Source organism: Pseudomonas sp. NCIMB 10586 (genome assembly GCF_023127895.1).
In the GTDB taxonomy this organism is placed as follows: Bacteria; Pseudomonadota; Gammaproteobacteria; order Pseudomonadales; family Pseudomonadaceae; genus Aquipseudomonas; species Aquipseudomonas synxantha_A.
In genome coordinates this window covers 84289-314974 of the sequence record NZ_SPKQ01000050.1, presented here as the reverse complement: position 1 = coordinate 314974, position 230686 = coordinate 84289, and the positions used below count along the sequence as shown (strand labels likewise).

At 60.1% G+C, this 230686-nt stretch carries 211 protein-coding genes, 3 tRNA genes, 1 rRNA gene and 1 pseudogene (1 of these 216 cut by a window edge); 86 read left to right on the top strand and 130 right to left on the bottom strand.

Going from position 1 to position 230686, the window contains the following annotated elements:
- Both E4P01_RS25030 and edd read right to left on the bottom strand, forming a co-directional pair.
- Positions 1-765: the 5' portion of a glucokinase gene (locus tag E4P01_RS25030; protein WP_078822212.1), read on the bottom strand. Its footprint begins 192 nt before the window's first position; 765 of the gene's 957 nt are visible here — the first part of the coding sequence; it begins with the start codon at positions 763-765; its stop codon lies off the left edge, out of view.
- On the bottom strand, positions 762-2588 hold the full coding sequence (edd, locus tag E4P01_RS25025; RefSeq protein WP_005791001.1) for a phosphogluconate dehydratase: 1827 nt from the start codon (positions 2586-2588) through the stop codon (positions 762-764). The genes E4P01_RS25030 and edd overlap by 4 nt, the downstream gene beginning before the upstream one ends.
- A gap of 222 nt (positions 2589-2810) precedes the next feature.
- Between edd and gap the strand changes: the two genes are divergently transcribed.
- The 8 genes and pseudogenes from gap to E4P01_RS28320 form a co-directional block, all read left to right on the top strand.
- A complete protein-coding gene (gene gap / locus E4P01_RS25020; RefSeq protein WP_005791003.1) occupies positions 2811-3812 on the top strand; it encodes a type I glyceraldehyde-3-phosphate dehydrogenase in 1002 nt (333 codons plus the stop codon).
- 132 nt (positions 3813-3944) lie between these two features.
- Complete coding sequence (locus E4P01_RS25015) at positions 3945-4463, top strand: sigma-70 family RNA polymerase sigma factor (RefSeq protein ID WP_216092055.1); 519 nt, start codon at positions 3945-3947, stop codon at positions 4461-4463.
- Positions 4464-4538: 75 nt separating this feature from the next.
- Positions 4539-5507, top strand: a complete 969-nt coding sequence (locus tag E4P01_RS25010; RefSeq protein ID WP_032879665.1) for a FecR domain-containing protein — start codon at positions 4539-4541, stop codon at positions 5505-5507.
- Between the two features lie 115 nt (positions 5508-5622).
- A complete protein-coding gene (locus E4P01_RS25005) occupies positions 5623-8187 on the top strand; it encodes a TonB-dependent receptor (RefSeq protein ID WP_078822214.1) in 2565 nt (854 codons plus the stop codon).
- 137 nt (positions 8188-8324) lie between these two features.
- Positions 8325-8933 carry a biliverdin-producing heme oxygenase gene (locus E4P01_RS25000; protein WP_078822215.1) on the top strand — a complete coding sequence of 203 codons (609 nt, stop codon included), beginning with the start codon at positions 8325-8327 and terminating at the stop codon, positions 8931-8933.
- Between the two features lie 108 nt (positions 8934-9041).
- On the top strand, positions 9042-9443 hold the full coding sequence (locus E4P01_RS24995; RefSeq protein WP_078822216.1) for a YbaN family protein: 402 nt from the start codon (positions 9042-9044) through the stop codon (positions 9441-9443).
- Between the two features lie 138 nt (positions 9444-9581).
- Complete coding sequence (locus E4P01_RS24990) at positions 9582-11720, top strand: methyl-accepting chemotaxis protein (protein ID WP_216092056.1); 2139 nt, start codon at positions 9582-9584, stop codon at positions 11718-11720.
- 365 nt (positions 11721-12085) lie between these two features.
- A pseudogene (locus tag E4P01_RS28320) lies at positions 12086-12205 on the top strand (outer membrane lipoprotein carrier protein LolA); the annotation flags it as partial.
- 408 nt (positions 12206-12613) lie between these two features.
- Here the strand turns inward: E4P01_RS28320 and E4P01_RS24985 are convergent.
- The gene (locus E4P01_RS24985) at positions 12614-13177 is read right to left on the bottom strand and encodes a nitroreductase family protein (RefSeq protein WP_216092057.1); all 564 of its coding nucleotides are present in this window, start codon (positions 13175-13177) and stop codon (positions 12614-12616) included.
- A 139-nt stretch (positions 13178-13316) separates the two neighbouring features.
- Here E4P01_RS24985 and E4P01_RS24980 point away from each other — a divergent pair, with 139 nt between their 5' ends.
- Genes E4P01_RS24980 through E4P01_RS24970 form a run of 3 tightly spaced genes read left to right on the top strand, consistent with a single transcriptional unit; the run spans position 13317 to position 16940 of the window.
- Positions 13317-14744, top strand: coding sequence for a di-heme oxidoredictase family protein (locus E4P01_RS24980; RefSeq protein WP_078822219.1), 1428 nt, complete (start codon positions 13317-13319; stop codon positions 14742-14744).
- Positions 14745-14775: 31 nt separating this feature from the next.
- Complete coding sequence (locus tag E4P01_RS24975; RefSeq protein ID WP_078822220.1) at positions 14776-15840, top strand: imelysin family protein; 1065 nt, start codon at positions 14776-14778, stop codon at positions 15838-15840.
- A gap of 2 nt (positions 15841-15842) precedes the next feature.
- Positions 15843-16940, top strand: a complete 1098-nt coding sequence (locus tag E4P01_RS24970; RefSeq protein ID WP_216092192.1) for a DUF1513 domain-containing protein — start codon at positions 15843-15845, stop codon at positions 16938-16940.
- 101 nt (positions 16941-17041) lie between these two features.
- Here E4P01_RS24970 and E4P01_RS24965 read toward each other — a convergent pair whose 3' ends face one another.
- From E4P01_RS24965 to colR, 5 genes are all read right to left on the bottom strand, one after another.
- Entirely contained in the window at positions 17042-17269 is a 228-nt protein-coding gene (locus E4P01_RS24965; RefSeq protein ID WP_005791025.1) for a hypothetical protein, read from the bottom strand.
- On the bottom strand, positions 17266-17985 hold the full coding sequence (locus E4P01_RS24960; RefSeq protein ID WP_216092058.1) for a lipopolysaccharide kinase InaA family protein: 720 nt from the start codon (positions 17983-17985) through the stop codon (positions 17266-17268). Before E4P01_RS24960 ends, E4P01_RS24965 begins: the two co-directional genes overlap by 4 nt.
- Before the next feature lie 3 nt (positions 17986-17988).
- Entirely contained in the window at positions 17989-18669 is a 681-nt protein-coding gene (locus tag E4P01_RS24955; RefSeq protein WP_005791029.1) for a class I SAM-dependent methyltransferase, read from the bottom strand.
- 188 nt (positions 18670-18857) lie between these two features.
- On the bottom strand, positions 18858-20138 hold the full coding sequence (locus E4P01_RS24950; RefSeq protein ID WP_005791031.1) for a HAMP domain-containing sensor histidine kinase: 1281 nt from the start codon (positions 20136-20138) through the stop codon (positions 18858-18860).
- Positions 20128-20811 (bottom strand): two-component system response regulator ColR, encoded by a 684-nt coding sequence (colR, locus tag E4P01_RS24945; protein WP_003175870.1) that lies wholly within the window; start codon positions 20809-20811, stop codon positions 20128-20130. The genes E4P01_RS24950 and colR overlap by 11 nt, the downstream gene beginning before the upstream one ends.
- Before the next feature lie 201 nt (positions 20812-21012).
- On the opposite strand from colR, the gene E4P01_RS24940 reads away from it, so the two are divergent.
- Together E4P01_RS24940 and E4P01_RS24935 are read left to right on the top strand one after the other, a co-directional pair.
- Positions 21013-22962: an LTA synthase family protein gene (locus tag E4P01_RS24940; protein ID WP_216092059.1), complete on the top strand. Its 1950-nt coding sequence runs from the start codon at positions 21013-21015 to the stop codon at positions 22960-22962.
- A 50-nt stretch (positions 22963-23012) separates the two neighbouring features.
- A complete protein-coding gene (locus E4P01_RS24935) occupies positions 23013-23738 on the top strand; it encodes a phosphatase PAP2 family protein (RefSeq protein ID WP_216092060.1) in 726 nt (241 codons plus the stop codon).
- Positions 23739-24443: 705 nt separating this feature from the next.
- On the opposite strand, the gene groL is transcribed toward E4P01_RS24935, so the two are convergent.
- The 5 genes from groL to E4P01_RS24910 form a co-directional block, all read right to left on the bottom strand.
- Entirely contained in the window at positions 24444-26090 is a 1647-nt protein-coding gene (gene groL / locus E4P01_RS24930; RefSeq protein WP_005791041.1) for a chaperonin GroEL, read from the bottom strand.
- Positions 26091-26140: 50 nt separating this feature from the next.
- Positions 26141-26434, bottom strand: coding sequence for a co-chaperone GroES (locus E4P01_RS24925; RefSeq protein ID WP_003193940.1), 294 nt, complete (start codon positions 26432-26434; stop codon positions 26141-26143).
- A gap of 250 nt (positions 26435-26684) precedes the next feature.
- Complete coding sequence (locus E4P01_RS24920; protein ID WP_047711694.1) at positions 26685-27161, bottom strand: FxsA family protein; 477 nt, start codon at positions 27159-27161, stop codon at positions 26685-26687.
- A gap of 66 nt (positions 27162-27227) precedes the next feature.
- Entirely contained in the window at positions 27228-27959 is a 732-nt protein-coding gene (locus E4P01_RS24915) for a HugZ family protein (RefSeq protein ID WP_078822224.1), read from the bottom strand.
- 103 nt (positions 27960-28062) lie between these two features.
- Complete coding sequence (locus E4P01_RS24910; RefSeq protein WP_032879652.1) at positions 28063-29070, bottom strand: DUF481 domain-containing protein; 1008 nt, start codon at positions 29068-29070, stop codon at positions 28063-28065.
- A 194-nt stretch (positions 29071-29264) separates the two neighbouring features.
- Here E4P01_RS24910 and E4P01_RS24905 point away from each other — a divergent pair, with 194 nt between their 5' ends.
- The 4 genes from E4P01_RS24905 to E4P01_RS24890 all read left to right on the top strand — a co-directional run bounded on the left by E4P01_RS24905 (position 29265) and on the right by E4P01_RS24890 (position 34042).
- Positions 29265-29579, top strand: coding sequence for an MGMT family protein (locus E4P01_RS24905; protein WP_050549437.1), 315 nt, complete (start codon positions 29265-29267; stop codon positions 29577-29579).
- A gap of 43 nt (positions 29580-29622) precedes the next feature.
- On the top strand, positions 29623-31155 hold the full coding sequence (locus E4P01_RS24900) for an AmpG family muropeptide MFS transporter (protein WP_078822225.1): 1533 nt from the start codon (positions 29623-29625) through the stop codon (positions 31153-31155).
- 197 nt (positions 31156-31352) lie between these two features.
- Positions 31353-33068 (top strand): proline--tRNA ligase, encoded by a 1716-nt coding sequence (locus E4P01_RS24895; protein WP_148852651.1) that lies wholly within the window; start codon positions 31353-31355, stop codon positions 33066-33068.
- Between the two features lie 20 nt (positions 33069-33088).
- Complete coding sequence (locus tag E4P01_RS24890) at positions 33089-34042, top strand: hypothetical protein (protein WP_032879651.1); 954 nt, start codon at positions 33089-33091, stop codon at positions 34040-34042.
- Between the two features lie 146 nt (positions 34043-34188).
- Here the strand turns inward: E4P01_RS24890 and dinB are convergent, their stop codons facing one another.
- Complete coding sequence (dinB, locus tag E4P01_RS24885) at positions 34189-35247, bottom strand: DNA polymerase IV (protein WP_248130156.1); 1059 nt, start codon at positions 35245-35247, stop codon at positions 34189-34191.
- A gap of 278 nt (positions 35248-35525) precedes the next feature.
- Here dinB and E4P01_RS24880 point away from each other — a divergent pair.
- From E4P01_RS24880 to E4P01_RS24865, 4 genes are all read left to right on the top strand, one after another.
- Positions 35526-35602 (top strand) — tRNA-Met (locus E4P01_RS24880).
- A gap of 174 nt (positions 35603-35776) precedes the next feature.
- Positions 35777-35853 (top strand) — tRNA-Met (locus E4P01_RS24875).
- Between the two features lie 279 nt (positions 35854-36132).
- A complete protein-coding gene (gene mprF / locus E4P01_RS24870) occupies positions 36133-38775 on the top strand; it encodes a bifunctional lysylphosphatidylglycerol flippase/synthetase MprF (protein WP_005791060.1) in 2643 nt (880 codons plus the stop codon).
- Complete coding sequence (locus tag E4P01_RS24865) at positions 38775-40055, top strand: AcvB/VirJ family lysyl-phosphatidylglycerol hydrolase (protein WP_032879648.1); 1281 nt, start codon at positions 38775-38777, stop codon at positions 40053-40055. Before mprF ends, E4P01_RS24865 begins: the two co-directional genes overlap by 1 nt.
- Before the next feature lie 136 nt (positions 40056-40191).
- Here E4P01_RS24865 and recJ read toward each other — a convergent pair whose 3' ends face one another.
- Positions 40192-41901, bottom strand: a complete 1710-nt coding sequence (gene recJ / locus E4P01_RS24860; RefSeq protein WP_005791065.1) for a single-stranded-DNA-specific exonuclease RecJ — start codon at positions 41899-41901, stop codon at positions 40192-40194.
- A 157-nt stretch (positions 41902-42058) separates the two neighbouring features.
- Positions 42059-42601 carry a YaeQ family protein gene (locus E4P01_RS24855; protein WP_003193952.1) on the bottom strand — a complete coding sequence of 181 codons (543 nt, stop codon included), beginning with the start codon at positions 42599-42601 and terminating at the stop codon, positions 42059-42061.
- Between the two features lie 137 nt (positions 42602-42738).
- Here E4P01_RS24855 and E4P01_RS24850 point away from each other — a divergent pair, with 137 nt between their 5' ends.
- Positions 42739-43938 carry a CaiB/BaiF CoA-transferase family protein gene (locus tag E4P01_RS24850; protein ID WP_148852652.1) on the top strand — a complete coding sequence of 400 codons (1200 nt, stop codon included), beginning with the start codon at positions 42739-42741 and terminating at the stop codon, positions 43936-43938.
- A 170-nt stretch (positions 43939-44108) separates the two neighbouring features.
- On the opposite strand, the gene E4P01_RS24845 is transcribed toward E4P01_RS24850, so the two are convergent.
- The gene (locus E4P01_RS24845) at positions 44109-44393 is read right to left on the bottom strand and encodes a DUF3509 domain-containing protein (protein WP_032803962.1); all 285 of its coding nucleotides are present in this window, start codon (positions 44391-44393) and stop codon (positions 44109-44111) included.
- Between the two features lie 206 nt (positions 44394-44599).
- On the opposite strand from E4P01_RS24845, the gene E4P01_RS24840 reads away from it, so the two are divergent.
- The gene (locus E4P01_RS24840) at positions 44600-45262 is read left to right on the top strand and encodes a response regulator transcription factor (RefSeq protein ID WP_216092061.1); all 663 of its coding nucleotides are present in this window, start codon (positions 44600-44602) and stop codon (positions 45260-45262) included.
- Here E4P01_RS24840 and E4P01_RS24835 read toward each other — a convergent pair.
- The 6 genes from E4P01_RS24835 to xerD form a co-directional block, all read right to left on the bottom strand.
- Positions 45231-46475, bottom strand: a complete 1245-nt coding sequence (locus tag E4P01_RS24835; protein ID WP_216092062.1) for an EAL domain-containing response regulator — start codon at positions 46473-46475, stop codon at positions 45231-45233. The two genes, E4P01_RS24840 and E4P01_RS24835, sit on opposite strands and share 32 nt — an antisense overlap.
- A gap of 233 nt (positions 46476-46708) precedes the next feature.
- Positions 46709-50278 (bottom strand): transporter substrate-binding domain-containing protein, encoded by a 3570-nt coding sequence (locus E4P01_RS24830; RefSeq protein ID WP_216092063.1) that lies wholly within the window; start codon positions 50276-50278, stop codon positions 46709-46711.
- A 129-nt stretch (positions 50279-50407) separates the two neighbouring features.
- A complete protein-coding gene (gene thrC / locus E4P01_RS24825; RefSeq protein ID WP_078822233.1) occupies positions 50408-51817 on the bottom strand; it encodes a threonine synthase in 1410 nt (469 codons plus the stop codon).
- Positions 51818-51884: 67 nt separating this feature from the next.
- Complete coding sequence (locus tag E4P01_RS24820) at positions 51885-53189, bottom strand: homoserine dehydrogenase (protein WP_005791086.1); 1305 nt, start codon at positions 53187-53189, stop codon at positions 51885-51887.
- A gap of 128 nt (positions 53190-53317) precedes the next feature.
- Positions 53318-54049, bottom strand: coding sequence for a thioredoxin fold domain-containing protein (locus E4P01_RS24815; RefSeq protein ID WP_005791088.1), 732 nt, complete (start codon positions 54047-54049; stop codon positions 53318-53320).
- A 148-nt stretch (positions 54050-54197) separates the two neighbouring features.
- A complete protein-coding gene (gene xerD / locus E4P01_RS24810; protein ID WP_078822235.1) occupies positions 54198-55094 on the bottom strand; it encodes a site-specific tyrosine recombinase XerD in 897 nt (298 codons plus the stop codon).
- Positions 55095-55201: 107 nt separating this feature from the next.
- Here xerD and E4P01_RS24805 point away from each other — a divergent pair, with 107 nt between their 5' ends.
- Positions 55202-57010 carry a sodium:proton antiporter gene (locus tag E4P01_RS24805; protein ID WP_032879635.1) on the top strand — a complete coding sequence of 603 codons (1809 nt, stop codon included), beginning with the start codon at positions 55202-55204 and terminating at the stop codon, positions 57008-57010.
- Here E4P01_RS24805 and E4P01_RS24800 read toward each other — a convergent pair whose 3' ends face one another.
- The 6 genes from E4P01_RS24800 to ffh all read right to left on the bottom strand — a co-directional run bounded on the left by E4P01_RS24800 (position 57011) and on the right by ffh (position 61078).
- Positions 57011-57424, bottom strand: a complete 414-nt coding sequence (locus E4P01_RS24800) for an acyl-CoA thioesterase (protein ID WP_005791095.1) — start codon at positions 57422-57424, stop codon at positions 57011-57013.
- An 81-nt stretch (positions 57425-57505) separates the two neighbouring features.
- Positions 57506-57856, bottom strand: coding sequence for a 50S ribosomal protein L19 (gene rplS / locus E4P01_RS24795; protein ID WP_003175895.1), 351 nt, complete (start codon positions 57854-57856; stop codon positions 57506-57508).
- A gap of 45 nt (positions 57857-57901) precedes the next feature.
- Positions 57902-58675, bottom strand: a complete 774-nt coding sequence (trmD, locus tag E4P01_RS24790) for a tRNA (guanosine(37)-N1)-methyltransferase TrmD (protein WP_173664496.1) — start codon at positions 58673-58675, stop codon at positions 57902-57904.
- The gene (gene rimM / locus E4P01_RS24785) at positions 58657-59193 is read right to left on the bottom strand and encodes a ribosome maturation factor RimM (protein ID WP_003175898.1); all 537 of its coding nucleotides are present in this window, start codon (positions 59191-59193) and stop codon (positions 58657-58659) included. Before rimM ends, trmD begins: the two co-directional genes overlap by 19 nt.
- A gap of 5 nt (positions 59194-59198) precedes the next feature.
- Positions 59199-59450: a 30S ribosomal protein S16 gene (gene rpsP, locus E4P01_RS24780; protein ID WP_003175899.1), complete on the bottom strand. Its 252-nt coding sequence runs from the start codon at positions 59448-59450 to the stop codon at positions 59199-59201.
- A 251-nt stretch (positions 59451-59701) separates the two neighbouring features.
- Positions 59702-61078 carry a signal recognition particle protein gene (gene ffh, locus E4P01_RS24775; protein WP_017139724.1) on the bottom strand — a complete coding sequence of 459 codons (1377 nt, stop codon included), beginning with the start codon at positions 61076-61078 and terminating at the stop codon, positions 59702-59704.
- A gap of 241 nt (positions 61079-61319) precedes the next feature.
- Between ffh and ccsA the strand changes: the two genes are divergently transcribed.
- The 3 genes from ccsA (at position 61320) to E4P01_RS24760 (ending at position 65050) form a co-directional block, all read left to right on the top strand.
- Entirely contained in the window at positions 61320-62123 is an 804-nt protein-coding gene (gene ccsA / locus E4P01_RS24770; RefSeq protein ID WP_177327411.1) for a cytochrome c biogenesis protein CcsA, read from the top strand.
- A 12-nt stretch (positions 62124-62135) separates the two neighbouring features.
- On the top strand, positions 62136-63374 hold the full coding sequence (locus E4P01_RS24765) for a transporter associated domain-containing protein (protein ID WP_005791125.1): 1239 nt from the start codon (positions 62136-62138) through the stop codon (positions 63372-63374).
- Between the two features lie 365 nt (positions 63375-63739).
- Positions 63740-65050 (top strand): MFS transporter, encoded by a 1311-nt coding sequence (locus E4P01_RS24760; protein ID WP_078822236.1) that lies wholly within the window; start codon positions 63740-63742, stop codon positions 65048-65050.
- Positions 65051-65145: 95 nt separating this feature from the next.
- On the opposite strand, the gene purT is transcribed toward E4P01_RS24760, so the two are convergent.
- The 5 genes from purT to E4P01_RS24735 form a co-directional block, all read right to left on the bottom strand.
- Entirely contained in the window at positions 65146-66327 is a 1182-nt protein-coding gene (purT, locus tag E4P01_RS24755) for a formate-dependent phosphoribosylglycinamide formyltransferase (protein ID WP_019817237.1), read from the bottom strand.
- A gap of 69 nt (positions 66328-66396) precedes the next feature.
- Positions 66397-66864, bottom strand: coding sequence for a preQ0 transporter (locus E4P01_RS24750; RefSeq protein WP_078822237.1), 468 nt, complete (start codon positions 66862-66864; stop codon positions 66397-66399).
- 151 nt (positions 66865-67015) lie between these two features.
- Positions 67016-67231: a DUF1289 domain-containing protein gene (locus E4P01_RS24745; RefSeq protein WP_032879631.1), complete on the bottom strand. Its 216-nt coding sequence runs from the start codon at positions 67229-67231 to the stop codon at positions 67016-67018.
- Positions 67228-67752 carry a gamma carbonic anhydrase family protein gene (locus tag E4P01_RS24740; protein ID WP_078822239.1) on the bottom strand — a complete coding sequence of 175 codons (525 nt, stop codon included), beginning with the start codon at positions 67750-67752 and terminating at the stop codon, positions 67228-67230. Before E4P01_RS24740 ends, E4P01_RS24745 begins: the two co-directional genes overlap by 4 nt.
- 35 nt (positions 67753-67787) lie before the next feature.
- On the bottom strand, positions 67788-68390 hold the full coding sequence (locus tag E4P01_RS24735; protein ID WP_078822240.1) for a CoA pyrophosphatase: 603 nt from the start codon (positions 68388-68390) through the stop codon (positions 67788-67790).
- Positions 68391-68537: 147 nt separating this feature from the next.
- On the opposite strand from E4P01_RS24735, the gene E4P01_RS24730 reads away from it, so the two are divergent.
- The 7 genes from E4P01_RS24730 (at position 68538) to nagE (ending at position 77035) form a co-directional block, all read left to right on the top strand.
- On the top strand, positions 68538-69086 hold the full coding sequence (locus E4P01_RS24730; RefSeq protein ID WP_216092064.1) for an NUDIX hydrolase: 549 nt from the start codon (positions 68538-68540) through the stop codon (positions 69084-69086).
- Positions 69087-69123: 37 nt separating this feature from the next.
- Positions 69124-69627, top strand: coding sequence for a L,D-transpeptidase family protein (locus E4P01_RS24725; RefSeq protein WP_078822242.1), 504 nt, complete (start codon positions 69124-69126; stop codon positions 69625-69627).
- 261 nt (positions 69628-69888) lie between these two features.
- Positions 69889-70647, top strand: a complete 759-nt coding sequence (locus tag E4P01_RS24720; RefSeq protein ID WP_078822243.1) for a GntR family transcriptional regulator — start codon at positions 69889-69891, stop codon at positions 70645-70647.
- Between the two features lie 10 nt (positions 70648-70657).
- Positions 70658-71764, top strand: coding sequence for an N-acetylglucosamine-6-phosphate deacetylase (gene nagA, locus E4P01_RS24715; RefSeq protein WP_216092065.1), 1107 nt, complete (start codon positions 70658-70660; stop codon positions 71762-71764).
- On the top strand, positions 71745-72767 hold the full coding sequence (locus E4P01_RS24710) for an SIS domain-containing protein (RefSeq protein WP_216092066.1): 1023 nt from the start codon (positions 71745-71747) through the stop codon (positions 72765-72767). Before nagA ends, E4P01_RS24710 begins: the two co-directional genes overlap by 20 nt.
- A gap of 30 nt (positions 72768-72797) precedes the next feature.
- Entirely contained in the window at positions 72798-75308 is a 2511-nt protein-coding gene (ptsP, locus tag E4P01_RS24705; RefSeq protein ID WP_216092193.1) for a phosphoenolpyruvate--protein phosphotransferase, read from the top strand.
- 26 nt (positions 75309-75334) lie between these two features.
- The gene (gene nagE, locus E4P01_RS24700) at positions 75335-77035 is read left to right on the top strand and encodes an N-acetylglucosamine-specific PTS transporter subunit IIBC (protein WP_216092067.1); all 1701 of its coding nucleotides are present in this window, start codon (positions 75335-75337) and stop codon (positions 77033-77035) included.
- Between the two features lie 64 nt (positions 77036-77099).
- On the opposite strand, the gene E4P01_RS24695 is transcribed toward nagE, so the two are convergent.
- The 3 genes from E4P01_RS24695 to purL form a co-directional block, all read right to left on the bottom strand.
- On the bottom strand, positions 77100-77393 hold the full coding sequence (locus E4P01_RS24695; protein ID WP_248130152.1) for a DUF6124 family protein: 294 nt from the start codon (positions 77391-77393) through the stop codon (positions 77100-77102).
- Positions 77394-77702: 309 nt separating this feature from the next.
- Positions 77703-78014, bottom strand: a complete 312-nt coding sequence (locus E4P01_RS24690) for an NGG1p interacting factor NIF3 (RefSeq protein ID WP_078822248.1) — start codon at positions 78012-78014, stop codon at positions 77703-77705.
- Positions 78015-78018: 4 nt separating this feature from the next.
- Complete coding sequence (gene purL / locus E4P01_RS24685) at positions 78019-81915, bottom strand: phosphoribosylformylglycinamidine synthase (protein ID WP_032879622.1); 3897 nt, start codon at positions 81913-81915, stop codon at positions 78019-78021.
- Positions 81916-82201: 286 nt separating this feature from the next.
- On the opposite strand from purL, the gene mltF reads away from it, so the two are divergent.
- Positions 82202-83662 carry a membrane-bound lytic murein transglycosylase MltF gene (gene mltF, locus E4P01_RS24680; protein WP_005791148.1) on the top strand — a complete coding sequence of 487 codons (1461 nt, stop codon included), beginning with the start codon at positions 82202-82204 and terminating at the stop codon, positions 83660-83662.
- A gap of 136 nt (positions 83663-83798) precedes the next feature.
- Here mltF and E4P01_RS24675 read toward each other — a convergent pair whose 3' ends face one another.
- The 5 genes from E4P01_RS24675 to treP form a co-directional block, all read right to left on the bottom strand.
- Positions 83799-84077: a PTS transporter subunit EIIB gene (locus E4P01_RS24675; protein ID WP_216092068.1), complete on the bottom strand. Its 279-nt coding sequence runs from the start codon at positions 84075-84077 to the stop codon at positions 83799-83801.
- 2 nt (positions 84078-84079) lie between these two features.
- Positions 84080-86614 carry a phosphoenolpyruvate--protein phosphotransferase gene (gene ptsP / locus E4P01_RS24670; protein ID WP_216092069.1) on the bottom strand — a complete coding sequence of 845 codons (2535 nt, stop codon included), beginning with the start codon at positions 86612-86614 and terminating at the stop codon, positions 84080-84082.
- Between the two features lie 48 nt (positions 86615-86662).
- Positions 86663-87883: a carbohydrate porin gene (locus E4P01_RS24665; RefSeq protein ID WP_005791151.1), complete on the bottom strand. Its 1221-nt coding sequence runs from the start codon at positions 87881-87883 to the stop codon at positions 86663-86665.
- Between the two features lie 68 nt (positions 87884-87951).
- Positions 87952-89598: an alpha,alpha-phosphotrehalase gene (treC, locus tag E4P01_RS24660; protein ID WP_216092070.1), complete on the bottom strand. Its 1647-nt coding sequence runs from the start codon at positions 89596-89598 to the stop codon at positions 87952-87954.
- A 118-nt stretch (positions 89599-89716) separates the two neighbouring features.
- Entirely contained in the window at positions 89717-91159 is a 1443-nt protein-coding gene (gene treP, locus E4P01_RS24655) for a PTS system trehalose-specific EIIBC component (RefSeq protein WP_032879618.1), read from the bottom strand.
- 239 nt (positions 91160-91398) lie between these two features.
- On the opposite strand from treP, the gene treR reads away from it, so the two are divergent.
- The gene (gene treR, locus E4P01_RS24650) at positions 91399-92103 is read left to right on the top strand and encodes a trehalose operon repressor (protein ID WP_032879617.1); all 705 of its coding nucleotides are present in this window, start codon (positions 91399-91401) and stop codon (positions 92101-92103) included.
- Positions 92104-92315: 212 nt separating this feature from the next.
- Here treR and guaA read toward each other — a convergent pair whose 3' ends face one another.
- The 4 genes from guaA to E4P01_RS24630 all read right to left on the bottom strand — a co-directional run bounded on the left by guaA (position 92316) and on the right by E4P01_RS24630 (position 97002).
- The gene (guaA, locus tag E4P01_RS24645; RefSeq protein ID WP_216092071.1) at positions 92316-93893 is read right to left on the bottom strand and encodes a glutamine-hydrolyzing GMP synthase; all 1578 of its coding nucleotides are present in this window, start codon (positions 93891-93893) and stop codon (positions 92316-92318) included.
- Positions 93894-93974: 81 nt separating this feature from the next.
- Positions 93975-95444: an IMP dehydrogenase gene (gene guaB, locus E4P01_RS24640; RefSeq protein ID WP_014719807.1), complete on the bottom strand. Its 1470-nt coding sequence runs from the start codon at positions 95442-95444 to the stop codon at positions 93975-93977.
- A gap of 104 nt (positions 95445-95548) precedes the next feature.
- The gene (locus tag E4P01_RS24635) at positions 95549-96097 is read right to left on the bottom strand and encodes a hypothetical protein (protein WP_005791157.1); all 549 of its coding nucleotides are present in this window, start codon (positions 96095-96097) and stop codon (positions 95549-95551) included.
- Positions 96098-96234: 137 nt separating this feature from the next.
- Entirely contained in the window at positions 96235-97002 is a 768-nt protein-coding gene (locus tag E4P01_RS24630) for a sulfite exporter TauE/SafE family protein (RefSeq protein ID WP_005791158.1), read from the bottom strand.
- Between the two features lie 99 nt (positions 97003-97101).
- Between E4P01_RS24630 and E4P01_RS24625 the strand changes: the two genes are divergently transcribed.
- The 4 genes from E4P01_RS24625 (at position 97102) to leuA (ending at position 102207) form a co-directional block, all read left to right on the top strand.
- Positions 97102-97992 carry a LysR family transcriptional regulator gene (locus tag E4P01_RS24625; RefSeq protein ID WP_032879614.1) on the top strand — a complete coding sequence of 297 codons (891 nt, stop codon included), beginning with the start codon at positions 97102-97104 and terminating at the stop codon, positions 97990-97992.
- Between the two features lie 10 nt (positions 97993-98002).
- Positions 98003-99382, top strand: a complete 1380-nt coding sequence (gene xseA / locus E4P01_RS24620; RefSeq protein ID WP_005791160.1) for an exodeoxyribonuclease VII large subunit — start codon at positions 98003-98005, stop codon at positions 99380-99382.
- Positions 99383-99385: 3 nt separating this feature from the next.
- Positions 99386-100204, top strand: a complete 819-nt coding sequence (locus E4P01_RS24615) for a M23 family metallopeptidase (RefSeq protein ID WP_032879612.1) — start codon at positions 99386-99388, stop codon at positions 100202-100204.
- 323 nt (positions 100205-100527) lie between these two features.
- Positions 100528-102207: a 2-isopropylmalate synthase gene (gene leuA / locus E4P01_RS24610; RefSeq protein WP_032879611.1), complete on the top strand. Its 1680-nt coding sequence runs from the start codon at positions 100528-100530 to the stop codon at positions 102205-102207.
- Between the two features lie 161 nt (positions 102208-102368).
- Here the strand turns inward: leuA and E4P01_RS24605 are convergent, their stop codons facing one another.
- The 21 genes from E4P01_RS24605 to trmJ all read right to left on the bottom strand — a co-directional run bounded on the left by E4P01_RS24605 (position 102369) and on the right by trmJ (position 121178).
- Positions 102369-103160 (bottom strand): amidohydrolase, encoded by a 792-nt coding sequence (locus tag E4P01_RS24605; protein ID WP_032879610.1) that lies wholly within the window; start codon positions 103158-103160, stop codon positions 102369-102371.
- Positions 103148-104296, bottom strand: coding sequence for a pyridoxal phosphate-dependent aminotransferase (locus tag E4P01_RS24600; protein WP_032879609.1), 1149 nt, complete (start codon positions 104294-104296; stop codon positions 103148-103150). Before E4P01_RS24600 ends, E4P01_RS24605 begins: the two co-directional genes overlap by 13 nt.
- Positions 104297-104430: 134 nt before the next feature.
- Entirely contained in the window at positions 104431-105900 is a 1470-nt protein-coding gene (der, locus tag E4P01_RS24595; RefSeq protein ID WP_005791167.1) for a ribosome biogenesis GTPase Der, read from the bottom strand.
- A 134-nt stretch (positions 105901-106034) separates the two neighbouring features.
- Complete coding sequence (bamB, locus tag E4P01_RS24590; RefSeq protein WP_005791169.1) at positions 106035-107186, bottom strand: outer membrane protein assembly factor BamB; 1152 nt, start codon at positions 107184-107186, stop codon at positions 106035-106037.
- Entirely contained in the window at positions 107179-107820 is a 642-nt protein-coding gene (locus tag E4P01_RS24585) for a YfgM family protein (RefSeq protein ID WP_003194010.1), read from the bottom strand. Before E4P01_RS24585 ends, bamB begins: the two co-directional genes overlap by 8 nt.
- A 41-nt stretch (positions 107821-107861) precedes the next feature.
- Complete coding sequence (gene hisS, locus E4P01_RS24580) at positions 107862-109151, bottom strand: histidine--tRNA ligase (RefSeq protein WP_216092072.1); 1290 nt, start codon at positions 109149-109151, stop codon at positions 107862-107864.
- A gap of 23 nt (positions 109152-109174) precedes the next feature.
- Positions 109175-110284 (bottom strand): flavodoxin-dependent (E)-4-hydroxy-3-methylbut-2-enyl-diphosphate synthase, encoded by a 1110-nt coding sequence (gene ispG, locus E4P01_RS24575; protein ID WP_003175952.1) that lies wholly within the window; start codon positions 110282-110284, stop codon positions 109175-109177.
- A gap of 2 nt (positions 110285-110286) precedes the next feature.
- Positions 110287-111273: a RodZ family helix-turn-helix domain-containing protein gene (locus E4P01_RS24570; RefSeq protein WP_216092073.1), complete on the bottom strand. Its 987-nt coding sequence runs from the start codon at positions 111271-111273 to the stop codon at positions 110287-110289.
- Positions 111273-112031: a type IV pilus biogenesis/stability protein PilW gene (gene pilW / locus E4P01_RS24565; protein ID WP_032879606.1), complete on the bottom strand. Its 759-nt coding sequence runs from the start codon at positions 112029-112031 to the stop codon at positions 111273-111275. Before pilW ends, E4P01_RS24570 begins: the two co-directional genes overlap by 1 nt.
- 12 nt (positions 112032-112043) lie before the next feature.
- Positions 112044-113192, bottom strand: coding sequence for a 23S rRNA (adenine(2503)-C(2))-methyltransferase RlmN (rlmN, locus tag E4P01_RS24560; RefSeq protein ID WP_005791178.1), 1149 nt, complete (start codon positions 113190-113192; stop codon positions 112044-112046).
- Positions 113193-113221: 29 nt separating this feature from the next.
- Positions 113222-113647 (bottom strand): nucleoside-diphosphate kinase, encoded by a 426-nt coding sequence (gene ndk, locus E4P01_RS24555; protein WP_003175956.1) that lies wholly within the window; start codon positions 113645-113647, stop codon positions 113222-113224.
- A gap of 92 nt (positions 113648-113739) precedes the next feature.
- On the bottom strand, positions 113740-113940 hold the full coding sequence (gene iscX / locus E4P01_RS24550; RefSeq protein ID WP_032879605.1) for a Fe-S cluster assembly protein IscX: 201 nt from the start codon (positions 113938-113940) through the stop codon (positions 113740-113742).
- Positions 113941-113954: 14 nt separating this feature from the next.
- Positions 113955-114296 carry an ISC system 2Fe-2S type ferredoxin gene (fdx, locus tag E4P01_RS24545; protein WP_005791182.1) on the bottom strand — a complete coding sequence of 114 codons (342 nt, stop codon included), beginning with the start codon at positions 114294-114296 and terminating at the stop codon, positions 113955-113957.
- Between the two features lie 3 nt (positions 114297-114299).
- On the bottom strand, positions 114300-116162 hold the full coding sequence (gene hscA / locus E4P01_RS24540; RefSeq protein ID WP_216092074.1) for a Fe-S protein assembly chaperone HscA: 1863 nt from the start codon (positions 116160-116162) through the stop codon (positions 114300-114302).
- A 51-nt stretch (positions 116163-116213) separates the two neighbouring features.
- Positions 116214-116735 (bottom strand): co-chaperone HscB, encoded by a 522-nt coding sequence (gene hscB, locus E4P01_RS24535; protein ID WP_005791186.1) that lies wholly within the window; start codon positions 116733-116735, stop codon positions 116214-116216.
- A gap of 8 nt (positions 116736-116743) precedes the next feature.
- A complete protein-coding gene (gene iscA, locus E4P01_RS24530; protein WP_003209680.1) occupies positions 116744-117067 on the bottom strand; it encodes an iron-sulfur cluster assembly protein IscA in 324 nt (107 codons plus the stop codon).
- 28 nt (positions 117068-117095) lie between these two features.
- On the bottom strand, positions 117096-117482 hold the full coding sequence (iscU, locus tag E4P01_RS24525; RefSeq protein ID WP_032879603.1) for a Fe-S cluster assembly scaffold IscU: 387 nt from the start codon (positions 117480-117482) through the stop codon (positions 117096-117098).
- A gap of 99 nt (positions 117483-117581) precedes the next feature.
- A complete protein-coding gene (locus E4P01_RS24520) occupies positions 117582-118796 on the bottom strand; it encodes an IscS subfamily cysteine desulfurase (RefSeq protein ID WP_003194019.1) in 1215 nt (404 codons plus the stop codon).
- A 50-nt stretch (positions 118797-118846) separates the two neighbouring features.
- Positions 118847-119338, bottom strand: coding sequence for a Fe-S cluster assembly transcriptional regulator IscR (iscR, locus tag E4P01_RS24515; RefSeq protein WP_003194020.1), 492 nt, complete (start codon positions 119336-119338; stop codon positions 118847-118849).
- Positions 119339-119622: 284 nt separating this feature from the next.
- Positions 119623-120405, bottom strand: coding sequence for a serine O-acetyltransferase (gene cysE / locus E4P01_RS24510; protein ID WP_032879602.1), 783 nt, complete (start codon positions 120403-120405; stop codon positions 119623-119625).
- Between the two features lie 2 nt (positions 120406-120407).
- The gene (trmJ, locus tag E4P01_RS24505; protein WP_032879601.1) at positions 120408-121178 is read right to left on the bottom strand and encodes a tRNA (cytosine(32)/uridine(32)-2'-O)-methyltransferase TrmJ; all 771 of its coding nucleotides are present in this window, start codon (positions 121176-121178) and stop codon (positions 120408-120410) included.
- A 145-nt stretch (positions 121179-121323) separates the two neighbouring features.
- On the opposite strand from trmJ, the gene suhB reads away from it, so the two are divergent.
- Complete coding sequence (suhB, locus tag E4P01_RS24500) at positions 121324-122139, top strand: inositol-phosphate phosphatase (protein WP_005791195.1); 816 nt, start codon at positions 121324-121326, stop codon at positions 122137-122139.
- A gap of 205 nt (positions 122140-122344) precedes the next feature.
- Here suhB and E4P01_RS24495 read toward each other — a convergent pair whose 3' ends face one another.
- From E4P01_RS24495 to queA, 6 genes are all read right to left on the bottom strand, one after another.
- Positions 122345-122887 carry a glycine zipper 2TM domain-containing protein gene (locus E4P01_RS24495; RefSeq protein WP_005791197.1) on the bottom strand — a complete coding sequence of 181 codons (543 nt, stop codon included), beginning with the start codon at positions 122885-122887 and terminating at the stop codon, positions 122345-122347.
- A 124-nt stretch (positions 122888-123011) separates the two neighbouring features.
- On the bottom strand, positions 123012-123926 hold the full coding sequence (secF, locus tag E4P01_RS24490) for a protein translocase subunit SecF (protein WP_032879600.1): 915 nt from the start codon (positions 123924-123926) through the stop codon (positions 123012-123014).
- Between the two features lie 9 nt (positions 123927-123935).
- Positions 123936-125804 carry a protein translocase subunit SecD gene (gene secD / locus E4P01_RS24485; RefSeq protein WP_078822260.1) on the bottom strand — a complete coding sequence of 623 codons (1869 nt, stop codon included), beginning with the start codon at positions 125802-125804 and terminating at the stop codon, positions 123936-123938.
- A 62-nt stretch (positions 125805-125866) separates the two neighbouring features.
- Positions 125867-126205: a preprotein translocase subunit YajC gene (yajC, locus tag E4P01_RS24480; protein WP_003175975.1), complete on the bottom strand. Its 339-nt coding sequence runs from the start codon at positions 126203-126205 to the stop codon at positions 125867-125869.
- Between the two features lie 43 nt (positions 126206-126248).
- Complete coding sequence (gene tgt / locus E4P01_RS24475) at positions 126249-127364, bottom strand: tRNA guanosine(34) transglycosylase Tgt (protein ID WP_032803964.1); 1116 nt, start codon at positions 127362-127364, stop codon at positions 126249-126251.
- 5 nt (positions 127365-127369) lie between these two features.
- Positions 127370-128419 (bottom strand): tRNA preQ1(34) S-adenosylmethionine ribosyltransferase-isomerase QueA, encoded by a 1050-nt coding sequence (gene queA, locus E4P01_RS24470; RefSeq protein WP_032879598.1) that lies wholly within the window; start codon positions 128417-128419, stop codon positions 127370-127372.
- Positions 128420-128527: 108 nt separating this feature from the next.
- Here queA and E4P01_RS24465 point away from each other — a divergent pair.
- Positions 128528-128612, top strand: a tRNA-Leu gene (locus E4P01_RS24465).
- Positions 128613-128699: 87 nt separating this feature from the next.
- Entirely contained in the window at positions 128700-129029 is a 330-nt protein-coding gene (locus tag E4P01_RS24460) for a hypothetical protein (protein WP_216092194.1), read from the top strand.
- On the opposite strand, the gene E4P01_RS24455 is transcribed toward E4P01_RS24460, so the two are convergent.
- A complete protein-coding gene (locus tag E4P01_RS24455; RefSeq protein ID WP_005791208.1) occupies positions 129000-129638 on the bottom strand; it encodes a LysE family transporter in 639 nt (212 codons plus the stop codon). The genes E4P01_RS24460 and E4P01_RS24455 overlap by 30 nt on opposite strands.
- A 26-nt stretch (positions 129639-129664) precedes the next feature.
- Positions 129665-130471: a 2OG-Fe(II) oxygenase family protein gene (locus tag E4P01_RS24450; protein ID WP_216092075.1), complete on the bottom strand. Its 807-nt coding sequence runs from the start codon at positions 130469-130471 to the stop codon at positions 129665-129667.
- Between the two features lie 229 nt (positions 130472-130700).
- Here E4P01_RS24450 and E4P01_RS24445 point away from each other — a divergent pair, with 229 nt between their 5' ends.
- Positions 130701-131393: an NBR1-Ig-like domain-containing protein gene (locus E4P01_RS24445; RefSeq protein ID WP_005791214.1), complete on the top strand. Its 693-nt coding sequence runs from the start codon at positions 130701-130703 to the stop codon at positions 131391-131393.
- Between the two features lie 8 nt (positions 131394-131401).
- On the opposite strand, the gene E4P01_RS24440 is transcribed toward E4P01_RS24445, so the two are convergent.
- Entirely contained in the window at positions 131402-132037 is a 636-nt protein-coding gene (locus E4P01_RS24440; RefSeq protein ID WP_032879592.1) for a LysE family translocator, read from the bottom strand.
- Between the two features lie 156 nt (positions 132038-132193).
- Between E4P01_RS24440 and E4P01_RS24435 the strand changes: the two genes are divergently transcribed.
- The gene (locus E4P01_RS24435) at positions 132194-132565 is read left to right on the top strand and encodes a PH domain-containing protein (RefSeq protein WP_032879590.1); all 372 of its coding nucleotides are present in this window, start codon (positions 132194-132196) and stop codon (positions 132563-132565) included.
- A 145-nt stretch (positions 132566-132710) separates the two neighbouring features.
- Here the strand turns inward: E4P01_RS24435 and E4P01_RS24430 are convergent, their stop codons facing one another.
- Both E4P01_RS24430 and E4P01_RS24425 read right to left on the bottom strand, forming a co-directional pair.
- The gene (locus E4P01_RS24430) at positions 132711-132944 is read right to left on the bottom strand and encodes a hypothetical protein (protein WP_032879588.1); all 234 of its coding nucleotides are present in this window, start codon (positions 132942-132944) and stop codon (positions 132711-132713) included.
- Positions 132945-132997: 53 nt separating this feature from the next.
- Positions 132998-133453 carry a type VI secretion system amidase effector protein Tae4 gene (locus tag E4P01_RS24425; protein ID WP_216092076.1) on the bottom strand — a complete coding sequence of 152 codons (456 nt, stop codon included), beginning with the start codon at positions 133451-133453 and terminating at the stop codon, positions 132998-133000.
- A 227-nt stretch (positions 133454-133680) separates the two neighbouring features.
- Between E4P01_RS24425 and E4P01_RS24420 the strand changes: the two genes are divergently transcribed.
- Positions 133681-133965 carry a barstar family protein gene (locus E4P01_RS24420; RefSeq protein WP_078822264.1) on the top strand — a complete coding sequence of 95 codons (285 nt, stop codon included), beginning with the start codon at positions 133681-133683 and terminating at the stop codon, positions 133963-133965.
- Positions 133966-134111: 146 nt separating this feature from the next.
- Here E4P01_RS24420 and E4P01_RS24415 read toward each other — a convergent pair whose 3' ends face one another.
- Positions 134112-134486 (bottom strand): cytochrome c family protein, encoded by a 375-nt coding sequence (locus E4P01_RS24415; RefSeq protein WP_216092077.1) that lies wholly within the window; start codon positions 134484-134486, stop codon positions 134112-134114.
- A 30-nt stretch (positions 134487-134516) separates the two neighbouring features.
- A complete protein-coding gene (locus E4P01_RS24410; protein WP_078822266.1) occupies positions 134517-134948 on the bottom strand; it encodes a VOC family protein in 432 nt (143 codons plus the stop codon).
- A 180-nt stretch (positions 134949-135128) separates the two neighbouring features.
- Between E4P01_RS24410 and E4P01_RS24405 the strand changes: the two genes are divergently transcribed.
- From E4P01_RS24405 to E4P01_RS24375, 7 genes are all read left to right on the top strand, one after another.
- Entirely contained in the window at positions 135129-135509 is a 381-nt protein-coding gene (locus E4P01_RS24405; protein WP_032879577.1) for a response regulator, read from the top strand.
- Positions 135510-135703: 194 nt separating this feature from the next.
- Positions 135704-136318, top strand: coding sequence for a biliverdin-producing heme oxygenase (locus E4P01_RS24400; RefSeq protein ID WP_032879575.1), 615 nt, complete (start codon positions 135704-135706; stop codon positions 136316-136318).
- Positions 136315-138543 carry an ATP-binding protein gene (locus E4P01_RS24395; RefSeq protein WP_216092078.1) on the top strand — a complete coding sequence of 743 codons (2229 nt, stop codon included), beginning with the start codon at positions 136315-136317 and terminating at the stop codon, positions 138541-138543. Before E4P01_RS24400 ends, E4P01_RS24395 begins: the two co-directional genes overlap by 4 nt.
- 445 nt (positions 138544-138988) lie before the next feature.
- Positions 138989-140890 (top strand): alkaline phosphatase D family protein, encoded by a 1902-nt coding sequence (locus tag E4P01_RS24390; protein ID WP_248130151.1) that lies wholly within the window; start codon positions 138989-138991, stop codon positions 140888-140890.
- Between the two features lie 409 nt (positions 140891-141299).
- Positions 141300-142313, top strand: coding sequence for a diguanylate cyclase (locus E4P01_RS24385; protein ID WP_216092079.1), 1014 nt, complete (start codon positions 141300-141302; stop codon positions 142311-142313).
- 114 nt (positions 142314-142427) lie between these two features.
- Positions 142428-143681, top strand: coding sequence for an aspartate aminotransferase family protein (locus tag E4P01_RS24380; protein WP_216092080.1), 1254 nt, complete (start codon positions 142428-142430; stop codon positions 143679-143681).
- A gap of 94 nt (positions 143682-143775) precedes the next feature.
- On the top strand, positions 143776-144492 hold the full coding sequence (locus tag E4P01_RS24375) for a hypothetical protein (protein WP_032879566.1): 717 nt from the start codon (positions 143776-143778) through the stop codon (positions 144490-144492).
- 102 nt (positions 144493-144594) lie between these two features.
- Here E4P01_RS24375 and E4P01_RS24370 read toward each other — a convergent pair whose 3' ends face one another.
- A complete protein-coding gene (locus E4P01_RS24370; RefSeq protein ID WP_216092081.1) occupies positions 144595-145689 on the bottom strand; it encodes a pyridoxal phosphate-dependent aminotransferase in 1095 nt (364 codons plus the stop codon).
- A gap of 212 nt (positions 145690-145901) precedes the next feature.
- On the opposite strand from E4P01_RS24370, the gene E4P01_RS24365 reads away from it, so the two are divergent.
- Positions 145902-146507: a helix-turn-helix transcriptional regulator gene (locus E4P01_RS24365; RefSeq protein WP_005791243.1), complete on the top strand. Its 606-nt coding sequence runs from the start codon at positions 145902-145904 to the stop codon at positions 146505-146507.
- Complete coding sequence (locus tag E4P01_RS24360; RefSeq protein WP_032879563.1) at positions 146494-147372, top strand: queuosine precursor transporter; 879 nt, start codon at positions 146494-146496, stop codon at positions 147370-147372. Before E4P01_RS24365 ends, E4P01_RS24360 begins: the two co-directional genes overlap by 14 nt.
- Positions 147373-147513: 141 nt before the next feature.
- Here the strand turns inward: E4P01_RS24360 and queC are convergent, their stop codons facing one another.
- The 8 genes from queC to hmpA all read right to left on the bottom strand — a co-directional run bounded on the left by queC (position 147514) and on the right by hmpA (position 155909).
- On the bottom strand, positions 147514-148212 hold the full coding sequence (queC, locus tag E4P01_RS24355) for a 7-cyano-7-deazaguanine synthase QueC (RefSeq protein WP_032879562.1): 699 nt from the start codon (positions 148210-148212) through the stop codon (positions 147514-147516).
- A 167-nt stretch (positions 148213-148379) separates the two neighbouring features.
- Complete coding sequence (gene cyoE, locus E4P01_RS24350; protein WP_005791249.1) at positions 148380-149267, bottom strand: heme o synthase; 888 nt, start codon at positions 149265-149267, stop codon at positions 148380-148382.
- 11 nt (positions 149268-149278) lie between these two features.
- Positions 149279-149614: a cytochrome o ubiquinol oxidase subunit IV gene (gene cyoD, locus E4P01_RS24345; RefSeq protein WP_003194051.1), complete on the bottom strand. Its 336-nt coding sequence runs from the start codon at positions 149612-149614 to the stop codon at positions 149279-149281.
- Entirely contained in the window at positions 149614-150240 is a 627-nt protein-coding gene (locus E4P01_RS24340; RefSeq protein ID WP_005791252.1) for a cytochrome o ubiquinol oxidase subunit III, read from the bottom strand. The genes cyoD and E4P01_RS24340 overlap by 1 nt, the downstream gene beginning before the upstream one ends.
- Positions 150241-150243: 3 nt before the next feature.
- Complete coding sequence (gene cyoB / locus E4P01_RS24335; RefSeq protein ID WP_005791254.1) at positions 150244-152262, bottom strand: cytochrome o ubiquinol oxidase subunit I; 2019 nt, start codon at positions 152260-152262, stop codon at positions 150244-150246.
- Positions 152263-152265: 3 nt separating this feature from the next.
- Positions 152266-153207, bottom strand: a complete 942-nt coding sequence (gene cyoA / locus E4P01_RS24330) for a ubiquinol oxidase subunit II (RefSeq protein ID WP_005791256.1) — start codon at positions 153205-153207, stop codon at positions 152266-152268.
- A 792-nt stretch (positions 153208-153999) separates the two neighbouring features.
- Positions 154000-154506 carry a disulfide bond formation protein B gene (locus E4P01_RS24325; protein ID WP_216092082.1) on the bottom strand — a complete coding sequence of 169 codons (507 nt, stop codon included), beginning with the start codon at positions 154504-154506 and terminating at the stop codon, positions 154000-154002.
- A gap of 221 nt (positions 154507-154727) precedes the next feature.
- Positions 154728-155909 (bottom strand): NO-inducible flavohemoprotein, encoded by a 1182-nt coding sequence (gene hmpA / locus E4P01_RS24320; protein ID WP_216092083.1) that lies wholly within the window; start codon positions 155907-155909, stop codon positions 154728-154730.
- 147 nt (positions 155910-156056) lie between these two features.
- On the opposite strand from hmpA, the gene norR reads away from it, so the two are divergent.
- On the top strand, positions 156057-157601 hold the full coding sequence (norR, locus tag E4P01_RS24315; RefSeq protein ID WP_148852672.1) for a nitric oxide reductase transcriptional regulator NorR: 1545 nt from the start codon (positions 156057-156059) through the stop codon (positions 157599-157601).
- 14 nt (positions 157602-157615) lie between these two features.
- On the opposite strand, the gene E4P01_RS24310 is transcribed toward norR, so the two are convergent.
- Positions 157616-158518: a DMT family transporter gene (locus E4P01_RS24310; protein ID WP_032879555.1), complete on the bottom strand. Its 903-nt coding sequence runs from the start codon at positions 158516-158518 to the stop codon at positions 157616-157618.
- A 136-nt stretch (positions 158519-158654) separates the two neighbouring features.
- Here E4P01_RS24310 and E4P01_RS24305 point away from each other — a divergent pair, with 136 nt between their 5' ends.
- A complete protein-coding gene (locus E4P01_RS24305) occupies positions 158655-159530 on the top strand; it encodes an AraC family transcriptional regulator (RefSeq protein WP_216092084.1) in 876 nt (291 codons plus the stop codon).
- Positions 159531-159933: 403 nt separating this feature from the next.
- Here E4P01_RS24305 and E4P01_RS24300 read toward each other — a convergent pair whose 3' ends face one another.
- The 4 genes from E4P01_RS24300 to E4P01_RS24285 form a co-directional block, all read right to left on the bottom strand.
- Positions 159934-160845: an SDR family oxidoreductase gene (locus E4P01_RS24300; RefSeq protein ID WP_005791267.1), complete on the bottom strand. Its 912-nt coding sequence runs from the start codon at positions 160843-160845 to the stop codon at positions 159934-159936.
- Positions 160846-160975: 130 nt separating this feature from the next.
- Positions 160976-161878: an alpha/beta hydrolase gene (locus E4P01_RS24295; protein WP_032879552.1), complete on the bottom strand. Its 903-nt coding sequence runs from the start codon at positions 161876-161878 to the stop codon at positions 160976-160978.
- A complete protein-coding gene (locus tag E4P01_RS24290; RefSeq protein ID WP_216092085.1) occupies positions 161878-162660 on the bottom strand; it encodes a class II aldolase/adducin family protein in 783 nt (260 codons plus the stop codon). The genes E4P01_RS24295 and E4P01_RS24290 overlap by 1 nt, the downstream gene beginning before the upstream one ends.
- Before the next feature lie 145 nt (positions 162661-162805).
- The gene (locus E4P01_RS24285; RefSeq protein WP_032879551.1) at positions 162806-163261 is read right to left on the bottom strand and encodes a flavodoxin; all 456 of its coding nucleotides are present in this window, start codon (positions 163259-163261) and stop codon (positions 162806-162808) included.
- A 129-nt stretch (positions 163262-163390) separates the two neighbouring features.
- Here E4P01_RS24285 and E4P01_RS24280 point away from each other — a divergent pair, with 129 nt between their 5' ends.
- Both E4P01_RS24280 and E4P01_RS24275 read left to right on the top strand, forming a co-directional pair.
- Positions 163391-163858, top strand: a complete 468-nt coding sequence (locus E4P01_RS24280) for a PAS domain-containing protein (RefSeq protein ID WP_216092086.1) — start codon at positions 163391-163393, stop codon at positions 163856-163858.
- A gap of 58 nt (positions 163859-163916) precedes the next feature.
- A complete protein-coding gene (locus tag E4P01_RS24275; protein WP_216092087.1) occupies positions 163917-164522 on the top strand; it encodes a hypothetical protein in 606 nt (201 codons plus the stop codon).
- Positions 164523-164524: 2 nt separating this feature from the next.
- On the opposite strand, the gene E4P01_RS24270 is transcribed toward E4P01_RS24275, so the two are convergent.
- Entirely contained in the window at positions 164525-165481 is a 957-nt protein-coding gene (locus E4P01_RS24270) for a MerR family transcriptional regulator (protein ID WP_216092088.1), read from the bottom strand.
- A 212-nt stretch (positions 165482-165693) separates the two neighbouring features.
- On the opposite strand from E4P01_RS24270, the gene E4P01_RS24265 reads away from it, so the two are divergent.
- From E4P01_RS24265 to E4P01_RS24240, 6 genes are read left to right on the top strand one after another with little or no spacing between them, the layout of a single operon-like run.
- Positions 165694-166251, top strand: a complete 558-nt coding sequence (locus E4P01_RS24265; RefSeq protein WP_032879547.1) for an antibiotic biosynthesis monooxygenase — start codon at positions 165694-165696, stop codon at positions 166249-166251.
- A gap of 58 nt (positions 166252-166309) precedes the next feature.
- The gene (gene folM, locus E4P01_RS24260; protein WP_216092195.1) at positions 166310-167017 is read left to right on the top strand and encodes a dihydromonapterin reductase; all 708 of its coding nucleotides are present in this window, start codon (positions 166310-166312) and stop codon (positions 167015-167017) included.
- A gap of 20 nt (positions 167018-167037) precedes the next feature.
- Positions 167038-167598, top strand: coding sequence for a GTP cyclohydrolase I FolE (folE, locus tag E4P01_RS24255; RefSeq protein ID WP_005791285.1), 561 nt, complete (start codon positions 167038-167040; stop codon positions 167596-167598).
- A 2-nt stretch (positions 167599-167600) separates the two neighbouring features.
- The gene (folX, locus tag E4P01_RS24250; protein ID WP_032857710.1) at positions 167601-167972 is read left to right on the top strand and encodes a dihydroneopterin triphosphate 2'-epimerase; all 372 of its coding nucleotides are present in this window, start codon (positions 167601-167603) and stop codon (positions 167970-167972) included.
- Positions 167973-167987: 15 nt separating this feature from the next.
- On the top strand, positions 167988-168284 hold the full coding sequence (locus tag E4P01_RS24245; RefSeq protein WP_032879544.1) for a DUF1244 domain-containing protein: 297 nt from the start codon (positions 167988-167990) through the stop codon (positions 168282-168284).
- Entirely contained in the window at positions 168277-168618 is a 342-nt protein-coding gene (locus E4P01_RS24240) for a HopJ type III effector protein (protein ID WP_078822278.1), read from the top strand. The genes E4P01_RS24245 and E4P01_RS24240 overlap by 8 nt, the downstream gene beginning before the upstream one ends.
- A gap of 123 nt (positions 168619-168741) precedes the next feature.
- Here E4P01_RS24240 and trxB read toward each other — a convergent pair whose 3' ends face one another.
- Complete coding sequence (gene trxB / locus E4P01_RS24235) at positions 168742-169704, bottom strand: thioredoxin-disulfide reductase (RefSeq protein ID WP_003194076.1); 963 nt, start codon at positions 169702-169704, stop codon at positions 168742-168744.
- 294 nt (positions 169705-169998) lie between these two features.
- Here trxB and cysZ point away from each other — a divergent pair, with 294 nt between their 5' ends.
- The 4 genes from cysZ (at position 169999) to E4P01_RS24215 (ending at position 172865) form a co-directional block, all read left to right on the top strand.
- The gene (gene cysZ, locus E4P01_RS24230) at positions 169999-170763 is read left to right on the top strand and encodes a sulfate transporter CysZ (RefSeq protein WP_078822280.1); all 765 of its coding nucleotides are present in this window, start codon (positions 169999-170001) and stop codon (positions 170761-170763) included.
- A gap of 54 nt (positions 170764-170817) precedes the next feature.
- Positions 170818-171996 carry a glycosyltransferase family 1 protein gene (locus tag E4P01_RS24225; RefSeq protein WP_216092089.1) on the top strand — a complete coding sequence of 393 codons (1179 nt, stop codon included), beginning with the start codon at positions 170818-170820 and terminating at the stop codon, positions 171994-171996.
- A 234-nt stretch (positions 171997-172230) separates the two neighbouring features.
- Entirely contained in the window at positions 172231-172659 is a 429-nt protein-coding gene (locus tag E4P01_RS24220; RefSeq protein ID WP_248130150.1) for a hypothetical protein, read from the top strand.
- 26 nt (positions 172660-172685) lie between these two features.
- Positions 172686-172865 carry a hypothetical protein gene (locus E4P01_RS24215; protein WP_216092090.1) on the top strand — a complete coding sequence of 60 codons (180 nt, stop codon included), beginning with the start codon at positions 172686-172688 and terminating at the stop codon, positions 172863-172865.
- A 49-nt stretch (positions 172866-172914) separates the two neighbouring features.
- Here the strand turns inward: E4P01_RS24215 and E4P01_RS24210 are convergent, their stop codons facing one another.
- From E4P01_RS24210 to rplU, 7 genes are all read right to left on the bottom strand, one after another.
- Positions 172915-174018: an NADH:flavin oxidoreductase gene (locus E4P01_RS24210; protein WP_032879538.1), complete on the bottom strand. Its 1104-nt coding sequence runs from the start codon at positions 174016-174018 to the stop codon at positions 172915-172917.
- Between the two features lie 219 nt (positions 174019-174237).
- On the bottom strand, positions 174238-174720 hold the full coding sequence (locus tag E4P01_RS24205; protein WP_216092091.1) for a glutathione peroxidase: 483 nt from the start codon (positions 174718-174720) through the stop codon (positions 174238-174240).
- Positions 174721-174821: 101 nt separating this feature from the next.
- Complete coding sequence (locus tag E4P01_RS24200; RefSeq protein WP_216092092.1) at positions 174822-175286, bottom strand: CreA family protein; 465 nt, start codon at positions 175284-175286, stop codon at positions 174822-174824.
- Between the two features lie 16 nt (positions 175287-175302).
- Positions 175303-176421 (bottom strand): glutamate 5-kinase, encoded by a 1119-nt coding sequence (gene proB / locus E4P01_RS24195; RefSeq protein WP_005791305.1) that lies wholly within the window; start codon positions 176419-176421, stop codon positions 175303-175305.
- 109 nt (positions 176422-176530) lie between these two features.
- Positions 176531-177754: an Obg family GTPase CgtA gene (gene cgtA, locus E4P01_RS24190; protein ID WP_005791308.1), complete on the bottom strand. Its 1224-nt coding sequence runs from the start codon at positions 177752-177754 to the stop codon at positions 176531-176533.
- A gap of 192 nt (positions 177755-177946) precedes the next feature.
- The gene (gene rpmA, locus E4P01_RS24185; protein WP_003176049.1) at positions 177947-178204 is read right to left on the bottom strand and encodes a 50S ribosomal protein L27; all 258 of its coding nucleotides are present in this window, start codon (positions 178202-178204) and stop codon (positions 177947-177949) included.
- 34 nt (positions 178205-178238) lie between these two features.
- Positions 178239-178553, bottom strand: a complete 315-nt coding sequence (gene rplU / locus E4P01_RS24180; protein WP_003176051.1) for a 50S ribosomal protein L21 — start codon at positions 178551-178553, stop codon at positions 178239-178241.
- A 239-nt stretch (positions 178554-178792) separates the two neighbouring features.
- Here rplU and E4P01_RS24175 point away from each other — a divergent pair, with 239 nt between their 5' ends.
- From E4P01_RS24175 to E4P01_RS24165, 3 genes are all read left to right on the top strand, one after another.
- Positions 178793-179761, top strand: coding sequence for a polyprenyl synthetase family protein (locus tag E4P01_RS24175; protein ID WP_005791318.1), 969 nt, complete (start codon positions 178793-178795; stop codon positions 179759-179761).
- Between the two features lie 181 nt (positions 179762-179942).
- On the top strand, positions 179943-180284 hold the full coding sequence (locus E4P01_RS24170; RefSeq protein WP_005791320.1) for a zinc ribbon domain-containing protein YjdM: 342 nt from the start codon (positions 179943-179945) through the stop codon (positions 180282-180284).
- A gap of 159 nt (positions 180285-180443) precedes the next feature.
- Positions 180444-180701, top strand: a complete 258-nt coding sequence (locus tag E4P01_RS24165) for a hypothetical protein (RefSeq protein ID WP_005791321.1) — start codon at positions 180444-180446, stop codon at positions 180699-180701.
- Positions 180702-180761: 60 nt separating this feature from the next.
- Here E4P01_RS24165 and E4P01_RS24160 read toward each other — a convergent pair whose 3' ends face one another.
- Both E4P01_RS24160 and E4P01_RS24155 read right to left on the bottom strand, forming a co-directional pair.
- Positions 180762-181379, bottom strand: coding sequence for an FKBP-type peptidyl-prolyl cis-trans isomerase (locus E4P01_RS24160; RefSeq protein WP_014719893.1), 618 nt, complete (start codon positions 181377-181379; stop codon positions 180762-180764).
- Between the two features lie 104 nt (positions 181380-181483).
- Positions 181484-182680 (bottom strand): OprD family porin, encoded by a 1197-nt coding sequence (locus tag E4P01_RS24155; protein WP_216092196.1) that lies wholly within the window; start codon positions 182678-182680, stop codon positions 181484-181486.
- Between the two features lie 210 nt (positions 182681-182890).
- Here E4P01_RS24155 and E4P01_RS24150 point away from each other — a divergent pair, with 210 nt between their 5' ends.
- The 4 genes from E4P01_RS24150 to E4P01_RS24135 all read left to right on the top strand — a co-directional run bounded on the left by E4P01_RS24150 (position 182891) and on the right by E4P01_RS24135 (position 189257).
- A complete protein-coding gene (locus tag E4P01_RS24150; protein WP_198845094.1) occupies positions 182891-183787 on the top strand; it encodes a LysR family transcriptional regulator in 897 nt (298 codons plus the stop codon).
- A gap of 107 nt (positions 183788-183894) precedes the next feature.
- Positions 183895-185322: an AbgT family transporter gene (locus E4P01_RS24145; RefSeq protein WP_032879527.1), complete on the top strand. Its 1428-nt coding sequence runs from the start codon at positions 183895-183897 to the stop codon at positions 185320-185322.
- Between the two features lie 19 nt (positions 185323-185341).
- Positions 185342-187171 (top strand): CocE/NonD family hydrolase, encoded by a 1830-nt coding sequence (locus E4P01_RS24140; protein ID WP_216092093.1) that lies wholly within the window; start codon positions 185342-185344, stop codon positions 187169-187171.
- Positions 187172-187337: 166 nt separating this feature from the next.
- Entirely contained in the window at positions 187338-189257 is a 1920-nt protein-coding gene (locus E4P01_RS24135; RefSeq protein ID WP_032879524.1) for a methyl-accepting chemotaxis protein, read from the top strand.
- A 626-nt stretch (positions 189258-189883) separates the two neighbouring features.
- Here E4P01_RS24135 and E4P01_RS24130 read toward each other — a convergent pair.
- From E4P01_RS24130 to E4P01_RS24115, 4 genes are read right to left on the bottom strand one after another with little or no spacing between them, the layout of a single operon-like run.
- Positions 189884-190252 (bottom strand): glyoxalase superfamily protein, encoded by a 369-nt coding sequence (locus tag E4P01_RS24130; RefSeq protein ID WP_078822285.1) that lies wholly within the window; start codon positions 190250-190252, stop codon positions 189884-189886.
- Positions 190253-190281: 29 nt separating this feature from the next.
- On the bottom strand, positions 190282-191745 hold the full coding sequence (locus tag E4P01_RS24125; protein WP_216092094.1) for a D-aminoacylase: 1464 nt from the start codon (positions 191743-191745) through the stop codon (positions 190282-190284).
- A 1-nt stretch (position 191746) separates the two neighbouring features.
- Complete coding sequence (locus E4P01_RS24120; protein WP_216092095.1) at positions 191747-192607, bottom strand: MurR/RpiR family transcriptional regulator; 861 nt, start codon at positions 192605-192607, stop codon at positions 191747-191749.
- 25 nt (positions 192608-192632) lie between these two features.
- Positions 192633-193982 carry a gluconate:H+ symporter gene (locus E4P01_RS24115; RefSeq protein ID WP_228308955.1) on the bottom strand — a complete coding sequence of 450 codons (1350 nt, stop codon included), beginning with the start codon at positions 193980-193982 and terminating at the stop codon, positions 192633-192635.
- Between the two features lie 246 nt (positions 193983-194228).
- Here E4P01_RS24115 and E4P01_RS24110 point away from each other — a divergent pair, with 246 nt between their 5' ends.
- Complete coding sequence (locus tag E4P01_RS24110; RefSeq protein WP_032879519.1) at positions 194229-194609, top strand: lysozyme inhibitor LprI family protein; 381 nt, start codon at positions 194229-194231, stop codon at positions 194607-194609.
- 36 nt (positions 194610-194645) lie between these two features.
- Here the strand turns inward: E4P01_RS24110 and E4P01_RS24105 are convergent, their stop codons facing one another.
- The 4 genes from E4P01_RS24105 to E4P01_RS24090 form a co-directional block, all read right to left on the bottom strand.
- Positions 194646-196091: a SulP family inorganic anion transporter gene (locus tag E4P01_RS24105; protein WP_032879517.1), complete on the bottom strand. Its 1446-nt coding sequence runs from the start codon at positions 196089-196091 to the stop codon at positions 194646-194648.
- A 195-nt stretch (positions 196092-196286) separates the two neighbouring features.
- The gene (locus E4P01_RS24100; protein ID WP_216092096.1) at positions 196287-197180 is read right to left on the bottom strand and encodes an NAD-dependent epimerase/dehydratase family protein; all 894 of its coding nucleotides are present in this window, start codon (positions 197178-197180) and stop codon (positions 196287-196289) included.
- A gap of 103 nt (positions 197181-197283) precedes the next feature.
- On the bottom strand, positions 197284-198180 hold the full coding sequence (locus tag E4P01_RS24095) for a LysR family transcriptional regulator (RefSeq protein WP_078822289.1): 897 nt from the start codon (positions 198178-198180) through the stop codon (positions 197284-197286).
- A 42-nt stretch (positions 198181-198222) separates the two neighbouring features.
- The gene (locus E4P01_RS24090) at positions 198223-198987 is read right to left on the bottom strand and encodes a sulfite exporter TauE/SafE family protein (RefSeq protein ID WP_216092097.1); all 765 of its coding nucleotides are present in this window, start codon (positions 198985-198987) and stop codon (positions 198223-198225) included.
- 189 nt (positions 198988-199176) lie between these two features.
- Here E4P01_RS24090 and E4P01_RS24085 point away from each other — a divergent pair, with 189 nt between their 5' ends.
- Positions 199177-200067, top strand: coding sequence for a LysR substrate-binding domain-containing protein (locus tag E4P01_RS24085; protein WP_216092098.1), 891 nt, complete (start codon positions 199177-199179; stop codon positions 200065-200067).
- Here E4P01_RS24085 and E4P01_RS24080 read toward each other — a convergent pair.
- A complete protein-coding gene (locus E4P01_RS24080) occupies positions 200013-201419 on the bottom strand; it encodes an amino acid permease (RefSeq protein ID WP_103734928.1) in 1407 nt (468 codons plus the stop codon). The genes E4P01_RS24085 and E4P01_RS24080 overlap by 55 nt on opposite strands.
- A 152-nt stretch (positions 201420-201571) precedes the next feature.
- Positions 201572-202822, bottom strand: coding sequence for a kynureninase (gene kynU, locus E4P01_RS24075; protein ID WP_078822293.1), 1251 nt, complete (start codon positions 202820-202822; stop codon positions 201572-201574).
- 144 nt (positions 202823-202966) lie between these two features.
- Between kynU and E4P01_RS24070 the strand changes: the two genes are divergently transcribed.
- A complete protein-coding gene (locus E4P01_RS24070; RefSeq protein ID WP_032879507.1) occupies positions 202967-203440 on the top strand; it encodes an Lrp/AsnC family transcriptional regulator in 474 nt (157 codons plus the stop codon).
- A gap of 131 nt (positions 203441-203571) precedes the next feature.
- On the opposite strand, the gene catA is transcribed toward E4P01_RS24070, so the two are convergent.
- The 3 genes from catA to E4P01_RS24055 are packed head-to-tail and all read right to left on the bottom strand — an operon-like array spanning position 203572 to position 205972.
- Positions 203572-204501, bottom strand: coding sequence for a catechol 1,2-dioxygenase (gene catA / locus E4P01_RS24065; RefSeq protein ID WP_078822294.1), 930 nt, complete (start codon positions 204499-204501; stop codon positions 203572-203574).
- A 40-nt stretch (positions 204502-204541) separates the two neighbouring features.
- A complete protein-coding gene (catC, locus tag E4P01_RS24060) occupies positions 204542-204832 on the bottom strand; it encodes a muconolactone Delta-isomerase (RefSeq protein WP_032879502.1) in 291 nt (96 codons plus the stop codon).
- 12 nt (positions 204833-204844) lie between these two features.
- The gene (locus tag E4P01_RS24055; RefSeq protein ID WP_078822296.1) at positions 204845-205972 is read right to left on the bottom strand and encodes a muconate cycloisomerase family protein; all 1128 of its coding nucleotides are present in this window, start codon (positions 205970-205972) and stop codon (positions 204845-204847) included.
- Between the two features lie 114 nt (positions 205973-206086).
- On the opposite strand from E4P01_RS24055, the gene E4P01_RS24050 reads away from it, so the two are divergent.
- Positions 206087-206962, top strand: a complete 876-nt coding sequence (locus E4P01_RS24050) for a LysR family transcriptional regulator (protein ID WP_148852684.1) — start codon at positions 206087-206089, stop codon at positions 206960-206962.
- Between the two features lie 133 nt (positions 206963-207095).
- Here the strand turns inward: E4P01_RS24050 and E4P01_RS24045 are convergent, their stop codons facing one another.
- Positions 207096-208088 (bottom strand): AraC family transcriptional regulator, encoded by a 993-nt coding sequence (locus E4P01_RS24045; protein ID WP_078822298.1) that lies wholly within the window; start codon positions 208086-208088, stop codon positions 207096-207098.
- Between the two features lie 313 nt (positions 208089-208401).
- On the opposite strand from E4P01_RS24045, the gene antA reads away from it, so the two are divergent.
- The 4 genes from antA (at position 208402) to E4P01_RS24025 (ending at position 212782) form a co-directional block, all read left to right on the top strand.
- Positions 208402-209793, top strand: a complete 1392-nt coding sequence (gene antA, locus E4P01_RS24040) for an anthranilate 1,2-dioxygenase large subunit (RefSeq protein WP_216092099.1) — start codon at positions 208402-208404, stop codon at positions 209791-209793.
- The gene (antB, locus tag E4P01_RS24035) at positions 209793-210284 is read left to right on the top strand and encodes an anthranilate 1,2-dioxygenase small subunit (protein ID WP_005791362.1); all 492 of its coding nucleotides are present in this window, start codon (positions 209793-209795) and stop codon (positions 210282-210284) included. Before antA ends, antB begins: the two co-directional genes overlap by 1 nt.
- Positions 210285-210302: 18 nt before the next feature.
- Positions 210303-211310, top strand: a complete 1008-nt coding sequence (antC, locus tag E4P01_RS24030; RefSeq protein ID WP_078822299.1) for an anthranilate 1,2-dioxygenase electron transfer component AntC — start codon at positions 210303-210305, stop codon at positions 211308-211310.
- A gap of 71 nt (positions 211311-211381) precedes the next feature.
- Positions 211382-212782: an amino acid permease gene (locus tag E4P01_RS24025; RefSeq protein ID WP_005791366.1), complete on the top strand. Its 1401-nt coding sequence runs from the start codon at positions 211382-211384 to the stop codon at positions 212780-212782.
- A gap of 83 nt (positions 212783-212865) precedes the next feature.
- Here E4P01_RS24025 and kynA read toward each other — a convergent pair whose 3' ends face one another.
- Together kynA and kynB are read right to left on the bottom strand one after the other, a co-directional pair.
- Positions 212866-213723: a tryptophan 2,3-dioxygenase gene (gene kynA / locus E4P01_RS24020; protein WP_216092100.1), complete on the bottom strand. Its 858-nt coding sequence runs from the start codon at positions 213721-213723 to the stop codon at positions 212866-212868.
- Complete coding sequence (kynB, locus tag E4P01_RS24015; RefSeq protein ID WP_216092101.1) at positions 213720-214370, bottom strand: arylformamidase; 651 nt, start codon at positions 214368-214370, stop codon at positions 213720-213722. Before kynB ends, kynA begins: the two co-directional genes overlap by 4 nt.
- A gap of 245 nt (positions 214371-214615) precedes the next feature.
- Here kynB and E4P01_RS24010 point away from each other — a divergent pair, with 245 nt between their 5' ends.
- A complete protein-coding gene (locus tag E4P01_RS24010; RefSeq protein ID WP_003194115.1) occupies positions 214616-214960 on the top strand; it encodes a cupin domain-containing protein in 345 nt (114 codons plus the stop codon).
- Between the two features lie 107 nt (positions 214961-215067).
- On the opposite strand, the gene mmsB is transcribed toward E4P01_RS24010, so the two are convergent.
- The gene (mmsB, locus tag E4P01_RS24005) at positions 215068-215955 is read right to left on the bottom strand and encodes a 3-hydroxyisobutyrate dehydrogenase (RefSeq protein ID WP_078822301.1); all 888 of its coding nucleotides are present in this window, start codon (positions 215953-215955) and stop codon (positions 215068-215070) included.
- Between the two features lie 15 nt (positions 215956-215970).
- A complete protein-coding gene (locus tag E4P01_RS24000) occupies positions 215971-217488 on the bottom strand; it encodes a CoA-acylating methylmalonate-semialdehyde dehydrogenase (protein WP_216092102.1) in 1518 nt (505 codons plus the stop codon).
- Between the two features lie 133 nt (positions 217489-217621).
- Between E4P01_RS24000 and E4P01_RS23995 the strand changes: the two genes are divergently transcribed.
- Positions 217622-218569, top strand: coding sequence for a LysR family transcriptional regulator (locus E4P01_RS23995; RefSeq protein WP_032879480.1), 948 nt, complete (start codon positions 217622-217624; stop codon positions 218567-218569).
- A 127-nt stretch (positions 218570-218696) separates the two neighbouring features.
- On the opposite strand, the gene E4P01_RS23990 is transcribed toward E4P01_RS23995, so the two are convergent.
- The 7 genes from E4P01_RS23990 to rrf all read right to left on the bottom strand — a co-directional run bounded on the left by E4P01_RS23990 (position 218697) and on the right by rrf (position 230624).
- A complete protein-coding gene (locus E4P01_RS23990) occupies positions 218697-219188 on the bottom strand; it encodes an OmpA family protein (RefSeq protein WP_078822303.1) in 492 nt (163 codons plus the stop codon).
- 5 nt (positions 219189-219193) lie between these two features.
- Positions 219194-220456, bottom strand: coding sequence for a diguanylate cyclase (locus E4P01_RS23985; RefSeq protein WP_216092103.1), 1263 nt, complete (start codon positions 220454-220456; stop codon positions 219194-219196).
- Entirely contained in the window at positions 220453-221019 is a 567-nt protein-coding gene (locus tag E4P01_RS23980; RefSeq protein WP_032879475.1) for a YfiR family protein, read from the bottom strand. Before E4P01_RS23980 ends, E4P01_RS23985 begins: the two co-directional genes overlap by 4 nt.
- 132 nt (positions 221020-221151) lie before the next feature.
- Positions 221152-223230 carry an exodeoxyribonuclease V subunit alpha gene (gene recD, locus E4P01_RS23975; RefSeq protein WP_216092104.1) on the bottom strand — a complete coding sequence of 693 codons (2079 nt, stop codon included), beginning with the start codon at positions 223228-223230 and terminating at the stop codon, positions 221152-221154.
- Positions 223227-226898: an exodeoxyribonuclease V subunit beta gene (gene recB / locus E4P01_RS23970; protein WP_216092105.1), complete on the bottom strand. Its 3672-nt coding sequence runs from the start codon at positions 226896-226898 to the stop codon at positions 223227-223229. Before recB ends, recD begins: the two co-directional genes overlap by 4 nt.
- Positions 226895-230347 carry an exodeoxyribonuclease V subunit gamma gene (gene recC / locus E4P01_RS23965; RefSeq protein ID WP_078822306.1) on the bottom strand — a complete coding sequence of 1151 codons (3453 nt, stop codon included), beginning with the start codon at positions 230345-230347 and terminating at the stop codon, positions 226895-226897. The genes recB and recC overlap by 4 nt, the downstream gene beginning before the upstream one ends.
- A 161-nt stretch (positions 230348-230508) precedes the next feature.
- Positions 230509-230624 (bottom strand): 5S ribosomal RNA (gene rrf / locus E4P01_RS23960).
- Between the last annotated feature and the right edge of the window lie 62 nt (positions 230625-230686).

Below are 230686 nucleotides of genomic sequence, written 5' to 3'. Positions count from 1 at the left end.
GCGCCCACCGGTGGTCAAGACGTTATTGCCCGCGACCCGCCCCAGCCAGATGCTGAACTGGTCCAGTACTTCCATGGCGACCGCGTCACCGGCCAGGCCCGCTGCGGTGATGGCTTCGGGCGTATCCAGCACCGGCTCGTGCCCGTCCACCGCACAAATAGCGCGATACAGACGCGGCAACCCGCCGCCGCTCAATACGGTCTCGGCGCTGACATGGCCGATCTCCGTGTAAATATGCTGCCACAGCTGGGTTTCCCGCGGGCTGCTCAGGGGCAGGTCGACGTGCCCGCCCTCCCCCGGCAATGCCGCGAAACGCCCGGCGCCAAGGTCCAGCAAGGTGCCAACGCCCAGGCCAGTGCCCGGGCCGATCACCACCGCTGGGCGCAACGGCTCCGGCGTGCCTTCGCAGACCACGCGGAACTCGTCGGGCTTAAGACGCGTCATGCCCAGGGCCATGGCCGAGAAATCATTGACCAGCAGCAGTTCATCCACTTGCAGGGCTTGGCAAAACGCCGTCTTGCTCAGGCGCCAGTGATTGTTGGTGAACTTGAACTCCTCGCCACTCACCGGCCCGGCCACCGACAGGCACACCGCACCGATGTCCCCGATTTCCAGGCCTTCCTCTGCGAGATAGACCTTGATCGCTTCTTCAGGGCTTTGGTGATCCGCTGTGGCATGCACGCGGATCGAATGCAGCTCCTGATCTCGCCATAACGCAAAACGGGCGTTGGTACCCCCGATATCACCGACCAGCGCAAGCTTCACTTAAGCGTCTCCAAGGCAGAGGTAAAGGCGCTGGCGCCCTGCTCTGCGGAGCTTGCGGCCAAGCGCATGAATGCAAACAGCTCGCGACCTGCTCCCACGTTATTGCCCAACAGGCCCGTGGCAGGCGTGCGCGCTGCAAATACTTCGGCGTCCACTTTAAGCTCCAGGGTGCCGGTGACGCCATCGACGCGGATGATATCGCCATCCTGGACCCGCGCCAGCGGCCCGCCGCTCTGGGCTTCGGGGTTGACGTGGATCGCGGCAGGGATCTTACCCGAGGCGCCGGACATTCGCCCATCTGTTACCAACGCCACTTTGAAACCACGGTCCTGCAACACGCCGAGAAACGGGGTCATCTTGTGCAATTCCGGCATACCGTTGGAACGTGGCCCCTGAAAGCGCATCACCGCAACGAAGTCTTTTTCCAGCTGGCCCGCTTTGAAGGCGTCGGCCAGGTCTTGCTGGTCCTGGAACACCACCGCCGGCGCTTCAACCACCTGATGCTCGGGCGCGACAGCCGAAACTTTCATCACGCCACGGCCAAGGTTGCCTTCCATCACGCGCAAGCCGCCTTCCGGCGAAAACGCACGGGCCACGGGGCGCAGGATGGTTTCGTCGAGGCTCTCGATCGGGCCATCGCGCCAGACCAGTTCGCCGTCCACCAGGAACGGCTCCTGGATATAGCGGCTCAAGCCCTTGCCGGCCACGGTGTTGACGTCTTCGTGGAGCAGGCCGGCTTCGAGCAGTTCGCGGATCAGGAACGACATGCCACCCGCCGCCTGGAAGTGATTGATGTCGGCCTTGCCGTTTGGGTACACGTGGGACAGGGTCGGCACCACCTCGGAGAGGTCGGCCATGTCTTGCCAGGTCAGGATGATGCCCGCCGACATGGCAATGGCCGGCATGTGCAGCGTATGGTTGGTGGAACCGCCGGTAGCGTTTAGCGCAACGATGGAGTTGACGATGGATTTCTCGTCGACGATCTCGCCGATCGGCGTGAAGTTGCCATTGGCCTTGGTCAAGCGCGTGACCTGGTGCGCCGCTTCGCGGGTCAACGCGTCACGCAGCGGCGTGTACGGATTGACGAATGACGCGCCCGGCAAATGCAGGCCCATCACTTCCATCAACAACTGGTTGGTGTTGGCGGTGCCGTAGAAGGTACAGGTACCGGGGCTGTGGTAGGACTTCATCTCCGATTCCAGCAGCTCTTCGCGGCTGGCCTTGCCTTCGGCGTAGCGCTGGCGCACATCGGCTTTCTGCTTGTTGGAGATACCCGACGGCATCGGGCCGCCCGGCACAAAGATCATCGGCAGATGGCCGTAGCGCAGCGCGCCCATCATCAGGCCGGGGACGATCTTGTCGCAGATCCCCAGCATCAGCGCGGCGTCGAACATGTTGTGGGACAGCGCTACCGCCGTGGACATGGCGATGACTTCACGGCTGAGCAGGCTCAGTTCCATGCCCGGCTCGCCCTGGGTCACACCGTCGCACATGGCGGGGGTGCCGCCGGCGAACTGGCCGACCGAGCCCACTTCACGCAGGGCTTTCTTTATTTGTTCAGGGAAATGTTCGTAGGGCTGATGCGCCGAGAGCATGTCGTTATAAGAAGAAACAATTGCCACGTTGGCGGCATTCATCATGCGCAGGCTGTTTTTGTCTTCGGTGCCGCAACCGGCCACGCCGTGGGCGAAGTTGGCGCATTGCAGCTTGCCGCGCATCGGACCGTCGCTGGCTGCGCCGCGGATGAGCGCAAGGTAAGCCTCGCGGGTGGCGCGGCTGCGGGCGATAAGCCGTTCGGTGACCTCAAGAACGCGGGGATGCATGTATAGAACTCCAGGCTAACGGATGTGGCGACCTGAGTGTCTATGCTGATCAAACGCCCACAGCTCATGGGATGGCAGGGGGTCGTTTGGATCATCGGACCAGTTGATTCAGGTCACTCGTTGTAGATTGAACAAAATATTGCCACTAAAAAGGCTTGTTTTCTATTTTTATGCGAATAATCTTGTAATTCTTACAACAAATCGACGACAGGCACTTTTCCAATGACTCTACGTATCGCAATCAATGGTTTTGGCCGTATCGGCCGTAATGTCCTGCGCGCACTGTATACCCAAGGCTATCGCCAGGATTTGCAGATCGTCGCCATCAATGATTTGGGCGACAGTTCGATCAACGCCCACCTGCTCAAGTACGACACCGTACACGGCACTTTCGATGCAGAGGTCGCCCACGATCAGGAAAGCCTGACCGTCAATGGTGACCGGATTGCCGTCAGTGCCATTCGCAACCCCGCCGACCTGCCGTGGGCTGCGCACAAGATCGACGTGGTGTTCGAATGCACCGGCCTGTTCACCGACCGTGACAAGGCTGCCGCCCATATTACCGCCGGCGCGCGCAAGGTGATCATCTCGGCTCCGGCCAAGGGCGCGGATGCCACTGTGGTTTATGGCGTAAACCATGACATTTTGCGTCAATCCCACCAGATCATCTCCAACGCGTCGTGCACCACCAACTGCCTGGCGCCGGTCGCGCAGGTGCTGCACCGTGAGCTGGGTATCGAAAGCGGCCTGATGACCACCATTCACGCCTACACCAACGACCAGAACCTGACCGACGTCTACCACACCGACCCGTACCGCGCGCGCTCGGCCACCCAGAACATGATCCCGAGCAAAACCGGCGCGGCTGAAGCCGTTGGCCTGGTGCTGCCGGAACTGGCGGGCAAGCTGACCGGCATGGCGGTGCGGGTACCGGTGATCAACGTGTCTCTGGTGGACCTGACTGTGCAGTTGAAGAAAGAAGCCACGGCCGATGAAGTCAACGCCCTGCTGAAACAGGCCAGCCAGCACTCGAAGATCCTCGGTTACAACACCCTGCCGCTGGTTTCCAGTGACTTCAACCATAACCCGCTGTCGTCGATCTTCGATGCCAATCACACCAAGGTCAGCGGCAAGCTGCTCAAGGTGCTGGCCTGGTACGACAACGAGTGGGGCTTCTCCAACCGTATGCTGGATAACTGCCTGGCGCTGTGCAACGCCGAGTAATCCCACCTGTGGGAGGGAGCAAGCCCCCTCCCACAGTTACATTTTGTCCAGAGTAGGTTCAGGGAAATAGCCACTTGCCATTTCGGTTGATGATAAGCATTATCATTCGCTGCAAATCGGTCTGGTATCACTGTGAGCCAATCTCGCTTCAACCAAGTCTTTCTCACCCAACGGGTGATTCTGCTACGCACCTTGCAGCGGATGGTGGATAACCACAGCACTGCCGAGGACCTGTTGCAGGAAACCTACCTGCGCGTCACTCGGGCCCTGAGCGAGCGGCCGATCGACCACCTTGAACCCTTTGTGTACCAGACCGCGCGCAACCTGGCGCTGGATCACCTGCGCTCGCGCCGGATCCAGGCCCGCACGTTGCAGGAAGACGTCCCGCTGGACGTGCTGCAAAGCGTCGCCGCCCCTGCCAGCACGCCTGAAGAAGCCATTCAGGCCGAGCAACTGCTGGAGCATCTGAGCGTCAGCCTCGGCCAGCTGAGCGCTCGTCAGCAGCGGATTTTCATCCTCAGCCGCCTGCACGGTTGCAGCTACCAGGAGATTGCCGATCAGTTGAACGTGTCCTTGAGCACCGTACAAAAGGAACTGAAATTGATCATGGCCATCTGTGTAGGTGTGGCCGAACGGCTGGATCAGCCTTAAGCTCCATCCGACAGAGCTATCGATCCACGCTGTACGAAAAAATGAATAGAACGTGGCGAAGACCCGAGGAACACCGTGACGGACCCGAATAAACTGCGCCCCCATGCGTTGGCTCATGAGGTGCTGCAAGACACGGCCATGGACCAAGCCCTCGATTGGCTGATCGCCTTGCAGTGCCCGCAACCCGGGCAGCAGGCCGAGTTCGACGCCTGGCTGGCCGCGGACCCGGCGCATGTCCACGCGTTCAGCAAGGCCCAGGCGGCCTGGGCAGGTGCACCGGTACACAGCGCCGCCGTGGCCCTGGCGGTGCCACGCAAGCCAAGCGGCTGGCGCCGGATCAAACCGCACTGGAAGCCCTTGGCCACCGCGGCCGTGCTGTTGATCGGTCTGTTCAGCTTCAGCAACTTGCCGATGCGCTTGCAGGCCGATCACCTCACCGTGGTCGGCGAGCGCCAGCGCCTGCAACTGGACGATGGGTCCAAGGTGCTGCTCAACACCAACTCGGCATTTTCCAGCCGCATCACCGACCACCAGCGCATTGCGCGCCTGTACCAGGGCGAAGCGTTCTTCGACATAGCCCCCAGCCGTGGCCTGGCCCTGGAAATCGACGCCGGCCCCGTGCGTGCCAGCGTGCGCGACACCGCCTTCGCCGTCCGCTACCTCGATGGCGAGGCCCAGGTACAGGTGCAGCGTGGCGATGTCGACCTGAGCAACACCTTCGACGATGCCCGCGTACGCCTGAGTGCCGGGCAAAGCATCCGCATCGGCCCCAAGGGTTTCGGCCAACCGGCCAAGCTCGATGTCGGCAAGGATCTGGCGTGGGTGCAGGGTCGTCTGGTGTTCGAAAATTGCCCGCTGAGCGAAGTCCTGGCTGAACTGCGCCGCTATTACCCTGGCTGGATCGTCAACAACAATGAGCAACTGGCCAGCGTCGCCGTCACCGGCAACTATCGTCTCGACCAGCCCCTGGACGTGGTGCGCTCCCTGGCCCACATCACCTCGGCCAAGCTGTCGGAATACCCAGCGCTGGTGATTCTGAACTAAATGAGAATTATTTTTACTCGATGTTAACCGGCGATACGTCTCGTTATAGCCAATGCAACTGATTCCTATTTGGTTCAGTTCGCAACTATAAGATTCGTATCCCGGAGCGCTCTCGATGTCCTCTCGTTTCAACCGCCGGTGTTCTTCGCCCGTTTTGTCCTTGCTGACCGCTGCGATCCTGCTGGCTGGCGCGCCCGTCATGAGCGCCACCGCCGCCGAACCCGCCCCTCGCAGCCACGGTAATTACAACTTCAGCATCGAGCAGCAACCGCTGGTGTCGGCGCTCAACGCCTTTACCGCGGTGACCGGCTGGCAAGTCGGCCTGCCGGCAGAGCTGGGCCAGGGAGTGTCGTCCCCTGGTGTGCGCGGCCCGCTGTCGCCGGAAAAAGCCCTGGAGCGGTTGTTGGTGGGGACCAACCTGAGCTACCGCAAACTGGGTAATAACAATATCGTGCTGGAGAAACGCGCCGCGGGCGGCGCCCTCGCCCTGCAACAGGTGACCATCAGCGCCACCCGTAACGAACAGGATGTGAACAGCGTACCCAGCACCGTCAGCGTGCACGACCGCGAGGAACTGGACCGCCAGAACACCAACAACATCCGCGAACTGGTGCGCTACGAGCCCGGTGTCTCCGTCGGCGGCGCCGGCACCCGCTCAGGCAACGCGGGCTATAACATCCGTGGTATCGACGGCGACCGCATCCTCACCCAGGTGGACGGCGTCGAAGTGCCCAACAACTTCTTCAACGGCCCCTATGCCAAGACCCGTCGCAACTACGTCGACCCGGAAATCGTCAAGCGCGTGGAGATCCTGCGCGGCCCGGCCTCGGCCCTGTACGGCAGCAACGCCATCGGCGGCGCGGTAAGCTATTTCACCCTCGATCCGGACGACATCATCAAGCCCGGCAAGGACGTCGGCGCCCGCCTCAAGACCGGCTACAGCTCCGCCGACGAGAGCTGGCTGACCTCCGGCACCTTCGCAGGGCGGGTACAGGACTTCGATGGCTTGCTGCACCTGAGCCAGCGCAATGGTCATGAAACCGAATCCTACGACGGCAACAACGCCACCGGCCTGGCCCGCACCGGCGCCAACCCGGAAGACGCGCGCACCACCAACGTGCTGGCCAAGCTGGGCTGGAACTATGGTGATGAAAACCGCCTGGGCCTGACCTACGAGAAGTTCAAGGATGACCGCGACGTCAACCTGAAGAATGCCGTAGGCGGCCCGTTCATCGGCGGTCGAGGCATGAACCTCTACCGTGCCCGCTCGGGCAACGACACCATCACCCGCGAGCGCTTCGGCCTGGAAAACACTTTTGCCCTGGAGTCGCCGATTGCTGATCGCATCAAGACCAGCCTCAACTACCAGATCGCCAAGACCGACCAGACCACCGCCGAGATCTACCAGGCTGGTCGCCGCGTACTGCGTACCCGCGACACCCTTTACGAAGAAAAACAGTGGGTCTTCGACGCTCAACTGGACAAGGCGTTCAGCGTCGGCGAAACCGACCACCAGGTGACCTACGGCACCACCCTCAAGCAGCAGAAAGTCACCGGCTCGCGCGAAGGCTCCGCCTCGTGCCTGGCCATTGGTGGCGGCTGCACCGCCATCGGCGCGCCCAGCCCGCAAGCAAGCGACAGCGTGAAGAAGGCCAGCGACTTCCCCGACCCGACCATCAACACTTACTCGTTGTTTGCCCAGGACCAGATCAGCTGGGATAAATGGACCTTCCTGCCCGCCGTGCGGTATGACTACACCCGGCTCAAGCCCAAGCTGACCCAGGAGTTCCTCAACACCGTCAACCCGACCGGCGAATATGCCGTCGATGGCAAGGACAAAACCTGGCACCGCGTCACGCCAAAGTTCGGCCTGACCTACGCCCTGACCGATAACTACACCTGGTTCGGCCAATACGCCGAAGGCTTCCGCACCCCCTCGGCGAAGGCCCTGTATGGCCGCTTCGAAAACCTCAACATTGGCTACACCGTCGAACCCAACCCCGACCTCAAGCCGGAGACCAGCAAAGGCATCGAGACCGGGATACGCGGCAAGTTTGACGAAGGCTCCTTCGACATCGCGGTGTACTACAACAAGTACCGCGACTTTATCGACGAAGACAACGCCGTGGTCGGCGGCACCGTGGAGCAGTTCCAGGCCGTCAATATCAAGCGCGCCACCATCAAGGGCGTGGAAGCCAAGGGCCGCCTGAACCTGGATGCGTTCGGCGCGCCGAAGGGTCTGTACACCCAGGGTTCGATTGCCTACGCCCACGGTCGCAACGACGACAATGGCGAACCATTGAACAGCGTCAACCCGCTCAAGGGCGTGTTTGGCCTGGGCTACGACCAGGACAATTACGGCGGCCTGCTGAGCTGGACCCTGGTGAAAAAACAGAACCGCGTCGACAGCACCACCTTCCACGCTCCCGACGGCAGCACCGACGGCCCGTTCAAGACCCCGGGCTTCGGCATCCTCGACCTGACCGCCTACTACAAGGTCACCAACGACGTGACCATCAACGGTGGCCTCTACAACCTCACCGACAAGAAGTACTGGAACTGGGATGACGTGCGCAGTTACGACAGCGTCGGCGAAGCTGGCGTAACCGGCCCGGCCAACCTCGACCGCCTGACCCAGCCCGGACGCAACTTTGCGATCAACCTGATCTGGGACATCTGATCCACCCGCCTCACCTCGCCGGAATCCATCAGCGGCGGGGTGAGGATTTTTTACTGTGCCACGTCTTCTTGTTCGTCTAGTTGATAACAGCTCTCTTTAAGGGCACCCAGGCGCTCCCTCTTTCAAGGACTTTTTACATGACCGCTTCTCCTACCGCAGAACGCCCAAGCCTGCGCTCCCAGCGCCTGAACCAGATCACCAATGAACCGCACACCAAGCTGGATGCGTTGGTGAAGGCTCATGCGCCGTTCGAAACCCAAGCCAACTTCGCCCGCTTCGTGGTGGCCCAGTACCTGTTCCAGTCGGAACTGGTGGCGCTGTACAACGATGCCGCGCTGAACACGATCATTCCCGACCTGGCCGCCCGCTGCCGCGCCGAAGCCGCCAAGCTCGACCTGGCTGACCTCGACACCGACGTTCCGGCTCCGGTCGCCGGCGCGGTGAAAAACCCAAGCCAGGCCGAAGCCCTGGGTTGGCTGTTCGTGTCCGAAGGCTCCAAGCTGGGCGCCGCGTTTCTGATCAAGCGCGCCGTCGGCCTGGGCCTGAGCGAAACCTTCGGGGCCCGCCACCTGGGCGAACCGGCCGGTGGCCGCGCCGAAGGCTGGAAAAGCTTCACCCGCACCCTCGACAGCCTGGAGTTCAGCGCCGAAGAAGAAGCTGCGGTAGAAAAAGGCGCGATCGATGCGTTTGTGCGCTTCACCGTGTTGCTGGAACAGGCGTACGCTAGCGCCCCAGAAATGGCGTAAATGTTCCGGTAGACATCGGTTCAATGTGGGAGCAGGCAAGCCAGCTCCCACATTTGAGTGCATTTCATGGCAGATAATGTGTAAACCCTCCCACCAGAAAACTGCAGCATGACCGGCAAAACCCAATCCTCCTCAAAGATCGCCCAACTTCTCTATGGCCTGCTGGCCTACGTCAGCCTGGGGATCGGTTTGGTCGCGATTGTCATACCGGGTTTGCCGACCACCGAATTCATCCTGCTGGCCGCCTGGGCCGCCACCAAAAGCTCACCGCGCTTAAGCGCCTGGCTGGAAAACCACCGCCTGTTCGGGCCGATCCTGTTCAACTGGCGCAACGGCAAGATCATTGCGCGCCGGGCCAAGGTCAGCGCCACCGTAAGCATGTTGCTGTGTGCCGTGTTGATGCTGGTGATGCTTGATCATGGCTGGCCCGTGTACCTGGCAATCGCCGGGATGAGCCTGGGCAATCTGTGGATCTGGTCCCGCCCCGAGCAGCTCGCACGGCCCGTATAACGCCCGGCGTAGGCATTTTCCTACCGCTCATCGCCTATTACTCATGAATTGATTTGTGACGCCGATGTTTCAGGAACGGCGCCGAATGGACTTGGCTCTGCTGCGTGCATACCCACAAGTCCATTCGTGAGTGAACCTATGTTCGACACCCTTTCTATCCGCTTGAAAATCGTGCTGCTGTCCGGCCTCTGCCTGCTGGGAGTGATCGCACTGGTGGTCGGCATCAATATCTACAACACCAACCAGAACGATCGGTTGGTCAGTGATTCAAGCTCACGAATGCTCACCGCCAGCGTGGAACAGCTGCTGCAAGCCAAGGCCGCCGAACAGGCCGGGCACTTGCAAAAGACCTTCGGTGAAAACCTGCTGGCGGTTACCGCCCTCGCCGACCAGATCAAGGACCTGCGTCAGTTGGGGACCAAGCGCTCCATTGAAGCCGGCGCCCTGCGCGAAGAAATCAACCAGAGCGTGAAAACCGCGTTCGAGCGCAACACCAAGGTGCTGGGCATCTGGCTGTCGTTCGAGCCCAACGGCCTGGATGGCAAGGACAGTGAATTCGTTGACGACAAGGCTCGCGTCTCCAACGAAAAAGGTCGCTTTTCCAGCTACTGGAGCCGTGCCGGCGGCGAAAGCCTGAACACCATCATGGTCGAGGATGACCTGACCAAGACCGCCCTCAACCTCAGCGGCACGCCTTACAACATTTGGTATACCTGCCCACGGGACACCCGCAGCACCTGCCTGCTGGACCCGTATGAAGACACGGTGGCCGGCAAACCTGTGCTGATGACCACCATTTCCCTGCCCCTGATCGTCGACGGCAAAGTCATCGGCGTCGTGGGTGTCGACATCGCCCTCACTGCCCTGCAAGCCACCACCGATGCGGCACAAAAGGACGTGTTCAACGGGGCTGCTCACCTGGAAATCCTGTCCAGCACCGGCCTGATTGCAGCCTACAGCGGCGAACCGGCCAGGGTCGGCAAGAACCTGGTCGACACCCTCGGCGCCGAAGGCAAGGAGATCGTGCAACTGCTGGGCAATGATCGGCCCATGATCCGCGAACAGAACGACACGATTCGCGCCGTGTACCCGGTCAAGCCGATTGCCGATGCCAAATCCTGGGGTGTGGTGATCAAACTGCCTAAAAGTGTGATGCTGGCTGATAACGAAAAGCTGCAAGCCGTGCTCGACGAAGCCCAGGCTACCGGCACCCTCAAAGCCTTGCTGGTGGCAGCCGCCGCCGGCTTGCTGGGCTTGTTGCTGATCTGGCTGACCGCCACCGGCGTGACCCGTCCGATCAACAGCGTGGCGGCCATGCTCAAGGACATTGCCAGCGGCGACGGCGACCTCACCCAACGCCTGGCCTACACCAAGAAAGACGAACTGGGCGAGCTGGTGAATTGGTTCAACCGCTTCCTCGACAAGCTGCAACCGACCATCGCCCAGATCAAACAAAGCATCACCGAAGCCCGAGGTACGGCGGATCAATCCTCGGCCATTGCACGCCAGACCAGCGAAGGTATGCAGGTGCAGTTCCGTGAAATCGACCAGGTCGCCACCGCGTCGAATGAAATGAGCGCCACCGCCCACGACGTCGCCAACAGCGCCTCCAATGCCGCCAGCGCGGCACGCGGCGCCGATCAGTCGGCCCGCGAAGGCATGTCGATCATCGAGCAGAGCACCCGCGACATCACCACCCTTGCCGAGGAAGTCAGCAAGGCCGTGACCGAAGTTGAAGCCCTGGCAGTCAACAGCGAGCAAATCGGTTCAGTCCTGGAAGTGATCCGCAGCATTGCCGAACAGACCAACCTGCTGGCATTGAACGCCGCGATCGAAGCGGCACGCGCCGGCGAAAGCGGGCGCGGGTTTGCGGTAGTGGCCGACGAAGTACGCAACCTGGCCAAACGCACCCAGGATTCGGTCGAGGAAATCCGCGTGGTGATCGAGCGCATCCAAAGCGGTACCCGTGGGGTAGTGGCGACCATGCACTCCAGTCAGCACCAGGCCCAGAGCAATGCCGGGCAGATCCATCAGGCGGTGCAGGCGCTGGGCAAGATCAGTGACGCGGTCACGGTGATCAGCGACATGAACCTGCAAATCGCCAGCGCTGCCGAAGAGCAGAGCGCGGTGGCCGAAGAGGTCAACCGCAACGTCTCGGCGATTCGCACCGTGACCGAAACCCTCACCGGCCAGGCTACCGAGTCGGCGGCGATCAGCAGCCAGCTCAACGCGCTGGCCAGCCAGCAGATGAAGTTGATGGATCAGTTCAGGGTGTAATTCACACCACAGGTCCAATGTGGGAGGGGGCTGCGCGACAGCCCCACGTTGACGATGTGACCGGGTGGTTGGGTGGTTGGGTGGTTGGGTGGTTGGGTGGTTGGGTGGTTGGGTGGTTGGGCCGAGTACATATCCGTTATTTAGGTAACGGCCACTATAGGTTCCGCTCTTACAGCGGGTCACTTTCGAAAAGCGCGAAAGTAACCAAAGCGCTCTTGCCCCACCACTCGGCACCTCGCTTAGGCTCGGTGTGCCCGTAACCCGACATTGATTTGGGGGGCCGCCGCCACGCGCCATCCATGGCGCGGGGCGGCTAAGATCAAGATCAAAAGCACAGCGAGGCGGCCTTATAGCCGACCTGATCGTTGAAGCGTGCGCGTACCCCTGTGGGAGCGGGCTTGCTCGCGAAGGTCGTTAACGATGACGGGGGAAATCAGAATGAGCGCGGCGCCCTCAGGTTTTTCGCGAGCAAGCTCGCTCCTACAGAAAAGCAGAAGCGCCGCCAGCGTATCTACGATGCGAAGCGAGCCGCTCTTGATCTTGCTTTTGATCTCAAGCGCCCCGTTAAACCACGCTGGCCGAACGCAGGCTTGAATCCGTGGGTAACCCGGCAGGACGCCGGGTTAGCCGCACTGGGCCAGGGATGGCCCATTGCGGCGGCCCACGGATTCAAGCCTTCGTTCGGGCACACCGAGCCTAGGCGAGGTGCCGAGTGGTGGGGCGAGGACCTTTTGCTTACTTTTGGCTGGGCCGGCATTCCGGTCCTTCCAAAAGTGAGCCGCTGTAAGAGCGGAACCCTAAGTGGCCGTTACCGCAGCAATGGATATGTACTCGCCCCCCCCAACATCCTAGTTAGCTGTCAAGCCCCCTCCCACATTTTGACCGCACACCGCTTAGCGTCCGCTCCAGGCCTGGACAAACGGCGTCAGGTCTTCCTTCGGCGCCGTACGCGGCGGGTTCTGCAGCGTACCGAGGTAAAGAAAGCCAATCACTTCTTCACCCGCCGTCAGCCCCAAGCCTTTGGCCACATGGGCCGAGTAGGACAACTCCCCGGTCCGCCACACCGCACCAATCCCCTGGGCATACGCCGCCAGCAGGATGCCGTGGGCCGCACAGGCCGCCGCCAGCAATTGCTCGGACTTGGGCACTTTGAAGTGCTCCTGCAAACGCGCAATCACCACAACTACCAACGGCGCACGCAGCGGGCCGTTCTGCGCCTTGTCGATGACGGCTTGCGGTGCATCGGCATCCTGCAGCCGGGCGGCTTCGGCCAACAGCGTGCCCATTTGCTCACGAGCTGCGCCTTCTACGGTGAGGAAACGCCAAGGGCGCAATTGACCGTGATCGGGCGCCCGCATGGCGGCAGCGAACAACAGTTCGCGCTGCTCCTGGGTCGGTGCTGGGTCGAGTAAACGCGGCACGGAAACGCGGTTGAGCAAAGCGTCGAGAGCCTGCATTGGCCACCTCCAAAAAAAATGTGTGGTCATTCTAGCGGGAAAGAATCGCGATGCCACCAAACGATAATTGCTCTTATTCAAACCGCCCGGCCCTGTTAGACTTTGCGACCAGATTTTGCCCCCTCGTCCAGGATTCTCGATGTCCCGTTCGCTTTCCTACCTGTCTGCAGCGTTGCTGGCTCTATGCCTGACGGCTTGCGACGACGCCCCTCGCTTCACCAAGGCCGAGCCGGGTGAATCGCGATCCGGTGGCGCGACGACGGTAAACAAGCGCGACCAGAACGCCTTTTCCCTGCCCTCGGCCAACCTGGCACCTAGCCGCCGCCTGGATTTCAGCGTCGGTAACAGCTTCTTTCGCAACCCCTGGGTGATCGCGCCGGCCACCACCACGGCACGGGATGGCCTGGGCCCGCTGTTCAATACCAACGCCTGCCAGAACTGCCATATCAAGGACGGCCGTGGCCACCCGCCGCTGCCCGATGCGCCCAATGCGGTGTCGATGCTGGTGCGCCTCTCCATTTCAAATGCACCGCCCTATGCCAAGCTGATCGAACAGCTCGGCGTGGTGCCCGAGCCGGTCTACGGCGGGCAGTTGCAGGACATGGCCGTGCCTGGCGTAACGCCGGAAGGCAAGGTGCGGGTCGACTACAGCCCTGTCCAGGTCAGCTTCAAGGACGGCACCGTCGTCGAACTGCGCAAACCCGACCTGAAAATTACCCAGCTCGGCTACGGCCCGATGCACCCCGACACACGCTTCTCGGCACGCATCGCGCCGCCGATGATCGGCCTGGGCCTGCTCGAAGCAATCAGTGACGCCGATATCCTGCGCAACACCGCCCCCGAGACCGCCGACAAAGACGCCATCGTCGGCCGCGCCAATTGGGTCTGGGATGACGCCCAGCATAAAACCGTACTCGGGCGTTTTGGCTGGAAAGCCGGGCAACCCAACCTCAACCAACAAAATGTTCACGCGTTTTCGGGTGATATGGGCCTCACGACCTCCCTGAGACCTTTTGATGACTGCACCGACGCCCAAGTGGCGTGCAAGCAGGCGCCAAACGGCAATGGCCCTGACGGTGAGCCGGAAGTCAGCGACAACATCCTGCGCCTGGTGCTGTTTTACACCCGCAACCTCGCGGTGCCTGCACGCCGAGACGTCAACACGCCTCAAGTGTTGGCCGGCAAGAACCTGTTCTACGAGGCCGGCTGCCAGGGCTGTCACAAGCCGACATTCACCACGGCTGCCAACGCCGCCGAACCCGAGCTGGCCAACCAGGTGATACGCCCCTACAGCGACCTGTTGTTGCACGATATGGGCGAAGGCCTCGCCGACAACCGTACCGAATTCAACGCCACTGGCCGCGAGTGGCGCACCCCGCCGCTGTGGGGTATTGGCCTGACACAAGCCGTAAATGGTCACACCCAGTTCTTGCATGACGGCCGCGCCCGCAACCTGCTCGAGGCCGTGCTGTGGCACGGCGGGCAAGCACAAGCGGCGCAGCAACATGTGTTGTCATTTAACGCCGAACAGCGGGCCGCGTTGCTGGCGTTCCTGAATTCTTTATAAGCTTCGCCCCACTCACAGAAGGGAGCTCGACATGTTTCGTCCCAAGTTGTTGTTCACCAGCCTCGCCGCCCTTGCCCTGGGCGCGTGCTCGCCCCAGGACCCGCAAGCGGTGACCTCGGCGGCTATCGCCAAGCAGGTGATCCTGCCGACCTACAGCCGCTGGGTTGAAGCCGACCGCCAGTTGGCCGTAAGCGCCCTGGCCTACTGCCAGGGCAAGGAAAGCCTGGACACTGCCCGCGCCGACTTCCTGCACGCCCAAAAAGCCTGGGCCGAGTTGCAACCGTTGCTGATCGGCCCACTGGCCGAAGGCAACCGCGCCTGGCAGGTGCAGTTCTGGCCGGACAAGAAGAACCTGGTAGGTCGCCAGGTCGAGCAACTGGTCAGCGCCCAGCCGCAGATCGATGCGGCCGCCCTGGCCAAATCGAGCGTGGTGGTGCAGGGCCTGTCGGCCTACGAATACATCCTCTACGACGCCAAGCCCGACGTTGCCGACGAAGCCCAGAAAGCCCGCTACTGCCCGCTGCTGACGGCCATCGGCGAGCGTCAGAAAGCCCTGGCGGAAGAGATCCTCGCCAGCTGGAACAGCACCGACGGTATGCTCGCGCAGATGACCAAGTTTCCGAACCAGCGCTACGCTGATTCCCACGAAGCCATTGCCGATCTGCTGCGCGTGCAAGTAACCGCACTGGACACCCTGAAGAAAAAACTCGGCACGCCGATGGGCCGCCAGACCAAGGGCATCCCGCAACCCTTCCAGGCCGATGCATGGCGCAGCCAGTCCTCCCTGCAAAGCCTGGAGGCCAGCCTCGCTGCCGCCCAGACCGTATGGGTCGGTGTCGACAACAAAGGCCTGCGCGGCCTGCTGCCGAGCGATCAGAAGCCGTTGGCCGAGAAGATCGACGCCGCCTATGCTGCGTCCCTGAAACTGTTCGCCAGCAACCAGCGCTCCCTCAACGAACTGTTGAACGATGACGCCGGGCGCCAGCAACTCAACGATATCTACGACAGCCTCAATGTGGTCCATCGCCTTCACGAGGGCGAGCTGGCCAAAGCGTTGGGCGTCCAACTGGGCTTCAACGCCAACGACGGTGACTGATGATGCTCAGGCGACAGGCTTTGGCACTGGGTAGCGTGCTGCTCAGCGCCCTCACGTTGGGCGGCTGGACGCTGTTCAAAGGCAAAGACAAGGGACCGCTGCTGCTCTCGGCACGCGATGATGCCGACGGCAAGCACTACGCTGTCGGCTATCGCCTGGACGGCAAGCCCGTCTTTGCCACCCAGGTCGGCCAGCGCTGTCACGACATCATCAACCACCCCACACGGCCAATTGCGCTGTTCGTCGCCCGTCGTCCGGGCACCGAGAGCTACCTGATCGACCTGCGCGATGGCACGCTGCTGCAAACCATCACCTCAAAGGCCAACCGGCACTTTTACGGCCATGCGGTGATCCACAAGAGCGGCGAATGGCTGTACGCCACCGAGAACGACACCTCAGATCCCGGTCGTGGGTTGTTGGGTGTGTATAAGTTCGAAGGCGAGCGGTTGGTACACAGCGGCGAGATTTCCACCCACGGCATCGGCCCGCACCAGGTCTCCTGGATGCCCGACGGCGAAACCCTGGTGGTGGCCAACGGCGGCATTCGCACCGAAGCCGAAAGCCGCGTGGAGATGAACCTCAACGCCATGGAACCGAGCCTGGTGCTGATGCAGCGCGATGGCACCTTGATCAGCAAGGAAACGTTGGGGCAGCAAATGAACAGCGTGCGCCATATGGGGATCGCCAGCGATGGCACCATCCTCACCGGGCAGCAGTTCATGGGGCCATCCCAGGAGCGTTCCGAGTTGCTCGCAATCAAGCGCCCGGGCCAGCCTTTTATGGCGTTCCCGGTAGCCGATGAGCAACTGCAAGCGATGGGGCACTACACCGCCAGCGTGGCGGTGCACAGCGAACTGCGCCTGGTAGCGCTCACGGCGCCGCGTGGCAATCGTTTCTTCATCTGGGATATGGACAGCGCCGAGCTGCGCCTGGATGGGCCGTTGCCCGACTGCGCCGGTGTGGGTGCAGTGGCGGACGGGTTTGTGGTTACGTCGGGACAGGGACGTTGCCGCTTCTATGATTGTCGCCAGGAACGACTGATGGCCAAGCCATTGGAATTACCGGCGGGGTTTTGGGATAACCACCTGCACCTGATCTGAAAATTGCCCCTCTGCAGGAGCGAGCTTGCTCCTACCGTTAAAGCGTCAGGCGTAAAAAAGGGCCTCGCATCGCAAGGCCCTTTCCAGGAGTTTTACTCGTTTCAACTTTGCGGCCTCATTGCTTGAGACATCCCGAACATGAATAGCAGCAAATCATGATCAGGCCTGGCCGCCACACTTGCCTTTGCAATCCGCGGCAACAGGCATTGCCCGCCACCGTCTACCGCACTCAGCACTTGTGTGCGAGGTTGTTCCCACGCTGCCAGGGCAAGGGCTGAAATGCCCAACGCCCCGACCAAAAACAAACCTCGTGCTATTTCTAGCTTCATCTGGTTAAACCCTTGATAGCGCTGCCAAACGCCGTCTCGTAAAAGTAGCTGAGTTTTTTCCAGTCGGTATCGTTCCACGACGAATGGCGGCGCAATTGCAGCATGTCATGGGACGCGGCCCGATAAGCGGTCAAACGCTGGCGACATTTTTCAAAGTCCAGCAGGGCCACTTCCACAATCGCCGCCTCAGGCTCACCGGTTACCCGCACGAAAATGTGCTTGATATACAAACAACCGTGCTGCCAGCGACCCTTGTGCATACGGGCCAGGGTGCCGGCCAGCTCCTGGAGCAAACGCTCGTGGACCGCCTCGCCGTACTGCTCACGGCCACCGGCGGCGTACCAGTTTTCGATCTCGTCGAAACCGTCCAATGACGCGGTCACCAACAGGGCTTTCCATTGATGCTCCGGGTCGCGTCGCGCCTCGCAAAACACCAACTCCGGCACGCGCACATCCAGCAAACGCAGGCCCTTCAAGGCATCACGTTCACGCAGCACGGTCGGACGCCCGAATGGATGCAACCAACTGCGGTAGATGTGCCCGGTCTGACGCTTGCAATACAGCAAACGCCCATTAGGGCTGACCACTCGCTGCACACCACTTTCACCGCCACGCCGGCGATTGGGTTCTTCGACCCACTCACCCTTCTGGCGCCAGAAATAATCAAACCGCTCCTCGGGAGCTACATGACTGCCTGCTACGCACTCAACTGCCATCTGTTACCTCTTGCGCAATACATACACTCGCCACATGGCGTAGAGCGGTATGAAGTCCAGGGACTCCTGAACACGGAAACCGGCCTGCTCGAATTCTGCCTCGACAGTAGCAGCCGGTAACACAAACCGGTTTTGGTAACCTTCCTGCTCACCTCTTTTGCGACGACGTACTTCGCTGCGCTTGCGCTTCCAGGCCTTGAAATTGCCGTCCACCCACAGCGAAATAATCACGCTGTCGCGGGTAACTCGCTGAAACTCACGCAGTATTGTCAGCCTGTGCTCCGCTTCACCGATGTGGTGCATCAAGCGCATGCAGAAAATACTGTCGACGGAGTTATCTGGCAAATCGATATCAAAGGCAGATGTCTGCAAAGGGCGTACCCGTTTCACCACCTCCGCCGGTTGCGCGGTGGTGGCGATCTTCAACATCGACGCCGAATTGTCAGCCCCGATAATCACACGGTTGGGTTTTTCGGCCAGCAACGGCCAGAAACGTCCAGCGCCACAAGGCAGGTCCAGCACCAGGCCCGGCTCACCGGCCATGGCCAGTGCACCACGCGCCAGTTGCTCGTCGCGTTTGTGGGACAACCGGCGAGCCAGATTGTCCTGATGTTTGAGCAAATATTGTTGCGCGTGTTGATCGTCGTACTTTTCGGAAAATTCCAACTTGATTGGGGAAGGCATCGTACGTCTCCGGTAACTGATGCCTGCAACCTTAAGCAGTTAAACGTAATCAACAGGTCAACTCATTGTGAAAATCTTGTCCTGTCCAACTGCATACATTTCAAGACTTTACAGAAACATTCAGTAGCATCGGGCCATCTTCGCTGAAAAGCAGGCAGTCTGCATCCGCAAAACGACAGACTGAACGGTCAGCTTTTGACCTGGCTCAGCTCCACATGAAAACGGCAGCCATTGGGCTCCATCGTCGTCAGGCTCACGCTCCAGCCCTGGCTCTCGCAGATCCGTTGCACCAGCGACAGGCCGAGCCCCAGCCCCTCGCCACGGTTCTCACTGCCGCGCACAAAAGGCTCGAACATCGCTTCGCGCTTGTCTTCAGGAATGCCCACGCCAGAGTCCTCCACCACAAAACCACTCGGCTCCAGCGTGAGGCGGATAAACCCTTGCTCGGTGTAATGCAGTGCATTGCGCAACAGGTTACCCATCACTGCGTGCAGGAACGTGGTGTTGTAGCGAGTATCCAGAGGATTGCCAGGGCAGTAGATCAACTCAAGGCCTTTTTGCTCGATGGGCCCACGCCAGATCCCAAGCAAATCTTCGGCGACCTGCGTCAGGTTGACCTGAGCCGACATGACAGCATCATCGTGTTTGGCGCGGGCCAGCATCAGGAAGGTCTGCACCAGTTCACGCATTTCCTCACAGGCCCGCGCGATTCGCTGGACCTGGTTACGGCCGCGTTGATCGATGGCGGGGTTTTCCAGCAGCAGCTCACAGGAGCTGGCCAACACCATCAAGGGCGTGCGCAACTCATGGCTTACATCACTGGTAAACAACTGCTCACGGGACAACGCTTGCCGCAGGCGCCCCAGCGTGGCATCGAACGCCACCGCCAGCTCGCCCACTTCATCGGCTGCATAATCCGGTGCCAAGGGCGGCGCCAGCCCTAATAACTGGTCACGATGCCGCACCTGGCGAGCCAGGCGCACTACCGGCGCCATCACCTTGCGGGCCAGCACCCAGCCGAGGAACACCGCCAGCGCCAGGCTGAGCACGAACCCCACCAGCACCACGGCAAACAGCACGCGCTCGCGCTCTTCAAAATCGCTTTGATCCTGCAACAGCACATAACGCCGACCGTCGATCACCTCGACCATGGCGTGGTACGACAGAGACTCGCGAAATACTTCGTGGAAGCCCGGGTCCAGATGCCGAAGATCCTTGGGCAACTCGAAATCGCCTTGGCCGCCGCTAAAGTAAAACAACTGGTCCGGCTCCGGCCGATGTCGCCAGTCTTCCATGCTGTCCATCAACAGCAAGCGTTGCAGGTCACCGCCCAGGCCGGCCGAAATCAGTTTCTCTTCCACCAGGTGGACCGTCGCAACAATCCCCATGGCGAAGGCCCCCGCCACCAACGCACTCATCAAGGCAAAGGCGATGATGATCCGTTGGGCAAGGCTTTGTCTAAACTCCATCACGTCCCTCGGCCAAGCGATAACCCACCCCGTGCACCGTTTGCAGCAACGGCTTGGCAAAGGGCTTATCGATCACCTGGCGCAATTGGTGAACGTGGCTGCGCAGGCTGTCGCTGTCCGGGCAGTCATCGCCCCACAGGGCTTCTTCGAGAATTTCCCGGCGTAGCACGTGCGGGCTCTTCTGCATCAGCACTGCCAGCAGTTTCAGGCCGACGGGGTTGAGCTTGAGCAGGCGCCCTTCGCGGGTGACTTCCAAGGTATCGAGATCGTAGCTCAGGTCACCCACCTGCAGGGCGCGGCGGCCACCACCCTGGGCACGCCGCAACACCGCCTCGATACGCGCGGCCAGTTCCGACAAGGCAAATGGCTTGAGCAGGTAATCATCAGCCCCGGACTTGAAGCCTTGCAGGCGGTCATCCAGTTGATCGCGTGCGGTGAGCATGATCACCGGCGTATCGCGCCGTGCGTCTTCGCGCAGGCGTTTGCACAGGGTGTAGCCATCGATGCCAGGCAGCATGATATCGAGCACGATCAGGTCGTAATGCTCGGTGGCCGCCAGGTGCAGGCCCGACAAGCCGTCCTGCGCACAGTCCACTGTGTAGCCTTTGAGCCCCAGGTAATCGGCCAGGTTGGCGAGGATATCGCGGTTGTCTTCAACCAATAAAATTCGCATGGGCAGTGTCTCCGTACGCGGTAACGGCCGTGTTGGCTCGCGCAGCTTAAGGCCAAGCGGGGCTCAGGGATAGAGCTGAAAGGCGCGTCGATAGGGGTTTTCAACTGTTTGTATGGTCAAACGAGTTTTTCACTATAGCTTCACAAGCTGACTACAGTTTCAGGGCGAAGATCGCCCCCCATTGATATAAGGAACTTGGACATGGGTTTTTTCAAAACAGCGCCAATGCGCTATTTGCTGTTGATAACCGCTGCCTGGTTATTGGTTTTCCTGCTTACTCGCAGCGTGTTGCTCGTGACTCACCTGAATGAAGTGGGCGGCAACTTGCTGCCGGTGTTTGGCGTGGGTCTGGTCTACGACCTGGGCTTCCTCGCCTATGCGGCCTTGCCGCTGGGCTTGTATTTGCTGCTCTGCCCACCCGCACTGTGGCGCCGCCGCGGCCACCGCTGGTTCTTGCAGGCGCTGCTGACAATCAGCCTGTTCGCCATGCTGTTCACCTCGGTGGCCGAATGGCTGTTCTGGGATGAGTTTGGGGTGCGCTTCAACTTTATTGCGGTCGACTATCTGGTGTATTCCGATGAGGTGCTGAACAACCTGCTGGAGTCTTACCCGATCGGCAAGCTGCTGAGCCTGCTGGCAATGCTGGCGATCCTCATGAGCCTGGCCCTGCGTAAACCCTTCAATGCCGCCATGGCGGCACCGTTGCCGGCACTGCGTGGCCGTTTGGTCAATGCCCTGGGCCTGTTGGTGGTCGCCGGCCTCAGCCTGCAACTGATCAGCCAGGACAGCCCGCGTGCCCAGGGCGGTAACGCTTACAAGAACGAACTGGCCAGCAACGGCCCTTATCAATTCTTCGCTGCGTTCCGCAATAACGAATTGGACTACACCCAGTTCTATCAGAGCCTGCCCACTGACGTGGTCGCCCGGCAACTGCGCGCCGAACTCAGCGAGCCCAATGCGCGCTTTATCGACCCGGACCCGCTGGATATTCGCCGCGCCATCACCAACCCGGGCACACTGCGCAAGCCCAACATCGTGCTGGTCACCATCGAAAGCTTCAGCGCCAAGTACATGGGCAGCAACGGCGATCAACGCAACCTCACGCCCAACCTGGATGCATTGCGCAAACAAAGCCTGTACTTCAATAACTTCTATGCCACCGGTACCCGAACCGACCGGGGCCTGGAAGCCATTACCCTGGCGATCCCACCCACGCCAGGCCGCTCGATCGTCAAGCGCATCGGTCGTGAAAGCGGGTTCGCGAGCCTCGGCCAACAACTCACGGCCATCGGTTACGACAGCGTGTTTGTCTACGGCGGTCGCGGTTACTTCGACAATATGAACGCGTTTTTCAGCGGCAACGGGTATCGGGTCGTGGACCAAAGCAGCGTGCCCGAGTCAGAAATCTCGTTCAAAAATGCCTGGGGCATGGCCGACGAAGACCTGTTCAAACAGACGCTTAAACTGGCCGACGCCGACTACGCCAAGCAACAGCCGTTCTTGCTGCAACTGATGACGACTTCCAACCATCGCCCCTATACCTACCCGGATGGGCGCATCGATATCAAATCCGGCAAGGGTCGCGATGGTGCAGTGAAATACACTGACTACGCCATCAACCAGTTCCTTGAAGCTGCACGCCAGAAACCCTGGTTCGACAACACCATTTTTGTGTTCGTCGCCGACCACACGGCCGGCAGCGCAGGCAAGGAAGACCTGCCGATCACCAACTACCAGATCCCGTTGTTTATCTACGCGCCCAAGCTGATCGACGCACGGGAATCCGCGCAACTGGCCAGCCAGATCGACCTTGCGCCGACCTTGCTGGGCCTGATCAACCTCAGCTACGAGTCGACGTTCTTCGGCCGTAATCTGTTGCAAGACAACCCGCTGCCACCGCGAGTCGTGGTGGGCAACTACCAGCATCTGGGCTTGTTTGACGGCAAGGACCTGGCAATCCTCAGCCCGCGCCAAGGCTTGCGTCGCCACGACCAGGCCCTTGGAGAAAGCCAGGAGTTGCGCGTCGGCAGCGATGACCCATTGATCCAGCGGGCAATTACCTACTATCAGGCCGCCAGCTACGACTACAAACAGCAACTGCTGAGCTGGAAAGCGCTCAAGGAAGAGGCTCCAGTCTTAAGCAAACGCTAATCAAAAAGCCCCGTGCAGGTGAGCACGGGGCTTTCTCACCAAGGTTCGTGATGAAATCCCCCTCTTCTTTACCGGTTTCCAAACCGCTCAATTTCTGGCTGTGCCTGGGCCTGCCTGCCGGCGCCGCAGTGGTCTTGCTGTTGCTGGAACTGACCTCATTGGACATGGACCTGGCCAGGCGCTTCTACAGCGCGGAGGCTGGCGGCTTCATCGGCCGCTATAGCTTCTTCCTTGAAGACATCCTGCATGATCGGGCCAAGCAACTGGTGATCCTGTTTTCGGTACTGGCGATCCTGGGGCTGGTCGGCAGCTTCATTCTGCAACGACTCAAGCCGTACCGCCGCGAACTGGTGTGCCTGGTGCTGTCGCTGGGAATGGCGACGGCGTTCGTGTCGCCACTGAAAACCATCACCGCCGTGCAATGCCCCTGGAGTCTCAAAGAGTTCGGCGGCCAGGAAACCTACAGCGAACTGCTCAGCCCGCGCCCACCTACCGATAAACCTGGCCGCTGTTGGCCCGGCGGACATGCAGCCACCGGTTTTGCCTTGTTCGCCTGGTTCTTCGCGCTGAGGGATCGGCGACCACGACTGGCGCGCAACGCGTTCATTTTTGCCGTCAGCCTGGGCAGCGTCTTCTCAGTCAGCCGTATGCTGCAAGGGGCACACTTTTTTTCCCACAACGTGTGGACAGCGATTTTTTGCTGGCTGATTTGCCTGGGTTTGTATTGCCTGTTGCTGTACCGGCCTTCACGGCAAGCCGTAATGCCGATCAGTTAAGCGAATGCAATGCTCAACGCAACGAAGATCAAATGTGAGAGCTGGCTTGCCTGCGATTGGCATGGGTATCAACACAACTTTACAGTCGCCAACAGTAACCACGATGCGAAGCGAGTCGCTTTTGATCTGCTTTTGATCTTAGGCGCCCCGTTAAACCACGCTGGCCGGAATTCGACAGGGATTTGGGGGGTAAACCGGCAGGGATGCCGGTTTAGCCGCCCCGCGCCATGGATGGCGCGTGGCGGCGGCCCCCCAAATCCATCGCGGATTACGGGCACACCGAGCCTAGGCGAGGTGCCGAGTGGTGGGGCAAGAGCGTTTTGCTTACTTTGCCGCTTTTGCAAAGTGAGCCGCCGTCAGGGCGGAACCCTAAGTGGCCATTACCGCAGGAATGGATATGTACTCGGTATAACTGTGTCGGCTGGCAGGCCGCCATCGGGAGCAAGCCCCCTCCCACATTGGGACCGAGGGGCGTCAGGTAGATAGGCGTCGGCTGGCAGGCCGCCATCGGGAGCAAGCCCCCTCCCACATTTGGATCGCGGGGTGTCAGGTAGATAGGCGTCGGCTGTCAGGCCGCCAGCGGGAGCAAGCTCCCTCGCCACAGGTCCAGTGTCCTACCGAAGTTGAGTAGATACAGCCGCTCACAAAAAAGCCCCGCCTGCATCACTGCAGGCGGGGCTTTTTATAGCGCCGGGTAAGGCTGGCTTACATCATGCCGCCCATGCCACCCATGCCGCCCATATCTGGCATACCGCCGCCAGCTGCGCCTTCAGCCTTCGGCTTGTCGGCGATGGCAGCTTCGGTAGTCAGGATCAGGCCACCGATGGAGGCTGCCGCTTGCAGCGCGGAACGGGTCACCTTGGTAGGGTCCAGGATGCCCATTTCGATCATGTCGCCATAGACGCCAGTCGCAGCGTTGTAACCGTAGTTACCTTTGCCGTTCTTGACTTCGTTGACCACAACGCTTGGCTCGTCGCCGGAGTTGGCAGCGATCTGGCGCAGCGGTGCTTCAACGGCACGACGCAGCACAGCGATACCAACGTTCTGGTCGGCATTGTCGCCGGTCAGGTTGGTCAGGGCTTCCAGAGCACGGATCAGCGCAACGCCACCGCCAGGTACCACGCCTTCTTCAACGGCTGCACGGGTTGCGTGCAGGGCGTCTTCAACGCGGGCCTTCTTCTCTTTCATTTCAACTTCGGAGCCAGCGCCAACCTTGATCACTGCAACGCCGCCGGACAGCTTGGCCAGACGCTCTTGCAGTTTTTCACGGTCGTAGTCCGAGGAGGTTTCGGCAACCTGTGCACGGATCTGCGCGATACGGGACTCGATGTCGCCTTCAACGCCAGCACCGTCAACGATGATGGTGTTTTCCTTGGAGATGGTCACGCGCTTGGCGCTACCCAGGTTTTCCAGGGTGGCGCTTTCCAGGCTCAGGCCGATCTCTTCGGAGATAACGGTACCGCCAGTCAATACGGCGATGTCCTGCAGCATGGCCTTGCGACGGTCGCCGAAGCCTGGAGCCTTGACGGCTGCAACCTTGACAATGCCACGCATGTTGTTCACAACCAGGGTCGCCAGGGCTTCGCCTTCAACGTCTTCGGAAACGATCAGCAATGGGCGGCCGGCTTTGGCAACGGCTTCCAGTACTGGCAGCATTTCGCGAATGTTGGAGATCTTCTTGTCAACCAGCAGGATCAGCGGGTTGTCCAGCTCGGCAACCATGGTCTCTGGCTTGTTGACGAAGTACGGAGACAGGTAGCCACGGTCGAACTGCATGCCTTCTACAACCGACAGTTCGTTTTCCAGGCCCGAGCCTTCTTCAACGGTGATCACGCCTTCTTTACCGACTTTTTCCATGGCTTCGGCAATGATGTCACCGATGGAGCTGTCGGAGTTGGCGGAGATGGTGCCGACCTGAGCGATGGCCTTGGTGTCGGCGCATGGCTTGGACAGGTTTTTCAGCTCGGCAACGATGGCGATGGTCGCCTTGTCGATGCCACGCTTGAGGTCCATAGGGTTCATGCCGGCAGCGACGGCCTTGTAGCCCTCGTTGACGATCGCCTGAGCCAGTACGGTAGCGGTGGTGGTGCCGTCGCCTGCGTCGTCGTTGGCACGGGAGGCAACGTCTTTGACCAGCTGCGCGCCCATGTTCTCGAAACGGTCTTCCAGTTCAATTTCTTTGGCGACGGAAACGCCGTCCTTGGTGATGGTCGGAGCGCCGAAGCTCTTCTCGATGATCACGTTACGGCCTTTCGGGCCCAGGGTCGCTTTTACTGCGTCAGCCAGGACGTTGACACCGGTGAGCATTTTCTTGCGGGCGGAGTCGCCGAATTTAACTTCTTTAGCAGCCATGATCGATATTCCTTAAATACTTTGTAGTAACGGGAAAATGAGCGAGGAAATCAGTCTTCCAGTACGGCGAGAATTTCGTTCTCAGCCATGACCAGCAGGTCTTCGCCGTCGACTTTCACAGTGTTGCTGCCGGAGTAAGGGCCGAAAACAACCTTGTCACCCACTTTCACGGCCAGTGCGCGTACATCACCGTTCTCCAGGGTCTTGCCTGGGCCAGCAGCGACGATCACACCGTGGTTGGCTTTTTCAGCAGCCGAACCTGGCAGAACGATCCCGCCAGCGGTTTTCTTTTCTTCTTCGCTGCGACGGATTACGACGCGGTCGTGCAGAGGACGAAGCTTCATTGTCGATCTCTCCTAATTGTGTTTTTCATCGGCCGGTATCAATTCCGGCGGGTTAAATTCCGGCGGTGCCGGTCGCGGCTCGCTGGGCGAGACGCGGAAGTCTGTCTGATGTCACCACCAGAAACCTTGCGGTGACCGTTACATAAGGGCGCATACGCTTATTACAAGGGGGCCGGGAGGAAATTTTTTCTCAGATCGCTCCCCGGGCCAATGCAACACGGCACCCGAAGGTGCCGTGCCAGTGAAGCAGTTATTTGTTGTCGCGGTGTTCGAACTCGCCTTCGATCACGTCGCCTTCACGCCCCAGCGGTTGACGCGGGGCCGGGCCGCCACGGGGTTGCAGGTCGTCGGCAAACGCGCGTTGGCGCATGGCCGCTTCTTCGGCGCGCTGGCGCATCTTGCCGGCCAGCAGTTTGCGGGTAAACGGCAGCAGCAGGACCAGGCCGAGCACGTCGCTGATAAAGCCCGGCAGGATCAGCAGGCCACCGGCCAGGGCCATCATCAGGCCCTCAAGCATGGTCTGGGCCGGCAGTTCGCCGCGGTTCAGGCTTTCACGGGCACGCAACGCCGTGGCCAGGCCGGCCACGCGCAGCACCAGGACGCCGAGCATGGAGCCTGCGATGATCAGCAGCAGCGCCGGGAAAAACCCGATCGCACCGCTGACTTTGACGAATACGAACAGCTCCAACACCGGGAACAGCAGAAAGAGCAATAAAAAAGGGCGCATCAAATGGTTCCTCAACGCAAGAATGCCTTGCCAGTTCACCTTAGATGACGTCGCCATTGTGTGAATTCAAGCGTCGGCAGTGGTTTTTTTCGGCCACACCACGGCGTGAGCCAATGAAACCAGGGCCTCGCGTACTTGTGTCGGTGTGTTGCAAGGCGTCTCGAAAGGCAACCAATGCAAGCTTTGGCCAATACGCAGGTGCATGCCTTCGCTGTCGATGCCGGCCAACTGCGCAGGCTCGCCAGTCGGCAAACCGCTGAGGTCGACGTAATGGGCGATGGCCTTGGTGTGATCGCTGTTCATGTGCTCGATCATGCTGCGCTCGGCCTTGCCGGCGAACGGATTGGCCAGGGTCAACTGGTCGACCCAGTGAATCGCGCCAAACCCACCGATATAACGGTGGCGCACCGGCTTGAGCACCCAGAAATCGAAATCGTGGGCCTTGTGGTAGTTGGCCGAATCGGGGAAGTAGCGGTAGTAACGCTCGGCGGCCGCTTCAATGGCTGCGCCGTCTTCCAGTTTCTCGGCCTCGGCCAGGTAGGTCAGACGCCCCACGGCCTGCACATCATCAGCCTCGCGCTCACCCACCAGCAATGAGCACTTGGGATCTTTTTGCAGGTTATGGGTGTGCTGGGCGATGCGGCTGATCAGGATCAGCGGGCGGCCCTGCTCATCAAGGCAGTAGGGCACGACCGAGCCGAAGGGAAAACCGGGCATGGCTTTTGACTGTGTGGCCAAAGCCCCACGGTATTCCTTGAGCAACAGCTCTCGGGCGTTCTTGGCAACGTGCGCGCTCAACGTATGACTCCTCGGGTGTTCCGCCGCCCATGGCATATGGGAATGGATCTCAACACAAGGTAATCAATATCCGCGCAGGTTGCCAGAGTGGCCGACGCAGCTTTTACCAGGCCACACCAAAGCCTGCGGTGTAGCGAGTCTTGCTCAGGCTGCTCTCGGAACTGCCGCTGACCTCGTTGCGCTCGGCCTTCAAGTTGAGCGAGGCCCATTCGGTAACCTTGTAGCGCAGGCCCATTTCCGCATCCAGGGAATACTCGGACGGCCCGGCAAGGGGTTTGCCCAATTCGCCGTTGGTGAAGAACTCGACGGTCTTGCCCACCAGGTAGCGGTTGTAGTTCCACTTCATGGCCAGGGAATAGAAGTTGTCCTTGCCGCCGTCGGCGTATTCGTAGTCGGTGCGGTTAACCAGCGAACCGAGGGAGAACGCGCCCAGTTCATCGTCCCAGAACTGATAGCCCGGGCCGGTACCGACAACGCGCTGACGGGCCAGGTCTTCGACCTTGTCGCGCTTGTAGGTCAGGCGACCCTGCCAGAACCAGTGCTCGGTGATGAAGCGGTCCAGGTTGTACTCCAGCGCCCAGTTATCGGTGGTGGTAACGTCGTCCTGGAACTCGCGGTTGTATTCGCCCTTGCCCGTATGACGCCATTGGCCATGACGGGCCGAGGTCTTGAAGTCGATGTCGTAATCGTTGGTGTCTTTGTCGGCACGCTTGTAGTCCAGCGCCAGGTCGACGTTGCCCTTCCACACCAGGTCTTCGATCACTGGCTTGGGCTTCATGATCTGTTGGATGCTTGCCAGGTCGACCGTCTTGGGTGCCTCGCCATTGGCCAGCACCACCTTGCCGTCATCCGACGCCTGCAACGACTTGGCCTTTTCGCCGCTGTAGGCGTCCTGCTTGACCAGCAACTCCTGATCGCTTTCCAGGGTCTTGACCTGCTTCCAGTCCACCGGGATCGAGCCCGCGTAGGTGGTTTGGATCAGCAGTTTGCCACCGTCGAAGACTTTGATCTTGCCGGTCAGCCGGTCGCCGTTTTTCAACCAGACGGTATCGGCGAGCAAGGGCGTGGAAGCACTGAAAACAGCAAGGCACAACAGGGTTCTGGACAACATAAGCAGATACGGGGCTCAGGGGTGGCAAAAAATAGGGGCGTTATAGTGTTACATGGCTAGAACTGACTCAAGGATTTATATTGAGTTCAATGCTCATCGTCATGTTTACAGACGTTTCTGACAAAACCGCGACGATCTCAACGGATATCCCCATAGTGAAGCCACCTGCCGATACGCCGCAAAGCCCCGCCGAAATGCGGCGTACCGCGCTGTACCTGACCTTGTCGCAAGTGCCCGAAGGCTGTGTGGTGAGCTACGGCGAGCTGGCTCACCTGGCGGGTCTGGGCCGTGCCGCCCGATGGGTCGGGCGCACCCTGAGCCAGTTGCCCGAAGACACCCGATTACCTTGGCATCGGGTGTTGGGCGCCGGTGGTCGGATAAGTCTGCCGGCGGGCAGCGCCTCAGGCGACGAACAACGTGCGCGTTTGCGTAGCGAAGGCGTCACTATCTTGAACAATCGTGTTGATATTCAGCGCCATGGCTGGCGTCCGGTAGAGCACAGCGGTTAGAGTGCGCGCTTTGTTTCCGCAAACCTGAGGCAGACTCCAGCCCATGCCCCGTAAAACCTGGCGCGCCGCGCTCGCCGCCTATGCCAGCCCCTCGACATTAGTGCTGTTGTTGCTCGGCTTCGCCGCCGGCATGCCTTACATGTTGGTGTTCTCGACGCTTTCAGTGTGGCTGCGTGAAGCCGGTGTGGCCCGCGAGACCATTGGCTATGCAAGCCTGATCGGCCTGGCCTACGCCTTTAAATGGGTCTGGTCGCCGCTGCTCGATCAATGGCGCTTGCCGTTGCTCGGTAAACTGGGGCGTCGTCGCTCCTGGCTGGTGCTGGCCCAATCGCTGGTGATCCTCGGATTGATCGGCATGGGTTTTTGTGACCCGCAAAAACACCTGTCCTGGTTGATCGCCATCGCGGTGATCGTCGCCTTCGCGTCGGCCACCCAAGATATCGCCGTGGATGCCTACCGCCTGGAAATCGCCGACGACAGCCGCCAGGCCGCCCTGGCCGCGAGCTACATGTCCGGCTACCGCATTGCCGCCCTGCTGGCCACGGCCGGTGCGCTGTTCTTTGCCGAAGGCTTTGGCTCCACCGGCTTCAACTATAAACACTCGGCCTGGACCGGCACCTATGTGCTGTTCGGCGTGTTGATGGTGCCGGCGTTGCTCACCACCTTCCTCATGCGTGAACCTGATGTGCCACTGCGCACCCAGTTGCAGGCCGGGCGCTACAGCTTCGCGCACCAACTGGTGTCGGTGTTTGTGCTGATCGTGCTGTTGGTGTCGGTACCGGCGATGTTCACCCAGCTGTACAACACCGACTTCGCCAGCGTGCTGTTCCAGGGCGTGAGCCTGTGGGAACTGCTGATGGAAGACCGCGCGTTCCTGCGCGCCATCCTTTATATCATCCTCACCACCCTGTGCCTTTCGGCCATGGGCCGCCGGGGCCTGGCGCCGGTGCTGACGCCGGTCAACGACTTTATCCTGCGCTATCGTTGGCAGGCGCTGCTGCTGCTCGGGCTGATTGCCACGTATCGCATGTCCGACACGGTGATGGGCGTGATGGCCAACGTGTTCTATATCGACCAGGGTTTCACCAAGGACCAGATCGCCGGAGTGAGCAAGATCTTCGGCTTGATCATGACCCTGCTCGGCGCCGGCATGGGCGGCCTGTTGATTGTGCGGTTCGGGATCCTGCCGATCCTGTTCATCGGTGGCGTGGCCTCGGCCGGCACCAACCTTTTGTTCGTGATGCTCGCCGACATGGGCCCCGACCTGCAGATGCTGATCGTCACCATTTCCCTGGACAACTTCAGTTCGGGCATGGCCACCTCGGCGTTCGTGGCGTACCTGTCGAGCCTGACCAACCTCAAGTTCTCCGCTACCCAATATGCGTTGCTCAGCTCGATCATGCTGTTGTTGCCACGCCTGATCGGCGGGTATTCGGGGGTGATGGTGGAGAAGTTCGGTTATCACAACTTCTTCATGATCACTTGCCTGCTGGGGGTGCCGACGCTGCTCCTGATTGCATTGCACTGGTTCCAGGAGAACCGGCGCGCCCGGTTGAATCCGCCGCAGGAAGACTGATACGACTCGGTCAATGTGGGAGCTGGCTTGCCTGCGATAGCGATGGTGAACCCAACGCCGCTATCGCAGGCAAGCCAGCTCCCACACAAGCGACGGTTACGACAGATACGCCCCGCCACCTCACGCCTGTACTCCAGCAGCAACCGCCCGTACAATCCCAAGTCATTTCAAGTCCAAGCAACCGACAACGGCCTACCATGCGTACCAGTCAATATTTGCTCGCCACACAGAAAGAAACGCCTTCCGACGCGGTTGTGATCAGCCATCAGCTGATGCTGCGCGCCGGCATGATCCGCAAACTGGCCTCGGGCCTGTACACCTGGTTGCCCATGGGCTTGAAGGTGATGCGCAAGGTCGAAGCCATCGTTCGCGAAGAAATGAACGCTGCCGGCTCTCTGGAAGTGTTGATGCCGAGCACCCAACCGGCTGAGTTGTGGCAGGAATCCGGGCGCTGGGAAGAGTACGGCCCTGAGTTGCTGCGCTTCAAGGACCGTCATGGCCGCGATTTCTGCGCCGGCCCGACCCATGAAGAAGTCATCACCGACCTGATGCGCAACGAGTTGAGCAGCTATAAACAGTTGCCGCTGAACCTGTATCAGATCCAGACCAAATTCCGCGATGAAATCCGCCCGCGCTTCGGCTTGATGCGTGGTCGCGAATTCATCATGAAGGACGCCTATTCGTTCCATGCCGACCAGGCTTCCCTGCAAGCGACCTACGACCGCATGCACCAGGCCTACTGCAATGTATTCACGCGCCTGGGCCTGAAGTTCCGCCCGGTTGAAGCGGACAACGGCTCCATCGGCGGTGCCGGCTCCCACGAATTCCACGTGCTGGCCGAATCCGGTGAAGACGATATCGTGTTCAGCAACGGTTCCGACTACGCGGCGAACATCGAGAAGGCCGAAGCCATACCACGTGAAACCTCGCGCCCTGCTCCCACCGAGGAGCTGCGCCTGGTCGACACGCCGGACACCAAAACCATCGTGGCCCTGGTGGAGAAATTCAATCTGCCGATTGAAAAGACCATCAAGACCCTGATCGTGCGCGCTGAAGAAGAAGGCAAGCTGATCGCCCTGGTGATCCGTGGCGACCACGAGCTCAACGAAATCAAGGCCGCCAACCAGCCTGGCGTAGCCAGCCCGCTGGTCATGGCCACCGATGCCGAACTGCGCGACGCCATTGGTGCCGGTGCCGGTTCCCTAGGCCCGCTGAACCTGCCGCTGCCGATCATCATCGACCGTTCCGTCGAGCTGATGAGCGACTTCGGTATCGGCGCGAACATCGACGACAAGCACTACTTCGGCGTGAACTGGGAGCGTGACCTGCCGGTTCCGACCGTGGCCGACCTGCGCAACGTCGTAGCCGGTGACCCAAGCCCGGATGGCAAGGGCACCCTGGAAATCAAGCGCGGCATCGAAGTCGGGCACATCTTCCAGCTGGGCAACAAGTACAGCAAGGCGATGAAGTGCGAAGTGCTGGGCGAGAACGGCAAGCCGATCACCCTGGACATGGGCTGCTACGGCATTGGTGTTTCCCGCGTGGTCGCCGCTGCCATCGAGCAGAACAACGACGAGAAAGGCATCATCTGGAGTGACGCTTTGGCGCCGTTCCAGGTGGCCCTGGTGCCGTTGCGCTATGAAACCGAGCAAGTACGCGAAGCCACCGACAAGCTATACGCTGAACTGACCGCTGCCGGTTTTGAAGTGCTGCTCGATGACCGGGACAAGAAAACCAGCCCGGGCATCAAGTTCGCCGACATGGAACTGATTGGCATCCCGCACCGGATCGTGGTCAGTGACCGTGGCCTGGCCGATGGCAATCTGGAATACAAGAGCCGGACCGAAGCGCAAGCCCAACCGTTGCCGGTGGCTGACGTGCTGTCTTTCCTTCAGGCGCGTATTCGTCGCTGAAAACCAGATCAAGAGAAGTCATGTTCAAGCGAAACACCAAAGCCCTGGGGGGCGCCGCCTTGTGCGGCGCCCTGCTGGTCAGCGGCTGCGCCAATCAGATGTCGCAACGCAGTGAGCACGAGGAGCGGGTCGAGCGTAAATTGCTCGATCACAGCCTGCAGATCGATGTAGGCGAACCCAAAGTGCTGGAGCTGCCGCAACGCCGGGTTCGCATTCATGAGCAGAAGACCTTCGAGGTCACCGAATTCGAAGTCACCCGTCGTTACGATCGCTACACGCCCTACCAGCCCTGGCGCAAACTCTATGAGATGCCGCTGGGTGCCGTGGCGTTGGTCGCGGGCGTGGGTGCCAACGTGGCGAATATCTTCGCCCTCGGCAACCTGCCCACGAGTGTGACGCGAGACTGGCTGAGCTATGGCGTGGACGGCATCAACCCGTTCATGAACGTGCAATCCCATGGCCGTGCGCAACAGAACCTGGCAGCTATCGATGAAGTCCAGCGCGACAAGCGCCTGGAGTATTCGAGCCTGCCGTGGAGCGAGCGCCCGGTACAAGTCACTGCCGGCAAGCAGACCCATGAGCTGACCACCGACCGCAACGGCATCCTGCGCCTGAACCTGCTGGACAGCCCGTTTGCCGAGCAGGACCTGAACCGCGTCACGACCTTGAAGATCAGCGTGGCAGATGGTCAGGACGATGTGCACACAGACTCGACCCTGGCGGTCAGCAACGGCCTGCGTGGCAAATTGCTGGAAGCCCATGCCTTGATCTACGACGACCTGGAAGATGACGAAGTGAACCAATGGGTGCACCGCGTCAAGCGCCTGTCGGAACTGGGCCTGGAAGAAGAAGCCAGCGAACTGGAACAAAGCCTGATCGAGCTGACCCGCAATGATCCGGAATTGCAGCAGGAGTTTGTGCAGGCACTGACCAAGGATGCGGGGCGGTTGGTCGCAGATCCTGGCGCACGCTGAAATCTGCAGCCTGTTGGAGATCAAATGTGGGAGGGGGCTTGCTCCCGATTGCGGTGTGTCAGTCAGTACATCTGACACTGATACACCGCAATCGGGAGCAAGCCCCCTCCCACACTTGAGTCTCCCACACTCTCTAATCCCGGTTTCTACCAGGAAAATTCGAGCTGTTCGTTACCGCCGCTCAGGTCCAGCAACCGCACCCCAATCCCCAACAAACGCACCGGCTTGCCCCCGCGATTAAACGCCTGGGTCAGCAACTGCTGATAACTCTCCAGATCCCGCCCTGCCCCCGCCTGCTCCAGCGTCGTCTGGGTAAAGTCATGAAACTTAACTTTGACGAACGGCTTGCCCGCCCGGTAGCTGCTGTCGATGCGTGCCATACGCCCCGCCAGGGTTTCCATCAATTCGGGGAGTTTAGCCAGGCAGCTTGAAAGATCCGGCAAGTCCACATCGTAGGTGTTTTCTACGCTGATGGACTGTCGACGACTGTCGTTTTGCACCACGCGATCATCAATCCCACGGGCCAGGCTCCAGAGTCGTTCGCCAAAACTGCCGAATTCGCGCACCAGCGCCAGTTTGTTCCACTCGCGCAGCTGCAAGCAGTCTTCGATGCCCAGGCGCGCGAGCTTATCGGCGGTGACCTTGCCAACGCCGTGCAGCTTGCTGACCCGCAGCTGCGAGACAAAGTCTTCGACCTGGTCCGGGGTAATCACGAACAGGCCGTTGGGTTTCTTCCAGTCGCTGGCGATCTTGGCCAGGAACTTGTTCGGCGCCACCCCGGCAGACACGGTGATATGCAGCTGGTTGGAGACCCGCCGACGGATGTCCTGGGCAATACGCGTGGCGCTGCCGCCAAAATGCGGGCTGTCGGAGACGTCGAGGTAGGCTTCATCCAGCGACAACGGCTCGATCAAGTCGGTGTAGTCGCGAAAGATCGTCTGGATTTCCTTCGATGCTTCTTTATAGGCATCCATGCGCGGCTTGACGATGGTCAGGTCGGGGCACAGCTTCAAGGCGTGGCGCGACGACATCGCAGAACGAACTCCATACGCACGCGCTTCGTAGTTGCAGGTAGCGATACCCCCCCGCCGGTCCGCCGAGCCGCCCACAGCCAAGGGCTTTTGCGCCAGGCTCGGGTCGTCACGCATCTCGATGGCGGCGTAGAAGCAATCACAGTCGACGTGGATGATTTTGCGCTGCGTCATATAAACGGGGTGTGAACCAACGGGTGGCCAGTATCGCATTCACCCCTGTATATAGCACCAGTAGTTTGATTCTTCCTTCCAAGTGGTAGGAAGTTTCCCCGATGAATTTATTTTCTCAATCGAATTCAGCCTTCCGATAGAGCTGAAAGCCTCAGCCTGACTGGCCCGAAGCGCTTCATGACCCCGCCTTGGAGAGCTAACCGATTGAACCACAAGCGCTTTTGTTTGATTTACAGGTTGACACACTCGCGTTCCTCTGTAGAATGCCGACACACAGACGCGGGATGGAGCAGTCTGGTAGCTCGTCGGGCTCATAACCCGAAGGTCGTCGGTTCAAATCCGGCTCCCGCAACCAAACATCAAAAAAGGCTACTCGAAAGAGTGGCCTTTTTTGTGCTCGCGTGTTTTCTCCCGCTGCGCCTGAAAACACCGCCAACACTTTGATTTCAGAATAATTCGCGCTTATTTGGTCCATCGGCTCATTAACGGTTGACACCTCGCCGCTTGGCTGTAGAATGCCGCCCACAGACGCGGGATGGAGCAGTCTGGTAGCTCGTCGGGCTCATAACCCGAAGGTCGTCGGTTCAAATCCGGCTCCCGCAACCAAACATCAAAAAAGGCTACTCGAAAGAGTGGCCTTTTTTGTATCCGACGAAAAAGTTCTTCTGAAACAATGGCATGGCATCTTTCATGAAACCGTAGTCGGTTTGTAGAGTCCATCTCATTGCACGCTAGGCTCAATGCTCAAGCGCTACCCTCTACGACCAATGGCCGCAGTCGCCGACCCCGGTGATCCGCGTTAATATTTGTAATTATTTTGTCCATAGGGATTGGTAACTTGGCCGGATACCCCCATCCTGTCGCGCACAATCCACGAGGTGATTGATGCGCGCCAACTCGTCTGAACCACAAGACACCGTCACAGCAGAACAACCGATCACGCCGACCCGCTTGCGATGGCTGGATTTGTTGAGCAAGTATCGCCAGCCCATTGGCCTGGCCGTAACGCTGCTGCTGTTTGCAATCGCCCTGATCGCCTGCCGACACCTGCTGCTGGAACTGGACCTCTACGCACTCCACGATTCGATTCTGGAAGTGCCCAAGCCAGCCTTGCTCGGTGCGTTTGCAGCGGCAGTCGCAGGTTTCATTATCCTGCTTGGTTATGAATTTTCCGGCGCACGCTATGCCGGCGTGAAGTTACCCGCCAAGACCCTGGCCCTGGGTGGCTTCACCGCCTTTGCCATCGGCAACGCCATTGGCTTGTCGATGCTCTCGGGCGGTTCGGTGCGCTACCGTTTATATGCACGCCACGGCATCGGCGCATCGGAAGTGGCGCACATGACCGTGTTCGCCAGCCTGGCCCTGGGCTGTGCCCTGCCGCCACTGGCCGCATTGGCCACGCTGAGCAATTTGCCGGCGGCTTCGACTTACCTGCATTTACCGCAAAGCCTGCTCGGGGGGATTTCCGGCGCCGTGTTGGTGTTGTCGGCCATGCTGTGCATCGGCATCTATCGTCGTCGCCTGCCGGAACAGCCCTACCCCGATAACCTGCTGGTCAAGGCCGGGCGTCGCACCCTGCGCCTGCCGGGCCGCCGCCTGACCTTCCTGCAGTTGATCATCACCGCCCTCGACGTAGCCGCTGCCGCTGCCGTCCTTTATATGCTGTTGCCGGAAGCACCGCCCTTCGGCCCGTTCCTGCTGGTGTACCTGCTGGCACTGGCCGCCGGTGTGCTCAGCCATGTGCCGGGGGGCGTGGGTGTATTCGAAGCGATCCTGCTGGCGGCCTTCGCCGACAAACTCGGTGCCGCGCCCCTGGCTGCCGCCTTGCTGCTGTACCGGATGATCTACGTGGTATTGCCGCTGCTGATCGCCTGTGTGTTCCTGCTGGTCAACGAGGCCCAGCGCCTGTTCCAGACCCAGCAAAGCCTGCGGGTGGCGTCGGGGCTGGCAGCGCCGGTATTGGCCGTCCTGGTTTTTTTGTCCGGCGTGGTCCTGCTGTTTTCCGGCGCCACGCCAGAGATCGACTCACGCCTGGAAAACATCGGCTTCCTGATTCCCCACCGCCTGATTGACGCCTCGCACTTTGGTGCCAGCCTGATCGGCGTGTTGTGCCTGTTGCTCGCCCAGGGCCTGCGTCGACGTTTGTCGGCGGCCTGGATGCTGACCATGGTGCTGCTGCTGGTCGGCGCCCTGCTCTCGTTGCTCAAGGGCTTCGACTGGGAAGAAGCCAGCCTGATGACCATGACCGCGGTGCTGCTGGCGATCTTTCGCCGCTCGTTCTACCGCGCCAGCCGCTTGACCGAGCTGCCGTTTTCGCCGCTTTACCTGGTGGCCAGTGTCTGTGTACTCGGCGCCTCGATCTGGCTGCTGTTGTTCGCCTATCAGGATGTGCCTTACAGCCATCAACTGTGGTGGCAGTTCACCCTCGACGCCAACGCCCCCCGCGGTTTGCGCTCGTTGCTGGGCGCTGCGGTGCTGCTGGTGATCGTATCGCTGACCTGGCTGCTGCGCACGGCGCGCCCGGTCATCCACTTGCCCACCCCGGAAGAACTGGAGCGCGCCAGCAAGATCCTGATGGCCTCGTCCCAACCCGACGGCGGCCTGGCGCTGACCGGCGACAAGGCGCTGCTGTTTCACCCCAACGATGAAGCCTTCCTGATGTACGCCCGTCGCGGGCGCAGCCTGGTGGCTCTGTACGACCCGATCGGCCCGACCCAACCGCGCGCCGAGATGATCTGGCAGTTCCGTGACCTGTGCGATATCCACCACGCAAGACCGGTGTTCTACCAGGTACGCGCCGAGAACCTGCCGTACTACATGGACATCGGCCTCACCGCGATCAAGCTGGGCGAGGAAGCCCGCGTCGACCTGAAACGCTTTGACCTGGAAGCCAAGGGCAAAGAGATGAAGGATTTGCGCTACACCTGGAACCGTGGCACCCGGGACGGTTTGTCCCTGGAAATCTTCGAACCAGGCCAGGCGCCGATGGATGAATTAAAAGTCATCTCCGATGCCTGGCTTACCGGTAAGAATGTGCGGGAAAAGGGCTTCTCCCTGGGCCGTTTCAGCGACGACTACCTCAAGCACTTTCGTATCGCGATCATTCGCTTTGAAGGGCGCCCGGTAGCCTTCGCCAACCTGCTGGAGACCTACAATCATGACCTGGCCAGCCTTGACCTGATGCGCGCCCACCCCGACGCGCCCAAGCTCACGATGGAATTCATGATGGTGGGCCTGATTCAACATTATAAGAACCACGGCTACGCCCGCTTCAGCCTCGGCATGGTGCCGCTGTCGGGCTTGCAACCGCGCCGTGGCGCACCGCTGACCCAGCGCCTGGGTTCGATGGTGTTCCGCCGTGGCGAGCAACTGTATAACTTCCAAGGTTTGCGCCGCTTCAAAGACAAGTTCCAGCCCGACTGGGAACCCCGTTACATGGCCGTGCCCGCAGGACTTGATCCGCTGGTGGCACTGGCCGATACCGCCGCCCTGATCGCGGGCGGCTTGACTGGATTGGTGAAACGCTGATGATTCGACGCTCCTGGCGGTATGTATTGGCCTTTGTAGTGCTGCTCGCGCTGGTCGTGGCGGGTGGTTTTTGGTACTGGAATCGCCCTGCCCCGCAACCGACCCTGGAGCAATTGCCCCAGGCCGATGGCTCGGTAATGACCCGCGTCACCCCCGCCAGCGCCGCCAAAGCCCGTGTGGCTGTGGCCGTGATGGCCGATGAAGCGCTGACCGACAGCCAACTGGTTGCCCTGAGCCAGGGCGGCGCGGCGCAAATCGTTCAGGTGATCCTGCCCAAGGATGACTGCAAGCTGCAGGAACAAGCGCTGCAAGGCGCCCTGGCCCAGCTCAAAGGCCCGGCGACCCTGGTCAGCGGCATCGGCCCTGGCGCTGCGCTCGCCTGGCGCTGGCTGGCCACTCAGAATGATGACAAGGCTAACGCGATCTCCGTCGGCTTTGCCCTGAAACAGGAAGGCTGCAACGACCCGCTGCCCACGACCTCTGCCCACGGCAACTGGCTGGTGGCGTGGAACGACAATCCCGACGATGAAAGCGCCAGCTTCGTACGTGACACGCCGCGTGCCACCACCAGCATCAGCGACTACGACATTCATTACCCGCAAGTGCTGAACAACGAGCTGCGCAAGCAACTGGTCGGTTCGGACAACGGTGGCCTGGCGATTCCCGTGGTGGAAGTTCCTGCCGGGCAGGCCAAAGACACCGTGACCCTGTTCCTCTCCGGTGACGGCGGCTGGCGTGACCTGGACCGCGATGTGGCCGGCGAGATGGCGAAGATCGGCTACCCGGTGGTCGGCATCGACACACTGCGCTACTACTGGCAGCACAAGAGCCCGGAGCAAAGCGCCAAGGACCTCACCGAGTTGATGCAACACTATCGGCAGAAGTGGGGCACCAAGCGCTTCGTGCTGACCGGTTATTCGTTCGGCGCCGATGTACTGCCGGCCATTTACAACCGTATGCCGGAAAACGAACAGCAGCGCGTCGATGCGATCATCCTGTTGGCATTTGCGCGCACTGGCAGCTTTGAAATCGAAGTGGAAGGTTGGCTGGGCAACGCCGGCAAAGAAGCCGCCACCGGCCCGGAAATGGCCAAGCTGCCACCTGAGAAGGTCGTGTGCATCTATGGTGCAGAGGAAGTCGACGAGAGTGGCTGCACCGACAAGACCGCAGTGGGCGAAGCCATGAAGCTGCCGGGCGGGCATCACTTCGATGAGAACTACCCGGCGCTGGCCAAGCGCTTGGTGGATATTATCGTCAAGCACCAAGGCAAAGCCGAGTAGCTCCAGGCTGCACACAGGACCCAATGTGGGAGGGGGCTTGCTCCCGATAGCAGGGTGTCAGTCAATGATGTATGACTGATCCACCGCTATCGGGAGCAAGCCCCCTCCCACATTTGTTTTGTATTGTCAGTAATATCTAGCGCGGTTCGATGTGAGCAATCATCAGCTGCACAGTCTCATTGCCACGAAACTCATTCACATCCAGCTTGTAAGCCAACTCCACCCAACGCACCGTCGGGTTCGGCCACACCTCGCGGTCCACGCCGAAGGCGATGCCATCAAGCTTCACTGACCCGCATTCGCTCTTGAGCACCACCTTCAGGTGCCGCTCCCCCACTACCCGCTGCTCCACCAACTGGAACACACCGTGAAACAACGGCTCCGGAAAGTGCTGCCCCCATGGGCCGGCATGGCGCAGGGCGCGGGCCAGCTCCAGGTGGAACTCTTCCACGGCCAAGGTGCCGTCGGAGAGCAAGCGGCCGGTGAGGTCTTCTTCGCGCAGCTGCCGACGCACCTCGGCATCAAAGGCTTGCGCAAACAGCGGGAAGTTCGCCTCGGGCAGGGTCAACCCGGCGGCCATGGCGTGACCGCCGTACTTGCTGATCAGGTTGGGATGCTGGCTTGCCACAACCGCCAGCGCATCGCGGATATGAAAGCCTTGCACCGAACGCCCAGAACCCTTGAGCAGGCCGTCGCCCGCGTCAGCAAAGGCAATGGTCGGGCGGAAGTAACGTTCTTTCATGCGCGAGGCGAGGATGCCGATCACCCCCTGGTGCCACTCCGGGTCGAACAAGCACAAACCGTACGGCATCGACTCCACCGGCAAGTCCTTGAGCTGGGCCAGGGCCTCGCGCTGCATGCCTTGTTCAATGGATTTACGGTCCTGGTTCATGCCGTCCAGTTGCGCAGCCATTTCCCGTGCGGCGCCAGCGTCGGTGGTGAGCAGGCATTCGATGCCCAGGCTCATGTCATCCAGGCGCCCGGCCGCGTTCAGCCGCGGGCCGAGGATAAACCCCAGATCGGTGGAGGTGATGCGAGCGTGGTCGCGCTTGGCCACTTCCAGGATCGCCTTGATGCCTGGCCGCGCCCGACCGGCACGAATGCGCTCCAGGCCTTGATGAACGAGGATGCGATTGTTGGCGTCCAGCGGCACCACGTCGGCGACGCTGCCCAACGCCACCAGATCCAGCAGTTCACCGATGTTCGGCTGGGGTTTGTTGTCATACCAACCCAGGCTGCGTAACCGCGCGCGCAGGGCCATCAACACGTAGAAGATCACGCCGACACCGGCCAGGGCCTTGCTGGGAAACGTGCAGCCCGGCTGGTTCGGATTGACGATGGCGTCGGCGGCCGGCAGTTCATCGCCGGGCAAGTGGTGGTCGGTGACCAGCACCTTCAGCCCCGCCGCTTTCGCCGCCGCCACGCCTTCGACGCTGGAGATGCCGTTGTCCACGGTAATCAGCAACTGGGGCTCGCGCTGCAACGCCACCGCGACGATTTCCGGCGTCAGGCCGTAGCCGTACTCGAAACGGTTGGGCACCAGGTAATCGACATGGGCCGCCCCAAGCAAGCGCAGGCCCAGGGTACCTACGGTGCTCGCCGTGGCGCCATCGGCGTCGAAGTCACCAACGATCAGGATGCGTTGGCGCTGCTCCAGGGCGGTCACCAGCAAGTCCACCGCCGCGTCGATCCCTTTGAGCTGCTGGTAGGGAATCAACCGCGCCAGGCTCTTGTCCAGCTCAGCTTCCGATTGCACCCCGCGCGCGGCATAGAGACGGGTCAACAGCGGCGGCAATTCACCGAGAAAAGGCAGGACGGCGGGCAATGGGCGGGGATCGATACGCATGGGGTGACGGGCGCTTCTCTTCTAATACATCGGTTAAACACAGATATTGAACGCAACAAAGATCAAGTGTGGGATCTGGCTTGCCTGCGATGGCATCCACTCGGTGTGTCTGATGTACCGAGTGGTATGCATCGCAGGCAAGCCAGCTCCCACCTTTTCAACCGCGCTCGCCAACCAGCCATTGCAGTTGCACTTCATGCTGGCCACGGTCGTCGGTCACGAAGATCGTACCTTCGCTGATCATCACATCCCACTTGATCACCCGCGGCATGTCCTTGGCCAGGGTCTCCAACACTTCCTGGGGCACGGCAGCGATGTGCACGTTCTTCAGGTTATTGGCCACCGGCACTACCTTGCCTTCCCACACACGCAGGCTGCCATAGGCCAGCAGGCTGGTGCGCTCGGTGCGGCGCGAGCACCAGGTCAGGCGATCGGCATCCGGCTGGCCGACTTCGATCCAGTGCAGGACCCGATCATCCAGGCTTTTTTCCCACAGGGCCGGTTCGTCTACATCCGACAGGCCACGCCCGAACGCCAGTTGCTCGTTGTACCAGAGGGCGTAGGCCAGCAGGCGCACGGTCATGCGCTCTTCGGTTTCCGAAGGGTGGCGGGCAATGGTCTGTTTGACACTCTCGTACACCGAACGGTCGAGGTCGGTGAGGTTGAGTTCGAACTTGTAGGTCGTGGACGGCTGGGCCATGAACGGGCTTCTAAAGACAAGGAAAGGCGGCCAGTCTAACCGATGGCGAGGTCATTCAACGAATACTGCGCTGCATCCGGGCGGCTCGCCTATGTTAAAAAGCAAGACACCATCGTCCCGCGCTTGTAAGGATCCCCATGTCGCTCAACGCCAAACCACTTGCCGGCCTGAAAGTCATCGAACTGGGCACCCTGATCGCCGGCCCGTTTGCCTCACGCATTTGCGCTGAATTCGGTGCCGAGGTGATCAAGGTCGAATCCCCGGACGGCGGCGACCCGCTGCGCAAATGGCGCAAGCTGTATGAAGGCACCTCGCTGTGGTGGTTCGTACAGGCCCGTAACAAGCAGTCGCTGACCCTCAACCTAAAGCACCCCGACGGCCTGGCAATCCTCAAAAAACTATTGGCCGACGCCGACATCCTGATCGAGAACTTCCGCCCCGGCGTGCTGGAAAAACTCGGCCTGAGCTGGGAAACCCTGCACGCTCTAAACCCCAAGCTGGTGATGGTGCGCCTCTCGGGCTTCGGCCAGACCGGGCCGATGAAGGATCAGCCAGGGTTTGGTGCCGTGGGTGAATCCATGGGCGGCTTGCGCTATATCACCGGCTTCGAAGACCGCCCGCCGGTGCGCACCGGGATCTCCATCGGCGACTCGATTGCCGCGCTGTGGGCGGTGATCGGCGCGCTGATGGCGCTGCGTCATCGCGAGGTCAACGGCGGCTTGGGCCAAGTGGTGGATGTGGCGCTGTACGAAGCCATCTTCGCCATGATGGAAAGCATGATCCCCGAGTTCGATGTGTTCGGATTTATTCGCGAGCGTACCGGCAACATCATGCCCGGCATTACACCGTCTTCGATCCACACCAGCGCCGACGGCAAGCATGTGCAGATCGGCGCCAATGGCGATGCAATCTTCAAGCGCTTTATGGCGACCATCGGCCGTGACGACTTGGCGAACGACCCGCAATTGGCCAGCAACGATGGGCGTGACAGCCGCCGCGACGAGCTGTATGGCGTGATCGACCGCTGGGTCAACTCGCTGCCGCTGGAGCAGGTGATTGAGCAACTGAACAAGGCTGAAGTACCCGCCAGCCGTATCTACAGCGCCGAAGACATGCTGGGCGACCCGCAATTTCTGGCCCGAGAGATGTTCCTCAAGGCTCAGCTCCCGGACGGCAAGCACTTCAAGATGCCAGGCATCGTGCCCAAGCTTTCGGATACACCGGGCAGTTGTGAATGGGTGGGCCCGCAGCTGGGTGAACACAACAATGTGCTGCTCAATGCCCTGGGCTACGACGCGGCAGCTATTGCGCGTCTGCGTGAGAATGGCGCGATCTGAGAATCGCAGGCAAAAAGAAACCCCGAGCAGTGGGGAGACAACTCGGGGTTAAACGTGGCCTTAACAAGGCACGCACAGCAAGCGACAAACACCGGAGCACAATGATTGCTCTTGCTGTTACGGACTCTGACTGACCGCCGCGTAGGAAGGTTCCGAAGAAAAATAATGTTTCATGCGAGTGCGCCGCCACGGGTTTGGGCAGCATTGCGCAAGGCAGCAATGACCGAGGGTTCCAGGCGCCCTTCGGCGATTTTCACGTCGCGAAGCAGGCAATCCGCGACATCCACCAGCGCACGCTTGTCGGACAATTGCGCGCGATCGACGTCGCGCTCGACCACAATCGCGCCGCCGGGATTCTTTACGGTTACCAGGCAGTCTTCCCGCACACCAGAAGTGGTCAGCGTAACCTGATAAGGGCTCAGTGCTTCACTGAGCAATAGGTGGATACTTTCCATCTCGATCACCACTCAATCATTCGAAAAAGGTTCGAAAAACAAAAATGTCACGAAGAGGCTGACATTCAAGTGACCCGTGCTCAAAGCAGAAAGTTCTACCTTTTGTGTAATCCACTGCTTGAGGAAAACGAGCATGCACGGAAAAGATGACAGAGAAAAAACACAGGCTCACACGCTAGAATCCCTGGATTACCTGGGAGCCTGCCTTGAGAGCTGCGTCTGAAACACCTTTGCGCGTCGTCATTGCCGACGATCATCCGATTTTCCTGATTGGCCTGCGCGCCGTGCTTGAGCGTGACCCGCACATCAGCATCGTCGGGGAGGCCAACTCGCCGCAGGCCCTCAATGCGTTGCTGCAAGACTGTGCCTGCGATGTGCTGGTGACCGACTTTATGATGCCTGCCGAGCCCCATGCCGACGGGTTGCGCCTGATCGACCAACTGCGCCGACACTACCCGGACCTGCCGATTGTGGTGGTCACCATGCTCAACAATGCCGGTTTGTTTCATTCGATTCTGACATTGGGCGTGATGGGCCTTTTGAGCAAGGCCAGCCTGGCCGATGAACTGCCGCAGGCGATTCGTCAGGTCCGCCAGCAACGCACCTACGTGGCCCAGACCATTCGCCAGGCGCTGAGCCTGGCCGGAGAAGCCGGTGCCGATCGCCTGCACTCCCAGGAACAGTTGTCCCCCCGGGAGCTGGAGGTGATTCGCCTGTTGGCCACTGGCATGACGGTGGGCCAGATCGCCGCGCATCTGCATCGCAGCAAGCAGACCGTCAGTGCGCAAAAAGTCAGCGCCATGCGCAAACTGGGGCTGACCAATGATGCCGCCCTGTTTATTTATGTGCAGGAACACGGGCTGGCCTAGCCTGGAACGCAATCCACTGCTTGAGCGCCTCGGCCTCCATCGGCCGGGCAATGAAGCAGCCTTGCAGCCACGCCGCCCCCAGCTCACCCACAGCGTGGTAGTCGGCAACACTTTCAACCCCGGTGACGACCACGGCGATATCCAGACGCGCGGCCATGCTCATGGCCCCCGCCACCACCGCCGCCTTGCGATCGTCATCGGCCATCCCGCAGGCAAATGCCGGGGGGATTTTCAGTTCGGTGAAAGGCAACTCCAGCAAATGTTGCAAGCTGGTGCCACCCATGCCGAAATCCCCGATGGACAACTGGCAACCCAGCATCCGCAGGCGCAGCAAGCCAGTGAGGTGGGCACTGTCGGTTTTCAGCGTTGAGGTTTCCACCAGCTCCAGGGTGAGGCTATGGGCGGGTATGCCGTGAAGTTGCAGCAGCCCCTGCAATATCTGTGGGAAGTGTGTGCGCTCAAGCATACGTCCGGGAATGTTCACCGCCACCGGCAGCACCTGGCCGGTCTCGCCCATGACCTGGTTGGCCAGGCCAAGTGCCTGTTCCAGCACATGCCAGGTAAAGGCCTCTTCCATGCCGGCAAACTCCAACACCGGCAGGAACTCTTCGGGCAGCAGCAATTGAGCGTGCGGCAACTGCCAACGCGCCAGCGCCTCCACCCCTTGCAACACCCCGGCCTGGCTGACGATGGGTTGGTACCAGATCCTGCCGCAGGCTGCGATGGTGGCCTGGCTGACATCCGCCGACGGTGGCAGTTGTTCCCGCGCGCTCAACCCCAGCAACTGGCGCACACGCTCCCAGGACAGCACCGCTGGCCCCGGGCGCAAGTGCCGCTGACAATCGGCCAACACCTGCCCGATCAGCGTTGCCGAGGCCGGCTTGGGCAAGCACGCCAGCACGTTGAGGCCCAATTGCCGGGCCATGTTCGCCACGCCTTCGAGCACATCGGGCTCAGCATTGCTGAGCAGAACCAGCACTTGAGCCAAACGGCGCTCGGCGAGTTCGCGGATCAACTCCAGCCCATCGCCCTGCTCCAGATACAGATCGCAGATGGCGATATCCACCGGGCCTTTGCTGTCCAGGGACTGGCGAGCCGTTTCAACATCTTCAGCAGTTAGTACATTAAACACGCCATTGGCATTGAGCATCTGGTGCAGTGCCATCAGCTGAAACGGGTTGTCTTCGAGGATCAGGACATTGAGAGAGCGCATGGGTCATGGAGTCGGTACTGGGAAAAGTCCTTCACAGTAGCCATAAGACGCGAAGCGTCCCATAGGACGTGTCCGAAACAAGTCACCCTGTAGGAGCGAGCTTGCTCGCGAAAAACGTTAACGATAATGGGTGCTTCCTGAATAAACGCGGCGCCTGTGAGGTTTTCGCGAGCAAGCTCGCTCCTACAATGGAGCTGGCCTCTTCCCACATTTGGAACGAGGCGTATCAGCCGTCAGTCCAGATAAGGCTGCAGATCGCGACGAAACACCTTCAACACCTCAGACAACCTCAACCACGGCTCCTCAAGCTCAGCCCCACGCTGCTCCCGCGCGCATTGCTCAAGCACCACACAAGCCTTGGCCAACGGCAGCGCATCCACCAGCGAACAAATACCCTTGAGCCGATGCAGCGCCGCATTCAAGCGCGCCACATCACGCTCGGCCAATGCGCTGGCCAATACCTCATGCTCGTGGTCCAGGCTTTTTGCCAGTTCTTGCAACATGCTATGCAGCACAGGCCCGTCAGCCTGGGTCATGGTACGCAGGGCCTGGATATCAAACGAACGCTGCGGCGCCACCCGCGCCAGCACGCGCGTCCAATCCTCCAGAGTCACCGGTTTGACCAGCAGCTCATCCATACCCGCGTCCTCGCAGCGTCTTTGTTCATCTTTCATCGCGTTCGCCGTGCAACCGATCAACGCACAACGGGGACGTTGTTCTTCGGTTTCGATACGCCGGACCGCCTCGCTCAAGGCATAGCCGGACATACCCGGCATCTGGCAATCGGTCACCAGCACGTCGAAACGCTGCTCACGCCAACGCTGCAACGCGGCCTCGGCCGAATCCAGAGCAATCACCTGATGCCCCAGGAACTGCAACTGCTGCGCCAGCACCAAGCGGTTGGCCGCCAAATCATCCACCACCAGCACCGACAGGCTACGCCCCGCTGGGGGCAACGCTGGCGCTGGCGTGGCCGGCACATCGTCGGTGCTGACCCGATCAAGGCGCAGGTCGATGCACACCTCGGTGCCCTCACCCACCACGCTTGCCAAGTGAATGCGACCGCCCATCAACTCCACCAATTGCTTGCAGATACTCAGGCCCAGCCCGGTGCCGCCATGTTCCGCCGCGGTCAATGCGCTCACTTGGGTAAACGGCTTGAACAACCTTGGCTGCTGTTCGGCGCTGATCCCCGGGCCGCTGTCTTCGACGCACAGGTGCAGGTATTCGGTATCAGACTCATCCCGCTGGCAGGTGACGCTGAGCCGCACCCCGCCCTGCTCGGTAAACTTCAGCGCATTACCCAGCAGGTTGTGCATCACTTGGCGTAAACGCAGCGGATCGAACCAGTAATAGCCCTTGGCCGCAGGATCAAACGCCAGGGTCAAATGCAGGCCCTTTTTTTGCGCCGTGGCTTCGAACAGACGCTGGATGCCTTCGAAAAAACCCTTCAACTCGGTGGTTTGCGGAACCAGTTGCAGGTGACCGGCCTCGATCTTGGCCAGATCCAGGCTGTCACCCATCAGCGCGATCAGCTCGCGCGCCGAACGATGGGCCACCTGTAATGCTTCAGAGACGGGCTGGCCGATTGCCAGGCAGCGTTCCTGCTCCAGCTCGAGCAAACCGATGATGGCGGTCATGGGTGTGCGAATTTCATGACTTAGCGCAGAAAGAAATGCACTTTTGGCGTAGTTCGCTTCGTCGGCAGCCTGGCGGGCATCCATCAGTTGGTGCTCCAGGTCTTTGCGTTCGTTGATATCGATCCAGCCGCCCAGCAGCCCCTGCAAGCGGCCCTGGGCATCGAAGAACGGAACCGTCCACTGGTAAACGTGAAAGCTGCCGCCGTTGAACTCCAGCTCGCGATCGACAAACAACGACTGTTGCGTGGCCAGTTGTTCCATATGGCCGGCGTGCAGGCGCGCCGCCGTGGCCTCGGGCATTACCCCACTTTCCAGCAGCGTCAGCCCCTGAATCAGCTCAAGCCGGGTCGCCAGTTGCTGTTCATAGCTTTTGTTGCAGGTCACCAGCCGCCCGGCCAGGTCGCGCACAAACAGCGGGTTGGGCATGCCGTCGAGTAACGCACGTTTGAACGCCAATTGGTCATTGAGCCGCTGCTCGGCCTCCAGCCGCTGGCGAATCTGACGCTTGAGCCGGCTGTTCCACACCAGCGATACCAGCACAAACAGCAGCGCCGTGGCCACCATCCAATACGCCCAGGGCGGCACCCGTTGCCAGGCCGGCAGGGGGATCGCCACAGCGCCGATCCAGCGCAGGCGCAGTGCGCTCAACTCGGCCACCGGCAAGGCTTCCAGGGCCTTGTTCAGGATACTCAGCAGCTCAGGCTGGTCCTTGCGTACCGACAAGCAATTGGATGACCACTTGCCGTCGACACTGCGGCCAATACGCAAGCCTTCCTGGGAGTAACTCTGGACCTCCACCTCAGTCTGCAACGTGGCAGCGGCCTCGCCCCGTTGCACCAGTTCGCGGGCCTGGGCGTAATTGTCCACCAGGCGCAGCTTGATCTGCGGGTGCATCTGGCGGATGTAACTCTCCAGCACATGGCGCGCCGGCAGCGCCAGGACCTTGCCTTCCAACTGCTTCAACCCAGTCAGCGGCGTGGCATCGGCGCGTTCGACGAACACCCAGCCGGAGCCGCCAAAGCCATGACTGAAGTCGAGCAGCGCCCTGCGCTCCTGATTCGACGCCAGGGTGGTGTTCATCTGCGCCCTGCCGGTTTCCAGCCATTCCAGGGTTTGCGCGGTGGAGTGCACCTCTTCGAAGACAAACTGCAAACCGGTCATGCGCGAAATGCGGTGCAGCAGGTCGACATTCAAACCCACCCAGTGACCGTCCTTGTCCTTGAATATGTAAGGTGACATCTGCTGCGCCACCACCACGACATGGGGATGCTGCAACAGCCAGGTGCGCTCCGAGGCCGACAATTCAACGCGCTCACCCCTGAAGCCGACGCCGAGCCCTGTGGTCCAGCGGCCCAGGATCTCCCGCTGCACCGACTCGTCAATGCTCGCCAAGGCGCGGTTCATCATCGCCCCCAGCAATGGGTCGGCCTGGCGGGTGGCGAAAGCAAAGCCGATGGGCGCCAGCCGGCTTTGTTCCTTGATCTGCAACCCCAGGTAAGGCCGCAGCGATTTGTAGGCCCGCACAATCACTTCATTGCCGATAAACGCATCGGCATCACCTTGCTTGAGCGCCTCCAGGCCGCTGTAGAGGTTGGGCGCGAGCATGATGTGGCTATCGGGGTAGGCCGCCTGCACGTTGTGCACATTGGCGTAGCCATCGAGCAATACGACTTTCTTGCCCGCCAGGTCGTCCTCTTGAAGCTCATCGCGACGCAGCACCACCACTGACCGATCGGGCATGTAGTCCTGGGTGAACTGCAAGCCGGGCACATCGCGCTCATAGCCGTTGGCGCTGGTCAGGATATCGATGGATCCACTGCGCAGCGCCTCGACCGCCTGGGCCCGCTCGGCAAAGCCCAGCACCTGCATCGGCACCTGCAAGCGCGCGCCGACCAGGCTCAGGTAATCGGCACTGATACCCTGGTAGCGGTTGCGGTCGCGGGTGATATCGATCGGCTGATAGTCATCAATGGAAATACCCACCTTCAACGTCCGATGCGTCGCCAGCCACTGCTGCTCTGCGGGCGCCAGGGGCAAAGGCTCAAGCGGGATAAACGCCGGCACCAGCTTGAAAGGCAGGCTGACGGCCGCCAGGCTTACCGGTAGTTGGGTAAGCCACAGCATGCACATCAGCCGCACTGTCCATTGAATCAAAACCTGCACCGATTTGGCTTCCTTGATTGGGCGAAGGAACAAGTATGGCTCGCCAAAATAAAAAAGCCCGTCACGAGGACGGGCTTGGCCGACTGCAAAAAAGCTAACTGCCGGATGTAATCTGATCAACCGCGGGCATCAGAGCGGCTTGCCACGATTGCCATGCTGGCTGACAAACGCCTGCACCGCCTTCAGGTCGTTAGCCAGCACGGTGCAGCGCTCTTCACGCTCGAACAGGTCGGCCAGGTGCTCCGGCAATTCCAGTGCCTTGCCAACACCGGCCTTCTCCACCGCTTCGGGGAATTTGACCGGGTGCGCGGTACCCAGGATCACCATCGGAATATCCAGGCTACGGCGGCATTCGCGCGCAGCCTTCACGCCGATAGCTGTGTGGGGGTCGAGCACTTCGCCGGTCTGGGCATAGACCTCGGCAATGGTTTCGCACGTCTGCGCATCATCCACGGCCAGGGAGTCGAACAGCTTGCGGGTTTCGGTCCAGCGCTCTTGCTCGACGCTGAAACCGCCACCCTGCTTGAAGCTGCTCATCAACTCGGCCAGCGCCGCGCCATTGCGACCGTGCATGTCGAACAGCAAGCGTTCGAAGTTAGACGACACCATGATGTCCATGGATGGCGACAGGGTGGCGTGCAGGGTTTCCTTGACGTACTGGTTGCCGCTCATAAAGCGGTGCAGGATGTCATTGCGGTTGGTAGCAACGATCAACTGATTGATCGGCAGGCCCATGTTGCGTGCCAGATAACCGGCGAAGATGTCGCCGAAGTTGCCGGTCGGCACCGAGAACGACACCGAACGCGCCGGGCCGCCCAGCTGCAGGGAGGCGTGGAAGTAGTAGACGATCTGGGCCATGATCCGCGCCCAGTTGATCGAGTTCACCGCCACCAGGCGTGTGCCCTTGAGGAAGCTCTGGTCAGCGAAGCTGTTCTTGACCATTTCCTGGCAGTCATCGAAGTTGCCTTCGATGGCGATGTTGTGGATGTTCTCACCGAAGATGGTGGTCATCTGGCGACGTTGCACCTCCGACACGCGCTTGTGCGGGTGCAGGATGAAGATGTCGACGTTTTCGCAGTGCTTGCACCCTTCGATGGCCGCCGAGCCGGTGTCACCGGAGGTGGCGCCGATGATCACCACGCGCTCGCCGCGCTTTTCCAGCACGTAGTCCAGCAGGCGCCCCAGCAGTTGCAGGGCGAAGTCCTTGAACGCCAGGGTCGGGCCGTGGAACAGCTCCAGCACCCACTCGTTGCCGTTCAGCTGGCGCAAAGGCGCGATGGCGCTGTGGGCAAACACGCCGTACGTCTCTTCCAGGATCTTCTTGAAGTCCGCATCCGGAATGCTGCCGGTGACGAACGGGCGCATCACTCGAAATGCCAGCTCGTGGTACGCCAGGCCGGCCCAGGAAGCGATTTCCTCCTGGGTGAAGCGTGGCAGGTTTTCCGGCACGTACAGGCCGCCGTCGGTGGCAAGGCCTGCCAGCAGGACGTCTTCGAAATTCAGGGCCGGTGCCTGGCCGCGGGTGCTGATGTAACGCATGACTGGCTCCTCTAAAACATTCTCGAACAGAGGCCGCCGAAGGTGCGGGGCCCCTGGAACAAATCGGTTAGTTCAAGTGCTCGACGCGAATGCGCACCACCGGGCCGACCACACCTTGCAGGGCTTCGAGGGCGTGGATGGCATCGTTGATATGCTGCTCGAGCACGCGATGGGTCAGCAGGATCATCGGCACCTGGCCGTTTTGCTCCTCGACTTCCTTCTGCATGATCGATTCGATGTTGATACCGCGCTCCGACAGAATGCTGGCGACCTGGGCCAGCACGCCCGGATGGTCCTGGGCCTGGATGCGCAGGTAGTAGGCGCTTTCGCAGGCTTCGATCGGCAGGATCGGGTGGGCCGACAGCGAGTCCGGCTGGAAGGCCAGGTGCGGCACGCGGTTTTCCGGGTCGCTGGTCATGGCGCGAACCACATCCACCAGGTCGGCGATCACCGACGAAGCGGTCGGCTCCATGCCGGCACCGGCGCCGTAGAACAGGGTGGAACCGGCGGCGTCACCGTTGACCATCACCGCGTTCATCACGCCGTTGACGTTGGCGATCAGGCGGTCGGCTGGAATCAGCGTCGGGTGCACACGCAACTCGATACCGGCCGGGGTGCTGCGCGCCACGCCCAGGTGCTTGATGCGGTAGCCCAGGGCTTCGGCGTAATTCACGTCGGCGGTGGTCAGCTTGGTGATGCCTTCGGTGTAGGCTTTGTCGAATTGCAGCGGGATACCAAAGGCGATGGAGGCCAGGATGGTCAGCTTGTGTGCCGCGTCGATGCCTTCCACGTCGAAGGTCGGGTCGGCTTCGGCGTAGCCCAGGGCCTGGGCTTCGGCCAGTACGTCTTCGAAGGTACGGCCCTTCTCGCGCATTTCAGTGAGGATGAAGTTACCGGTGCCGTTGATGATGCCGGCCACCCAGTTGATGCGGTTGGCAGACAGGCCCTCACGGATCGCCTTGATCACCGGGATACCGCCGGCCACCGCGGCTTCGAACGCCACGATCACGCCCTTCTCGCGAGCCTTGGCGAAGATCTCGTTGCCGTGCACGGCGATCAGCGCCTTGTTGGCGGTGACCACGTGCTTGCCGTGCTCGATGGCCTTGAGCACCAACTCGCGGGCCACGGTGTAGCCGCCTACCAGCTCGATGACGATATCGATCTCAGGGTTGGTGGCCACGGCGAATACATCGTTGGTAATCGCAATACCGGTCGTTTCGAACTGAGGCTTTGGCGAACGCGTGGCAATTTGCGCCACTTCAATCCCGCGACCTGCGCGGCGGGAAATTTCTTCAGCGTTACGCTGAAGTACGTTGAAGGTACCGCCACCGACGGTCCCTAACCCACAGATGCCTACTTTGACCGGTTTCACTGAAGAACTCCCCATGAAACGGCCGACGCTAGGTCGGCCGTGAAAACAGCCGCACAACTGCGGCTCTCAATTAATGACCCGTCGACAGTTCGGCGAGTCATGATCGTCAAAGGCTCGACGATTAATGCTTACTTGGCACCCAGTGCCAGTTTGGCAACTTGCGGCGCCGGCTGGTAGCCCGGAATCACCTGGCCGTCGGCCAAAACGATGGCCGGTGTACCGTTCACACCAATGGACTGACCCAGGGCGAACTGCTTGGAAACCGGGTTGGCGCATTTGGCCGATTTGATTTCCTTGCCGTCGACCATTTTGTCCATGGCGGCCTTCTTGTCGGCCGAGCACCATACGGCTTGCAACTGCTCGTCACCCGGCGAACCCAGGCCCTGGCGCGGGAACGCTACATAGCGCACTTCCACACCCAGCTTGTTCAGTGCCGGTATCTCGGCGTGCAGCTTGTGGCAGTACGGGCAGGTGGTGTCGGTGAACACGGTGATGTGGGTCTTGGTTTCGCCGATGGCGGGGTAAACCACGGTTTCAGCCACCGGGATGCCGTTGATCAGCTTGGACACGCCCAGGCGCTCGGCTTTTTCGGTCAGGTTGACCGGCTTGCCGTCCTTGAGCTGGAACAGGTAGCCCTGCACGATGTACTGGCCATCGGCACTGGCGTACAGCACACGGCTGCCCTTGAGCTTGACTTCATACAGGCCGGCCATGGGGCTGGCGCTGATGCTTTCGATCGGGGTGTCGAGCGCCAGGTTGGCCAGGCTCTTGCGAATGGTCTGCTCGGCCGCATCATCGGCGACAGCAAAGGTGGAAACCAACGCAATGGCTGCGGCGGCAATAATCTGGGTCAAGCGCATGGGAACTCCTGAAGGCAGAGGCAGGGACGGGAGCAGAATACTGATCTGGAACACAACGGGTGCCGTCCCCTTTGCGAACCGGCAAAGCCTACCACAGTTGGGCGGGAGGGCAGACCGCGACAAGTAAAATGGGCCATTTCTGACGTTTTTATCCGCGCGGGTGATGCTTGGCGTGCATATCCTGCAAACGTGCGCGTGCCACATGGGTGTAGATCTGGGTTGTGGATAAGTCGCTGTGCCCGAGCAGCATCTGTACCACACGCAAATCGGCACCATGGTTGAGCAAATGGGTGGCGAACGCATGGCGCAGTGTGTGAGGCGACAGGGCCTTGCCGATTCCAGCCACTTTGGCCTGGTGCTTGATGCGGTGCCAGAAGGTCTGGCGGGTCATCTGCTCGCCGCGCAGGCTGGGAAACAGCACATCACTGGGGCGCCCACCGAGCAATTCGTGGCGCGCATCGCGCATGTAGCGCTCGACCCACACAATCGCCTCCTCGCCCATGGGCACCAGCCGCTCCTTGCTGCCCTTGCCCATCACACGCAATACGCCCTGGCGCAGGTTGACCTGCTCCAGCGTCAGGCTGATCAGTTCGGTCACGCGCAGGCCGCAGGCGTAGAGCACTTCCAGCATGGCGCGATCACGTTGGCCGATGGCTTCACTGAGATCCGGCGCAGCCAGCAAAGCCTCCACGTCAGCTTCCGACAAAGACTTGGGAAGAGGCCTGCCTAATTGCGGCATATCGACTTGTAGAGTTGGATCGGTCGCGATGAGTTTTTCCCGCAACAGGTAGCGATAAAAGCCACGCACGCCGGAAAGGAATCGTGCAGTAGAGCGTGGCTTATAGTTCTGCTCCAGGCGCCAGGCCAGGTGATCGAGGATCAGCTCGCGCCCGGCGTTGATCAGCTCAAGGTTTTTTTCCTGCAACCAGCCATTGAACAGGGCCAGATCACTGCGGTAGGCCTGGCGCGTGTTATCCGAGAGGCCTTTTTCCAGCCAGAGGGCGTCGAGGAAACGGTCGATCAAAGGGTGGTCGATGGCGGGCATGGGTACTCAAAGCGGCGCAGCATGGGGGCTGTGCGAATTATTTAGTGAACTGTGACAAGGGCCGCTAGTCTTTCATAGCCCGCTACTTCAAGGAACAGGAAGCTTCAATGAATGAACAACAGATTTTGCTGGCCTTTGGTGGCATTGGAGTGGCGGCGCTGGGCTGCCAATGGCTGGCCTGGCGGCTCAAGCTGCCGGCGATCCTGTTTCTGTTATTGACGGGTATTTTGGCAGGGCCGGTACTGGGCTGGCTCGACCCGCAGGAGATGTTCGGCCCTCTGTTAATGCCGTTGGTGTCCCTGGCCGTGGCGTTGATCCTGTTCGAAGGCAGCCTGACCCTGCACCTGTCGGAATGGAAGGAAATCGGCAGCGTGGTGCATCGCCTGGTCACGGTTGGCGCCCTGTCGACCTGGGCAGTGATCACCCTGGCCACTCACTGGCTGTTGGGCTTTGACTGGATGCTCGCGCTGCTGTTCGGCACGCTGACCCTGGTGACCGGGCCAACCGTGATCGTGCCGATGCTACGCGTGGTGCGCCCCAAAGCCTCCATCGCCAATATCCTGCGCTGGGAAGGCATCGTCATCGACCCGATTGGCGCGTTGCTGGCGGTGGTGGTCTACAGCTTCATCATTGCCCGGGCTTCCGGCGACGGCTTGAGCCACAGCCTGCTGACCTTTGGCGGCGTCATCCTCTGCGGCAGTTTGTTCGGGATCGCCGGCGGCTGGGTACTGGGGCAGATCATGCGTCGGCAGTGGTTGCCGGAATACCTGCATAACCTCGCGACGCTGGCCGGTGTGCTGGGCATCTTTATCGCTGCCAACCAGGTGATGCATGAGTCCGGCCTGCTGGCGGTCACGCTGATGGGGATGTGGATGGCCAATATGAAGGGCGTGGATGTCAGGCATATCCTGCACTTCAAGGAAAACCTCAGTGTGCTGCTGATTTCCGGGCTGTTCATCCTGCTGGCGGCGCGCCTGGACCTGAATGCCTTGATCGCCCTGGGGCCATTCGTGCTGATTCTGCTGGTGATCATCCAGTTTATTGCACGCCCACTGAACGTAGCGCTCTCAACCTTTGGCTCCGGACTGAACTGGCGCGAGCGCGCGCTGCTGGCCTGGATCGCGCCACGGGGCATTGTCGCGGCGGCGGTATCGGCGATCTTTGCGATTCGCCTGGACGAGGCAGGGCATGAAGGCGCGTTATTGCTGGTGCCGCTGACCTTCGCGGTGATCATCGGCACCGTGGTGCTGCAAAGCGCCACGGCACGCCCCTTGGCGCGCCTGCTGAAAGTCGCCGAGCCAGCGCCCAGCGGTTTCCTGATCGTCGGCGCGAACGGCCCGGCGCGGGCACTCGGCAAGGCGTTGCAACAATTGGGTAGCCGCGTGTTGCTGACGGATTCCAGCTGGGAAAATATCCGCGCCAGTCGCATGGAGGGCCTGCCGACCTACTTCGGCAACCCCGCCTCCCAACATGCCGAGTCCCATCTGGATCTGGTCGGCCTGGGGCATTTGCTTGCGCTCTCCCCGTCCGGCGAGCTGAACGCCTTGGCGACCATGCGTTTTCGCCATGATTTCGGCCATCGTCTGTTCGCCCTGGCCAGCAGCCAGGAAAGCCGTCGCACCGACAAACACAAGGCCAGCCACGAACACCGCGGCCACCTGCTGGGCAGCCAACCCCTGAGCTATACCAAACTGGCCAGCCTGTTGGGCCAGGGCGCCGAACTGTATAGCACCAACCTCACCGACGGCTTTGGCTGGGAGCAGTACCAGGCGTTGCACGGGGAGCGCGCCACCTTGCTGTTTGCCCGGGACACCAGCGGCTGGGTGCATGTGGTCACGCCCGAGAGCAGCTTGAAGCCGGCGGCCGGCTGGACCCTGCTGGCGGTGATTCAGCCGGAGAACGGCAGCGCCACGTAATCAGTCGGCAAACCCAGGCAGTACCGGTACAGGGCGTTTGTCCGCGTCAATCGCGACAAAGCTGAACACGCCCTGGATCGCCTTTTCACGGCCATCAGCGCTCATGCTCTCGACAAACACTTCCACTTCAACCTTGAGGCTGGTGTTGCCGACTTTGATCACTCGGCCGATCAGCTCAACGATGGAGCCGGCCGGGATTGCGTGATTGAAGTCGATACGGTCGGTGGAGACCGTCACCAAAGGCAAGCGACAGAAGCGCGTGGCGGCGATGAACGACACTTCGTCCATCCATGCCAAGGCGGTGCCGCCGAACAGGGTGTTGTGGTGGTTGGTGGTAGGCGGGAACACGGCCTTGGTCACGCGGGTGACGGACAGGTCGGTGCGGCGCTGGATTTCTTCGAGACGGGTGGTCATGGTCAATACCGGCAAATGGACAAATTTCAGACACAAAAAAGCAGCCCGTAGGCTGCTTTTTTCTGCATCGGGAAGCTGGACTTAAGCCAGTTTTTCCTTGATGCGAGCTGCTTTACCGGACAGGTCACGCAGGTAGTACAGCTTGGCTTTACGTACGTCACCGCGACGCTTGACGGCCATGCTGTCGATTTGCGGGCTGTAGGTCTGGAAAGTACGCTCTACGCCAACACCGTTGGAGATTTTACGAACAGTGAAAGCACTGTTCACACCACGGTTACGCTTGGCGATTACCACGCCTTCGAACGCTTGCAGACGCGAACGGTCGCCTTCCTTCACTTTCACCTGAACGACAATGGTGTCGCCCGGGGCAAAGGTAGGGATCTCTTTGGTCATCTGCTCTGCTTCGAGTGCAAGGATGATTTTGTTAGTCATGCTGTGCTCCTAAGGTAAGTCAATGGACCTACCATCGATACGTTGTTAACTATCGTCCCGCGCGAGGATGTATTCCTCGAGCAGCTTCTTCTCTTCTCCAGAAAGCGAGCGGCTTTCCAGAAGATCGGCGCGTCGTTCATAGGTCCGACCAAGGGACTGCTGTAAACGCCAACGCCGGATGTGTGCGTGATTGCCACTTAGCAATACGTCGGGAACACGCTGATCCGCATACACCTCCGGTCGGGTGTAGTGCGGGCAATCCAGCAAACCATCCGTGAAGGAATCCTCCTCCGCAGAGTCCACATGCCCTAAAGCTCCAGGCAGCAGTCGTGTAACCGCATCTATCAGGACCATTGCCGGCAGCTCGCCGCCAGACAATACATAGTCCCCAATCGACCACTCTTCATCGACATGAGCTTCAATAAAACGCTCGTCAATGCCTTCATAGCGACCGGCAATCAGGATCAAACTTTCCTCATTCGCCAGTTCGCGTACCGCCGCCTGTTTCAGCTGACGGCCTTGAGGGGACAGGTAAATTACCTTCGCCTTCTCCCCGGCGGCTGCCTTGGCCTGAACCAATGCATCTTCCAGGGGCTTGATCTTCATCACCATGCCCGGGCCACCGCCAAATGGGCGATCGTCCACAGTGTGATGTCGATCCGTCGTGTAGTCTCGCGGGTTCCAACAGGTGAGCTGCAACAGCCCCTGTTTCACCGCCCGACTGGTGATGCCGTACTCGCTGATGGCGGAAAACATCTCGGGAAACAAACTGATCACTTCAATGCGCAAATTAGCCACGCTTAGAAGTCCGCGTCCCATTCCACCTTCATCTCGCCCGCTGCCAGGTCGACGGCCAACACGCATTGCTCGGTATAGGGCAACAGGCGTTCGCGATCATCCAGGCTGCCAGCGCAAGGCTTGACCACCATTACATCATTGGCGCCGGTTTCCAGAAGATGATCGATTTTCCCCAGCAATTGCCCGAGTTGATCAATAACCTTCAGACCTTCCAGCTGGTACCAGTAGTACTCGCCGTCGGTCAATTCAGGGAACAGGTTGCGCGGCACGCAGATCTCGTAACCGGCCAGAAGACGAGCTTCTTCACGATCATCAAGACCCTTGAGCTTTGCGACCAGGAACTTGTCGCTCCCGCGTCCACTGACCAGCTCGACCTGTTTCACACTCCCTTCGCGCTTGAGCGTCCAGGTTTTGTACTGCAACAGGTTTTCAGTCGGATCAGTAAAGGAATACACCTTCACTTCGCCGCGAACGCCATGAACAGAATAAATCTTGCCGATAACGATCAAATCATCAGCAACAGCTGGCGTCGCGTTCATATTGCTCAGGCTGCGGCCTTAGCCGAGTCCTTCAACAGTTTTGCAACGCGCTCGGATGGCTGTGCGCCAACGCTCAGCCAGTAGGCTACGCGCTCTTGGTTCACGGACAGACGAACTTCTTGACCACGAGCAACAGGGTTGAAGAAACCAACCTGTTCCTTGTGCGAACCGTCACGCGGGTTGCGGCTGTCGGTTACGGTCAAGTGGTAAAACGGGCGCTTTTTGGAGCCGCCAAGGGCAAGACGGATTGTTAGCATGTGAACATCGTTCCTGTAGTCGGTGCTGCAAATCTAAATGCACAGCGGGCATAGGTGCCCGAAAGGCCGCATATTCTAAGGAATATCCGGACTTTTGCAAATGTCTTTTTCTGGCGCCTATCAGCGTGCCATTCAGATCTGCTATAGAGCCGTCGGTTAAAACGGCGAGTCAGCCCCCGCCAACGGCGGGTTTGCTGGAGATCCCACATCCCTGTGGGTCGGAGCAGGAGCTGGGCTCCCGCTCGAATACTTTACATTTTCGGCATGCCGCCGCCGGGCAACATACCGCCCATGCCGCGCATCATCTTGGCCATCCCGCCTTTGGCGGAGAATTTCTTCATCATCTTCTGCATCTGCTTGTGCTGCTTGATCAAGCGACCGATGTCCTGCACCTGGGTGCCGGAACCCATGGCGATCCGGCGTTTGCGCGAACCGCTGATCAGCTCAGGGTCGCGGCGCTCGGCCGGGGTCATGGAGTTGATGATGGCTTCCATCTGCTTGAACTGCTTCTCTGCCGCGCCTTGGGCATTGCCCATTTGCGCCAGGTTCACACCGCCGATGTTGGGGAGCTTGTCCATCAGGCCGCCGAGGCCGCCCATGTTCTTCATCTGTTGCAACTGGTCACGGAAGTCTTCGAGGTCGAAGCCCTTGCCCTTCTTCAGCTTCTTGGCCAGCTTGTCGGCCTTGTCCTTGTCGAGCGTGGCTTCGGCCTGTTCGATCAGGCTGAGCACGTCACCCATGCCGAGGATACGCGAGGCGATACGCTCGGGGTGGAACGGTTCGAGCGCGTCGCTCTTCTCGCCCATACCGATGAACTTGATCGGCTTGCCAGTAATGGCACGTACCGACAGCGCGGCACCGCCGCGTGCGTCGCCGTCGACCTTGGTAAGGATCACGCCGGTCAGCGGCAGCGCATCACCAAAGGCCTTGGCGGTGTTGGCCGCATCCTGGCCGGTCATGGCATCGACCACGAACAAGGTTTCGACCGGGTTGATCGCGGCATGCAGCGCCTTGATCTCGCCCATCATCTCTTCGTCGATGTGCAGGCGACCGGCGGTATCGACGATGACCACGTCGATGAACTTGAGCTTGGCTTCTTTAATAGCCGCGTTGGCAATGTCGACCGGCTTCTGGCTCAGGTCGGAAGGGAAGAAGGTCACACCCACTTCGCCCGCGAGCATTTCCAACTGCTTGATGGCCGCCGGACGGTACACGTCGGCCGACACCACCATCACGGATTTCTTCTTGCGCTCTTTAAGGAAGCGCGCCAACTTGCCGGCGGTGGTGGTCTTACCCGCACCTTGCAGACCGGCCATCAATACGACGGCTGGCGGCACGGCGCTGAGGTTCAAGTCTTCGTTGGCCGCGCCCATCAGGCTTTCGAGTTCGGCCTGGACGACCTTCACGAAGGCCTGGCCCGGGGTCAGGCTGCGGGACACTTCGGTGCCGACCGCGCGCTCTTTGACCGAGTTGACGAAATCCTTCACCACCGGCAAGGCCACGTCGGCTTCCAGCAACGCCATGCGCACTTCACGCAGGGTGTCTTTAATATTGTCCTCGGTCAGCTTGGCCTTGCCGGTAACGTGGCGCAGCGTCTGCGAGAGACGGTCAGTCAAGTTTTCAAACATGCGCGATCCTTTCAGGCCCTACTCATCGAAATGCAGGTAGACCGAGGTAATGGCGGCCCAGGCTGTGGTCAATCGCTATTAAAAACAGCGCTCGCCGAGCCTGCGGCGTGGGCAGGTCGCGGATTATAGCGAAGACTGCGCCCATGCACACCCGCTGTCTGGCCCGGGAGTCTTTCTTGCAACGCAGGTGTGTGCCAAACTCAACGCCTTTCGGGCTTGCCTACCAGGATTTATGCTCCCCTTGTCACCCAGTTTGCTACCCAGCCTCGCCGCCGCCATTCTGTATGCCGCTGCGACTCTCTATCAGGGCACTCGTCTGGCCCAAGGCGCCAAAGCGGACAAACGTCTGCTCGTCGGCCTTGGCGTGCTGGCCCTGCTGGCCCATGCCGCCAGCCTGTTCACTCACCTGATGACGCCGGTGGGCCTGGGCCTGGACTTTTTCAGCGCCGCCAGCCTGATCGCCGCGGCCGTCATCGCACTGACGTTGCTGGCCTGCTACCGCATTCCCGTCGAGAACCTGCTGGTGCTGCTATACCCCTTGGGTGTGCTGACGGTATTGCTGGCGCAGTTCACGCCCACCGGCACCGTACAGGTGATTGACGAAGAGCCGGGTATCCTTGCCCATATCCTGTTGTCGATCCTCGCCTACGGCATGTTCACCATTGCGGTGTTCCAGGCCCTGCTCCTGTTGCTGCAGGATCACCAGCTCAAGCACAAGCACCCCTCAGGGCTGATCAAGAACTTCCCGCCGCTGCAAACCATGGAAAGCCTGCTGTTCGGATTCCTGTGGGCCGGTTGGACCCTGCTGTCGCTGTCGCTGATTTCCGGCTGGCTGTTCGTCGAGAACCTGTTCGCCCAGCACCTGGTGCACAAGACCCTGCTGGCGTGCCTGGCCTGGGTGGTGTTCAGCGTGCTGCTGTGGGGCCGCAACCGCCTCGGCTGGCGTGGGCACAAGGCAATACGTTGGACCCTGGCCGGGTTCTGCCTGCTGATGCTGGCCTATTTCGGCAGCAAGCTGGTTCGCGAATACATCCTGCATATCTGACGGGCAGCGATCATGGATAACTTGCCTTTGGAGCCGATGCTCGCCGTCATTGCCTTGCTGATTTTATGGGCGGCGCTGTTTACCGCCATCGAAGCAGCACAACAGCATCTGTTGGCCCTGCGCCCCGGTACCCGCCAGGGCGATAAGGCTGCCGCACGCCTGAGCTTCCCGCGCCATAGCCTGATTCTGTGCAACAGCCTGTGCCGCGCCGCCGTGGTGATCCTTTGCACGCTGCTGGCAATCTATGCCTGGGCGCAGAACGGCCCATGGCTGGGTTGGCTGATCTCTTGTGCACTGCTGCTGATTCTCGCCGACTACCTGCCTCGCATCCTGGCCACCCGCCATCCGCAAGCGGTGTTGGGTTTCGGTAACGCCCTGCTGGGCGTGCCGCTGAAAATCCTCTACCCGCTGGCCTGGCTGCTCAACGGCATCAGCCTGTTGCTGCTGCGCCCGTTCGCGCGCAAATCCGGTGTGGTGAAAAACAGCGATGAGCCGCTGCCGGACCATGACGACCAAGCCCCGCCCGAGGCCGACGAAGACCGTGCGCCCGGTATGCCCGGCATCCACGCGCTGGATAACATCACCGTCAACGACATCCTGGTGCCCCGCAGTGAAGTGGACGGCATCAACCTGGATGACTCGATCGACGAGATCATCGAGCAGCTGCGCAGTTCCCAACGCACGCGCCTGCCGGTGTTCCACAGTGATATCAACCAGGTCGAAGCGGTGCTCAACACGCGCCAGGTCCAGCACCTGCTCCCCGACGCCAGCCTGACCAAAGAGGCGTTGCTCGCTGCCTGTCACGAACCCTATTTCGTTCCGGAAAGCACACCATTGCAGCTGCAACTGCTGAATTTTCACAAGCAGCAACGGCGCCTGGGCATGGTGGTGGACGAATACGGCGAAGTGCTGGGCATCGTTACCCTGGAAGATATCCTGGAAGAAATCGTCGGCGAGTTCGAAAGCGATCAGGCTGTGGATAACCCCCACATCGAGGCCCAGCCCGATGGCCGCTACATCATTGACGGCGCCGCTTCGATCCGCGAACTGAACAAAAGCCTGGGCTGGCACCTGCCCAGCGACGGCCCCAAGACCCTCAACGGCCTGGTGACCGAAGCGCTGGAAACCATCCCCGATTGCGCGGTGTGCCTGAAGATCGGCCGCTATCGCCTGGAAATCCTCGAAACCGAGGACAACCGGGTGAGCAAGGTGTTGATCTGGCATACCAGCCATGTGCCCGTGGCCGCCTGACCTCAGCAGGCTCAACCCGGTCAATGTGGGAGCTGGCTTGCCTGCGATACAGGCGACTCGGTCCTTCAGTTGAACCGAGGTGATGCTATCGCAGGCAAGCCAGCTCCCACATTGATCCAGCTCCAGGCCATAGATCCTCACCAGCCCCTTGTTGGATCCTTAGCCCCCTTCCTATAATCCATCCGGCTTACCCAAGCCCCGCCCGACCGCGTGCTACCCGCACTCAGCGTGTCCAGGCACCGCTTTATCATGTCCGACCGGTGTTTGCTCCCATCCCGAGCCGCCCCGCGCACAGCCCTGATCCATGGGTGTTCGACCAATAATAATCCGCGTCCAAACGCGCAATGACCGTCAGGGATACTGCCATGAGCACCACCTACCAAGAGGCTGCGACCGCCGCCCCTACCAACTCGACCGCCCGCGTCGCCACGGCGAGCATCGTCGGCACTGCCATCGAGTTCTACGACTTCTATATCTACGCCACGGCTGCTGCGCTGGTGATCGGCCCGGTGTTCTTTCCCCAGAGCTCCGGCACCGCGCAGATGCTGGCCTCGTTCCTGACCTTTGGCATCGCCTTTATCGCCCGTCCGCTGGGCTCGGCGCTGTTCGGCCATTTCGGCGACCGTATCGGGCGCAAATCCACCCTGGTGGCCTCGCTGCTGCTGATGGGCGTGTGCACCACCTTGATCGGCTTACTGCCCGGTTATGACAGCATCGGCGCCTGGGCACCGATTCTGTTGTGCGTATTGCGCTTCGGCCAGGGCCTGGGCCTTGGCGGGGAATGGGGCGGCGCGGCATTGCTGGCGACCGAGAACGCACCCAAAGGCAAGCGCGCCTGGTTCGGCATGTTCCCGCAACTGGGCCCGTCGATTGGCTTTCTGGCGGCCAACGGTTTATTCCTGATCCTGGCCATGAGCCTGAATGACGAGCAGTTCCGTAGCTGGGGCTGGCGTATTCCGTTCATTCTCAGCGCCGCACTGGTGATGGTGGGCCTGTATGCACGGCTGAAGCTGCATGAAACCCCAGTGTTCGCCAACGCCGTCGCTAAAGAAGCGCCGGTGAAAGTGCCGCTGGTAGAACTGTTCAGCCAGCATTGGCTGCCGGTGCTGCTGGGCGCCGCGTCGATGGTGGTGTGCTACGCGCTGTTCTACATCACCACGGCGTTTTCCCTGAGCTACGGCGTTTCCACGCTGGGCTACAGCCGCGAGACGTTCCTCGGCTTACTGTGCTTTGCCGTGCTGTTCATGGGCTTGGCGACGCCGCTGGCAGCGCTGGCCAGTGATCGTTATGGACGTAAGCCGGTACTGATCGTTGGGGCGATCCTGGCGATTCTCTCGGGCTTTACCATGGAGCCACTGCTGACCCACGGCTCGACCTGGGCCGTGGCGCTGTTCCTGGCGTTGGAGCTGTTTCTGATGGGTGTGACCTTCGCACCGATGGGTGCCCTGCTGCCGGAGTTGTTCCCGACGCGTGTGCGTTATACCGGTGCTTCGGCGGCGTATAACCTGGGTGGGATTGTCGGGGCGTCTGCAGCACCGTTCTTCGCGACCAAGCTGGTGGCGATGGGTGGGCTCAGTTATGTCGGTGGGTATGTGTCGGCGGCAGCGTTGCTGAGTTTGATTGCGGTGCTGTGCCTGAAAGAGACGCGGGATAATGATTTGAACAAGGTCGCCTGATAAACCGCTATCGGGAGCAAGCCCCCTCCCACATTCGACCGCATTCCAAAGGTTATACGCGGTTAAATGTGGGAGGGGGCTTGCTCCCGATGCTTTTAGAGCTCTACAACAACCGCTTGGGAGGCCCGGGTCGCCTTGGCGCGAGCCGCTTCAATCGACTCATCCCGCGCCAACGCCACACCCATACGGCGCTGGCCATTCACTTCTGGCTTGCCAAACAGGCGCAACGCCGTGTCCGGCTCGCTCAATGCCGCGCCGAGGTTGGCAAACGCCGTCTGGGTCGATTGCCCTTCCACCAGGATCACCGCCGACGCCGAAGGCCCGAACTGACGGATCAATGGGATCGGCAAGCCCAGGATGGCGCGAGCGTGCAGCGCGAACTGCGACAGGTCCTGAGAAATCAGTGTGACCAAACCGGTGTCATGTGGGCGCGGCGACACTTCGCTGAACCACACCTGATCGCCCTTGATGAACAACTCCACACCAAACAGACCACGGCCGCCCAGGGCTTCGGTTACCGCCTTGGCAACGCGCTCGGATTCGGCCAGGGCGATCGGGCTCATGGCCTGTGGCTGCCAGGACTCCTGATAGTCGCCCTTCTCCTGACGATGGCCAACCGGCGCGCAGAAGGTGGTGCCGCCAATGTGGCGCACGGTCAGCAGAGTGATTTCGTAGTCGAAATCGATAAAGCCTTCGATGATGACTCGACCCTTACCGGCACGCCCGCCTTCCTGCGCGTAATCCCAGGCTTTCTGCACGTCATCAGTGCTGCGCAACAGGCTCTGGCCCTTGCCCGACGAACTCATCACCGGCTTGACCACGCAGGGGAAGCCCAGGTCCTGGACGGCCTTGCTGTAGTCTTCGAAGGTGTCCGCGAAGTGGTACGGCGAGGTCGGCAGGTCCAGTTCTTCGGCGGCCAGGCGACGGATGCCCTCACGGTTCATGGTCAACGACGTGGCGCGGGCGGTCGGGATAACCGTGAAGCCTTCAGCCTCCAGTTCCACCAGAGTGGCGGTGGCGATGGCTTCGATTTCCGGCACGATGAAGTGCGGCTTCTCCGCCTCGATGACTGCACGCAGCGCCGCACCGTCGAGCATGTTGATCACGTGGCTACGGTGCGCCACCTGCATCGCCGGCGCGTTGGCGTAGCGATCCACGGCGATCACTTCAACACCCAGGCGTTGCAGTTCGATCACCACTTCCTTGCCCAGCTCACCGCAGCCACACAGCAAAACGCGGGTCGCGGTTGGCGACAATGGAGTTCCGATTCGGGTCATCTCAGGTCCTCAGGGGAGCGGATCATGGGGAGAAAGGCCGGCATTTTACATGAACTGCAAGAATTGGCCTCAGTTGGCGACGGCACGCTTGCGCAGGCGCCAAGCCATGATCAACCACACCACCGTGACCCCGGCGAACTTCGACACCAACGCCGTGCCCGCCACCGCCGGTGTGAGCGCGCCGATCAAGCCGAAGAAAATAAAGGTGTCGAGGGGAATGCTCAGTGCCGAACTTATCCACAGGCGATCATGCAGCGGGCGTTTGGTGATGCTGAACACCAGCCAGTCGATGCACTCGGACACCGCGAACGCCGTAGCACTGGCCAGGGCGATGGACGGGTCGGAAGTGATATACGACAGCACCAGCGCCGCCAGCATGGCGATGATCGCGCCGTGGCCGAAGCGGGTTTGCACCATGTCGCGAAGGATAAATACCAGGCCACCCCAGGCGGACCAGATGACATCCAGGTGCGGGGCGGTGGAGAAGGCGAAGTTGATCAGCACGACGCTGCTGATGTAGGCGATCAGGAAAAACATGGATGAATGACCTGTGAACAAGGGACACAGGGTACTTCACAATTAGACATATGTCGTCTGGGAGGGCTTCATCGGGGGCAAGCCCCCTCCCACATTTTGATCTGTGAACACATTCAAGTGTGGGAGGGGGCTTGCTCCCGATAGCAATCGATCAGGCACCCGAGCTTTTGGGCGTCATCCACACCATCCCACTGGCCACCGCCCGCTCATGACACAACCCCAACACCACCCGGCGTTCGGCATTATCCATGCGGCCCCAACGCGTAATCTCGTCCACGTTGCGCTGGCAGCCGGTACAGATATCGTCCTCGTCCAGCGCGCAAATATTCACACAGGGCGAGGCTACAGGCCGTTCAACTGCACTCATTCTTCCTGCTCAACCAAGTCTCGGGCATAGCGCTGCGAATTATGCACATAGTGCGCGGCGCTGGCTTCGAGCATACGTTTCTGCGCCTCAGTCAGCTCACGTACCACCTTGCCCGGCGAGCCCATGACCAGCGAGCCATCGGGAATTTCCTTACCTTCACCGATCAGCGAGTTCGCGCCGATAATGCAGTGCTTGCCAATCTTGGCGCCATTGAGAACCACCGCGTTAATGCCGATCAGGCTGTAGTCGTCGACGCTGCAGCCGTGCAGCATGGCGTTATGGCCGATGGTCACGCCGGTGCCGAGGGTAAGCGGGTAGCCCATGTCGGTGTGCATTACGCTGCCGTCCTGCACGTTGCTGTTCTTGCCGATCAGGATCAGTTCGTTATCGCCGCGCAACACCGCGTTGAACCAGACGTTGGCGCCCTCCTCCAGCTGGACCTTGCCCACCAGCGTGGCATTGGGTGCGACCCAACTGTTGGGATGGGTCTCGACGCGGGCATCGCCCAGGCGGTATTTCATGGTTTTCCCTCACGGCTTGCCATTCATGCGATGGCTTAGATATTGATAAAACTCTTGGGCGGCTGGTGCAGGCTGATCTTGGCATCGTCATAGAGCAGGTTGATCAGCTCGACAATCATGATCGCCGTCAGCCCCCAGATCTTGTATTCGCCGAAGCGGTAGCTGGGCACATACCAACTTCGGCCCTGGTAATCGATGCGGTGGGTATGTTCGCGTGGGTCCTGTCGGAAAAACTCCAGGGGCACACTGAAGACGGCGGCGATTTCGGCGTCGTTGGCCAGGTATTCGACGTAGTCAGGGATCACGCCTACATAGGGCGTTACACGGATGCCGTGCAGGGAAATCAGCGGGCTCAACGGGCCTATGACCTCAACCAGCCCCGGCGGCAGGCCGATTTCTTCTTCGGCTTCGCGCAAGGCGGTAAAGATCAGGTCCGGGTCTTCAGGGTCACGCCGCCCACCAGGAAAGGCCACTTCGCCACCATGGGTCGACAGGCCGCTGGCGCGCAGAGTCAGGATCAGCTCAGGTTCGTCAGTGCGGGTAATCGGCACCAGCACTGCGGCCTCGGGGAAACGCCCGTCAGTTTCTAAGGTGTGAGGGGTGTGATTGCTTACCCGGCGAAGTAGCTCGTCCAGCATGAGTCATCTCGGTCTGTTGGCTACCTTGCATCATGCACCAAAGCGTGCGGGCGCCCAAGCCCAAAACCCGGTGCATGTCGCGAAACGACAACTTGCAGGAACGCCCGGCACCAAGCCAAGATGTGCCCATTCTCCAGGAACCCCAGCATGAATTTCTGCAGCCAGTGCGGTAAACCGGTTACCCAACGTATTCCCGAAGGCGACGCACGCCTGCGTTTTGTGTGTGATCACTGTTCGACCATTCATTACCAGAACCCCAATATCGTCGCCGGTACCGTGCCGGTGTGGGGCGACAAAGTGTTGCTGTGCCGCCGCGCCATCGAGCCACGCCTGGGTTACTGGACCCTGCCCGCAGGTTTTATGGAAAACGGTGAAACCGTCGAACAGGCGGCCATGCGTGAAACCCTGGAAGAAGCCTGCGCCCGCGTGCGCAACCTGAGCATCTATACCCTGATCAATGTGCCGCACATCAGCCAGGTGCATATTTTCTACCGCGCCGAGCTGATCGACCTGGATTTTGCCGCAGGCCCGGAAAGCCTGGAAGTGAAGCTGTTCGATCAAGCTGATATCCCTTGGTCCGAGCTGGCTTTCCGCACGGTCGGGCGTACCTTAGAATGCTTTTTCGCTGACCGTCGCCAACAGGTGTACCCGGTGCGCAGCGAGTCCGTGCCACCGCTGTCCAAGCCCGCCCAATAACAAGCCGGCCGATTGTCGCCAAAGGGATACCGTTTCAATGCGCTGGTTGCTTGCTCTGATCTGCCTGTCGTTCGCCACGCTGTCGCCAGCCACAACCCAAGTCACCCTGGGCGGCAAACCGGTCGAAAAAGTCCTGGTGCTCAAGTCCGCTCATCAGCTGCAATTGATCAACGACGGCAAACCGTTCAAGACCTATCGCATTTCCCTGGGCAAGAACCCCAAGGGCCACAAGCTGATCGAAGGCGACCGCCGTACCCCCGAGGGTTTCTACTGGATCGACTGGCGCAAGACTAGCGACCGCTTCAACCTGGCCATGCACATCTCCTACCCGAACATCAGCGACGCTGCCCGCGCCCGCCGCGAAGGGGTAAAACCGGGCAGCATGATCATGATCCACGGCACGCCCGACACCGAAGACTACCCGGAACAGTGGTTTCACACCCTGGACTGGACCGACGGCTGCATCGGCATGCGCAACGTGGACATGCGCGAAGTCTGGAGCCTGGTCAAAGACGGCACCATGATCGAGATTCGGCCCTGATCCAGGACCGTTCGTAAAATAATTCGAAAATAATTCCTGCCCCAGGCAGCCCGCGCCAGTGAATACCAGTTCACCGAGCGAGCTGCGCATTTGTGCACGCAACAAAGACCTCTCTAATACCACTTGATACCGCGCACCGTTGAGATGCGCTAAAACCGGTACCTGCGCACTTTTGGTAGCATTGACATGGTATTTAAGTGGTATTAATTTCCGGCCATTACCGGGCGACAACACTCCAATAACGCATCGGAAACCTGACAGATGAATCCCATCCTGGCCCTGCGCCCCGACGACAAGCAATCCACGCCGCTGTACCTGCAACTGGCTCGCAGCCTTGAAGCCGCGATCCATGCCGGCCAGTGGAAATCCGAGCAGGCCCTGCCCTCGGAGCGTGCGCTCAGCGAGCAGTTGAGCATCTCGCGGGTCACTGCCCGTAAAGCGCTGGAAGTGTTGCTTGCCCAGGGCCTGATCCGCCGCAGCCAGGGCTCCGGCACCTTTATCACGCCGCGCCTGGAACAACCCTTGTCGCGCTTGTCGGGGTTCAGCGAAATGCTGCGGCTCAAGGGCTTTGTGCCCACCTCCCAGTGGCTGGAGCGCGACATAACCCCGCCGACCCACGAAGAGCTGATCCGCCTGTGCCTGTCACCCACCGACAAAGTGGCGCGCCTCAAGCGTCTGCGCAAAGCCGATGACACGGTCATGGCAATTGAAATGACCACCATGCCCGCCTCCGTGCTGCCCCAGCCGCAAGCCATCGGCAATTCGCTGTACGAATACCTGGAAGGCATCGGCAAGCCCATCGTGCGCGCCCTGCAACATATCCAGGCGATCAACGCCTCGGACGAGTTCGCCAAGCTGGTGGGCATCGCCCCCGGCACCGCCATGCTGCTGATGACCCGCGTGGGCTACACCGCCGACAACACGCCGATTGAAATCACCGACACCTACTGCCGCAACGACTACTACGACTTTGTCGCAGAGCTGCGCCGTCATGACTACTCCGCCGAATTGCGAATTTAGAGAACTGCCCATGTCAGAAGACAATATCCTCACGCCCAACGGCTGGATGCGCGGCCGCCTGGTGCACGAACACGGCAAGGTGGTTGCCATCGAAGGCACGCCTTGCGACCCGGCTGACAACGACCTGCCCTACCTGCTGCCAGGCTTTATCGACCTGCATGTACACGGCGGTGGCGGTGCCGACATCATGGAAGGGGCGCAGGCCTTCGAGACCATTACCCGCACCCACGTGCGTTTTGGGACCACCTCGCTATTGGCCACCACCATGACGGCGCCGGTGGAAGAAATCACCAGCGTCCTCGGTGAACTCGGCAGGTTCTGCGAGCAACGCCCGACAGGCAGCGCCCGGGTACTGGGCGTGCACCTGGAAGGCCCCTACATCAACCCGGGCAAACTCGGCGCCCAACCCAACTTCGCCCACACCGCATTGATGGCCGAAGTCGAAGACTACCTGCGCCTGGCGCCGATCCGAGTGATCACCATCGCCCCGGAAATCGCCGGCCACGACGGCCTGATCCGCGCCCTCAGCCAACGCGGCGTGCGCATGCAGATCGGCCACACCCTGGGCAGTTATGAAGAAGGCGTAGCCGCCCTCGCCGCCGGCGCCACCAGCTTTACCCATTTGTACAACGCCATGAGCCCACTGCATCACCGTGAGCCCGGCATCGTCGGCGCCGCGCTGGCCCACGCCCAATACGCCGAGCTGATTCCGGATCTGCTCCATGTGCATCCCGGTGCCATGCGCGTGGCCCTGCGCTCGATCCCATGCCTGTACTGCGTGACCGACTCCACCGCCGCCGCCGGTATGCCCGATGGCGAATACAAGCTGGGCAGCCACACCGTGACCAAATGCCTGGGTGGCGTACGCCTGGCCGACGGCACCCTGGCCGGCAGCACGCTGACCATGGACCAGGCGCTGCGCAACCTGGTGAAAATCGGCCTGCCCATCAGCGAAGCCTCACAACGCCTGTCGCAATTTCCTGCGGACTACCTGGGCCTGGAAGAACGCGGCCGCCTGCAACCCGGCAGCTATGCCGACTGCGTGCGCCTGGACCGCTCCCTGACACTCACCGACGTAATGGTCGAAGGAGAAACCATTGACTTCAAAAATGCTTGAAGAGGCCCTGGCCTCCTGCGACGCCGTTGCGGCACAACTGCAACGCCTGAATCCGCTGCTGGAAGAAGTGGCCGGTCGCCTGCGTCGCCAGCCGCCGCAAGTGGCGATGACCATTGCCCGCGGCAGCTCCGACCACGCCGCCAGCTACTTCGCCTACCTGGCCATGCAGCATGTGGGCATCCCGGTGGCGTCGTTGCCGATGTCGGTGGTGACCCTGTTGCAGGCGCCGATGAAAGTCAGCGGCCAGGTGGCGTTTGGGTTCTCCCAGTCGGGGCAGAGCCCGGACCTGGTCAACAGCCTGCGACTGCTGCGCAAGCGCGGCGCCCTGAGCATCTCGCTGGTGAACGCCGAAGACTCGCCGCTGGAAGCCGCCTGTGAATTCCATGTGCCGTTGTGCGCCGGCCCGGAACAAAGCGTGGCCGCAACCAAGAGCTTTATCGCCACCCTCAGCGCCAGCGCGCAATTGATCGGCCACTGGAACCAGGAAACCGAGTTGCTCCAAGCCTGCCAGGCGCTGCCCGACGGTTTGCGTGAAGCCGCCAAGCAGGATTGGACCCAAGCTATCGATGCCCTGGGCGACTGCCAGCAATTAATGGTGATCGGCCGTGGCGCCGGGTTTGCCATCGCCCAGGAAGCCGCGCTCAAGCTCAAGGAAACCTCGGCGATCCAGGCCGAAGCCTTCAGCAGCGCCGAGGTACGCCACGGGCCGATGGCCTTGATCGACGAAAACTACCCGCTACTGGTGTTCGCCCCACGCGGCGCCGAGCAGCCCGGCCTGTTGAGCCTGGCCGCCGATATGCGCCAACGCGGCGCCCGCGTGCTGCTGGCCGCATCGGACGATATCGCCGAACGCGACCTGACCCTTAGTCGCGCCGAACACCCGAGCCTGGACCCGATCCTGGCGATCCAGAGCTTCTACGTGATGGCCGCCGGCCTGGCTGAGGCACGGGGCATGGACCCGGACCAGCCGCGCCACCTGAGCAAAGTCACCCGTACGCACTAAAGCGGCGTTTTCCTGATGAGTACCGTGCCCATGCCCAACAACAATAATCCATTGACCTTAAGCGCCCCCTTGAGTGGGCCGGTGCTGGCCCTGAACAGCGTCCCCGACGAAGTGTTCGCCAGCGGCGCCATGGGCGACGGGATTGCCATCGACCCGTTGAACGATTGCCTGCATGCGCCCTGTGACGGCGTGATCATCCATGTCGCCCGCACCGGTCATGCATTGACCATCCGCGCCGACAACGGTGCCGAAGTGCTGATGCACGTGGGCATCGACACCGTGGAGCTCAATGGCGAAGGCTTTGCCTTGCTGGTGAAGGATGGCGCACGGGTGAGCGAGGGCCAGCCGTTGGTGCAGTTTGACCTGGACCGCATTGCGCGCCAGTGCAAAAGCCTGGTGAGCCTGATCATCCTGACCAACAGTGAGCGCTTCGAGCTGCAACCGATTGCGAGCAAGACCGTGAAGCTCGGTGAATCACTGATGCGGATTGCCCTGCGCACATCCGCGCCGGTTCAAACCGCTGTGGATAACTCGGTCGCGCAAGTGAGCGCCACGGTACGCATCACCCATCGTGGCGGCTTGCATGCGCGCCCTGCCGCGCTGATCCGCAAGACTGCCCAGGGCTTCAGCAGCCAATCGCAGCTGCACTTCGGTGATAAGACCGCGGCTTGCGACAGCCTGATCGGCCTGATGGGGTTGGGTATTGGCGAAGGTGACGAGGTACGGGTGACCTGTCGTGGCAAGGATGGCGAGGCGGCGTTACAGGCACTGGTCGCCGCGCTGTCCGTGGCGATCCACGAGGAGCATCACGTGCCGGTCGTTGCCACACCACGCCGGGCGAATACCGAAGCCAATGTGCTGCAAGGCGTATGCGCGGCACCCGGTCTGGTATGTGGGCCATTGTTCCGCCTCACGGGCATCGAACTGCCGCAAGACAGCGGCAATCATAGCGTCGACGAACAACGGCAACGCCTGGATGCCGCCCTTGAGCAAGTGCGCAGCGAAATCCGCAACACGCTGGACCAGGCACGCCAACGCAAGAGCGTCGAGGAAGAAGAGATCTTCGCCGCCCACCTCGCCCTATTGGAAGACCCGGCATTAATCGACGCGGCCACCGCCACCATCGAACAGGGCAGCGCCGCCACCCACGCCTGGCGCGATGCGATCCAGGCCCAATGCGCCGTGCTGCTGGCGTTGGGCAAACCACTGTTTGCCGAGCGCGCCAATGACCTGCGAGACCTTCAACAACGGGTGCTGCGTGCGTTGCTGGGTGAAGCCTGGCATTTCGAATTGCCGGCGGGGGCGATTGTCAGTGCCCATGAGCTGACACCTTCGGACTTGCTTCAACTGAGCGAGCAACACGCCGCTGGCATCTGCATGGCCGAAGGCGGTGCGACCTCCCATGTGGCGATTTTGGCCCGGGGCAAAGGCCTGCCGTGTCTCGTCGCCCTGGGCAATGAAGTGCTTGATGTGCCCCAAGGCCAACGGGTAGTGCTCGATGCCGCCAACGGCCGCCTGGAACTGGCCCCCAGCGAAGCGCGCCACGCCGAAGTTCATCAGATTCGCGAAACACAGAAATTACGACGCCAGCAACAACAGGCCCAAGCCCGGCAACCGGCACTCACCACCGACGGCGTGACGGTTGAAGTGGCGGCGAATGTCGCCTCCAGCGCCGAAGCCCAGGTGGCGTTTGACAACGGCGCCGATGGCGTTGGCCTGCTGCGCACCGAATTCCTCTTCGTCGACCGCCGCACCGCGCCGGATGAGCAGGAGCAACGCCAAGCTTATCAGGCCGTGCTGGATGCCATGGGTGACAAGTCGGTGATCATCCGCACCATCGATGTGGGTGGCGACAAGCAGCTCGACTACCTGCCGCTGCCTGTCGAGGCCAACCCGGTACTGGGCCTGCGCGGTATCCGCATGGCCCAGGTGCGCCCTGAACTGCTCGACCAGCAACTGCGCGCCCTGCTGCAAGTCTCGCCGTTGGCGCGCTGCCGCATCCTGTTGCCGATGGTCAGCGAGGTGGATGAACTGCTACAGATTCGCCAGCGCCTGGATGAACTGTGCGTGGAGCTGGAGCTGACGCAGCGCCCCGAGCTGGGCGTGATGATCGAAGTGCCCGCCGCCGCGCTGATGGCCGAGCAGTTGGCCGAACACGCGGACTTTTTATCCATCGGCACCAATGACCTGTCCCAGTACACCCTGGCGATGGACCGCGACCACGCAGGCTTGGCCGCACGCGTTGATGCGCTGCACCCTGCCTTGCTGCGGCTGATCGCCCAAACCTGCACCGGTGCGGCGAAACACGGGCGTTGGGTCGGTGTGTGCGGTGCCTTGGCATCTGACCCACTGGCCACGCCGGTACTGGTCGGCCTGGGGGTCAGCGAACTGTCGGTGAGCCCGCCGCAGATCGGCGAAATCAAGGACCGCGTCCGCCACCTGGACGCGGCGCAATGCCGGCAACTGAGCCTTGAGCTGCTCGACCTGAGCAGCGCCAAGGCCGTTCGCCAAGCCTGTCAACACCACTGGCCGCTGAGCTGAAAACAACAAGAATAGGGAGACACGCCATGTACCAACACTTTATCGAAGGCCTGCAACGCCTGGGCCGCGCACTGATGCTGCCGATTGCGATCCTGCCAATCGCCGGCTTGCTGCTGCGCCTGGGCGACACCGACTTGCTCAACATCGCGGTGATGCACGATGCCGGGCAGGCGATCTTCGCCAACCTGGCGCTGATCTTCGCCATCGGCATCGCCGTGGGCTTTGCCCGCGACAACAACGGCACCGCCGGCCTGGCCGGGGCGATTGGCTACCTGGTGATGATCTCGACCCTCAAGGTGATGGATACCACCATCAACATGGGCATGCTCGCCGGTATCGCCAGTGGCCTGATGGCGGGCGGGCTGTATAACCGCTTCAAGGACATCAAGCTGCCGGAGTACCTGGCGTTCTTTGGTGGGCGACGGTTTGTACCGATTGTCACCGGCTTTTCGGCGGTGGGCCTGGGCGTGATCTTCGGTCTGATCTGGCCGCCGATCCAGCACGGAATCAACAGCTTCGGCGTATTGCTGATGGAAAGCGGCAGCCTGGGTGCGTTCGTGTTTGGCGTGTTCAACCGCCTGCTGATCGTCACCGGGTTGCATCACATCCTCAACAATATGGCGTGGTTCGTGTTCGGCACGTTTACCGACCCGGCAACCGGCGCGGTGGTGACCGGCGACCTGACCCGCTACTTTGCCGGCGACCCGAAAGGCGGCCAGTTCATGACCGGCATGTTCCCGGTGATGCTGTTCGGCCTGCCGGCTGCGTGCCTGGCGATGTACCGCAATGCGTTGCCAGAGCGCCGTAAAGTCATGGGCGGGATCTTTCTGTCGATGGCGCTGACTTCGTTTTTGACCGGGGTGACTGAACCAATTGAATTTGCCTTCATGTTCCTGGCACCGTTCCTGTACCTGATCCATGCCGTGCTGACGGGCCTGTCGATGGCAGTCACCAATATGTTGAATATCCACCTCGGGTTTACCTTCTCCGGTGGGTTTATCGACATGGTGCTGGGTTGGGGCAAGTCCACCAATGGCTGGCTGGTGGTACCGGTGGGCCTGGCCTACTCGGTGATCTACTACACGGTGTTCAGCTACTGCATCCGCCGCTTTAACCTCAAGACACCGGGGCGTGAAGATATCCAGGTGGTGCAGGCTGAAGCGATGAGTGATACCCAGCGTGCCACGGCATATATCCAGGCGCTGGGTGGTGCAGAGAACTTGCTGAGTGTGGGTGCATGCACCACGCGGCTGCGGTTGGACATGGTGGATCGCAACAAGGCGGTGGATGCTGAACTGAAAGCACTGGGCGCCATGGCTGTAGTGCGGCCGGGTAACGGCGGCAGTTTGCAGGTGGTGGTTGGGCCGATGGCCGATAGCATTGCTGATGAAATTCGCTTGGCGATGCCAGGGTTTGTTGCCGCAGCGCCTGTAGCGGTTGCGCCTGTGGATAAGCCCGTGACGGTGAATATGCAGGAGGCCGAGCAATGGCTGAATGCGTTGGGTGGCCGAGAGAATGTGCGCCAACTGGAAGCGGTGGCGATCACTCGGTTGCGGGTGGAGTTGGGGGATGATTCGCGCTTGTCTGAAGCTCAGCTCATTACACTTGGTTGCCAGGGTGTGAGTCAGCTTGAAAGCGGTGTTTGGCACTTGTTAATTGGTGACAAGGCCTCTGGCTTGGGTGAGGCGTTGGAGCGGTTGGTCAGTGAGGTCGGCGCCAGGGTTTAGAGCGGTAGTGGCTTTTCTGGCCTCATCGGGGGCTTGCTCCCGATTGGCCCTCACAGGCGCCTGATTACTTCTGCTCAGGCACTTCAACTAAATCCAGCACCCGATCCACCATCAACTGGATGCCCTCAACCATTCGATGAATCCCCAGCACGGCATCACGCTGCGGACCGTCGACATCAAAAGCCAGATGACCCGCCAGTGCCTGCACGGATGCCAGGTCTTGGGAAGCATTGGCGAGCAGGGTTTCGATGTTCAGACTGGGTATTACGGTGAAGATCTGGTCGGACGGTAAATCACCAGCTTGGCGGGACTCGGCTTGAGATGAGATTGAACCAGTTAGCAAGTTGTCGCTGATCATCATTAAACTCCATATGGAATAGGCTCCTAGTGATTTTTCAGGCTTGCAGTCCCGGTCACTGAATTGGCAGCGACTGGCGAAGGTTAGTTGTGCGAGTTCCGACGGACAACCTGAAAGGCTTGTCGGAAAGTTCTGAGGCGCTTGCACCGACGCCATCGCAGGCAAGCCAGCTCCCACATGGGATTGATGTACGGTCTGACAACGGGGTCAAATGTGGGAGCTGGCTTGCCTGCGATTGGCACTTACAGCCAACAAAAAACCCGCTGACCAAACTGGCCCAGCGGGTTTCTTGTTTATGCAGCCAGCCGATCAAAAATCCGCCAACTGCCACACCTCATACGCTGGAGTCTCATACGGGTGGCTAAGTTTGAGAGCAGCCACAACAGCCACAATCAACTCATCCGCCACTACCAGCTCAACCTTCCATTCCTCAACCACTTCAACCTGGCCGACCTGCCCGATAAACGGCTGACTGCCGTCCAACGCGCGGAATTGGCCCTGGCCCAGCACTTGCCAGGCGCAGCTGTCGTAGTCGCCGATGCGCCCGCCGCCGGCTGCGAAGACGGCGGTTTTCACCGTCTCCACATGGCTGTGGGGCACGAAGAAGGCGAGCTTGTACACGGCCTTAGTTCACCCACACGCGAGCGTTGCGGAACATGCGCATCCAGGCGCCGTCTTCGTTCCACTCTTCCGGGCGCCACGAGTTCTGCACGGCGCGGAATACGCGCTCCGGGTGCGGCATCATGATGGTGACGCGACCGTCGCGGCTGGTGAGGCCGGTAATGCCGCGTGGCGAGCCGTTCGGGTTGGCCGGGTAGCTTTCGGTGACCTTGCCGTGGTTGTCGACGAAACGCAGGGCCACGGTGCCGGACAGGTCGGCTTCAAGCAGCGCTTCTTCGCTGGCGAACTCGGCATGGCCTTCACCGTGGGCGATGGCGATTGGCATACGCGAACCGGCCATGCCTTGCAGGAAGATCGAGTTGGACTCCTGCACCTGCACCATGGCGACACGGGCTTCGAACTGCTCGGAACGGTTGCGCACAAAGTGCGGCCAGAACTCGCTGCCCGGGATCAGTTCGCTGAGGTTGGACATCATCTGGCAACCGTTGCACACACCCAGGGTGAAGCTGTCGTTGCGTTCGAAGAAGCCCTGGAACGCGTCGCGAGCACGGCTGTTGAACAGGGCCGACTTGGCCCAGCCTTCACCGGCACCCAGCACGTCGCCGTAGGAGAAACCACCGCAGGCCACCAGGCCTTTGAACTCGTTGAGATCAACGCGACCGGCGAGGATATCGCTCATGTGCACGTCAATCGCATTGAAACCGGCGCGATCGAACGCCGCGGCCATTTCCACCTGACCGTTGACGCCCTGCTCACGCAGTACGGCAACCTGTGGGCGAATGCCCTTCTTGATGTAAGGCGCGGCGATGTCCTGGTTGACGTCGAAGCTGAGCATGGTGCTCAGGCCCGGGTTGTCTTCTTCCAGGATCACGTCGAATTCCTGCTCGGCGCAGTCGGCGTTGTCGCGCAGGCGCTGGATCTGGTAGCTGGTCTCGGCCCACTGGCGTTGCAGCAAGCGGCGCTGACCGGTAAAGACCGTGTCGCCGTTGAACGAGATATTGACTTCGCCGTTGTTGATCGGCTGGCCAATCACCGCCACGCATTCGGCAAGGCCGGCAGCGCTGAACTGGGCGAGTACATCAGGGGTAGCGTCCTGACGCACCTGAATCACGGCGCCCAACTCTTCGTTGAACAGGATGCCGTTGATTTCGGCAGCATCCTCGGCAACGCTGTCGAGCACGATATTCAGGCCGCAGTGACCGGCGAAGGCCATTTCGACAACGCTGGTCAGCAAACCACCGTCGGAACGGTCGTGGTAAGCCAGCAGGTGACCGTCGGCGTTGAGGCCCTGGATCACGGCGAAGAAGGCTTTCAGGTCTTCGGCGTCATCGACGTCCGGTGCCTGTTTGCCCAACTTGCCATGGGTCTGCGCCAGGATCGAGGCACCCATGCGGTTCTGGCCACGTCCCAGGTCGATCAGGATCAGGTCGGTGGTGCCCTTGTCCATGCGCAGTTGCGGGGTCAGGGTCTGGCGGATGTCGGTGACCGGTGCGAAACCGGTGACGATCAGCGACAGTGGCGAGGTGACGCTCTTGTCGGTGCCTTCATCATTCCAACGAGTGGCCATGGACATGGAGTCCTTGCCCACCGGAATGGTGATACCCAGTTCCGGGCACAGCTCCATGCCGACAGCCTTGACGGTGTCGTACAGGCGCGCATCTTCACCGGGGTGGCCGGCAGCGGACATCCAGTTGGCCGACAGTTTGATGTCGGACAGCTTGCCGATACGCGAGGCGGCTATGTTGGTGAGGGTTTCACCAATGGCCATGCGGCCCGACGCCGGTGCGTCCAGCAGGGCCAGCGGCGTGCGCTCGCCCATGGCCATGGCTTCACCGGTATACACGTCGAAGCTGGTGGCGGTGACGGCAACGTCGGCCACCGGCACCTGCCATGGGCCAACCATTTGGTCACGGGCAACCAGGCCAGTGATGGTGCGGTCGCCGATGGTGATCAAAAAGCTTTTGCTCGCCACGGCCGGGTGGTGCAGCACGCGCTCAATGCTGTCGGCCAGCTCCAGCGTGCTTGGGTCGAAATCATCGCCCAGTTCGTTTTCACGTACCGCCGAACGGTGCATGCGCGGGGCTTTGCCCAGCAGCACTTCCAGCGGCATGTCTACCGGGCTGTTGCCGAAGTGGCTATCGGTAACCGTCAGCTGCGGCTCGGCAGTGGCTTCGCCGACCACGGCAAACGGGCAACGCTCACGTTCGCAGATGGCCTGGAAGCGTGCGAAGTCTTCAGGGCCGACGGCCAACACGTAACGTTCCTGGGATTCGTTGCTCCAGATTTCGTGCGGGGCCATGCCCGGCTCGTCGTTTGGAATGTTGCGCAGTTCGAAACGGCCACCGCGGTCGCCATCGTTGACCAGTTCCGGGAAGGCGTTGGACAAACCGCCGGCGCCGACGTCGTGGATGAAGCTGATCGGGTTCTTGTCGCCCAATTGCCAGCAACGGTCGATGACTTCCTGGCAGCGGCGTTCCATCTCAGGGTTTTCGCGCTGTACGGAAGCAAAATCCAGGTCTGCCGAGCTGGTGCCGGTGGCCATGGAGGAAGCCGCGCCGCCGCCCAGGCCGATCAACATCGCCGGGCCGCCGAGCACGATCAGCTTGGAGCCGACCAGGATCTCGCCTTTCTTGACGTGTTCTTCACGGATGTTGCCCATGCCGCCGGCCAACATGATCGGCTTGTGGTAACCGCGCACTTCATCGCCACGCGGGGTGGTGATGGATTGTTCGAAGGTACGGAAGTAACCGGTCAGCGCCGGACGCCCGAATTCGTTGTTGAACGCGGCGCCGCCCAGGGGGCCTTCGATCATGATGTCCAGCGCGGTGACGATGCGCTCAGGCTTGCCGTACGGCACTTCCCACGGCTGTTCGAAGCCCGGAATCTGCAGGTTGGACACGGTAAAACCGGTGAGGCCCGCCTTGGGCTTGGCGCCACGGCCGGTGGCGCCTTCGTCACGGATTTCGCCGCCGGAACCGGTGGCTGCGCCCGGGAACGGGGCAATCGCGGTCGGGTGGTTGTGGGTTTCAACCTTCATCAGGATGTGCACCGGCTCCTGCACCGCGCCGTACTGGCGGGTTTCCGGGTCCGGGAAGAAGCGACCGGCGACGGAGCCGACGATGACCGAGGCGTTGTCCTTGTAAGCCGACAGAACGCCTTCGCTGTGCATCACGTAGGTGTTCTTGATCATGCCGAAGAGGCTTTTTTCCTGGCTTTGGCCGTCGATATCCCAACTGGCGTTGAAGATCTTGTGACGGCAGTGCTCGGAGTTGGCCTGGGCGAACATCATCAGTTCGATGTCGTGGGGGTTGCGCTTCAAGCCGGTGAAGGCGTTGACCAGGTAGTCGATCTCGTCTTCGGCCAGGGCCAGGCCCAGCTCGGTGTTGGCCTTCTCGAGGGCGGCGCGGCCGCCGCCGAGCACGTCAATCGCGGTCAGCGGCTTGGGCTCAGCGTGGCTGAACAGGCCGGCAGCCTGCTCCAGCTGGCTAACGATGATCTGGGTCATGCGGTCATGCAGGCTGCTGGCGATCAGCTCGGCTTCGGCATCGCTGAACTGGCCAGCGACGTAAAAGGCGATCCCACGCTCCAGGCGCTGGATTTTATCCAGGCCGCAGTTGCGGGCGATGTCACTGGCCTTGCTCGACCAGGGCGAGATGGTGCCGAACCGCGGCAGAACCAGGAACAAGCGGCCAGTCGGCTCTTGAACGGGAACGCTTGGGCCGTACTTCAGAAGGCGTGCCAGCACTTGCTGTTCGTCGGCGGTCAAGACGCCGGTAACGTCGGCGAAGTGAGCAAATTCAGCGTACAGGCCTGTAACAGCTGGAACCTTCTGGCTCAGTTGCTCAAGGAGTTTGCTGTGGCGAAAGGCAGAAAGGGCAGGAGCGCCGCGCAGGATCAACATCTTCGGGACAGCCTCGGGAAGGGGTGTGCTTTGAGGCCGTGCATTCTAGCGTAAACCTTCGCCAACGGCACCCGAAACGGCACCGGTGGCCGCTGCCGAACGTCAGTTGGCAGGGTTTGCACGGCATCGGCAGGAAATCCGCGGTGTCGAGGGCAGTTATTTTAACCGTCACAATGGCGCTCCAGGCCGCGTTTCTGCGGGCTGCAGCACAGTTTTAACCGCGCTAGCAGACAAGTGCAGCGCTGTCGAGATATGGCGCCACGGGCCGTTTGCGTATACTGCGCAGATGTTCTCCCCAACTGTTTTGCGCCCGCGATGGGTCAAATGGCTCATCGCCACCCTGCTCTTCCTGACGCTCAGTGCCTGTGTTGATAAGCCCAGCACGCTTGAGCGAATCAAGGAGGATGGCGTATTGCGGGTGGTCACCCGGAACAGTCCGGCCACGTATTTCCAGGACCGTAACGGTGAGACCGGGTTCGAATATGAACTGGTCAAGCGTTTTGCCGACGAGCTGGGCGTGAAGCTGGAGATCGAGACCGCCGACAACCTCGATGACCTGTTCGGTCAGCTGGGCAAACCCAACGGCCCGGTTCTGGCCGCCGCCGGTTTAGTCAGCAGCGAGCAGCGCCAGCAGCAGGTGCGTTTTTCCCACCCGTACCTGGAAGTGACCCCGCAGATCATCTATCGCAACGGCCAATCGCGCCCCACCAATGCAGCCGATCTGGCGGGCAAGAAGATCATGGTGCTCAAGGGCAGCACCCACGCCGAACAACTAGCGGCGCTGAAGAAGCAGAATCCTGCAATCGAATACGAAGAGTCCGACGCCGTTGAAGTAGTCGACCTGCTGCGCATGGTCGACGAGGGGCAGATCGACCTGACCCTGGTGGACTCCAACGAAGTCGCCATGAACCAGGTGTACTTTCCCAATGTGCGCGTGGCGTTCGACCTCGGCAATGCCAGCAACCAAAGCTGGGCCGTGGCGGCAGGCGACGACAACAGCCTGCTCAACGAAATCAACAGCTACCTGGACAAGGTCGAGAAGAACGGCACGTTGCAGCGTCTGAAAGACCGCTATTACGGACATGTCGACGTACTCGGCTATGTGGGCGCCTATACCTTTGCCCAGCATCTGCAACAACGCCTGCCCAAGTACGAGAAGCACTTTCGTGCCTATGCCAAGGCAGAGAAAGTCGATTGGCGGCTGCTGGCAGCCATCGGCTACCAGGAATCGCTGTGGCAACCGACGGTCACCTCCAAGACCGGCGTGCGCGGCCTGATGATGCTGACCCAGAACACCGCCCAAGCCATGGGCGTGTCCAACCGCCTGGACCCCAAGCAGAGCATCATGGGCGGCGCCAAGTACCTGGCCAGGATCAAGGATGAGCTGGACGACAAGATCGCCGAGCCCGACCGCACCTGGTTTGCCCTCGCCGCCTATAACGTCGGCACCGGTCATCTGGACGATGCACGTATCCTGGCCAAGAAAGAAGGCCTGAACCCGAACAAGTGGCTGGACGTGAAGAAGATGCTGCCGCGCTTGTCGCAGAAGCAGTGGTACAGCAAGACCCGCTATGGTTATGCGCGTGGCGGGGAGCCGGTACATTTTGTAGCGAACATCCGGCGTTACTACGACATTCTTACCTGGGTGACCCAGCCGCAGCTGGAAGGCAACCAGGTGGTGGAAGGCAACCTGCATGTGCCGGGTGTGGACAAGACCAAGCCGCCGCAGGACAGCCCTCAACTCTGACCACGACAGCCCGCACACCGCAAATCCCTGTGGGAGCCGGGCTTGCCCGCGATGGCGGCCTGACAGTCAAGGTATTCGGCGCCTGACACACTGCTATCGCGGGCAAGCCCGGCTCCCACATTTGATCATCGTAGCCTTATAGGCCGGTGAGCAGATGGACCACGCCGCCCGGCAGTACCATTACTGCGGGTACACCGGCAGCCTTCAACGCCGACTCATCCAACCCACCCACCTCCTTCAATTGCACCCTCACACGCGTCAGCGCCACGCGCTGCTGTGACGTAACGTTCCCCTCCCCGCCCAATGCACTCAGCACCTCGGCCGACAACAGGCTCGGTGTCGGTGTGGCAACCGTCTCCGCCACCAAATCAGGCGTCAGGGCTTTCCAGAACGCCCGCTGCAATTTCTCGAACATGCTCAGTGCTCCACGACAGATGAGGTTTCAACGGTGGCCGCGTGGTACAGGCGCAGGGCCTCACGCACTTGATTGGCTTCTTCCAGGCCCAGCACCTGGCGGGCGATGATCTGGCAGTCGTGCAGGTCCAGCTCACGCACGGTGGCCTTGATGGTCGGGATCAGCGGCACGATGACCGACAGCTCATCCACGCCGAGCCCGATCAATACCGGCACTGCCACTGTTTCGGAGGCCAGCGCACCACATACCCCCACCCACTTGCCGTGGGCATGGGCCGCTTTGACCGTGATGTCGATCAGGCGAAGTACCGCCGGATGGAAACTGTCGGCCTGGCTGGCCAGTCGCGGGTGGTCGCGGTCCATGGCGAGGGTGTATTGGGTCAGGTCGTTGGTGCCGATGGAGAAGAAATCCACATGGGGCGCAAACACATCCGCCATCAGCGCTGCGCTGGGGACTTCGATCATGATGCCCAGCTTCGGTAACTCGGTCAGCCCAAGCGCCAATGCCTCTTCTTCGAGCATCTTGCGCGCCAGGTGCAGCTCCGACAGCAGGCTGACCATCGGCAACATGATATGCAGTCGCGCCAAGCCTGCACTGGCAAGGATCGAGCGCAGCTGTTCACGCAGCAGTTCGGGGCGCTCCAGGCACAGGCGAATACCGCGCAGGCCAAGGAACGGGTTGGTCTCGCTCTCCATCGGCACATAGGCCAAGGGTTTGTCGCCGCCCACATCCAGGGTGCGCACCACCAGGTTGCGCTCGCTGCCAAGGGCACGGGCGATGGCGCTGTAAGTGCCAGCCTGTTCTTCCGCGCTCGGGGCGCGGTTGCGGTCCAGGTAAAGGAACTCCGAACGCAGCAGGCCCACGCCTTCCCCGCCCAGGGTCAGGGACTGCTCCACTTCCTGCAACGAGGCGACATTGGCGGTGACTTCAACGTGATGCCCATCGCGGGTGACCGCCGCCCGTGAGGCCTGTGCCACCTCACGTTGCAGTCGCAGCTTTTGCTGTTGGCGAACCGCCTGCAATTGTTCGATTTCAGCCAGGTCCGGCTCCAGATGCAGTTCGCCTTTGTCGGCATTGAGCAGTACCCGTTTGCCGTTGGCCAGGGCCAATACCTGGCTCGGCACCCCGCAAACAGAGGGCAGGCCCAGCGCGCGGGCAAGGATTGCCACATGACTGGTAGCGCCACCGGCGACCGTGACGAAGCCCAGGACTTTACCGGTATCCAGGCCGGCGGTTTGTGAGGGTGTCAGTTGCTCGGCGACCAGGATGGCGCACTCCGGCAGCTCCATGGATCGCTCGGGCACGCCCAGGATCAACTTGAGTACGCGCTGACCAACATCGGCCAAGTCCGCTGCACGTTCAGCGAGCAGTGCCTTACCCAAGCCCTCGAAGAGTCGGGCGGTCGCCACTGTGGCGCGGTTCCAGGCAAAGGCGGCACTCTTGCCCTCGGCCAGCAGGCTATAGGCTTGTTCCAGCAGGGTTGGATCTTCAAGCAATTCCTGATGGGCGCGGAAAATTTCGGCTTGGGCACTGCCGGCCGCCTTGGCTTGCAAGTCTTGCAGCGCCTCGCTTGCCGCCCGTAGGCCACGCGCCAATGCGGCCCGCTCAAAGGTTTCTCCGGCGCCAGCTTCGGGAATATCGAGCGCCGTCTCAGCCACTTGGACGACCTGGCCGAACGCCGAGCCCGGCGATGCGCAGACACCTCGCAACACGGTGGCCGAAGATGCCGGTGCGGCGGGCGTGTTGATCTTCTCGACCGCTACCGGCAAGGTCTCGCCACAGCCGTCGAGCAACAACGCTACGAGTGACTGGATCGCCGCCTCGGCATCTTCGCCCGCCGCGCTCACCTGCACGCTGTCGCCCTGACAGGTCTGCAGCGCCATGATCGCCACCAGGGACTTGGCATTCGCACTCTGGGTTTGCTTGTGCAGGTAAATGCTCGAGTTGAACCCTTTCGCCGCCTGGGCAAGCACCGCCGCAGGCCGGGCGTGCAAGCCATGAGCGTTGGGCACGGTCAGTGGCTTGGAGAACAGCGCGTTACCCTCCTCCTCATCCAGCTCGGCAGATACCTGCCCGGGCGATACTCGCAACAGTGGCTGGCCGGCCTCGACCAACACCCGGTCCGCCACCAACAGCTCAAACGGCTCGCCGCTCACCACCAGCATCAAGGTCAGCAGACTGCGTGCCTGGAGCGCCACATAGTCGGCATCGAACTCTATCAGCGGCTGCCCAGCCTCCACCCGCTGGCCTTCCTCGACCAGACGGGTGAAGCCCTGGCCAGCCAGGTTCACGGTGTCCAGACCGATATGCAGCAACACCTGCACGCCGTTGTCGTCGGTGACACTGACCGCATGACCGCTGTCCTGAATGTTGCTGATCACCCCGGCCAACGGCGCGCAGAGCGTCTGCGAGGTCGGGTCGATGCACAGCCCGTCGCCGATCACGCGACCGGAAAATACCGGGTCGGGTACCTGATCCAGCGCCAGCAGGACCCCGGACAGGGGCGCCAGCAGTGTCAGGGGTTTAGATGGGGTCATGACTTCACCTGTTGTTGTGTTTTTTAAAGATCATTGGGAGCTACCGAATTACTTCCACCAGTACTCGACTTGTACACCCATGTTCGAGCCATGCCGCGCAGTGCCATAGGCACCGGTATCAGATAATGCCGAACCCGCCGCCAGCTCATTGGCCGCACGCTTGGCCGCCTGGTTCCAGGACGCATAGGTGTAATACAACCGCACTTCCGGCCGAGCCCAGAACTCAGGACCTTTGGGCGACCAGGTCGGAGCGAACGTGAATTTGCTCAACTTGCGCGTGCCCCCCGTGGCGTCAACCTGATCGTGACCCAGCTCAGCGACCAGTTTGAATTGCTCGCTGATGGCATACGCCGGGCGCACGCCGAGGGAGATCCAATTCTGGTCCTGGCGCCCTGGGCGCACGTCTTTCTGGTACACCGCTTCAACTTGCCCGCCGAAACGCGGGGTCACCTGCCAGTCGAAGAACTCCACTACCCGGTAGCTTTTGCTGCTCCTGTCCAACGCGGTATTGCCGGTATAGCCCAGGCCGGTACCTGGGCCTTCGCCGTACTGGAGGGCAAACTTGTTCTTGCCCCCCAGGAATGCAGCTTGTACATGCTGCGCGGTCAGCGCCCATCCGCTGTTGGCGTCACGCCCGCCAGCCTTGGCGATGTAGCTCAAGCCAAGCTCCAGCTCGCCGCCAGGGTTGGTATTGAAACCTGCGACGTTGAAGTCGTGACGGGTGGCGTATTCCTTCTGGTACAGGTTGTCCTTGCGTGACAGCGCGTAGCTGTATTTCAAGCCGCCGATCAGCACGTCCTCGATTCCCCCTCCGGTGGCGCTCTGGTTCCAGTAGTAGAAGTCGGAGATATGGATGTCGTTACGCTTGTAGTAACGCCGCCCGGCCCACAGCGAACCGCCATTGAGGCTGGGCAGGTTGGACCATTGCGCGTACATCTGCGGCATACGCGCCGAACCGTTGTTTTCGCCCTGGAATTTCAGGGCACGGTCGTACTGGTTGTAGAGGGAAGCCATGGCATCGACGCTGAACACCGACCCGTCATCGAGGGTCAGCAGGTCCTGGCGCAATTCCAGCTCAGCGTATTGCTCGCATTCGTTGCCCAAGCGGTACTTGGTTTGCGCCCCCGGTAGTTGGAAGCATTGCTGCTTGCCACTGCCCGTCGATGTGCCTGCGCCGCTGCGCAAGTAACCGGCGAATTCCAGAGCCTGGGCGCCAAACGGCGCAGCGAGGCAAGAGGCGATAAGACCCAGCTTTATTTTTGTTTTCATGAAGCGCTCCTTTTATTTTTATTGTTATTTCTTACTGTCTTGCGTGACGCGATCGCCCGTAGGGCGGCTTAGCCCTTGAGGTGCAGCACAAACGATTCGTAAGGGCGCAACACCACCGTGCTCGTGCGCACCGGGCAGTCGGGGTAGTTGCTGATCAGCAAACGTTGTTCGCACGCCGCGTTGATCACCTGATCGGGCAATTGGATTTCGCACGGCGTGCCGTAGAAGTTGTTGAGCACCAGCAGGCGCTCGCCCTGGCCTTCACGCAGGTAGGCCCAAACCTTGGGATGGTCTTGCAGCAGCGGGCGATAAACGCCTTGCTGGATCAGAGGTTCGCGGCGCCGCAGGGCGATCAATGCTCGGTAGTGATGCAGCACCGAGTCCGGGTCATCCAGCTGACTTTCGACATTGATGCGCGCGGCGTTGTCCGGGATGCCAATCCAGGGCTCGCCACGACTGAAACCGGCATTGGCCTGGCTGTTCCACTGCATCGGCGTACGCCCGTTGTCGCGGGACTTCTGCATGATCGCCGCCATGCTCGATGCTTCGGACTCTCCCGCATCGCGCTTGAGTCGGAAGATATTCAGGGTTTCTACATCGCGGTATTGTTCGATCCTGTCAAAGCCCGGGTTGGTCATCCCCAGTTCTTCGCCCTGGTACACATAGGGTGTGCCCTGGAGGAAGTGCAGCGCGGTGGCAAGCATCTTGGCCGAGACCACGCGATATTCGCCGTCATCACCAAATCGCGAAACCACTCGTGGCTGGTCGTGGTTACACCAGAACAGCGCGTTCCAACCGCCACCGGCCTGCATGCCTGTCTGCCAATCAGAGAGAATCTGCTTGAGTTGCAGGAAATCGAAATCGGCCTTTACCCACTTTTGCAGGTTGGGGTAATCGACTTTCAGGTGATGGAAGTTGAAGGTCATCGACAGCTCTTTCGAGGCCGGATTCGAGTAGCGAATGCAGTGTTCCAGGCGGGTGGACGACATCTCGCCCACGTTGATCAGGTCATGGCCGTCGAAGACTTCGCGGTGCATTTGCTGCAGGTACTCGTGCACATGCGGGCCGTCGGTGTAGAAGCGGCGGCCGTCGCTGGTGTCTTCGGGGAAATCGGCGGGCTTGGAGATCAGGTTGATCACGTCCAGGCGGAACCCACCCACGCCTTTGTCACGCCAGAAGCGCATCATCTTGAACACTTCGGCGCGCACCTTGGGGTTGTCCCAATTGAGGTCGGCCTGGGTGTGGTCGAACAGATGCAGGTAGTACTGGCCAGTCTGCGCTTCGTATTCCCAGGCCGAGCCGCCGAACTTGGACTCCCAGTTGTTCGGCTGATCGCGCCAGATGTAGAAGTCGCGGTAAGGGTTGTCGAGGCTGCTGCGTGCCTGCTGGAACCACTCGTGCTCGACGGAGGTGTGGTTGACCACGATGTCGAGCATCAGCCTGATGCCGCGCTTGGCCGCTTCGCTGATCAGCAAGTCGCAGTCGGCCATGGTCCCGTAGCTGGGGTCGATGGCGTAGTAATCGCTGATGTCGTAGCCGTTGTCGCGCTGGGGTGAGCGCAAAAACGGGGTGACCCACAGGCAATCCACGCCCAGCCAGTGCAAGTAGTCGAGCTTGTCGACGATGCCCAGCAGGTCACCGGTAGCGTTACCCGCGTGGCTGTGGAAGCTTTTGGGGTAGATCTGGTAGATCACCGAGTGTTGCCAGGTTTGCATGGTGGGTTCCTTCAGTAGAGTTGGGTGCTGGCCCTTCTGGCCTCATCGCAGGCAAGCCAGCTCCCACAGTTGAAATGCGTTCAACCTGTGGAGTTGGCTTGCCCCCGGTGGCGATTGATCAGGCGACCCGGTAGCCAGGCCGAATGATCTTCATGCTCAACAGGCAAGTCAGCGCAAACGGCACGACCATCGCCACGATCATGCCGATCACAAACATCGGAATCGCACTCGGCACGATCGAGATAAACCCGGGCAAGCCACCGACGCCGATAGCCGAAGCCGTCACCTTGTTCAGCGACAGGAAAATGCTGCCCAGCGCCGAGCCCAGCAGAGCGGCGTAGAACGGGAACTTGAAGCGCAGATTCACCCCGAACATCGCCGGCTCGGTGATGCCGAAATAAGCCGAAATTGCCGAGGTGGACGCCATGCTTTTGTCCCGCGCATTGCGGGTCATGTAGAACACGCCCAATGCGGCGCTGCCCTGGGCCAGGTTGGACATGACGATCATCGGCCAGATAAAGGTGCCGCCCTGGGTCGAAATAAGCTGCAGGTCGACGGCCAGGAACATGTGGTGCATACCGGTGATCACCAATGGCGCATACAGCAGGCCGAAAATCGCCCCGCCAATCATGGGTGCAATCTCAAACAGGGTGACCAGGCCTTCGGTAATCAGGATGCCGAGGTGGCGGGTGACCGGGCCGATGATCGCCAGGGCCAGCACCCCGGTGACAACGATGGTGGTGATCGGCACGACCAGCAATTGAATGGCATTCGGTACCCGCGCCCTTAGCCACTTTTCGATCACGCTCATGACGAAGGCGGCCATCAGGATCGGTAGGATCTGCCCTTGATAACCCACCTTCTCGATCTGGAACCAGCCGAAGATATCGAAGTACGGCAGGCTCTGGCCGTCGAGGCCGGCGACCGCCTTGCCGTAGTTCCAGGCGTTGAGCAGGTCGGGGTGCACCAGCATCAGGCCCAGCACAATGCCGAGGATTTCACTGCCGCCAAAACGCTTGGCTGCCGACCAGCCCACCAACGCCGGCAGGAACACGAACGAGGTGTTTGCCATCAGGTTGATCAGGCTCCACAGGCCATCCAGGTTCGGGTAGGCCTCCAGCAGCGTCTTGCCTTCGATGAACATGCCCTTGGCGCCCATCAGGTTGTTCACGCCCATCAACAGGCCGGCGATGATCAGCGCGGGCAGGATCGGCATGAACACATCGGAAAACACCCGCACCAGACGCTGCATGGGGTTGGTCTTGTCGCCGCCGGCTTTCTTCACGTCGGCAATGGTTGAGGCGGCCAGGCCGGTCAGTTCGCGCAGGGCGGCATAGACCTTCTCCACTTCGCCGGGGCCGATCACCACCTGGAACAGGCCGCCGGTAAAGAACGAGCCCTTGACCAGATCGACCTGGTTCAACGCATTGCCGTTGACCAGGCTTGGGTCCTTGAGCGCCAGGCGCAGGCGGGTCACGCAATGGGCAGCTTGCTCAAGGTTATCGCGGCCCCCGAGGTGCTCGAGAATCTCGCGGGCAGTAGACGAATAGTCGTGGCTCATGCTCGTTTTCCACTGTGATTGTTTTTATGGGTGGCAGTCATTGGCAGCACGCCGAGGAGGGAAAAGTACTCGTCTGTACGAGTTAAATCAACAACTCGTCTGTACGAGTTACACTTTTGTTTATATGTGGGAGCTTACTGTCAGATTTTTCCCTCGCCTGCACGGCTATCCAATGGACAAACCCCACCTCTGCCACTAAGGTTCCTGCCTTGAATGCAAGCCAGGCACAGAGCCATCTCATGAGCAAATACAACCAGATCTATACGGATCTGCTTGCCAGCATCACCACCGAACGCCTGCAACGCGGTACGCGCCTTCCCTCCGAAACCGAACTGATGGACGCCTACCAGGCCAGCCGTGGCACCGTGCGACGCGCCATCGAGCAGTTGCAGGAGCGTGGCTTTGCGCAAAAAATCCATGGCAAGGGCACCTTTGTGTTGTCGCCCAACCCGATCGAGTTCCAGTTGGGCGGCATCGTCAGCTTTCACGAGACCCACGCCGACCTGGGCGATGACGTACGTACTGACGTCGTCGAGTTCACCCAGATCCCGCTGGAAGGTTCTTTGCTGCAACACATCGAAGCCGAGCCCGGCACGCTGATCACCCGCGTCAAACGAGTACGACGTATCGGTGGCAAGCGCGTGATCCTGGACATCAACCACTTCGTTGCCGACCTGATCCCCGGCCTGGACCACTCGATTGCCGAGCAGTCGATTTACGCGTTTATCGAGCAAACGCTGGGGCTGCAGATCAGCTATGCACAGCGCACCATCGAAGCCCTGCCGCGCAGCAAAGACGACCAGGCGCACCTGGACCTTGATGGGCAAAGCCATGTGATCGTGGTGAGTAACCAGACGTTTTTGCAGGACGGGAGGCAGTTCGAGTACACCGAGTCGCGGCATACGCTGGATAAGTTTTACTTTTCGGATATTGCGCGGCGCTGAGCGTAATCCGGGAAGATCATCTTCTCCCCTACCGCCTCGAACTCTGGGTGAGTGCCTCGGTATTCGGAAAGCTCCGACATCGCGCGAGTCATGCCTCGCGTGCATCCTGGCCAACCATAGGCTGCTTGATCAGGCACTGACATCCCCAAAAACACAAAACCCCGGCACCAGGCCGGGGTTCTGTTATTCAGCACTCACCTGCTATTGCAGGATCATTCCCACTCAATCGTCGCCGGCGGCTTGCTCGACACGTCATACGTCACGCGCGAAATGCCTTCGATTTCATTGATGATACGGCCGCTGACCGTCTCCAGCAGTTCGTAAGGCAGGTGTGCCCAACGCGCTGTCATGAAGTCGATCGTCTCTACGGCACGCAGCGCAACAACCCATGCGTAACGACGACCATCGCCTACAACGCCAACCGATTTCACCGGCTGGAACACCACGAACGCCTGGCTGACCTTGTGGTACCAGTCGGCCTTGCGCAGTTCTTCAATGAAGATGTGGTCGGCGCGACGCAGCAGGTCGGCGTATTCCTTTTTCACTTCACCGAGGATACGCACGCCCAGGCCCGGGCCTGGGAATGGGTGGCGGTAGACCATGTCGTACGGCAGGCCCAGTTCCAGGCCCAGACGGCGGACTTCGTCCTTGAACAGCTCGCGCAGCGGTTCTACCAGCTTGAGGTTCATTTCCTCAGGCAGGCCACCCACGTTGTGGTGGGACTTGATCACGTGGGCCTTGCCGCTCTTGGCGCCGGCCGACTCGATCACGTCTGGGTAGATGGTGCCCTGGGCGAGGTACTTGATGTTGTCCAGTTTGTTGGACTGGGCATCGAAGACGTCGATGAAGGTACGACCGATGATCTTGCGCTTCTTCTCCGGGTCGGACTCGCCGGCCAAGTTGTTGAGGAACTGTTCCTCGGCGTTGGCGCGGATCACCTTGACGCCCATGTTCTCGGCGAACATGGCCATCACTTGCTCGCCTTCGTGCAGGCGCAGCAGGCCGTTGTCGACAAATACGCAGGTCAGCTGGTCGCCGATGGCCTTGTGCAGCAAGGCAGCAACTACCGAGGAGTCCACGCCGCCGGACAGGCCGAGCAACACGTTGTCGGTGCCGACCTGGGCGCGCACCTGGGCGATGGCGTCTTCAGCGATTTTCGACGGGGTCCACAGGGCTTCACACTCGCAGATGTCGAGAATGAAGCGCGACAGGATGCGCCCGCCTTGCTTGGTGTGGGTCACTTCCGGGTGGAACTGCACGCCGTAGTAACGACGCTCGTCGCTGAACATGCCGGCGATCGGGCAGCTTGGGGTGCTGGCCAGAATGTGGAAGTCTTCCGGCATCTTGGTGACCTTGTCACCGTGGCTCATCCAGACGTCGAGGCCGAACAGGCCGTCGGCGTCGACGTGGTCTTCGATGCCGTCCAGCAGGCAGCTCTTGCCGACCACGTCCACACGGGCATAACCGAATTCACGCAGCTCGGAGCCTTCCACCTTGCCGCCCAGTTGTTCGGCCATGGTTTGCATGCCGTAGCAGATACCGAACACCGGTACGCCCAGGTCGAATACCGCTTGCGGGCAACGCGGGCTGTTGGCTTCGTGCACGGACTCGGGGCCACCGGCGAGGATGACGCCTTTAGGGGCGAATTCGCGGATCGCTGCGTCGTCCATGTCGAACGGGTGCAGTTCGCAGTACACGCCGATTTCACGCACGCGGCGGGCGATCAGCTGGGTGTACTGGGAACCGAAATCGAGGATCAGGATGCGATGGGCGTGAATGTCGAGGGCCATGAAGTCAGTCTCGTCTAATGAATCAGAAACAACTCGGGGCTGAAAGAACAGCCCCGGTTACTTAACATTTTGCTGGAAGGCTCAACCTACACGGTAGTTTGGCGCTTCCTTGGTGATCTGCACGTCGTGGACATGGGATTCAGCCATGCCTGCGCCGGTGATCCGTACGAACTCTGGCTTGGTGCGCATTTCTTCGATGTCGGCGCTGCCGGTGTAGCCCATCGAGGAACGCAGGCCGCCCATCAGTTGATGGATGATCGCGCTCAGGGTGCCTTTGTACGGCACACGGCCTTCGATACCTTCCGGTACGAGCTTCTCGGCGCCTGCCGAGGAGTCCTGGAAGTAACGATCGGAAGAACCTTGCGCCTGGGACATGGCGCCCAGCGAACCCATGCCACGGTAAGCCTTGTACGAACGGCCCTGGAACAGTTCGATCTCGCCAGGCGCTTCTTCGGTACCGGCGAACATCGAGCCCATCATCACGCAGGAAGCACCGGCCACGATGGCCTTGGACAGGTCACCGGAGAAACGGATGCCGCCGTCGGCGATCAACGGTACGCCAGTGCCTTCAAGGGCAGCGGCGACGTTGGCGATGGCGCTGATCTGCGGCACGCCCACACCGGCGACGATACGCGTGGTGCAGATCGAGCCAGGGCCGATACCGACCTTGACAGCGTCAGCGCCAGCTTCGGCCAGAGCCTTGGCGGCAGCGCCGGTGGCGATGTTGCCGCCGATCACTTGCACGTCAGGGAAGTTCTGCTTGACCCAGCGCACGCGGTCGATCACGCCTTTGGAGTGACCGTGGGCGGTGTCGACCACCACCACGTCAACACCGGCAGCAACCAGCGCCGAAACGCGGTCGCCCGTGTCTTTACCGGTGCCGACTGCCGCGCCAACACGCAGACGACCCTGGTCATCCTTGCTGGCCAGCGGGTAAGCCTTGGCTTTTTCGATGTCGTTGACGGTCATCATGCCCTTGAGGGCGAATTTGTCATCGACGATCAGCACGCGCTCGATGCGGTGCTTGTGCAGCAGTTCGCGCACATCGTTCTTGTCGGCGCCTTCCTTGACAGTAACGAGGCGCTCTTTAGGCGTCATCACTTCACGGACGGTGACTTCAAGGCGGTTCTCGAAACGCACGTCACGGGAAGTGACGATGCCGACCAGGTCGCCATCGTGCAGCACCGGGACGCCGGAGATGTTGTGCATGCGAGTGAGTTCGAACAGGTCACGCACGGTGGCGTCGGCTTCGATGGTGATTGGATCTTTCACCACACCGGCTTCGTAACGCTTGACCTTGCGCACTTCGGCAGCTTGCTGCTCAATAGTCATGTTCTTGTGGATGATGCCGATGCCGCCTTCCTGAGCCATGGCAATGGCCAGACGGGCTTCGGTGACGGTGTCCATGGCAGCGGAAACCAGGGGAATATTCAGCTCGATGCCACGGGTTAGGCGGGTCTTGAGACTGACTTCGTTAGGAAGCACCTCGGAATAACCGGGCACTAGGAGAATGTCGTCGAATGTCAGAGCTTCTTGGCTGATACGCAGCATCGCGGGGGCTCCCGAGCGGGAAAATGGAAGCGCGCCATTATATACATGCACCCTGCCCGGCTCAATGTAAAACTCTGACAAACTTGGTAATACTGATAGAAGGATTAAAGCTCGACTTTGACCCAGCTCATTTTCTGGTCCAACCAATCGGCAAATTCGTCGATAAAGCTCTGCTTGAACCCCGCCTCCGCCCAGTTGTTGAAGATGAACCCCAGGTTGGAAAACCCGCATTCCTGCAGGAACAGAAAGCCGTTGATGTCATCTTCATGCCCACACAGCGGGCAGGTGAAGTTGTCGGTGTGACCAGGCATCCAGTCTTCCAGGCTTTCGAACAGCGCCTCGCCAACTTCCTTCAGGCATTCCGGGCAGCCGGCTTCTTCAAGGAACCCCTTGGCCGGCGTGTAGATGCAACGCTTGTAGATGATCTCCAGGCCATTGACCGGCTCGTTGAACGGCAGCGCTTCAGGGTGCAGCACCACGGCGCGGGCGCCATCGGCCAGGGCGTAGCCCATGCGGTTGCCGGTACGCCCGCAAGTGGTGAGCTCTTCCTTGATGATGTTCTTGCGCACCAGCCAGCGCACAATCGCCCGGGCGCGGGGTTCGTGGACGGGCAAGGTGGAGATTTTCGGGACAAGGATGCTTTGGGAGTTCATGGGAGTCCTGCGGTGTGGCTATTGGCGCCATCGCGGGCAAGCCCGGCTCCCACAGTTGATCGCATTCCAATGTGGGAGCCGGGCTTGCCCGCGATGACGCCCGGGAGGACGGCAGCTTAATCCCTGAAAAAATCAGGTCAAGTACTCACATACCGCCCGATCAACGCAATACCACTGGCCAATACCAACCATGTCACCAACCGCACGAACGCCTCACGGGACAGCCGCATCGTCAGCCTGCGTCCACACCACAGCCCCAGGGCCATCGCCGGCAACAGGCAAACCGCCAACATCAATAACGGCAAATCTGCATACACGCCGGCAATCAGGAACAGACTCAAACGCACGACCGTGCTGCAACTGATCAGCGCGCTTTGCGTGGCCCGCGCCGCGTCCTTGGGCAAACGGCTGTTCAGGTAAATCGCATATAAAAAGCCGCCACTGCCGAATAGCGCACCAAACAGCCCCCCAACAGTGCCCATGGGAATCGACCAGCCCGCTGCCAGCTCAGTCGGCCGCGCCTTCACCGCCAGGCTGTAAATCGCGTAGGCGCTGATAAACAGGCCCATCAACAGCAGCAACAGGTCCGAATGCAGGTTGAGCAAAAACACCACGCCCAGGCTGCAGCCGACGGCCATGCAGGGCAGCAACCGCAACAGTTCTGGTTTGTTCACATCGCGCCGCGTTTGCAGCAAGCCGCCAAACGCCGCGACAAAGTCGAGAAGCACCAGCAACGGGATGATCTTCGACAGCGGCATAAACACAATCAGGATCGGCCCGGCGACCAAGGCCGTCCCGAACCCGGCAATGCCAAACACCACATAGGCCAGCACCACACCCAGGCCGATCACCAGCCAATCCACAGCCCCGAACGACCACTGACTCATCAACTCAACCAGGCTCATGGGTTATCCCTTGTTGGACATGGCCTTCACTTTAGCCATTGTCGACTGTTGCGACTAATATCTTCAAAGCTAGCCACTCATCTCAAAAAGGCATGACTCGTGATCTCCACGCGGCAACTGCGTTACTTCGTCGAAATCGCCGAGAGCGGCAGCTTCAGTGCCGCGGCCGAACGCCTGTTTGTGGCGCAGTCGGCCTTGAGCCGGCAGATCAAGGAACTGGAAAATCAACTGCAAACCCCATTGTTCGAACGCACCGCACGCCAACCGCGGCTCACAGCGGCCGGTGAAGCGTTCTACCCACGGGCGCGCAATTTACTGAGTGAGTTGCTCAAGGCCAGCGAAGTGGCGACCCTAGTAGGCAATGGCCAGCTTGGCACGCTGCGCCTGAGTCACTCGAGCACAGTGCCGATGAGCGGCGCGTTATTGCACGGCATCAGCACCTGGCTAGAGCGCTGCCCTGGAGTATCGGTGGATATCGCCAAGCTCTCCTCCGAAGCCCAGTTGGAGGACATCGCCGAGGGTCGCCTGGACGTCGGCCTGCTGCGCTTGCCCGTACTGCGCCAGCGCGACGGCGTGCGTGTGCTGCCGTTGTACACGGAGCCGTTGGTGCTGGCGGTGCCGCCGAATCATCCGTTGGCACGCAGCGACGCGCCGGTGGAGTTGGCGCAGCTAAAGGACCAAGCGTTTATCTCGGTCCCCCATCCCCAACGCGGCGGGCTGAGTTATCTGTCGGCCGAACTGTGCATGCGTGCAGGATTTTTCCCCAGGGCCGCACGGGTGATGTCGCGCAAGACCACGCAGTTGCAATTGATCCAGGCCGGTTTCGGCATTGCCCTGTTACCAAAATCCATGCAGGACATCGCCCCCGCCAACCTGCACTTTTTACCCCTGGCCGACCCGGACTGCCATAGCACCGTGGCCCTCGCCTGCGCGCAGGCGCCGAACGCGCTGGTAGAGCAGTTCTGTCAAACTCTGCACGAATGCCTATAAACTGCCGCCCATGATTAAAGATCCTTTTGCCCGTCTGGGCCTGGACCGCGAAGTCCTGACTGTCAGCCAGCTCAACGGCCGCGCGCGGGTGTTGCTGGAAGACGTGTTCACCAATATCTGGGTCGAAGGCGAAATCTCCAACCTCGCCCGCCCGGCTTCCGGCCATGTGTATTTCACCCTCAAGGACAGCGGGGCCCAGGTGCGTTGCGCGCTGTTTCGCAACAACGCTGCACGCGTGCGCCAGGCGTTGAAGGACGGCCTGGCGGTCAAAGTGCGTGGCAAGGTCTCGTTGTTCGAGGGGCGTGGCGACTATCAACTGATCCTCGACACCGTGGAACCTGCCGGCGATGGCGCGCTGCGCCTGGCCTTCGATGCCTTGAAGGAAAAGCTCAGCGCCGAAGGCCTGTTCAGCGCCGAGCGCAAGGTGCCGCTGCCCGCGCACCCGCGGCGTATCGGCATCATCAGTTCGCCGACCGGCGCGGTGATTCGCGACATCATCAGTGTGTTCCGCCGCCGGGCGCCGAACATTGAACTGACACTGATCCCGACCGCTGTGCAGGGCCGCGAGGCGATCCCGCAGATCGTGCGGGCGCTCAAACTCGCCGATGCCCGCGGCTTCGACGCGCTGATCCTGGCCCGTGGCGGCGGCTCACTGGAAGATCTCTGGTGCTTCAACGAAGAAGCCGTGGCCCGAGCGGTGGACGCCTGCGTCACGCCCATCGTCAGCGCCGTCGGCCATGAAACCGATGTGTCAATCAGCGACTTCGTGGCGGACGTGCGCGCTCCGACGCCCTCCGCCGCCGCCGAGCTGCTGGCACCGGACGCCAGCCATCTGGTGCGCCAGGTAGACAACCTGCATCGGCGCCTGGTGATGCTGATGCGCAACCGCCTGAGCCACAGCCGCCTGCGCCTGGAAGGCATGGCCCGGCGCCTGCGTCACCCGGGCGAGCGCTTGCGCCAGCAGGCACAACGTCTGGATGACCTGGACATGCGTATGCGCCGCGCCTTCGAGCGCAGCCTCAATACCCGTCGCGAGCGCTTGATTCGCCTGGAGACCCGCCTCGCCGGCCAGCATCCGGGCCGCCAATTGGCGCTGTTGCGCCAGCGCCTGGACAGCCTCGCCGAACGCCTGCCCCGAGCCATGCGCGAAGGTCTCAAGGCCCGACGCCTGCAACTGCAAAGCCAGGTGCAGACGTTGCAGGTGGTCAGCCCGCTGGCGACCCTGGGCCGTGGCTACAGCATCCTGCTGGATGAACGCGGCCAGGCGATTCGCAATGCCGCACAAACCCACACCGGCCAGCGCCTGACCGCGCGCCTGGGTGAAGGTCAACTGCAAGTGCGGGTGGAAGACAATCACCTGACACCCGTCACCCTTTCGCTACTGGATTGATTGATGCCACGTCTACTGAGTTTGTTGCTGCTGTGCCTGTCCATGAATACCTACGCGGACAGCTACATCACCCGCACCTTGAACAAACCGGTGCCCGGTGGTGTGGCCGTGGTCGAACTGGGACCGGCCGCCACGGCGCCCAAAGCCACATACCAAGGCAAACCGGTGCTGGTGGTAAAAGAACAGGACAACTGGCTAGCCATCGTCGGTATCCCGTTGACGGTCAAGCCTGGTAACGAGCGCATCAGCAGCGGCGGGCGCAATTTGCCGTTTATCGTCGGTTACAAGAAGTACCCGGAACAGCGCATCACGCTGAAGAATAAAAGCCAGGTCAACCCTGACCCGGCCCAGCTCAAGCGCATCGAAGGCGAGTTGGCGGTACAGCTCAAGGCTTACCGCAGTTTCAGCCCCACCCTGCCGAGCAACCTGGTGCTGGACAAACCGGTGAACGGCCCGTTGTCGAGCAAGTTCGGGGTGCGGCGCTTCTTCAACGGTGAAGAGCGCAACCCGCATTCGGGCCTCGACTTCGCCGTGCCGGCCGGTACGCCGATCAAGACGCCCGCGAACGGCAAGGTGATTCTGGTTGGCAATTACTTCTTCAATGGCAACACGGTATTCGTCGACCATGGCCAGGGCTTTATCAGCATGTTCTGCCATATGTCGAAGATCGACGTGAAGGTGGGCCAGCAACTGGTGCGCGGTGCGGTCGTGGGCAAGGTGGGTTCGACCGGACGGGCGACGGGGCCGCACATGCACTGGAACGTCAGCCTGAACGATGCACGGGTTGACCCGGCTATCTTTATCGGCGCATTCCAACCCTGAAACACGCGATTGCGCGCCCCATCACCGGCGCGCAATTAAAACCAGATATCAACTTAAAAACCAGCATAAAATCTCGTTTATTCTGCGCAGAGCAGAACTTATCTCAATTTTTATCGACTGCTTGCCATCTTTCACCCCTGCGGTTAGGGTTGAGCTTATGAAAACCTCTCACACCCTCATTCAGCTTCGCCAGCACCGCAGCCTGTGCCTCGTCAGCGCACGACTGCCAGGCTGAATCGATCTGCCTCGTCCCAAGCTTTCTCCCCAAAAACAGTTTCACGGCAGGCCGCCTTTTCTCGGCCCCTACAACAAAGGATTTCCCGATGAGCATGCTCAAAGACCCGTCGTCGAAGTACCGCGCGTTCCCGACCATTGATATTCCGGACCGCACCTGGCCATCGAAGACCATCACCACCGCGCCGATCTGGTGCAGTTCTGACCTGCGGGATGGCAACCAGTCGCTGATCGAGCCGATGGACGCCGCGAAAAAGCTGCGTTTCTGGAAGACCCTGGTATCTGTAGGCGTGAAGGAAATCGAAGCCTCGTTCCCGGCCGCCTCGCAAACCGACTTCGACTTCGTGCGCACCCTGATCGAAGACAACCACATCCCCGAGGACACCACTATCCAGGTGCTGACCCAGGGCCGTGAAGACTTGATCGCACGCACCTTCGAATCCCTGCGCGGCGCCAAGAAGGCCATCGTGCACTTGTACAACGCCACGTCGCCGTCGTTCCGCCGCATCGTGTTCAACCAGGACAAGGATGGCATCAAGGCTATCGCCGTCAACGCGGCCAAACTGTTCGTCAAATACGCCGCCCAACAGCCTGAAACCCAGTGGACCTTCGAATACTCCCCGGAAACGTTCAGCGCCACTGAGTTGGAGTTCGCCAAGGAAGTCTGCGACGCAGTGATCGAGGTGTGGAACCCGACGCCCGAGCACAAGATGATCCTCAACCTGCCGGCCACCGTTGAATGCGCCACACCGAACATCTATGCCGACCAGATCGAGTGGTTCGGTCGCCATATCAACCGTCGTGACAGTGTGATCATCAGCCTGCACACCCATAACGATCGCGGCACCGGCGTCGCCGCCACCGAACTGGGCCTGATGGCCGGCGCCGACCGCGTCGAAGGCTGCCTGTTCGGCAACGGCGAGCGTACCGGCAACGTCGACCTGGTGACCGTGGCCCTGAACATGTACACCCAGGGCCTGGACCCGCAACTGGACTTCTCCGATATCGACGGTGTGCGCAAAGTCGTTGAAGAGTGCAACCAGATCCAGGTGCACCCGCGTCATCCTTATGTGGGCGACCTGGTACACACCGCGTTTTCCGGCTCCCACCAGGACGCGATCCGCAAAGGCTTCTCCCAGCAGAAAGACGATGCGCTGTGGGAAGTGCCGTACTTGCCGATCGACCCGGCGGACATTGGCCGCAGCTACGAAGCGGTGATTCGTGTAAACAGCCAGTCGGGCAAAGGTGGCATCGCCTACCTGCTGGAACAGGAATACGACATCAGCTTGCCGCGTCGTATGCAGATCGAGTTCAGCCAGGTTGTGCAGGCCGAAACCGACCGCGTGGGCCTTGAGATGACTGCGCCGCAGATCTACGCCTTGCTGCAGCGTGAATACCTGCAAGCCAACACCCCGTACGCGCTGGTCAGCCATCGCCTGCAGGAAGAGAACGGCAACAGCTTTGTCGAGGTGGAAGTTTCCGGCAAGGGCCAGGGCGAAACCAACCTGCACTGGAAAGGCAAAGGCAACGGCGCGCTGGAAGCCTTGGTGGCCGGCCTGCCGATTGGCGTGGAGATCATGGACTACAACGAACATGCCATCGGTGCGGGCACCAATGCCAAGGCGGCCGCCTACATTGAACTGCGCGTGAACGGCGAACGTCCGGTGCATGGTGTGGGCATTGATGAAAACATCACCACCGCCAGCTTCAAGGCGCTGTTCAGTGCGCTGAACCGCTCGCTGAGCCAGTTGGAAGCCAAAGCGGCGTAATCGGCTGCTGAAATGTGAAAGGCCCCTGGGTGTGAATCCAGGGGCCTTTTTGCTTTGGGGTTATGGTGGCGCTGATGGCCCTATCGGGAGCAAGCCCCCTCCCACATTTGAATGTATTCGCAAATCAAAGTGGGAGGGGGCTTGCTCCCGATAGCGGTTTATCAGACAAACTGAAAGCTATCGGCATCCAGGTTCGCTGGAAACCTGGTGCGATAAGCAGCCAACTCCGCCGCATCCAGAATCACCTGGAACACCCCGTCCGCCTCCCCTGCACTCAGCAAGGTTTCACCCTGGAAATCCAGCACCTGGCTGTCGCCTGTATAGGCAAATCCTTTGCCATCCGTGCCTACCCGATTCACGGCAGCCACATAGCACAGGTTTTCAATCGCCCGCGCCGGCAACAAGCGGTTCCAATGCTGACGACGTGCACCGGGCCAATTGGCGGTGTACAGCAGCAAGTCGGTGTCCTGGGCATCGCGACTCCATACCGGGAAGCGCAGGTCGTAGCAAATCAGTGGGCGAATGCGCCAGCCCTTTAACTCAAACTGCACCTGGCGTTCGCCGGGGGTGTAGTGATCGTGCTCACCGGCCATGCGAAACAGGTGACGCTTGTCGTAATGCAGCACCTCACCATCCGGCCTTGCCCACAACAGGCGGTTGCGGTGGCTACCGTCGGCGGCCTGGATAATCACGCTGCCAGTGATCACCGCGTTGTATTTGGTTGCCTGCGCCTGGAGCCAGTGATGGGTCGGCCCCTTTTCCGGCTCGGCGAGGGTGGCTGACTCCATGGAGAAACCGGTGGTGAACATCTCCGGCAGTATGATCAGGTCCGCACCATTGGCCTGCTCCAGCAGCAGCTCAAAATGCTCAAGGTTAGCCTGACGGTCATGCCACACCAGGCTGGTCTGAATCAGGGCGATGTTCAGATTGGGCAGTGCACTCAGATCACGCATAGCTTTTCGGCTGCTTGTTGCAGCGTCTCCTCGCGTTTGGCAAAGCACAGACGCACCAGGCGCTGGCCTTGGGGTGGGTTCTGGTAGAACACCGAGACCGGTATGGTCGCCACGCCGTGTTCGCGGGTCATCCACAAGGACATGGCAATGTCATCCAGGTCTGGGCGAATCTGTGAGTAATCCACCAGTTGGAAATAAGTGCCGCTCACCCGGGTAAAACTGAAGCGGGATGGCCCCAGCAGGTCGCAAAACATGTCGCGCTTGGCCTGGTAAAAGGCCGGCAGTTCTTCGACATGCTCCGGGTGATCAGCCATGAAGTCAGCCAAAGCGTACTGCAAAGGGGTCACGCCGCAAAAGTTGACATATTGATGCACCTTGCGCAGTTCGGCAGTCAGAGCCGGCGGCGCGACCACGTAACCGGTTTTCCAGCCGGTCACGTGATAGGTCTTGCCGAAGGAGCTGACCACGAAGGCGCGCTGATACAGCTCCTGATGGGCCAATATGCTGACGTGAGGCACACCGTCGAACACCAGGTGTTCGTAGACCTCATCGCTGACCAGGTAGATATCGCGGTCGCGGATCAGTTCGGCCAACTGGTCCAGCTCGGCGCGGCTGATCAGCGCACCAGTGGGGTTATGTGGCGAGTTGATGATGATCATGCGGGTGCGCGGCGACAGCGCCGCCTTGATCTGCTCGAAGTCGAGGGCAAAACCGTCCAGACTCAGTTGCACATGAACGCAACGACCACCGGCCAGCTCCACCGAGGGCTCATAGCTGTCGTAGCTGGGGTCGAACACGATGACTTCATCGCCACTGCGAATCACCGCCTGGATCGCGCAGAAGATCGCCTCGGTGGCGCCAGGAGTGATGGTCACCTCGCTGTCGGCATCGACTGCGGCGCCATAACTGCGAGCAATCTTGGCGGCCACCTGCTGACGCAACACGGGCAAGCCGGTCATGGGCGCGTACTGGTTGTGACCCAGAGCGATATGCTTGCCCACTGCATCGAGTAAACCTTGCGGGCCATTGAAATCCGGGAAACCCTGGGACAGGTTGAGCGCGCCGGTTTCAGCCGCAAGTTGCGACATAGTGGTGAAAATGGTCGTGCCGACATTCGGCAGCTTGCTGGTGATCATCGGAGGCCCCTGCAGGTGAGCCCCAAGTTTTAAGCTGCCAATTGCACCGGGTCAAGGCACAAACGGCCGCGCACAAAAAAGGGCTCCAAAGGAGCCCTCTCTTGCAGCGTGTCGCTTACAACGCAAAGCTGCCGTTATTTCTTGTCACGGCGCTTCTTGTCGGCCTTCTTGTGGTGAGTCATCAAACGACGCTTCTTGTTCACCTGACGGTCGGTCAGTGTGTTCTTGTTGCCTTCGTATGGGTTCTCGCCCCCCTTGAACTCGATACGGATCGGCGTACCGACCAGTTTCAAGACTCGGCGGTAAGTGTTTTCCAAGTAACGCACGTAGGACTTGGGCACCTTCTCGATCTGGTTACCGTGGATCACGATAATCGGCGGGTTGGCACCACCCAAGTGGGCGTAACGCAGTTTGATCCGACGGTTGTTGACCATCGGCGGTGCGTGCTCGCCCACGGCGTCTTCGAGGATCTGGGTCAGACGGTTGGTCGGCCAGCGGGTGACCGCGGACTTGAACGAGTTCTGTACCGAGGCGTAGAGGTTACCCACGCCAGTACCGTGCAGTGCCGAGATAAAGTGGATATCGGCGAACTCGACGAAGAACAACCGACGCTGCAGTTCGATCTTGACGAAATCGCGCTCGCTCGGCGTCATGCCGTCCCACTTGTTGATCGCGATCACCAGGGCCCGACCGGCTTCCAGGGCAAAGCCCAGCAAGTTGAGGTCGTGGTCCACCACGCCTTCGCGGGCGTCCATCACGAAGATCACCACGTTGGCGTCTTTGATCGCTTGCAGGGTTTTGACCACGGAGAACTTTTCAACTTCTTCGTGGATCTTGCCGCGCTTGCGCACACCAGCGGTGTCGATCAGCGTGTACTTCTCGTCGTTACGCTCGAACGGGATGTAGATACTGTCGCGAGTGGTGCCGGGCTGGTCGTAGACGATAACGCGGTCTTCACCGAGCATACGGTTGACCAGGGTCGACTTGCCGACGTTCGGGCGGCCGATGATAGCGATCTTGATACCGTCTTTTTCGCTCGGGCCAGGAATGCGCTTGGCTTCCTCGCCTTCAGCGACGATCTCTTCCTCGCCCTCTTCTTCCTCGACATCATCCTTGGGGAAGTCGCGCAGGGCGATTTCCAGCATCTGGGTGATGCCACGGCCGTGGGCACCCGCGACCGGGATCGCATCACCCAGGCCCATCGGGCTGAATTCGGCACGGGCCGCCTCAGGATCGATGTTGTCGATCTTGTTGGCGACCAGATAGGAACGCTTGTTGCGCTTGCGCAGGTGCTCGCCAATCATCTGGTCAGCGGCGGTATAGCCCGCGCGGGCGTCCACCAGGAACAACACGACATCGGCTTCTTCAATGGCCAGCAGCGACTGCTCGGCCATTTTTTCGTCCATGCCATGCTCGTCACCGGAGATACCACCGGTGTCGACAATAATGTAGGAGCGCCCTTGCCACTTTGCCTCACCGTATTGGCGATCACGGGTCAGACCGGACAAGTCGCCGACAATGGCGTCGCGAGTCCTGGTCAGGCGGTTGAACAAGGTGGACTTGCCGACGTTAGGTCGGCCCACCAGGGCGATTACGGGAACCATGCGGCTCTCCACTTCGTTATTTCAGAAAATACAAAAGCCGCTGCAGGGCAGCGGCTGGTGCTCGGGGCAGCATCGTCAGATGCCGCATGCCCCGCAAAAGCAGGGCCGCCTGGGTGTTACCCCAAGCATGGTTCTTACTTGATGGTCAGGGCTTCCAGCTTGCCGCCGTTGCCATACACATAAAGCATGTTACCTACCACCAGCGGACGCGCACGCAGGCCGTCGCTGTCGATACGTTGGCGACCGACAAAGCGACCATCCACCTGGCTCAGCAGGTGCAGGTAACCTTCAAAGTCACCGACTGCTACGTAGCTGGAGAAGACTTCCGGTGCCGACAGTTGGCGGCGAGCCAGCGAGTCGTTGCTCCACAGTGCAGTGGTGGAACGCTCATCGACACTTTCAACGGTGCCGGAGGCCAGGCTCACGTAGACGCTGCCAAACCCTTGGGCGACACCCGCATAGCTGGAAGCATCACGCTGCCAGTTGATGCGGCCGCTTTGCAGGTCCAGCGCGGCAACACGGCCCTGATAGGTGGCCACGTAGAGGGTTTCACCCGACAGCAGCAGGCCACCGTCGATGTCCACGACGCGGTCCAGCTCGGAACGGCCTTGCGGGATAGCCACACGGGTTTCCCACGCCGGCACGCCGTTCTGGGTATCCAGGGCGACTACTTTACCGGTCGACAGGCCAGCCACAGCGAGATTGTTGGTCACAATCGGACCACTGGTACCACGCAGGGTCAACACCGCCGGGGTGCTGTCGTACAACCAGCGTTGGTCGCCAGTGGAGGCATCCAGACCGATTACGCGGTCATCCTGGGTCTGCACCACGACGATATCGCCGTTGGTCGCTGGCGCCGAGAGCACTTCACTGGTCACGCGAGCGCGCCATTTCTCTTCGCCGGTGCTGGAGTCGAGTGCGACCACATCACCTTTGAGCGTACCGATCAGCACCATGCCGTAGCCGACACCCACACCACCGGAAACCGGCAGCTCGAGGTCTTTCTTCCACTTGACGTCGCCGTTCATGCGATCCATGGCAACCACGACGCCAGTGGAATCAGTGGCCACGATGTTGTCGCCGTCGATCGCCGGCTGCAACAGGTTGTAGAGGTCGCCCTGCCCGTCACCAATGGATTGGCTCCATTGTTTTTGCAGGACCACTTCTTCCTTGAAGCTGGTCAGCTCGGCAGGCGGCAGTTCTTTTTTGCTGTTGCTGCTGCAACCCGCGGCCAAAACGGCCAGAGCCAGCAATGCTGCATGTTTCCAACGGATCACGTCACGCATCCCCTTTGGCCAAGTCGTCGAGCTTGATTTGTAAGCCACCGACCGCCGCTTCATCAGACAGCGCCGCCTTGGCTTTTTGGTACGCAGCATGGGCTTCGTCGGTACGACCCAATTGGACCAACAGGTCGCCCTTGAGCTCTTCGCGAGTGGCCACGAATGCCTTGTCAGCATCGCCGTCGAGCAGTTTGAGTGCTTCGTCAGCCTTGTTCTGTGCCGCCAATACCTGTGCCAGGCGCTGACGTGCGATTTCACCCAGGGTCGGGTTGGTCGGCTTGTCGGCAATGGCCTTCAGCTCGGTGGCTGCGTCATCCAGCTTGCCGGTATCGACCGCGACCTTCGCGACGAACAGGCTGCCGTACTGGGCGTAGGTGCTACCGCCGAATTCGTTTTTCAGCTTGCCGGCCAGGTCTGCCACCTGTGCAGGGTCAGGCTTGCCGTCCGGCGTCAGGGTAGTTTCCAGCAATTGCTGGTAAACGATCGAGGCGCCCTGGGATTGGTTGGCCTGATACTTGGTCCAGGCTTGCCAGCCGAACACCACCACTAAAGCCAGCAGGCCGCCAGTGACCAGGGGCTTGCCGTTACGCTGCCACCAGTCCTTGAACTCGGCCAGTTGCTCATCATCAGTACTCGACACCCCAATACTCCTTAATCGCTAAATTCGGCTGTTCGACAGCTTCAACCCTGCACGACGCAGGTGGCCAAGTGCGCAGCGAGCGCATCAAAGGCAACGTTCTGTTGTTCACCCTGGCCACGCAGGGGTTTGAAACCTATCACTTGCTGGGCCAATTCGTCATCGCCAAGGATCAGTGCGTACAGCGCACCGCTCTTGTCGGCCTTCTTGAACTGGCTCTTGAAGCTGCCGGCGCCGGCATTGATCTGCAGGCGCAGGTTCGGCAGTTGGTCGCGCACCTTCTCGCTCAAGGCCAGTGCGGCCAGTTCGGCAGCCTCGCCAAAAGCGCACAGGTACACGTCCACCTGACGGGAAATTTCTTCGGGAACCTGTTCAAGGGTTTCCAGCAACAGGATCAGTCGCTCGATACCCATGGCAAAGCCCACGCCCGTAGTCGGCTTGCCGCCCATTTGCTCGACCAGGCCGTCGTAGCGACCACCGGCACACACGGTGCCTTGGGCGCCGAGCTTGTCGGTGACCCACTCGAATACGGTCTTGCTGTAGTAGTCGAGGCCACGCACCAGCTTGGGGTTGATCACGTAGGGAATCCCCGCGGCATCCAGGCGAGCCTTGAGGCCCTCGAAGTGCAAGCGGGATTCGTCGTCCAGGTAATCGGCCATTTTCGGTGCATTGACCAATACGGCCTGGGTGTCGGCGTTCTTGGTATCCAGAACGCGCAACGGGTTGGTTTTCAGACGGCGCTGGCTGTCTTCGTCCAATTTATCCAGGTGAGCCGACAGGTATTCGACCAGGGCTTCGCGATAGCGGCCCCGGGACTCGCTGGTACCCAGGCTGTTGAGTTCGAGCTTGACCGCATCGCGGATGCCCAGTTGGCCCCACAGGCGCCAGGTCAGCACGATCAGCTCGGCGTCGATGTCCGGCCCGTCAAGGTTGAAGACTTCGCAACCGATCTGGTGGAACTGGCGATAGCGGCCTTTCTGCGGGCGCTCGTGGCGGAACATCGGGCCGATGTACCAGAGCTTCTGGGTTTGGCCACCACCGGTGATGCCATGTTCCAGTACGGCGCGCACGCACGCGGCAGTGCCTTCCGGACGCAGGGTCAGGGAGTCGCCGTTGCGGTCTTCGAAGGTGTACATCTCTTTTTCGACGATGTCGGTCACTTCACCGATGGAGCGCTTGAACAGCTCGGTGAACTCGACGATCGGCATGCGGATCTGCTTGTAACCGTAGTTATCCAGCAGGCGCGCGACAGTGCTTTCGAAGTAGCGCCACAGTGGCGTCTGCTCCGGCAGGATGTCGTTCATGCCACGAATGGCTTGCAGAGACTTGCTCACATCAAATCCTTAAATTCGTTCAATCAGCCGCGAGCGATCAGCGCTGCGTCAGCGGCGACCTTCTCGGCCGCTTTCTCGCGGATCAGCTTTTCCAGCTCATCCACCAGATTGTCATTCGTTAGCTTCTGCGACGGCTTGCCGTCGATGTAAATCAAATTCGGCGTACCACCGGTCAGGCCCACATGAGCCTCTTTGGCCTCACCCGGCCCGTTGACCACACAACCGATGACTGCGACATCCAGCGGCACCAGCAGGTCTTCGAGGCGCAGCTCCAGGTCGTTCATGGTTTTCACCACGTCGAAGTTCTGCCGCGAGCAGCTCGGGCAGGCAATGAAGTTGATACCACGGGAACGCAAACGCAGGGATTTGAGAATGTCGTAGCCGACCTTCACTTCCTCTACGGGGTCTGCCGCCAGGGAGATGCGGATAGTATCGCCAATCCCTTCGGCGAGCAGCATACCGAGACCCACCGCAGATTTCACTGTGCCTGAGCGCAAACCGCCAGCTTCAGTGATACCCAAGTGCAGTGGTTGCACGATTTCCTTGGCCAGCAGGCGGTAGGCTTCTACCGCCATGAACACATCGGAGGCCTTTACGCTGACCTTGAAGTCCTGGAAATTCAGGCGCTCCAGGTGCTCAACGTGGCGCAGTGCCGACTCGACCAGCGCCGCCGGGGTAGGCTCGCCGTATTTTTTTTGCAGGTCTTTTTCCAGGGAGCCGGCGTTCACGCCAATGCGGATCGGAATCCCACGATCACGGGCAGCGTCCACCACGGCGCGCACGCGGTCTTCGCGACCGATGTTGCCCGGGTTGATACGCAGGCAGTCCACACCCAGCTCGGCCACGCGCAGTGCAATCTTGTAGTCGAAGTGAATGTCGGCAACCAGCGGCACCTTGACCAACTGCTTGATGCGGCCGAAAGCCTCGGCGGCATCCATGTCCGGTACGGAAACCCGCACGATGTCCACGCCGGCCGCTTCCAGGCGATTGATCTGGGCGACGGTGGCGGCCACATCGTTAGTGTCGCTGTTGGTCATGCTTTGCACTGCAATGGGGGCATCGCCCCCCACCGGCACCGAGCCGACCCAGATCTTGCGCGATACGCGACGTTTGATTGGAGATTCGCCGTGCATGACTATTGTCCCAACTTGAGGCGAGCGGTCTCGCCACTGGTGAACGGCGCCACGTCTACAGGCTGGCCGTTGTAGGCCACTTGCGCGCCACGGGCAAAGCCCAGACGCAGCGTCAAAGGAGGCTTGCCGCCCTGGTCAAGCGTATCTCCCTTACGCTTCAAACCGCTGAACAGCACTTTGCCGTTGCCATCGGTGACCTGCGTCCAGCAGTCAGCGATGAAGGTGATCTGTACGCGCCCGTCACCGGCGATCAACGCAGGGGTGGTCGGAGGCGACATTGCTGGCGCTGCCGGTGCGGCTGGCGCAGGCGTCGCGGGCGCGGGCGCGGGTGCCGCAGGAGCTTGAACCACGGGTGCTGCCGGGGTCACCGGCGCCTGTACCGCCGCAGTGTCAGCAGGCGTGGTGTCCACTTGCGGCGCCGGCTGCTCAGCCGTAGCCGGCACTTGCGGTGCGGCCTGCCCTTCGGCAACCGCCTGGTCTTCCGGCTCGTCCAGCGGATGAATCTGGGTGGTGCCATCGGCGCTTTCGACTTCGACGTGCTCCATGGCGTTGCTGGTCAGGTCTTTGTTGCGCTGGGAGGCCTGGTCTTGCCACCAGACGAAACCGCCGCCGACCACGGCAACCAGCAGCAACAGGCTGACAATCCGCAAAATCGTGTGGGAAACCCGCGTTGGCTCTTCGATGCGCCCAAGGCCATGGACATTGCTGCCCTGGGCATCGGTACCGGTGAACTGGTCGAATTCCTGCACCAGCACGGCCTGGTCAATACCCAGCAATTTGGCGTAGGCGCGAATATAGCCACGGGCAAAGGTGTGCCCAGGCAGCTTGTCGAACGCGCCGGCTTCCAGATTGGCCAGGGACGTGCTGGTCAAATTGAGCTTGAGGGCCACTTCCGCCAGCGACCAACCATTGCTTTCGCGGGCCTGACGCAAGGTTTCGCCTGGGTTTACGCGATTAGCTGCTACATCTTCCGGGTGCGCGGCTTTCATCATTGCTCCGACAGGTATTGCTGATATTCCGGCGTACCGGGATAGAGTCGTTCGAGTTGCTGGCCAAAACGTGCGGCCGTGTCGTGTTCTTCATGAACCGTCGCCAGGCGCACACCGAGCAATAGACTACGTGCATTTTGCCCGCTGAGCAGGCTAAAACGCTCGTAATAGTCTCGTGCCGGCACATAATGCCTGTCTTCGTAAGACAACTCAGCCATTTCGAGCAAAGCCCTTGGCTGGCGACTGTTCAGATGCAGGGCTTTTTCCAGCTGCTGACGCGCGCTGTCGCGCTGACCCAGGCGCATCGAGGTCACCCCGAGGTTCTCGAACACCCGCGAACGCTCAGGATAAAGAGTATCGGCGCTGGCTTGCTGGAAATAAGCGGCGGCTTGGTCATACCGTTTCTGCTCGAACAGGAAACTGCCATAGTTGTTCAGCAACCTGGGATCGGCAGGACGGGAAGCCAGGGCCTTGCTGAAATAGCGGTCGGCCAGCTCAGGCTCTGCCTGGGCCTGAAACACCAGAGCCAGTGCGGCGTTGGCATCGGCATCCGCGCTGTCCAGTTCAAGGGCCTTTTTCAGCGGCACCTTGGCTTGCTCGCTCATACCTTGACGCAAATACCCCAAGCCCAATTGCACATAGGCAACCCGCGCCTCATCACGGCCTTTAGTGGTGTGCAAAGGGCTGTCATGGCCCGATGAAACACAACCGGCAACGAGGCCGGTAAGCAGTAAAAGCAGCGCAAGGCGCAAGGGCATAGAGATCCTCTCTCAGATTCGATTCACAGCAATTTGCGGCAAATCTTCGGCGGCGTTAAGTTCGCGCACGGCGATATAACGTTCGCTGCGGCGGGTGCGGTCCATCACCTGCCCTACCAATTGGCCACAGGCGGCGTCGATGTCTTCACCACGGGTGGTGCGTACGGTGACGTTGTAGCCGGCCTGGTGCAGTTGATCCTGGAAACGGCGGATGGCGTTGTTGCTCGGCCGCTCGTAGCCAGAATGTGGAAACGGGTTGAACGGGATCAGGTTGATCTTGCACGGCGTGTTCTTGAGCAACTCGATCATCTCGACCGCGTGCTCGACCTTGTCGTTGATGTCCTTGAGCATGGTGTACTCAATGGTCAGCACACGCTTCTCACCCAAGGTCGCCATGTAACGCTGGCAAGATTCGAGCAGCATCTTAAGCGGATACTTCTTGTTGATCGGCACCAATTGGTTACGCAATGCGTCATTCGGTGCGTGCAACGACAACGCCAGGGAGACGTCGATGTGCTTGGCCAGCTCATCGATCATCGGCACCACGCCGGAGGTCGACAGGGTCACACGGCGCTTGGAGATGCCGTAGCCCAGGTCGTCCATCATCAGGTGCATGGCCGCAATCACGTTGTCGAAGTTCAGCAGCGGCTCACCCATGCCCATCATCACCACGTTGGTGATGGCACGGTCGACGGTCGCCGGGACGCTGCCAAAGGATTTGTTGGCAATCCACACCTGGCCGATGACTTCGGCGGCGGTGAGGTTGCTATTGAAGCCTTGCTTGCCGGTGGAGCAGAAACTGCAATCCAGGGCACAGCCTGCCTGGGACGAAACGCACAAGGTGCCGCGTTTGCCCTGGGGAATGTACACGGTCTCGACGCAGCTGCCGGACGCCACGCGCACCACCCATTTACGGGTGCCGTCGCTGGAGATGTCCTCGCTGACAACCTCGGGACCACGCACCTCGGCAATGGCCTTGAGCTTGTCGCGCAGGGCCTTGCTGACGTTCGTCATGGCGTCGAAATCGTCGACGCCAAAGTGGTGAATCCACTTCATTACCTGACCGGCACGGAAACGCTTCTCCCCGATTGAGTCGAAGAATTTCTCCATTTCCGGCTGAGTCAGACCCAGCAGGTTGGTTTTAACAGTCGATGTAGTCATGGATTCACCCTCACTCTTTAAGCCGATGCTTAGCGAGCGGTTACTTCAGTAGCAGCGAAAAAGTACGAGATTTCGCGAGCAGCAGCGGCTTCGGAGTCCGAACCGTGAACAGCGTTGGCATCGATGGACTCAGCGAAGTCAGCACGAATGGTGCCGGCAGCCGCTTCTTTAGGGTTGGTAGCGCCCATCAGCTCACGGTTCAGAGCGATAGCGTTTTCGCCTTCCAGAACCTGAACAACAACAGGACCGGAGATCATGAAGGCAACCAGGTCGCCGAAGAAGCCACGAGCGCTGTGCTCAGCGTAGAAGCCTTCAGCTTCAGCCTTGGACAGTTGCTTGAGTTTCGAAGCTACAACCTTCAGGCCGGCTTTTTCGAAACGAGTGGTGATCTCGCCGATGACGTTTTTTGCAACAGCGTCAGGCTTGATGATGGAGAAAGTACGTTGAACAGCCATGGTGTAACTCCAGAAACGGTAATTTACGAAAAATTAAACCCGCGAATTATACGCGGGTTATTGGGTATTGCCTAACTGCGTAAAAAGGCGGCTCAGTCTGCTTCTTCGATCCACAGGCCTTGAATCGCCTCCAGGACCTTTTCGCCACCCCGGTCAGGGATGTCGTCAAAATCCGGCAGCGCCATTACGAGGTTGCGCAGCTTGACGAAGTTCACGGTAAGAGGATTGACCTCAGGGTGAGCTTCGGCAAGTTGTATAGCGATTTCTTGTACATCAACCCATTTCAGGCTCATGACAGTTCCTTGAATCAATGCGGCGCTTCGGCGGCATGGTTGAGCGAATATTTCGGAATTTCAACGGTGAGGTCTTCAGTCCCCACTTTCGCCTGGCAACTCAGACGCGACGTCGGCTCCAGCCCCCACGCCCTATCAAGATAGTCTTCTTCCAGGTCGTCAGCCTCATTAAGGCTGTCGAAACCTTTACGAATGATGCAGTGGCAAGTGGTGCAGGCATTGACGCCACCACACGCACTTTCAATCTCGATATGGTTGTCGTGCGCGACGTCAAGCAGGGACTTGCCGGTCTCTGCCTCCACGACCATGCCATCCGGGCAGTGTTCGGCGTGCGGTAGAAAAGTGACCTGCGGCATCAGTTATTCCTCGATTTCATTCAGGTTGCGGCCCGCCAGTGCGGCTTTCACCGTCTGATCCATACGACGGGCGGCAAAGGCATCAGTCACTTGCGACAGGCGCTTGGTCTGTTGCTCGATGGCGTAACCATCGTTGCCTTTCATCAGTTCGGCCAATTCCTGCATCTGCAGGTCGATGACCATGCGCTCTTCGGCATCCAGCAGGCGCTCGCCGTCGGCTTCAAGGGCGCCCTGCACCGCTTCGAGCAGGCGCTGGGCATCCACTTGCTGCTCACGCAGTACGCGGGCAACCTTGTCGTCACCGGCATACTGGAACGAGTCCTTAAGCATCTTGGCGATTTCGCCGTCGGTCAGGCCGTAGGACGGTTTGACCTGGATGCTGGCCTCAACGCCCGAGGCCAGTTCACGCGCAGCCACGCTGAGCAGGCCATCGGCGTCGACCTGATAGGTGACGCGAATCTTCGCTGCACCAGCCACCATCGCCGGAATGCCGCGCAGTTCAAAGCGCGCCAGGGAGCGGCAGTCGCTGATCAGCTCGCGCTCGCCTTGCAGCACATGAATCATCATGGCCGTCTGGCCGTCTTTGTAGGTGGTGAAATCCTGGGCGCGCGCGACGGGGATGGTGGTGTTGCGTGGAATCACCTTCTCCATCAGGCCGCCCATGGTTTCCAGGCCCAGGGACAAAGGAATCACGTCGAGCAGCAGCAGTTCGCCACCATCGCGCTTGTTACCAGCCAGGGTATCGGCCTGGATTGCGGCGCCAATGGCCACCACTTGATCCGGATCGATTTCAGTCAACGGCTGGCGACCAAAGGCTTCGGCAACCGCCTCACGCACACGGGGCACGCGAGTGGAGCCACCGACCATGACCACAGCGCCGACATCTTCCAGTTCAATACCGGAGTCACGCACAGCACGACGGCAAGCCTTGAGGCTGCGGGCGACCATCGGCTCGATCAGCGCGTCAAACGCTTCGCGGGTCAGCTGTGCCGACCAATCACCATACTGGACTTCAACAGATGCAGCATCAGTCAGCGCTTCCTTGGCCGCACAGGCAGTTTGCAGCAAGTTACGCTGCGCGCCCGGGTCCAGGTCGGCAGACAAACCGGCGCTGGTGATGATCCAGCCAGCGATGGCGTGGTCGAAGTCATCGCCGCCCAGGGCGCTGTCGCCACCGGTGGCCAGCACTTCGAAAACGCCGCCGGTCAGGCGCAGGATCGAAATATCGAAGGTGCCACCGCCCAGATCATAAATGGCGACCAGGCCTTCAGCGTGCTGATCGAGGCCGTAGGCCACAGCCGCAGCGGTCGGCTCGTTGAGCAGGCGCAGTACATTCAGGCCCGCCAGTTTCGCCGCGTCCTTGGTGGCTTGGCGCTGGGCGTCATCGAAATACGCCGGAACGGTGATCACCGCCCCGACCAGCTCGCCGCCCAAGGTTTTTTCCGCACGCTGGCGCAGCACCTTGAGGATATCAGCCGACACTTCGACCGGGCTTTTCAGGCCCTGGACGGTGTCGATAAACGGCATATGGGACTCACCGCCGACAAAGCGGTACGGCAACTGGTCGCCCAACTGCTTGACGTCGGACAGCCCACGACCCATCAAGCGCTTGACCGACAGCACAGTGTTCAGGGGGTCCGAGGACGCGGCCAACTTGGCCGACTCACCCACTTCGGTACGATCAGGGTGGTAACGCACGGCGGACGGCAGGATCACCTGCCCATCGGCATCGGGCAGAGGCTCGGACAGGCCACTGCGCAAGGCAGCAACCAGGGAATTGGTGGTGCCCAGGTCAATCCCGACCGCCAGGCGACGCTGGTGCGGTTGAGGGCTTTGGCCGGGTTCGGCGATTTGCAGTAGGGCCATGGTAATCAGGTCTTATCTGTCTATCAGGCGTGCATCACGGGCAGCACTGGGTTAATCGTCGAGGCGCTCTTCTAGCTGGCGCACTTCGTAGGTGAGCTTGTCGAGGAACTGCATACGCCGCATCAGGCGCTCGGCCTGTTCACGTTGCGCAGCATCATCCCAACAGGCCGCAAAGCTTTCGTTGAGCTCGTCCTGGGCAGTTTTCAGACGACGTTTGAAGACCGCGACCCCCGCCACATCGGCTTCGTCCTGCAGATCTTCGAGCTCTTCACGCCATTGCATCTGCTGCATCAGGAAGTCCGGGTCATGCACGGTGACTTCCATCGGCAACTCACCGCCCTTCATCGCCAGCAAATAGCGCGCGCGTTTGGGGGGGCTCTTGAGCGTCTGATAGGCTTCGTTGAGGCTGGCCGATTGCTCCAGGGCCAGGCGTTGTTCACGCTCGGAAGCGTCGGCAAAGCGGTCCGGATGCACCCCACGCGCCAGTTCTCGATAGCGCGTGGCAAGCTGCTCGAGGTCCAGCCGAAAGCTCGGCTGCAGCTCGAATAAAGCGAAATGACAAGGAGTACCCACGAGTAGCCTCAGATGTTGAAGCTTTCGCCGCAGCCACATTCACCGCGCACGTTGGGGTTGTTGAACTTGAAGCCTTCGTTCAACCCTTCCTTGACGAAATCGAGCTCGGTGCCGTCCAGGTAGGTCAGGCTCTTGGGGTCGATGATCACTTTCTCGCCGTGACTTTCGAACACCTGGTCCTCTTCAACCACCTCGTCGACAAACTCCAGCACGTAGGCAAGGCCGGAACAGCCCGTGGTGCGTACACCCAGACGAATCCCCTCACCTTTACCGCGCCCATTCAGGGAGCGGCGAATGTGCTGCGCAGCCGCTTCTGTCATGCTGATAGCCATCGTTGACTCCTTACTCGTCGCCAAATGCTTAGATCAAGCCTTTCTTCTGCTTGTAGTCGCGAACCGCCGCCTTGATGGCGTCTTCAGCGAGTACGGAGCAGTGGATTTTCACTGGCGGCAGGGCCAGTTCTTCGGCCAGCTGGGTGTTGCTGATGGTGACAGCCTCATCCAGGGACTTGCCTTTCATCCACTCGGTCGCAAGGGAACTGGAGGCGATGGCCGAACCGCAGCCATAGGTCTTGAACTTGGCATCTTCGATAATGCCCTGTTCGTTGACCTTGATCTGCAGGCGCATCACATCGCCGCACGCCGGAGCGCCGACCATGCCGGTGCCGACATCAGGATCTTCCGCGTTCATCTTGCCGACGTTGCGCGGGTTTTCGTAGTGGTCGATGACCTTTTCGCTGTAAGCCATGGTACTGAATCCTCACTCATCAGGGCCGCTCTGGAACCCTGTAGAAACGCCTGCGTTTACCGCCACGTTCCTACAGAGCTTGGGTGGCGGCTTCTATATTTAGTGTGCCGCCCACTCGATCTTGGAAATATCGACACCGTCTTTGTACATGTCCCACAGCGGCGACAGAACGCGCAGCTTGTTGACGGCTTCGCAGACCTTCTGCGCGGCATAGTCGACTTGCTCTTCAGTGGTGAAGCGGCCGAACGTAAAGCGGATCGAGCTGTGTGCCAGTTCGTCGTTGCGGCCCAGGGCGCGCAATACATACGAAGGCTCAAGGGATGCCGAGGTACAGGCCGAACCGGACGAGACCGCCAGGTCCTTGAGCGCCATGATCAGCGACTCGCCTTCGACATAGTTGAAGCTCAAATTCAGGTTGTGCGGTACACGGGCAGTCATGCTGCCGTTGATGTACAGCTCTTCAAGGTTCTCGACCTGCTTGTAGAAGCGATCACTCAGGGCCTTGATACGTACATTTTCGGCAGCCATGTCTTCCTTGGCTACGCGGAAGGCTTCACCCATGCCGACGATCTGGTGGGTCGCCAGGGTGCCCGAACGCATGCCGCGTTCGTGGCCGCCACCGTGCATGGTCGCTTCGATGCGCACGCGTGGCTTGCGGCTGACGTAGAGAGCGCCGATGCCTTTAGGGCCGTAAGTCTTGTGGGCCGAGAACGACATCAGGTCGACTTTCAGCTTGGACAGGTCGATATCGACCTTGCCGGTAGACTGAGCAGCGTCGACGTGTAGCAACACACCCTTGGAGCGCGTCAGCTCGCCGATGGCGGCGATGTCGTTGATGGTACCGATTTCGTTGTTCACGTGGATCACGGAAACCAGGATGGTGTCTTCACGCATCGCGGCTTCGATCATCGCAGGGGTGACGATACCGTCGGTGGTGGGCTCAAGGTAAGTCACCTCGAAACCTTCACGCTCCAGTTGGCGCATGGTGTCGAGGACAGCCTTGTGCTCAATCTTGGTGGTGATCAGGTGCTTGCCCTTGGTTGCGTAGAAATGCGCCGCACCCTTGATAGCCAGGTTGTCGGACTCGGTAGCACCGGACGTCCAGACGATTTCACGCGGGTCGGCGTTGACCAGATCAGCGACCTGGCGACGCGCGTTCTCGACCGCTTCCTCGGCCTTCCAGCCGAATACGTGGGAACGGGAGGCCGGGTTGCCGAAGTTTCCGTCAACCAGCAGGCATTCGCTCATTTTTTGCGCAACACGCGGATCAACCGGGGTGGTCGCTGAGTAATCAAGGTAAATCGGCAATTTCATGGACTTTCTCCTAAATCAGGCTGGCTGGCACGCCGTTAGCTCTTCGGCTGTCACTCGACGGCGGACGCTTCGATCTTGTCCAGACGCGGCGCCTTGGTATTGCAACGGCGCTGGTCCTGACGCTGGGCTACTTCTTGCACCTCACGGCGAGTCACAAGATCAGCCAAGCTGATACCACTCAAAAACTCATGGATCTGCAGGCTCAAGTCACACCACAAGTGGTGTGTCAGGCAGGTGTCGCCGGCGTGGCAATCACCCAAACCCTGGCATTTGGTGGCATCGACGGATTCGTTGACCGCGTCGATCACCTGGGCCACCTGAATGCCCTGCATGTCGCGGGACAATTGATAGCCACCACCTGGACCACGAACGCTGGAAACCAGATTGCTGCGGCGCAATTTGGCGAACAGCTGCTCGAGGTAGGACAGGGAAATGCCTTGGCGCTCGGAGATATCGGCCAGGGACACCGGCCCAGTTTGCGCGTGCAGGGCCAGGTCAAGCATGGCGGTCACCGCGTATCGGCCTTTTGTAGTCAGTCTCATGGACAAGTACCAAGGTGTTTCAGAATGGGAGCAAGTATGCGATTCCCGAGTATTTAAGTCAACTATAAGACCTAGTACTTTAGTCAGGAATACCCGTAAAAAGGGCGCGCGAATCATAGCAGGATGGGGTGGGATGGACCAGCGGGAACAGGGCCTGGCAGAGATCTCGAGACCAATGGAGATCAAAATGTGGGAGGGGGCTTGCTCCCGATGACTGAGTGTCAGCCAATCAGGCATCAACTGACCTACCGCTATCGGGGGCAAGCCCCCTCCCACAGGGGACCTCAGCTTGCCTTGGTGGCGGCCTCGTCCTTGATCTCGGCGAAGTCCTCTTCGCGCAACTCAGGCAAGTCTTTGGCACAGTATGGGCTGCCCAGATCCTTCAGCGCACCACACATACCGTCCAGCTTGCCGTCCACTGCTTGCAGATGATCAAGCAGCTGACCAATGGCGCGAGCCACCGGATCGGGCATGTCTTCGCTGACGCCATAGGCGTCAAAACCGATCTTCTCGGCCATGGCCTTGCGCTTGGCCTCCTGCTCGTCGCCGACCTCTGGTTTGACGATGATGCGACCCGGAATACCCACCACGGTGGCGCCAGCAGGTACAGCCTTGGTCACCACGGCGTTGGAACCTACCTTGGCACCGGCACCCACGGTAAAGGGCCCCAGCACCTTGGCGCCCGCCCCCACCACCACACCATTTTCCAGGGTCGGGTGACGCTTGCCTTTATTCCATGTAGTACCGCCCAGGGTCACACCTTGGTAAAGCGTCACGTCATCACCGATCTCGGCGGTCTCGCCTATGACAATACCCATGCCATGGTCGATAAAGAAGCGACGGCCCACCTTGGCGCCCGGATGAATCTCGATGCCGGTCAACCAGCGACCGAAGTTCGACACCAGCCGGGCCAGCCATTTCCAGCCCATGCCCCACAAGGCGCCGGACAGACGGTGAATCCAGATCGCGTGCAGGCCCGGATAGCAGGTCAGCACTTCAAAGGCGTTGCGCGCCGCCGGGTCACGATGGAAAACACTCTGGATATCTTCTCGCAAACGCTCGAACATTTTTAATCCTTCCGCTTAAGAAGCTCACCACGGGCCGCTTTCTGGGTTTCCGTGAGGATGCCACGCAATATATTCATCTCCGCCCGGCTCACCGAGCTGCGACCGTACAAACGACGCAGGCGCGCCATCAAGTGCCGTGGCTTTTCAGGATCGAGGAATTCGATGGCCACCAGGGTTTGCTCCAGGTGCTCATAGAACCGCTCCAGCTCGTCCATGGTGGCCAGCTCACCACTTTTGGTCGACGCCACTTCGTCCTTTTCCACTTTGCTCGGCTGGCCAGCAGCAGCCAGCCAGGCCATGCGCACTTCGTACGTCAACACTTGCACCGCCGCCCCGAGGTTCAGCGAGCTGAACTCAGGGTCTGAGGGGATATGCACGTGATAATGACATCGCTGCAGCTCTTCGTTGGTGAGGCCGGAATCTTCACGGCCAAATACCAAGGCAATTTCGGCACCGCCGATGGCCTCTTCCACCACTTTGGTGCCGCACTCACGCGGATCCAGCAGCGGCCAGGGGATACGCCGATCGCGAGCGCTGGTGCCGAGCACCAGGTTGCAGCCGACCAGAGCCTCTTCCAGGGTGGCGACGATCTGGGCGTTTGCCAGCAGGTCATTGGCGCCGGATGCACGGGCATCGGCCTCGTGGTGCGGGAACACCCGCGGTTCGACCAGCACCAGGCGCGTCAGCCCCATGTTTTTCATGGCTCGCGCCACCCCGCCGATATTGCCGGGATGACTGGTATTGACCAAGACGACACGAATGTTTTGCAGCAAGGGAGGCGCTCTCGGACACGGGAAAGGGGAGCAAATCTTACAGAACAGCCTAAGGTTATGCCATGAAAGCTAACGTCGTCCTTCACCTGAGGAAAGTTTCTGCTAGAATGCCCGGCTTTCTTTAACAACCTTAGGTGACACATCCATGCAGCCCATGCTGAATATCGCGCTGCGCGCCGCCCGCAGCGCCAGTGAATTGATCTTCCGCTCCATCGAGCGCCTGGATACCATCAAGGTCGACGAAAAAGACGCCAAGGATTATGTATCCGAGGTGGATCGCGCCGCCGAACAGAAGATCATCGACGCCCTGCGCAAGGCCTACCCTACCCACGGCATCCTCGGCGAAGAAACCGGCCTGCACAAAGGTAGCGGCGAAGGCGAAGACTACCTGTGGATCATCGACCCACTGGATGGCACCACCAACTTCCTGCGCGGCATCCCGCACTTTGCCGTGAGCATCGCCTGCAAATACCGTGGCCGCCTGGAACACGCTGTTGTGCTGGATCCGGTGCGCCAGGAAGAGTTCACCGCCAGCCGTGGCCGTGGCGCCCAGCTCAATGGTCGTCGCTTGCGCGTCAGCGGTCGCACCAGCCTGGAAGGCGCCCTGCTGGGCACCGGCTTCCCGTTCCGTGACGACCAGATGGACAACCTGGAAAACTACCTGGGCATGTTCCGTGCCCTGGTTGGCCAGACCGCCGGTATCCGCCGCGCCGGTGCAGCCAGCCTGGACCTGGCCTATGTCGCCGCCGGTCGTTTTGATGCATTCTGGGAATCGGGCCTGTCCGAGTGGGACATGGCAGCAGGCGCTCTGCTGATCCAGGAAGCAGGCGGCCTGGTGAGCGATTTCACCGGCGGTCACGACTTCCTGGAGAAAGGCCACGTGGTTGCCGGCAACACCAAATGCTTCAAGGCCGTACTGACGGCGATCCAGCCGCACCTGCCGGCTTCGCTGAAGCGTTAAGCGAGCGAGCACAAAAAAGCACCCCTAGGGGTGCTTTTTTTATGCGTGGGATTTAGCAAAAAACCAATTCCAAATGCTCAATACAATCCAATGTGGGAGCTGGCTTGCCTGCGATGACGGGCTGCCAACCAAGTGATTAGTTGCTGACCCACCGCTATCGCAGGCAAGCCAGCTCCCACATTTGGATCGAAGCCAGGCCTGGGGATTACTGCTGGTTCTGACCCAGGATCAGACGACCTTCTTTGTCGACTGGAATCTGGCCGCCTGGATCACGCTCCATACGCACAGTCCCTTCCTTGCCATCCAGGTTGTAACGCACGTCATAACCGACAACCTTGTCGCTGATGTCGTTAACAGTGTTACAGCGGGTTTGCGTGGTGGTGTAGGTATCACGGTTCTGCATGCCTTCCTGAACCTTGTTACCGGCGTAACCGCCACCAACCGCACCGGCCACGGTGGCCAGCTTCTTACCATTACCGCCACCGATCTGGTTACCCAACAGGCCACCTGCAAGGGCGCCGACCACGGTACCGGCGATTTGATGTTGATCCTGCACCGGACGTTGCCGGGTCACAGTGACGTCCTTGCAGACCTCACGCGGGGTTTTGATCTGGGTTTTAACCGGCTGTACCGCCAGTACTTGCGCATACTCAGGGCCGCTTTTTACCAGGCTGTAGGTGGCAACAGCACCCCCGGCAGTCACACCGACAGCACCCAATACCGCACCAACCAGCAACGACTTGTTCACGTTGAACCTCCTGACCATCACAAACGGATCGAAAGATCCGCGCTATACCCAGCCTTGGAGCAAAAAAAAAGGCGCGAGTTCAATACTCGCGCCCTTCTTGTAACAGCCGATCAACTAACGCCCATCAAGGGCGGTCGTCGACCTCCTTGCCAGTAGCAGCAGGAGGGATCAAGTCTTCGCTGTTGAGGTTGAGCCAGATCAGCACCACGTTGGCAATGTAGATCGACGAGTAGGTACCCGCCAGAACACCGATGAACAGCGCCAGCGAGAAGCCCCACAGGTTGTCGCCCCCGAAGATCATCAGCGCGGCGATCGCCAGCAAGGTGGAGATCGACGTCGCCATGGTCCGCAGCAGCGTCTGGGTGGTGGAGATGTTGATGTTCTCGATCAATGTCGCCTTGCGCAGCACCCGGAAGTTCTCACGAACCCGGTCGAATACCACGATGGTGTCGTTGAGCGAGTAACCAATGATCGCCAGCACGGCCGCCAATACGGTCAGGTCGAAGGTGATCTGGAAGTAGGCCAGGATCCCCACAGTCACGATCACGTCGTGGATCAGCGACACAATGGCGCCGACACCGAACTTCCACTGAAAGCGGAAGGCCAGGTAGATCATGATGCCGACCAGCGCCATCAGCATGCCGAGGCCGCCCTGGTCGCGCAGCTCTTCACCGACCTGCGGGCCGACGAACTCGACGCGCTTGACCGATGCCGGGTTGTCGCCGCCGACCTTCTGCAAGGCCTCAGCTACCTGGTGACCCAGTTGCGGGTCTTCGCCAGGCATACGCACCAGCAGGTCAGTAGTGGCGCCGAAGCTCTGCACCACCGCCTCGTGATAGCCGGCCTTGACCAGCTCATTGCGCACCAGGGTGACATCGGCCGGCTTCTCGTAGGTCAGCTCGATAAGCGTACCGCCGGTGAAGTCCAGCCCGTAGTTCAGGCCCTTATGGAACCAGCTGAACAACGCCAGAACGGTAAGGAGCACGGTGACGCCGAACGCAACGTTGCGAACGCCCATGAAGTTGATTGTACGTAACATGGCAGCCCCTTAAATCCACAACTTCTTGAAGTCACGCCCGCCAAAGATCAGGTTGACCATTGCGCGGGTCACCATGATGGCCGTGAACATCGAGGTAAAGATACCCAGGGACATGGTCACCGCAAAACCTTTGACAGGGCCGGTGCCCATGGCAAAGAGAATCCCGCCGACCAGCAAAGTGGTCAAGTTGGAGTCGAGAATCGCGGTAAATGCCCGGCCGAAGCCTTCGTTGATAGCACGCTGTACGGTCATGCCGGCGGCGATCTCTTCACGGATACGCGAGAAGATCAGCACGTTGGCGTCAACCGCCATACCCATGGTAAGCACGATACCGGCGATACCCGGCAAGGTCAGCGTCGCGCCCAGCAGCGACATCAGCGCCAGCAGCATCACCATGTTGCCCGCCAGTGCGACGGTGGCGATAACGCCGAAGAAGCGGTAGATGGCGATGATGAACAGCGACACGAACAACATGCCCCACAGCGCCGCATCCACACCCTTGGTGATGTTGTCGGCACCCAGGCTCGGGCCGATGGTACGTTCTTCAGCGAAGTACATCGGCGCCGCCAGGCCACCAGCACGCAGCAGCAGCGCCAGCTCGGAGGACTCACCCTGGCCGTTCAAGCCAGTGATGCGGAACTGCGCACCCAGCGGCGACTGGATGGTCGCCAGGCTGATGATCTTTTTCTCTTCCTTGAAGGTCTGCACCGGCACGTCTTTCTCGACGCCGTTGACCATCTGCTTGGTATAGGTGGTAACGGGGCGCTGCTCGATGAAGATCACCGCCATGCTGCGACCGACGTTGCTGCGCGTGGCGCGGCTCATCAGCTCGCCACCGTGACCATCCAGGCGGATGTTCACTTCAGGGGTGCCGTGCTCGCCGAAACCAGCCTTGGCGTCGGTCACCTGGTCACCAGTGATGATCAAGCCACGCTCGATCAACGCAGGAGGACGATTGCCCTCGCGGAACTCGAACTCTTCGGAGGTCGCACGAGTGGCACCCGGATCAGCTGCAAGGCGGAATTCCAGGTTGGCGGTTTTACCCAGGATACGCTTGGCTTCAGCAGTGTCCTGTACGCCCGGCAACTCAACCACGATACGGTTGGCGCCCTGGCGCTGCACGATCGGCTCGGCCACACCCAGCTCGTTGACGCGGTTACGTACCGTGGTCAAGTTCTGCTTGATGGAGTACTCGCGGATCTCGGCGATCTTGGCCGGGCTCATCGCCAGGCGCAACACAGCCTGACCATTCAAGTCGGCCGGCACGATGTCGAAGTCATTGAAATTCTTGCGGATCAGCGCACGGGCCTGCTCGCGGGAAGCTTCGTCAGCAAAACCCAGCTGGATGGCACCGTTGAGCTGCGGCAAGCTGCGATAACGCAGTTTCTCTTTGCGCAGCAGGCTCTTCACGTCGCCTTCATAGACTTTCAGACGCGCGTCGAGGGCCTTGTCCATGTCGACTTCCAGCAGGAAGTGCACGCCACCGGACAAGTCCAGGCCCAGCTTCATCGGGTGCGCGCCAATGCTGCGCAGCCATTGAGGCGTGGTCTGTGCCAGGTTCAATGCAACGACGTAGTCGTCACCCATGACCTTGCGTACAACGTCCTTGGCCGGCAATTGGTCTTCTTGCTTGGTCAGGCGCAACAAGCCGCCTTTGGAACCAGCTGCCAAGGTTGCCGCTTTAACCTGGATGCCCGCGTCAGTCAGCGCTTTGCTAGCGCGTTCCAGATCAGCCTGATTGACCTGCAGCGAAGTGCTGGCGCCAGAGATCTGGATCGCCGGGTCATCAGGATAGAGATTGGGAGCGGAATAAATAAAACCGATCGCCAGCACCGCCAGGATCAGTACGTATTTCCACAGAGGGTATTTGTTCAGCATCACGCCGCCCGCTTATAACGCGGGGCGCCTTGCGCGCCCCGTCGATTGGTAAAGGTTGTTACTTAGATCGCTTTGAGCGTGCCCTTAGGCAGCGTGGCGGCGATGGCGCCCTTCTGGAACTTCATTTCTACGGTGTCGGAGACTTCCAGTACCACGAAAGCATCGGAAACCTTGGTGATCTTGCCGGCGATGCCGCCAGTGGTCACGACTTCGTCGCCTTTTTGCAGGCTGCCCAGCAGGTTTTTCTGCTCTTTGGCGCGCTTGGCCTGTGGACGCCAGATCATCAGGTAGAAGATGACCAGGAAGCCGACCAGGAAAATCCACTCGAAACCACCGCCCATAGGGCCGGCAGCAGCAGGCGCAGCGGCGTCAGCCATGGCGTTAGAGATAAAAAAGCTCATTTAGCACTCCAGTTGCAAATAGTGAATCTTAGGGTCGGAAAACTCAGTCCAAGGGCGGCACAGGGAGCCCGCGCTTGGCATAGAAGGCATCGACGAAGGCGGCCAATGTACCCTGTTGAATAGCCTCGCGCAAACCAGCCATCAGGACTTGGTAGTGACGCAAATTGTGGATGGTATTCAACATGCTACCCAGCATTTCCCCGCACTTGTCCAGATGATGCAGATAGGCACGGGAGAAGTTCTGGCAGGTGTAGCAGTCACAGGTGGGATCCAGCGGCGAATCATCATGGCGATGGAACGCGTTACGGATCTTGAGCACGCCTGTATCGATGAACAGATGCCCATTGCGGGCATTACGGGTTGGCATCACGCAATCGAACATGTCCACACCGCGGCGCACACCCTCTACGAGATCTTCCGGTTTGCCAACGCCCATAAGGTAACGAGGTTTGTCAGCGGGCATCAGGCCCGGCAGGTAGTCGAGCACCTTGATCATTTCGTGCTTGGGCTCGCCCACCGACAAACCGCCGATGGCCAGGCCGTCGAAGCCGATCTTGTCGAGGCCTTCCAGCGAGCGTTTACGCAGGCTTTCGTGCATCCCGCCCTGGACAATCCCGAACAGCGCCGCGGTGTTGTCACCATGGGCGTTCTTCGAGCGCTGGGCCCAACGCAGGGACAGCTCCATGGAGATGCGCGCCACGTCTTCGTCAGCCGGGTAAGGCGTGCACTCGTCGAAAATCATCACGATGTCGGAACCCAGGTCGCGCTGGACCTGCATTGACTCTTCCGGCCCCATGAACACCTTGGCACCGTCCACCGGCGAGGCGAAGGTCACGCCCTCTTCCTTGATCTTGCGCATGGCGCCCAGGCTGAATACCTGGAAACCACCGGAGTCGGTGAGGATCGGGCCTTGCCATTTCATGAAGTCATGCAGATCGCCGTGCTTTTTGATCACTTCCGTGCCCGGGCGCAGCCACAGGTGGAAGGTGTTGCCGAGGATAATCTCGGCACCGGTAGCGACGATGTCGCGCGGCAACATGCCCTTGACGGTGCCGTAGGTGCCGACCGGCATGAACGCCGGGGTCTCCACGGTGCCGCGCGGGAAGGTCAGGCGACCGCGACGGGCTTTGCCGTCGGTGGCCAACAATTCAAACGACATACGACTCATAGTTGTTCCTCTGGGCCGCGTGGCGCCGGGTTACGGGTGATAAACATCGCATCACCGTAGCTGAAAAAACGGTACTCGTTGGCAATGGCGGCCTGGTAAGCAGCCATGGTTTGCGGGTAACCGGCAAATGCCGACACCAGCATCAAGAGCGTGGATTCGGGCAAATGGAAATTGGTGACCAGGCAATCGACCACATGGAATGGCCGGCCCGGGAAAATAAAGATATCGGTGTCACCACTGAACGGCTTGAGCACGCCATCACGCGCCGCACTTTCAAGTGATCGTACGCTGGTGGTGCCCACGGCCACCACTCGCCCGCCGCGCGCCTTACACGCATTGACCGCGTCCACGACGTCCTGGCTGACCTCCAGCCATTCGCTGTGCATGTGGTGGTCCTCGATGTTCTCCACACGCACCGGCTGAAACGTACCGGCCCCCACGTGCAGGGTCACATAGGCCGTCTCAACGCCCTTGGCGGCAATCGCATCCAGCAGCGGCTGGTCGAAATGCAGCCCGGCAGTCGGCGCCGCTACAGCGCCGAGGCGCTGTGAGTACACCGTCTGATAGCGCTCGCGGTCCGCGTCTTCGTCGGGGCGGTCTATATAAGGAGGCAACGGCATATGGCCGACGCGATCCAGCAACGGCAGCACTTCTTCGGCAAACTTGAGCTCGAACAAGGCATCGTGGCGCGCAACCATCTCGGCTTCGCCACCGCCATCAATGAGGATGCTCGAACCCGGCTTGGGCGACTTGCTGGAGCGCACATGGGCCAGCACACGATGGCTGTCCAGCACCCGCTCCACCAGAATTTCCAGCTTGCCGCCGGAAGCTTTCTGGCCGAACAGCCGCGCCGGAATCACCCGGGTGTTGTTGAAAACCATCAAATCGCCCGGGCGCAAATGCTCAAGCAAATCAGTGAATTGACGGTGTGCGAGGGCACCGCTGACCCCGTCCAGGGTCAGCAGTCGACTGGCGCGACGCTCGGCCAAAGGGTGGCGAGCGATCAGCGAATCAGGGAGCTCAAAAGTAAAGTCAGCAACGCGCATGATGGGGTTCGTCTAGCAGGGCCGGGAAGTCTAGCGGAAATAGTGAAAATAGACCATGAAACGTGATTGACCAACGGTAATCTCATCTCTATACTTCGCCGCCATTGAGCCCTGATGGCGGAATTGGTAGACGCGGCGGATTCAAAATCCGTTTTCGAAAGGAGTGGGAGTTCGAGTCTCCCTCGGGGCACCATCTTAAAGAAAGACCTTGAAATTCAAGGTCTTTTTTTTCGCCTGTGAAAAAGTGCCGGGCGTGGCAGTGGGGGGGGTTAGCGAGACCATGGAATTGATGCTTGAAGCGGTTGCACTGTTCGCCCTGAAGCTGGCGCATGAAACCGAGGACGGCAGCCCGCTGCTGCGCGATGATCCTGCAATGGATGGCTATGAGCGTGAAGTGTTTGGGTTGTTGGTGCGCCAGGAAAACCTGGCTGAGATCCAGTTGAAGCTCGATGAGTGCATCACCCAGGCGTTGATTGCATTGGGTGGAGCGGACAGCGTGCTCGGGCGTGAATTGCTAAAGCTATCCACCCCTGTGCAAAACATCTCTCACCTTGATGAGTTGATCTGCCCGCTGACCGTTCTAAAGGGCTATCTGAAAGATGTGCAATGAATCGGTGATCAGCATAACGGCCAGGTACACCATCAATACCGCCACCCCTGCATCCAGCCAACGCCAGACCGCTGGCTTGCGAAACAATACTGTCAACCGCTGACAGCACAGCGCCAACACCACAAACCACACGAGTGATGCCGTCATGGCGCCTGTCGCGAACAGTGCCTGTTGGCCCGCAGGTTTCGTGGCCCCGATAGAACCAATCAGCACCACGGTATCCAGCCATGCATAAGGGTTGGCAAAGCCGAGTATGACCGCCGAGCGCAACAGCCCTCTTTGCGAATTGCCGCCTTGAGCATCCGGCATGGACTGATCCCGGATACAAGCCAACAGACGCTGGCCACCAAACCAAAGCAGATAGGCCGCTCCGGACAATAGCAATAGCGCCATCACCTCAGGCCGACTTCCCAATAACGACCCTAAACCCGTGACCCCGAAAGCGATCAGGAAAATATCGGCCAATACGCAAATGGCGACAACGCCCCAGATCGGCCCGCGACCGACACCTTGGCGGATCACCAGGGTGTCTTTCGGGCCTGGGGCGGCGAACAGTCCGATGCCCAAGAGCAAACCTTCGATGTAAAGGGCATTGAAATGAGGAAACATGGACTGTTCGAGCCCTCCAGGACTATTTAGCGCAGTTGAATCGGCTGATTACCGAAACCGGTATGACGAGCATTCACCGTGCTGCCCAGGTCAATGGGTTTCTGGCGGTAAAAGGTCGTCAGCAACTGGTCCGGATTGGGGTTTGCAAAGTAAATCAATGAGCTTCTGGCGACCGGTTTGCTGGGCGCAAGTACAGCATGGTAGGCGGCAGGCACGGCATGATCGGAGAGCTCTGTCAGCAAGGAGCCGGCCAGCACCGCGACCTCGTTCTCCAGAAGGCGTACAGGTTCCAACGATCGTCCCTTCATCAAGACCAGCCCTTCGCGGGTAGGCTTGATAAACGAAAGCATATGCCCGTCTTCATGAGGATCTTGAGCAAATTTACGAGAATGGTCTTTGGCCTGTGGACCGTAGACACACAACTGGATATACGATGCCGCGCGAAAGGGGGCCAAGGGTGCCACGCCAAATTCCTCGCAAATGCCATCCATCACCCCTTGGGCCAACTCGCTCATCTGTCGTTCAAAACTGCCGACTGCGGCAACGAAAGTACTTCGGGTGAATTCGAAAGCGGCTCTTTTTGAAGCGTGCGCGGGCCAGTAACAAAACCGCTCGCACAGGTCAGGGTGATCCTCGGCAAGGGAGTACTCGGCGCCAAAAGGGAAAAACCCATCCGTGTCCTGGGCAAAGGAAAATTCATCCTTGATGGCCTGGGGAATGGCCGAATACCCATCGATGATCTTTTTGTAGTCCTGCAACATCGCATCAGGAATTTGCAGGATGCCAAAGCCTGATCGGGCTATGGATTCGCAGCATGCTTTAAATTGAGACATAGCTATACCCAAAGATAGTTGTAAAGGAATGCAACACACACTAGGTTCGCAAGCATGCGAGAAACCGCGACACTGGATATAGCCAAACAGAAAGGGACCGATCCATGTCCTTCACAACGGCGCTAGCAGGTTGCGAGTGTGCAGGACTCACTACACGTAACGGCGAGCAAGTTGTCCTTTTTGGCGAACAAGATGATGATTTTTCAAGGACGGGGATCAACGTACGGATATGAGCATCAAAACCCGCGACACACTCCGAGCACTGGTCGTACGACGCAGCCGGGAACTGGGCAAATCCATGACAACCCTGGCCAAGGAAGCCGGTATTTCGCGTACCTATCTTTACGGATTAGCGGGTGGCATTTCACAGGATCCCTCGGTACGCACCCTGATCAAACTGGCCAAGGCGCTGCAGGTGTCCCCGCTATTGCTGTTCCGCTACTTCGCCGATTTGGCAGGCGCACCGGTCGATACCCATTCAATGGCAACCACCAACCGAGCCATCGGCCTGCATGATCTTGGCGACATTGTGGTGTTTAACGCCGACGTCACCACGCCCGACCAAACCGTCGTGCTGCCTGGCGAAACGTTTCAAAAAACCTGGGAGATCCAGAACGTCGGTACCCGCCCCTGGCGCGGTCGACGATTGGTTCGAGTGGACGGTGAATACGTCATCGCCCGTCGCACGGCTACAGGCGAGCCCCTGGAAGTGGTGATGGACAGCCACCTGCGCAGCCTTAACAACGAGGTACCGATTGCCGAAACCCTGCCCGGCCAACCGGTGCATATCACCGTAGAGTTTGGAGCGCCGAAAGAGACCTGCACGGTCACTTCGATATGGCGTATCGAAGATGAACACGGGCGCCCCTGCTATGGACCTGCATTCATCCTGCATGTGATTGTCAACGTCATGGCACGCTGAAAGCAGCCTTATTTGCGCCCTTCCACCGCCATCCGTACTGCCAACCCCATCAACACTGACCCCATCACCCAGCGCTGCACCACCTGCCACCCCGGCCGAGTCACGAAGAACACCGCGATGGAGCCGGCCATACAAGCAATCACCGCATTGACGCTGACGCTGATGAAAATCTGCAGAGAGCCCAACACCAACGATTGCAACAGCACGCTGCCATGGCCGTTCGGTTCAATGAACTGGGGCAGCAGCGACAGATACATCACCGCCACCTTGGGATTGAGCAGGTTGGTCACCACGCCCATGGTGAACAACTTGCGCGGGCTGTCCTTGGGCAAGTCCCGCACCTGAAACGGTGAACGCCCGCCCGGCTTGACCGCCTGCCACGCCAGGTACACCAGATACAGCGCACCGCCGAACCGCAGCACGTCGTAGGCAAGCGGCACCGCCATCACCAGCGCGGTGATACCCAGCGCCGCGCACACCATATAGATCAAAAAGCCCAGCGCCACCCCGCCAAGTGAGATCAGCCCTGCGGTGCGCCCCTGGCAGATCGAGCGGGAAATCAGGTAAATCATATTCGGCCCGGGCGTGAGCACCATGCCGAGTGAAATCAGGCCGTAGGCAAGCAAGCTGGATATATCGGGCATTGTTTAGCTCCTGGATTTCTATGCTGCCGGCGTAAAATCCTTCGCCAGCACTGTAGTGTTACGCGCCATGCTAGAGCCTTGCAGGCTCAGCCGTTAGATACAGATCCGCGAGCAAAACGCCATACACCAGCGGCACCCTTCAACCAGGACAGGCACATGATCGACTTCAACAACAAAGGCTTCTTCAAGCTCAAACAAAACAACGAATACGCCGAACGCGTTTCGGCCCTGCTGATGGACGGCGAAGAAGTGGTCGACGCGTACAAGGCCATGCGCGACGGCGTGGTCTTCACCACCAAGCGCATCATCGCAGTGAACGTGCAGGGGATTACCGGCAGCAAGAAGGACTTCACTTCGCTGCCTTACAAAAACATCGTGGCGTATTCGGTGGAAACGTCAGGGACGTTTGATCTGGATTCGGAGCTGGAGATTTACTTTTCGTCGCTGGGGAAGGTGAAGTTCGAGTTCACTGGGAAAACCTCGATTGTGGAGATCTCGCGGCTGATTTCAAAGCATCTGCTGACCTGAACCTTGGGCAAAAAAAGACCTTGGCGCACCAAGGCCTTTTTTTTGCCTACACGATTCAACAGATGTACCAGATCATAATGGGGGAGGGGGCTTGCTCCCGATGGCGCCCTCCCATGAATACATGATCCGCCGAACACTTGAGAACTCACACCCCACGCCTGCGCAAATATCTGCGATACCAACCCACTCCCAGCAACACCGTAGCCAGCATCACAACCCCATTACCCACCAACCAAAATCCAAAATTTCGATTCTGTTGCGCATCCCCCTCATAAAACGGCCCGAAATAAGCCGACACTGCCACAACCAATCCGTTAAACACCGTCAGCGCCACCACAACCATCCCGATCACAAAGAGCACGCCCTTAACCACCTTCATATGACTTTCCAAAACCCTATCTCCCTGGACTCGTGATAGTCCGAGAACGTCCCCTAAATCGAAAACCCCAACTGAATACGCGGATAACTCAGCCAATTCGTCAACCGCCGCCCATTCCAAAGGTCAATGTGGTCACCACTGCGATTGCCAGACGTCTCATTCCCTCGGCGCCAAAAGTCTTTGAAAAAGATAATGCCTTGCTGCCCCGCCAACACCTCTTCGAAATCCTCAGGTTTTATCTTCTTCGGGCGCTGCAAACCGGGGATATTCGCGTCACTTAGAGCTTTGGCCATCTCCTCAGCTGCCAACACATGGCCCTCACTCTTGGCATGCTGCCAACAATAGCGCACACCTCTCAACCTGCTCAGGTCGGCGCCTGACCTGCGCAGTGCTACGCCCAGGTTAATGGCGCATTGGTCACTGAAATTTTTGGCGCCGTTGGTTCTACAAGGGGCGGCGTCTCCGAAGATTTCCGGATGGTTTTTCCATAGGGAGTTGAACGTCAGCATTAAGCGCTTCCATCGCGTATTTTTCACACGAACGTAGCAAACGCTTTGCCGCTAATACTGAGGTCAGGCGCAAATCAGAACGGTCCTACTTGGGTGTAGGCTTTGGATGCAGGCCAAGGCTCATAATGTTAATGAAAGGCCTAAAATCACGTGCTGTGAAACATGAGGACGGGTGCATTTGTCCTGGTTATATTCAAGGCGCCTGTAAATCAGCAAATGGTGCACAAGTGACCCGATCATCCATCATCAAAATAGACCTGAGCCGCATCCAAAACCCCAAAGAACTTCACGCCACACTGTGCACTTCACTCAACTTCCCCAACTGGTATGGCCGAAACTGGGATGCCTTTTGGGACGCCATCAGCGGCTTGGTAGAAATGCCGGAGACGCTTGAGTTTTCTGGTTGGGATATTTTTTCAGAGCACCTACCCCACGATGCCAAGATGCTGCGGCAGTGCTTGGCTGAGCTTGCGACCCATTACCCGGAGCTTGCGTCGCGGGTTCGCTATTGATGCTTGAGCCTAATGACAACCGACGGCGATACCTTAAGCCGAACCCAGTTCAATGTGGGAGCCTGCGCTTAACTGACTGGCATGACGGCAAGCCCCGCCACCTTCTGATCGCGTTGTGCCCGGTGGTAGCCGTCAGCCTGGGCAGCTCACTTGAGCTGGAATGTATCTAAGTACGCCAAGATATTTTCAATCTTCTGCGGATCACTGATTCCCCAGAAAATCATCCGCGTCCCACTTACCACCGATTTCGGGTCTTCGATGTAGGCCGTTAGTTTGTCCCGCGTCCAAACCACTCCCGAATTCTTCATCGCATCCGAATACTGATAGTCCGGGGTCGTACCGGCAGGTCGGCCGATAATGCCGTTCAGCTGCGGCCCAAAACCGCCGCGCGCACCTTCACCGATGCTGTGGCAGCCGCCGCAGGTCTTGGTGAAGAGTTTGCCGCCCGCTTCGGCGTCGCCAGCTGCAAACGCGGGTGCAGCGACAACGGTGAGGGCGAGAGTCAATAACACGTACTTCATCAGGGTCTCCCTATGGGTTATTGCCGTCAATTATGCCTGCTTGAACGGCCGCTCCCCCAGCCGTTCCACCAGGCGCACCAGATAACCGTCCGGGTCTTGCACGATGAACTGGCGCTGCCCGGCCTCTACGTCGCCCGCGCGGTACCAGGCATCCTCGACGTTACGGAACAACGGGCGGCCGATCTCCGACAGGCGCCGCAAGATAGGCGCTACGGCAGGCACGTCGATTTGCAAGTTGATGCCACGCCCGAAAGGCTGCTGCAAGGGCGCGGTCAACCACTGCCCGGCGTGCGGCTCGTATTGTTCCAGCATGATTTGCGCACCGTGCAGGTCGAGGTAGGCAAAGCCTTCTTCAGCGCGCTGATAGGCGATGCCGAAACCCAACTGGTCAACCCAGAATGCCAGGCTGGCACCGAGGTGGGTAACGATGAGTTCTGGCACGAGGGGATTACGCTTAAACATGGCATTCCTTGGACGTCGCAGTGGCGCTTACCTTAACGGATTATCGTGCTGACGGCGTGGGGCAAGACCACATGCTGGAACCAGCCGAATGACCACCCATCGTTTAAAAAACATCCAATCGAACCTATATACCCAACCCCCACTCCACCTTACTGAACCCCTGATGGTGGAGTAAGGATCATGGCTCAGCCATCGATTTTAGTATTGGAAGACGACGAGATCATTCGGGCGTTAATGGTGGATGTGCTGGAGGATTTCGGTGCGGTGGTGACTTCATTCCCTTCGGCGGATGAAGGGATGATTTATCTGGAGCGGGGCGACGACCCTGTGGACTTGATTGTCAGTGATATTCAAATGCCCGGCCTGCTCAATGGCTACGACTTGAGCCGCGTAGTGGCTCATCGCTGGCCTGAGGTGCAGGTGGTGCTGACTTCCGGCAATACGAAGATCGCCACTCAATTGGGCAGCTCGGTGCGGTTTCTGCCTAAACCATGGAGCACCGATCACTTGCTTGAGTGCGTGCAAACGGCGTTGACCCAGCAGGGACCGCCCATGCATTGATAGCGTCGCGATATCATCCGGACCGAACTCGTGGCGTGCCGTGGGGTCATTTGGAATACAGGGAGCGACTTTTCTGATCCACTGGTCAGCCTTTTCGCTTCTTGCGCTCAGCTGACGACAACGAGTTGTGTAGAATTGTCGCCCATTTTCATGCGTCATTCCTGGCCGACAGGCCCACAGTTCGAGCTCATTGAATGCACTCACAGGCCCATGACGTTGGTGCGCCATCCTTGCTGGAAACGTTGCGCACGGGTACCGGCCTGTTGCATGTCGCGTTGGAAAAGCGTTTGCCGTTTTTTTCCGAACGCCTGGATGCCCAGTGGTATCGGCGATTGCTGCAGGCGTACTACGGTTTTTATCAACCCATGGAGGCGGCGCTGTACGACGGTGGCCTGATTCCAGATGGAATTGACATTGCATCACGTGTGAAAACGCCGACGCTGGTCAACGATCTGCGCGCCCTGGGCCTGGATAGTCCCACCCTCGATGCCCTTCCCCGCTGCACCCAACTCCCCGCGCTGGACACTCCTGCCGCTTGCCTCGGCGCCCTGTATGTACTGGAAGGTGCAACGCTCGGCGGCCAGGTATTACGCCGGGAGATGGCGTCACGCCTGGCGATCGAAGCCGACAACGGCGGTGCGTTTCTCGATGTCTACGGTGCCGAGACCGGCCGGCGCTGGAAAGACTTTCTCGACTACCTGGCTCATCAGCCACTGGATGCGAGCGCTCGAGCGCGCGCAGTGATGGCTGCCCGGTCCACTTTCAGCGGCTTTGAGCAATGGCTCGAACGCCAGGAGGTACTGCTATGAAACCCGAAGATTTTGAAGAGCTGCTTGCCAACTGTGCCGACGAGCCCATCCGCTTCCCCGGGGCAATCCAGCCTCATGGCGTGTTGCTGACGCTGTCGGAGCCTGAGCTGAACATCATTCAGGTCAGTGCCAACGTCGGCACCTTGTTCGGCCACACGCCCGAGGCCTTGTTGAATCAACCGTTGCACACGTTGATTGGCAGTGAACACGCTCAGGTGGTGCAGTCGATGGCCGAGCACAATACCTTTATCGACGCCCCACCCCTGCATGTCACGCTCAACGGTGCTCAGTTCGAAGGTTTGCTGCATCGTCATCAGAACGTGCTGGTGTTGGAATTCGAACCCTTGCTCGCGGATTTCAAACCCCAGGTACGCAATGGTCTCACCAGCAACCTGAGCAAAATGCTGCAACGCCTGCAATCGGCCAAGACACTGCAAGCGCTGTACGCCATCAGCGTGGATGAAATCCAGGCCATGACCGGTTATGACCGAGTGCTGATCTATCGCTTCGAAGACGAAGGCCATGGTCAGGTAATCGCTGAAGCCTCGGCGCCGGCCATGGAATTATTCAACGGCCTGTTCTTCCCCGCGTCCGACATCCCCGAACAAGCCCGTGAGCTGTATCGCACCAACTGGCTTCGGATCATCCCGAATGCGTCCTACGAACCCGTACCGCTATTGCCAAAATTGCGCCCGGACACCGGCCAACCGCTGGACCTGAGCTTCGCTATCCTGCGCAGCGTGTCGCCGATTCACTGCCAATACATGCAGAACATGGGCGTGTTGTCGTCCATGAGTATTTCGCTGATGAAGGGCGACAAACTCTGGGGCCTGATCAGCTGCGGCAACCGCGAGCCGCTGCTGGTGCCGAACGATCTGCGTATGACCTGCCAGACCATCGGTCAGGTGCTGTCGTTGCAGATCAGTGCCATGGAAGCCTTGGAGTTAAGCCGCCAGCGAGAGGAGAAAGTCGAAACCCTGGCGTTGCTTGATCGGGCGATGAAAGCCAGCGACGACAATGTGTTCGACAGCCTGGCCCACCACGGTAAAAAACTGATGGACCTGACCTTGTCGGGCGGTGTGGCGATCATCGAAGACAAGCAGTTGCACCGTTACGGCAACTGCCCGGAACCAGCGCAAATCCGGGCGCTGCACAAGTGGCTGCAAACGCTGGGCCAGCCGGTATTTTCCAACCACAACCTGGCTTCGGTTTACCCACCGGCCGCCGAGTATCAGGCGGTGGCCAGTGGTGTGCTCGCCATGAGCCTGCCCAAGCCTGTGGATAACGGTGTGTTGTGGTTTCGCCCGGAAGTCAAAGAGAACATCAATTGGAGCGGTGACCCTAGCAAGCCGCTAAATCTGGAAACTTCTGACACTGGCCTACGCCTTCGCCCACGCACGTCGTTTGAAATCTGGAAAGTGGAAATGGCCGGCATTTCCACCAAGTGGAGCCACGGCGACCTGTTTGCCGCCAATGACCTGCGCCGCTCGGCCCTGGAAAATGACTTGGCCCGCCAGGTGCTGCGCGAACAACAAGCGGTGCGTGCCCGTGACGAGCTGGTCGCAGTGGTTTCCCACGACCTGCGCAACCCGATGACAGTCATTTCCATGCTCTGCGGCATGATGCAGAAAGCCTTCAGCTCCGACGGCCCACACACCTCACGGCGGATTTCCTCGGCCATCGACACCATGCAACAGGCCGCCGGGCGCATGAATGTGCTGCTGGAGGACTTGCTCGACACCTCGAAAATCGAAGCCGGACGCTATGTGGTCAAGCCGGTTGCGCTGGACGTCAGCCAGATATTTGAAGAGGCATATTCGCTGCTGTCGCCACTGGCCTCGGAAAAAGGTATCGACCTGTCGTTCAACGCCGAGCCTGGCCTGCAGATCAGCGCCGACCCGGAGCGCTTGTTCCAAGTGCTGTCGAACCTGATCGGCAACGCCATCAAATTCACCCCCCGCCAGGGCAACATCGGTATCAGCGCCATGAGCAACGGCGAAGAGATCGTGTTTTCGGTACGCGATTCCGGTGAAGGCATTGCGCCGGATCATTTGCCCCATGTGTTCGACCGCTATTGGACCCAGTCCGAGAACAATCCCACCGGCAGCGGGCTGGGGCTGTATATCACCCAGGGGATTGTCCAGGCCCATGGTGGTCGGATCGAAGCCGACAGTGAATTGGGGCGCGGCAGTGAATTCAGGTTTACGGTGCCTAAGCCTGCTTGAGACACACCAAATTCCTACTAGCCAAACATATGGTTACCTATGGCCGGGAACGAAAAACCCGGCCAACTCCACTCAATCAGTGCGCACTCAAAGGGAGTATTGATGCGACAACAGTCCTCCAATTGAGTAAGGGGTTTTACCATGATCATCGGTAGTTCATTCCACAGCTACAACATCGAGCGTGCTACACAGAACACTCAGTCCCCAGTCAATCCTACGCAAACATCTTCGCCGGTTGCCAGCAACCAACAGGAACAAAATACGCAACCAACAAAACGTAAAGATTCAAACCTGGATTCCCTTGGAAAGGGCCAAGTGCTTTAACTTTAAAGCGTTACGAGTCACCAGCGATAAGTGCAGCGCCCTGCGTTGCACTCTGTTGACGAAACACTGACATCCTCTGCGTTACCCTCTCCAGTTCAACTTGGTATGAGCTGCATTATTCATGCATCAACCCGACACCCTGCCCGCCGTCATCGCCGGCCCCCTGCTACGGCGCCTGGAGCCGCAACGCCTGGTTATCTGGTTGGTGGGCAGTCGTGCCCTGCCACTGTGCTTGAGGCTGCAATTACCCCAGGGCGAGACGCTGAATATCCCGCTCGATGCAACGCACTGCCAAGTCGTGCCCGTCGGGCGCCATGCCGTTATCCACTTGATCGATGTAGCGCTGAGCGACGCTCTGCCCCAGGACGAGGTCATCGGTTACGACCTGATCGTCGACGGCATCGGCATCGCACAATGGGCGCCGCACTTGCTGTATGCCGACGCCACAACGCCGAGCTTCGTGCTGCATAGCCGCATCAACCACTTGGTACATGGCTCCTGCCGTAAACCCCATCACCGTGCAGATGAAGGTTTGTTGTGCGTCGACCGCCTGTTGGCGCAGGCCCGCACCCCGCTCGAACGCCCCGCCTTGCTGATGATGAGCGGCGACCAGGTCTACGCCGACGATGTCGCCGGGCCCATGCTGCGGGCCATCCATGCGCTGATCGCGCACCTGGGCCTGTTCGACGAGTTCCTGGAGGGCGCCGTGGTAGACGACAGCGTCAGCCTCTATGGGCATCGCGCCAGCTATTACCACCGCGCCGACCTGCTTCCGGCGCTGGACAGTAACGAGACCCTGCGCGAACGCTTTTTCGGCGGCGTGAAGAAGCCGATCTTCACCAGCAGCACCGCTGACAATCACCTGGTGACCTTCGCCGAAGTCATCGCGATGTACCTGCTGGTCTGGTCGCCCACCCCGTGGACGCTGATCACACCACGACCGCCGCAACTGAGCGCGCAAGAACAACTGCGTTATGCCCGCGAACAAGTGCAGATCGATCAATTGCGCACCGGCTTGCCGGGGGTAGCCCGGGTGTTCGCCCACTTGTCGACGCTGATGATCTTCGATGATCACGACATCACCGACGATTGGAACCTCAGCGCTCAGTGGGAGCAAACCGCCTACGGCCATCCCTTCTCCAAACGCATCATCGGCAATGCCTTGCTGGCGTACCTGTTATGCCAGGGCTGGGGCAACCAACCCCAGGTGTTCGGCGAACTGCTGACCCAGACCCAGGCACTGACTGGCCAGGCGCAGGGCAATCATCTGGACGCTGCTGCCCAGGATGATCTGCTGGAGGTGCTGCTGAAATTCCAGCAATGGCATTACGTTTTGCCCACCACCCCTGCCCTGGTGGTACTCGATACCCGTACTCGGCGCTGGCGCAGCGAATTTACCCTCAAGCAACCTTCCGGCCTGCTGGACTGGGAAGCCTTGAGCGAACTGCAACAGGAGCTGCTCGACCATCCGTCGGCCATTATCGTCTCGCCTGCGCCGATCTTTGGCGTCAAGCTGATCGAAACGGTGCAAAAGGTCTTCAGTTGGTGCGGCTTCCCACTGCTGGTGGACGCCGAAAACTGGATGGCTCATCGCGGCGCCGCCCAAGTGATCCTGAACATCTTCCGCCACTCGCGCACGCCCGGTAACTACGTGATCCTCTCCGGCGATGTGCATTACTCGTTCGTCTACCAGGTGCTGATCCGTCACCGCAACGGCGGCCCGAGGATCTGGCAAATCACCAGCAGCGGCATCAAGAATGAGTTCCCGCCGCGCCTGCTGGAATGGTTCGACCGTCTCAACCGCTGGCTGTATTCCCCACGCTCGCCGCTCAACTGGTTTCCCCGCCGCCGTACCATGCAGGTAGTCCCGTATATTCCGGACCATGCCGAGGCGGGTGAGCGGCTGTGGAATAGCGCGGGAATTGGCCAGGTGTTTTTCAATGAACAGGGCCAGCCGGATGAGATTTACCAACACAACGCGGATGGAAAGCCTCGAACAAAGATGCTGGCGCCCGAACCATAGCCAAACGCCACTATCCGAAAGCAGCACATCCGCCCTATTCAAACCGTGCAAGCAGCGAGGTAGAGTAGCGCCAGCCACGGAGTATCGGCGTCACCAATAATAACTGGCCCCTAGGGGGCGTTCTCAATTAGTTTCCCCGCCGCGTTGTCGCCTTAAAGCGGGCCAGGCAAGGCGCAGGCCGCTGGGAATGGTTGTTCCCTTTCCAAGGCCTGCAACGCAGGCTGGCCCGCTTTAAGGCACAACCCGAAGGGCCGGGCCTGCTGTTGTGCAGGGCTGCGTTGCTCGAAGCTTATTTGGAATGACCAAACCACGCTTCTCGCGCCTTGCCCTGCACAACAGCAGACCCGGCGCGACGGGGAAACTAATTGAGAACGCCCCCTAGAAGCCAGCCCTTGCAGGGAGCGCGCTGATGGACGATACACCCGGCAACGAGCCACTACGCAATGACTTTTCCGAACTCAACGCCGACCTGCTGCACGCCATCATGGAACTGGTCAGTGACGGGATCTGGGACTGGAACGCCACGACTGGCTACGTCTACCGCAACCCCGGCTGGTACGAAATGCTCGGTTACTCCCGAGACTCGCTGGAAAACAACGTGTTCACCTGGGAAAGCGTGATCCATAGCGAGGATTACCCGCGCGTGATGGCGTTGTTTGATGACTACATCAGTCAACGTTCGCCCCTTTACCGCGCCGAATACCGCTGCCGGAAAAAAGACGGCACTTACCTGTGGATCGAGGATCGTGGCTACATCATTGCACGCAACCCCGACGACTCAGTGGCGCGCATGGTGGGCGCGCACCGCGACATTCATACGCGTAAATGCTCCATTGAACGCCTGCAAAAGCGCAACCAATCCCTTGAAGCACTGGTGGCAGAACGTACCCTTGAGCTATCGCGGGTCAATCAACAATTGCAGATACAGCTGGACGAAAACCGTTCCCTTGCCGAGCGCGACGCGCTGACGCGCATCGCCAACCGTTATCGCCTGGAAAAATGCCTGCTGGAAGAATGCGACCGCGCCGAACGCTTTCGTGTGCCCCTGGCGCTGGTGGCGATGGACATCGATGACTTCAAGCCGGTCAATGACCGATACGGTCACGGCGTCGGTGATCAGACGTTGATAGGGGTGGCGGAACGTCTGGAAAGCTGCGTACGCACAACTGACCTGCTGGCTCGCTGGGGCGGAGATGAGTTCATGGTGGTGCTGCCCGCAAGCAACCTGGACACGGCGAAGGAATTGGCCGAAAGGATTCGCCGTGCAATCAAACAGTCGCCTATCGTCAACGACCTCAACGTCACCCTGAGCCTGGGGATTGTAGAGCGGCGCATGGGTGAGTCTCCCGCCGCGCTGGTGGCAAGGGCTGACCGAGCGCTATATCGGTCCAAGGCGGCTGGCAAAGATGGGGTGTCGGATTAATGCAGACAAGCACTCCTTCCGATTTGGAATGACCCGGCGACTTTATTTCGTTTGCGGCAAGGCCCGGTGCGCGGCTTAGATAAACCACGCCCAGCCTTGTCGAGTACGCGATTCATGAGCCACGCCAGCATCAGCCAATCGATTTCCATCGTCCATCCCATCAGCCTCAGCCACGGTAAAAACGCTGAGGTGTGGGACACCGCGGGCAAACGCTACATCGATTTTGTCGGCGGTATCGGCGTGCTCAACCTGGGCCATTGCCATCCGGGCGTAGTGGCGGCGATTCGCGAGCAAGCAACCAGGCTTACCCACTACGCATTCAACGCCGCACCGCATACGCCCTACATCGAGTTGATGCAACGCCTGACGGCGTTTATCCCGGTGCACTACCCGGTCAGTGGCATGCTCACCAACAGTGGCGCGGAAGCGGCGGAAAATGCGTTGAAGATCGTCCGCGGCGCCACCGGGCGATCGGCGGTGATCGCCTTTGATGGAGCCTTCCACGGCCGAACCCTGGCGACCCTCAACCTCAATGGCAAGGTGGCGCCCTACAAGCAGAAGGTCGGCGTACTGCCTGGCCCGGTGTATCACCTGCCGTACCCCAGTGTCGATAACGGCGTGACCTGCGCCGAAGCGCTGAAGGCGATGGACCGTCTGTTCAGCGTGGAAATCGACGTAAACGATGTGGCCTGTTTCATCATCGAGCCGGTGCAGGGCGAAGCCGGTTTCCTCGCTCTCGATATCGAGTTTGCCCAAGCCCTGCGGTGCTTTTGCGACGAGCACAACATTCTGCTGATTGTCGATGAGATCCAGTCCGGCTTTGGTCGCACGGGGCAGCGCTTTGCCTTTTCGCGCCTGGGCATCGAACCGGATCTGTTGCTGCTCGGCAAAAGCATCGCTGGCGGCGTGCCGTTGGGTGCTGTGGTGGGGCGCAAGGCGCTGATGGACAACCTGCCCAAGGGCGGCCTCGGCGGCACCTACTCCGGCAACCCCATCGCCTGCGCGGCGGCACTGGCTACCCTTGAGGCGATGACCGATGAACACCTGCAAGCTTGGGGGGCACAGCAGGAGGCGGCCATTGTCAGCCGCCATGAAAGCTGGCGCTCACAACAACTGTCGCCCTACCTGGGCCGCCTCACCGGCGTCGGCGCCATGCGTGGTATTGAACTGGTGAATGTCGATGGCACTCCGGCCTCCAGGCAACTCACTCAGTTGCTGGGCTTGGCGCGAGACGCCGGCTTGCTGTTGATGCCCAGCGGCAAGTCGCGGCACATTGTGCGCTTGCTGGCACCGTTGACCATCGAGCCTTGGGTGCTGGAGGAGGGCCTGGATATTCTCCAGGCGTGCTTCGCGCAACTGGACCAATAACGTCACCTGCCCGAACCTGTCTTGACCTGATCCCCCACCCCGCCGAAAATGCCCGACGTTTTTGTCTCCCCGTTTACTACGCAGTGAAATTTTAATGCCTGATTCCTACACCGCAGAATCCGCCGAAGAATCCGTAACCGCCTTGCATGCCAAAGCCGAATACGAAAACGCCATCAATCTTTCACAGCATGTGCCAGCGGCCAAGATCATCAGCGAGATGGTGCTGGACGCGTTTCATACCTCCAAGGAAAGCGACCAGATCCGCGAGCTGCGCATCGCCATCCGCCAGGCCCATGACGCCTTCGACGATGACAAAGCCTACGACCTGATGGGCCAGCTCAAACAATTGAAGGACGCCGAAGCCGCCGATAACGCCGCCCTCGAAGACCTGAGCAGCAAGTTCTCGATCAGCCGCATCCTGTCCAGCTTCAAGGACGATCCCCAGTTTCAGGAACTGGTCTATGGCCTGGCCCTCAAGGTGCTGAACCAGTCGCATCAGGCCATCAGCAACCCAAGTGCCGGCAAGGGCAAGGCAGCACGTGCCAAGAAAGAAGCCGAGGTGTTCGTGATCAGCAAGGATGGCATCAGCGTCACCCTGCCGCTGCGCACACCGCGCTCCAGACTCAGCGTGGACCGCGAAGCATTCGAGTTCCTGGGGTTCAACTTCGTCGGTGAAGGCGACGAGGCCGAACTGGAAGTGGAAAGCTTTGTGGATAACGCCGGTAATGAACAGCCGTTGAGCCGCAAAAGTGTGATTACTGCGCTGCAGCAGCAGACAGCGTTTGCCGGCTACAGCATTGCCCAGCAGTAACGCGGCAACACCGCTGGACTAAACATCACGTTCAAGAGATAGCACACTGTGGCGAGGGAGCTTGCTCCCTCGCCACAGTCATGGCTGGCTGCAGGTAATGTTTCAGCCAACAGGCGCGATCTGCGCGGCAAACACCTCGCGAAAGCGTTCCATCTCCTGCTGGTTGCCCACTGTCACCCGCACCCATTGCGGCCAGTTCTGCCATACGCGCCCCACCAGCACATTCTGTGCGGCCAGCCGCTCAACCACCTGCTCAGCTGGTTGCTTTACATCGATCATGAAGCAATTGCTCTGGGAAGCCGTGCAGCTAAAGCCCCGGCCTTTGAGCCAGGCGACTGTCTCATCACGCAACCTGGCATTGAGCGCTTTGCGCTGGCCCACCAACGTGGCGTCCTCCAGGCTGGCACGTGCGCCGAATAGGCTGGCAGCGGCCGGAACGTTGTCACCGCCGAACACCGCCAGCCGCTCCAGCAGCGCCGGATGACCGATTGCCAGCCCCAGACGCGCTCCGGCCATGCCGTAGATTTTCGAGAACGTACGCAGCACCAACAGATCGTCGTGGTCGTTGACCCAACTCACACAGCTGGGTGCATCGCAGAAGTCGATATACGCCTCGTCCACCACCAGCACGCTGCCTTTGGGTTTGTTCGCCAAGGCTTGGCGGATGGCCTCGGTAGGGGTCAGGGTGCCGGTGGGGTTGTTGGGGTTGCACAGGTACAACATGCCGGCCTGTGGGTCTGCCGCGAGCATGGCCGGTACATCATGGGCATGACCGGCGTCGAGGTTCACTTCATGCACCGGTGCCTTGATCGACTCGGCCGCCTGACGCACAAGTTCATAGGACGGTGTCGCCATGACCAGGCTACGGGTTTGGCTGGTAAACGCCAGCACCGCAAAACGCAGGGCCGCCATCGAGCCGGCAAACACCGCGACGTTTTCTTCGGCAACCCCCTGCTGGTGGGCAAACTGCGCGGCCAAGGCGTACATGTCCGGGTAGGGATAGCGCCCAGACGCTGCAATCGCTCGCTGCATCGCCTCACGGGCGGCGTCTGAAGGGCCGTAGGGGCTTTCGTTGTAGTTGAGCCGTACCTTGTCGGATTGAGCCGGCACCGGGCTGGCAACCGCCCAATCCAGCTGGCCAAGTACAGGTAACGCCGCCCCAAGCGCGAGAAGGGACCTACGGCTGAAGCTGACCATGGTGACTACTCCTTGTCGAAGTGCGAGAGATTCGCACAGGTCGGATATAACGGTATGACGAGAAAGCAGTTGCCTGATTTAGCGTCGGGACGTATCCCTGCACTCAGTACTTTATTGTCAACGCGAGCCCATGCAACACTTGCGCTGCCGCGGGCCTGGAACTAGACGTTCTGCCGGGTATGGACTGATGACTAAATGGAAGTGGTGAGCACTTGATACACAGACGAGAAAAAACCGAGCACTTGAAGAGCAATATCAAGTACTTGATCAAAAGTCGTGGCGAAACCCAGCTTTCGTTAAGCAATGCCGCCGGCGTGACCAGGACGACCATCTACAACATCCTGGAAGGCAAGGTCGTCAAAGTGCAACAGTCGACCATTCGCAAGATCTCTGATTTCTTCGGCGTTTCGTACGAAGAAATCGAGACCGTCAACTTTGAAGCCAAGGAAGTCATCGAAAGCAATGTTTCCCCCCTGGGCAACAAGAACCCGGCGGCAGTGCCTGTGCTCAAGGAAAGCCTGCTGATGCAGAACCTGGGCAAGCGCATCGGCGAACTGGCCACGCTTTACCCACTGACTTACTACTTCGGCAACTCCTGCAACTTGATCGGCGTTCGCCTGGAGCATGCGATTCCCGGCATCAATGAGCCGGGGGACTTGCTGATCGTGCAGAAAGGCGCATCGAGCGACGATAAAGAAAAGCTGGTGTACGACCGCGCCACCAAGAAGCTGTTCATCACCCTTGAACCCTGCGGCAACTCAGACCGCTTGTGCGTCATCGGCGATATTCTTGAGGAGCGCTTCAATGACAACCTTTGAAGGCGCCGTGGAAAACAGCAAATACAAGTTGCTGGGCTTTGAAAATGACAAGCGCCTGGCGGTGATCATGGTGATCGCCACGGGCAAGGTCGTCAAAATCAAGCTCAGTGAGGTGCTCAACAGCGAAATGATGGACAACTTCAACAAGCTGGAAATCAAGAACCTCTACAAGAAGTTCTATTCACAAGCAGGAGCACTCACCGCCTACGACATTAACGACCGCAATGAAAACTCGTGGATGATCTACATCATCCTGAACCTGTTGCTGTTCACGTTTTACATCTTCACCAGCATCGCCGCGACCAAACCGATCTACCTGGAATCCATGGGCATCATTGTGACGCCGGGGACTTTTTTGTACCCGCTGACCTTCTTGATTGTGGATCTGCTGAACGAGAACTTCGGCCTGCGCCTGGCCCGGCGAGCCATTATGTTTGCGTTTGCCAGCAACGCGATGATCATCATCCTGTTGTATGGCTCAACGTTCCTGCCGGGGCTGCCGGGCTGGAAACTCGATGGGCCGTATAACGACGTGATCCTGCAGGTGTCGTCGGTGCTGGTTGCCTCTTCGGTGTCGTTCCTGGTCTCGGAGAATATAAATTCCTATCTGCTGTGCAAGATCAAAGAGCTGACCAACTCCAGGTACCTGTACCTGCGGATTTTCTTCAGCACCTTCTTTGCGGTGATCATCGACAGTTTTCTGTTCTGCTTTATTGCCTTCTACGGCGCCATGCAGACCAGCGATATCCTGAGCATGATCTATGTGCAGATTGCGATCAAAGTCGGTTTTGCGTTCTTCAACATCCTGCCTGCCTATGGGGCGCGCTCGTTGTTCAAGCGCTACCTGACCACTGCCAACACATGAAACCTATGTGGGAGGGGGCTTGCTCCCGATGGTGGTGGGTCAGCTAAGAATGTATTTGCCTCGACACCGCTATCGGGAGCAAGCCCCCTCCCACATTTGGACTTCATACATCAGGTAGAGCCTGGCGGGCCTTGGATGCGGTTACTTCAGTTGCAACTTGTGCTTCAGGCTCTGCATGACATCCGCCTTGTTTTGCAGGTAGTCATTCAAGCCCCGGGCACGCAGGTTGCACGCATCGCAGTTGCCGCAGCCGGAGCCAATGACGCCGTTGTAGCAGGTCAGCGTCTGCTCGCGCACCAGTTCCAGTTGGTTGTGGTAATCGGCCAGGGCCCAGGTTTCGGCCTTGTTCAGCCACATCAACGGGGTGTCGAGGCTCACGTCGTATTCCATGCCCAGCTTGAGGGCCTGGTTCAATGCCTTGACGAACTCGTCACGGCAATCGGGGTAGCCCGAGAAGTCGGTTTCGCACACACCGGTAATCACGGCCTCGGCCTTGACCTGGTAGGCGTAGATCGCAGCCAGGGTCAAGAACAGGATATTGCGGCCCGGCACGAAAGTGCTCGGCAGGCTTTCGCCTGAGCTGTTAACGGTCGGTACCGGAATGTTGTCACGGGTGAGGCTGCTGATCGCCAGCTCATTGAGCAGCGACACATCCATCACTTTGTGCACGGTGGCGCCCAATTGCTTGGCCAACTTGCGGGCCACTTCGATTTCCGCCACATGGCGCTGACCATAATCGAAGGTGATGCAGTGCACTTCGTCATACTGCTTCAATGCCTGGATCAGGCAGGTGGTCGAGTCCTGCCCGCCACTGAAGACCATCACGGCTTTTTTACTCATTGCATTGCTTCCTGCATTTGTAGAATTGGGGTGTAGGAGCGAGGCGGGCGGCTAGCCCTTGCTCACGAAAAACGTCAACGATAACGCAGCGTATCCGGTTTAGCGCAGCGCTCAATAAAAAACCCCGCGCGTCTTTCGAAGGCGGGGCTTTTTTACTGCAAGACCACTCAGTGCGCGTAGGTCAGCAACAGCTCTTTCGGTACCTGGAAATCCAGGGACATCATCACGCTGAGCGCGGTGATGGTGAAGATCGAGAACACGAAGAGCTTGCGCGCCCAGACGGTGTCGTCCACCGCCTTGTAACCGGTCCAGGCCATGTACAACCAGTACATGCCCATGGCGGCGGCTACGGCGAGGTAGCTCATGCCGGCGTAGCCACTGAAGGTCAACATCAAGGTCGCCACGAGGAAGGCCAGGATGTAGAGCAGGATGTGTTTCTTGGCCACCTGGATACCACGCTTGACCGGCAATACCGGAATCGACGCAGCCAGGTAGTCATTGAAGCGGAAAATCGCGATGGCGTAGGAATGCGGCATCTGCCACAGGCTGAACATCACCAGCAGCACCAGCGCGGCCATGTCGAAGCTATTGGTTACAGCCACATAACCAATCACCGGCGGCATCGCCCCCGACAGGCTGCCCACCAGCGTGCCGTGAACCGACTTGCGCTTGAGGTACAGGCTGTAGAGGCCGACATAGATGACAAAACCGATCACGGCAAACAGCGCCGCCAACGGGTTGGCCACCTTGTACAACAACACTACGCCCGCAACACCCAGGATGGTCGCGAAGATCAGCGCCAGCTTCAGGGAAATAAGCCCCTGGACCAGCACTCGATTCTTGGTGCGTTCCATCTTGATGTCGATGTCACGGTCGATGCAGTTGTTGAACACGCATCCGGAAGCAACCACCAGGGACGTACCGATCATCGCAGCCAGGAAGATGGCCAGATCGACATGTCCCTTGGAGGCCAGGAAGAAACCGCCCGCCACAGAAAGCACGTTACCGAAAATGATCCCCGGTTTGGTGATTTGGATAAAGTGCTTAAGCGACATCGGGTCTTACCTCACTTCGCCATCATGTAGGTGTGGATGCTGAACATGATCCACAGCGACAGACCAACCAGCAGAACGATCACCAGGCCTGCGAACACAAACGCGATCACATTCTCGCGCTGCTCTTTGGAGCGATCCAGGTGCAGGAAGTACACCAGGTGCACCAGGACCTGAATCACCGCGAACGCCAGGACGATCATCAAGGTGATCGACTTCGGCAAGGTTGGGTACATCACCAGGCCGAACGGGATCAGGGTCAGGATGACCGACAGGATGAAGCCGATAGCGTAAGACTTTACGCTGCCGTGGCTCGAATCGTGGCTGTCATGGGAGTGTGCATTAGCCATTACAGAGTCCCCATCAAGTAAACGACGGTGAATACGCAGATCCAGACCACGTCCAGGAAGTGCCAGAACAGGCTCAGGCAGCTCAGGCGGGTCTTGTTGGTGTTGGTCAGGCCGTGTTTGTTGACCTGATAGATCATCACCGCCATCCACAGCAAACCTGCGGTTACGTGCAGACCGTGGGTGCCGACCAGCGTGAAGAACGCCGACAGGAAACCGGAACGGCTAGGACCGTAGCCTTCGGAGATCAGCAGGTGGAACTCGTTGATCTCCATGCCGATAAAGCCCAGGCCGAACAGGAAGGTCAGGCCCAGCCAGGTCAGCACGCCCTTCTTGTTGCCTTTGTAGAAGGCCAACATGGCGAAGCCGTAGGTGATCGAACTGAACAACAGCAAGGCGGTTTCGCCGAGCACGTAAGGCAGTTCGAAGATGTCGTGGCCCGACGGGCCACCCGCTACGTTGTTTACCAGTACCGCGTACACCGCGAAGATCGACGCAAACAAGATGCAGTCGGTCATCAGGTAGAGCCAGAAACCGTAGACGGTTATTGGCCCCGAGTCGTGGTGATGGTCATCGTGCCCATGGTCATCGACATGGGCGTGTCCAGCATTGGTCACTAAGTTCGACATGGTTTAAGCCTGTTCCAACGAGGTTTCTACACGGTTGGCCGGAATCTTCTTCTCGGCTACCAGGCGAGCGTGCTGCTCGGCTTCGATGCGTTCGATCGTTTCGACCGGCACCATGTAGCCTTGATCATCACGGGCAGCGTGAATGATGAAGTAACCGATAGTGCCCACCAGGCTCGCGATTGCCAGCCACCAGATGTGCCAGATCATCGCGAAACCGAACACGGTCAACAGCGCACCCATCACCACGCCAGTGGCGGTGTTGTTTGGCATGTGGATCGGCTCGTAGTGCTTGGGCTTCTGGTACGCAGTACCGTCTTCCTTGGCTTCGGTGAAGGCATCAATGGTGTTCGCAGTCGGGATCACAGCGAAGTTGTAGAACGGTGGTGGCGACGAGGTCGACCATTCCAGGGTGTGGCCGTTCCATGGGTCGCCGGACTCGCACATGTTCTTCTTGCGATCACGCACACTGACGTACAGCTGGATCAACTGGCAGGCGATGCCCACAGCGATCATCACCGCACCGAACATGGCAACGTACAGGTACGGTACCCACTCAGGGTTGGTGGTGGCGTTCAGACGACGGGTCATGCCCATGAAGCCCAGTGCATAGAGCGGCATGAACGCGACGAAGAAGCCCGAGATCCAGAACCAGAATGCAGCCTTGCCCCAGCCTTCGTGCAGCTTGAAGCCGAACGCTTTCGGGAAGTAGAAGCTGAAACCAGCGATGTAGCCGAATACCGCACCACCGATGATCACGTTGTGGAAGTGCGCGATCACGAACAGGCTGTTGTGCAACACGAAGTCAGCACCCGGGATGGCCAGCAGTACGCCGGTCATGCCGCCAATGGCGAAGGTCACCATGAAGCCCAGGGTCCACAGGACCTGGCTGGTCATGCGCAGACGACCGTGGTAGATGGTGAACAGCCAGTTGAATAGCTTCACCCCCGTCGGGATGGAAATCAGCATCGTCGCCAGGCCGAAGAAGGCGTTGACGCTGGCCCCCGAGCCCATGGTGAAGAAGTGGTGCAGCCACACCATGAAGCCCAGTACGGAGATCGCGCCCGATGCGTAGACCATCGAGTGGTGACCGAACAGGCGCTTGCCGGTAAAGGTCGAGATCACTTCGGAGAAGATACCGAACGCTGGCAGGATCAGGATGTACACCTCAGGGTGACCCCATGCCCAGAACAGGTTCACGTACATCATTGGATTGCCACCAAGTTCATTGGTGAAAATGTGGAAATCCAGGTAACGGTCAAGCGACAGCAGCGCCATGGTAGCGGCAAGGATCGGGAACGAAGCCACGATCAGCACGTTTGCCCAGGTGCAGGTCCAGGTGAAGATCGGCATGTCCATCAGTTTCATGCCAGGGGCGCGCATTTTCAGGACGGTGGCCAGGAAGTTGACCCCCGTCAATGTCGTCCCGAGTCCTGATAACTGTAGGGCCCAGATGTAGTAGTCCACACCCACGCCCGGACTGTATTGCAAGCCCGACAATGGCGGATACGCAACCCAACCGGTCTTGGCAAATTCGCCGACGCCCAGGGAAACGTTGATCAGCACCACGCCGGAAACCAGCAGCCAGAAGCTCAGGGAGTTCAGGAACGGGTAGGCAACGTCACGCGCACCAATCTGCAGCGGCAAGGCAAGGTTCATCAAGCCGGTGAAGAATGGCATCGCCATGAAGATGATCATGATCACACCGTGGGCGGTGAAGATCTGGTCATAGTGTTCAGGTGGCAGGTAGCCAGGCGAACCCTCGGTGGCCATGGCCAACTGGGTACGCATCATGATGGCGTCGGCAAAACCACGCAGCAGCATGACCATGGCAACGATGACGTACATGACGCCGATTTTCTTGTGGTCGACCGAGGTCAGCCACTCGGTCCACAGGTAGGACCACTTCTTGAAGTACGTAATACCCGCAACCAGTGCCAGACCACCCAGCGCGATCATGGCGATGGTCACCATCACGATCGGCTCGTGGAATGGGACCGCGTCCCAACTTAATTTACCAAACATCGTTTACTCCTCTGCCCCAGCAGTTGAATGCGCGCCTGTATCAGAACCTTCGACCGCGGCCACTTCTTTCTTCTCGTGCTTGACCGGCTTGCCTGGCTTCATACCTTCGTACTTGTCGACGATTTTCTGAAACAGGTCCGGCTCATACGCGGAGTACAAGGCGACAGGGTTGTTCTGGCTTGGTTTGGTCAGGGCGTCGTATTCAGCTTGATCAAGCTGTTTAGGTGCGGCCTTGACTGCAGCTACCCAGGCGTCGAAATCTTCCTGGCTTGTCGAGATCGCTTTGAATTTCATGCCGGTGAAGCCAGCGCCGCTGTAGTTGGCGGAGATGCCTTCCATTTCAGCTTTCTGGTTGGCGATCAGGTGCAGGCGGGTCTGCATGCCTGCCATCGCGTAAATCTGGCCACCCAGTGCAGGGATGAAGAACGAGTTCATCACGGCGTCGGAGGTGATCCGGAAGTTAAGCGGGGTGTGCTCCGGGAAGCGGATCTCGTTGACGGTGGCGATACCCAGGTCCGGGTAGATGAACAGCCACTTCCAATCCAGCGCGACCACTTGGATGTTCACAGGCTTCACGTCGGATTCCAGTGGACGGTACGGGTCCAGAGCGTGGGTCGACTTATAGGTGATGTAACCCAGGGCGATAATGATGAGGATCGGGACCAGCCACACCGCGATTTCGATCTTGGTGGAGTGCGACCACTTCGGCGCGTAGGTGGCGCTGGTGTTGGACGCGCGGTATTTCCAGGCGAAGGCGAAGGTCATCACGATCACAGGAACCACAACCAGCAACATCAGCAGGGTAGCGGTGATGATCAGGTTTCGTTCATCCAGACCGACCTGTCCTTTTGGGTCGAGCAAGGTCCACTTGCAGCCTCCCAGCATTAAAAACATGCCAAGCAGCGGCAAAAAGCCTAGTAATCGGGGGTACCTGTTTTTACTCATCTCACGACCTCTAAAGCAGCTTGCGCAATGCAGTTGGGTTTTGATCGCCAACACTTCACCCTGCCAAGGGTTGGCATTTCTCTTCGATTGAATAAGAGCCTGCCCGACACGTCATAACTGTACGTTTCACGGACCTGCAGTGAGTTCTTATTCGATTTCGTGGCTAAAGGCCTTGTTACAGACCAATTCCATTTGGTGCGGATAGTTGAAAGGCTGCCGGAACCTGGGGTCGCACAGAGCCTTCCATCTGCTCCTCGACCGCTCCAATGCTCAAATATTGAACAGCACCGGACATTCAGTGCGGGCGATTGTAGTTAGCTAGCGATGTATAAACCATGTCTTATAAAGAAATAATTTTTATCGATTCCAGCAACAATCCTTCACCAAAGTTGCAAAGATTCGCGATCTTATCGCGTTCGATTCTCAACAAAAACCACAAAAATTGCCGTGTTATTGGGCAGATTGCCACTTCCCTTACTGCCTGTAAGGGCATGACCAATGGATGCAAGCGCCCATAAACCAAGGGATTCGCAGATCCATCAAGCTCTCCAGACTCGCGCCCGTCACGGCACGGCCAGGCCCACGAACTGACAGCACAATTTGTGCGCCGGGTGCAAATTTAAGGGTCGATTCGGCGGGTCAGAAACGTCCTGCGACAGCGTCCGTGTGACAACATGTCGCACGCTGCGCGCACCTTAAGTTGCCCCTCGTCACAGCGCTTTCACAAATCCCTACAAACCAAAACGCTCCGGCCTACTCAAGAAGGCCGGAGCGTTTTGTCGCTGCGAGGGGTCAGGCTTTGGGATGACGGTTGCGGTAGATACACAGGGGTACCAGGATCACTGTCAGCACGAACGCCACCAGCGCCCATTGGGCCAGGGACAGGCCGAGGATCGGCGGGTAGGGGGTGCTGCAGAAACCATCGACCTGGAATCCCAGGGGAAACACTTTGGCCAGGGGCAGATCATCGACGATCGGTTGCAACACATCGATGCCGCAGCTGACCTGAGGAAAGAACTGGGTGTACACATGGTGGCCGGCGGCCGCCACGCCACCCAAGGCGCTGAGCACCACCAACCCTTCAAAGAAGGTCACCGCGCCTTTGGTGCGCATGGCGGCACCGATAAACGCGAAGACCGCAATCAGCAGCAAGGCATAGCGTTGCAGGATACACAGCGGGCACGGCGCTTCGCCCAGCACCACTTGCATGTACAGCGCGCCGCCAATCAGCGCCAGGCAGATAATGCCCAGCAACACCAGAAAGCGCCGCTCCCTGCCCAAACGCATGTAGTCAATCATCCCCGTCTTTCCCTTTCTCTGATTATGGTTGTGCCTGATGGCAACAAGTTTACACACAGGCAGTGGTTAAAACAGAGAGGGGTTAACAGCGGATTAATCATGGTAAATGTAGTGATTATGCGGACGCCACCGCGGGCAAGCCCGGCTCCCACAGAGAACGCATTCCAATGTGGGAGCCGGGCTTGCCCGCGATGATGCCGATACGGTCAATGGGCTAAAATCTATTCAAGCGCCGCCGCCGGGCCGAAGAACTCATAGCGAGCCTGCTTATCCGGCACACCCAGGGCCTTGAGGTGACGCTTGATCGCCGCCATGAAGCCCTTGGGCCCCAGGAAGTACGCATCGATATCACGGTCTTCGGGCAACCAGGCCGCCAGTTGCTCCTGATTGAGCATCCCGATCTTGTCCGCCGCCGGGCTGATACCATCATCCTCGGCGTAGCAGTAGAAGCGCTTGAGCTGCGGGTGCTTGGCCGCCAGGGTGTCCACCCTGTCACGGAACGCATGCACCCCGCCATTACGCGCACAGTGAATAAAGTGCACCGGCCGCTCGCTCGCCAGGGCTGCTTCGAGCATCGGCAGGGTTGGCGTAATGCCCACCCCGCCGCTGATCAGCACCAGCGGCTTATCGCTGGCAGCCAGGGTGAACTCGCCCGACGGTGGAAACAGGTCAACCGTCGCGCCAACGTGCATCTGGTCATGCAGGTAGTTGGACACTCGCCCGCCGGCTTCGCGCTTGACGCTGATGCGGTACATGCCGGTATCAGTGAGGGCCGACAGGGAATAGTTGCGACGCACCTCTTCGCCGTCGAGGACCAACTTCAGGCCGATGTACTGGCCGGGCTCGGCAGCCAGGATCGGGCCATTGTCCACTGGGGCGAAATAGAAGGAGATGATCTCGTCACTCTCCTCCACACGCTTGACCAACAGGAATGGTCGCGCCCCCCGCCAGCCGCCGGGCGCCTGGGCTTTTTCGTCGTAGATGGCCGCTTCGGCACCGATCAAAATGTCCGCCAACTGGCCGTAGGCCGCGCCCCAGGCACTCATCACCTGAGGGGTGGCAATCTCGCTGCCCAGCACTTCGGAAATAGCCCGCAGCAAGCAGGCACCCACAATCGGGTAATGCTCCGGCAGGATCTGCAAGGCCACGTGCTTGTTGATGATCTTGGCCACCAGGTCACCCAACTGGTCCAACTGGTCGATATGCCGCGCATACATCAGCACGCCATTGGCCAAGGCCCGGGGCTGGTCGCCGCTGGCCTGGTGGGCCTGGTTGAACAGCGGGCGGACTTCGGGATACTCGGACAGCATCATGCGGTAGAAGTGGGTAATCAGTGCTTCGCCGCCGCTTTCCAGCAGGGGCACAGTGGATTTGACGATGGCACGGTCTTGGGCACTTAGCATGGCAGACTCCTGGGTCTTTTTACTCATTACCTTTAGGTAGTCAGTATTCGTGCCAACTAATAAATCCTTAATTTTCAACATCTTAAGTATTTTGTAGTCAATATGACTTCTTACGCTTTATAGTCATATCGACTACAAGGAGTCATTATGACTGCAAAATCGCTGCTCACCGCCCTGCTGCCGCTGGTCGCCGACCTGTCCCGCGAATTGCCCGAAGGCGAGCGCTACCGCCGCCTGCTGCAAGCCATGCGCGCCCTGCTGCCGTGTGATGCCGCCGCGCTGCTGCGCCTGGATGGCGAATGGCTGGTGCCGCTGGCGGTGGATGGCTTGAGCGCCGATACCCTGGGCCGCCGTTTCAAGATCAGCGAACACCCGCGCTTTGAAATATTGCTCAGCAGCCCCGGCCCTACCCGCTTCGACAGCGACAGCCAATTGCCCGACCCCTATGACGGCTTGGTCGCTGGCTTGCACGGCCACCTTGAAGTCCACGACTGCATGGGCTGCCCGCTGTTTATCGACGACCAGCCCTGGGGCCTGCTGACCCTTGACGCCCTCGACAACGAACGCTTTGAGCGGGTCGAACTGGACGCGCTGCAAGCCTTCGCCAGCCTGGCCGCGGCCACGGTCAATGTGGCTGAACGCATTGAGCGCCTGGCGCTACGGGCCGAGGACGAGCACCAGCGCGCCGAAATCTATCGCCAGGCCAGCGGTCAGCAGCACAAGGAAATGATCGGCCAGAGCAAAGCGCACAAACGGCTGGTCGAGGAAATCAAGCTGGTGGGCGGCAGCGACCTGACCGTGCTGATCACCGGCGAAACCGGGGTCGGCAAGGAACTGGTGGCCCAGGCGATCCATGCCGCGTCATCGCGTGCCGACAAGCCGATGATCAGCCTCAATTGCGCCGCGCTACCGGAAACCCTGGTAGAGAGCGAGCTGTTCGGCCATGTGCGCGGTGCTTTCACCGGCGCGTTGAATGAGCGACGGGGCAAATTCGAACTGGCCAACGGCGGCACGTTGTTCCTGGACGAAGTGGGTGAACTGTCATTGAGCGTGCAGGCCAAGCTGCTGCGCGTATTGCAAAGCGGCCAGTTGCAGCGCCTGGGCTCGGACAAGGAACACCAGGTGGACGTGCGCCTGATTGCCGCCACCAACCGCGACCTTGCCGAAGAGGTGCGCAATGGCCGCTACCGCGCCGATTTCTACCATCGCCTGAGCGTGTACCCGCTGCAAGTGCCGGCGCTGCGTGAGCGCGGACGGGATGTGCTGCTATTGGCAGGCTTTTTCCTCGAACAGAACCGGTCGCGCATGGGCCTGGGTAGCTTGCGCCTGACCAGTGACGCCCAGGCGGCGCTGCTGGCTTACAACTGGCCGGGCAATGTGCGCGAACTGGAACACCTGATCGGACGTAGCGCGCTCAAAGCCTTGGGCAACTGTCGCGAACGCCCGAAGATTCTCAGCCTGAGCGCCCAGGACCTGGACTTGCCTGACATCAGTGCAGCGGTGATTGATGTACCAGTGCAAGCCGCGCCCATCGCCACTGGCGACCTGCGCCAGGCCACCGAGCACTATCAGCGCCAGATCATCAGCGCCTGTCTGGAACGTCATCAGCACAACTGGGCCGGCGCCGCCCGCGAACTGGGCCTGGACCGCGCCAACCTTGGGCGCATGGCCAAGCGCCTGGGCCTGAAATAGACCAGGCAACTCGGTTAAATGTGTTTCGCTTGGAAAACCGGGTTTACCGGTTTGGGTTTACGAAACACCAATACATTCCCCAACATCACCAGCACCAGCCCCACCAACGCCGGCGCCGTCCACTGGTAGCCCTCGGCGAATGCAGACACATTCAACGCCACCACCGGAAACAGCACGGTGCAATATGCCGCTTTTTCCGGCCCCATGCGGCCGACCAGGGTGAGGTAGGCGGTAAACCCAATCACCGAGCCCGGGATCACCAGGTACCACAGCGCACCGATATACCGTGCGCTCCAGTCCATCTCGAAGGGAATTCCACGCACTGCGCAATAGGTCGCCAACATGGCTGCCCCATAGGCCATGCCCCAGGCATTGGTGGTCAACGGTTTGAGCCCGGCCTTCTGTTGCAGGCTCGACAGCATATTGCCCGCCGAAAAACACAGCGTTCCCAGCAGCGCCAGGCCCAGCCCGAGCAAGGTCTGCGGGCTGGCGGTATGCCCGGCCAGTTCCGGCCAGAACAGAAAGCCCAGGCCCAGCAGCCCCAGCGCGCCGCCCGTCAATACGTTACGTGCAACCCGCTGGCCGAAAAACACCCGGGCATTCAGGGCATTCCACAAGGTCGCCGTGGAAAACACCACGGCGACCAGGCCACTGGGGATCCACTGGCTGGCGGTGAGAAAGCACATGAAGTTGACGCAGAAAAGGCACAGCCCTTGGGCCAGGCAAATCAGGTGCCCGCGGCGGTTCATCACCTGCAATTTGCGGCTGAGCAGCAACAGCGCGAACAGCACCAGCGCCGCCAGGCCGAAGCGATAGACAATCGACACGGGAATCGCCACCACGCCCAGTTGCCATTTGAGCGCGATCCAGGTGGTACCCCAAATCAGCACCGTGAGTAAGTACAAGAAGAGGTTCATAGCAGGCTCCGACGATTGAGCCACAGTGTTGCGGTTAATCGCCCTGAGGTTCTTGCACATTCTTGCGCTTTTGTCGGGTGACGGGCTCACAGCGCTCGCCGCCGGGAGTAGGATGCAAGGCGTCGGAGAACACACCATGCCAGAGCTGGAATCGCTGCACGTCTTTCAATCCCTCAACCGCTCGCCCCACGCACGCCTGGAAGCCTGCGCCGAGCTCGGTGACGGTTTGTCTGCGGCCGTGTGGAGCAACCACCACGATGCCCAGGACTATCAGGCGCCCAGCCATCACACCTTGTCCTGCTATATCGGCGGCGGCACGGGCACCTTTCGTCGCGACCGACCGGGTACCAAGGGCGGCCCCGACAAATTGTGCATTCTGCCGGCCGAGCACCAGTCGGCGTGGGTGATCAATGGCGAGATTCGCCTGGCCCACGTGTATTTCAGCCCGGAGCAATTTGCCCTCGGCTGCGTCACCCTGCTGGACCGCGAGCCGCGGGAATTGCAGTTGCGTGAGACGACCTTCCTTGAAGACGCCCGCCAGGCCCGGCGCTTTCACCAGCTGATTAGCCTCAACTGGCTCGAACCCGCAGAGTGCTTGCTGACCAGCAGCCTGGCCCATGAGTTGCTCAGCCACACCCTGCTCAACCAGGTCGGCGTACGCGAGGGCCTGCGCCTCAAAGGCGGGCTGGCGGCGCACCAACGGCGGCGTCTGGTGGAGTACATCGACCACCATGTCGAAGACTCCATCAGCCTCGGCCAGTTGGCATCGATGTGCGCGCTGTCGGAATACCATTTCGCCCGGATGTTCCGTCAGAGTTTCGGCGTGCCGCCCCATCAGTACCTGCTGGCACGCCGTCTGGCGCGGGCGAAGACCCTGCTGCGCAGCAGCACGCTGCCCCTGGGTGAAGTGGCTTTGAGGTGCGGTTTTTCCAGCGCCAGCCATTTCAACCAGCGCTTTCGCCAGGCCTTGGGGGCCACCCCGGGCGAATACCGCCAGGCATTACGCGCCTAGGCCATCAAGCTCAGCGTCGTCGCCTTGGCCACCGCCTGTGGCGTGAAGATGGCGCATGAATGAGGTGGATAGAGGGTTATCAGAAGAGTCGATGAACGCCGCACAACTGTTGCGTAATTGGTAACAGTCCTTGTCCTGAACTGCTATTACTCATTTTGTTACAAGCGACTATTCTTACCTCGCTTTCAGGGCAAATGGCCCGCTCCCTGCTTGGGGAGAACAGCAGATTTACAACGGATTGATCCCGTATTCAGTCTGTTACCGGTGTTCACTGACGTTGATTTGTCGCTCCTTGATCCAACGTCTTACTTCGGCCGCTGCTTATGCAGCGGCCTTTTTTATGCCTGAAATAAAACGGGGCGTCATCGACGCCCCGCGAGATTCAGTGATGTTCCGGCAATGATCAGAGGCTGAACTTCTGCAAGTTGGCCATCATCTCCTTCAATGCCTCAATGTTGTCCTTGGGATGTGCAGCCCCTTCGAAATCACAGATCTGCTGCCAGTGCGCCGCCACGTCGTCCGGCGAGAAGCCCGCTTCGGGATCAAACCCCACCCCCAGGCTGCGCTCCCAACGGGTCTTGCCGATCCAGCCGCCACCCACTTCGAACAACCCTGACGTTTCCTGGCAGGCTTCACTGCCCAAATACACCACCAACGGGCTGACCAGTTCCGGCTTGAGCCGCTCGAATACCTGGGGCGGGATCAGCCCTTCGGTCATGCGCGTACCGCCGGTAGGGGCGATGGCGTTGACCAGGATATTGTTCTTGCGCCCTTCCAGCGCCAGGGTGCGGGTCAACCCATACAGGCCCAGCTTGGCCATGCCGTAGTTGGACTGGCCGAAGTTGCCGTAGATGCCTGACGTGGAGGCGGTGAAGATCACCCGGCCATAACCTTGCTCGCGCAGATGGGGCCAGGCAGCGCGCGTAACCTTGTAGGCGCCTTCGACATGCACCCGGTAAACCAGATCCCAGTCGCCGTCGTCCATCTTGTGGAAAGTCTTGTCGCGCAGGATCCCGGCGTTGTTGACTACCACGTCGATCCGGCCGAAGACATCCAGAGCGTTCTGTACGATCTTGTCACCGTCGGTGACCGAATCATGGTTGGCCTCGGCAATGCCGCCTGCCGCGCGAATCTCTGCTACCACCCGGTCGGCCGCCGAGGCGTTGGCGCCCTCGCCCTGGGTGGAGCCACCCAGGTCATTGACCAGCACTTTGGCTCCGTGCCTGGCGAACAGCAGTGCATGAGCACGGCCCAGGCCACCGCCGGCACCGGTGACGATCACGACCTTATCCTGGAACTGCACTGATTCACTCATACCGAACTCCGCTGGCGACAATGGGAATAGGCAGAGTGTCACGCACAGCGCCTTTGGTCACAATAAAGACGGCCGAGGCTGAATGGTGCTCGATAAGGCAGCAGGATGATACCCGCTGGAGAAGCCAGGCTCAGGAATAGACCGCTTGCGGCGAAGGCTGGCCGATGCGATCCCGAAAGGCCTGGTAATGCCTGAGCACCTGCACCGGCGCCTCGATCTGCGGGTAATGGCCGATATCGGCCAGCAATACCGTGTCAGCGTGGGGCACCAGTTGCTCAAAGCGCTCGACCATATGGCCGCCGGAAATCGGGTCCACCTCGCCGTCGATCACCCGCATCGGCACGCTGCCGTGCTGCATGGCGGCCACCCAGCGATCACGCAGGCGTCGACGCTGGGGAATGTAGGCGATCAGTTTGTGCAGGATACGCGGCCCGTCGTTGCAACTGATCAGACTCCAGAAATCATCCAGAGCGCTTTCACTGGGCCGCGTTCGCGGGCCGAATATCTGGCTGAAACTGCTGGCCAGGGCATTGCGCCCATAAGCCCGGCCGATCATCCAGCCCAACGGGCTGAGCAATAACTTTTGCACCAGGGTGGGACGGTGGGTTTCCGGGAACAGCCCGCCGTTGAGAAATACGCAACTGGCCATCTGGAAGCGGCCTTCGTAATGCCGGGCAAGTAACTCCTGGGCGACACTGTCGCCATAGTCATGGGCCAACACATGCACCGGCTGCTCCACTCCCAGGTGTTCAAGCAACGCCTGTTGCAAGTCGGCTTGCTCCAACAGGCAATAGTCGTGGTTCAGGGGCTTGGCCGAGTCACCAAAACCGAGCATGTCGCAGGCAATCACCAGATTGCGCTGGGCCAGGGGCTGCCACAGGTAATGCCAATCCCAACTGGCGGTGGGGAAGCCATGAATAAGCAGCAGAGGCGTGCCCTGCCCGGCCACCCAGTAACGCAGGGTACGGCCACGAAAGACGAAGTCCTGGCCGCGTTTGCGCCAGGCTCTGAGCGGTATCTCGGCGAGTGGCATCAGCTTTTATACCCGGGGTTCTGGTGGTCCAATTTGCGCAGCAGCGCCGGCCAGGCCAGCGCACCTCCCATACCTTGGGCGCTTTTTGTGACAGCCGCCACCATCGCCGTGGCGCCAGCCAGGATTTGCGGCTCGATGGCAATCAGCTGCGCTGCGCCGTTTTGCGCCAGCACCTGGATCTCGCAGGCGCGCTGGAAGGTGAACATCATCAGGAAGGTATCGGCGATGGTGCCAGCACAGGTCAGCAAGCCGTGGTTATGCAGCATGAGGAAATTGTTTTGCCCAAGGTCCGCCTGCAAACGGGCTTTTTCCTCGTGGTTCAGTGCTACGCCTTCGTAGGCGTGATAGCCGAGGCTGGACAACACAAACAGCGACTGCTGACTGATGGGCAATACGCCTTGCTTTTGTGCGCAAACCGCCACACCGGCAGCGGTGTGGGTATGCAACACGCAGGTCACGTCATGACGCACTTCGTGGATGGCGCTGTGGATGGTATAGCCCGCGGGGTTGATCTCGTAGGGGCTGTCCATTTGCTTGTTGCCGGCCTGGTCAACCTTGACCAGGCTTGAGGCCGTGATTTCGTGGAACATCAGCCCATAAGGGTTGATCAGGAAATCTTCCGTGCCCGGCACCTTGGCGGAAATATGCGTGAAGATCAGATCATCCCAACCATGCATCGCCACCAGGCGATAACAGGCCGCCAGGTCAACGCGGGTTTGCCATTCGGCAGCACTGACCTGGGCTTTGATGTTTTCTGGCGATGATGCAGGGGCTAGGCTCACGGCAACGTCCTCCTTGGCGCACTTGTTATTGTGTCTAAGTGAGAGCCAGTCTAGTCAGACGCCGTGGCACAAGGAGTTGCCTTCGCAGCCAGCTTGATGACTGAGCGAGTCAGCCAAGAGAATAGTACAACGGCCGCCCCTTCGCTCAACCGCGCAGCGCGACGACCAGTTCAGCCAGCCAAGGCTCGGCGTCGGCTTCCGGGGTCACGCTTTCGCTGGCGTCCAGGCGCAGCATCGGCAGCACTTCACGCACGCCCAACTCGCCGAACAGTTCGCGCATTTGCTCGCCGCCACCGCAGAACGTATCGCCATAGCTGGCGTCACCCAGGCCGATGACCGCGCCCGGCAGCCCGCGCCAGGCGGCGGGGAGTTGGTCGCGAATGCTTGAGTACAGCAGTTGCAGATTATCGGGCAACTCGCCCATGCCGGTGGTCGAGGTCACCGCAAGGAACGCATCGGGAGCAAACGCCTGCACCTCGCCCAGGCTGGCGCGAGGGTTGTGCCAGGCTTCAAAACCGGCGTCCTTGAGGATTTTTTCCGCATGGCGAGCGACTTCTTCAGCCGTACCGTAGACCGAGCCGGAAAGGATGGCGACTTTCATCAATCTGATCCTGTAGTTGAGTCAAAGCCTGGGATATTAGCAGTCTGTGCCGATAATTCAGCGCGCAGCGTGCAAGAATCAAGACTTGCCTTAAACTTGCACCGTCAAACACAAGCCATGGACCGCTCAATGATTAACGCCAAGCTGCTGCAAATGGTCGTCAATGCCTCCAACGATGGGATCGTCGTTGCCGAGCGTGAGGGCAAGGACAAACCGCTGATCTACGTCAACCCTGCGTTCGAACGCCTGACCGGCTACACCCTGGACGAGATCCTTTATCAGGACTGCCGCTTCCTCCAGTCCGGTGACCGTGACCAGCCGGCACTGATGGCCATTCGTGAAGCCCTCGACAACGGCGGCGCATGTCGCGAGATCCTGCGTAACTACCGTAAGGACGGCACTCACTTCTGGAATGAGCTGTCACTTTCGACGGTGTACAACGAGGCGGACAGGCAAACGTATTTCGTCGGTGTGCAAAAAGACGTCACCACTCAAGTCAAGGCGCAGCAACGCGTCGCCCAGTTGGAAGCGCAGTTGGCCGAGCTTAAAAACGAGCTCGCGGCGCTCAAGGCGACGAGTGGAATTAACAAACTGTAAAAAACGCGGTCTTTAGAGCGATAATGGCTCTTTAATGCCTCAGCCTTGAGCTAGATCAATGCACCGCGACACGCTTTTGACGCAGGACGAACTGGACTTTATCCAGGACATGCAGCACAACCCGCAGCTCAATCTGCGGGATGCGTGGTCGAGCCTGACGGTTAATGGCGGCGCGCAGATTCGTGATTTGCTCACGCGGCTGGCCGCTCACGACCAGGTCACCATCCAGGCGCAGTTCGACAACCAGCAACTTACCTTCCCCCTGCGCTTGGTGGAAGATGAGTTTCATGCGGTGCATCTGCGCCTGGGCGTGCCGAGCATTTTCGAAGACGGGCCGATGATCCGCCCGTGGCGCCTGGCCCTTGAAGCGCCCGTGGCGTTGGAAAACGTCAAGGGCTACCCCAGTGCATTGTGGGTGCACGAAATATCATTCAAGGGTGTACTGGTAGAAGTGCGCGGCCGGGCAAAACCGCCCAAGACCTTTTCCCTGTGGTTCAGCCCTTCCGGCTACGAACGTATCGCGCTTCGCGGCACGCTGGAGCGGGAAACTGCCCGAGGCCTGTTCGCTTACCGCCTGAACCAGAGTGATGCAGATGAGACCGAGCGCCTGCGCCAGTTCATTCTGCACCAGCACCGCCTGGTTCATCCCCATGTGCACGCCTGAGTTCAGGTATCCAGGCGACCGCTGAGAAACTGCTGCAAGCGGCGCTGCATCAAACGTCCGTCATTGCCCAGGCAACCTATCGATGAGCCTGCCAGGCTGTGCTCGGCGAGGTCCGAGGCATCGCCAGCCAACAGCAACGGGCAATTGAGCGTCAATGCCAGGCGACTGAGCCGCGAAGGCAGTTCTGCACCCGGAGAATGGTTGGAAAACAGCACCAGGGCTTGTGGCCGAGTTCTCTCGCAGACCAGCGTCAACTCATCGAGCGGTTGGCCAACACCCAGGACTTTTACCGCGAGCTTGTCGCTGGATATCAACAAACCCGCGACCAACAGTTCCAGCTCACGGCACTCCCCGGCAATGGCGGCCAGCAACACCCTCGGCGCCGGTGAAGCACAGGCCAATTGCAGCCGTTGAGCGGTGCGCGAACGCAGGAAGTTGTCGAAAAACAGCCATTCGCTGGCTTGGCCAAAACGCCCCTGGTGACGCAGCAGTTGCTGCCAGAGGGGCATCATGATGTCCTGAAAGACGACGGTGGTTGAATAAGCGCTGAAGATTTGTCCGTACAACTGCCCCAGTTCACGATCATCAAAAGCGCTGATGGCCACCCGCAGTTGCGCCTGCCACTGCTGCCATTCCAGTTCGATATCGCTGCGTGACGCCGTGGCCACCTCGCCGGGCCGTTGATCACGCGCCAGGATCTTGCCCACTTTGCTCACCGCTACGCCGCGTTCGATCCAGTCAAGAATGCGATGAACCGTGTCGATATCGGTGCTTGAGTACAGCCGATGCCCACTTTCGGTGCGAGTGGGTTGAATCAAGCCATAGCGACGCTCCCAGGCACGTAAAGTCACCGGGTTAACGCCTGTAAGTCTTGCCACTTCACGAATTGGAAACAGCACTTCGGCGTCAGCGTGACTATCAGGTGATGCTTCAAGAGACGGAGCTATGATTTGGGACATCAGCTGTCAGCAATATCCATATGGATTTGGATCCTATTTAACGCCCATTGATGCCCATGATTCAAGATCTACGGCGATCCATCCGAAGTTTCTGGCGTATTTCGGCAAAACAGGAATAATCCTTGCCTGTTTTTTACGTCGCTGCAGCACCCCGCAGCCTCGTTCGTGCGCCGCTTACCCGGCCCAGCGCACTCGATACCTGGAGATACACCATGTCTACCTCACCCGTCACGTTGATGGTTGCGCGCCGCGTCGCCAAAGGTCGCTACGAAGAATTGATGGCTTGGCTGCGCGAAGGCGAGCAATTGGCCACTGACTTCCCGGGTTACCTGGGTTCCGGCGTACTCGCCCCGCCACCCCATGATGATGAGTTCCAGATCATCTTCCGCTTCGCCGATGAGAAAACCCTGCACGCCTGGGAATTTTCAGCCTCGCGCAGCGCCTGGCTGAGTCGCGGTAGCGAGCTGTTTGCCAACCCTTGCGAGCGTCGTGTCAGCGGTATCGATGGCTGGTTTGGTGCCGTAGGGGCACGCCCGCCGCGCTGGAAACAGGCGGTCGCGATTTGGCTGGCGTTCTTCCCGGTGTCATTGTTGTTCAACTTCGGTCTCGGCCCGCTGCTTGGCGAGTTGGACCTGTTCAGCCGTGTACTGGTCAGCACCGCCGCCCTGACGCCGCTGATGGTTTACCTCTTTATTCCGCTCTCGACGCATCTGTTGGCGAACTGGCTGCACCCCTCGCCACCGCGCAAAGTCACCGAAGCCGCCGTATGAGCACAGGGGCCGGGTCGCTGGTATAGTTTGCGTCTGCCAGCGACTTGAGCCTCCCATGATTGCAACCCACGCACCGATCCTGATCACCGGTGCCGGCCAGCGCGTCGGCCTGCATTGTGCCGAGCGCCTGTTGGATGATGGCTACTCGGTGATTTTCAGTTACCGCAGCGAACGCCCAGGCGTGCAGGCGCTACGTGAACGAGGGGCCATCGGCGTATTTGCCGACTTTTCCAGCGAAGCCGGGATTCTTGCCTTCATCGCGCAGTTGCAAACCCATACCCAAAGCCTGCGTGCGATCATCCACAATGCTTCGGCCTGGGTCGCAGAAACAGCGGGCGACGAAAGCCGCGCGTTTATCGATATGTTCAGCGTACACATGCTTGCGCCGTACCTGATCAACCTGCATTGTTCACCCTTGCTGCAACGCTCGACACCTGCCGATATCGTGCACATCAGCGATGACGTGGTGCGCAAGGGCAGCCGTCAGCACATCGCCTATTGCGCCACCAAGGCCGGCCTCGACAGCCTCACGCTATCGTTTGCCGCGCAGTTCGCGCCGCTGATCAAGGTCAACGGTATCGCGCCGGCCATGGTGATGTTCAACGAAGGCGACGACGCGGCCTATCGCGCCAAGGTCCTGGCCAAGTCGGCCCTGGGCATCGAGCCCGGGCCTGAGGTGATCTACCAGAGCGTGCGTTACCTGCTGGACAACCCCTATGTCACCGGTACCACCCTGACCGTCAACGGCGGGCGGCATATCAAGTAAGCCGTTTGCGAGGATGTTGTATGACCCTTTCCCTGCCCCACCACTACCGCGAAATCCTCAAGGGCCTGGGCGAAGACCCAGAGCGCGAGGGCCTGCTCGACACGCCCAAGCGTGCCGCCAAGGCCATGCAGTACCTGTGTCATGGCTACGCGCAGAACCTGGAAGAAATCGTCAACGGCGCGCTGTTCGCCTCCGACAATGACGAGATGGTGATCCTCAAGGACATCGAGTTGTACTCGTTGTGCGAGCATCACCTGCTGCCCTTTATCGGCAAGGCGCACGTGGCCTATATTCCGACCGGCAAGGTGCTGGGCCTGTCTAAACTGGCGCGCATCGTCGACATGTTTGCCCGGCGCCTGCAGATCCAGGAAAACCTTACGCGGCAAATCGCCGACGCCATCCAGGACGTGACCCAGGCCGCCGGCGTGGCAGTGGTGATCGAAGCCAAGCACATGTGCATGATGATGCGCGGCGTGGAGAAACAGAATTCAACCATGAACACCTCAGTGATGCTCGGCGCCTTCCGCGAATCGAACACCACGCGCATGGAGTTCCTGCAATTGATTGGACGGAGCAAGTAGCAATGCCACAACTTCAACCAGGCATGGCGCGCATCCGGGTCAAAGACCTGTGCCTGCGCACTTTTATCGGCATCAATGAGGACGAAATCCTCAACAAGCAGGATGTGCTGATCAACCTGACCATCCTGTATGCCGCCCAGGACGCCGTGCGCGACAACGATATCGACCACGCCTTGAACTACCGCACCATCACCAAGGCGATCATCGCCCATGTGGAAGGCAACCGCTTCGCCCTGCTGGAGCGCCTGACCCAGGAATTGCTGGACCTGGTGATGAGCAACGAATCGGTGTTGTACGCCGAGGTGGAAGTCGACAAGCCCCACGCGCTGCGCTTTGCCGAGTCGGTTTCGATCACTCTAGCCGCCAGCCGCTGATACTAAGTGAGCCCTATGAACGACCAACAACGCCTCGAACTTGAAGCTGCCGCCTTCCGCCGGCTGGTGGCCCACCTGGACAGCCGAAAGGATGTACAGAACATCGACCTGATGAACCTGGCCGGCTTCTGCCGCAACTGCCTGTCCAAGTGGTACAAGGCCGAGGCCGACGAACGCCAGATCGAGGTCAGCCTCGATGACGCCCGTGAAGTGGTGTACGGCATGCCCTATGCCGAGTGGAAAGCCCAATACCAGCAAGAAGCCAACGCCGACCAACAGGCCGCGTTCGCCAAAGGAAAGCCCCATGACTGATCTGAACACCCTGCGCGCCAGCCTCAACAGTGGCGAACACGTCTTTGCCGACACCCTGGCCTTTATCGCCGACGGTTACGACTACCAGCCACAAGCGTTCACCAATGGCGATGTGGAAAACGCTGCCGGGCAGAACGAAGGTTCGTGCAAGACCCTGGGTTTGGCGTTGCTGGAAGGCTTGAGCGATCAGGAAGCGTTGCTGGCGTTTGGAGAGCACTACCGGTCGGTGGTGGCGACGCCTGAGGGCTGTGACCATGGCAATATTCGGGCGTTGATTGCCCATGGGTTGGATGGGGTAAAATTTGCCGCGCAGCCCCTGGCTCGCAAATCCTGAGTCAAATACATATCCAAATGTGGGAGGGGGCTTGCTCCCGATAGCAGGTTTCAGCCAAGTATTAGTTGGCTGACACACCGCTATCGGGAGCAAGCCCCCTCCCACATTTTTTTGCAGCGTTGTTTAGAACGAAGCGTCCTTCAAACCATCGAGGTAGCGCTCGGCATCCAGGGCCGCCATGCAACCGGCGCCGGCCGAGGTGATGGCCTGGCGGTAGACGTGGTCAGCCACGTCGCCGGCAGCGAAAATGCCTTCGATGTTGGTCGCGGTAGCATTGCCTTCGCGGCCGCCCTGCACCACCAAGTAGCCATCTTTGGCTTCCAGCACGCCTTCGAACAGCGAGGTGTTCGGGGTGTGGCCGATGGCGATGAATACACCGTCGACTTTCAATTCGTCGAAGCTGCCATCGTTGTTCTTCAGGCGCGCACCGGTCACGCCCATGTTGTCGCCCAGGACTTCATCCAGGGTGGCGTTGAGCTTGAGGATGATCTTGCCTTCTGCCACACGGGCATGCAGCTTGTCGATCAGGATCTTCTCGGCGCGGAAGGTCTCGCGACGGTGAACCAGGGTCACAGTGCTGGCGATGTTGGCCAGGTACAGCGCCTCCTCCACAGCGGTGTTACCACCACCGACCACAGCGACCGGCTTGTTGCGGTAGAAGAAACCGTCGCAGGTAGCGCAGGCCGAAACCCCCTTGCCCATGAACGCTTCTTCCGATGGCAGGCCCAGGTAACGAGCACTGGCACCGGTGGCGATGATCAGGGCGTCACAAGTGTAGACGCCACTGTCGCCGGTCAGGCTGTAAGGCTTCTTGGAGAAGTCGACCTTGTTGATGTGATCAAACACGATCTCGGTTTCAAAGCGCTCGGCGTGCTCTTTCATACGCTCCATCAGCACCGGGCCGGTCAGTCCGTGGACATCGCCCGGCCAGTTGTCGACTTCGGTGGTGGTGGTCAACTGACCGCCCGCCTGCATGCCGGTGATCAGCAGCGGCTTGAGGTTGGCCCGGGCAGCGTAGACGGCAGCGCTGTAACCGGCAGGGCCGGAACCGAGAATAATCACTCGCGAATGGCGGGTATCAGACATGACTCGCTCCTATCGACCGCCCGGACTACAAGGCGGCTGGAATAAAAAAGGGACCACGAAGCACTTGGGGAAGGCTTGAACTCGCAGGCCCTGAAAATAATGGGTGCAGCGTATCGAGGGGGGCAAGATTAAGGAAATACGGAATAACAATCCAGCTCATAGGTGGTCTCTATGCAGTCGGCCCGATTAATCGACGCCATTGCTCCCCCTAATGTTACTGATGATGTCGCCGCTTTCGCCCACGATACAAAGCCGGTAAGGTCGGCGCGTTCGTCATCCTGCTCGGAGTTCACCATGCCCGCCCCCGCTCTTTCCGGTCCGCAATACCTGCGTGAAGGCCTCAAACTGGTGTTGAGCCCTGGCTTGCGCTTGTTTGTGCTGCTGCCGCTGGCGATCAACCTGGTGCTGTTCGTCGGCTTGATCTATTTCGCCGGCCATCAGTTCAGCCTGTGGGTCGACCATCTGATGCCGACGCTGCCCAGTTGGCTGAGTTTTCTGAATTACCTGTTGTGGCCATTGTTTGTGGTGTTGGTGGTGCTGATGGTGTTTTTCACCTTCACCATGCTCGCCAATATCATCGCAGCGCCGTTCAACGGCTTTCTCTCGGAGAAGGTTGAAGTGGTGGTGCGCGGCACCGATGACTTTCCGGCGTTCAGTTGGGGTGAGTTGATCGCCATGGTGCCGCGTACCCTGGCCCGGGAAATGCGCAAGCTGGGCTACTTCCTGCCACGAGCTATCGGACTGTTTATCTTGTCGTTCATTCCAGTGGTCAACCTGATCGCTGCGCCGCTGTGGTTGCTCTTTGGCGTATGGATGATGGCAATCCAGTACATCGACTACCCGGCCGACAACCACAAACTGGGCTGGAACGAGATGCTCGCCTGGCTGCGCCAGAAGCGCTGGCAGAGCATGAGCTTCGGCGGCGTTGTCTATCTAGTGCTGCTGGTGCCGGTGGTCAACCTGCTGATGATGCCGGCGGCAGTCGCCGGGGCGACGTTGTTCTGGGTGCGTGAGCAAGGTGCCGAGGCGATGACGCAGCAGGCCGTGACCCCGTCATAAATCCATCATCACTCAGACACAATGGCGACATGGCCCGCGGTGACACTGTGGGTCATGACGACAGCCTCGCTTCACATCACCCTCATTACCGAAACCTTCCCGCCGGAAATCAACGGCGTGGCCAATACCCTTGGCCGCCTGTGCGAGGGTTTGCGCTCGCGTGGTCATCAGGTCGAACTGGTGCGTCCACGCCAGGGCGCTGATCAGAGCCGACCGAGTGACGATCAACTGCTGCTGTGCCGCGGCTGGCCATTACCCGGTTATCCAGGGCTGCAATGGGGCCAATCGTCGATGCGCAAACTGCTCAGACGCTGGAGCCGCCAGCGCCCGGACGTGTTGTATATCGCCACCGAAGGGCCGTTGGGTTTATCCGCTCTGCGTGCGGCGCGGCGTTTGGGAATCAGTGTTGTCAGCGGCTTTCATACCAACTTCCAGCAGTATTCGAACCAGTACGGCTTGAGCCTGCTCAGTCGCATGGTCACCCATTACCTGCGCTGGTTTCACAACCGATCGAGCCTGACCCTGGTACCAAGCGCCAGTCAGCGCCTGGAACTGGAGCGTCGGCATTTTGAGCGCCTGGGGATGTTGGCCAGAGGCGTCGACAGCCAATTGTTCCACCCCGCCAAACGCGACAGCGCTCTGCGGGAACGCTGGGCATTGAATAATGAGCAAATCGCAGTGCTGCATGTAGGGCGGCTGGCCCAGGAAAAGAACCTGGGCCTGCTCAAGCGCTGTTTCGAGACCTTGCAGAACAGATACCCCATGCGTCAGATGAAACTGATCATCGTCGGTGATGGACCACAACGAGCAATGCTGGAAAAGGACCTTCCCGAAGCAATTTTCTGCGGTGCCTTGCGCGGTGAAGAACTGGCTCGTCATTACGCGTCCGGCGATGTGTTCCTGTTCCCCAGCCTGACCGAAACCTTTGGCAATGTGGTACTGGAGGCCATGGCGTCAGGGTTGGGGGTGGTGGCCTACGACCAGGCTGCCGCCACACAGCATATTCGTCACGGTTACAACGGGGTGCTGGCGATGCCGGGTGACGAAAATGCGTTTTGCGACGCCGCCAATTGGCTGCTGGAGGACGCGGAAAGTTTACGCCGTATGCGCCTCAATGCGCGTCAACACGCGAGCCGCCAGGGCTGGCCAGCGATTGTCGAACAGTTCGAGCAGCAGTTACGAGGTGTGTGTGGGGAACATTTTATCGTCCCAACACAGCCGCACGCAGGCTGAAGACTCAGCAATGACTGTAAGTCACTTCACCTGCCTGACAGACGAGCCCCCGAGTAATGGTCCAGGCGTTAGGCTTTTTCGCGCCAGAGCGCCTGAATAAGCGCCCCCACACAGGATATTTCTGGAACGCCGCAGGATTTATCACCACCCACATGACACCTGTCTTATCAGGGGTGTCTTTTACAGATCGCACCCAAGAGGCAGGCATTCATGATGGAAACTTAAGAGATAACTATGTCGACACTGATAAACGAATCCATGGTTCCACGGTACCCGACTACCGATACCTTCAGCCAGAGGCCTACGGGGCCCGACAATGGCTGGTACCGCCCGCAGCAACCCCCACGTCCCGACTACGGCTGGCATCGCCCGCAGCAACCTACACGTCCCGACTACGGCTCGCATCGCCCGCAGCAACCTACACGTCCCGACTATGGCTGGCATCGTCCGCAGCAACCCACACAACCCGATTATGGCTGGCATCGTCCGCAGCAACCCTCACAACCCGATTACGGCTGGCATCGTCCGCAGCAACCCTCACAACCCGATTACGGCTGGCATCGTCCACATCAGCCCACACGCCCCGACTACGGCTCGCATCGTCCACAGCAACCCACACATCCATACGACCAAACCCTGACGCAGCCAGTACGCCCCTATTGATCAGCCAACCCCGGGAGATACGGAACATGTCAATTTATGGAATGGGTGTACGCAATGGCGTCAACATGCCAACCGCGCAATGGACCCAGCAGCAACAATGGCTGGATCAAGCCCGTGCTGAACCGCCAATCTACGGCCAGCCTGGCCATAAAGACACGCTCAAGACTGATCACAGTAAAGAGTTGAATATGCGACCAGAGTATTAATCGCTAAAGAGAAGAAACTCCCTGTGACGCTCACAGGGAGTCCAGCCGTTTACACCAGAGTGGTCAACGCGTCGCGACTGAAGGGCAAGATGTCCCCTTCGCGCCCTTCGCGCACCTTCACGGCCCAATCCGGGTCCACCAGCAGCGCACGCCCTACGGCCACCAGGTCGAACTCATCGTTATTCAGGCGCTCCAGCAGCTTTTCGAGGCTGGCAGGTTGCGCGACCTTGTCGGTGTTGACCATAAATTGCAGGAACTCGCCATCCAGGCCAACACTGCCCACGGTGATAGTCGGCTTACCCGTGAGCTGACGCGTCCAGCCAGCAAGGTTGAGGTCGGAGCCTTCAAACTCCGGCTCCCAGAAACGGCGAGTGGAGCAGTGGAAAATATCTACGCCGGCCTCAGCCAATGGCTTGAGGAACTCACCCAGCGCCTCAGGGGTTTGCACCAGGCGTGCGGTGTAGTCCTGCTGCTTCCACTGCGAGAAACGCAGGATGATCGGAAAATTCGGCCCTACAGCAGCACGGGTGGCCTCGATCAGCTCAATGGCAAAGCGCGAACGGTTGGCCAGGCTGCCACCGTATTCGTCGGTGCGCTGGTTGCTGCCCTCCCAGAAGAATTGATCCACCAGGTAACCGTGGGCGCCATGGATTTCTACACCGTCCATGCCGATCGCCTGGGCGTCACTGGCAGCTTGGGCGAAGGCGTTGATCACGTCCCTGATGTCCTGTTGCGTCATACCGTGCACAACCACGTTGCCGTCCTTGAGCTTTTCCATCGGGCCATAAGCAGGCACGCTGGCATCAGGCTCGGTGCCAATACGGCGCACGCTACCCACATGCCACAACTGCGGGACAATCTTGCCGCCTTCGGCGTGTACCGCGTCGACCACTTTCTTCCAGCCGGCCAGCGCGGCCTCACCGTAGAAATGCGGGACGTTGGGGTAGCCGTTGGACGCCCGGTGATCGACCACGGTACCTTCAGTGATGATCAGGCCCACACCGGCCGCCGCACGACGACGGTAGTACTCGATGACCTTGGAGTTGGGTACACCACCCGGAGAGAACGAACGGGTCATGGGCGCCATGACCACGCGGGTCGACAGTTGCAGTCCACCGAGTTGGAAGGGTTTGAACAAGGCTTGGACAGGCATGGAGCACTCCACCAGGACGGGATTTATGACGCGGATAATATGGCGAGTGTGCAGTGCTTAGTAGCACTATTGATCTGGGTGATTAAAGGGGTAGAAGTAGCCGAATACCTGTAGGAGCGAGCTTGTTCGCGAAGAATCCGGGAACACGCGTTAAGTCAGGATCAACGCGTTATCGTTGGCGATCTTCGCGAGCAAGCTCGCTCCTACAGTGGGTGTGTTTCAGCTCAGGGCTTTTTCGATGGCCTGCATGATAGTCGGGTCGTCCGGGGACGTACGCGGCGAGAAGCGCGCGAGTACCCGGCCATCTTTACCCAACAGGAATTTCTCGAAGTTCCAGGTGATGTCCCCTGGAAACTCGGCGCCCTCACCTGCCAGCAAGCGGTACAGCTGATGACGATCCGGGCCGTTGACCTCGAGCTTGCTGCCCAGGGGAAAACTCACCCCGTAGTTCAGGCTGCAGAACTCGCGGATCTCTTGTTCGGTCCCCGGCTCCTGGCCTGCAAACTGATTGCACGGCAAGCCGAGCACCGTGAATCCCTGGTCTTTGTATTGCTGGTAGAGGTTTTCCAACGCTGCGTATTGCGGGGTCAAACCACATTTGGACGCCACATTGACCACCAGCACAACCTGGCCCTTGAAGGGCGCCAGCGGTAGCTCTTGTCCGTCCAGGGCTTTGAGTTTCAGATCGTGGAAAGCACTCATGACGAACTCCAGATATCCCATATTCTTTGCATTGCAGCTCTCGGAGCTTACAACCGGCGAGTCTGCAATCATAGACGCCGGTGACAAAACTCGCCTGCAGGTTACTGAGCGGTCGGCCAGGGCAGAATCGGAATCGCCGTCACCGCGTTCTGCGGGCTGCCTTCGATCAGGCGGTCGCTGTAGACCAGATACACCAGGGTATTGCGCTTCTTGTCGAGGAAACGCACCACCTGCATGGTCTTGAACACCAGGGAGGTGCGTTCCTTGAAGATTTCGTCCCCGTCCTTGAGTTCGCCCTTGAAATGGATCGGGCCAACCTGGCGGCAGGCAATCGAGGCCTCAGCGCGGTCTTCGGCCAGGCCCAGGCCGCCTTTGACGCCGCCGGTCTTGGCACGCGACAGGTAGCAGGTCACGCCGTCAACCTTGGGGTCGTCAAACGCTTCGACCACAATCCGGTCGTTAGGGCCGACAAACTTGAACACCGTCGAGACCTGGGCGATTTCTTCGGCCGAGGCCAGCAGTGGCATGAGCAATAACAGGCCGAGTAATCCCTTCATTACACGCATCGGGTATTCCTTTCGTTTAAACCAGGATGAGGTTATCGCGGTGCACCAGCTCCGGCTCCGCCATATAGCCCAAGAGTCCGACAATAGCGTCAGACGATTGTCCAATAATCTTCTGCGCCTCAAGGGCGCTGTAGTTGGCCAGGCCACGGGCAATCTCACGACCGTCCGGCGCGACGCAAACCACCATTTCGCCACGGCGGAAGCTGCCCTGCACCAGCTTGACGCCCACCGGCAGCAAGCTCTTGTTGCCTTGGGACAACGCCGAGACCGCGCCCTCATCCAGCACCAGGGTGCCACGGGTTTGCAGATGCCCGGCCAGCCACTGCTTGCGCGCCGCCAGCATGCCGCGTTCCGGCGACAGCAGCGTACCGATGCGCTCACCGGCCTTGAGGCGATCCAGCACGCGCTCCAAGCGCCCACCAACGATGATGGTATGGGCACCGGAACGCGCAGCCAGGCGAGCGGCGCGCAGTTTGGTCTGCATACCGCCACGGCCCAGGGCACCGCCGACACTGCCGGCGACCGCATCCAGTGCGGGGTCATCGGCGCGGGCTTCGTAGATCAACTGGGCATCGGGGTTGTTGCGCGGGTCGGCGTCGAACATGCCGTCGCGGTCGGTGAGGATCACCAACAGGTCGGCTTCCACCAGGTTGGCCACCAGCGCAGCCAGGGTGTCGTTGTCGCCGAAACGGATTTCGTCTGTGACCACGGTGTCGTTTTCATTGATGACCGGGATGACCTTGAGCTCCACCAAGGCGCGCAAGGTGCTGCGGGCATTGAGGTAGCGCTTGCGGTCGGACAGGTCGTCGTGGGTCAGCAGGATCTGCGCCGTGTGGCGGCCGTGCTCGGCAAAGCTGGACTCCCAGGCTTGCACCAGGCCCATCTGGCCGATGGCCGCGGCGGCTTGCAGTTCGTGCATCGCGCTGGGTCGCGCGGTCCAGCCGAGGCGGCTCATCCCGGCGGCAACAGCCCCGGACGACACCAGCACCAACTCGACACCGGCCTCATGCAAGGCCACCATCTGCTCGACCCAGACGCTCATGGCTGCGCGATCCAGCCCCTTGCCATCGGCCGTCAGCAACGCACTGCCGATCTTCACGACCCAGCGCTGCGCACCTGTCACTTTGCTCCGCATCATCTTCAACCTTAGAGTGAGGGCCGCGCGACCCAGCGCCGCCCATAACGTTATACCCGGATACCAAAACGCCGCTCCAGGGAGCGGCGTTCAAGTTTATCGCAACGAATCAATCGCGCACGTAAATGATTTCCGGACCGTCTTCATCATCCACGTCTTCTTCGTCCCAATCATCGTCGCCGATGTCATGGACCGACTTCACGCCGCTGCGGCGCAGGGCACGCTGGTCGTCCAGGGCCTGCAACTGGGCACGGGCTTCGTCTTCGATCTGCTGGTCAAGCTCGGCAAGCTCGGCCTTGAATACCGGGTCGGCCGCCAGGCGGTCGGCTCGGTCTTCCAGGTAACGCATGATGTCGCGGGTCAGGCGTTCGGTGCCTTCTTTGGCAATGGCCGAGATCACATAGACCGGGCCTTCCCATTCCAGGCGATCGACGATTTCCTTGACGCGCTCTTCGTGCTCTTCCTCAAGGATCTGGTCGCACTTGTTCAGGACCAGCCAGCGATCACGCTCGGCCAGGGCCGGGCTGAACTTGGTCAGCTCGCTGACGATCACTTCGGCGGCATCCGCAGCGCTGGTGTCATCCAGCGGCGCCATGTCGACGAGGTGCAGCAGCAAACGGGTGCGGGACAAGTGCTTGAGGAAGCGAATGCCCAGACCAGCACCGTCGGAAGCCCCTTCGATCAGGCCAGGAATGTCGGCAACCACGAAGCTCTTCCAGCGGTCGACGCTGACCACGCCCAGGTTTGGCACCAGGGTGGTGAACGGGTAGTCGGCGACCTTCGGCTTGGCGGCCGATACCGAGCGGATGAAGGTACTTTTGCCGGCGTTCGGCAGGCCCAACAGGCCCACGTCGGCGAGTACTTTCATTTCCAGCTTCAGGTCACGCTGTTCGCCCGGCTTGCCCGGCGTGGTCTGGCGCGGCGCACGGTTGGTACTGGACTTGAATCGGGTGTTACCCAGGCCGTGCCAGCCGCCCTGCACAACCATCAGTTTCTGGCCGGCCTTGGTCAGGTCGCCAATCACTTCCTGTGTCGCGGAATCGATGATCGTGGTGCCGACCGGTACGCGCAGTACCAGGTCTTCACCTTTTTTGCCGGTGCAGTCGGTGCTGCCGCCGTTGGAGCCACGCTCGGCATCGAAGTGCCGGGTGTAACGGTAGTCGACCAGGGTGTTGAGGTTTTCGTCGGCCATCATGTAGATGGAGCCACCGTCACCGCCGTCACCGCCGTTCGGACCACCGTTTTCGATGAATTTTTCGCGACGGAAACTCATGCAACCGTTACCGCCGTCGCCTGCTTTTACTCGGATGGAAACTTCATCAACGAACTTCATAACAAAACGCCTCTCGCCGCATGGACGAGCTTAAGAAACCAAGACATAAGACTCTTGCAAAAATGAGCGCAGCGACCTCAATCAGCGACCGCAAACTTGCGCCTGAGCTCATCACAAACAGCTTTGCAAGAGACTCACTCCACAAACGAAAAAGCCCCGTCGCAAGACAGGGCTTTTCCAGCGATCTCGCAATTAAGCTGCGACAACGCTCACGTAACGGCGGTTGAACGCGCCCTTTACTTCGAACTTGATCACGCCTTCGATTTTAGCGAAGAGGGTGTGATCTTTACCCATGCCAACACCGTAACCGGCGTGGAATTGGGTGCCGCGCTGACGCACGATGATGTTGCCCGGAATGATTTTCTGGCCGCCATACATCTTCACGCCAAGGCGTTTGGCTTCTGAGTCGCGACCGTTACGGGTACTACCACCAGCTTTTTTGTGTGCCATGAGTCAATTCTCCTAGTGAGGAATTAGGCTGAAATTAAGCCTGAATACCGGTGATTTTGATCTCGGTGTACCACTGGCGGTGGCCCATACGCTTCATGTGGTGCTTACGACGACGGAACTTGATGATGCGGACTTTATCGTGACGACCTTGGGAGATCACTTCAGCCACAACGGTAGCGCCAGCAACAACTGGAGCGCCGATGTTCACGTCATCGCCATTGGCGACCAACAGAACGCGATCAAAAGTAACGGATTCGCCAGTAGCGATTTCCAGTTTTTCGATCTTCAGGTATTCACCTGGGGCGACTTTGTATTGCTTGCCACCAGTAACAATTACTGCGTACGACATGGTATTTCTCCGATAATCCTGCTCACCCAGCGCTTTATAAGAAGAGGTATTGGCTGGCATGGCTGCATGGGATGGACGTCCCGAATGCAATTGCGTAAGGCAGGTGCTGCCCAGGAAGTTCAGGGTGCGCGATTGTACGCAAGCTATGGGAGGCTTGCAAGGGGCCGTCTATCGCGCCTTGACACCCGGGGGTCAGGGTCCTAGCATGCCGCGCAACCCTTCTGGAGCGACTGTCGCTGATGCAACCCCAAGCTTTCTACCGCGCGGTCGCGGACGATTTTAGCGCCGTCGACGGCATCATCAAGCAGCAGCTGACGTCTAAAGTGCCGCTGGTCTCCAAAATTGGCGACTATATTACGTCGGCGGGCGGTAAACGCCTGCGTCCTTTATTAGTACTGCTGTGTGGCAAGGCGCTGGGCCGCGAAGGCGATGACCTGCGCTTGCTGGCCGCGACCATCGAGTTCCTGCACACCGCCACCCTGCTGCATGACGACGTGGTCGACATGTCCGGTATGCGGCGTGGCCGCGAGACCGCCAATGCCATGTGGGGCAACGCACCCAGCGTGTTGGTGGGCGACTTCCTGTACTCGCGCTCGTTCGAAATGATGGTCGAACTGGGCTCGATGCCGGTGATGAAGATTCTTTCACAGGCCACGCGCATCATCGCCGAAGGCGAAGTGTTGCAGCTGTCCAAGGTCCGCGACGCCAGCACCACCGAAGAAACCTATATGGAAGTGATTCGCGGCAAAACCGCGATGCTCTTCGAAGCGTCCACCCACAGCGCTGCCGCGCTGTGTGGCGCCACCGCCGAACAGGCCGAAGCCCTGCGTACCTTTGGCGATCACCTGGGCGTGGCGTTCCAACTGGTGGATGACCTGCTCGACTACAAGGGCGATGCCGAGACCCTGGGCAAGAACGTCGGTGACGACCTGGCCGAGGGCAAGCCAACCTTGCCGCTGATCTACACCATGCGCGAAGGCACGCCGGAACAGGCCGCCCTGGTGCGCAAGGCCATCCAGAAAGGCGGGATCGAAGACCTGGAGGCCATCCGTGCCGCCGTCGAAGCCTCCGGTTCCCTGGAGTACACCGCGCAACTGGCGCGTGACTACGTGGCGCGGGCGATCCAGTGCCTGGAAGCCTTGCCGGCCAGTGAATACCGGGATGCATTGGTGGAACTGAGTGAGTTCGCTGTGGCCCGTACTCACTGATTCCGCGTTGATTAATGTGGGAGCTGGCTTGCCTGCGATGACGGTAGTGAACTCACCATCGCTATCGCAGGCAAGCCAGCTCCCACATTTAGATCGCATTCACCACTGACCTCCCCGCTCCCGCCGCAAAACCCTATATAATGTGCGACTTTTAGTCATCCCTGAATCTCAAGGAGCTTTAGTGAGCACGTTGCCACCCTGCCCGAAATGCAATTCCGAATACACCTACGAAGACGGCACCCAACTGGTCTGCCCGGAATGCGCCCATGAGTGGTCCGCCAATGGCGAGGCCGAAGTGGCCGGCGATGAGACCGTGAAGAAAGACTCTGTGGGCAACGTCCTGCAGGACGGCGACACCATCACCGTGATCAAGGACCTCAAGGTCAAGGGCACCTCACTGGTGGTCAAGGTCGGCACCAAGGTCAAGAACATCCGCCTGTGCGACGGAGACCACGATATCGACTGCAAGATCGACGGTATCGGCCCGATGAAACTCAAGTCCGAGTTCGTGCGCAAGGTCTGAAGCTGCTGCATCCATCCCGCGCCCGCCGCGGGATGGCGTTTCGCCCTCCTGATTGATCGAAAACAATATCCACACAAAAAAACCCGGAAACCGCCAATAGATACTTGCTATTCTACGAATAAGAATTATTCTCATTGAAACTCATCAAGGAGAACGACCATGACTTATTTGATAGATGCCTGGCTGGATCGCCCCCACCCTTACCTGCGAATCCTGCATCGGGAAACCGGCGAAGTCTGTGCGGTGCTTGAGGAAGAAGCGCTGAACGAACTACAGGACCAGGGTGACCTGGACGTCAATGGCCTGAGTTCCAGTGAGCCTGGAGTACTGAAGGAAGTGGTGAGGAATTTGTTTCTGTTCTGCTATGCCCGAGCATTGCGCCCGGCGACCGACTTGAATGGCAAGTTCCATCCATGAAGAAACTGGCAAATGCCTGTTGGGGCGAACGCGTTCGTCCCAACAGGTAACCAGCAGGTCTTACAGAACGTCGAGCAGCTCGACGTCGAATACCAGAACGCTGTGCGGCGGGATGCTGCCAACGCCTTGAGCGCCGTAAGCCAGTTCGCTCGGCACGTACAGACGCCATTTGCTGCCGGCATTCATCAGTTGCAGGGCCTCGGTCCAGCCGGCGATCACGCCGCCAACCGGGAATTCTGCAGGCTGGCCGCGCTCGTAGGAGCTGTCGAACACAGTGCCGTCGATCAAGGTGCCGTGGTAGTGGGTACGCACTTGATCTTCACGGGTCGGCTTGGCGCCGGTGCCGGCAGTCAGCACTTCAAATTGCAGGCCGGAAGCCAGGGTGGTGATGCCATCACGCTTGGCGTTTTCAGCCAGGAAAGCCAGGCCGGCACCCGCGGCGGCTTCAGCCTTGGCAGCGGCTTCGGCTTGCATGATCTCGCGGATCACTTTGAAGCTGGCAGCCATTTGCTCCTGGTCAACACGGCTCGGCTGGCCTGCAAATGCGTCGGTCAGGCCGGCCAGGATTGCGTCCAGGCTCACGCCCGGCGGCGGGTTGTCGCGCAGTTGGTCGCCCAACTGACGGCCGATACCGTAGCTGACGCGGGTTTCGTCGGTGGACAGATTAACTTCGGACATGAAGAGGCTCCGCTGTAGGACAACAGGGTTTCCCGCGCTGCCCAGAACTAAAAGGGCCCGCAGACTAGCACACAAGAGCAGCCCATGATCAGCCCCCTCCCCGGCTACCAGAGCGCCAGGTCGTAGGTCAGGTACACCCGGTAGTTGTCCCGATCACTGGCATAAGTCGAGCGGTAAGTGGCCTTGCGCAACTCCACGCCCAGTCCTTTGAACGTGCTGTCCTGGACCACATAGCGCAGATTCGTGTCGGACTCCCACTCACGCGCCTCGCGCCCTTTGAACTCGCCGTTTTGCCCTTTGTAGTAGCGGGTCATGAAACTCAAGCCCGGCAGTACCGCCGTCAAGTCATAGTCGTAGCGCAGCATCCATGTCTGCTCACCAGACTGGATGAACTTGCCAACACCGGCGTTACTGAAGGAATACACCGTCGACACGCTGGCATACGGCAACGCTGTGTCGCCGCTGACTTTCTGATAACCAACACCCAGCGCCTGCGGGCCCAGGCGGTAAGTGAACAGACCGCTGAACATGTCACTGTCGACCTCGCCGTTACGCGCCTCACCCGCTTCGTTACTAATGAAGTAGCGCAAGTCGCTGGTCAGTGTGCCGCTGCCCAACGGCTGCTTATGCACCAGGCCAAAGAATTGCTGGCGATAGAATTGGCGCATTTCACCGTAGTACCAGGTGCCGCTGAGCTTCGGCGTAAACGCGTAGCTAGCGCCGGCAAAATCGAAATCACTACCCTTTTTTCCGCTGTAGCCCTGGGGATAAATATCCACACTGTCAGTGGAGTTACGCAACTTGAATTTGTCCAGGTGCCCAGCGTGCAGGTACAGGTCACGAATACCACTGTATTCCACTTGTGTGCCCTGGAAGGTCTGCGGTAACAAGCGGCCATCGTTGTGCACCAGCACCGGGATTTTCGGCAGCAACGTGCCGGTTTTCACCACTGCATCGCCCCAGCGCATCTTGGCCGTGACGCCCAGGCTGGAAAACTCACTGGCCGCATGACCATCGTCGTGCACAGGTAACAAGCCCGTCCCGGCGTGCGTCGGGCTGGAGTCGAGACGCAGGCCCGCCAGCCCCAGGGCATCCAGGCCAAAACCCACGGTGCCCTCGGTATAACCAGACTGAAGATTAAGCAGAAAACCCTGAGCCCATTCCTTGCGGTCTTCACCACCGTCGCGGTAACCGTCGTTGAAGTAGAAGTTGCGCAAGGTCAATCGGCCGTGGGAATCCTCCCAGAAACCCTGGGCCATCAATGTCGGTGACAGGCTCGCCAGCAGCCCCGCCGAGACCATTCCCCCTTTCGTGAAAAACTCACGCATAAACCATTCCTCAATGCCGTGTTGTGTTTTTTATGGGCAGTTGCACCGCGCGGCAGGCTGGACGGCATGTCGCGTTGGAGCGGACACTAACGGCTCGTCGACAGCCCCACAACGTTATGCGAGAAGCGCATCAGGCTATGCGTGAAGTACCGGCCGCCCTTCCCAACCGACAGGAAAAACACGGTGAACCTCAAGCAACTCGAAGCCTTCAAAGCGATCATGGCCACCGGCTCGACCATCGGCGCAGCAACGCGCATGGGCCTGTCGCAATCGGCGGTCAGCCGCCTGCTGAGCCAGTTGGAAGAGCACTTGGGTTTTGCCTTGTTCCTGCGCAAGAAGGGCCGCCTGATGGCGACGCCCGAAGCCGAGGAACTGCTCGCCGAAGTCGCCGGACTGGTGGATGGCATGCAACGAATCCAGCGCCTGGCCGACGAAATGCGCGTGGGCCGCTCACGCAAGAGCCTGCTCAAGGTCGGGGTGCCCACCAGCATGACCCAGGAGCTGTTGCCGCGCATCGTGGCGCAGTTTCTCAAGGAGCATGACGACATTGTCGTGGAACTGCTGACCGGTTCTTACGACACGATCGAGCGTGCGGTGCTGGACCGTTCCGCCGACCTGGGCTTTGTACGCCTGCCCACGGAAATACCTGACTTCGATGTCGAGCCGGTGCTGCAAACCGAAGGCGTCTGCGTGATGCCCGCCGACCATCCGCTGACCCGTCACGCCTGCATCGAAGTGCAGCATCTGCGCGATGTGCCGTTGGTGATGCTCGGCCGGCAACGGGCATTGCGGGCCGAGCTGAACCAGGTGTTTCGTGCCGCCAACCTCACGCCGCAGGTGCGGGTCGAGGTGCACTCGGTCGGGGCTGCGTGCAGCTTCGTTGCCGAGGGGCTGGGGGTGTCGATCGTCAATGGTCTGCTGGCCAGCCACTTCCGGCACTTGCCCATCGTCACCCGCCCGTTTCGCCCGGCGCTGCCCTACGCATTCGGCCTGGCGTTTCGCGCCAACGAGCCCAGGTCGCAGCTGGTGAACGCGTTTGCCGAGCATCTCAAGCAGCGTCTGTCCGCACAAAACGCATAGCCCAACCCAACCCACGCATAACGTTGTCGCCGCGAAAACTTTGCCCTAGTGTCCGCCCCACACGTGTCACCCCTATAACAATAACGGCGCAAGCCGGGGCCACTAGCATGAGCGAATCCCAGAGCATCCCCACCCAAGCAGCGGTGGGAAATACCACGCAACGCAAGCAGATCAATCCCGCCATCATCCTGCTGAGTATCGTCCTGCTCGCAGTGGCGTTTACCTACGCCGTGAACTCGGGCACGTTCCAGCGCCAGAATGGCCTGGTGATCCCGGGCTCTTACCAGGTGCTGGAAAAACACGACTCCCTGAGCCAACTGTTCGCACTGGAACCACGCAAAGCCGGCGACACCGTGGCTCGCCCGGTGTCCCTGGTGGAAGGCTTCATGGCGATTCCCCAGGGCATCGAGAAGCGTGCGGCACTGATTTTCATGGTGCTGTTCATCGGTGGCATGTTCGGCGTGCTGAACAAGGCCGGGGTGATCGACGCCGGGCTGGAGCGCATGCTGGGTCTGACACGGGGCAATATCTATGTGCTGGTGCCGTGCCTGATGCTGGTGTTTTCCGCCGGCAGTACCTTCATGGGGCTGGCCAAGGAATTTATTCTCATCGTGCCGTTGATGGTTGCCATGGCTAATCGGCTGGGGCTGTCGAACCTGATCGGGCTGGCCATCGTCACGATCTCAGTCAAGATCGGCTACCTGGCCTCGATATCCAATCCAGTGGCGCTGTCCGTGGCCCAGCCGATGGTCGGGCTGCCGATCTTCAGTGGCCTGAGCATGCGTGTGCTCGCCTACTGCAGCTTCCTGCTGGTGGGCATTGCCTTCGTGCTGTGGAGTATTCGCAAGCACGGTTACGATGCCACGGCGCAGATCACTTTCGAAAGTACGCCGTTGCCCCTGCGCCATCTGATCAACCTGATCGTACTGCTGACGGGCATCGCTTTCCTGGTCTACGCCTCTAACCGCTGGGGCTGGAAATACCATGAGCTGTCGGCGTTCTACCTGCTGCTGACGCTGGCCTTCAGCGTGATCGCCGGGCTCGGCGCCAGCGTTGCCGCCAGTGCCTTTGTCGATGGAATGAAGAAGGTGCTGATCGCCGGCGTGCTGATCGGTCTGGCTACCGCCGTGGAGATCATCCTCAGTACCGGCCAGGTCCTGGACACCATCGTCAACAGCCTGGCCAACCTGGTGGGCGACCATGGTCCGATCGTGTCGGCCTACGGCATGTTCTTCGCACAACTGGGGCTGGATGTGCTGATCCCATCCACCTCCGGCCAGGCGGCGGTAACCATGCCGATCTTCGGGCCCTTGGGTCAGTTGTCCGGCGTCAGCCCGCAGACCACGGTGTTCGCATTTCTGATGGGCAATGGCCTGACCAACATGATCACCCCCACGTCCAGCGGCCTGCTGGTGCTGTTGGCCACCGCCAATGTCGGTTGGGGCCAATGGGCGCGCTACATCCTGCCGCTGTTCCTGATCTACGCCGTGCTGGCGATGGTGTTGCTGGCCATTGCGGTAACGAGCGGGTACTGAATCGATGAGTGTTCTCCCCATGCATATTCTGCACAACCAAATGATCCGGATGCGTGACGGCATCCACCTGGCCACTGACATCTATGTGCCGGAGGACAGCAATGGGCCGTTTCCGGTGGTGATCGAGCGCACGCCCTACGACAAGAGCAAACCCTCCCGCTCGGAAAAACAGCTCGACGGCCAACACATCTCCCGTGAGCAAATGGCCGCACGGTTTACCGAGCAAGGCTTTGTCGCAATTTTCCAGGACTGCCGTGGACGCTACGCCTCCGAAGGCACATTCACCAAATACACCGCCGAGGGCGAAGACGGTTTCGACACCCTGGCCTGGATCATCCAACAGCCCTGGTGCAACGGCAAGATCGGCAGTATGGGCTTGTCTTATGCTGCCCACACACAACTGGCGATGGCTTGCCTGCACCCGCCGGGCCTGAGCAGCATGGTGCTCGACAGCGGCGGCTTCGCCAACGCCTACCATTGCGGGATTCGCCAGGGCGGCGCCTTCGAACTCAAGCAGGCCACCTGGGCCTTTCGTCAGGCCAAGGAAAGCCCTGCTGCCCTGGCCGACCCGTTGGTTCGTGAAGCGCTGGAACAGGAAGATATTTATCAGTGGTTCACGCGTATGCCATGGCAACCCGGGCAATCGCCCCTGCGCCATGTGCCGGAATACGAAGCCTATGTGTTGGAGCAATGGGCTCAGGGCACCTTCGGTGAGTATTGGCAAAAGTCTGGCCTCTATGCCGAAGGTCACTACGCACAACTGCCCGATATCCCGGTGCTGTTCATGTCCAGTTGGTACGACGCCTACGTCAGTTCGACCCTGGCCAATTACCGCGCCTTCACACTCCAAGGTACGGCCAGCCAACGACTGGTGATGGGCCCGTGGCTGCACGGCGACCGTAATATCAGCCACAGCGGCGATGTGGAATTCGGCCCGCAAGCCACCTTTGACGGCCAGGTCGATCAGGATTGGCTCAGTTGCCGACTGGCCTGGTTCGAGCAATCCCTCAAGCCGTCGCCGCGAACCACAACGGCCAGCGTACAGGTGTTTCTGATGGGGGGCGGCAGCGGTAACCGCGACGAAAACGGGCGCCTGCACCATGGCGGCCGCTGGCTGCACACCACGCAATGGCCGCTGCCCGGCAGCCAAACACTGACCCTCTATCTGAATGCACACAGGCAGTTGAGCCACACGGCACCTGTCGAGGCTGACGCCCACTTGAGTTACCGCGCCGACCCGGCCCACCCGGTCCCGACCATCGGCGGCGCGCTAACCTCCGGTGCCCCCGTGTTTGTCGGCGGAGCCTTCGATCAACGGGAGCGCCTCGATTTTTTCGGCACCCAAGGGGACAACCGTCCCCTGGCCCAGCGCGATGACGTGCTGGTGTTCCAGACCGAGCCGCTCGACGACGACCTGATCGTCGCCGGTGACGTGCAGATCGAGCTGTGGATCGACAGCGATGCACCCGACACCGACTTCACCGCCAAGCTGGTGGACGTGTACCCGCCCAGCGCCGACTACCCCGAGGGCTTTGCGATGAACATCACCGACGGCATCCGTCGCTGCCGTTATCGCGACTCATGGGAACAACCGACGGCCCTGACGCCGGGTGAGCGAGTGAAAGTGCTGATCGAGCCTTTCGCCACCTGCAACCTGTTCAAGCGCGGCCATCGGTTGCGCCTGGACATCGCCAGCAGCAATTTCCCGCGCTTTGACGTCAACCCCAACAGCGGCGAGCCTTCAGGCCAGGCCAGCCACCCTCGGGTTGCCCACAATAATGTGCACCTGAGCCACGCCGCCGCCTCCTGCCTCAGGCTTACCGTGGTGCCCAACACGGCGGAGTCCTGAGCGCATCGGATCGCCATTGCTGCACGGTAATGGCGACCCTTCGTCACCCCGCAAGAAAAGTACTTCAGAATCATCCTTTGCCGCCGATACAGCCCTACACATCTTGGCTGGCTCAAACAACAACACACCGTCCAGCAGACAGACATCACTCTTCAAGGAGCTTTCGATGAACAGCTGGTTCGGTAACATCAGCGTCAATCTCAAACTCGGCCTGGGCTTTGGCCTGGTGCTGGTCCTCACCTCGATTCTGGCGCTCACCGGCTGGACCAGCCTGGGCGGCCTGATCGACCGCAGCAACTGGATGAGCGACATCACCCAGCTCAACGCCTCGCTGACCAAGCTGCGGATCGTACGCCTGCAATACATGCTGGCCAATGGCGACGAAGCCGTGGCGCAGAATGTGCAGACCAGCCTGGATGCCTTCGCAGCTCAACAACAGAAATTGCTGGACAGCTTCAAGAGCCCGGAAAACCTCAAACTGCTCAATGACCAGAAAGCCGTCATCACTGCTTACCGCCAGTCCCTGAACAAAATGCGCGAGGCCTACCGCAATGGCAACGCTGCGCGCGACGTCATGGGCGCCAAAGCCGATGTCGCCAACGCACAAATCAATGCACTGGAAACCAGTGTGCAGCAGGCGCCCGATAGCCCGGAGCGCTTCACGCAATTTCTGGCCGTGACCCAAGCCAAGAATGAGTTCCAGCAAGCTCGCTACGAAGTGCGCGGCTATACCAATAGCCCCAACGCAGAAACCGAAGCCCGCGCTGCTGCGCAACTGGAAAAAGCCGTCGGCGGTTTGAAGGGCCTTAGCGCGGCGTTCGGTACCGGCCAGCAAAACGCATTGTCCGCACTGGAAGCCGCCCTCGGTGCCTATCGCAGCGCCGTGCAGAGCTACAAGGCAGCCAACGCCAACATCGTCACCGCCCGCGCCGAAATGACCACCCAGGGCGCCGATATCGTGACGATCAGCGACAAGCTATACGACATCCAACTGGAACGTCGCGACGCTGAAAGTACCCAGGCCCGCAGCCTGCAATTGATCAGCACCTTGCTGGCATTGCTGGTCGGCGTGATTGCCGCCTGGGTCATCACCCGTCAGATCACCCGCCCGATCCAGGACACCCTGGCGGTGGTGGAGCGCATCGCTTCAGGCGACTTGAGCCACAACATCCAGGTGACCCGTCGTGATGAGCTGGGCGTATTGCAACAAGGCATCCAGCGCATGGGCACGACCCTGCGCGAATTGATCAGCGGCATCCGCGATGGCGTGACCCAGATCGCCAGCGCCGCTGAGGAGCTATCAGCCGTGACCGAGCAAACCAGCGCCGGTGTGAACAGCCAGAAGATCGAGACCGATCAGGTGGCCACCGCCATGCATGAAATGACCGCTACCGTGCAGGAAGTTGCGCGCAATGCCGAGCAGGCGTCCCAAGCCGCCTCCGACGCCGACGGCCAGGCCCGCGAAGGCGACAAGGTGGTGGCCGAAGCTATCGCCCAGATCGAACGCCTGGCGGCCGAAGTCGCCCGCTCCACCGACGCCATGACGCACCTGCAACAAGAGAGCAACAAGATCGGCAGCGTGATGGACGTGATCAAGGCCGTGGCCGAACAGACCAACCTGCTGGCCCTCAACGCCGCCATTGAAGCCGCGCGTGCCGGTGAAGCCGGCCGTGGCTTTGCCGTGGTCGCCGACGAAGTACGCGGCCTGGCCCAGCGTACACAGAAATCCACCGAGGAAATCGAAGGCCTGGTGGCCGGCTTGCAGAACGGCACCCAACAAGTCGCCAGCGTGATGAACAACAGCCGCAGCCTCACCGACAGCAGCGTCGAACTGACGCGCAAGGCCGGGGTATCCCTGGAAAACATCACCCGTACGGTGTCGAATATCCAGTCGATGAACCAGCAGATCGCAGCGGCTGCCGAACAGCAAAGCGCCGTGGCGGAAGAGATCAGCCGCAGTATCGTGAATGTGCGGGACGTGTCCGAGCAGACCGCGACTGCCAGTGATGAGACGGCCAAGTCGAGTGTGGAACTGGCTCGATTGGGTAGCCAGTTGCAGCAGATGGTCAGTCATTTCCGGGTGTAGACACCAAAAAGCCGCCTCGATCTAGACCGAGGCGGCTCCACCTCTCAGACCTTAACGGTCATCGAAGCTGTCCCGCAGGAACTTCCATACGTGATACGCACGCAGGCAGTTCACTACGAGGTTCCATGTACGTCGTGCAAACTTAGACATACTCGGCCCTCCGTGAGTTGGGCCTTACCTCCAGCGCACTTACCGGCACATGTGGGCCTTTGGATGCACACCAGTGCTCCTGTGAGGCGGCTGGGTTTATGGTCCTCCCGCGTGAATCCGGCACGGATTACTAGCCCGTGGCGGGCGGTCCAAAATTTGCGCGCGAACCCAGCCAACCTACTTCACGACGAACACAGAACGAGGGCGATACTAGCTCAGCACTCTGCTCCAAGGTGTAACGAACAACGGCCAGCTAGCCTTAAAATCTGTTGCTGTTTTTTGCAAAGTTAAACAACACAAAAGATCAATGCTGCCGTGAAAAACTCTTGTTCGTCTGGTGTTGCATAACGCCCTAAAGCAGCAGTAGTATTGTGACCACGCCAGTGCTCCTGTGAAGCCGCAACCCCAGCCACTAACTGGGTTTGCAAAAAAAACCGCCTTACCAAGGCGGTTTTTTATTGCCTGCCATTTGCCACTTAGCCCTCGCTGTCCTCGACAAACACCAAGCGATTCCCGAACGGATCCCGGATGCTCATTTCCCGCGATCCCCAAGGTGTTTCCTCGACCGCAGGCTTGGCATATCGGTACTCTTTGCCCAGCAACTGCTGCTGATACGCATCGACTCCTTGCGCCTGGATGCGCACGGCCGCCCCCGGCGAAGCATCGCCATGATGCTCGGACAAATGCAGCACGCATTCCCCCAGCGACACCTGAAGGTACAACGGAAAATTCGCCTCGAAGCGATGCTGCCAATCGACCTTGAACCCCAGGAAGTCGACGTAGAACTCCAACGCCTTGACCTCGTCGAAAATCCGCAGAATGGGGACGACTTTTCCTAAGTGCATGGCGCCAGCTCCGTATAAAAGAACACCCACTATAGAGCCGTAAACCCACCACGCAAATCCCCGCTGCGCGCCAGGAAGCGGCCCGCTCGCTCACCGTTCGCCTGCCCCTCGCGATAGCTCAGTACGCCATTGACCCACACACCCTCAATCCCTTCAGCCGCGCGCTGTGGCGTGGTGAAATCCGCCACATCCCGCACCCGCTGAGGGTCGAACAGCACCAGGTCGGCCCAGTAGCCTTCACGGATTTCGCCACGCTCGGACAACCCAAAACGCGCCGCCGATAAACCGGTCATCTTGTGCACCGCCGTGTGCAACGGGAACAGGCCGACATCCCGGCTGAAATGCCCGAGCACCCGTGGGAAGGCACCCCACAAGCGCGGATGGGGAAACGGGTCTTCAGGCAAACCGTCCGACCCCACCATCGACAACGGATGCGCGAGGATGCGCCGAACGTCGGCCTCATCCATGCCGTAATACACCGCCCCCGCCGGCTGCAAGCGACGGGCCGCGTCGAGCAGCGAAACACCCCACTCGGCAGCGATATCCTGCAAATCGCGCCCGCCCATTTGCGGGTGCGGCGTCGACCAGGTGATGGTGATGCGAAATGTGTCGGTGACTTGCTTGAGGTCCAGAGTCGAGGAGCTGGCGGCGTAGGGGTAGCAATCGCAACCCACCGGGTGGTTTTTCGCCTCAGCCTCCAGGGCCGCCAACAACTGCGGACTACGCCCCCAGTTACCGGCACCAGCGCATTTAAGGTGGGAAATAATCACTGGCACCCTGGCATGTCGGCCGATCAGAAACGCCTCATCCATTGCCTCCAGCACCGGCTCGAACTCGCTGCGTAAATGCGTGGTGTACACCGCACCATAGGCCGTCAGTTCCTCAACGAGTTGCAACACTTCATCGGTCTCGGCGTTGAATGCGCTGGCGTAGGCCAGGCCTGTGGATAACCCCAGGGCACCGGCCTCCAGGCTCTCTTGCAACTGCACGCGCATGGCCGCGATTTCATACGGTGTGGCGGTGCGATGCAGGTCATCCATATGGTTGCTGCGCAGCGCGGTGTGGCCGATCAATGCCGCAACGTTCACTGCCGGATGGGCGCCTTGCACTGCGTTGCGATAATCGCTGAACCGCGGATAACAGAACTGCTCACGGCTGCCCAACAAGTTCATTGGGTCTGGCGGGTCACTGCGCAAACTCACCGGCGAAGCGCTGATGCCACAGTTGCCGACAATCACCGTGGTCACGCCCTGGCTGAGCTTGGGCAGCATCTGCGGCTGGCGGATCACCACCGTGTCATCGTGGGTGTGCACATCGATAAAGCCCGGCGCCAATACCCGGCCATGCGCATCGATGACATGCGCGGCCTCGTCGGCGGACAGGTCACCCATCGCCTGGATGCGCCCACCGCGCACGCCCACATCGGCGATAAACCCTTCGGTGTTGCTGCCATCAATGACCAGCGCCTGGCGAATCAGCGTGTCGTATTTCATATCAGTCTCCAAGCGGCAGGCTGTCAGGGCCGCCGCGGTAATCATCCAGGGCCAGCTTGATCCGGCGCAGGCGTTCCTGATTGTCGTCCGGCAAGGCCAGCGCCAGCTCGGTGGCAAGCAGGTCGATGGCCAGTAACATGCCGTAGCGGGCGGCGGTGGGTTTGTAGATAAAGCTGGTCTCCGCCGGTTGCAGCGGCAGCAAGACATCCGCCAGTTCAGCCAGGGGTGAGTCCGCGAGGGTGAGGGCAATAATCCGCGCGTCGTAGTTGCGCGCCAGCTTCACCACATCCAGTAATTCGGGCGTACGGCCGGTGAGGGAACAGACAATCAAGGCGTGTTGCGGGCCCAGGGTCGCGGCCGTGACGCGCATCATCACCGGGTCATGGCAGGCGGCAATCGGGTAGCCCAGACGCACCAGGCGCACTTGCAGTTCATCACTGCACAGGCTGGAGGGGCCGCCCATGCCGAACGCGTGAATCATCCGCGCCTTGCTCAGCAAAGTGACCGCGTCGGCAAAGCTGTGCTGGTTGAAACCGGACAAATGCTGGCGCAACGTCGCTTCGATATCGCCCAGGATTTGCCGATGAAAGGCCGACTGTTCCGGCAGCCCCGCCGGGTCCAGGAAGCGACTGCCCACGCCACTGGCCTGGGCTAGTTGCAGGCGCAAATCGCGCAAGTCACGGCAGCCGACGCTGCGGGCAAAACGCGACAAGGTCGCGGTGCTGACCTCGGCCCGCTGAGACAACGCCTCCAGGCTGGCCGAGGCGGCAAAGCCCACATCCTCAAGCATCAACTTGGCGATACGCCCTTCGCCGGCGCTGAACGAGGCCTGGCGGGCGCGGATCTGGTAGAGGATGTCCATGGAGGCTCCGGTTAGAGGGTCAGGCTCATAAAACCAGTGACAGGCCGTAGGTCAGACCGAAGGCGACCAGCGAAATCAGGGTCTCCAGTACGGTCCAGGTCTTGAAGGTCTGGATCACCGTCATATTGAAGTATTCCTTGATCAGCCAGAAGCCGCCGTCGTTAACGTGAGAAAAAATCACCGAGCCCGCGCCGGTCGCCAGCACCAGCAATTCGGGGTGTGGATAACCCAGGCCCAAAGCAACGGGCGCGACCACCCCGGATGCAGTGGTCATGGCAACGGTGGCCGAGCCCGTGGCGATGCGCATCAACGCAGCGAACAGCCAGCCCATCACCAGCGGCGACAAGTGGAACGCGTGGGCCAGGCCGAGGATTTCATTGGTCACACCGGCATCCACCAGAATGCGATTCAAGCCACCGCCCGCGCCCACCAGCAAGGTGATACTGGCGGTCGGCGCCAGGCACTCGTTGGTGAACTTGAGAATCGACTCCCGGTTGAAGCCCTGGGCCAGGCCCAGGGTCCAGAAACTCACCAGGGTCGCCACCAGCAGGGCGATCACCGAATTGCCGATAAACAGCAGGAACTGATTGAAACCACTGCCCGGGGTGGAAATCACATTGGCCCAGCCGCCGATCATCATCAGTACCACCGGCAACAGGATGGTGCCCATGGTCAGTGCAAAACTGGGCAGGCGAGTACGCGGTTCGCGCTCGATAAACTGGCGCTCCAGCGGGTTCTCGGCCGGCAGGTGAATATGCGGCACGATGAACTTGGCGTAGACGGGGCCGGCGATGATCGCCGTGGGGATACCGATCAAAATCGCATACAGCACCGTCTGCCCGACCGAGGCGTTGTAGGCCAGCACCGCCATCATCGCCGCCGGATGCGGTGGCACCAGCGCGTGCACCACCGACAAACCGGCGACCATCGGCAGGCCGACCATCAGGATCGACACGCCCACGCGCCGCGCCACGGTAAAGGCAATCGGCACCAGCAGCACAAAGCCGACCTCGAAAAACAGCGGCAGCCCCACCAGGAACGCAATGCACACCATCGCCCAGTGGGCATTGCGTTCACCGAAGCGGTTGATCAGCGTACGCGCCACCTGCTCGGCGCCACCCGACTCGGCCATCATCTTACCGAGCATGGTGCCCAGCGCCACCACCAGGGCGATATGCCCCAGGGTTTTACCGACGCCCGCCTCATACGACCCCATGATCGTGTCCGCCGGCATTCCGGCCATCAGCGCGAGGCCGATGGACACCAGCGTAATGACGATAAACGGGTTGAGTCGGTAACGTGCAATCAGCACGATCAATGCAATGATGGCAATGGCAGCGTATGCCAATAGCCCGAAGCCCGGTAATGCGGCCATGCGGTACTCCTCGGAAAGGGTCACGTCGAATTGGTTGTGAAACTCATAAATCATTACCGAGGAGTATTTTCAATTTTCATGAAAGTAATTTTCGCCCACGGACAAGCGTTGTCGCATGGAGATATGTCCAGCGCCAGCCCATGAAAATACGGGGGATGTTCTTACATGAAGATCAGGAATGCCGGAAACTCAAGCGCCGCCCTTGAGTCATAGAATGCGCATCCACTCATGCTCAGGAAACCGCCCATGATTCGCACCACACTCGTCGCCAGCGCCCTGCTTCTCTGCTTGGGTGGCACAGCGTATGCCGCCGACAATGCCGCGTTGAAAAAATGCATGGACAGCGCCAATACCACGGCAGACATGGTCAATTGCAACGCCAAACAAGCCAAGGTGCAGGACGAGCGCTTGAACCGCGCCTACAAGACCGCCCTCGCCGCCCAGGACGGCGCGCACAAGCAGCAACTGCAAGACGTGCAGCGCCTGTGGATCAAATACCGCGATGCCAACTGCGCCTTCGCCGGCAGCGCCACCGGCGGCACCATTGATCAGGTCAACGGCTCCGGCTGCGTGCTGGACATGACCCAGACCCGCGCCCAGGAGCTTGAAGACCTGGTAGGCCCCTGACTGCTGGAGCCGGTCTATTGTGGCGAGGGAGCTTGCTCAGTCATGGTGAACCCTGGCGCGCTTGAGCAGTTTCTTGCAGCGCTCGGATAAATGCAGCACCCGCAGATGCTTACCGGCCTTGGCATAGCGCTCGCGCAACGTCATCAGCGCAGCGATCGCCGAATAGTCGACAACACTCAGGTGGCGGCAATCCAGCGTCACCTGGGCCGGGTCATTGGCCGGGTCGAATTGGTTCAAGAACGGCGTGGTCGAGGCGAAGAACAAGGTGCCATGCACCCGGTAAAGCTTGCTGCCGTCGGCCTCCAGATGTTCATCGGCGTACAGCTCTCGCGCCTGCTGCCAGGCAAAATTCAACGCGGCGATGACGATACCGCACAGCACCGCGGTGGCCAGATCCGTGAACACGGTGATGATCGTCACCGCCATGATCACCAGCACATCATTGAGCGGCACCTTGTTGATCACCCGCAACGAGGCCCAGGCGAAGGTCTGCTGCGACACTACAAACATCACGCCCACCAGCGCCGCCAGCGGAATACGCTCAATCAGCGGTGACAGAAACAGAATGAACAGCAGGATCATCACACCGGCAAACACCCCTGAGAAACGCCCGCGCCCACCGGAGCTGAGGTTGATCACGGTTTGCCCGATCATCGCGCAACCGCCCATGCCGCCGAACAGGCCCGAGACCATATTCGCAGCGCCCAGCGCCACGCTTTCGCGGTCGGGGTAGCCTCGGGTTTCGGTGATTTCGTCGGTGAGGTTGAGGGTCAGCAGGGTTTCCAGCAGGCCGACCATCGCCATCAGGAACGCGTAGGGCGCGATGATGCCGAGAGTGTCGAAGGTCCAGGGGATTTGCGGCAGGGCGAAGGTCGGCAAGCCACCGGCGATATGCGCCATATCGCCCAGCGTACGGGTCGGCAGACCAAGCAGGTACACCGCCAGACCAACGCCAAGGATCGCCACCAACGCGGGCGGCACAGCGCGGGTCAGGCGTGGCAGCAGGTAGACAATCGCCATGGTCACCACAACCAGGCCCGCCATCACATATAAAGGCGTGCCGCTTAGCCAGCGTTCGCCGCTCTTGAAATGTTCCAGTTGCGCCAGCGCAATGATAATCGCCAGGCCGTTGACGAAACCGAGCATCACCGAGTGCGGCACCATGCGCACCAGCTTGCCCAGGCGCAGCAGGCCGAAGGCGATCATGATCAACCCGCCCAACAGTACCGTCGCCAGCAAGTATTCCACACCGTGTTGCACCACCAGCGCAACAATCACCACCGCCATCGAGCCGGCTGCGCCCGAGACCATGCCCGGGCGGCCACCGAACAAGGCAGTGAGGGTGCAGATGATAAAGGCGCCGTAGAGCCCCATCAGCGGGTTGAGGTGGGCCACCAGGGCAAAGGCGATGCATTCGGGCAGCAGCGCAAAAGACGTGGTGAGGCCGGCCAGGGCGTCGGCGCGCAGACGGGTGAGGTTCATGGAGTACCGGGGAATTGCGAGGGATAAGGCGGGGAATGGTACGGAATTGCGGCGAGTGGGGCTAGCCTTCAGGACTGAGTGGCCCCAATCGGGAGCAAGCCCCCTCCCACACGTGAATGCATTCCAAAGTTGGAATTCGGTCAAATGTGGGAGGGGGCTTGCTCCCGATAGCTACACCCAGGTCTCAAGCCAACATCAGACCATCTCGTTGCGAATCCACTCCACCACCGACGTACGCTTGGGCACCCAGCCCAGCAGTTCGCGAGCGTGCTTGCCGCGTACGCGACTGTTGGAGCCCAACCCGTAGTTGGCCATTTCATAGCCCCACTCGGCTTCAGCCTCGGCCAACGGCCAATCCTGCGGTTCGCCCAGGTTCAGCGTCTGGGCAATCGCCGTAGTCATGTCGATAAACGCCGCTTCGCTGCTTTCCACAAAGTAGAAAGTACCCGGTACGTTTTTGGTCAGTGCCAGCAGATACAGGGTGACCACATCCTCAATGTGCACGTTGGACCAGATGTTCTGCCCGCTGCCCACATGGCGCACTACACCGCTCTTGCGTGCCTGCTTGAGCAAGCGTGGCAATTGCACGCTGTCACGCTTCACGCCCAGGCTGTGGCCGTAGATCAGGGTGTTGCAGATCACCGCCGAATTCACACCGTCACTGGCCGCCGCGAGGATCAGGTTGTCGATCGCCACCCGCGCGGCTTTGTCGACGGTCGGCTCAGGCAGGTTGCCTTCGAAGTAGATGACTTCACTGGCCTTGCCGCCCGACGCATCACCGACAATGCTCGACCCGCTGGTATGCAGGAACGGCTTGTTCGAGCCTTTCAAGGCGGCCAGCAAGGTTTCCACGGCGGCGCGATGGTCGCTGCTGGCAGCGTTGATCACCGCATCAGCCTTCTGTGCCTGCTCGGTCAATACGGCTGCGTCGTCGAGGGTGCCGATCACCGGCGTAATGCCCAGGGCGGTCATTTCGGCGGCTTGTTCGGCGCTGCGCACCAGGCCGGTGACGTCATGGCCAGCGTTGACCAGGCCGGTGGCGATGGAACCGCCGATAAACCCTGCTGCACCGGTAACGAATACATTCATGGAGGTTGCTCCTGACTGGGTAAGTGATGCACCCAGTATCCAGCCCCCACTGCTGTCGAATAAGCCCGTACGGCCCAATTCACTCTTGCGTGCAAGTCACGAATCAGCGCGCATACCGAGCCAGCTTGGCCTGAATGAACTCCAGGAAACACTGAATGCGCAGCGCCAATTGCGAGTTGCGATAGAACACCGCGTGGATCGGCTGGCGATAACCACTGTTGAACGCCTCCAGCATGGGTACCAGACGGCCGGCATCGATATCGTCGACCGTCATGAAATTCGACAGGCAACAAATACCCTGCCCCTGCAGCGCCAACTGGCGCACAGTTTCGCCACTGGATGCGCTGACACTGGGCTGGATCAGCCAGCGGTCACCTTCGCCATGACGCAGCGGCCAGTGGTTGAGGGTCTCGGTGTGAGTGAAGCCCAGCAAGGTGTGATCGGCCAACTCGGCAACGGTCGTCGGCGTGCCGTATTGCTTGAGGTAGTCGGGGCTGGCCAGGATATGCAGCGGCGTGCTGCCCAGGGAGCGCGCATGAAGGGTCGAGTCGGCCAGGGTGCCAATGCGAATGGCGATGTCGGTACTTTGCTCAAGCAGGTCGATGATCAAGTCGTCGCTGTTGAGCTCCAACTGGATATCCGGGTACAAGCGGCGAAACTCGGCGATGTACGGCACGATCCCGTGCAGCATGAACGGCACGGCGGCATTGATACGCAGGCGGCCGGCCGGTTTTTTCTGGCGCGACGACAGGCGCTCTTCCAGCTCGTCCATCTGCGCCAGGATCACCTTGGCCTGCTCGAAGAAGTACTTGCCCTCTTCAGTCAGGTCCATGCGTCGCGTGGTGCGGTTGATCAGCGTGGTGTCGAGCTTGGCTTCCAGGCGCGACAGCGTGCGGCTGACCGCAGACGGCGTTTGCCCGACCTTTTCGGCGGCGGCAGAAATCGAGCCGCATTCAATCACGCTGACGAAGATCTGTAGCTCATCGGAACGGGCTTTCACGGGCGGTCCTTCATTTATCGGCTGACACAGGCACGGTCATTATTAACCAGCCAGCAACAAATGGCCTCCCAACAACGCCATGCCCGTGAAAAACCCACGTTTGAACCACAGCGCACTGATGCGTCGGCGAACCACTTGGCCCAGCCACATCCCCAGCAATGCCGGCACCAGCGCCAACACTGACGCACCGATTTCACCACCGCCCAGCGCTCCGCGCCAGGCCAGCCCGGCGGCCAGCGCCAGTGTCGACACCGTGAACGACAGCCCCAGCGCCTGCACCAACTGATCACGGCTCAAGCCCAGCGCTTGCAGATACGGCACCGCAGGGATCACGAAAACACCGGTGGCCGAGGTGATGATGCCGGTGATCAGCCCACACAAGGGCCCCAGCCAGCGCTCGGCCCGGGGCGCGACCTTGAAGGTCGGCAGGAACAAGCCGCTCAACGCATATACCAGCAACGCCGCACCCAACGCGCGGACCACCCACGGCCCACCGTCCATGCCCAGCCACACGGAGCCTAGCCCGGTGCCGCAGAAAATAAGCAACAGCATCGGCCACAGGCGTTTGAGCAAGGCACTCAAATGACCGCCAAACGTCAGCTGCCAGAGGTTGGTGATAGTCGAAGGGATGATCAGCAGAGCCGCTGCCTGCGCCGGTAACATAGCCAGACCGAGCATACCCATGGCTACGGTGGGCAGGCCGAGGCCGATGATGCCTTTGACCGTACCGGCCAGCAGGAAGGTGGTAATGACCAACGCCGTCAGGGTTGGACCGAGGTTTTGGTAAAACGCTAGGAAGGTATTCATGCACCGATTGTGCAGGGCTGGAGAGAGGCTGAAAATTCGCCATATACTGAGGCAGCCTCTTGTTTTTTGTGAGGCTGATGCCGTCATCGCAGGCAAGCCATCTCCCACACTTGAATGTATTCACAGTTCAACATGTGGGAGATGGCTTGCCTGCGATGACGCCCGCCCAGTCACCGGAAACCTGCAGCCATGCACTTTGACCTGATCGACCTGCGCCTCTATCTGCACATCCTCGACAGCGGCAATATCACTGCCGGTGCAGCCCGTAGTCATTTATCCCTGGCGGCCGCCAGCGTACGCATCCGGGCAATGGAGTCTTCACTGGGCATCGCGTTTCTTGAGCGTGGCCGCCGTGGCGTCACCCCAACGCCGGCAGGCAAAGCCCTGGCTCGGCATGCTCGCCTGCTGTTGCAACAGGCCGAACACCTGCAACAGGACCTGGCCGAATACGCCAATGGCGTCAAAGGCCAGGTACGCTTGCTGTGCAATACCACCGCCCTTAGCGAGTACCTGCCTGAATTGCTCGCACACTTTTTGCGCGAGCACCCCAACCTCGATATCGACTTGCAAGAATTGCCCAGCCTGCGCATCACCCACGCCTTGCGCCAGGGCACTGCCGACCTGGGGATTATTTCCGATGCCGTGGACACCCACGGCTTGCAGACCCTGGCGTTTCGCGATGATCCGCTGGTGCTGATCATGCCCCTGGACCACCCGTTGACCCGCCCGAGTTTTATCGACAGCTTGCAATACGACTACGTGGGCCTGGCGGCCAACAGCGCGCTGGCGGTTTATCTGGAAGAACAGGCACTGCACACAGGCTTTCGCTTGCAGACACGCATTCGCGCCGACGGTTTTGATGGGTTGATTCGCATGGTCGCCGGCGGCGCGGGTCTGGGCATCGTGCCGCAGGCAGCCTTGGAGCGCTGGCCGTCAGAACGCCGTTTCAAGGCCCACCCCCTGCAAGAGGAGTGGGCCTGCCGCTCGTTGCTGTTATGCGCACGCTCGTTCGAGCAACTGCCGGGTTACGCCAGGGCTTTGTTCGACGCCTTGGCCCTGCCCTTGCGGAAGAACCCGTAATACACCGCCGACAGAATCAACAGGAACGGCACGCCGAATACCAAGGTCATCTTGAACGCTTCGGTGAAATAGGTGGTGATCATTACCGCCCCCATCAGCACCAACCCCAGCAGCGTACTGTAGGGAAACAGGCGCAACTGGAACGACAACTTCGCCCCGCCATGGCGCTTGCGATAGCGGCGAAAGAACAGGTGCGTGAGGAAGATCATGAACCAGGTGAAGATCGCGCCAAACATCGAGATCGCCATCATCAGGGTGAATGAGCTTTCCGGGTACACCACATTCAAAAGAGTCGCCAGGGCAATGCCCGAGCTGGACAGCAACAGGGCGTTCAGCGGGATGCCATTCTTGCTCAAGGCGCCCATGGACTTGGGCGCAAAGCCTGCGCGAGACAGGCTGAACATCATGCGCGTGGTGATATAGAGCTGGCTGTTCATGGCCGACAGCGCCGCGATCAGGATCACGAAGTTCATCACCCCGGTGGCGCCGGGAATGCCGATGGTCTGCATCACCGTCACGAACGGGCTCTGGCTCTGACCAGCCTGGTTCCACGGCACGATGGCAAGCATCAGCGCCAGGGTCAGCAGGTAGAACACCACCAGCCGCACGATGGTTGCGCGAAAGGCTTTCTTCACCGCCTGCTCCGGGTCGGCCGCTTCACCAGCGGCCACGGCGATCATCTCGACGCTTAAGTAACTGAAGATCGACACGATCACCGCGATCCACATGCCACTCAAGCCATGGGGAAAAAAGCCCTCGTGGGCCGTGTAGTTCTGCACACCGTACTGCGGGTTGCCGGAACCGAACACCACATACACCGCCAGGATGATGAAGCCGACAATGGCGCTGATCTTGATGGTCGAGAACCAGTATTCGAAGTTGCCGAAGGTCTTCACGCTGATCGCATTGAGCACAATCAATACACTGGAAAACGATACGATCCATACCCATTCCGGCACATTGGCGAACCAGTACTTCATGTACATCGCCACCGCTGTGACCTCGGCCCCCACCGCCAGCACAATCGCCGCCCAATAGGCATACCGCACCAGGAACCCGGCCAGCGGGCTGATGTAGAACTCGGCATAGGCGCCAAACGAGCCAGAGGTGGAATGGGCCACGGTCATCTCCGCCAGGCAGCCCATCAGCAACAAGGTGATCAACGCGCCAATGGCGTAGCTCACCAGCACGCTGGGCCCGGCATAGCCAATGGCATAGGCGCTGCCCATGAACAGCCCGGTGCCGATGGCGCCACCGATAGCGATCATGCTCATCTGGCCGGAAGTGAGCTGGCGCCTGAGGCCCAGTTCGCGGTGGGTGATTTCTGCAAAGCCGTTGTCTGGCGTGGTCACTGGAGTGCCCCTTTATTATTGTGATGGTTGCTGCTGGCGGTGAATCCTGTGGGAGGGGGCTTGCTCCCGATAGCAGTGTGTCAGTCACTGATATGTCAACTGACACACCGCTATCGGGAGCAAGCCCCTCCCACATTGGGTCTGTGGTGCTATTAAGTAACGCTGTTTCGGACTTTGAATTGCGGCTGGTCCCAGGTGCAGTTGTCGAGAATTTCACCGAGGATTTCCACGGCGTCCCACACCTCGGTAAAGCTTGTGTACAGCGGCGTGAAACCAAAGCGCATGATCCGCGGCTCACGGTAATCGCCGATCACGCCTCGGGCGATCAGGGCCTGGATCACCGCGTAACCTTCGGGGTGTTCGAAGCTCACATGGCTGCCGCGCCGGGCGTGCTCACGCGGCGTGATCAGTTCCAGACCATGGGCGGCGCAGCGGCTTTCAACCAACGCGATAAACAGGTCGGTCAATGCCAGGGATTTGCGGCGCAGGCTGGCCATGTCGGTCTGGGCGAAAATGTCCAGGCCGCATTCCACCATGGCCAACGAAGTGATCGGCTGGGTACCGCACAGGTAGCGCGCGATGCCGGCGCTGGGGGCGTAGCTCGATTCCATGGCGAACTGACGGGTATGCCCGAACCAGCCTGACAACGGCTGGCGCACCACATCCACCAACGCCGGGTTGACCCACACAAATGCCTGGGAGCCCGGGCCGCCATTGAGGTATTTGTAGGTGCAGCCAATGGCATAATCAGCGCCGGCCTGGTGCAGGTCCACAGGCACCGCGCCCGCTGAGTGCGCCAGGTCCCAGAGGCTCAGCGCGCCACACTCGTGGCTCAGCGCAGTCAGCGCCGCCATGTCGTACATGTAGCCAGTCTTGTAGTTGACGTGGGTGAGCATCACCACCGCCACGTCTGCGTCGATGGCTTGAGGCAGTTCGGCCGGGCTGTTGACCAGGCGCAGGGAATAGCCTTGTTGCAGCAGTTCGGCCAGGCCCTCGGCAATATACAAATCGGTGGGAAAGTTATTCGCTTCGCTGACGATCACCTTGCGCGCCGGGGAGCGTTGACGCTGCACACTCAACGCCGCGCTCAGCACCTTGAACAGGTTGATCGAAGTGGTATCGGTGACCACCACTTCGCCCTCACGCGCACCGATCAACGGTGCGAGGCGATTGCCCAGGCGCTGGGACAAATCCGCCCAGCCTGCGCTGTTCCAGCTGCGAATCAAGCCATTGCCCCACTCTTGGGCGATCACCTGCTGTGCCCGCTCCAGCGCTGCCACCGGGCGCGCGCCGAGGGAGTTGCCGTCGAGGTAGATCACGCCCTCGGGCAGGGCGAATTGGGCACGCAGGGGTGCCAACGGGTCCTGGGTGTCGAGGGCTTGGCAATGGCTTCGAGTGGTCATGGGTCGTCCTGGTTTTTATAAGTGAGGATGGACCAAATAATGAACGAACTTTTAGAGAATTTTCGTGCAAAGTGGTGGGTAAACGGCTATTTAAGCTGTAGGAAATTCGAATTTAATCTCAAAATACGCGGATATCTTCCAAGCATGATTCTCGACGCCACCGACCTGCGCCTCCTGCATTTTCTGCAACAGGATGGCCGTATCAGCAACCAGGAACTGGCGGAAAAAGTCGCGCTGTCACCCTCTGCCTGCCTGCGCCGTTTGCGCTTGTTGGAGAGTGAAGGAATCATCAGCGGCTATCGCGCGGTATTGAATGCCGAACAGTTGGGGATCGAGCTCGAAGCCATCGTGCACCTGTCGCTGCGCCAGGATATCGAGGACTGGCATGAGACCTTTATCAAGAAGGTGCAAGGCTGGCCAGAGGTGGCGAGCGCCTATGTGATCACCGGTGCCAGCAACTATGTGCTGCGGGTGCAGGCACGCAACCTCAAGCACTTTTCGGACTTTATCGTGAACCACCTGAACCGCACGGCGGGGGTGATGGATATTCGCTCTGAAATTGTGCTGCAGAAGATCAAGGATCGGGATGAGGTGCTGGATCTGGTCCTGCGCAAGTAACCCATCACTACAGATCAAATGTGAACTAAATGTGGGAGGGGGCTTGCTCCCGATAGCGGAGGATCCGTTAGTAAATAAGTGACTGACACACTGCTATCGGGGGCAAGCCCCCTCCCACATTCTGCCCGCGCTCAGTCCTCGAGAGCCCGTGTGCGTTGCATGCGCTTTTGCTCCACCGGCGCATCAGCCACCTGCAACTCAAAGTCAAAATCAATCTGCGCAAACCGCCCTTCCACGCCAAATTCCCGCGCCAGTTGCGGATCGTCGCTGAAGCGGATCTCGGCAATCAGTTCATCGCGGGTGGCATAGGCAAAGTCATCATGCAGGTACGGGTCATCCGAGAGGTTGATCTGGGTGGTCAGGTGCCGATGCCCGGGCGCCGAGATGAAAAAGTGGATATGCGCCGGCCGTTGCCCGTGGCGCCCCAATTGGTCGAGCAACTGCTGCGTCGGCCCGGTCGGCGGGCAGCCGTAGCCCGAAGGTACGATGCTGCGAAAACGGTAGTTGCCCTGGGCGTCGGTCTCGATACGTCGGCGCAGGTTGAATTCAGACTGGTTCGGGTCGAACCACGAATAGGTGCCGCCCGTATTGGCCTGCCACACATCGACAATCGCCCCCGCCAATGGCTTGCCCTCGGTATCGCGCACTTGCCCGCGCATGAACAACGGCACCGCGTCGTCCTTGCCATCATCCAGCCGTGCCTCGTATTTGGACAGCGGCGCGCCGGCCACGTACAGCGGGCCTTCGATGGTGCGCGGTGTACCGCCGGACTTGCCCGCCTGCTCATCGGCGGCGTCCATCAACAGGTCCAGGTAATGCTCCAGGCCCAGGCCAGCGGCGAGCAGGCCGGCTTCCTGGTTTTTACCCAGATCATTGAGGTAGTTGACCGCCTTCCAGAACTCCTCGGGGGTCACTTCCAGGTCTTCGATGATGTTCACAGTGTCGCGCAGGATCCGGTAAATCAGCGCCTTGGCGCGCGGGTTGCCCGCGTCATTGAGGTTGCCGCTGGCTTCTTCGAGAAAGCGTTGGGCGTGGGCAGTCTGGGACAGGCGGATGGACATGGTGCACTCCTCATCTTGTAATTATCAGGTTGAAACCGGCTTAGCGGTCGTCCGCATGGATGGACGACGGGTGCCGGCACAGCGCATTCACTTCGATAGCCATGTAAGGAAACAACGGCAGTTGCATCAGCAGGTCATGCAGGTCCTGCACGCTGTCGACATCGAACACGCTGTAGTTGGCGTAGTGCCCGGCGATGCGCCACAGGTGGCGCCACTTGCCCTCTTGTTGCAGGCGTTGCGCCAGGGTTTTCTCTTCGGCCTTGAGGCTGTCGGCACGCTCGGGATGCATGTCGAGGGGCAGGTTCACAGTCATTTTTACGTGGAACAACATGGCAGGCGCCTCTTAGTATTTGTCACGGCTAAAGAACGCCAGACGCTCTTCATCGAGCGCCAGGCCCAGGCCCGGTGCAGTGGAAACATGCAGCTGGAAATCGCGGTACACCGGTGGCTCGGCAAGGATGTCTTCGGTGAGCAACAACGGGCCGAACAGCTCGGTGCCCCACGCCAGTGTGCTCAGCGTAAGGAAGGCATGGGCCGACGCCAGGGTGCCGATACCGCCTTCGAGCATGGTGCCGCCGTACAGGCCGATGCCTGCCGCCTCGCCGATCGCCGCCGTACGCAGCACGGCGCGGGGGCCGCCGTTCTTGGCAATCTTGAGGGCAAACACCGAGGCCGCGCCTTCACGCGCCAGGTTGAACGCATCTTCGACACACTCGATAGACTCATCGGCCATGATCGGCACCGGGCTCGACAGGTTGAGCCGGGCCATACCGCCACGGTTGTTGCGTGAGATGGGTTGCTCGATAAGGTCGATACCGTTGTCGCCGAGCACCTTGCACGCCCGCAGCGCCACGGCCTCATCCCAGGCCTGGTTGACGTCGACACGCACACTGGCGCGCTCGCCCAAAGCTTTTTTGATCGCGATCACATGGGCCAGGTCGCGGCTGACTTCACCGGCGCCGATCTTCAATTTGAAGATGCGGTGACGGCGCAGGTCGAGCATTTTCTCGGCCTCGCTGATGTCCTGTTCGGTATTGCCGCTGGCCAGGGTCCAGGCCACCGGCAACGCGTCACGCACACGCCCGCCCAGCAGTTCGCTGACCGGCAGCCCCAGGCGTTTGCCGAGGGCGTCGAGCAAGGCGCTTTCGATGCCGGACTTGGCAAAGGTGTTGCCGCGAATACTGCGCTCCAGGCGCAACATGGCCGCGTTGATGTTGCTCGCGTCCTGGCCGATCAACAGCGGCGCGAAATGGCGGTCGATGTTGACCTTGATGCTGTCGGGGCTTTCATTGCCATAGCTGAGGCCACCGATGGTGGTAGCTTCGCCGATGCCTTCAATGCCGTCGGTGCACCGCAGACGGATAATCACCAGGGTCTGGTTTTGCATGGTGTGCATCGCCAGCTTGTGCGGGCGAATGGTGGGGAGATCGACGATGAGGGTGTCGATCGACTCGATGGTGCAAATCGGCATGGCAATACCCGTTGGGTTCTTTATAGATTTGCGTCGATTCTGTTCCGCATTTTTTCGGGCTTCCAATATAGAATTGGTCTTGTGCGATACCCTCAAGGTATGAAAGGAGTCGATATGGAACTGCGTCACTTGCGCTATTTCCAGGTGCTGGGCGAGACCCTCAATTTCACCCGGGCTGCCGAACGCCTGCACATCGCCCAGCCGCCCTTGAGCCGGCAAATCCAGCAGCTGGAGGATGAACTGGGGGTGCTGCTGCTGGAGCGTAGCCGACCGTTGCGCCTGACCGAAGCCGGGCGGTTTTTCTATGAGCACGCCAATGTGCTGCTCGAACAGTTGGGCACGGTTTGCGACAACACACGGCGTATCGGCCTGGGCGAAAAGACGTGGCTGGGCATCGGCTTTGCACCCTCGACCTTGTACGGCGTGCTGCCGGAACTGATTCGCAGGCTGCGCAATCACGAGGCCCTGGAGCTGGAGTTGGGCTTGTCGGAGATGACTACGCTGCAACAGGTCGAAGCGCTCAAGGCCGGGCGCATCGATGTGGGTTTCGGGCGCATTCGCATCGACGACCCGGCCATCGTCCAGCGCGTATTGGTGGAGGATCGCCTGGTGGCCGTGCTGCCCAGCGGCCACCCCTTGCTGGGTGCCCCTGCCACCCTCGCCCAGCTGGCCGCCGAGCCCTTTGTGCTCTACCCCGGTAACCCACGCCCCAGTTATGCCGACCATGTGATCGCGCTGTTCGACGCCCACGGTTTGAGCCTGAAGGTGGCGCAGTGGACCAACGAGTTGCAGACCGCCATCGGCCTGGTAGGCGCCGGTATGGGTGTGACGCTGGTACCGGCGTCGGTGCAGGTGCTGCATCGGGCGGATATTGGCTATACGCCGGTGGTGGAGGCGACTGCGACCTCGCCGATCATTCTGAGCCGACGGGTGAATGACCAGTCGCCGGGGCTGACTCATTGCCTGCAACTGGTGGAAGAGTTGATCTGAGATTCCATATTTACTGAAAATCCAATGTGGGAGGGGGCTTGTTCCCGATAGCTGTGGTTCAGTCAACTTTTCCAGTGCCTGACACACCGCTATCGGGAGCAAGCCCCCTCCCACATTTTGATCTTCATCAGGTTCAAGTAATGCGCAGGCGCTTGCGTTGCAATGTCTGACTGGGCGACTCATCGAACAGCTTGCGGTACTCCGCCGAAAACCTGCCCAAGTGGGTAAACCCCCAACCCAACGCAATTTCAGAGATGGTACGCACCGAGCCCTGTTCAAGAATCTCCTGACGCACCGCCCCCAACCGATACTTCTTCAGATACGCCATGGGCGACAAGGCGAAGTACTTGCGAAACGCATCGAACAGCTTGAACCGCGACACCCCGGCAGCCGCTTCCAGGTCTTCCAGGTGCAGCGCTTCACGGGCGTTGTCGTGGATGTACTGGCGCGCACGAATCAGGTAGTGCGGCAGTTTTACCCCCAACACCTCGCGCAATTCTTCAGAATAGTTATTCGGCTGGGCCAGGATCAGCCCTTTGATCAGCGAGCTTTCCAGGTCCCGGGTAAATGCTGCCTGCTCGTACAACTCGCTGCTGCATTCCAGTTCGGCGATGAAGTATCGCGCCATGCGCCACCACGAAGCCGGGGCGCCGTCCACGGCATCCATCACCGGTTCAAAGCGCAGCGGCGCATCAATGGGCCGTTGCAGCAAACCTTCCAGCGACTCGCTCATCGCCGCACGGGTGATCACCACCTGCAACTTGCGACAGTCACCGGAAATCGCCAGCACCTGGTGCTCGTTGGGTGAAATGATCACGCCCTGGTCGCGGTTGGAACTCAGGCGTTCACCGTTCTTGCTCAGCTCCTGTTCGCCCACCAATGGCAGGCTCAGGCTATAGCTGCTGAAATGCTCGGCGTCTTCGATGTCGATGGTCACGTCGGTGCCGTACTCAATCACACCCAGGGTGGTGGCGCGGGACTTGAACACATTGGCGCTGTGGTGAAACCGCAGGCGCTCGGGGGTGGCCGTCGCCAGGCGATGGGGCCCACAGATACCGGACATCCAGCTGCGGGCGCCTTCGAGGTCAAAGCGTTGAATATGAATATCGCGTGTCTGGCTACTCATCGGGCTGCACCCACGGCGGTTAGGCGTTTGCGCGCTCTGGCGGCGCGTCGTTGAACATCGACAGCAAGTTCCAAGCCACGTCGGCGCCGTTGCAACCACGTGGATAGCAACCGTCGACTATGTGGATAAATCCGGGTTTTCTGCGACCGTCACCTGCAATGACAGTAGCCCATTGCGTCACCGCGCCGCACCGTGTTGGGTATTTGCTGCCCAACTTTGCGGCCCATCTTCCCCCATTAAGCGGATAGCCCACCGCCCTTTTGCAGCGCCTTAATGGCTCACCCGTTTTAGCCATTATCAAAAGGTGCCTCCCATGAGTGGTGCAAGAACCGTCGAGCAGTGGAAAACCTTTATCGAAAGCTGCCTGGACTTTCGCCCGGCAGATGAAGTGTTCCGCATCGCCCGCGACATGTTCACCGAACCCGAGTTGTTCGACCTGGAGATGGAACTGATCTTCGAGAAAAACTGGATCTATGCCTGTCACGAAAGCGAACTGGCCAATAACCACGACTTCGTGACGATGCGCGCCGGGCGCCAGCCGATGATCATCACCCGCGACGGCGAAGGCCGGCTCAACGCGCTGATCAATGCCTGCCAGCATCGCGGCACCACCCTCACTCGCGTGGGCAAGGGCAACCAGTCCACCTTCACCTGCCCGTTCCACGCCTGGTGCTACAAAAGTGATGGCCGGCTGGTCAAGGTCAAGGCGCCGGGGGAATATCCGGAAGGGTTTGATAAAGCCACCCGCGGCCTGAAAAAGGCGCGCATCGAAAGCTACAAAGACTTTGTGTTTATCAGCCTCGACGTAAACGGCACCAACAGCCTGGAAGATTTCCTCGGCGACGCCAAAGTGTTCTTCGACATGATGGTCGCGCAATCGGCGACCGGTGAACTGGAAGTACTGCCGGGCAAGTCGGCCTATACCTATGACGGCAACTGGAAGCTGCAAAACGAAAACGGGCTGGACGGTTATCACGTCAGCACCGTGCACTACAACTACGTGGCCACGGTGCAGCATCGCCAGCAGGTCAATACCGAGAACGGCGCAGGCGCAAGCACAACGCTGGACTACAGCAAGCTCGGCGCCGGCGACGCGAATACCGATGACGGCTGGTTCGCCTTCAATAACGGCCACAGTGTGTTGTTCAGCGACATGCCCAACCCCAGCGTGCGTTCCGGCTACGCCACCATCATGCCGCGCCTGGTGGCCGAACATGGCCAGCAAAAGGCCGAATGGATGATGCACCGTCTGCGCAACCTGAACATCTACCCCAGCCTGTTCTTTCTCGACCAGATCAGTTCGCAGCTGCGCATCATCCGCCCAGTGGCCTGGAACAAGACCGAGATAATCAGCCAATGCCTGGGGGTCAAGGGTGAATCCGACGCGGATCGCGAAAACCGCATTCGCCAGTTCGAAGATTTCTTCAACGTCTCGGGCATGGGCACGCCGGACGACCTGGTGGAGTTTCGCGAAGCCCAGCGCGGTTTCCAGGGCCGCCTGGAACGCTGGAGCGATATATCACGGGGCAGCCACCGCTGGGAGACCGGACCCACTCCCAACAGTGAAGCCATCGGCATTCAACCGGCCATGACCGGCACTGAATTCACCCACGAAGGCTTGTACGTCAACCAGCACCGCAATTGGCAACAGTTTCTGCTCAAGGGTTTGGACCAGCGGGCCCTGAGCCTGCGGGAGGTGAAGTGATGAATGCGCAGTTGCAGTACCGGGTCGAGCAGTTTTTTTACCGTAAATCCGAACTGTGCGACGCCCAGGACTGGGACGCCTACGTGCAGTTGTTCGACCCCCAGAGCGAATTCCATTTGCCGCAATGGGACTCGGAACACGTCTACACCAAAGACCCCAAACGTGAGATGTCGTTGATCTACTACGCCAACCGTTCGGGCCTGGAAGACCGCGTGTTCCGCCTGCGCACCGGCAAGGCTGCCTCGGCCACGCCAATGCCGCGCACTCTGCACCTGATCAATAACCTGCGCATTTCAGAGCAGGCTGACGGCACGTTGGAGGTGCGCTTGAACTGGCACACGTTGTTCTATCGCCTGGCCACGTCCGAGCAGTTCTACGGGCATGCCACGTACCACCTGAAGCCTGCGGGCGACAGCTGGCTGATCATGCGCAAGCACGCCTTGCTGCTCAACGACACCATCAACTCGGTGCTGGATTTCTATCACCTATAGGCACCGGGAGTTTTTCCAATGAATCACAAAGTGGCCTTCAGCTTTGCCGATGGCAAGACCTTGTTCTTCCCGGTGGGCGCCAATGAAATCCTGTTGGATGCAGCCCTGCGCAACGGTATCAAGATCCCGCTCGATTGCCGCGAAGGCGTGTGCGGCACTTGCCAGGGGCGTTGCGAATCCGGCGAGTACACCCAGGACTATGTCGACGAAGAAGCGCTCTCCAGCCTCGACCTGCAGCAACGCAAGATGCTCAGTTGCCAGACTCGGGTGCAGTCCGACGCCACCTTCTACTTCGACTTCGATTCAAGCCTGTGCAATGCATCCGGGCCAGTGCAGGTACGCGGTACGGTGAGCGACGTGCAGCAGGTCTCCACCAGTACGGCGATCTTGCAGGTGCAACTGGACCAGCCACTGGATTTCCTGCCCGGCCAGTACGCTCGTGTCGCGGTGCCCGGCACCGACAGTTGGCGCTCCTACTCCTTCGCCAATCGGCCGGGTAACCAACTGCAGTTCCTGGTGCGCCTGCTGCCGGATGGGGTGATGAGCAACTACCTGCGCGAACGCTGCCAGGTAGGCGACGCGATACTGCTGGAGGCGCCATTGGGGGCGTTCTACCTCCGGCATGTCATCCGGCCGCTGGTGCTGGTGGCGGGCGGTACCGGGTTGTCGGCGTTGCTGGGTATGCTCGATGAACTGGCGGCCAACGGCTGCTCGCAACCGGTGCACCTCTACTACGGCGTGCGCGGTGCCGAGGATTTATGCGAAGCGGCGCGTATCCAGGACTACGCGAGGACAATCCCGGGCTTTCGCTACACCGAAGTACTCAGCGATGCTTCATCCGAATGGCCCGGCAAGCGCGGCTACCTCACCGAACATTTTGACCTGGCCGAATTGCGGGACAGATCGGCGGATATGTACGTGTGCGGCCCCCCTCCAATGGTCGAATCCATTCAACAATGGCTGGTGGATCAGGCACTTGATGGCGTTCAGCTGTATTACGAAAAGTTTACGCAGAGTAATATCTGACCCTCAGCAGTTCTGAGGGGCCGATGCGGCGTGCAATCACCCTTGAGAAAAACAAGTAGAAGGGAATGTTAATGGCGGATGACATGGTTAACCCGGTGGGCCTCAAGCGTGGCCTGAAGAACCGGCACATTCAGCTGATCGCCTTGGGAGGCGCGATTGGTACAGGCTTGTTCCTCGGCTCGGCCGGGGTACTCAAGTCGGCGGGGCCGTCGATGATCCTGGGCTATGCGGTGGCCGGCTTTATCGCGTTCCTGATCATGCGCCAGCTCGGCGAGATGATCGTCGAAGAGCCGGTGGCAGGCTCCTTCAGCCACTTCGCGCACAAATACTGGGGCGGCTACGCGGGTTTTCTGGCGGGTTGGAACTACTGGGTGCTCTACGTGCTGGTGGGCATGGCCGAGTTGACGGCGGTGGGCAAGTACATCCAGTTCTGGTGGCCGGAGATTCCAACCTGGGTCAGCGCGTTGGTGTTCTTTGTTGCGGTGAACCTGATCAACACCCTGAACGTGAAGTTCTTCGGTGAAGCCGAGTTCTGGTTTGCGATCATCAAGGTGGTGGCGATTGTCGGCATGATCGTGCTCGGCTGCTACCTGCTGTTCAGCGGCACTGGCGGCCCGCAAGCGTCGGTCAGCAACCTGTGGAGCCACGGCGGGTTCTTCCCCAATGGCGGCATGGGGCTGCTGATGTCCATGGCCTTTATCATGTTTTCGTTCGGCGGCCTGGAACTGGTCGGCATCACCGCCGCCGAAGCCAGCGAACCGCGCAAGGTCATCCCCAAAGCGATCAACCAGGTGGTGTACCGCATCCTGATTTTCTACGTCGGCGCACTGACCGTGCTGTTGTCGCTGTACCCGTGGGATCAATTGCTGCAAACCCTCGGCGCGTCGGGCGATGCCTACAGCGGCAGCCCGTTTGTGCAGATCTTCTCGCTGATCGGCAACGACACCGCCGCCCACATCCTCAACTTCGTGGTGCTGACCGCGGCGTTGTCGGTGTACAACAGCGGCGTGTACTGCAACAGCCGCATGTTGTTCGGCCTGGCCGAGCAGGGTGACGCGCCCAAGGCGCTGATGAAGCTCAACAAACAAGGCGTGCCGCTGCGGGCCCTGGCGATTTCGGCGTTAGTGACGATGCTGTGCGTGGTGGTCAACTACGTCGCGCCGCACAGTGCGCTGGAGTTGCTGTTCGCGCTGGTGGTTGCTTCGTTGATGATCAACTGGGCGCTGATCAGCCTGACCCACATCAAGTTCCGCAAGGCCATGGGCGAGCAAGGCGTGACACCGTCGTTCAAGACCTTCTGGTTCCCGTTCAGCAACTACCTGTGCCTGGCGTTCATGGTGATGATCATTGGCGTGATGCTGGCGATTCCGGGGATTCGCGAGTCGGTGTATGCGATGCCGGTGTGGGTGGGAATTATCTACATCGCCTATCGGTTTCGGATCAGAAACGGGAAAGTTGCAGTAACCCAGTAACCTCTGTGGGAGGGGGCTTGCTCCCTCCCACATTTTTAGCTGCATTCCAAATGAAAAGCCCCGGAGATCCGGGGCTTTTTTGTTTAGAGCGTGGAACGTACTCGCCAGAGTTCAGGGAACAGCACCGTGTCGAGCATCTTGCGCAAATACCCCACGCCCTCTGTGCCGCCGGTACCCGGCTGGAAGCCGATGATGCGCTCCACCGTGGTGACATGCCGGAAGCGCCATTGGCGGAACGAATCTTCCAGGTCGATAAACTTCTCGGCCAACTGATACAGGTCCCAGTACCGATTCGGGTCGCGATACACCTCGCGCCACGCCGCCTCCACGGAGTCGTCATGCACTGTGGCCGCCGTCGGGTCGCGTTCGGCGCGCTGCGGGTCAATCGCCAGTCCGGCCTTGACCATCAGGTTGACCGCTTCGTCATACAGCGACGGCGTGGCAATTGCCACCTGCAATTGCTGCAGCAAATCCGGGCGATGAGCATGGGGCCGCAGCAGCGCCCGGCTTTTGTTGCCCAGGATGAATTCGATCTCACGGTACTGGAACGACTGAAACCCCGACGACTGCCCCAGGAACGGGCGAATCGCCTTGTACTCCGACGGCGTCATGGTCGCCAGCACGGCCCAGGCGTGTACCAGTTGATCGAAGATCCGCGACACCCGCGCCAGCATCTTGAACGCTGGTGGCAGCTCACCCAGGCGCACATGTTCGCGGGCAGCCTTGAGTTCGTGAAGCATCAGCTTCATCCACAGCTCCGAGGTCTGGTGCTGGATGATGAAGAGCATTTCGTTGTGGTCTGGAGAAAGCGGGTGCTGGGCGCTGAGGACTTTGCCCAGGTCCAGGTAATCGCCATAGCTCATGGACTCGGAAAAATTCAGTTCGGCGTTATGCCATTCTTCCGGCGGTTGGTAATCAGCTGAGAAAGGACATTGGCTCATCGCGTGGGCTCCTTGAGCGGGCGGAGAATGGCGCGGACCGGGCTGGCATCGAGATGGGCAAAACGTAGCGGCAGCGCGATCAGTTCATAGTCGCCCTCCGGCACTTCATCGAGCACGATGCCTTCGAGGATCGCCATGCCATGGCGCGCCACGGCGTTGTGGGAATCCATGGTCTTGGATTGTTGCGGGTCCAGGGACGGCGTATCGATACCGATCAGGCGCACACCCAGGCCGGCGAGCAGCTCAATGGTTTGCGGGGCGATGGCAGTGAAATTCGAATCCCATTCAGTCAATGGCGCTTGTGGATAAGTACGCAAGAGCACGCGCTCCGGCAGGTTATCCACACGCCCTTGCAACTGATGCGGCTGCACCAACGCGCCGCTGCCCAGGCAATGCAATACCCGGCACGGGCCCATGTACACATCCAGCGAAACCTCGCCAATCGGCGCGCCATCGGCGCTGTAATGCAGCGGTGCATCCACATGGGCACCGGTGTGCGGCGACAGGGTTACGCGGCCCACATTTACCGGACACTCCGGGCCGAACTGCCACACGCGCTCTTCCTGGAACAGCGTATCGCCCGGCCAGGTCGGGGTCGCCGTGCTCAAGGGCGGGCTGATATCCCACCACGTTTTTATTGGGTTCATTGCAAGGCTCTCACTGGGTACTGGGGTGAATGATACGAGGGCCAGCTCTGAATTTTCTTGCGAATTCTGGCGTGAGATGGGAAATGTTTCGCAGTTACTGCGATAAAAGGACAAATTACCGAACAATTACACAGCCCCCTCCCACATTAACTGCGCTTCTGGGCATACCGATGTCGAGTCCAGACCACCAGCCCTGGCCGCGACGCTATAGGGTTCGACTCTTGTTCCCTTACCTCGGAGTCATCATGTCCAAGCCCATCACCGTACTGCGCGACACCCACCCACTGCCGGTCCTGGATGCCTGCAAATGGGAAAAGCTTGAAGGCGACCCGCACACCGTCAACCTCAACGCCTATACCAGCGAAGACGGCAGCAAGATCATGGGCACCTGGATCTGCACGCCGGGCAAGTGGTACGTGGAGTACGTGAAGTGGGAATACTGCCATTTCCAGGAAGGCTACTGCGTGATCACACCTGAAGGCATGGCGCCGATCCATTTGCGCGCTGGGGATATCTTCGTGGTGGAGCCAGGCATGAAAGGTACCTGGGAAGTAGTGGAGACCGTGCGCAAGTACTTCGTTTTTGCTTGATCAGCAAGAACCTGTGGCGAGGGAGCTTGCTCCCGCTGGGGCGCGTAGCGGCCCCAAAAGATGGAACTGCTGCGCAGTCCAGCGGGAGCAAGCTCCCTCGCCACAGTTTATTTGAGCTTGCGATAACTGTTGATGATCGCCGAGAAGTCCTTGCCCCCTTCCCCACGCTGGCTCATCGACTGATACAACTGCTGGGCCACCGCGCCAAGAATCACCGGTTGGTGTACCTGCCGTGCGGCCTCAGTAGCCAGGCCCAAGTCCTTGAGCATCAGGTCGGCGCCGAAGCCACCGGTATAGCCACGCGATGACGGAGCAGTTTCAATCACACCCGGCCACGGGTTGTAGGTATCGGAACTCCAGCAGCGCCCGGTGGAGCTGTTGATGATGCCGGCCAGCACTTGCGTATCAATGCCGAGCGCATCGCCCAGGGCCATGGCCTCACTGACGCCGACCATGCTGATACCCAGCAGCAGGTTGTTACAGATCTTGGCGATTTGCCCGGTGCCGACATCGCCGCAGTGCACGATGTTGCGGCCCATCTGCGCCAGCACCGGTTGCAGGGTAGCGAATAATTCCGGGTTGGCGCCGACCATAAAGGTCAGCGTCCCGGCCTGGGCACCGCCGGTGCCACCGGAGACCGGTGCATCGGCCACTGCCACGCCTTGTTTCGCTGCCGCTGCCGCTACATCACGGATGGTTTGCGGATCGATGGTGCTGCAATCCACCGCTGGGACACCTTTGCCGATGCCCGCGAGCACACCGTCGTCATTGAGCCATACGCTGCGCACGTGAGCAGCGGCCGGCAGCATGGTAATCACCAGTTCTGCGCCCTGGGCCGCATCACGCGGTGAGCTGCTGATGGTGCCGCCCAGTTCGGCGAGTTCCTTGAGTACCGCCTGGTTCAGGTCGAACAGGTTAAGCGCGTGCCCAGCCTTGATCAGGTTGCGGGCCATGGGCGCGCCCATGTTGCCCAGGCCGATAAATGCAATCTTCATGGTCGTCTCCCAGGTTCAGCGCAGGTTGATGGTGGTGTTGACGCCATCGTTGACCGTGTCGTCATCGAACCAGCGGCTGGTGACGGTTTTGGTCTGGGTGTAGAACTGCACCACTTGCTTGCCGTACGGGCCCAGGTCGCCGAGCTTGGAACCGCGCGAGCCGGTGAAGCTGAAGAACGGCACTGGCACCGGAATCGGAATGTTGATGCCGACCTGGCCCACATCGATTTCGCTCTGGAATTTACGCGCCGCCGCACCACTTTGGGTGAACAGGCCCGTGCCATTGCCGAACGGGTTGGCGTTAACCAGGGCGATGGCTTGGTCGAGGGTGTCGACTTCCAGCACTACCAGCACCGGGCCGAAGATTTCCTCGGTGTAGATGCGCATGTCGGTGGTCACGCCCGAGAACAGAGTCGGGCCGACAAAGTTACCTTGTTCGAAGCCTGGCACCTTGATATCGCGGCCATCCAGCTCCAGCTTGGCGCCTTCTTTCACGCCGCTTTCGATCAGTTCAAGGATGCGTGCCTTGGCGCGCTTGGAGATCACCGGGCCGACATCCGTGCCGGCTTCGCTGCCAGCATTGACCTTGAGCTTTTGTGCCAGAGCCTTGAGAACCGGCAGCCACTGCTTGGACGCGCCCACCAGCACCACCACCGAGGTGGCCATGCAACGCTGGCCCGCCGCGCCGAAACCGGCGCCGACCAGGGCATTGAGGGTGTGTTCACGGTTGGCATCCGGCAGCACCACGGCGTGGTTCTTGGCGCCCATCATCGACTGCACGCGCTTGCCGTGTTTGCCGGCCAGGTCGTAGACATGGGTGCCGACGGCGGTGGAACCGACGAAGGACACGGCCTTGATATCTTTGTGAGTACAGAGCGCATCCACCACGTCCTTACCGCCATGCACCACGTTGAGCACACCGGCCGGCACACCGGCTTCCAGCGCCAGCTCCACCAGCAGCATGGTCGACAACGGGTCTTGCTCGGAAGGCTTGAGGACGAAGGTATTACCGCAGGCAATCGCCATCGGGAACATCCACAGCGGAATCATCGCCGGGAAGTTGAACGGAGTGATGCCGGCGCACACGCCGATAGGTTGGCGCAGGGTGTAGGTGTCCACGCCACCGGCCACGTTTTCGGCGAATTCGCCCATTTGCAGGGTGCCGATGGAACAGGCGTGTTCGACCACTTCCAGACCACGGAAAATATCGCCCTCGGCATCGGCAATGGTCTTGCCCTGCTCGGCGCTGAGGACCACGGCGATACGCTTGGAGTGTTCACGGATCAGGGCTTGCAGCTTGAGCATGATGCGCATCCGCGCACCGATCGGCGTCAGCTTCCAGGTCTGAAAGGCGCGATGGGCGGCGTCGATGGCAGCGTTGACTTCATCGGCAGTGGCAAACGGGACTTTGGCCAGCACTTGTTGGGTGGCCGGGTTGACGATGTCTTGCCACTCGGTGGTCTTGGATTCGACCCACTCGCCGTTGATCAGCAACTTGACCTGTTGCACGGAAATATCGGCAGATGCGTTCATGTGGTCTCCAGAATCTTGTAGTTATGCAGAGAACCAAGGCGTTGAATCGCCTTGAAGAATGAGGCGTTCGGACTGTTTTTGGAGTATAGATGTGCAAACTTCTAATAAGAACGCACATAAAAGCCGGTCCAATATGCAAAAAAACATCACCTCTCTAGGCGCCCTGAACTGGGATGACCTGAAGTTTTTCCTCGAAGTGGCGCGCACCCGCAAGGCCAGCGTGGCCGCCAAGCGCCTGGCGGTGGACTACACCACCGTGTCGCGGCGCATCAGTTCACTGGAAGTGTCGCTCGGTACGTTGCTGTTCGAAAAATCCCGGACCAACGGCTTCGTGCTCACCACCGAGGGCCAGCGTTTGCTCGGCTACGCGGAGTCCATCGAAAGCACCCTGCACATGGCCTGCGAACAAGTCTCCGGCTCCGGCGTGGCGCTGTCCGGCCATGTGCGCATGGGCTGCACCGAAGGATTCGGTAGCTTCTTCGTCACCCCGCAGTTGAGCCATTTCGTCGACACTTATCCCGCGATCTCGGTAGACATCCTGCCCCTGCCCCACTTCATCAGCCTGTCCAAGCGCGAAGCCGACATCGTCATCGCCCTGGAGCGCCCGGAACACGGGCCGTATGTGTGCTGTAAACTGTGCGACTACAAACTGCAGCTGTACGCCACCCAGGACTACCTCGACCAACACCCGCCAATCCGCAAACCTGCGGATTTGGCCGAGCATCCGTTTATCAGCTACGTGGATGACCTGGCCTTCAGCTCGGAGCTGCTGTACCTGGCCAACGTGGTGCCCGGCGCCAGCGCCAGCCTGCGCAGTACCAGCGTGATCGCGCAGTACGTGGCGGCGCAGCAGGGCCGGTCGATGGCGATATTGCCGTGTTTTCTGGCGGCGCAGGATCCGCGCTTGTTGCCGGTGCTGGGAGAGCAGATTGCGATTACGCGGCAGTTCTGGATGTATTGCCGGGAGGATTTGAGGAAGTTGAAACGGATTACGTTGTTGTGGGATTACATCAGGGAGGTGACTGAGCAGAATCAAGGGTTGTTGATGGGGCAGACGCGGGAGATGCGGTTTGCAGGCTGAATGTGGGAGCTGGCTTGCCTGCGATAGCGGTGTATCAGCAAAAGCTATATCTACCGATCAACCGCCATCGCAGGCAAGCCAGCTCCCACATATTGAATGCATTTCAGCTGGGGGAAGGTGAACCCGCTTAGTCTGCGATCACAACAATCGACACCCGGCGATTCTCGGTGCGGCCTGCTGTGGTCGTATTCGGCGCCACCGGCTCGCTGCTGCCCAAACCGCGCAGTTGGATGTTTTCTTCTTTCATACCCACGCGGGTCAGCACCTTGCCCACGCTCTTGGCGCGGCGCAGGGACAGCGCCACGTTGTAGGGTTCTTTGCCCGAGGCGTCGGTGTGGCCGTCGACACGTACGCGCTCGATGCCCGCGCCTACCAGGGCCTGGCCGATGCGTTCGACGATGTCGGTGCTGGGTTTATTGAGGGTTTCGACGTCGCTGCCAAACAGGACCTTGCCGGACAGGCCGAAGGCCCAGCCCTCGTCGGTCAGCTCGAAGCCTTGCTGCTTGAGTACGGCGACTTGCGCCGGGGTGAGCCCCTTGGGCGGGGGCGTCTGGCAGCCGCTGAGGGCCAGGAAGGCAACGAGTAAGGAAATAAATAAAACGCGTGTGTTAGCGAACAAGGGAATCAACTCCTGTGTTGAACGTTGACGACGGGATGCTCCGACTCCGCCGTTTGCTGGCCGCCTGAAGACAGGCGTTTGGCCTGGTACATCGCCGCATCGGCGGCGTTGAGCAAGGTGCCGGGAGTGGCGCCATGATCGGGATAAATGGCAATGCCGATACTGAGGGAGGTCAACACCTGGGTACCCCCTGGCAGCGAAATCGGCACGTCCATGCTGGCAATGATTTTATCGGCGATGCGATGGGCGTCTTCGGCCTTGTGCAGCGGCGCCAGCAATACCGCAAATTCATCGCCGCCCAGGCGTGCCACCAGGTCATCCTCGCGCAGTTGCGCACGCACGCGATCGGCAACAGCCACCAACACGGCATCGCCAGCAGCGTGACCGAAGCTGTCGTTGATGTCTTTGAAGCGGTCGCTGTCGAGAAACAGCACCGCCACCCGCTCGTTGACCTTGGCGGCACTACGCAAGGCGCGAATAAGCCGGCCTTCGAAGAACGCGCGGTTGGGCAGGCCAGTGAGGCTGTCATGGCTGGCCTGGTGGGCCAGGGTTTCGTTTTCGCTTTGCAGGTGGCTCTGCCAGGCCTCCATCTCGCCGAGCAAAGCGTTGAAGTCGCTGCCCAGGCTGTCGAGTTCGGCGATCTGCGCCGAGGGTACGCGTCGGTCGAAGTCTCGCTCGCTACGGGCGGCGTGGGCAACAGCCGCCAGGCGCTGCAGTGGCACGGTGATACCATTTAACAGACGCCGCGACAGATGCAACGCCACCCAGGCGCTGAGGGCGGTGCAGATCAGAATCCCGACCAGGCCGCTGAGCAAAAAGCGCAACAGGCTGCCACCGTGGCCGACCAGATGGATGCTACCGACAGTTTGCCCCTGGCGCAGGATCGGCTGGCTGATGGGCTGTTCGAGCAGGGCGTGCGCTATTTGCAACTCGACCCGTGACAACATGCCGGTTTCCGGGCGAACCCAGCGCGCCAGCAGCTTGCCGTTGATATCGAATACTTCTGCCTGGGCCACTTCTTCGGTGGAGGCGATCAGGCTCAGGGCTTCGGTGGCCGCCGCGCTGTCGTTGAACACTACAGCCGCTTCCACGGTGTAGTTGATGGAGCGGGCGATCAGGTGCAGGTTGTGCTCGGCGTAAACCCGCAGGGCAAGTACGCCGAGCAGGGTCAGGGACACACTGGCCAGGGTGACCGCCACCAGCGCCAGAATCATATGCCCGCGGGCAATCACCGAGCGCAGGGTCGGCCGCACTTTATCGCGGCTCATGAGCCAGGCGCTCGACGGCGAGACAACTGCAACACACTGGGATGGATACGCACGCCGCTGCGGGCGACGGAATCCAGGTTGACCTCGAACGACACCTGCTCATCGCTGACGCGCAGGCAGAACAGGCTGCCCACCGTGCACTGGTCGCCCCCTTCGCTAATGCTGAGTACAGGGTGGCCAATCAATGAGGTAAACAGGCGGTTGCGTTCGTCGGGGGTGATTTTGCCGATGTAGACGGCATCGCAGGCATTGACGATATCCGGATGATCGACCAGCAGGCGCCGTACCAGCACTGGACGACCGGTGGCCTGGGTGGTGCCTTTGACCAGGTCATCGGTGTACTGAGTCGGCCCCACAACACACAGCCGCAATTGCGCAGGCTCCACCGGCCATCGCGCATAACTGAGAATGCCCAGGACGACCTGGGTGACCGCCTGGGCGCGCTGCTCGGCGAGGCTCGGCGTCTGCGCCCAGACGCGCGGTGCGAGCAGGCACAGAACCGCCACCAGCAACATCCGTCTCCAGCTCAAACTGCGCTCTGTGGGCGAGACAGCCACGTTCATGCAGCACTTCTCTCAGGTATTTTCCAGGGTGATGCCGCAACGATAGCACAGCGGCGGGAAACCCCATGCCGCACGGCTGACACGAGGCCTACTATTTTTTCAGAAAAATCAGACATCTGAATCAGAAATATTTCATGACCTATCAGTCAGTTTTTCAGGCACGGCGTCCAACTCCAGCATCAACCCGCTCAAACGCTTGACCTTGCGCCGTACCGCCTCCTCAAACACCCCACCGCGGGGCTCGATCAAGCTGAACCAGCGCTTGGCGCGGGTAATACCGGTATAGATCAACTCTTTGGTCAGCACCGGGTTCAAAGCGTCCGGAAGGATCAGCGCCGTATGGGTGAACTCCGAGCCCTGGGATTTGTGCACGGTCATCGCATACACGGTTTCAACATCATTCAAGCGGCTGGGCAGCACAAAACGTACGCCACCCTGGCCATCGTTACGTGGGAAGGCCACCCGCAGCACGTGGGAGCCGCCCTCGGTTTCGGGCAATTTCAGCGCGATACCGATGTCGCCGTTCATCAGGCCCAGGCCGTAGTCGTTACGGGTCATCAGTACCGGACGACCTTCGTACCACTGCTCGTCGCCTTCGATCAGGCGTACTTTGCGCAGGGCCGCGGTGATGCGCTGATTCAACCCTTCAACGCCCCAAGGGCCTTTGCGCACCGCGCAGAGCAGTTGGAACGCATCGAAGGCTTGCAGCAACTGTTGCGCCCAATGCGTCCAGGCCGCGTCATCACGTGGCGTATCCAAGGGTGGACGTGCCGATTGCAGCAGATTCAGGTAGTAGCGATAGCCTTGGGCGCCGTCGCCCTGGCCGTCCAGCACCAGGCGCTCAAGGGCATAGTCATGCTCGCCCTTGAGGCTGACGCAAAACAGGTCGTCATGACGACCTGCGGCCAACAGCTGACGTGCCTGTTCGGCATTTTGCTGGTTGACCCAGCGCGCCAGCTGGCCGATGCCGCTGCCTTCGCCGAAACGACGTGAATAGCGCAGCATCACCACCTGCTGGGCCAGGGGATGGCTACCGTCGAGGTCTTCTTGCAGGCCGCTGGCACTGAGGTCTTCGCCGCTGACGGCTTGCAGCCATTGCCGAGTGTGCGGGCTGTACCAGCCGTCTTCGGCATCGCGGCACAAATCACCGAGTACCGCACCCGCTTCCACCGACGCCAATTGGTCCTTGTCGCCCAGCAATACCAGACGCGCATGGGATGGCAAGGCGTCGAGCAGGTTGGCCATCATTTCCAGGTCGATCATCGAGGCTTCATCCACCACCAGCACGTCCAACGGCAATGGATTACCGAGGTGATGCCGGAAGTGGCGAGTACCGGGACGACTGCCCAGCAGGCGGTGAACCGTGGTGACCTGCGTCGGGATTTTTTCCCGCACGCTGTCGGGCACTGTCAGCGACAGCACTTGCTGGCTGATGGATTCGGTCAGGCGCGCAGCGGCTTTACCGGTGGGCGCGGCCAGGCGAATGCGCAACGGGCTGCCGGACTCCACGGCGGGCGCCTGCAGCAACGCAAGCAGGCGCACTACGGTGGTGGTCTTGCCGGTGCCGGGGCCGCCGGTGACGATACTGAATGCGCCGCGGGTAGCCAGCGCACAGGCAAGTTTTTGCCAATCAATCACCCCATCCGGCGCCGGTTGGTCGAACAGGCGGTTGAGGCGTTGTGGCAAATCGGCAGCTGCGGGCTCCACGCTCGCGAGGCGCAGGCGCAGGGCGCGATCGATACGTCGCTCGTAGGTCCAGTAGCGGCGCAGGTACAGGCGTTTGCCGGACAACACCAATGGCCGGCTCTGGGCCACGTCGCTGCCATCGACCGCCAGCGCGACCAGTGGGCTGCCCGCCAGGGCATGGCACCAATGGGCACCGTCCAGGCCGTGCAGCAACTGCGACGGCAGCAGCATGGCGCCGGTGTGCAGGTCGCCTTCGGGCGGCAAAGACAGGGCGAAGTCCGGCGTCTTGAGGGTTTCGAACAGGTCCAGGCAGACGTGGCCATGGCCCAGTTGATGGCTGGTCAACGCGGCCGCCAGCAGCACCAAGGGATCGGCCTGGGCATCAAGCTCGTGCAGGAAGCCGACGAAGGCTTTGTCCAGGGCCCGCAACCAGCCACGCTCGACCCAACGCTCAAGCAACTGCACCAGGTCAGTGGCGTGACTCAGCGGTGCCAGCTCCTCCAGCGGTAACGGCGACAGGCTCATAGCAACACTCCTTGTTCCCAGACGGGCTCGACCTTGGGCGCAATTGGCTTGCCCTGGAACAACAGGTCCAGGCTTTCGATCAGCTCACGGGGCGGCCGGGTGAAATACGCCCCCTGGCTCACCGACTGGGTGCCACGCAGGAACAGGTACAAGGCGCCGCCGACGTGCTGGTCGTAGTCATAATCGGGCAGGCGTGCCTTGAGCTGGCGATGCAGGGCCAGCAGGTAAAGTACGTATTGCAGGTCGTACCGATGCTCAAGGATCGACTGCTCCATGGCTTGCTGGGTGTAGGCCGAATCGTCGGGGCCGAGCCAGTTGGATTTGTAGTCCGCCACGTAGTAGCGCCCCTCGTGTTCGAACGTCAGGTCGATAAACCCCTTGAACATGCCGTTGAGCAGCACCGGCTCCGCGGCCACACGGGAAACGCCGCCGTGGGTGTGCCGGCACACCAGCTTGTCGAGGGCGAGCACATCGACTGTGTGACTGGCGAACCAGAACTCCATTTCAATCTGGTACTGCTCAAGACCGCTGAGGGTCACGTGGTCGTTGTACAGCGGAAACGGCGTTTGCAACAGATGCCCCAGCCAGCCGCTGAGGGTGACGATCCAGCCTTCCCAATTGCGGCGGTTACAGCGTGCGCCCACGGCCTTTTCAATGGCCTCGGGCGTCACGTTGAAACCCTCTTCACCGGCCCACTCCAACAAGCCGTGGAGGAAGGTGCCTGGATTAGGCCCGCGTGGGAAACGGTGAATATCACCGCCGGACGCCACCACTTCCCGTGGTGCATCGGGGTCGAGGCGTTCGTCATCGAACAGCTTCTGGGCCTGCGGGCTTTCCGGCGCTTCGAGGCTGGCGGCGCTCATGCTGTCGCCAATGCGCAAGGCACTGTAGGAGGCAATCCACCAGTTTTCCGCAGCCTTGCGTTTGGGCAGCAACGGCGCAAGCAACGTCGCTTCATTGCGCGGCGGGTGAAACAGGATGTCCTGGATATCCGGCACAAGGCCATAACGGATGGCCGGGCAACCTTCCTGTAAATCCAGCAACCAGCGCGCCAGGCCGGTGGACTCGCCCAACGACGTCCCGCCCCCCAGCAAATACCCCAATGCCGACAGGTGCAAGACCGAGCTGCTGTTATTGCCGCGCTTGAGGTCGGCAATGCCCAGCCAGCACGCGTGTTTGGCGCGGGTCAAGGCCACGTAGAACAAACGCAGGTCTTCGGCCAGGCGCTCGTCATCGGCTTGGGCGATCAGCTCGGCCGTTGGCCGCAGGCTCACTTGGGACTTGCCGTGTTCATCGTGGTAATGCAGCGGCAAGCGACTGCCATCCACCGGTTTGGCTGAGCAGATGAAGGGCAAGAACACCAGGTCGTATTCCAGGCCCTTGGATTTGTGGATGGTCACCACCTTGACCAGTTGCTCATCGCTTTCCAGACGCAGGATCTGTTCTTCACCGGCCTGGCCCGACAGTGCCAGGTGTTCGGCCAAGTGGCGGATCAACGCCTGTTCACCATCGAGTTCCGACGCGGCTTGTTGCAGCAACTCACTGAGGTGCAACAGGTTGGTCAGCACGCGCTCGCCATCACTGCGGGCGATAAGGGTTTGAGGCAGCTTGAAGTCGTGGAGCAGGCGACGCAGCATCGGCAGCACGCCTTGGGTGCGCCAGATTGCGCGGTAGCCACGGAACTGCATCACGCGCGATTCCCACGCCAATTCGTCCTGGTTCAGACGCTCCAGTTCCGCCAGGGACAGGTTCAAGGTGACGCAGGCCAGGGCGGCGCGCAGCGGGCGCTCGACATCCGGCTCGGCGCAGGCCTTGAGCCAGGCCAGCAGGTCGTGAGCTTCCTGGGCGGCGAAAACCGAGTCCTTATCCGACAGGTACACACTGCGCACGCCACGGCTGGCCAACTCAGCGCGCACGGCCTGGGCTTCCTTGCCGTCGCGTACGAGGATGGCGATGTCTGACGGCAATACGCCCTTGAGGCTGCCCTCTTTTACAAAACCTGCTGTGCCTTGCTGCCCACCATTGAGCAACGCGACGATCTGTGTGGCGCAGGCCGCAGCCAAGTGCTGACGGTAAACCGCGGTGGAAATCGGCTGGTCGGTAGGCAGGTGCCACAGGTTCATGGCCGGCAACGGTTGGCCGTCAACCTGCAGGTGCTCGCTGCGGCCCTGGGACAGCACCGGGTGAAACGGCACCGGGTTCTCGCCGTTGGGCTCGCGGAACAGGAACGCACCACGGCCGGTTTCCGCACGCTGGAACACGTGGTTCACCGCTTCGACCATCGCATGGCTGGAGCGGAAGTTGGTGCCCAGGGTGTGATGGCGGCCGGTGGTGGACTGCCGGGCGCGCAGGTAGGTGTAGATGTCGGCACCGCGAAAGGCGTAGATCGCCTGCTTCGGGTCGCCGATCAAGAACAGGCCACTGTCCAGGTGGTTTTCGTCGATGCGGTAGATGCTGTCGAAGATGCTGTATTGCACCGGGTCGGTGTCTTGAAATTCATCAATCAGCGCCACCGGGAATTGCTCACGGATCACACTGGCCAGGCGCTCGCCACCGTCTGCCTGAAGGGCCGCGTTGAGGCGGATCAGCATGTCGTCGAAGCCCATTTCAGCGCGGCGACGTTTCTCTTCTTCGAAGCGTTTACCCACCCAGCCAGCCGCATGTTGCAATACCGCGGCGTCGGGCGTTGGCAATGCATCGAGGCTGGCTTTGAGGCCGGCCATCGCCTCGATCCCCGGGTGCTGCGGCGGTTCGCCCTTCCAGGCTTCGGCCATGCCCTCGGGCGTCAGGCGCGTGAAGCCGGTACCGATGTCCAATTGCTCCAGGGTTTCATCGGCGGCCCAGGCACTGATCTTTTCGAACCAGGGTTCGAAGTAGCGCGCTTGCATCTTGCGCCCATCGACCGTTTTGGCGGCGACGGCTTGCAGGCAGATATCGCGCAGCTCGGCCGCCCATTGTTGCCAGGGTGCCTTGAGGGTCGTCAGCGCGGCGCGACGCTCTTGCAAACAAGCGTTGATCAGTTCGGCCGGCTCGCGACTTTCGTCGGTGGGCCGCTCGCTGCCGAACAGCGCACGCACCCTTGGCATCAGCGCCGCGGGGCCGCCCCAATTGTTGCGCACCCAGTTGAGCGCATCGTCGTGCATCGGGTAGCAGAACAATCGCCAGTAATCGCGCAGCACTTCGCCCAGCAGGTCGCTATGGTCAGTTTCCAGGGTCTGGGTGAACAGGCTGCCACTGTCGAACGCATGTTCACGCAACATGCGCTGGCACCAGCTGTGGATCGTCGAGACCGCGGCTTCATCCATCCATTGCGCGGCGATGTCCAGGCGGTTGGCGCAGGCCGGCCATTGCTGTGGGGCGTATTGCTCGCGCAGGTCGGCGATCAACGCATCGGGCTGTTCGATTTCGTCGCGAAAGAAGCGCGCAGCTTCGGCCAGGCGGATGCGGATGCGTTCACGCAGCTCCTTGGTGGCCGCATCGGTGAACGTGACGACGAGAATTTGCGGCGGCAGCAGTTCGCGGCCGAAGCCGGACTCATCACCACCATGGCCGAGCACCAGGCGCAGGTATAACGCGGAGATGGTGAAGGTCTTGCCAGTGCCGGCACTGGCTTCAATCAACTGGCTGCCTTTAAGCGGGAATGCCAGGGCCAAGGGTTTGCCGATCATGCGCTGGCCTCCGCGCTGGAAAGCGATCGCCATGGTGCGTTGATGAGCGGGCGATACAGGGTTTCGCACCAGCCTTCGAATTCCTCACTGGCGACCAACGCCGCGTAGTCGGGAAATTGCCGCGTGAGAGCAGGCGTTTCGCGGCGTTCGCCGTCAGTGGTGATGCCATCGCCTTCGTAAGCTTTGCTGGCCGCGGCTTGGGCCTTGGCGGGGTCAGTTTGGCCGAGCCAGGCGAAAGCGGTTTTTACTGCAACGGGCAGCGGTGTGCTCATACCGGTGTGCCAAGCCAGCAGCAGGTTGCCGAGGATTTCCTGGGCAGTAGGTTTATCCAACGGCTCGAGCAGCAAGGTGTCGTCACTTGCTACCAGGCCGGTACTCAATGGCAGGCCACAGGCGCAGGCCACCACATGGTTGACCCAAGGGCGGATCAAGCGATGCCACTTGCGTGTCTTGATCGAGCCAATGCTATTGGGGATGGTGGTAACGCTTAACAGGCCGCCATCACTGCGGCGATGCAAGCCGCTGATCCAGCCTTCCAACTGAATGCCTCGATACTCAAAACTGATAGGTTCAGCGCCGGTATGTGGGGTCGGCCACAGCGCCAGAAGCTGTTGATAGCGCTGCACCAGGTCAGGCAACGGCTCGATCAACTCCTTACGCAGGCACTCACCGAAACCGACCATCGGCAACAGGCCACTGCCCTGCAAACGCAGGGCTTGGGCGTTGAGGGCCTGGTCGAGGTGATCGGGGTGGGTCAGTGCAGCATTTAGCAGACTGTCGCTGAGGCTATAGCGCTGCAGTGCGTCGAGGACGAAGGGTTCTTCGTCAGCCAGAGGCACTTCTGCGGCTTCGAAGAATACTTTCAGACGCTGGCTGAAGAAATGTTTGACTGGGTTGCGCAAGAAGTCCTGCAACTGACCGAGGCTCAGGGGTTCTTCCTGTTGATGCTGCAGCAATACATTCGCTGGGGGCATGACATCCCGCGCTTCATGCAGCAATTGCCATTCGCGGGCGTAGCTGAACAGTGGATCGCCTTCATGGAAGTAGCGGGCGCTGAAGGGTTGGAGCGGGTGTTCCTGGGTCATTGCGTCGATCAGCGGCTTATCGCTGCCGGCGTGCTGCCAGCCGCTGGCGAGGTGGTCGCGCAACTGGCCGATCAATACCGAGGCAGGGCGATCGCTGTTATCGCGGATGCTGCGGCCAACCCAACTGATATAGAGCTGGTCGCGGGCCGAGAGCAGCGCTTCGAGCAGTAAATAGCGGTCGTCTTCGCGGCGCGAACGGTCACCGGGACGGTAGTCGCTGCCCATCAGGTCGAAGTCCAGCGGCGGTTGTGCTCGTGGGTAGTCGCCGTCGTTCATGCCGAGCAGGCAGACCAGCTTGAACGGGATCGCACGCATGGGCATCAGGGTACAAAAATTGACAGCTCCGGCGAGAAAGCGCTGGGACAAGCGACCCTGATCCAATCCGGCCAGCCATGCCTCACGGACGACCGTAAGCGGTAACTCGTCCTGCAAGCCAACGGATTCGCAGGTTTCCAGCCAGGTCTCTCTCAGTTGCTCAAGCTGGCCCAAGAGGTAGTCATCGTGCTCGCTGCTGGGCAGGAAGAACAGCTGCATCAAGCGTTGCAATCGCTCGCCCCACACCCTGGGAGCAGCCGGTTGTGATAACGCCTGATGGGCATCATTCAAGGCATCGAGCAGGGCGACCAGCGGGCCGATCAATGCCGCATCGAGGCCGCCGATTTCGTCGTAGGGCTCAATACCTTCACAGGCCATGCCAGTGCCGACTGCATAGCCCAGCAACATACGGCGCAGGCCGAATCGCCAGCTGTTTTGTTCCAGATCTGTGGGTAGACCCAAACCGACACGTTGTTCGGCGTTCAGCCCCCAGCGGATACCGGCGCCTTCGATCCAGCGATGCAGGGTGGGCAGGTCGCGCTCTTTGATAGCAAAACGCTCACGCAGGGCGGGAACATCGAGCAGGTCGAGGATTTCACTGACGGGGAAACGACTGTCGGGAAGCTTGAGCAGATGTTCGACGGCGATCAGTAGCGGGTCGCGGCCGCGTTGGCCTTGGTCTGTCAGGGTAAAGGGGATGAAGCGTGGGTCATTTCGCTCAAGCTGGCCGAAGACCGCGCGGATGTGCGGCGCGTAGCTGTCGACGTCGGGAACCATGACGATGATGTCCCGAGGGCGCAACGTTGGATCGGCGCTGAAGCGTTGGAGCAATTGGTCGTGGAGGATTTCCACTTCGCGCTGGGCGCTGTGGGCGATGTGGAACCGGATGGACGTATCATGCTCCAGATCAACAGCGGGCCACAGTTCGCGGGTTTCATTCAGCGGGCGCAGTTCGAGGATATCGTCCTGGAGCTGGTTGAGCAGCGTGGTGGGTTCGCTGTCACTGAACAGATCGATGCGCCCATCGCGAAATGCGGCGCGGTAGCTGTTGGGGTCATCGTAGCTGTCCAACAAACTGATGTAATCACGGCCCTGCTTGCCCCAGGCTGCCAGTAGCGGATGGGCGTGCTGGTGCAAGGTTTGGGGATCGATAGTGACCGGCATACCGGCTTTGCGCGCCTGGCGCTTGTATTCATTACGCAGTAAATCCTTGTCGGCGACGATGTCGGACCAATGATGGCGGCAAGGGTTATGTACACAGAGCAGGACCTGGCTGAAACGGGCCAGGCCAGCGAGGGCTTCCAGTGCTTGGGCCGGCAGTGATGAAATGCCGAATACAATCACCCGGGAAGGCAAGCCGGGGGGCGCTTGCTCAAGGCTGTTGATGCGCTCGATGAAGCGCTGGTGAACGCCTGCTCGGCTTTCAGCCATGCCCTCCTCTCCTACATCCAGCAGCAGCGCACGCCATAACTCGGCTTGCCAGCAGTTGGCAGGGTTGAGGGGCTTGGATTCGCCTCGACCATTGCGCAGTTGGTGCCGACCTGCGGCCCAGTCTTCCAGCCAATCAGCGCGGTAGACCTGGTATTGGTCGAACAAATCGGCCAGGCGCTCGGCAAGTTGGTAGCGTTTACGCAGGTCGGTGTCTTGAGTCAGGAAGCGCTGTAGGGGCTCAAAATGCGGCTGGCCAATCAGTTCGGGTAACAGGCGCATAAGACGCCAGGTCAGCGGGGCTTTATCGAGCAGGGACTTGGGTGGAATTTCATCACGGCCCAGGACCATGCGGTAGAGCTGCCACATAAAGCTGCCAGGCAGTTGCACGTCGATTGCTGCGGCAATGCCGCAGCCGCCCATATCATCTTCTTGCGGATCTTCAGCCAAGGCCAGCTTGAGCCATTGGGCGATGCCGTTGCTTTGTACCAACGCGATTTCGTTTTCCAAAGGCGCCAGTGGATAACGGCGCATCCAGCTGACCACCAGGCTGCGCAGTTCGTCCAGGCGGTTGCCGTGAACCACCATGAATCCAGGGCTGAGGGACGTCGCGTCCGGCATAACGGCTTCCTTGGGAAAAGCAAAATCGAGGGGTGGACTTTAGCACTGTGGTGCATGGGGCGGACACAGCCTGACAGCCGTGCGCGGATAGAGTGGACACTTTTCGACCGCCCAAAACAAAACCCCTGTTTGCGTTAGCAAACAGGGGTTCTGGAATTTAATCTTGACGATGACCTACTCTCACATGGGGAAACCCCACACTACCATCGGCGATGCATCGTTTCACTGCTGAGTTCGGGATGGGATCAGGTGGTTCCAATGCTCTATTGTCGTCAAGAAATTCTGTGTACCAGACCGTTGAGTTGGCAACGTGCCGGTGAAATTCATGAGCTTCTACAT

What these genes read in the sequence shown, in the direction of transcription:
- edd (WP_005791001.1), bottom strand. Translation starts at nt 2,588, where the DNA reads ATGCATCCCCGCGTTCTTGAGGTCACCGAACGGCTTATCGCCCGCAGC.
- gap (WP_005791003.1), top strand. Translation starts at nt 2,811, where the DNA reads ATGACTCTACGTATCGCAATCAATGGTTTTGGCCGTATCGGCCGTAAT.
- E4P01_RS25005 (WP_078822214.1), top strand. Translation starts at nt 5,623, where the DNA reads ATGTCCTCTCGTTTCAACCGCCGGTGTTCTTCGCCCGTTTTGTCCTTG.
- E4P01_RS25000 (WP_078822215.1), top strand. Translation starts at nt 8,325, where the DNA reads ATGACCGCTTCTCCTACCGCAGAACGCCCAAGCCTGCGCTCCCAGCGC.
- E4P01_RS24995 (WP_078822216.1), top strand. Translation starts at nt 9,042, where the DNA reads ATGACCGGCAAAACCCAATCCTCCTCAAAGATCGCCCAACTTCTCTAT.
- E4P01_RS24990 (WP_216092056.1), top strand. Translation starts at nt 9,582, where the DNA reads ATGTTCGACACCCTTTCTATCCGCTTGAAAATCGTGCTGCTGTCCGGC.
- E4P01_RS24985 (WP_216092057.1), bottom strand. Translation starts at nt 13,177, where the DNA reads ATGCAGGCTCTCGACGCTTTGCTCAACCGCGTTTCCGTGCCGCGTTTA.
- E4P01_RS24980 (WP_078822219.1), top strand. Translation starts at nt 13,317, where the DNA reads ATGTCCCGTTCGCTTTCCTACCTGTCTGCAGCGTTGCTGGCTCTATGC.
- E4P01_RS24975 (WP_078822220.1), top strand. Translation starts at nt 14,776, where the DNA reads ATGTTTCGTCCCAAGTTGTTGTTCACCAGCCTCGCCGCCCTTGCCCTG.
- E4P01_RS24970 (WP_216092192.1), top strand. Translation starts at nt 15,843, where the DNA reads ATGCTCAGGCGACAGGCTTTGGCACTGGGTAGCGTGCTGCTCAGCGCC.
- E4P01_RS24965 (WP_005791025.1), bottom strand. Translation starts at nt 17,269, where the DNA reads ATGAAGCTAGAAATAGCACGAGGTTTGTTTTTGGTCGGGGCGTTGGGC.
- E4P01_RS24960 (WP_216092058.1), bottom strand. Translation starts at nt 17,985, where the DNA reads ATGGCAGTTGAGTGCGTAGCAGGCAGTCATGTAGCTCCCGAGGAGCGG.
- E4P01_RS24955 (WP_005791029.1), bottom strand. Translation starts at nt 18,669, where the DNA reads ATGCCTTCCCCAATCAAGTTGGAATTTTCCGAAAAGTACGACGATCAA.
- E4P01_RS24950 (WP_005791031.1), bottom strand. Translation starts at nt 20,138, where the DNA reads ATGGAGTTTAGACAAAGCCTTGCCCAACGGATCATCATCGCCTTTGCC.
- colR (WP_003175870.1), bottom strand. Translation starts at nt 20,811, where the DNA reads ATGCGAATTTTATTGGTTGAAGACAACCGCGATATCCTCGCCAACCTG.
- E4P01_RS24940 (WP_216092059.1), top strand. Translation starts at nt 21,013, where the DNA reads ATGGGTTTTTTCAAAACAGCGCCAATGCGCTATTTGCTGTTGATAACC.
- E4P01_RS24935 (WP_216092060.1), top strand. Translation starts at nt 23,013, where the DNA reads ATGAAATCCCCCTCTTCTTTACCGGTTTCCAAACCGCTCAATTTCTGG.
- groL (WP_005791041.1), bottom strand. Translation starts at nt 26,090, where the DNA reads ATGGCTGCTAAAGAAGTTAAATTCGGCGACTCCGCCCGCAAGAAAATG.
- E4P01_RS24925 (WP_003193940.1), bottom strand. Translation starts at nt 26,434, where the DNA reads ATGAAGCTTCGTCCTCTGCACGACCGCGTCGTAATCCGTCGCAGCGAA.
- E4P01_RS24920 (WP_047711694.1), bottom strand. Translation starts at nt 27,161, where the DNA reads ATGCGCCCTTTTTTATTGCTCTTTCTGCTGTTCCCGGTGTTGGAGCTG.
- E4P01_RS24910 (WP_032879652.1), bottom strand. Translation starts at nt 29,070, where the DNA reads ATGTTGTCCAGAACCCTGTTGTGCCTTGCTGTTTTCAGTGCTTCCACG.
- E4P01_RS24905 (WP_050549437.1), top strand. Translation starts at nt 29,265, where the DNA reads ATGCGGCGTACCGCGCTGTACCTGACCTTGTCGCAAGTGCCCGAAGGC.
- E4P01_RS24900 (WP_078822225.1), top strand. Translation starts at nt 29,623, where the DNA reads ATGCCCCGTAAAACCTGGCGCGCCGCGCTCGCCGCCTATGCCAGCCCC.
- E4P01_RS24895 (WP_148852651.1), top strand. Translation starts at nt 31,353, where the DNA reads ATGCGTACCAGTCAATATTTGCTCGCCACACAGAAAGAAACGCCTTCC.
- E4P01_RS24890 (WP_032879651.1), top strand. Translation starts at nt 33,089, where the DNA reads ATGTTCAAGCGAAACACCAAAGCCCTGGGGGGCGCCGCCTTGTGCGGC.
- dinB (WP_248130156.1), bottom strand. Translation starts at nt 35,247, where the DNA reads ATGACGCAGCGCAAAATCATCCACGTCGACTGTGATTGCTTCTACGCC.
- mprF (WP_005791060.1), top strand. Translation starts at nt 36,133, where the DNA reads ATGCGCGCCAACTCGTCTGAACCACAAGACACCGTCACAGCAGAACAA.
- E4P01_RS24865 (WP_032879648.1), top strand. Translation starts at nt 38,775, where the DNA reads ATGATTCGACGCTCCTGGCGGTATGTATTGGCCTTTGTAGTGCTGCTC.
- recJ (WP_005791065.1), bottom strand. Translation starts at nt 41,901, where the DNA reads ATGCGTATCGATCCCCGCCCATTGCCCGCCGTCCTGCCTTTTCTCGGT.
- E4P01_RS24855 (WP_003193952.1), bottom strand. Translation starts at nt 42,601, where the DNA reads ATGGCCCAGCCGTCCACGACCTACAAGTTCGAACTCAACCTCACCGAC.
- E4P01_RS24850 (WP_148852652.1), top strand. Translation starts at nt 42,739, where the DNA reads ATGTCGCTCAACGCCAAACCACTTGCCGGCCTGAAAGTCATCGAACTG.
- E4P01_RS24845 (WP_032803962.1), bottom strand. Translation starts at nt 44,393, where the DNA reads ATGGAAAGTATCCACCTATTGCTCAGTGAAGCACTGAGCCCTTATCAG.
- E4P01_RS24835 (WP_216092062.1), bottom strand. Translation starts at nt 46,475, where the DNA reads ATGCGCTCTCTCAATGTCCTGATCCTCGAAGACAACCCGTTTCAGCTG.
- thrC (WP_078822233.1), bottom strand. Translation starts at nt 51,817, where the DNA reads ATGCGTTACATCAGCACCCGCGGCCAGGCACCGGCCCTGAATTTCGAA.
- E4P01_RS24815 (WP_005791088.1), bottom strand. Translation starts at nt 54,049, where the DNA reads ATGCGCTTGACCCAGATTATTGCCGCCGCAGCCATTGCGTTGGTTTCC.
- xerD (WP_078822235.1), bottom strand. Translation starts at nt 55,094, where the DNA reads ATGCCCGCCATCGACCACCCTTTGATCGACCGTTTCCTCGACGCCCTC.
- E4P01_RS24805 (WP_032879635.1), top strand. Translation starts at nt 55,202, where the DNA reads ATGAATGAACAACAGATTTTGCTGGCCTTTGGTGGCATTGGAGTGGCG.
- E4P01_RS24800 (WP_005791095.1), bottom strand. Translation starts at nt 57,424, where the DNA reads ATGACCACCCGTCTCGAAGAAATCCAGCGCCGCACCGACCTGTCCGTC.
- rplS (WP_003175895.1), bottom strand. Translation starts at nt 57,856, where the DNA reads ATGACTAACAAAATCATCCTTGCACTCGAAGCAGAGCAGATGACCAAA.
- trmD (WP_173664496.1), bottom strand. Translation starts at nt 58,675, where the DNA reads ATGGGACGCGGACTTCTAAGCGTGGCTAATTTGCGCATTGAAGTGATC.
- rimM (WP_003175898.1), bottom strand. Translation starts at nt 59,193, where the DNA reads ATGAACGCGACGCCAGCTGTTGCTGATGATTTGATCGTTATCGGCAAG.
- rpsP (WP_003175899.1), bottom strand. Translation starts at nt 59,450, where the DNA reads ATGCTAACAATCCGTCTTGCCCTTGGCGGCTCCAAAAAGCGCCCGTTT.
- ffh (WP_017139724.1), bottom strand. Translation starts at nt 61,078, where the DNA reads ATGTTTGAAAACTTGACTGACCGTCTCTCGCAGACGCTGCGCCACGTT.
- E4P01_RS24765 (WP_005791125.1), top strand. Translation starts at nt 62,136, where the DNA reads ATGGATAACTTGCCTTTGGAGCCGATGCTCGCCGTCATTGCCTTGCTG.
- E4P01_RS24760 (WP_078822236.1), top strand. Translation starts at nt 63,740, where the DNA reads ATGAGCACCACCTACCAAGAGGCTGCGACCGCCGCCCCTACCAACTCG.
- purT (WP_019817237.1), bottom strand. Translation starts at nt 66,327, where the DNA reads ATGACCCGAATCGGAACTCCATTGTCGCCAACCGCGACCCGCGTTTTG.
- E4P01_RS24750 (WP_078822237.1), bottom strand. Translation starts at nt 66,864, where the DNA reads ATGTTTTTCCTGATCGCCTACATCAGCAGCGTCGTGCTGATCAACTTC.
- E4P01_RS24745 (WP_032879631.1), bottom strand. Translation starts at nt 67,231, where the DNA reads ATGAGTGCAGTTGAACGGCCTGTAGCCTCGCCCTGTGTGAATATTTGC.
- E4P01_RS24740 (WP_078822239.1), bottom strand. Translation starts at nt 67,752, where the DNA reads ATGAAATACCGCCTGGGCGATGCCCGCGTCGAGACCCATCCCAACAGT.
- E4P01_RS24735 (WP_078822240.1), bottom strand. Translation starts at nt 68,390, where the DNA reads ATGCTGGACGAGCTACTTCGCCGGGTAAGCAATCACACCCCTCACACC.
- E4P01_RS24730 (WP_216092064.1), top strand. Translation starts at nt 68,538, where the DNA reads ATGAATTTCTGCAGCCAGTGCGGTAAACCGGTTACCCAACGTATTCCC.
- E4P01_RS24725 (WP_078822242.1), top strand. Translation starts at nt 69,124, where the DNA reads ATGCGCTGGTTGCTTGCTCTGATCTGCCTGTCGTTCGCCACGCTGTCG.
- E4P01_RS24720 (WP_078822243.1), top strand. Translation starts at nt 69,889, where the DNA reads ATGAATCCCATCCTGGCCCTGCGCCCCGACGACAAGCAATCCACGCCG.
- nagA (WP_216092065.1), top strand. Translation starts at nt 70,658, where the DNA reads ATGTCAGAAGACAATATCCTCACGCCCAACGGCTGGATGCGCGGCCGC.
- ptsP (WP_216092193.1), top strand. Translation starts at nt 72,798, where the DNA reads ATGCCCAACAACAATAATCCATTGACCTTAAGCGCCCCCTTGAGTGGG.
- nagE (WP_216092067.1), top strand. Translation starts at nt 75,335, where the DNA reads ATGTACCAACACTTTATCGAAGGCCTGCAACGCCTGGGCCGCGCACTG.
- E4P01_RS24695 (WP_248130152.1), bottom strand. Translation starts at nt 77,393, where the DNA reads ATGATCAGCGACAACTTGCTAACTGGTTCAATCTCATCTCAAGCCGAG.
- purL (WP_032879622.1), bottom strand. Translation starts at nt 81,915, where the DNA reads ATGTTGATCCTGCGCGGCGCTCCTGCCCTTTCTGCCTTTCGCCACAGC.
- mltF (WP_005791148.1), top strand. Translation starts at nt 82,202, where the DNA reads ATGTTCTCCCCAACTGTTTTGCGCCCGCGATGGGTCAAATGGCTCATC.
- E4P01_RS24675 (WP_216092068.1), bottom strand. Translation starts at nt 84,077, where the DNA reads ATGTTCGAGAAATTGCAGCGGGCGTTCTGGAAAGCCCTGACGCCTGAT.
- ptsP (WP_216092069.1), bottom strand. Translation starts at nt 86,614, where the DNA reads ATGACCCCATCTAAACCCCTGACACTGCTGGCGCCCCTGTCCGGGGTC.
- E4P01_RS24665 (WP_005791151.1), bottom strand. Translation starts at nt 87,883, where the DNA reads ATGAAAACAAAAATAAAGCTGGGTCTTATCGCCTCTTGCCTCGCTGCG.
- treC (WP_216092070.1), bottom strand. Translation starts at nt 89,598, where the DNA reads ATGCAAACCTGGCAACACTCGGTGATCTACCAGATCTACCCCAAAAGC.
- treP (WP_032879618.1), bottom strand. Translation starts at nt 91,159, where the DNA reads ATGAGCCACGACTATTCGTCTACTGCCCGCGAGATTCTCGAGCACCTC.
- treR (WP_032879617.1), top strand. Translation starts at nt 91,399, where the DNA reads ATGAGCAAATACAACCAGATCTATACGGATCTGCTTGCCAGCATCACC.
- guaA (WP_216092071.1), bottom strand. Translation starts at nt 93,893, where the DNA reads ATGGCCCTCGACATTCACGCCCATCGCATCCTGATCCTCGATTTCGGT.
- guaB (WP_014719807.1), bottom strand. Translation starts at nt 95,444, where the DNA reads ATGCTGCGTATCAGCCAAGAAGCTCTGACATTCGACGACATTCTCCTA.
- E4P01_RS24635 (WP_005791157.1), bottom strand. Translation starts at nt 96,097, where the DNA reads ATGAACTCCCAAAGCATCCTTGTCCCGAAAATCTCCACCTTGCCCGTC.
- E4P01_RS24630 (WP_005791158.1), bottom strand. Translation starts at nt 97,002, where the DNA reads ATGAGCCTGGTTGAGTTGATGAGTCAGTGGTCGTTCGGGGCTGTGGAT.
- xseA (WP_005791160.1), top strand. Translation starts at nt 98,003, where the DNA reads ATGATTAAAGATCCTTTTGCCCGTCTGGGCCTGGACCGCGAAGTCCTG.
- E4P01_RS24615 (WP_032879612.1), top strand. Translation starts at nt 99,386, where the DNA reads ATGCCACGTCTACTGAGTTTGTTGCTGCTGTGCCTGTCCATGAATACC.
- leuA (WP_032879611.1), top strand. Translation starts at nt 100,528, where the DNA reads ATGAGCATGCTCAAAGACCCGTCGTCGAAGTACCGCGCGTTCCCGACC.
- E4P01_RS24605 (WP_032879610.1), bottom strand. Translation starts at nt 103,160, where the DNA reads ATGCGTGATCTGAGTGCACTGCCCAATCTGAACATCGCCCTGATTCAG.
- E4P01_RS24600 (WP_032879609.1), bottom strand. Translation starts at nt 104,296, where the DNA reads ATGATCACCAGCAAGCTGCCGAATGTCGGCACGACCATTTTCACCACT.
- der (WP_005791167.1), bottom strand. Translation starts at nt 105,900, where the DNA reads ATGGTTCCCGTAATCGCCCTGGTGGGCCGACCTAACGTCGGCAAGTCC.
- bamB (WP_005791169.1), bottom strand. Translation starts at nt 107,186, where the DNA reads ATGCGTGACGTGATCCGTTGGAAACATGCAGCATTGCTGGCTCTGGCC.
- ispG (WP_003175952.1), bottom strand. Translation starts at nt 110,284, where the DNA reads ATGCACGGCGAATCTCCAATCAAACGTCGCGTATCGCGCAAGATCTGG.
- E4P01_RS24570 (WP_216092073.1), bottom strand. Translation starts at nt 111,273, where the DNA reads ATGAAAGCCGCGCACCCGGAAGATGTAGCAGCTAATCGCGTAAACCCA.
- pilW (WP_032879606.1), bottom strand. Translation starts at nt 112,031, where the DNA reads ATGCCCTTGCGCCTTGCGCTGCTTTTACTGCTTACCGGCCTCGTTGCC.
- rlmN (WP_005791178.1), bottom strand. Translation starts at nt 113,192, where the DNA reads ATGACTACATCGACTGTTAAAACCAACCTGCTGGGTCTGACTCAGCCG.
- ndk (WP_003175956.1), bottom strand. Translation starts at nt 113,647, where the DNA reads ATGGCTGTTCAACGTACTTTCTCCATCATCAAGCCTGACGCTGTTGCA.
- iscX (WP_032879605.1), bottom strand. Translation starts at nt 113,940, where the DNA reads ATGAGCCTGAAATGGGTTGATGTACAAGAAATCGCTATACAACTTGCC.
- fdx (WP_005791182.1), bottom strand. Translation starts at nt 114,296, where the DNA reads ATGCCGCAGGTCACTTTTCTACCGCACGCCGAACACTGCCCGGATGGC.
- hscA (WP_216092074.1), bottom strand. Translation starts at nt 116,162, where the DNA reads ATGGCCCTACTGCAAATCGCCGAACCCGGCCAAAGCCCTCAACCGCAC.
- iscA (WP_003209680.1), bottom strand. Translation starts at nt 117,067, where the DNA reads ATGGCTATCAGCATGACAGAAGCGGCTGCGCAGCACATTCGCCGCTCC.
- iscU (WP_032879603.1), bottom strand. Translation starts at nt 117,482, where the DNA reads ATGGCTTACAGCGAAAAGGTCATCGACCACTACGAAAACCCGCGCAAC.
- E4P01_RS24520 (WP_003194019.1), bottom strand. Translation starts at nt 118,796, where the DNA reads ATGAAATTGCCGATTTACCTTGATTACTCAGCGACCACCCCGGTTGAT.
- iscR (WP_003194020.1), bottom strand. Translation starts at nt 119,338, where the DNA reads ATGAGACTGACTACAAAAGGCCGATACGCGGTGACCGCCATGCTTGAC.
- cysE (WP_032879602.1), bottom strand. Translation starts at nt 120,405, where the DNA reads ATGTTCGAGCGTTTGCGAGAAGATATCCAGAGTGTTTTCCATCGTGAC.
- suhB (WP_005791195.1), top strand. Translation starts at nt 121,324, where the DNA reads ATGCAGCCCATGCTGAATATCGCGCTGCGCGCCGCCCGCAGCGCCAGT.
- secF (WP_032879600.1), bottom strand. Translation starts at nt 123,926, where the DNA reads ATGTTACGTACAATCAACTTCATGGGCGTTCGCAACGTTGCGTTCGGC.
- secD (WP_078822260.1), bottom strand. Translation starts at nt 125,804, where the DNA reads ATGCTGAACAAATACCCTCTGTGGAAATACGTACTGATCCTGGCGGTG.
- yajC (WP_003175975.1), bottom strand. Translation starts at nt 126,205, where the DNA reads ATGAGCTTTTTTATCTCTAACGCCATGGCTGACGCCGCTGCGCCTGCT.
- tgt (WP_032803964.1), bottom strand. Translation starts at nt 127,364, where the DNA reads ATGTCGTTTGAATTGTTGGCCACCGACGGCAAAGCCCGTCGCGGTCGC.
- queA (WP_032879598.1), bottom strand. Translation starts at nt 128,419, where the DNA reads ATGCGCGTTGCTGACTTTACTTTTGAGCTCCCTGATTCGCTGATCGCT.
- E4P01_RS24460 (WP_216092194.1), top strand. Translation starts at nt 128,700, where the DNA reads ATGGAATTGATGCTTGAAGCGGTTGCACTGTTCGCCCTGAAGCTGGCG.
- E4P01_RS24455 (WP_005791208.1), bottom strand. Translation starts at nt 129,638, where the DNA reads ATGTTTCCTCATTTCAATGCCCTTTACATCGAAGGTTTGCTCTTGGGC.
- E4P01_RS24450 (WP_216092075.1), bottom strand. Translation starts at nt 130,471, where the DNA reads ATGTCTCAATTTAAAGCATGCTGCGAATCCATAGCCCGATCAGGCTTT.
- E4P01_RS24445 (WP_005791214.1), top strand. Translation starts at nt 130,701, where the DNA reads ATGAGCATCAAAACCCGCGACACACTCCGAGCACTGGTCGTACGACGC.
- E4P01_RS24440 (WP_032879592.1), bottom strand. Translation starts at nt 132,037, where the DNA reads ATGCCCGATATATCCAGCTTGCTTGCCTACGGCCTGATTTCACTCGGC.
- E4P01_RS24435 (WP_032879590.1), top strand. Translation starts at nt 132,194, where the DNA reads ATGATCGACTTCAACAACAAAGGCTTCTTCAAGCTCAAACAAAACAAC.
- E4P01_RS24430 (WP_032879588.1), bottom strand. Translation starts at nt 132,944, where the DNA reads ATGAAGGTGGTTAAGGGCGTGCTCTTTGTGATCGGGATGGTTGTGGTG.
- E4P01_RS24425 (WP_216092076.1), bottom strand. Translation starts at nt 133,453, where the DNA reads ATGCTGACGTTCAACTCCCTATGGAAAAACCATCCGGAAATCTTCGGA.
- E4P01_RS24415 (WP_216092077.1), bottom strand. Translation starts at nt 134,486, where the DNA reads ATGAAGTACGTGTTATTGACTCTCGCCCTCACCGTTGTCGCTGCACCC.
- E4P01_RS24410 (WP_078822266.1), bottom strand. Translation starts at nt 134,948, where the DNA reads ATGTTTAAGCGTAATCCCCTCGTGCCAGAACTCATCGTTACCCACCTC.
- E4P01_RS24405 (WP_032879577.1), top strand. Translation starts at nt 135,129, where the DNA reads ATGGCTCAGCCATCGATTTTAGTATTGGAAGACGACGAGATCATTCGG.
- E4P01_RS24400 (WP_032879575.1), top strand. Translation starts at nt 135,704, where the DNA reads ATGCACTCACAGGCCCATGACGTTGGTGCGCCATCCTTGCTGGAAACG.
- E4P01_RS24395 (WP_216092078.1), top strand. Translation starts at nt 136,315, where the DNA reads ATGAAACCCGAAGATTTTGAAGAGCTGCTTGCCAACTGTGCCGACGAG.
- E4P01_RS24390 (WP_248130151.1), top strand. Translation starts at nt 138,989, where the DNA reads ATGCATCAACCCGACACCCTGCCCGCCGTCATCGCCGGCCCCCTGCTA.
- E4P01_RS24385 (WP_216092079.1), top strand. Translation starts at nt 141,300, where the DNA reads ATGGACGATACACCCGGCAACGAGCCACTACGCAATGACTTTTCCGAA.
- E4P01_RS24380 (WP_216092080.1), top strand. Translation starts at nt 142,428, where the DNA reads ATGAGCCACGCCAGCATCAGCCAATCGATTTCCATCGTCCATCCCATC.
- E4P01_RS24375 (WP_032879566.1), top strand. Translation starts at nt 143,776, where the DNA reads ATGCCTGATTCCTACACCGCAGAATCCGCCGAAGAATCCGTAACCGCC.
- E4P01_RS24370 (WP_216092081.1), bottom strand. Translation starts at nt 145,689, where the DNA reads ATGGTCAGCTTCAGCCGTAGGTCCCTTCTCGCGCTTGGGGCGGCGTTA.
- E4P01_RS24360 (WP_032879563.1), top strand. Translation starts at nt 146,494, where the DNA reads ATGACAACCTTTGAAGGCGCCGTGGAAAACAGCAAATACAAGTTGCTG.
- queC (WP_032879562.1), bottom strand. Translation starts at nt 148,212, where the DNA reads ATGAGTAAAAAAGCCGTGATGGTCTTCAGTGGCGGGCAGGACTCGACC.
- cyoE (WP_005791249.1), bottom strand. Translation starts at nt 149,267, where the DNA reads ATGTCGCTTAAGCACTTTATCCAAATCACCAAACCGGGGATCATTTTC.
- cyoD (WP_003194051.1), bottom strand. Translation starts at nt 149,614, where the DNA reads ATGGCTAATGCACACTCCCATGACAGCCACGATTCGAGCCACGGCAGC.
- E4P01_RS24340 (WP_005791252.1), bottom strand. Translation starts at nt 150,240, where the DNA reads ATGTCGAACTTAGTGACCAATGCTGGACACGCCCATGTCGATGACCAT.
- cyoB (WP_005791254.1), bottom strand. Translation starts at nt 152,262, where the DNA reads ATGTTTGGTAAATTAAGTTGGGACGCGGTCCCATTCCACGAGCCGATC.
- cyoA (WP_005791256.1), bottom strand. Translation starts at nt 153,207, where the DNA reads ATGAGTAAAAACAGGTACCCCCGATTACTAGGCTTTTTGCCGCTGCTT.
- E4P01_RS24325 (WP_216092082.1), bottom strand. Translation starts at nt 154,506, where the DNA reads ATGATTGACTACATGCGTTTGGGCAGGGAGCGGCGCTTTCTGGTGTTG.
- hmpA (WP_216092083.1), bottom strand. Translation starts at nt 155,909, where the DNA reads ATGCTAAGTGCCCAAGACCGTGCCATCGTCAAATCCACTGTGCCCCTG.
- norR (WP_148852672.1), top strand. Translation starts at nt 156,057, where the DNA reads ATGACTGCAAAATCGCTGCTCACCGCCCTGCTGCCGCTGGTCGCCGAC.
- E4P01_RS24310 (WP_032879555.1), bottom strand. Translation starts at nt 158,518, where the DNA reads ATGAACCTCTTCTTGTACTTACTCACGGTGCTGATTTGGGGTACCACC.
- E4P01_RS24305 (WP_216092084.1), top strand. Translation starts at nt 158,655, where the DNA reads ATGCCAGAGCTGGAATCGCTGCACGTCTTTCAATCCCTCAACCGCTCG.
- E4P01_RS24300 (WP_005791267.1), bottom strand. Translation starts at nt 160,845, where the DNA reads ATGAGTGAATCAGTGCAGTTCCAGGATAAGGTCGTGATCGTCACCGGT.
- E4P01_RS24295 (WP_032879552.1), bottom strand. Translation starts at nt 161,878, where the DNA reads ATGCCACTCGCCGAGATACCGCTCAGAGCCTGGCGCAAACGCGGCCAG.
- E4P01_RS24285 (WP_032879551.1), bottom strand. Translation starts at nt 163,261, where the DNA reads ATGAAAGTCGCCATCCTTTCCGGCTCGGTCTACGGTACGGCTGAAGAA.
- E4P01_RS24280 (WP_216092086.1), top strand. Translation starts at nt 163,391, where the DNA reads ATGATTAACGCCAAGCTGCTGCAAATGGTCGTCAATGCCTCCAACGAT.
- E4P01_RS24275 (WP_216092087.1), top strand. Translation starts at nt 163,917, where the DNA reads ATGCACCGCGACACGCTTTTGACGCAGGACGAACTGGACTTTATCCAG.
- E4P01_RS24270 (WP_216092088.1), bottom strand. Translation starts at nt 165,481, where the DNA reads ATGTCCCAAATCATAGCTCCGTCTCTTGAAGCATCACCTGATAGTCAC.
- E4P01_RS24265 (WP_032879547.1), top strand. Translation starts at nt 165,694, where the DNA reads ATGTCTACCTCACCCGTCACGTTGATGGTTGCGCGCCGCGTCGCCAAA.
- folE (WP_005791285.1), top strand. Translation starts at nt 167,038, where the DNA reads ATGACCCTTTCCCTGCCCCACCACTACCGCGAAATCCTCAAGGGCCTG.
- folX (WP_032857710.1), top strand. Translation starts at nt 167,601, where the DNA reads ATGCCACAACTTCAACCAGGCATGGCGCGCATCCGGGTCAAAGACCTG.
- E4P01_RS24245 (WP_032879544.1), top strand. Translation starts at nt 167,988, where the DNA reads ATGAACGACCAACAACGCCTCGAACTTGAAGCTGCCGCCTTCCGCCGG.
- E4P01_RS24240 (WP_078822278.1), top strand. Translation starts at nt 168,277, where the DNA reads ATGACTGATCTGAACACCCTGCGCGCCAGCCTCAACAGTGGCGAACAC.
- trxB (WP_003194076.1), bottom strand. Translation starts at nt 169,704, where the DNA reads ATGTCTGATACCCGCCATTCGCGAGTGATTATTCTCGGTTCCGGCCCT.
- cysZ (WP_078822280.1), top strand. Translation starts at nt 169,999, where the DNA reads ATGCCCGCCCCCGCTCTTTCCGGTCCGCAATACCTGCGTGAAGGCCTC.
- E4P01_RS24225 (WP_216092089.1), top strand. Translation starts at nt 170,818, where the DNA reads ATGACGACAGCCTCGCTTCACATCACCCTCATTACCGAAACCTTCCCG.
- E4P01_RS24220 (WP_248130150.1), top strand. Translation starts at nt 172,231, where the DNA reads ATGTCGACACTGATAAACGAATCCATGGTTCCACGGTACCCGACTACC.
- E4P01_RS24215 (WP_216092090.1), top strand. Translation starts at nt 172,686, where the DNA reads ATGTCAATTTATGGAATGGGTGTACGCAATGGCGTCAACATGCCAACC.
- E4P01_RS24210 (WP_032879538.1), bottom strand. Translation starts at nt 174,018, where the DNA reads ATGCCTGTCCAAGCCTTGTTCAAACCCTTCCAACTCGGTGGACTGCAA.
- E4P01_RS24205 (WP_216092091.1), bottom strand. Translation starts at nt 174,720, where the DNA reads ATGAGTGCTTTCCACGATCTGAAACTCAAAGCCCTGGACGGACAAGAG.
- E4P01_RS24200 (WP_216092092.1), bottom strand. Translation starts at nt 175,286, where the DNA reads ATGCGTGTAATGAAGGGATTACTCGGCCTGTTATTGCTCATGCCACTG.
- proB (WP_005791305.1), bottom strand. Translation starts at nt 176,421, where the DNA reads ATGCGGAGCAAAGTGACAGGTGCGCAGCGCTGGGTCGTGAAGATCGGC.
- cgtA (WP_005791308.1), bottom strand. Translation starts at nt 177,754, where the DNA reads ATGAAGTTCGTTGATGAAGTTTCCATCCGAGTAAAAGCAGGCGACGGC.
- rpmA (WP_003176049.1), bottom strand. Translation starts at nt 178,204, where the DNA reads ATGGCACACAAAAAAGCTGGTGGTAGTACCCGTAACGGTCGCGACTCA.
- rplU (WP_003176051.1), bottom strand. Translation starts at nt 178,553, where the DNA reads ATGTCGTACGCAGTAATTGTTACTGGTGGCAAGCAATACAAAGTCGCC.
- E4P01_RS24175 (WP_005791318.1), top strand. Translation starts at nt 178,793, where the DNA reads ATGCAACCCCAAGCTTTCTACCGCGCGGTCGCGGACGATTTTAGCGCC.
- E4P01_RS24165 (WP_005791321.1), top strand. Translation starts at nt 180,444, where the DNA reads ATGACTTATTTGATAGATGCCTGGCTGGATCGCCCCCACCCTTACCTG.
- E4P01_RS24160 (WP_014719893.1), bottom strand. Translation starts at nt 181,379, where the DNA reads ATGTCCGAAGTTAATCTGTCCACCGACGAAACCCGCGTCAGCTACGGT.
- E4P01_RS24155 (WP_216092196.1), bottom strand. Translation starts at nt 182,680, where the DNA reads ATGGTCTCGGCGGGGCTGCTGGCGAGCCTGTCACCGACATTGATGGCC.
- E4P01_RS24145 (WP_032879527.1), top strand. Translation starts at nt 183,895, where the DNA reads ATGAGCGAATCCCAGAGCATCCCCACCCAAGCAGCGGTGGGAAATACC.
- E4P01_RS24140 (WP_216092093.1), top strand. Translation starts at nt 185,342, where the DNA reads ATGCATATTCTGCACAACCAAATGATCCGGATGCGTGACGGCATCCAC.
- E4P01_RS24135 (WP_032879524.1), top strand. Translation starts at nt 187,338, where the DNA reads ATGAACAGCTGGTTCGGTAACATCAGCGTCAATCTCAAACTCGGCCTG.
- E4P01_RS24130 (WP_078822285.1), bottom strand. Translation starts at nt 190,252, where the DNA reads ATGCACTTAGGAAAAGTCGTCCCCATTCTGCGGATTTTCGACGAGGTC.
- E4P01_RS24125 (WP_216092094.1), bottom strand. Translation starts at nt 191,745, where the DNA reads ATGAAATACGACACGCTGATTCGCCAGGCGCTGGTCATTGATGGCAGC.
- E4P01_RS24120 (WP_216092095.1), bottom strand. Translation starts at nt 192,607, where the DNA reads ATGGACATCCTCTACCAGATCCGCGCCCGCCAGGCCTCGTTCAGCGCC.
- E4P01_RS24115 (WP_228308955.1), bottom strand. Translation starts at nt 193,982, where the DNA reads ATGGCCGCATTACCGGGCTTCGGGCTATTGGCATACGCTGCCATTGCC.
- E4P01_RS24110 (WP_032879519.1), top strand. Translation starts at nt 194,229, where the DNA reads ATGATTCGCACCACACTCGTCGCCAGCGCCCTGCTTCTCTGCTTGGGT.
- E4P01_RS24105 (WP_032879517.1), bottom strand. Translation starts at nt 196,091, where the DNA reads ATGAACCTCACCCGTCTGCGCGCCGACGCCCTGGCCGGCCTCACCACG.
- E4P01_RS24100 (WP_216092096.1), bottom strand. Translation starts at nt 197,180, where the DNA reads ATGAATGTATTCGTTACCGGTGCAGCAGGGTTTATCGGCGGTTCCATC.
- E4P01_RS24090 (WP_216092097.1), bottom strand. Translation starts at nt 198,987, where the DNA reads ATGAATACCTTCCTAGCGTTTTACCAAAACCTCGGTCCAACCCTGACG.
- E4P01_RS24085 (WP_216092098.1), top strand. Translation starts at nt 199,177, where the DNA reads ATGCACTTTGACCTGATCGACCTGCGCCTCTATCTGCACATCCTCGAC.
- kynU (WP_078822293.1), bottom strand. Translation starts at nt 202,822, where the DNA reads ATGACCACTCGAAGCCATTGCCAAGCCCTCGACACCCAGGACCCGTTG.
- E4P01_RS24070 (WP_032879507.1), top strand. Translation starts at nt 202,967, where the DNA reads ATGATTCTCGACGCCACCGACCTGCGCCTCCTGCATTTTCTGCAACAG.
- catA (WP_078822294.1), bottom strand. Translation starts at nt 204,501, where the DNA reads ATGTCCATCCGCCTGTCCCAGACTGCCCACGCCCAACGCTTTCTCGAA.
- catC (WP_032879502.1), bottom strand. Translation starts at nt 204,832, where the DNA reads ATGTTGTTCCACGTAAAAATGACTGTGAACCTGCCCCTCGACATGCAT.
- E4P01_RS24055 (WP_078822296.1), bottom strand. Translation starts at nt 205,972, where the DNA reads ATGCCGATTTGCACCATCGAGTCGATCGACACCCTCATCGTCGATCTC.
- E4P01_RS24050 (WP_148852684.1), top strand. Translation starts at nt 206,087, where the DNA reads ATGGAACTGCGTCACTTGCGCTATTTCCAGGTGCTGGGCGAGACCCTC.
- E4P01_RS24045 (WP_078822298.1), bottom strand. Translation starts at nt 208,088, where the DNA reads ATGAGTAGCCAGACACGCGATATTCATATTCAACGCTTTGACCTCGAA.
- antA (WP_216092099.1), top strand. Translation starts at nt 208,402, where the DNA reads ATGAGTGGTGCAAGAACCGTCGAGCAGTGGAAAACCTTTATCGAAAGC.
- antB (WP_005791362.1), top strand. Translation starts at nt 209,793, where the DNA reads ATGAATGCGCAGTTGCAGTACCGGGTCGAGCAGTTTTTTTACCGTAAA.
- antC (WP_078822299.1), top strand. Translation starts at nt 210,303, where the DNA reads ATGAATCACAAAGTGGCCTTCAGCTTTGCCGATGGCAAGACCTTGTTC.
- E4P01_RS24025 (WP_005791366.1), top strand. Translation starts at nt 211,382, where the DNA reads ATGGCGGATGACATGGTTAACCCGGTGGGCCTCAAGCGTGGCCTGAAG.
- kynA (WP_216092100.1), bottom strand. Translation starts at nt 213,723, where the DNA reads ATGAGCCAATGTCCTTTCTCAGCTGATTACCAACCGCCGGAAGAATGG.
- kynB (WP_216092101.1), bottom strand. Translation starts at nt 214,370, where the DNA reads ATGAACCCAATAAAAACGTGGTGGGATATCAGCCCGCCCTTGAGCACG.
- E4P01_RS24010 (WP_003194115.1), top strand. Translation starts at nt 214,616, where the DNA reads ATGTCCAAGCCCATCACCGTACTGCGCGACACCCACCCACTGCCGGTC.
- mmsB (WP_078822301.1), bottom strand. Translation starts at nt 215,955, where the DNA reads ATGAAGATTGCATTTATCGGCCTGGGCAACATGGGCGCGCCCATGGCC.
- E4P01_RS24000 (WP_216092102.1), bottom strand. Translation starts at nt 217,488, where the DNA reads ATGAACGCATCTGCCGATATTTCCGTGCAACAGGTCAAGTTGCTGATC.
- E4P01_RS23995 (WP_032879480.1), top strand. Translation starts at nt 217,622, where the DNA reads ATGCAAAAAAACATCACCTCTCTAGGCGCCCTGAACTGGGATGACCTG.
- E4P01_RS23985 (WP_216092103.1), bottom strand. Translation starts at nt 220,456, where the DNA reads ATGAGCCGCGATAAAGTGCGGCCGACCCTGCGCTCGGTGATTGCCCGC.
- E4P01_RS23980 (WP_032879475.1), bottom strand. Translation starts at nt 221,019, where the DNA reads ATGAACGTGGCTGTCTCGCCCACAGAGCGCAGTTTGAGCTGGAGACGG.
- recD (WP_216092104.1), bottom strand. Translation starts at nt 223,230, where the DNA reads ATGAGCCTGTCGCCGTTACCGCTGGAGGAGCTGGCACCGCTGAGTCAC.
- recB (WP_216092105.1), bottom strand. Translation starts at nt 226,898, where the DNA reads ATGATCGGCAAACCCTTGGCCCTGGCATTCCCGCTTAAAGGCAGCCAG.
- recC (WP_078822306.1), bottom strand. Translation starts at nt 230,347, where the DNA reads ATGCCGGACGCGACGTCCCTCAGCCCTGGATTCATGGTGGTTCACGGC.